Genomic DNA, 188,116 nt, shown 5'->3' with positions numbered 1-188,116 from the left:
TAAAGGCTAGTTAAATCAACTAGCCTTAGGTTTTAATTATTAAAAACTATATTTACTTATAGGTACTTCATTATAATGAAATCTCATCTTTGTTGACCCGGATCTAAAAGGTTTCTTTGAACTTCTAGCATGAACTTTAAATCGTAATGTAGTTGGAAAATACAAATAATCGTTTACTGGAATATAATTGGAAGCCTCTATAGTAAATAAATTTTCTGACCCGTAAGATGATACTATTTCAATCCAGAAATTTTTTGTTTTTATTGGAATAGATTTTCTACTCTTCCAGTCATTGAGATCATAACGCATTGTTATTGGGCTAGTTGGCTTATATGTTAGAGCAAAAGCTTCGTAAACAGTAGTATTATTAGTGCTAGCTACGAACCAATCTGTAGTATTCGAATATCTTTTTCCATCCCATCTAGTTTTTCTTGTCTTTGCGTGCATTTCTTTAGAGTGCTGATATGAATCTGCCAGTGCCATGCTACTAAATCCTAATACCATACATAATATAAGAAATAAAGAAATAAACTTTTTAAACATAAAAAAAACCTCCTCAAATTTTAAATATATTACAATATTATACTAATTTCTAGATGATTCCAAAGCTCACACTGCTAAACTCTAGCATAAAACATAACACAATAAAATATTTTACATTTTTATCATAAAACTCCTCCTTTTTCATTTATTTCTACATATCGTATTTTACCACTATTCTTTTACCCCGTTATGTCACTGTATTATTTTTTTATAAAAATTATATATAGGTAATAAAAAAAGAACTAATTAGTGATATACCTACTTAAAGTAGGTATATCAGATTGTTGACAAAAGGGCTTCTATATTTTAAATAATAGAGCCCCTTTTGTTTTGTGTAAAAATAAAAGAACTAGCCAAAGCTAGTCCAATTATTTTATTTACTTTTTTAACAATTTATGTGAGCCATTAGAGTTTAATACTAGGTATAACCAACGGGTTAAGTCAAAAACTATTTCGGTAAAGACAAGCAAGATATTCTAAAGATTATGAGATTAAGATCAATAGCGAGGATTTTTGGTTTTTTATTGGGCAAAAAGGGAGAAAATTGAAAAAAATATAACTTATGATCTTAATGATGAATATACTAGGAAATATGGAATGCCTAAAAAAGTATCTTCCCTATGGATTGAGGTATTATCATCTTATGGATCAGAAAACACAGTTACTATATACGCTACCGATTATGAAGAAAGAGATGGGCGCTATATACCTAAAACATTATATATCAAATTTCATGCTAGAAGTTCTAAAAAACCATTTGGAGGTGCTGGATCTACAAATGTTAAAATACATTGTCCAGGAGGATTCTATGTATGTTCTAGAGTCTGCCAAGTAATTGGTGTAAACTAACTAAAATAAATAACAAATTCAACGTTTTCAAGTGGGCGTATAATCTATTTAAGACATGTCGGAAAAATATTTGCATAACTGGGAAGAGAGGTGTATAATGAAAATATGCCGAACTGGTGTTCGCAAAAAATAAATTTTGGGGCAGAGGTGGTAGGATGAAACGGAGCAAAAGAAAAAGAATACATATTTGAAGATTTATGCGAATTGAATAAAGGTAGCTATTTTATTTATGAAATAAAGAAAGACGGATTCGTATTTAAAAAGGGAGATTTTTTGATAGTGAAAGGTATCACAATATATTGAATGAATATAAATACATATTATCCAAAAACTTAGAGATAGAAATTAATAGACTTGAAAATACTAAAAATATAAAGTGGTACATTGTTGGATATATAAGAGACGATAAATCATACTCAATCATATGCGGTGATACTAAAATGATACTAAAAGAAAATGATGCCGTTTAATGTTTAAAGAAATAGAAAATAATATTGAGATAAAATACACATTTAAACACAGATTGCACTATATGAAAAGAAATAAAAATTGAGTGGGAATAGTAAACACATTATTTATATTATTTCTATTTGATCTAATGTATAGAATAAAGTTAACATTATTAGTATTATTTATATTAGTAACGTTTATAAAGAAATTTAATATCAGAGATTACCTGTAATTATAAGGGTGTCTCTTTTTTAGTAGATAAATATAAATAACCATTATAGTTATGTAATTCATATGATTTGTTAATAATTATAAAGTGACCTTTCAAGGTAACTATTTGTAGAATTTAAATCGAACTTCTGATATAATCTAATAGAACATATATTTAAAATAGAAATAGAATTAGTGAGGATGATTTAATGAATGTCAGTATTGACAAACTGAATATTAATTACATATGTGAAGGAGAAGGAAATCCAGTTCTAATACTACATGGTTGGGGAGCTAATATACAAACAGTTATGCCAATAGTTAATCATTTAAAGAACAGATTCAAAGTATATGCAGTAGATTTACCAGGCTTTGGAGAAAGTGATGAGCCAAAAGATGTATGGGGAACTAATGAATACAAAGATATAGTAAAAAAATTTATAGACAAAATGGGTTTGGAAAAAATAATATTAATAGGACATTCACATGGAGGACGGATATCAATAATGCTTTCAAGTGAATATCAGGAGCTTATAAATAAAATGATACTGATAGACAGTGCCGGTCTTATACCAAAGCGAAAACCAAAGTACTATGCGAAGGTATATACATTTAAAACACTAAAGGTTATCTATAGAGGGATATTTTTTTGGAAAGATAAAAAAGAAGCTATGGAAAAATTCTATAAGAAGTTTGGATCAGATGACTATCGAAATGCACAAGGTGTAATGAGAAATATAATGGTTAAAGTAGTAAATGAAAATCTTAGACCATATCTAAGTAAGATAAAGACATCTACACTACTGATATGGGGTAGAGATGATGATGCAACACCATTATATATGGGAGAGATTATGGAAAAAGAAATAGAAGATAGTGGATTAGTGGTTTTTGATAATGCAGGACATTTTTCATATGTAGATCAATTATACAGCTTTAAAGTTGTAGTTGATAAGTTCTTAGAGGGGTGTGTAACAGATGTATAGTAAGATTATATTAGGATTAAGCATATTAGTTTGGCTAGTGCCAATTTATTTTAGAACAAAATATTTTTTACACATGATACAATTAGAAGAGTATGAATCAAATAATTATAAGAAGTGGATGAAACTTAATAAGCCAAAAGTTATAACATTAAAACAGATAATAGTTGTTATCATAATATTTTTTGCGTTATGTATATATACAATTAGAGCAAATGATACTTTAATGTATATATCATCAATAATTTGGCTAGTTGGTTTGCTATATAGCTTTGAGATGAAAAATAAAGAGGCAAAAAAGCCATTAGTATATACCAAAAGAGCAAAAAGGTTATTAACATGCAATTATGTTATACTTTTTATTACGTTATGTATAATAGTACTAATAGGTATGAAAGAAGAAAATATACTTATTATATTGATTTTTATGTATATGTATTGCCTATTGATACCACAGATTATGTTATATGCTAATAAGATAGTAAAGCCAATAGAAGTCAGAATAAATAAATACTATTATGATATGGCGTATAATAAAGTTAGAGAATTTGAAGAACTAAAAATAGTAGGTATAACAGGTAGTTTCGGTAAAACTACTACCAAATTTATAACAGCAGAAATACTAAAACAGAAATACAACACATTAATGACGCCTAATAGTTTTAATACACCTATGGGCATAAGTAAAGTAATAAACAATACGCTTAATAGTGAGTATGAAGCATTTGTAGTAGAAATGGGAGCAAGGAAGATAGGAGAAATAGAGGAAGTTGCGAAACTTGCTAATCCTAAAATAGGTGTACTTACATCAATAGGGCCAACGCATTTAGATACATTTATAAACTTAGAAAATATATCAAAGACAAAATATGAGTTAATTGAAGAACTACCAACAGACGGAATAGCTATATTTAATTATGATAATAATTACGTCAAAAAATTAGCAGATAAGACATTCAAGGAAAAGATTTTATATGGATTAGAAGATACAGAAAATCTTGACTTGTATGCAGAAGATATAGAAGTATTTGAAAAAGGCTCTAAATTTATACTCAAAGATAGAGATGGAAATTCAGTAGAGTGTCAAACAAAACTACTAGGTAGACACAATATATCTAATTTACTTGCAGGTGCCGCAGTAGCTAAAGCACTAGGAATGTCTTTTGAAGAGATCAGTAGAGGAATAAGAACAGTCGAGCCAGTACCACATAGATTGCAGCTTATAGACCCAGGAACAGGTGTAATAGTAATAGACGATGCGTTTAATTCCAACCCGATTGGATGCCAAGCTGCATTAGAAGTAATTAGCCATTTTAAAGAAGGTCATAAAATAGTAGTTACACCTGGTATGGTTGAATTAGGAGCAAGAGAAGACGAGGCTAATAAACTATTTGGTAAAAATATGGCAGATGTCTGTGATTATGTAATTTTAGTAGGAGAAAAGAAGACAAAACCTATATTCGAAGGTTTAAAAGAAAATGGATTTAATATGTCAAACGTATTTGTTGTTAATTCACTAGCTGAGTCGCAACAAAAATTAGCTGACATTGTAAGACCTAAAGATGTAGTATTGTTTGAAAACGATCTGCCAGATACATTTAACGAGAATTAATATGGAGGTTTTTTATGAAAAAAGTTGGTGTTATATTTGGAGGAAAGAGTGTAGAACATGAAGTGTCAGTTATAACTGGACTTCAGGTTATAGAAAATATGGATAAAAGTAAGTTTGATCCTATAGCGATATATATAACAAAAGAAGGTAAATGGCTTACAGGAGATAGTTTAAAGAAGTATGATACATTTAAAAACAAGTCATTTAACGATGCTAAAGAAATAATATTTACACCTTATGATAAAGATAGCAAAATGTATTCACATCCAGAGAAAAAAGGATTGTTTGCTAAAAAGGTATTTGATGAAATAGATATATTTTTCCCATCTGTTCATGGAACAAATGGAGAAGATGGAACACTTCAAGGATTGCTAGAACTTATAAATATCCCTTATACTGGTTGTGATGTAACATCGGCTGCAGTAGGTATGGATAAAATAATAATGAAGGATGTTTATAAAGCTCATAAGCTTAAAGTAGTAGATTATACATGGTTTTATAGAAGTGCTTGGCTTGTAGATAAAGAGAATATTATAAAGGAAATAGAAAGCAAGCTATCGTATCCAGTGATAGTAAAACCATCTAATCTTGGCTCAAGTGTAGGTATCAATAAAGCAAGTGATAAGGATGAGTTGATAAATGCTATAGAGATTGCGATAAGGTATGACAGGAAGATACTTATAGAGAAAGCAGTGGCTAACCCAAGAGAGATTAATTGTGGGGTTATGGGATATGATGACAAACTAAAAGTATCATTATGTGAAGAACCACTTGGATGGAAAGATTTGCTGACATACGAAGATAAGTACATAAATGGCTCAAAAGGTACTAATGGTTCAAAAAATAGCGATAGCAAAAGAAAAATACCTGCAGATATAAGCGAAGAAGATACAAAAACAATAGAAGCTATGGCGAAAGATGCTTTTAGACTTATAGATGCAAAGGGAGTAGCTAGAATAGATTTCTTAATGGATGATACTGGGGAGATTTATGTCAATGAAATAAATACTGCTCCGGGTTCATGGGCATTTTACTTGTGGGAGCCAGCTGGAGTTAGCTTTAAAGAGCTAATAAGTGAAATGATAGATATTGCAATAACAGTACATCAAGAAAAACAACAAAACATGTATTCATATGATGTAGATTTATTTAGTAGAAGAGAGAAAATTAATAAGACAAATAAGTAATGGATATAAAGATGAACATGGAAATTAAGGGCTATTGAAAAAATAGCCCTTTTTTGAAAACTAATTGGGGTCAGGCTTGAAAAGTTGACAAAAGTCTTTTGATTTTTTATTAAAATAATGTTGGCGTCCTTAGATAAATTATTTATTATAATTAATATAACCATTGATATTGCTAAACTAGAAAACAATAAAAAATTAAACTAATAATTATAAATAATAACACAAGAAGCAAATTTTTTGGATAGATGTCTTTAAAAATTTGTACTTATAATTTAGTTATTGAGGACTACATTTTATATAGCCCTTTTAAGTGTGTGTTTTACATCAACTGTGTATGCTGATATAATATAAAAGAGGTAAGATAAAGTTTAGGGAGATAAGTAGATGTTTAAACCAATAAAACAAAAAAAAGTATATCAACATGTCATAGAGCAGATACAAAATATGATATTATCTGGTGAGTTAAAAAAAGGAGATAAGCTTCCAGCAGAGAGAGAGCTTTCTTCTAAGCTAGATGTTAGTAGATCTTCAATAAGAGAAGCTTTAAGAGCATTAGAAATATTGGGACTTATAGAAAGTAGGCAAGGAGAGGGGAACTTTATTAGTGACAATATAGGCAATAGTTTCTTCGAGCCGTTATCAGTTATGTTTATGCTTAACGAAGGAAAAAAAGAAGAAATATTAGAGCTACGAAAAATGATTGAGGTAGAGACAGCTGCAATGGCAGCAACAAAAATTTCTGAGGAGGACATTAATGTTTTAAAAGATTTGATGGTTAAATTAAAGAACGCTAGAGATGAAAAAGAAAGTGCTAATTTAGATAAAGAATTGCATTATAAAATAACACAGATAGCAGGAAATTCATTTGCATTTAATCTTTTGAACTCAATAACGTTCATTATGGAGTCTTTTATTGAAAATGCTAGAGAAGCTATATTAAAAAATGCAAAAGAAAGAGATTTGTTAATAGATCAACACCAAGAAATATGTGATGCACTGATAGAGAAAAATCCAAGGAAAGCATCACTAGCAATGAGAAAACATCTAGATGAGATTAATAAGTTTATAATGTATTAAAATAAATGTAGCTCAATAGCCAAGATTGTGCTATAATAAATATTAAATTGGTCATACCACCCGACCTATAACAAAGGAGGAAAAACAATGCAGATTGTTGTTTGTATAAAGCAAGTGCCAGGTACATCAGAGGTAGAAGTAGATGAGATAACAGGAGTTTTAAAAAGAGAGGGTATAGATTCTAAAATGAATCCATATGATTTATACGCTTTGGAGACAGCAATTAGGATAAAGGAAAGTTCTAATGCATGTATCAACGTTGTAACTATGGGACCTCCTCAAGCTAAGCAAGTAATAAGAGAATCATACATGATGGGAGCAGATAAAGGAGTATTGTTAACAGATAGAAGATTCGCAGGTGCAGACGTGCTAGCAACTGCTTATACTATATCTCAAGGTATTAGAAAGATCAATGATAATAATATAGACCTTATAATATGTGGAAAGCAAACTACTGATGGAGATACAGCACAAGTTGGACCAGAGATAGCTGAATTTTTAGATATACCACATATAACTAATGTTACTAAGCTAGTAGAAGTTAAAGAAGACAGCATTATTGTTGAGGTAGATAACTCAGATTCAATAGAAGTATCTGAAATAGAATTTCCTTGCTTAATAACAGTGGAAAAAGATATATTCACGCCAAGATTACCTTCATTTAAAAGGAAACTAGTAACAAAGGATACAGAGATAACCCAATATACGCTGGATGATTTTGATGATAAAGAAGAAGAACACTATGGGATTAATGGTTCACCTACACAGGTAAAAAGAATATTTCCACCAGAATCAAATACAAGTCATGAAGCTTGGAATGGTACAAGTGATGAACTTGCTAACAAGATTTATTATAAGCTAAAAGAACTTAAATTTATTTAGGCTAAGGAGAGATAAAATGGCTAAAATAGTGATTAATCAAGACAAAATAGCTGACTATAAGGAGCTAATAAAGCTATGTCCTTTTAATGCAATAGAGTATAAAGATAATACTTTGAGTATAAATGCTGGCTGTAAAATGTGTAAGTTATGCATAAAAAAAGGCCCAAAAGGAGTATTTGAGTTAATAGATAAAGTAAAGCATAGAGTAAATAAAGATGATTATAGAGGTATACTTGTATATGTTGATCATACAAATGGAGAAATACATCCTGTTACGTATGAATTAATAGGCAAAGCATTAGAGTTAGCATCAAAAATAAATCATCCAGTATATTGCTTGTTCATGGGAGATAATATATCAGATAAAGCGGAAGATATTTTGAATTACGGAGTAAATGAAGTATTTGTATATAATAAAAAAGAGCTAAAAGATTTCAGAATAGAACCATATACATCAGTTTTCAGTGAGTGTATAGAGAATATAAAACCTAGTATAGTTTTAGTGGGAGGTACTATTGTAGGTAGATCATTAGCACCGAGAGTAGCAGCTAGATTCAAAACAGGACTTACAGCAGATTGTACTATACTTGATGTTCAAGAAAATACTGATTTAGATCAGATAAGACCTGCTTTTGGAGGAAACATCATGGCGCATATTTTTACTCCAAATCATAGACCTCAATTTGCGACAGTTAGGTACAAGATTTTTTCAGCACCTGAGAAAATTAAAAACACAAAAGGGAAAATAACTATGTGTGATATTTCCGGGGAAAAATTAATGTCAAAAATAAGTGTATTAAAGACATTTGAAAAAGAAAAAAAGAAAAATATAGAAGATGCAGATGTCATAATAGCTGTTGGTAGGGCTTTAAAAAGAAAAGAAGATTTAGATATGATATACAAAATAGCAGAAAAATTAAATGCCGAGGTTGCATGTACAAGACCGTTAATAGAATCAAATTGGCTAGATGCTAAAAAACAAATAGGGTTAAGTGGGCGTACAGTTAAGCCAAGATTAATAATAACTTGTGGAATATCAGGTGCTATACAGTTTACTGCTGGAATGAATAATTCGGATTGTATAATAGCTATTAACAATGATGAAAAAGCACCGATCTTTCAAGTAGCGCACTATGCCGTAATAGGAGATATGTACGATGTACTACCTAAATTAGCAGATAAAATAGCGTGTGAGTTGGAGGTATGTCATGAATTATAAAAAGATAGATGTAAGAGATATAGATTATTTAATATCAGTTTGTACAAAAGATAGAGTGTTTATTGGAGATGATATTAACGAGGATTTTTCACATGATGAGCTTGGAGATGTTAGTAGTAAACCAGAAGTTATGGTAGAGGTAACATCAACTTTAGAGGTATCAAAGATAATGAGTTATGCATATGAAAATAATATACCAGTTACCCCTAGAGGACAAGGTACAGGACTAGTTGGAGCCTGTGTTCCGCTGTATGGAGGAATATTGCTTAACTTAAATAAAATGAATAAGATATTAGAACTTGATGAAGAAAACCTAACACTTACTGTAGAGCCAGGAGTTTTGTTGATGGAAATAAGCGAATACGTGGAGAAACAGGATTTGTTTTATCCACCAGATCCGGGTGAAAAAAGTGCTACTATAGGAGGCAATATAAGTACAAACGCTGGAGGTATGAGAGCAGTCAAATATGGTGTAACAAAAGATTACGTTAGTGGATTAGAGGTTGTATTAGCAAATGGCGAGATATTAAATATTGGTGGGAAAGTGGTAAAAAATAGCTCAGGGTATAATATAAAAGACTTGATAGTTGGTAGTGAGGGTACATTAGCAGTGGTTACAAAGGCTGTATTAAAATTAATGCCTTTGCCTAAAAAAGCTATAAGTATACTTGTACCATTTAAAAAATTAGAAGATGCGATAGATACAGTACCGAAGATAATAAAGTCAAAATCAATACCAACAGCTATAGAATTCATGGAAACTGATGCAATAATAGCTGCAGAAGAATTTCTTGGCGTCAAGTTTCCTGACAAGTCTGCAAATGCTTATTTATTACTCACATTTGATGGGAATAATACAAAAGAGATAGAAGTGGCATATGAAAAAGTGGCACATATTTGTTTAGCTAATAAAGCTTTAGATGTGCTAATATCAGATACTCAGGAAAGACAAGATTCTATCTGGAGTGCAAGAGGAGCGTTCTTAGAGGCTATAAAAGCGTCAACAACTGAAATGGATGAGTGTGATGTTGTAGTTCCTAGAAATAAAGTAGCAGATTTTGTGAAGTATACAAGTAAACTTCAACAAAAATATGATATAAGAATAAAAAGTTTTGGACATGCAGGAGATGGCAATCTTCATATATACATTTTAAGAGATGATTTATCATACGAACAATGGAAAAATAAACTTGGTGATGTGTTTAAGTGTATGTACGACAAATCAATTGAACTTGGAGGCAAAGTATCAGGAGAACATGGTATAGGATATGCTAAGAAGGAATATCTAAGAGAATCAATGGGAGAAAAGAGCATAGAGTTATTAAAGGGAATAAAACGTGCATTTGATCCTAAAAATATACTAAATCCAGGGAAATTATTTTAATATATCTCAATTCTAGAAAACTATAAAAAATGAGGCTGTATGTATACAGCTTCATTTTTTATATTCTAAGTATATGAATATGAAAACAGGCAAAGATAATAAGTAAATAAATATATTATATTATGTGATATAATTATATAAGTCGTAGAATTAATCGAGAAAATGTTATAAAACAAATTGGAGTGTGATATATGAATACTAAAGAGAAGCTAGTACAAATTATGAAAGAGCAAGCGTATAAGCCTCTTAAAAGAAGAGAATTAGCTAAGATATTTGACATACATAAAAACGAAATGAACGACTTTACAATGTTACTAAAAGATATGGAAAAAGAAGGGTATATCATAAAAACTAGAGAAGAAACATATGCCATACCTTCTAAAATGAATTTGGTAGTTGGTACAATACAGGGAAATGCAAAAGGTTTTGGATTTGTCTTACCAGATGATAAGGAAATAAATGATATATTTATTACATCTAACAATATGAATGGTGCAATGCATGGAGATAGAGTCATAGTCAGAATGATAAGGAATGCTCAGAGTAACAGAAAAGCTGAGGGTGAAATAATCAGAATAATAGATAGAGCAAATCACACGATAGTAGGAACGTTTGAGAAAAGTAAAAGTTTTGGGTTCGTTGTTCCTGATGACGAAAGAATAAGACAAGATATATTCATTCCTAAGAAGATGATTGGAAAAGCAAAAACTGGACAAAAAGTAGTAGCGAAGATAAATGAATGGCCAAGCAAGAGAAGAAGTCCAGAAGGAGAAATAGTAGAAATACTTGGATATATAGAAGATAAGGGAGTGGACATTTTATCAATAATTCGGAAATATGATCTGCCAGAAGAATTTCCAGAGAAGGTAATTAATGCCGCAGAAAGTATAGAAGATGAAGTTAGTCAAGGTGAAATCAACAGTAGGTTAGACCTAAGAGACAAAATGATATTTACAATAGATGGAGCAGATGCAAAAGACCTTGATGATGCTATATCACTTGATATATTAGATAATGGTCATTACAGATTGGGAGTGCACATAGCTGATGTAACTCACTATGTAAAAGAAAATTCAGCATTAGATAAAGAAGCAATTAAAAGAGGTACTAGTGTATATTTAGTTGATAGAGTTATACCAATGCTACCTAGAAAGCTATCAAATGGTGTGTGTAGTTTGCATCCAAATGTTGATAGATTAACTCTTAGCTGTTTTATGAATATAGATATTAACGGAAAAATCGTAGATCATGAGATAGTTAAGACAGTCATTAATAGCAAAGAAAGATTAACATATACAGATATTTCGAATTTATTGGAAAATGACGATGAAGATGTAAAAAAGAGATATTCACATATTCATGATATACTAAAACATATGGAAGAGTTAAGTAAAATACTCAGAAAGAAAAGAGAAAAAAGAGGAGCAATAGATTTTGATTTTGATGAAGCTAAAGTGATTTTAGACGAAGAGGGAAGGCCAATAGAAGTTAAAAAAGCAGAAAGAAGAACAGCAAATAAATTAATTGAAGAGTTTATGTTAGCTTGTAATGAGACGGTAACAGAGTATATGTATTGGTCGCAGATGCCGTTCGTGTATAGAACACATGAAGAACCAGACGAAGAAAGAATAAACGAATTTAATAAATTTATAAGGAGTTTTGGCTATATAATAAAAGGGTCAAGCGAGGTTCATCCAAAAGAACTACAACGTTTATTAAAGAAAATAGAAGGAAAGAAAGAAGAAACAGTTATAAATACACTTATGCTAAGATCATTGAAAAAAGCTAAATACAGTGAAATACACGGGCCACATTTTGGGTTAGCAGCAGAGTACTATAGCCATTTTACTTCTCCAATAAGGAGATACCCCGATTTACAAATTCACAGAATAATAAAGGCGTTTATAACAAATGAGTTAGGAGATAAAAAGATAAGACATCTTAAAAAGATACTACCAGATATAGCTAGACAGTCTTCTATACGAGAGAGAATAGCAGAAGATGCTGAAAGAGAGACAGAAGATTATAAGATGGTAGAATTCATGAGTGATAAAATAGGAGAAGAATATGAAGGTGTTATATCAAGCGTTACATCTTTTGGTATATTTGTAGAACTAGATAATACAATAGAAGGTTTAGTGAGGATAAGTACCCTTATGGATGATTACTATATATATGATGAGCTGAACTATTGTCTAGTAGGCGAAAGAACGAGGCGAATATACAAAATAGGTGATATAGTAAAGGTTAGAGTAGTAAATACAAATTTAACAAAAAGAGAGATTGATTTTGAAATAGCAGAAGAACAAATATAAAGAACTTGTGGTTATCTTAAAAGATAGCCACAAGTTTTATTTAATCAGTTTACAAAGTGCAAGAAAACAATCAAAGATCTAAAGAAAAAAGTATTTTAATAACCTCAAAATTCTCAAAGATAATCTCTAAAATATATAGTAATCAACTAAATAACAAGGATCATACCTACGCAGTGTGTCTAGATACTTTTGTTTTTCCGAAGAAGCGACTTTAAAATCCATACAACTGTTTTGCTAAGTAATGTAAGTTTCTTAGAGCTCTTGACAATTATTCAATTAATATATAAACTATAAACAAAATGACCGACTTGGTCATTTGAGAAAAAGTATAAAACTTAGTGTTTTTTAGTATGATATTAGGGGGAGGAATAATAATGAGCAATTTTCGAAATGATATAATCAATCTAGGAAAAGATGAAGACATGTATTATGTATCCTTTGGTAGTGGAGATAAACAATTAGTTATTATTCCAGGGTTAAGTGATGGATTAGTTACTGTTAAAGGAAAAGGTAGAATGTTAGCAAAGTACTATAAGATATTTGCAAAGGATTTTAGAGTAACTATGTTTAGTAGAAAGAATCAATTGAAAAAAGGGTATACAATTAGAGATATGGCTCATGATCAAAAAAGAGCAATGGCAAAGCTAGGGATGAAAGATGCATATGTATATGGTATATCCCAAGGGGGGATGATCTCACAGTGTCTTGCTATTGATTACCCTGATATGGTAAAAAAACTAGTGATAGGAGTATCTATATCAAGACAAAATCCTTATATGAAAAAAACAGTTGAAAACTGGATTAGGATGGCTAAAGATGGTAGGTATGGAGACCTAATAGAAGATACAATAAAAAGGACTTATACAAAAAAGAAAATGAAAAGATATAAATTTTTTATGCCAATCATAAAAAGAATAGGAAAACCAAAATCATTTGAAAGGTTTCTGATACAAGCAGAAGCTTGTTTAACACATAATGCATATGATAAACTTAGTAAAATAAAATGTCCAACTTTAGTTATTGGTGGAGATAGCGATAGAATAGTTGGATTAAATACATCAGAAGAAATGGCAGAAAAAATACCAAATAGTAAGCTTATTATATATAAAGGGCTTGGACATGGTGCATATGAAGAAGAAGAACAGTTTCATAACGAAATATTAAAATTTTTATTACAATCAACATAATTACTTAACTAATACAAAATCTATGAATAGATCATGTTACATTAAATGTAAAATATACAAGTTGACAAAAATAGTTGCTGGATGTATAATAAAGTCTAGACGTTGTTTTTGAGGGGTATAATTATGAAAAAGAGTAACGATAAAACTCTTGCGAGAAATAAGAAAGCAAGACATAACTATTTTATTGAAGAGAGCATGGAAGTAGGTTTAGTTTTAACAGGTACAGAAGTTAAGTCTATGAGACAAGGAAAAGTGAACATAAAGGATAGCTATGCTCAAATAGAAAATGGTGAAGTATTTGTAATAAATATGCATGTTAGTCCTTATGAACAAGGGAACATATACAATACTGACCCCTTAAGAAAAAGAAAACTTTTACTTCATAAAAAAGAGATTAACAAACTAACAGGATATACTACGCAAAAAGGATATTCATTAATACCGTTAGCATTATACCTTAAAAATGGCAAAGTAAAAATGGAGCTTTCAGTGGCAAAGGGTAAGAAGCTCTATGATAAAAGAGATAGTATTGCAAAAAGAGATGCACAGAGAAGGATTCAAAAACATATGAGTCCAAAATATTAAAACTTATCCCGGGGGCGAAATTGGTTTCGACGGGGGTATAGAGTATAGAGTAGCTAGACGTGTTTTGTTTGTACACACGTAAATCAAACAAACACTAAATATAAACGCAGACGAAAATTACGCTTTAGCTGCCTAATAAACGCAGCTCATCTACTCTAATGGTCCCACCCATTAGATGTTAGATGTCATAGTAAGTGGGGAACTACTACAGAGGTGCTTCGATCTGTTGGTAGATAAATTGGAGCTCGTCGACTAAAAAGTTTGTCGTTGGACGTTTTAGAAGACTAAAAATAAAACACCGACTGTTCTAGGAGAAGCTCTATATAAAGTGCTTTCGGACGTGGGTTCAACTCCCACCGCTTCCACCATAAAAGATTACTTACCACTGCATATTGCTTGCAGTGGTTTTTTGTTAATAAGTTAGTTGGAAAATAATTATTAGTGACTTAAAAATCCGATTATTATAAACTAATAGCGTATAGCTAAACGAGGGATATTGTGACATTAAAAGATTTATGAATTGCAAATGATTAGGATATACATGAAACTTAAAGGGGTATTTAGCCCCTTTAAGTGATTAATTTTTAATTAAGAAAATACCTGATTGTGGTTGCAATGTAATACTATCTTTTATGCTTTCTCCATTATTTAAAGATTGCATTTCTTTATCGTATATATTACCATCTAATCTCTTGAATTTGCAAAATGGAAACATTTTATCAAGGTCAAAAGTATGTTTTGAAAGTTCATTTGTATTTACAAGAACTAGTCCGTTTTCAAATTCTCTAGCCAATACTTCTAAAGAATCTTTCATAACAAAATTTCTGATATAGACATTTTGCCTACCTTGAATTTCAATAGTAATATCACCTATGTCTTCTCCACATTCCCTAAAATAAAATGATACATGATTCCATCCTTTGGACCAAGCCCAGCCTCTCAATTTAGTATCAGCATCCCAATCTGTTCCACTCAATGATATAAGTATGTTCCTAGCAACATCACTTGGAAAATTGGCTAGTTTATCGCATTTTATATCAAATTCAACTATAAGACCATTTTTTTTAGTTATAGGAATGGTTTTTCTAGTAATAGACATACTTTGCATACTAGAGCCTTTTATGTCGTTGAAATCTTTAGCAGAAATAGTCATTATACCATTATTTGCACGTATATCACATTCATTTTTACTAAAGGAAGAAATGAAGTTATTACTCATCTTGATTCCTTCTGTATTTAGCTTATCTTTAGCATTAGTAGATAATTTTATGATTTTGCTAATAGGATACCCTAGCCAATGAATTTTATTTTCTTTTCCACATTTGATTTCATCTACGGCAGAAAAAGCTTTTGTTTTTTCAATGTTTTCATACGATAAATCGTCAAAAGCAACTCCCATAATCGTAGCAAAAGCATTTTTCATTAAATCATTCTTTCTTTTATCTATATCTTGTGGTACATTTCTATCTTTACGGATTAATATATTGAAATCATCTCTTTCAACATATTTTTGATAAAAATCAAATACGTTAATACAGCTAGAAATTTCTCTTAATGTATGATCAGTATTAATATCATGCTCTATGCCATTGTATATAGACGGTAATTGTATTCTAGAATCTTCAATATCCCCAAAATATCCATCACCAATAAAGATTCTATTTTCCCCTAAAGCTTCTCTAACTCTTTTATGTATGTCATATGCACCTAGCATATAACTATTTTCACCATTAGGTAATATTCCATCATCACCAATACCATCCATATTCGCATCTATAATTCTTTTACTATTCTTTTTAAAGCTAGTGATAGGAACGTCCCAAGCAAATCCACCTACTTGATTTAATAATCCATCTTGACTAAATACTTTTTTAATCATAGAAACCAATACATCACCAGCATTATTACCATTTTCATCTTTGGGGCACATGGTAGATAAGTTGTAATAAAAATTGAACTTATCTCCATCAATAGGGATTCTATATCCTAAAGTAGAAGGAGCTACCCAGATATAGTCATAATTAGTTATTTTAAAGTCTTTTGATGTGGAATCAAATAGTCCACGCTTAACCATAAGCTTTCTACCATTCCTTTTTGTCACAAGAGCGTATTCACTTTCTTTCCATAATTTGATTGAATTCTTAACTGGTACTATAATTATGACATCTGAATTTCTGTGATCTCCTCCTGTAGCGACAAATTTACTACCGTCCTCTACTATTATAGTAGTATCATCTTTTTTAATATCCTTTTTCAAATAGCATCCTACATAGTAAGCCATATGAGCTGGTGAAAAAGGATATTTTCCATTAAAATGTTCTTTTAATTTATTACTACCTTTATCAAACAAGAAATGTTCTAAAAATAATTTATTTGAAACTTTAGGAGCTAAGCTTCTAATATTTTCTGGTGTGTGCCTTGCTATGTCTTTTAACATTTTAAAGATTCCACCACTTGTTTCTGTAATATAAGAAGAGATTAATCTATTACTTCCTTTATCATTTTCTGTTCTAAATCTCATCGAAATTGGAAAGTTTCTCTGTAAAGCTTCTTCTTTTCTATTGATAATCCTTGAGTTATCAATATTAATATCACCAAAATAGTATGTACCATCCATGTTTACAATGAAATTACTTAAGCTATTAGATATTTGGACATCAGTACTATGAATTGACGTATTAGCGTTAGGTATAATAGTAGTATTAATAATATTGTTATTATCAATACAGTCATTCACATGTAGTTTTTCTAAACGAAATAAATTTTCAGTAATATATTTATTATTTTCATAGTTTTTAGATTTTTTAGCTACAACAATAATTTCATCAATAAAAATATTATCTTTATTCCAATAATTTTCGTTTTTACTAAGTATTAAACATGGGCGCCCATCGTCAGTGTAAGATTTTTTAGAAAAAACAAAAGGTCCATTTGTAAAATATGTAGAATCATTTTTTTTATAAAAAGGAGTAGGCATAAATTCGACTTTGGATATTTCATGTAAAAAATCAGGTGTATTTTTAGATAGTTCAACTTTAAATGTAGTAGCATCTAATGCTTTATACGATACGATATTTAAGTCATTTGCCACATGTTTATGGTGATTTACTACTTTGCTTTCTTCTATATTTTCATGCAGTAGTTGATTCCATCTTTTCTCGAAACTTTTAGCTGTAACCTTTGTGTCATTTATATTACTAGACTGTATAGCATTATCTCTTAACTTAAAAATATATATTAGACCGTTATCAGATATATCAACAGATTTTGCAGCTGCAAGCTGTACATTTCCAGAACTATCAACTCTAGTTAATCCTTCAAATATATTTGTTAGTATAGTTTTGTTAATGTTATCTTCCAATACTGGATTCATATAGTTTGTAGGTAACTCAGCTACTTGCCAATACAATATATTTTTATGAGTAAATTTTTTTGTAACAGTATCAAAATTACAGTATCCGATACTAACAACTGCTAGTGCAATCATCATAACTAATAATCTTTTTAGTATATGTTTGCTATCGCTCAATCAAATTACCTCCTTTTGCAAATATATATAATATGCTCAAGCTTATTTTAATATACCACATATGTGCAATATAAAACAATAATTAAACAACTAAAAAAACAATTCAACATAAATATACCATTATATTACAAAATGGATGTATGATATAACATATCAAATATTTGATTTATATAGATTATAGTACAAACATTTAAAACTATTATAATTTGAAAGGATGGTATGCTGTGAGAAAAGGGAATTTGTGGTCGTGTATTATGACATTTAGAGAAATATCACAAAATTAGACAAAAGAGCTTACGGAGGAATGTATGTTGATAGTAATGGTGTTTTAAATATATTAGCGAAAGATACTGATAAGGTGTGCGAAGATATAAATTTAAACGTTAGTAATAGGGAAGCTAGAATAAATTATAGAAAATCGGAGTTTTCGTTATATGAGTTAGAAGAAACCAATAGTGTTTTGTATAAAAATATGGAGCTATTAGGTATAGATACTATTGAAATAGACCAAGTCAATAATCGTGTATTAGTTTGTATTTACGATATGGACTCAAATAAAGTGTCTTTAAAAGACAGATTAGATTTATTATTAGTAAATCAAAAGTGTATCAGCATTAAAAATATAATAGAAAGACCAGTAGATCAAACTGTGTATACAATAAAAAATGGTAGTAAATTAACAACGGATAACTCAAGATTTTCATCATGTGTTGGTGTAAAATGGACAGATTCGAGCGTTGAAAAATACGGATTTCTTACAGCTGCTCATTGTGTTTTAGATGGAGAGATTGTTTATTATGATAACGAGCATTTAGGGATACCTGTTAGAAGACAATACTCAGGGGCTGTAGATGCAGTTATAATAGAACGATCGACTACACCTAATACATTTAGTCAAACCAGAGACTTCACAGATAATACCCAGTATGAGGATGTAAGAGGAGGATTCCCAGTAGGTACAGAGGTAACACTCTATGGTGACACAACTCAGATGATAACTGGAAGAATATTGAGTACGAATTACTCAGTAAACGTAGGGGGAGTTCAATTTAGTAACTTAGTAAAAACATCTTATGTATCACTACCAGGAGATAGCGGTGGAGCTATAAAGATAGAGACTACAGATGAAGGGAGTTACTTAGTTGGAATCCATAAAGGAGGAGATGGTAGTAGCTACGGATATTATTGTGATATAGATAAAGTAAAAAGCGCATTGAACTTTGTAGAGAGTTATTAATATATCAATATAAATGTATGGAAAATAGAATTGTTCTGAGATTTATAAGAACAATTCTATTTTTATATGCGATAATTTAGCATATAGAAAAAAGCAAAAATAATGGTGTTAGAATTTTTATAGCGCAGGTACAATAGTAAAATTATTCACCTTTTTAATAAGATAATAATATATTACTTCTCAAAAACCACCAATTCTCCGTTTCTTAGCTTAGTAAATTTCTTTCCTTTAAAACCGTTTTTAATCAATTCTTTCTGTAAGAAATACAAAAAGAACCCGTGACTTACTAATAATATATTAGATGTATCAAGGTTTATAATTTCGTTAACAGTTTTTTTCACTCTATTAATGGTTTCGTGTTTTGATTCTTTTTGAGACTTATGAGAAAATAACCACGCAATTCTTGAAATTGCTGACCATATTTTGCAGGGTAATACTATTTTTCTATTAGTAAAGGATGCCATAGGTACTTCTCTTAAGATATCAGATTGTATTATATTACCCTTATACACAGTGTTAGCTGTTTTTACAGCACGGTGAAGGTCACTAGCGTAACATCTCTCCCATTTGATATCTCCCATTCGGACAGTGTTTTCTATCACGTCTGCTATATCATAATTTGTTGCCCATTTATTGTACTCATCAGAGTTCAATAATTTATGATATTGACAATCTACTTTAAAATGTCTAATTAAGCCTACTTTCATATATTCAACCCCATTTTAGATTTTGATCACAAAATTAAACTTATATTTGAATTATATAATATTCACATGAAAAATCAAGCCTTATAACAATTATGTTGGTAATTAATAGCATATAGTTTATAATTATAATATAGTTAGATAATAATACTATTATAATCATTTAATAAACGTATAGAGGAGAATATAATGCAGAACAGCAAATGGTTGAAGTGGGCAAAAGAATTACAGTTTCTAGCGCAGTGTGGGTTAGCATACTCAAAAGATAGATTTGATATAGAACGATTTGAGCGTATAAGAGATATAAGTGTTGAGATAGTCAGTGAGTATACAGAAATTGAGCATAAAAAAATCAAAAATTTATTTGCAAATGAATCTGGGTATCAAACTCCAAAAGTAGATGTAAGAGCAGCTATATTTAACGGTGATAAAATATTGATGGTAAAAGAAAAATCAGATGGCAAATGGACTATGCCCGGAGGATGGGCAGATACCTTATATAGTGTGTATGAAAATGTAAAGAAAGAGGCTATGGAAGAAGCAGGAGCGAACGTTGAAACTAAAAGGATCATAGCAGTCATGGATATGAATAAACACTTTAAGACAGAGTACCCTTATTCGATATACAAGATTTATGTTGAATGTGATTATATTGATGGTGATTTTAAAGAGAATGCTGAAACAGAAGAAGCTACCTTTTTTAATATTGACAACATACCAGAACTGTCATTTGCAAAATGTACTAAAGAACATATAAAAATGTGTTTTGAAGCTAGAAATAAAACTATACATCAAGCTATTTCAGAATAATTTACTTGGTTAAAATTAATGAGACTATTTAAATTAAAGACTATGAAGGTAAAGAAACACGTTTATCTAAAATAAGATTTGTTGGTAGTCTTTTTTTTGTGCAAAAAAATACAGGAATATGACATACATATGTCATATTGCATTTGCTATAATTAGTACGAAGAACAAAATATTAGAATGTTAGGAATAAATCTAAAAAAACAACATGTTAATGGATTCGCTTATGTGAATTTATTATATGTAGATTTATCTGTTTTGGGGAGTTGGTTTATTATATACTTGGGGAGGTATATAATAAGCCATACAGGTAAACTATATCAAAACGTACTACTTAAACATCAAAATTCATTGTAAAATGAAAGGGGGATAGCACATGAAAAAGTTATTTAAAAGAAATAATGTAGACTCTATTGAGTTTTGTACAACAGTATGGGTATGCAAATGTACTAAAACTACTGAACCTACTAAGCCAACCAAACCATCACTATCTATATCACCAGTGGAAGATGATTGGCTAGATAACAGAGTGAATTTCTTTGATCCTTAAAATGAAAAAATTATGAAGAACAACGCAAAAGGGATAGCAAATAAAAAATAACAAAAATTAAAATAGCGTACAATTAAAGAAGCTTTTGGAGACGTCTGTTTCCAAAGCTTCTTTACTAATAATAGCAGAGTGTTAATTTTCAATTTTATAAAATAAGACATACATATGTCATAGTTCTTTTGCTATAATAAGCATGAAAAAAACATAGGTATGATAAGTTCGCTTATGTGGACTTGTTATAAACTAGACGCATAGTTTATAAATTAATACTCAGAAGAGGAGAGGTGATAAAGATTGGTCAAAAGAAATATTAGAGAATCAATAGAATATTGCACATAAGAATGGGTATGTAAATGCAGTAAACCAATAATAAAACAAAGACCATCACTAACAAAAGATGATGGTTAGATAACTGAGTCAATCTATGAGTAAAAAATAAATTATGAAATAAATTATTTTAAAGAAATAACAGAAAATATAAAAAAGCTTTGAATAATTTTAGTAGTTTTTTCAAGGCTTTAAGTCTATTTTTTGGTTTTTATTTTCTTTTTTTTCTTTGCAACAGAAAATCCGAAACGACCTAATTTTTTGCCAAGTCCAAAATAATTACCATGTGAGTAACATATAGGATTAGCTTTATCTAAACAAAAAGTATCATTTTCATCCAAGTAAGTATCATCAATATTTACAGCTAAAACTTCTGCCATAAACATATCATGAGAACCAAGTTTTATGATATCTGTTACTTTACATTCAATATTAACTGGACTTTCTCCTATCATAGGGGAATTCACTTTAGTTGCCTTCTCTATAGAGAGGTTCATATCACTAAATTTATCAAAATCTCTTCCTGACTTAACTCCACAATAATCTGTAGATTTTACTAAAGCTTCAGTAGTTAGATTTATAACGAATTCACCAGTTTCTTTGATTATGTCATACGAATACCTACTAGGTCTAATTGATATGTATGTCATTGGTGGATTAGTACATATAGTACCAGTCCAAGCTATAGTTATGATGTTGTAGTTTTCCTCGCAGTTGCCACAGGATACCATAACAGCAGGCAAAGGATATATCATATTACCAGCCTTCCAAGTTGTTTTTGCCATGATTGTTTCTCCTTTATATTAGTGTCCATAAAATATTAACATAGTTAGTATCGTTTTACAAGGACTATATTAGTATGGTAGAATTTATGATAGTTATAACAACAAATATAAAAAAAGATAAGGAGTGATGTATTATGATGAATATAGAATATATAAAATCAAACAAAAGTTTCTCCAAAGGTAAGGTATATAATTTATAATACTTCAATCTGAATTATTCATGGAACTTTAATGAATATACTGTAACTTTTTAGATTACAATATTTTAACCATTATGAAAGCATACTAGGTAGTACGTCAAGAATCGATGGAAGTGCTGTGATTAGAAGGATGTTGTATAGTCATTGATTTTTTGTACTCAATTTAGGGTTAACATTTGGATATTTTATTATTTGAAGGAGATGAATTATGAAATACACTGAATTGTTAAACAAGACACTTAAAATCTATAAACAAAAAGGTAGTAAAGAAGCATATGAGTTTATAGAAAAAAATAAGAACAATATTATAGGATATAGAAATGAGGCACAAATATATAACTTTAGGTATGCATTAGCTGCATCATCTGGATTAAAGGCAGAAGCGCTTAAATTAATAAAAGAAGCCATAGTGGATAAAGGATATTGGTACTCCTATGATTACTTAAAAAGCGATGAAGATTTAGAGTGCTTTAAAGATAACGAAGATTTCATAAATATGATTAACCTTTGTAAAGAAAGAGAACAAAGCGCAAGGAATGAATCAAAGCCAATTATGAGAATAATTGATAATAAGAATGAGGAATCAAAGTTTGTAATGGCACTTCATGGTAACCAAGAGAATATTCAGATGATAAAAGAACAATGGGAAGTGGTTACAGAGCTAGGATATAAATTAGCTATGATTCAATCATCACAAGTTCAAGTTACAGATGGATATGTTTGGAGTGATATAAATAAAGGATTTAAGGAGTTACTTGCTCATTATGAGTGCTTACAGAAAGATAAGTATGATAACCTTGTAGTAGGAGGTTTTTCAGCTGGCGCAGGAGTTATAGTAGAAGTCATAATAAATCAGAAAATAAAAGCTGACAAGATAATATTAGTTGCACCATGGTTTCCAAACTTAGATAAAATAAAAGAAAATATATATATAATTAAAGCTATAAAAACGAAAATATATATAATCATCGGAGATGAGGATGATGACTGTTTAGAATGTACTAGAGAGTTCAAAGCAATGTTAGATGATAATAATATTGAGCATGATTTTGAGTTTATAAAAGGATTAGACCATTCTTACCCAGATGATTTTAACAAATATTTAAATAGAATATTATAGATAATATACTTATATAAAATGATATTTTTCCCCTATATAGATACGCTTATGTTTCAAAGCTATTTATATGGGGGTTTTATGATTTTATGATACGTTGACACTTTATTGACTTAATGGGATAAAAATTATATTATTATATTATAAATATATAAAAAATACAAAAGGAGGAAAAAAATGAAAAAACTAAACAAAAATCAAAGAACAAGCTCTATAGAAGTATGTAGACCAATATGTTTATGTGCTTGCAGAATCTTACCCAATGGAGATGATTTTGTGGAAAATAGAAGTATGTTGTATGAAACAGAGATAGATCCATTACCATAATAGACATATAAGGAAGATAGGTCATGGATTATGAAGAATTTATTAAAAAGTAAAATATTATTATTACTGAAGAGTGTAGGGCAAGAGGCACATGTCGTTGTATGATATTGCCTTACAGTGTAGAAACTGACTACTGGTTTGAAAGAAGAGAAAGAGCAAGTGCAATATTCTAGTGATAAATAAGAAAAGGGGCTGTCTCATAAGATAGCTTCTTTTCTTATTTTACATATTATAAAAATCTTTCATTTGATATGCTTTATTAATATTTAAGGCAATCTTAAGAAATTTGTTATAATTTTAGTAGATATTTTTTTAGAGCCATGTGTTAAGCTTATTTATGTAAGCTCTTAATAATTAAATAATAAAGAAAGTGGTGTATGAAATTTGATGTAGGCTAAAAACAAAGAGATAAAATTAAGTATTGGATGTTTTGAAACAATGGTAGGACTAAATAACAATAATATAAAAGGATGAATAATTAATGGATAAAGAAACCAAGAAAATCAAGTCAAGAGACACATTATTAGCTTTATACGTTTTCGTAACTATATCATTATCAATAATAGTTTTAAGTTTTAGATTTATTAATAAAGGAATATTAAAAAAATGAATGAACTGATAGTAGAAGATGCTTGTTTGATAGATTGTAGTGATAAGAGAAGATTTATTATTGATTAGAGAAATCTTTAGAAATTTGTTATAATTTTGGTAGCTATTTTTTTATAGTGGTATGTTATTATAGTTACAGAGATATCTCAAATTAGGAGTGAAGAAATGAATAAGTATAATATTTTGGTTGTGGATGATGAAAAAGAAATAACCGACGCAATAGAAGTTTATTTAACTAATCAAAACTACAATGTTTACAAAGCATATGATGGAAAAGAGGCTTTAGAAATATTTGAGAAGGAAAAAATACATCTAGTTATTATAGATGTAATGATGCCAAAGCTAGATGGGATAAGTGCTACTATAAAAATAAGGGAGATTAGCACAGTTCCAATTATTATACTATCGGCAAAATCAGAAGATGTTGATAAAATTTTAGGGCTTAATATTGGTGCAGATGACTATATCACAAAGCCTTTTAATCCTCTTGAAATGATTGCAAGAGTAAATTCGAACATGAGAAGATATACAAGTTATACTAAAAAAGAAAACCAAAAGAAAGCTAATATTATTAAAATAGGTGAAGTTGAGCTAAATGATGATAGTAAAGAGATCACTGTAGATGGTAACGCTATCAAGATTACTCCTATAGAGTATAAAATACTATACCTAATGATGAGTAATCCAAACAAGGTTTTTTCAATAGAAGAGATATACGAAAAAGTATGGAATGAACCTGCGTATAATCCAGATACAGTAACGGTCCATATTGGTAGGATTAGAAATAAAATTGAGATTAATCCTAAAATACCTAAATATTTAAAGGTGGTGTGGGGCATTGGATACAAATTCCAAAAATGAAGTTGAAACAAATAATAGTACTGATATAAAAGAAAAGCCTGATTTGAGTAAGGATAATATAGTTGAAGTTGGTGAAGAAAAGGATGAACATAAAGTAAAAGAGGAAGATAATAATCAAATAGAACCTATAAAAAAAGAAGAGACTCAGAAACGTTTTAAAATTTTGAATAGTTCAATTGTACTTTTTTTATACATAGCATTGATTTCAACAGTAATAGCTTTTAGTTATGCACCTGTTAAAAAATGGTATGGCTACGAGAATATAGAACAGAAATATATACAATCTAGGTTATTTTCAAATAATATGTTTCGATATACTGAGTATTTGCTGAATAGTACCGATGAATACTATCCTAATATTAATTTAGAGGTACAACCATATGCAGATGCAAAGAGTTTAAAATACTTAGTGCGTTTTGATGATGAAGTAAAAGCACTTTCTAATGACAAGCATGAATGGTTTAATTTAGAAAATGCAAATACATTATACTATATAAGAATTCAATGTGATGATAAAGGTAAATTTACCATAGAAGAATTGAATGATAAAAAATTTGAAAGTAGCATCTTATTGTCAAGACTAAATGAGTGGAATAAAAATAGAAAGCAAGGACCATTTAAGAATGTACGAGTTCAATATTTAATACCAAAAAATCTATCACAATACGACGATGAATTGGTTACAGAAATAAGTAGATATTCTGTAGAATATGCTTTAATATGGATTATAGCAATAATTTCAGTAATAGGTGCAATCATAGTTATATTATCAGCTTTGTTAGCAGATTATAAAAATCAAAAAGAGAAGAAAATACTAAGATTATACAACATAATGCCACTGGAGTTTAAAATAGCCATTGTTGTAGGTGTAGCAGCATTTTGTATAGCTTTTGGGAATAATATACTTTATAATCTTGAAGATCAAATTATAACTGCCATATGTTTAGCAAATGATAATTTTCACATAATCGGAATAACCGCATTGTTTATTATATACATGTGGATTTATAAAAACATTGTTTATGTCAAGTACATTTACCATAAAGGAATTGTAGAAGGTTTAATCAAGAATAGCATAGTTGGATTGATACTTTTAAGAGTTGGTAAAGTATTAATAAGAATATGCAAAGCTTTAGGTGTAATTTGCGGGAGAATGTTTGTAGCTTTACGTAATAAATTTAGAAAATTTTCAAACATGGAATTAAGTAAAAAATATTATATTCTTTTAGGTTTAATAATATTAATAAATATTATACTACTGATTTTCTGTGCTTCAGTATACAAAAATGATTTAACATTATTAGTATTCGGGCTATATGAACTTTTAGTTGTTGTATTATTAACGGTAATATTTTTAAAAACAAAAAAACTAGAAACAGATACAAATAGTCTTTCGCAAGGTAAATTTAATATAGAGTACAACAGTGAAAAAGGAATATACAGTTCTATATATAACAACTTAAACAATATAAATAAAGGATTTAAAGTAGCAGTAGAAGATGCTACAAAAAGTCAGCAGATGAAAGCTGAACTTATAACAAATGTTTCACATGATCTTAAGACACCACTTACATCAATAATCACATATGTTGACTTGCTTAAGAGTGATGAAGTGGATAGTAAATCTAAGAGAGAGTATATAGATATACTAGATAAAAAATCTAAAAGATTACAAATATTAATAGAGGATTTATTTGAAGCTAGTAAAGCTAGCAGTGGAAGTGTAGAGATGTTCTTTGAAGATATAGATATAATAGCACTTTTTAGGCAGACAATAGGAGAGCTAGAAGAGAGAATTGAAAAAAGCTCATTAAACTTCAAAATAAATTTACCAAACGAAAAAATAATCTGTAGACTAGATGGGAAAAGAACGTATAGGATATTTGAAAATATAATGAGTAATATTTTTAAATACTCTATGGAAAATTCAAGAGTATACATTGATCTCAAAGAAAGTTCAAGTGATGTAATGTTTATATTTAGAAATATAGCTGCTTATGAAATGAACTTTGACGAACAGGAGATAATAGAAAGATTCACAAGAGGAGACAAGTCAAGAAATACAGAAGGTTCAGGTCTAGGGTTAGCGATAACAAAAAGTTTAATGAGTTTGCAAGATGGCCTAATGGACATAAAAATAGATGGCGATTTATTTAAACTGTCATTAATATTTAAAAAATCAACAAAAATGGCAGTTGAAAATAATATAAATTAATAATTCCTAAACACTTATCCAATTTAAAAGAAGCTGTTAGAAATAACAGCTTCTTAGATTGATGACAAAGTCATCAAGATAGCAGACTTTAGAAAAGTTCAATTTCAAGGCGTGTTAAAATTGAGTAGCAGAGCTTACTTAGAGGTAAGTGAGCAACGGAAATTTTAACAACAACGCAGAAATTGGGCTTTTGTCTACGGTCTGAGAAGCTGTTAGAAATAACAGCTTCTTTTTAGTTTTCTATTAGACAAGCTAAAACAATAACCAAACAACCAGCAAACTAATTAAGATGCATATCCGTTTTTCTGGAGAAGCGACTTTAGAAGACTTGTTACTTCAATGCTTTTACATAATAAAAGGAACAGGACACCAATTAAAAAGAATTAGGATATGCTTCCACCAATAGGTAAAGAATCATCTAAAACTAATGCTTCTGAACTTACAAAGCTTGACCGTAGTGATAAGATACCCAAAATCAACTTGATGCTTAACAAATAAAGTATTGAGTAACTACTAAGACCTGTAAATATAAACTAAGATTTCACGTTACTAAAATAGAAGTATACGTAAAACAAAAAAATGACCATAAAATTATTACAATGGTCATTTTTGATTAAATTCTAGTATAAAAAATTATTATGCATTAAACATAGTATTTTCATTTTTAAAAGAGTAAGTTATAGCTTTAGTCAATACAAATGCAGTTAACAAAGACGAACCTATAGTGAATAAAAATGATTGCATATCTAAATTAAAATTAAGAATGGCTTTAATAGATGCTATGCTTCCATAGACTGGTATAGCATATTTATAACTGCTTATTTCGCTACTACCAAACATAGTAGAGAAAGATGCCAACATTACAATCATAAATACAGGAGTAACATAAGTCGCAGCTTCTTTTACAGTTTTAGCCTTTACAGATATCAAACAAACTAAACCAACGTTTATTCCAACTAGAGTTATCATGATAAGTAATAACTGAATGAATTGCATTATAGAAAACTGAGGTAGACCTCCACCAACAGGTATAATACTAGAAGCAAATGGTACTGATATAGCAACTCCTATAAAAGAACAAAGTGCGCTTATAATAGCTATGATTCCGAGGCCAGCCATTTTACCATATGCGATACTGTTTCTGCTAATAGGGGCAAGTAATAGATTAGCCATAGTACCTCTTTCCTTTTCACCTGCGATAGATTCCATTCCAACTCCCATAGTAGAAGAGAACAGTATTATACCAATAAGCATAGGTAATATCATGCTCAACATTTTACCCTTTTGCTTATTTTTATCAACTATAACACCTTCACTATTTGTAGCGTCAATAGAAAATGCTTTAGTGTAATTTATATTTTCAAATCTTTTAGTCAAAATATCAGTTTCATAAGGTTCTAATACGCTAGATAAAAACTGTTTTCTAGATTTATTAGAATAATCTTCAGATGGATTGTAGAAAGTCTTTATTTCTGGCAATTTACTCTCAGATTTATAGCTAGCTATCTTATTATCAAAATCAACGTCAAATGATACTAGTAAATCAACAGTACCTTTCTTAATAGAATCTTTTATAGTAGATATGTCCTCACCATTAATATATTTGATTTTAATATTATTTTTTTCTATACTATTGTAATAGTTGTTAAAGCTTTCTGGACTATTTTGAACATAAACTATAGGTATATGTTCATTTATATTACTCATCATGCTAGCTGATAACCTTCCTAGCAGAGCATAAGTAGCAAATAAACTTATAGCTGGCAATATAAACAAAGAAATTATTAATCTTTTATCTGTAAAAACTCTTTTTAATTCTTTTTTAATAATAGCTAATATCATACTAGCACCTCCTAATTCATATTTTGTTTATAAAGTTTAAAAAATGCATCCTCTAAATCAGTTGTTCCTGTATTTTCGAGGATATCTTTTACAGTGCCATTAGCTACGATTTTTCCGTTTATTATTATACCAAGATTATCGCATAGCTTATTAGCAAGAGTCATAATGTGAGTAGAAATAATAACAGTTTTACCTTTTTCTCTAAGTAGTTTTAAGTAGTCTAAAACGGCTCTTGCAGTTATAATATCAAGTCCTATAGTAGGTTCATCAAAGATAACCACATCTGGGTCATGTATCAGACTAACAGCAATAGAGAGCTTTTGTTTCATACCTGTTGATAAATCCTCAATTTTTTTATCGGCAAATGAGGTAATACCGAAATACTCAAATAGTTCATCCTTTCTTTTGTTAATAGTTTTTTTATCCATTCCATGTAATCCACCAAAAAACTCAATAGTGTAATTGGGAGTAAAATGTTGGTCAAGTTTAAGTTCATTAGTCAAGAAACCTATCTTTTTTCTGACTTCTATAGAATCTTTCACACTATCATGACCGTCTACGTATATGTGACCTTCTGTTGGATTAAGTAAAGTAGCAATACATCTAAGAGTAGTAGTTTTACCAGCTCCGTTAGGGCCTAGTAAACCGTAAATCTTACCTCTTTCAGCAAAAAATGAAATATCATTAGCTGCTCTTTTAATATTGTCTTTTGTCTTTAACTTAGCCATTTGTTTCTTGCTTAGTTTGTAGATTTTAGAAAAGTTTTTTACTTCAATCATTATTTATCGCCTCTCTTCCATTACCTTTTCTTATATTTATGAAGATAATATGGGTAAAAATTATGTAATTTACAAAGCTAAAACATACGTATTTTGTATAGTTAGCTTTGCATTTTAGTATAATTTACTTTTAATAGATTGTCAAGTATATATTGTAATGAATCAATGAAAGTTAAATATAGAACAAGAAAGGGTGTTGTAACATTTAGATTATTAAGAGCAGATTTTAAGTATTATTATTCAAAAGATAAACTTTTAGAAGATGGTTTGGAGGAATAGTAAGTATATATTAAATGATGAACTTCTAACTGTAAGGGAATAAATAAAGAGTCAGCTTATTTCTTAAAAGCTGACTCTTATATTATTTGGCGGTAGAAACCTTATTTTGTTCTATTTCATGTTTAAAAACTTTGCTTACACTCTTATATAGCATAACAGTGAGGACAGAATTAGCTGTTGCTTTAATTAAGTTAAACGGAACTATAGCTGGCAAGATCATAGCTTTGACAGCAGGCAAAGGAACACCTAAAAACTTAGTAGTAAAAAACAGATTTAAAGGAATCATAATTAATGTCATGCATATAGATCCTACTGTTAAACCTAATATAGCGCCTTTAAGTGTATGGAATTTTCTATAGATTAGTCCGGCCATTATTACAAGAGTACCAGTTGCTATAATATGCATAATTGCGCCAATAATACCGCTGTCTGCATCCACTGTTAAAGCCTGTATAGTGGATATAATAAATGTAACTATTAGCCCAGGGATTGGACCATATAAGAAAGTAGCAATCAGAGCTGGAATATCTCCTGGTTCATATTTCAAAAACGGAGCAGATGGTATTATAGGAAACCTTGCGTAAATCATTAACAACGTACCAATAGCTGCTAACATCGCTAATTTAACCATTTTGTTAACATTATTTTTCATATAAAAAACCTCCTGACATTATAAAATCTTCAGGAGTTTCAATTCATTAAAAACTATCTATCTTCTTCCATCCAGACTATACTGTCGGCTCTGGAATCTCACCAAATCAGCGTTAAGCTCGCGGGCTAACAGAAAAACTGTATTACCGCCGGTAGGGAATCTAACCCTGCCCTGAAGACTATATTATTGTAATTTAATTCTAACATGAATAAATGAAGAATACAAGACAAAATACATAGCCCATAAATTTACAAAAATGTAAAAAAATAATACCCTTAGGTACTTGTTCAGTATTTTATATTCTGTTTGTATTTCTAAATATAGTATATAACAAAAGTATGATTTGTGCAAGTATTTTTAAGAAAAAAAGAGTAAATAGAAGAAAAAATATAAAGAGGCAATAACGACCTATGAGATAACCGGTAATTATAGTTTTAAAATCAGGCTGTATAGTATACAATATGAGTATTCTAATTTTATAATAAGTGTAGTTTTAAGGTAATAAATAAATCTTTGCAACCAGAAAGGAGTAAGCAGGCATGCATAGAGATTTTAATATGGAGAAAGAACATCTTAAAAATACTTGCCTTACAATTGAGGAGCAAATAATAAAACTGGAGAAAGAAACAGTAGACTTACGGGTTAAAGTTGAAGAAAGCAAAAGGTCTTCAGGAGGAGCTTTTAGTAATGAGATAGTAACATATATAGAGTTATTAAATTCAAAGACAAGAAAACTATATATATTAAAACAGGCTATAAGTAAACCCTATTTTGGAAGAATTGATTTTAAACAATTAATGAATGACGAACCGGAGATATTTTATATAGGTAAAACCAATGTTGAAGATAAACATAAAATGATAGTCTTAGATTGGAGAGCACCTATTTCAGGACTTTACTATAGTGGTGAAATTGGCGAAGTTATGTATCAAGCTCCTGGAGGTGCATTTATAGGAGACTTAACACTTAAAAGACAATACGAAATAGAAGAAAGAAGTCTCATAAGTGTATTTGATAAGGGCTTGACTCCTATGGATGAATACCTATTTTCGGCCCTATCAGAAAAAAAAGACAATAGATTAAAAGATATAGTAACAACTATACAAGGAGAGCAAAACGATATTATAAGAGCAGATAGATATAAGACTCTAATAGTCCAAGGGTCTGCTGGTAGTGGTAAAACTACTATAGTTCTTCACAGAATAGCATATTTACTATATACTTACCAAGAAGTTTTGGCAGCTGAAAATATACTAGTAATAGTTCCAAATGCATTGTTCCTTAATTATATATCAGATGTTTTACCTGATTTAGGAGTTACAGATATAAGCCAAACAACATATCAAAGACTTATAGAATCCATGATGAAAAAGAAATTTACTGTAGAAAAGAGCGAAACCAAACTTTTAAAGATGTTAGACCATCAAAAATATACAAAACAAGATAGAGAAAATTTACAGTTAGTATCAAAGTTCAAAGGTTCTCTAATAATGAAAACAATAATAGATGATTACGTAAATAGTATACTATCCGATTTTGTACCTGATGAAGACGTAACAATAAATGATCATATTGTCTATGAAAAAGACGAAATAAAAAAAATGTTTTACGATGAACTTAGTTATTTGCCATTACTACCTAGAATAGATAAGATAACAAGCTATATGAAAAATACGCTGAAAAATAGAATGGAAGGCATTGAAAAAATCATAGATAGTAAATATATGGCAGAGATAAATGGTATCAAGAAAAGAAGTAATAAAGAAGATGATATAAAAGAAGAACTAATGAAAGTGTATGATGCCAGAGATGAAAAAATAAATCAAATGAAAATCGCATCTAAAACTTGCATTGTGCAGTACTTTGATAAATGGAAAAAGATAGATGTTGAGAAAGTGTACAAAATGCTAGTTACAGATGAAACAATATTAAAAAAATATACAAAAGATTATAGGGTTGTATCAGATTATTGCAAAGATGTTTTTGGTAATGATAAATATGAAATAGAGGATTTAACACCTATTATGTATCTTCATATGTTATTAATAAATTCAAATGTAAAGAAATATAAACACATAGTAATAGACGAAGCGCAAGATTACAGTCCATTTCAAATGTATATAATAAATAAATTGAACATCACAAGCTCATTTACTATAGTTGGTGACATTTCACAAGGAATACATTCATTTAGAGGTATAGATAATTGGTCTGAGTTAATGAAGGATATATTTGAGGATAAATACTTAAAATACTTAACCTTAAAAAAATGTTATAGATCTACAATAGAGATAATGAATTTAGCAAATAGTGTTTTAGCCAAATTCCCTACTGAAGACATTATATTATCAGAGCCAGTAATAAGGCATGGTGATGAACCATCTACAATATCTTGTGATAACAAAGAAGAAATGATTAATAGTATAGAGGAAAATATAAAGACACTATCAGGAAAAGGAAATAAATCAGTTGCGGTAATATGCAAATCTTCAAAAGAAAGTGAAAAGGTTTATAACGAGTTAAAGAATAGAGGATTGGACGTAAAACTGTTAACAGACAAAGATGTAAACTACAGTGGAGGAATATTAGTAATGCCAGTTCATCTAGCAAAAGGGCTAGAATTTGACTGCGTATTGATATACAACTGCTCAAAAGACAATTACCCACTGGATAATATATGTATCAAATTACTGTATGTTGCAATAACAAGAGCACTTCATAATGTATTTATATATTATACAGGAGAAAAGTCACAGCTTATAATATAAGTTAAGCTAATAATTTTGGAAGGTTATATAGAGGAGTTATAATTTTTCATTTATATTTTTGGATTGTTTAAATAGATTATACTATTTAGCAATCCTTTTTTTATTGTTACTGGTTTACATATTACATATAAAAACGCTTTTAATAAATAGGGAGGTGTAATATGGAAGATTTAATAATAGAAATAGCATCTAGTCAGGGTATCTGGACAGTTTTAACAGTTTTTTTGTTTTTCTATATTTTTAAGAATCAAGAAAAAAGAGACCAAAAACAAGAAGAAAGAGAAAAAAAGTACCAAGAAATAATAGCAAATCTAACAGAAAAACTCAATACTGTATTAGATATAAAAGAAGATGTCAAAGAAATAAAGAAATTAGTACTTAAAAAATAGGAAATTAGTCTATTAACAAAAATATAATAATAAAATTCAATATAAAGAATAATTGGAGGGAAGCTATGAATAATATAAATCCTGCCAAGATAAGCTTATTTGACGAAAATATAAAGAAAATTAATACTAGTGCTAAAATATTAGATGAAAAAGTAAATGAAGATGGAGTAACAATAAAAAATGTATATGAGATAGAACATCGTATTACAAAAGTTGATGAATACAACTATTATAAAATAAAATTTAGAAAAAGTGGTAGAGCAAATTTTTATATAAAAACAAATAAAAACAATAGACCAAGTATATATCTATTTGATCGAGATGGATTAAAACTAGTAGATGTATCAATTGGGAAAACAGACAAACAGTTACATCATAGTGTAGATGTAATAGAGGGAGAGGAATATATAATAGGAATAACATGTAATACTATTGATAATAGCTGTGAGTACAAGTTTAGAGCAAAAGTATATGACAGTGTCAATGAATATAATATTATGGTTAAACAACTTGGATTAAAAAATAAAATTTACAGCGATTATATCTTTACTCAATATGGGCATAGAACATTGAAAAAGAACAGGAGAGGAACAGATGTAGTGCATCTGAAAAGGTTATTGATAAAATTAGGATATACAAATGATACTATAGGTGTTTTTAATGATAAAACACAGCAAGAGGTTAAAAATTTTCAACGTGAAAATCATCTAAAAGTCGATGGTTTAGTAGGACCAAACACAAGAAAGACTATCGGATTTAAAATAAATGAAAAAAGAGATGTTTTGTCAGGACGAAAAACAAAATTTACAGTAGAAATAGTAAACTGCTACCTATTAAATAAGTATAAAATAAATCTTTATGATGAGAAGGGAGAGTACATAGTTTCATCGGATGAAAATAGTCAAGTAGATATAAAACTAAGTAAAGAGACTGACAAAACATTAAAGCTACAAATAATAGATAGTATAAACTCATCTACTTCTAATCCAAATAAATGGCAATATGATGGGTTTTGTTTAGATAAAATTATAGAAAACCAGAATTGGAGTAGCACAAAAAAGCATGCTTATCCTATTATACCTAGATATATTAACAAGGCAGATTCGAGATTAGGAGGGGTATATGATATAATAATAGATCAATTTAATGTTGAGATGAATGAACGATACTTGCAAAATAATAATAAGTCATATTGTAATATATACGTTTGGGATGTTACTAAAGCTATGTCTGCTGAAATACCTCATTGGATATATAGATCAAATGATAGTATATACAAATACAACACACAAATTAGTTATAGTGAAAATGCGAAAATAGCTCACGAGCTAAGTGCTAATAGTGTATACAAGTGGATGAAAAAACACCACAAAGAAATAGGATATAAAAGAGTCAACGCACTGAATGCACAGCAATCAGCAAATAAAGGGAATCCAACTATAACTATGTGGTATAGCAAATTTGGAGGCTCTGGGCATATGCAAATAGTAAGACCACTTCCTTATAATGAAAGTTATAACCCATCAAAAGGCGTATATATATCACAAGCAGGTAGCAAAAATTATAGAGCTATATACTTACGAGATGAGTATTCAAAGAAATATCAAAATGAATTAATTTATTATACACACAATAACGAGGATGTCTAGTTTGGCATCCTCGCTTTATCGTATAATGCTAATAATTAAAAAAGATGAAAAAAATTCAAATTGTTGGTTGTTTTTTTTCTTTCTCATCGGCATATATATATGGAAGGAGCTTTACAACTTACAATTTGAAATAAAGCTTACCGAAAGGAGGAAGGGGTGATGTAAATGAAACTTATAGATATTAAAAAAGCTACATTAGATAAATTAACAGCTAGTTTTCCTGATTTTAATATACATGGAGAAGATAAAGTAACTGATATGAGTAAAACTACTTTAACAGTACAGCTTAATCCTATTTATATGGATATAATGGACAAATATAATAGAAGACAGTACGTAAACTTAAGTGTTAGGATATATTCTACAGATAAAACAAACGATGCAAATATTGATATAGTGGACAAGTTGTACAAAATATTTGACGCTACTATAGAAGTAAAAAACAGAAAACTCCACATAAAAACTATAAGAATAATGAAAGAAAATGATATCTTAAAGTGTTCATTTAACATTAATTACGAAGATGAAGTGGAAACAACTGAGAATTACGTACTAATGAAAGAATTAAATATTAAGGAGGAATATTAATGGGTTTACCAAAAATCGAGATCAATTTTAAAACACAGGGAGTAACAGCAATAGAAAGAAGTGCAAAAGGAATAGTTGCATTGATTTTAAAAAAGCAAGTTGGAGATAATATCAGCGAATTATCATCATTTGAATATAAGTCTATCGACGAGTTAGGAACACATACTGTTGAAGGGAAAATAGTTGATAATTGGGGAGAGAAAAATAAAGATTTAATCAAGAAAACCTTCTTAGGTACACCTAGTAAGGTTATTGTTGAATATATCACAGCAGAAGAAAAACAAGAGACAATCACAGAATTTGAAGATCAATTAAATAAAGCATTGAAGAGATTAAAAAGCAAAAAGTGGAATTACCTTGCAGTGCCTACTATTGAAGCTATAGGAAACATAGTAACATGGGTTAAAGGCAGAAGAGCTAATGATAAAAAAACCTTTAAGGCAGTATTAGCAAATGCAACACTAGATGGAAATTGCGAAGGTATCATAAACTTCTGTGCTAATAATATAAAAACTAAAAATGATGATACATTTGATGGTTCATGCTACACAGCAAGAATAGCAGGAATACTAGCAGGACTACCATTTACAAGAAGTGCTACTTACTATGAATTAGGAGAAGTAGTAAGTGTAGATGCATTTGATAATCCAGATAATGAAATAGATGCAGGGAAGCTAATATTAATCAACGATGGTGAGAAAGTTAAAATAGCAAGAGGTGTAAATGCTTATACACAAACTACAGTTACAAAAGGTGAATCATTCAAGAAAATCAAAATAGTAGATGCAGTTGATTTAATAACTGATGATATCAGAAATACATTCAATAACTACTATGTAGGTAAAATAACTAACTCATATGATCATAAAGTATTGCTCTTATCAGCTATAAATGCATACTTTGAATCATTAGAGAAACAAGAGATATTAGACCCATCTTATGACAATAAAGCACAAATAGATATAGAAGCTCAAAAGATATATCTTCAAGGAAAAGGGCTAGATGTAAGTACAATGAAAGAGCAGCAAATAAAAGAATACAATACAGGAAGTCAGGTATTTATAAGTGCTAAAGTTAAATTGCTAGACGCAATGGAAGACTTAACAATGGAAATATCAATGTAGGAGGTAGATTAGATGAATAAATTGTCAGGAAATAGAGTGATAAACGGTACATGGGGAGAAATATGGTTAGAAGGTGAAAAAATAAGTGAATTAACAGGATTAGATGCTAAAATCACACTTAAAAAAGAAGACGTAAGTATGTGTGGAGTATTAGCAAAAGAATCTAAGATAACAGGCTGGGAAGGAAAAGGAACACTAAAGCTACACAAAGTGAATTCAAGAATGGCTCAGTTATTAGGAGATAATATAAAGCAAGGAAAAGACGTAAGATTTACAATAGTTGCAAAGCTTGCGGACCCTGATACAATAGGAAATCAGTCAGAGAGAGTTGCACTAAAAGGAGTAAGCTTTGATGACCTTACAGTAATGAACTTTGAGATGAAGGCACTAGGAAAAGTAGAGTGTCCATTTACATTTACAGACTATGATTTTATGGATTTAATAAAACCAGAATAGGGGGGAGATAGATGAGTACTTTAGATTTATTATTACAATTAGACCAAAGCAAGCTTAAAAAGCCTAGCAAAGAAGTAGAAATGAAAAGATTATCAGAGCTATTGGGAGAAAAAATGATATTTAAGGTGGAAGCTTTAACACCTGAGAAAATGGATGAAATCCAGACAATGAGCACAGACGAAGAAAAAGAGACAATGAACATGGGTGAATTACAGCTATTAGCAGTAATGGAAGGTGTAAAAGAGCCAAATTTTAAGTCAAAAGAACTAATGGATAAGTTCGGAGTATATACCCCTAAAGATTTAATTAGAAAGATATTACTTCCAGGTGAGATAATCACGCTTTATGGAATAGTAGGCGATTTAAGTGGATTTGATGGTGGAGCGATAGAAGAAGTAAAAAACTAATAAATACAGATGGATTAACACAAATGATGTATTATTATTGGAACACAAAAGGCATACGACCATCTGTACTGTATAACATGCCAAAAGGAGAGCTGTTAGTGATAACAGCTTTTTACGAACAAGAACTAAAAGATTTAGAAGCCAGGGTAAAAGCTGAAGAAGAAGCAAATAGAAACAATTAAGATAAAAAAGACTATCTCAATGCGATTGAGAAAGTCTTTTTTCATTTTGAAAATTATAGTAAAGGTGGTGAATAGACAAATGCCAATTGCACCGATGCTACCAGGATATAACAATCGTTTACTTGGGGCTAATGCAAAAAGAATTTATGAAGCTCTTGTAAAAGCAAGCAAAGATGCAACTAGAGATTTCAACGAATTTATAGATAAAATAGATGAAAGGAACAAAGGTAAAATAGATAGATCTAGAAATAAATGTGATGATTTATCTGATATGTATACAAAAGCATTTAGAACAAAAGAAATAACTAAATTTGTTCTAGAAAGAATTAAAAACTTCAAATTTTTGTCTAACGCAACCAAAAATTTTGCATTGGAAAATATAATAAAAGCCCCTAAAGTATTAATTGGAAAAGCAGGAAAAAACACAGGTGTAATAAAGAAGACTATGAGCTTTTCTGGGAAACCTAATTTAATAGAGAAATCATCAGGCATGCTTTCAAAAATTAAAAAAAAATTTATGGGAGCATTTACTGCAGCGGGGTATGTTGTTAATGTTTATACAGCAGTAAATGATAAAAGTGATTTTAAGAGAGCTTTAGCAGGTCTAGATATTGCTGGAGATTGCACACCAGCTTCACCAGTAACTTCTGCTATTAACTTTGTAGGTCCATTAGTATATGATTTATTAGGAACTACTAAATTTGGTAGAAAGATAAACAAAGTTTTAGATTATGGAGCAGGTTTTGCAGTAACATCGGTCACAAAAGCTATTACTAGTATTAGTAAAAAAATATTTAGAGCTCTCAGTTTTGTTAGTAAAGGAATAGCTAAAGGTTACAGTTGGGCTGGTAAAGGAATATCAAAAGTTTACAGTATTACTGGTAAAGGAATATCGAAAGCATTCAGTTTTGTAGGTAATGGGATATCAAAAGTCTACAGTTTATTTGGTAAAGGAATATCAAAAATATATAGTTTTGCAGGTAAAGGAATATCAAAAGTATTTGGTTTTGTAGGTAATGGGATATCAAAAGGCTACAATTTATTTGGTAAAGGAATATCGAAAGGTTACAGTTTTGCAGGTAAAGGAATATCAAAAGCATTTGGTTTTGTAGGTAATGGGATATCAAAAGGTTACAACTTATTTGGTAAAGGAGTATCAAAAGTATACAGTTTTACTGGTGATGGAATATCAAAAGGTTTCAATTTTATTGGTGAAGGTATAACAAAAGTTTTTGGTTTGAATGGTAAAGGAATATCAAGAGCTTTTAGTTTTGTAGGTAATGGGATATCAAATGGTTACAGTTTATTTGGTAAAGGAATATCAAAAGTATACAGTTTTGCTGGCGATGGAATATCAAAAGGTTGCAGTTTTATAGGTGATGGAATATCAAAAGGCTACAGTTTATTTGGTAAAGGAATATCAAAAGTATACAGTTTTGCTGGTGATGGGATATCAAAAGGTTGCAGTTTTATAGGTGATGGGATATCAAAAGGCTATAGTTTATTTGGCAAAGGAATATCAAAAGTGTACAGTTTTGCTGGTAAAGGAATATCAAAAGGTTTCAGTTTTGCTGGTAAAGGAATATCAAAAGTATACAGTTTACTTGGCAAAGGAATATCAAAAGCTTACAGTTTTCCTGAAAAAATAATATCTAATGGAATAAGCAAAGCAAAAGGTTTCTTCTCAAACTTGTTCACAAGAAAAAAGAAATTTAAACCTATGAAAACTGATTTTTATAAAAATCAGAATTATATGATTAAATCACCATACAATAAAAATTGGATGTTAAAAAACATAACAAAAGGTAAAAAAAGAATAATACCTAAAGTATCTACTGAAAATATATCAGATTATATCAGTAGTATGAACGTTAGAGTTAAATCTCAGGCTAAAACAAATAACATCAGCAACCCAAGTCATTCAAGTAGCTCTAATAACAACAACTTCAATGTACACATTTCAGGCAATAATTTGTCAGTAAAAGAAATAGCAAACGAACTAGTATCAGAAATCAAAACTAGTATGGCAAATATATAAGGGAGAGGTGAAATATGAACATATACTTATCAGTTAATAATAGAGAACAAGTGATTAAATTGCCAGTACTCCCTAACGAATTTATGGTTAATACAGGTATGAAAAATGAAAGCTACGACACTATAAGGCAAGGTGAAATAAAATTAATAGGACTTGAGAATCTTAAAACTATAAAAATTCAATCCTTCTTTCCAAGTAAAAGATACAACTTTCTAAGGGATAATAAATATAAAGGTTGGAGATACGTAGAGATGATAGAAGGTTGGAAGAGTAGGAGAGTTCCTATCAGGCTAATAATCACCAATACTCCAATAAATATGCCATGCACAATAGAAGGGTTTGAATATGGTATAAAAGATGGTACTAACGATATATATTACACATTGACATTAAGTGAATTTAAGTTTATCAAACTAAAGAAAAAGGGGGTATAGTATCATGCATCAATTACACTGTATAACAGATGATGTGCAAACAGATATGACACCTCTAGTTGGAAATGTGAGTTGGAGAAGCAATATCAATGAACTTGGTGATCAACTTAATTTTGATATAGCATTTAATGATGATAGATACTTTCCAGTGATACCTGTAAAAGTCGGGAGTGTAATCATACTAAAAAATGAACAGGAAATATTTAGAGGTATAGTAGTATCTAGCCAGAGAAGTGGTAGAGGTGCAATAAGCTATACTTGTTTTGATTATGCGTTTTATCTTAATAAAAGTAAAGAGATATATCAATTTAATAAAACACCTGCTAAAGATGCAATACAAAAAATACTCAGTGACTTTAAGATACCTATAGGGAAAATTGCTCCAATCAGTACCGTGATAGATAAGATATACAACAATATGGCTATAAGTGAGATATTAAAAGATGTTATAAAAATATCTGAAAAAGAAAAAGGCATCAAATATAGAATGGAAATGAGAGAAGGCAAAATATATATTGAAAATCAAGAAGAGCTAATGATAAAAGCATCATTTAGATTAGCTAGTAATCTCATGAGTCATGCAGCAATAACTTCTATATCAAATCCTAGTAGAAAAATATCAATGGAAGATATGAAAAACAGTATAAAAGTAATAGTAAACAAAAAAACTGTTGAGGTAAAAAATCAGAAGTTAATAGACGAATATGGACTATTGCAAGAGGTACTAACAGAAGATAGCGATAAAGCAAAGGCAAAAAATATTGCAGAAAAGATGCTAAAAGATATAGGGAAATTAATGGAGGAAAACTCTATAGAAATGATAGGAGATGACAGTGCAAGATCAGGAAGATTGATAGAAATAGATGAGCCTATCACAGGGATGAAAGGCAAATATTTGATAAAAGACGTAAATCATACACTTAGAAATGGTATTCATCGAATGCAGGTAGGATTAGGGGTGAAATAATGGAAGGAATAAGCGAGTTTGCAAAACTATTTAAAGAAAGAGACAATAAACCTTATCTAGGTCCACAGTTAGGCACTGTACAAAGCAAATTTCCCGATATTAAGATATCATTAGGAGATAATGTATTATTGACTAAAAAGAACTTGTATTTTTCATCTCATATAACCAAACATTTTGAAAGAGAATTCGAAATAGAAGCAAAAGAAGTAAAATTTGAGCAAGAGATGCCTAGTATCACCAAATATCAAAGTAAAGGTAAAATAAAATACAAAGATGTATTGAAAAAAGGAGATAAAGTCATACTCATACCTACAACAGATGAGCAAAAATACTATGTAATAGATAAGGTGGTGAAAGTATGATGCTACCTAAAATAACGCAACTAAAGTTTAAGGAACAAAAAAGCAAGAACTTACTTAAAATGGGTAAGTCTTTTTTATTTGATTTTGATAAAGGTGATTTTGTCGTTAAAGATGGAAGACTAGTAGAAGCAACCGATGTAGAATCTCTAAAAGTTTGGATAGAAAAAATACTCAGAACCCAAAGAGAAAAATATCTGGTATATAAAAGAAGTGATGAAGAAGAATACGGTGTAATATTAGAGGATTTAATAATTGGAAATAATTATTCACATTCATTTATAGAATCTGAAATAAAACGAGAGATTAATTCAGCACTTATGAGAAATACAATAATATCTTCTGTGTCAGATTTCAAAATAGAGAAAAACAATACAAAACTCAAAGTATATTTTAAAGTAAATTTGATAAATGGCAAGAGTTTTGACGAGGAGGTGACTGTGTGACAAACAATGAAATAAAAGATCGAATGTTATCTAAAATAGATGAAGAATATGATACATCAGAAGGAACTTTTTTTAACGACATAATAGGAGCATTAGCTATAGAGCTAGAATCTGCCTATGAAAATTTAGAAGAGATATTAGATCAAGGTTTTGTAGAATCAGCTGAGGGGAAATATCTCGATAAAAAAGTCAAAGAAAAAGGTCTGCTTAGAAAGCCACCTATAAAAGCTAAAGCTACTATAGTTATTTCTGGAGTTGAAGGAGCTATGGTTGAACAAGGAATGAAAGTATCAAGTGATATTGTAAATTTTACAATTATGGAAAGTAAAAGAATAGATAGTAGCGGGAATGTCACAGTGTTAGCAGAATGTGACCAAGAAGGCTCAGTAGGAAATCTTCATAAAGGAGCTATAAAATACTTTCCGATTACTATTCAAGGATTAGATAGCGTAACAAATCCAGAGAGTATCTCAAATGGATACGACGGGGAAACAGATGATGAGCTAAGAAAGAGATACTACGATAAAGTAAGAATACCTGCAACATCAGGCAATAAAGCCCACTATAGCAATTGGGCTATGGAAGTACCAGGTGTTGGAGATGTAAGAATTATTCCATTATGGGATGGAAAGGGAACAGTGAAAGTAGTATTGATAGACTCAGAAAAAACTGGAGCAGAGGAAGCTTTGGTAAACATGGTACACAAACACATTGAAAAAAATAGACCAATAGGAGCTACAGTTACTACAATATCTGCAACAGAGATTCCTGTAAATATAGATATTAGGCTAATAATTGATGAACTGAATTTCACTAAAGAGCAGGTAAAAGAGACAATATCTGAAAATATAAGATTACATTTAAAAGAAATCGCATTCAAAGATGATATAGTAAGTCATGCTAGATTGGGTAGTATAATTCTTCAATCTGGTGGTGTGAAAGATTATAAAAACTTACTTGTGAATGGTAAAAATGCAGGGTTAGAAAATCCTAACATAGATATTGGATATGAAGAGGTTGCAGTAGTAGGGGTGATTACAATTGAATAAACTACTACAATATTTGCCTAGCTACTACAAAACAAGCAAAGTTGCAACAAGTTTGACAGATTCACAATACGAAGAAATAAAAGAACTCAGTAACAGAATACGCAAAGCATTAGAGCAGTTAGCAATAGATACAGCTGATTATACGCTTGATAGATGGGAAAAAGAATATGGCTTACCAGTAAATAAACACAAGACAGTAGAGCAAAGAAGAAGTGCTATAAAAGGAAAGCTCATAGGACAAGGAACGTTTACAAAAACAAAAGCATTAGAACTAGCTAATGCTTATAGCAAAGATGGATTAGCTGAGTATATAAATACAGAACATGAGTATGAATTCAAGACTAGACATAGCGTAGATGATCTAACTAATTTCAAAAACATGATAGCTTCCTTTGAAGAATTCAAACCAGCACACATAAAGCATATAGTAGGATTGTTTGTAGAAAAAGAGATAGGGCCAAAAGTTGATGAATTACTACTAAGAGTACAGTTTGAGGTAAATATGACTAAAGAAGACGACCATAAATTCATATATCATCTGGCAGGCACAATGCTAGGTTATAGTGAGTTTAATCCAGATACTATAGAAGAAAGATATATAAGCGGTGCTGGATTAATGAATGGAACTAATACTTTAGATGGTATAAACAAAGAAGAAATGTACTACTATATACCACATGCAAATGTCATAGAAGATACAGCAATACAAAAATATGATATCAAGTCAAAGCTTCATTATAAAAAAGAGACAAATATGAGATACAATTTTTCATATGACATAGGGCTTAACTATGAAGTAGCAGATGATATCAATTATAGATATGATGTAAATGAATTTGCAGAAAGAAATCAAATGTATAAAGTCATAAAGCAAACTCATTCTACAGATATTAACCTCGAGCATGAAAAATCAGAAAGACTCAGATATACAAAACCACAAAATATGAATATAATACACAATAAAAACGAAGAATTGAATGTGAACTTAGAGGTGTTAGGTATATCGGAATTTAGTCCTGATAAGCTATCAATAGATTATACAGATGGTGCATTAAATCTAGAGGGATTAAAAACATTAGATGGGAAAAATCCTCAAGGAGCAGATTACTATGCTAGAAATTCAGAAGAACTTAGTATTAAAAAATATGTAGATAAAAAATTAAAAGAGATAGATATTATAAGGAGGTAACATACAATGGCAAGTATTAAAACAAATATAGGAAGAGAAAAATTAGCAAAGGCACACTCAGGAACAAAATCATTACCAGAAATCACACACATAGCATTTGGAAAAGGTGGAACATTCCTTACAGGAGATAGACATGCACCAAAAGAATTGACAGGAGTAGAAACAACACTTTTTAATGAAGTAATAAGAAAAGAACCAGTAAAAAGCTTTCCAGACAGCTATACAGCAAGATACACAGCAACAATAGATGCAGACGTGGACAAGCTAGTAGGAGTAGATTTAAACGAAGCATGTCTAATAGATGCAGAAGGTGACATGGTGGCAATCAAAACATTTACAAACAAAGGATTAGAAGAAAAAACAGTAATCACATTTGACTATGATGCTAAGTTTTAAATGGAGACGAGAACTAGAGGGAGATTTAATATTCGGTGTATACAATAAGGCAAATAAAAACATTGGATATTAATATAAGAGAGGAAGTGAAATAAGATGGCGATAAGCAATCAATATAGAGATACTATAATAAATGTTTTTACGAAGAATTGTACAACTCATTATGCAAATAGTGGAGTAGATGATTTTGGTTATTCGTTTTATTCAGATGGTAGAGAGATGTTTTCAGGAGAGCGTACTTTTAAAATAAACAACGATGGTAGTATAAAGGATAAATGGACAAGAGGATACACTATAAATGAATTTAATAGATATCTATATGCAACTGCATGTGTGTATAAGGAAAAAGCAACTGTATTTTTAGATTATTCAGACCAAAGTTCCAATTACGGATACATTAAAGATACCTATTTACAATCACCTCAAACAATTAATCTTTCTACAGTAATTGATTATAGAGCGAAATTTGGACATGATATAGCAAGATCCAATAGAGGATTTTGGATAGGTAACGGTTTAGAAGATGGATTTTGGATTATGCAATATATAAAGGGAGGGAATTGTTTTAGAAGTTCATTTAATTCGTATAACTATGCTGTGAATATAAATGGGACAGCTACCGTAAAGCTAAAAAAATATGACTATAGAAATTTAAACTTGTTAAAGGAAGTGACAGTACAGTTGCCTAATGATTTCTATTATCATGGAAGTAGCAGTAGTTCACCAACAGGTGGTTTTGAGTTAGATGGTGCTTTTATTATGAATATAACAGGAAATAAATTTGCTATAGTAAGTTTAGATGATGGAACTATATCGGGTACCTTTAATGTACCAGTTCATAGACTAAAGCGCAATCAACCCCTTACTTTTTCATATTTACATGGTGTTATAGGTGGTGAAAGTGGTTACGGTGAATATATAACTACAAAATTTAACGACTTTCATAACCATCCAGAGTTAATGGGTTTAAAACCAGCTATAGATTCATTGAAATTGAAACCATTAGACGGGCTTCAATATAAAGATATAAAAAGGACAGTACAAGGTTTTAAGCCAATTACACCAGACCATGCAGACTATTTCAACCAAGCACTACAGCTATTAATAGACAATGATGTGACACTAGATAACCTTACAAACGAAGCAGTAAGAGAGCTTAAGTTAAACCAGATGGATATAGCAATAGAGCTAGAGACACTAAAAGGTGCATTGTTAACAGGAGTGGATTCAAATATTATGGTTCAGACATTTGAAAAGCTTGAAGGTGATTTAAGATTTGGTGTTTATAATAGGGCAGAAAAAACACTGGATATTATTTAGAAAGGAAGTGAATTAAATGGCGATAAGTAATCAATATAGGGATACTATAATAAATGTTTTTACGAAGAATCATAATGGTTATTGGCATAAATATGATTTAGATGATATAAATTATGGAGTATATTCAGATGGTAGGGAAATATTTAGTGGGGGAAATAGAACATTAAAAATTAACAGTAATGGTTCTAAAAATAGTATCTGGACAAGTGGATTTAATGTAACAGGAGTGGCTGACTCTCCATATTTAGCAATGGGAAGTGTATATAAAGACAATGTGACAGTGTTTTTATCCAATCCAAACAATGGATACAATTATGGATATATAAAAGACACATATCTGTCTTCCCCTATAACTGTTTCACCTGTGACTACAATTGATTACAGAAGTAAATTTGGAAACAATGTATTAGCTAACGATAGTTACTTTTGGATAGCTCATGGTTTAAAAGATGGATTTTGGATTATGGAGTATGTGAGTGGAGGTAGCAAAACTACTGCCACATATAATGGATACACATATACTCAAACTTTGACAGGAGCTTGCAAAGTTAAGCTTAAAAAGTATGATTACAAAAATCTAAATTTATTGAAAGAAGTCATTGTAGATTTGCCAAATTTTTATTTTTATAAAGGTAAACATTCAGTAGTGGGGGGATTTGAGTTAGCGGATGTTCTTATTATTAATACGTCATACAAGCAATTTGCAATAACATGTTTAGATGATGGGAGTGTTGCAGGGACATTTAACTTTCCTGATAATAATTTGGATAATCATCAACCACTTACTTTTTCATATCTACATGCTGTAATAGGAGGAGATCAAGGCGATTATAGGTTAAGTCAAGACGGGTTTATAACGTTCAAATATAACGACTTTTTCAACCACCCAGAATTGGTGAAAATAAATAAAACCCCTAAAATTCCGAGTAGCCTGAACCCAACAGGATTTTCAGATAGTCCAAAGAAGATATCTACACTAACGCCTACACTAAGCTGGGTATTTGCTGATGATGACGAGGGTGATGTACAGAGTAAACTCCAAGTGCAAATATACAAATCAGTGGATGATTCATTGGTACACGATACAGGAGCATTAGTGAGTGGGAGTTTTAGCTATACAGTACCACAAGGAACTCTTGAGTCAGACACAAAGTATTACTGGAAAGTTAGATTGTGGGATAATAAAGATGGAGTTAGTGAATACACTACAAACAGATACTTTGTAACAACAAAAGCACCTGTGGTCAATGTAGTGTCACCAATCGGAACAGAATCAGTACCAGTGAAAGGTATACCAGTAATCCCAAGATTAGAATGGACATATTCAGATAATGAAAATCATGGACAAACACATATACAAGTTGTAATCAAAGATAGTGGTGCTAATATAGTACATGATACGGGCAAGATAGCGTGTACGGATAAATATTACAATGTACCTGCTGGTGTGTTATATCAGAGTGAAAAATATAGCTGGATAGTAACTGTATGGGATAGTACAGATATGAAAAATACTCCTATGAATCCACAATATTTTATTACAAACTACACACCACAGAAACCAACAGCAACAATGCCTATAGATAACTACAGAGTGTCACTTAGACCTACTCTTGAGTTTACAGCACCTATAGATGTAGAAGAAGATAAGCTTCACTTTAAACTCAACATATCTCTAAGTGATACTTTTGAAAGTACCATGATAAAGGATAGTGGATTAGACACTACAGGTTGGGAATATCAAGACGGTGATTCATGGGTAGCTATTCCAGTAGAAGGTTTAGCATCAGAGTTCTATGGACGTAGAGTTAGGTATACATTTACTGAGGATTTAACAGAGAAGAAGACATATTACTGGAGAGTAACAGGATATAACAGAGGATTAGGTAGTCCAAAACAGTATGTATACAGTGATACAAAACGTATAAGAGTAGGAGATAGGATAGTATATCAAGAAACACCTTATACTACAACAGACAGAGCAGAGAGAATACTAGCAAAGATATTCATGAATACAGAAGCTGATGGAGTTAAACCAGTATCATACACAATAGAAGTAAGTAACAATGCACTAGATGAAAATCCAACATGGGAAGATATGACACAGTCATTTAAACAAAAGAAGTATCATGTGTTTACAAACCAGTCCAAAACAGCAACAGACTGGGCAGTATCATATAAACTGACAGTGATGGCTAATGATACGATGGGGAAAATTAGTGTAGAATCTGTGAGTATATGCTTTGGTTAGAGTTATGGTTAGAATTTAATTATTATTAGGATTTTTGAAGACGTGGTATATATAATAAGCAGGTATAGAAAGGAAGTGATTAAATGGCGATAAGTAATGAATATAGAGATACTATAATAAATGTTTTTACTAAGAATTATACAACCCATTATGCAAATAGTGGAAATGGTGGAGATTTTAATTATGCTTTTTATTCAGATGGTAGAGATACATTTTCTGGTAAATGGACTTTTAAGATAAACAGCGATGGTAGTATAAAGAATAAATGGACAAGTGGATATAATGTAAATAATATGAATAGCTCTAGTTATACTCATGCAACTGCTTGTGTATATAAGGATAATGTCACTGTATTTTTAGAATATCCGTACTATGGATATAATTACGGATACATTAAAGATACATTTATGCAATCGCCTAGAAAGATTGTTCCCAATACAGGATATTATTATAGAAAAATATTTGAACATGACATAGTAGCACATCATCAAAGTTTTTGGGTAGGGCATGGATTAAAAGATGGTTTTTGGGTTATGCAATATGTAAGCGGTGGTGATTATGCTAAGGCTACATATAATTTGTATAATTATATTACAAATTTAACCGGTTCAGCTACAGTTAAATTAAAAAAATATGGTTACAGATTAAACTTATTAAAAGAAGTGACAGTGAAGTTACCTAGTGATTTTTATTATAATGGAAGTAGTGGTGGAACAACAGCAGGAGGATTTGAGTTAGCTAATGCTTTTATAATGAATATAACAGGTAATAAATTTGCAATAGTAAGTTTAGATGACGGAACTATATCAGGTACGTTTGATGTGCCAGTGCATAGATTAAATGGTAGTCAACCTCTTAGTTTCTCATATTTGCATGGAGTAATAGGTGGAGAGAATGGTTACGGTGAATATATAACTACAAAACTAAATGATTTTCACAGACATCCAGAGTTAATGGGTTATAATAAAATACCTAAATTACCTAGCAGTTTAAGTCCTACAGGATTTTCAGATACCCCAGAGACAATATCGACTCTTACACCTACATTAAGCTGGATATTTGCTGATGATGACGAGGGTGATGTACAGAGTAAACTCCAAGTACAAATATACAAATCAGTGGATGATTCATTAGCACATGATACAGGGGAATTGGCAAGTGGAAACTCAAGCTACAAAGTACCACAAGGAACTCTTGCACCAGACACAAAGTATTATTGGAAAGTAAGAGTTTGGGACAATAAAGATGGAGTTAGTGAATACACCACAAATAGATACTTTGTAACAACAAAAGCACCTAGCATCAATGTAGTATCACCAATCGGAACAGATTCAGTACCAGTGGAAGGTATACCAGTAATTCCAAGATTAGAGTGGACATATGCAGATGATGAAAATCATGGACAAACACATATACAGGTTGTGATAAAAGATAGTGATGCAAATGTAGTACATGATACTGGCAAGATAGTGTGTACGGATAAATATTACAATGTACCTGCTAGTGTGTTATATCAGAGTGAAAAATATAGCTGGACAGTAACTGTATGGGATAGTACAGATATGAAAAATACTCCTATGAATCCTCAATATTTTATTACAAACTATACACCACAGAAACCAACAGCACCAATGCCTATAGATAACCACAGAGTGCCACTTAGACCGACTCTTGAGTTTACAGCTCCTATAGATGTAGAAGAAGATAAACTCCACTTTAAGCTCAACATATCTCTAAGTGATACTTTTGAAAGTACCATGATAAAGGATAGTGGATTAGACACTACAGGTTGGGAATATCAAGATGGTGATTCATGGGTAGCTATTCCAGCAGAAGGATTAGCATCAGAGTTCGGACGTAGAGTTAGGTATACATTTACTGAGGATTTAACAGAGAAGAAGACATATTACTGGAGAGTAACAGGATATAACAAAGGGCTAGGTAATCCAAAACAGTATGTATACAGTGATACAAAACGTATAAGAGTAGGAGATAGGATAGTATATCAAGAAACACCTTATACTACAACAGACAGAGCGGAGAGAATATTAGCAAAGATATTCATAAATACAGAAGCTGGTGGAGTTAAACCAGTATCATACACAATAGAAGTATGTAACAATGCACTAGATGAAAATCCAACATGGGAAGATATGACACAGTCAGTAAAACAAAAGAAGTATCATGTGTTTGCAAACCAATCCAAAACAGCAACAGATTGGGCAGTATCATATAAACTGACAGTGATGGCTAATGATACAATGGGGAAAGTTAGTGTAAAATCTGTGAGTATTTGTTTTGATTAGAGTTATAGTTTATGGAATTTAATTATTATCAGGATATTTGAAGACGTGGTATATATAATAAGCAGGTATAGAAAGGAAGTGAATAAATGGCGATAAGTAATGAATATAGAGATACTATAATAAATGTTTTTACTAAGAATTATAGTAATTCTTCAGTTAGTATGAACCTCATGAATTATAGTATGTATTCTGATGGAAGGGATGTTTTTAGTGGGAGTAATCACACGTTTAAAGTTATTGATAGTGATTTAAACACTAACTATTGGCGTAGTGGATTTGACGTGACTGGTGTAGCTAATACTCCTAATTTGGCAATTGGAGGTGTATATAAAGACAATGTGACAGTGTTTTTATCTCATCCATTCCATGGATATGATTACGGATATACAAAAAACTCAAACTTGGCTTCACCTACAACTATTACTACTGTTACTACAATGGATTACAGAAGTAAATTTGGCAATAACATAATAGCAAATAATGAGAATTTCTGGATAGGTCATGGATTAGAAGATGGTTTTTGGATTATAGAATATGTTAGTGACGGGAGCCCTTCCTTCAGTACATTTGACGGATCTAAATATGTATCCTCAATAGGCGGTGGATTTAGAGCTAAGCTTAAAAAATATAATTATAAAGACCTTAGTTTATTAAAAGAAGTAGTTGTTGATTTACCTAATTTCTATTTTTCAACTGGAAATACTTCGATAGGGGGATTTGAGTTAGCGGGTGTTTTTGTAATCAATCTTCATAGCAATTTGTTCGCAATAATTAGTTTAGATGATGGGACTATCTCTGGATCGTTCAATTTACCTATAGATAAGTTGTATGGACATAAGCCATTGACATTTTCATATTTACGTGGTCTTATAGCTGGATATGGAGGAAAAGAGGGCGATAATAATTATGGTAATTTTGTTAAGATTAGACTAAATGACTTTCGTAACCATCCAGAGCTAACGAATTACGCTAATACTAATACAGCTCCTAAAACTCCAAGTAGCTTAAGCCCAACAGGATTTTCAGATACCCCAGGAACAATATCGACTCTTACACCTACATTAAGTTGGGTTTTTGCAGATGATGACGAGGGAGATGTCCAAGGTAAATTACAAGTGCAATTATTTAAAGCATTAGACAATTCCTTAGCACATGATACAGGAGCATTAGTGAATGGAAGTGCTAGCTATACAGTACCACAAGGAACTCTTGAACCAGATACAAAGTATTACTGGAAAGTTAGAGTTTGGGATAACAATGATGATGTTAGTGAATACACTACAAACAGATACTTTGTGACAACAAAAGCACCTAGCATCAATGTAGTGTCACCAATTGGATCAGATTCAGTACCAGTTAAAGGTATACCAGTAATTCCAAGATTAGAATGGACATATTCAGATGATGAAAATCATGAACAAAAACATATACAGGTTGTAATCAAAGATAGTGATGCAAATGTAGTACATGATACTGGCAAGATAGCGTGTACGGATAAATATTACAATGTACCTGCTGGTGTGTTATATCAGAGTGAAAAATATAGCTGGACAGTAACTGTATGGGATAGTACAGATATGAAAAATACTCCTATGAATCCACAATATTTTATCACAAACTACACACCACAGAAGCCTACAGCACCAATGCCTATAGATAACTACAGAGTACCACTTAGACCTACTCTTGAGTTTACAGCTCCTATAGATGTTGAAGATGATAAACTCCACTTTAAGCTCAACATATCTCTAAGTGATACTTTTGAAAGTACCATGATAAAAGACAGTGGATTAGATACTACAGGTTGGGAATATCAAGACGGTGATTCATGGGTAGCTATTCCAGCTGAGGGATTAGCATCAGAGTTCTATGGACGTAGAGTTAGGTATACATTTACGGAGGATTTAACAGAGAAGAAGACATATTACTGGAGAGTAACAGGATATAACAGAGGATTAGGTAGTCCAAAACAGTATGTATACAGTGATACAAAACGTATAAGAGTAGGAGATAGGATAGTATATCAAGAAACACCTTATACTACAACAGACAGAGCAGAGAGAATACTAGCAAAGATATTCATGAATACAGAAGCTGATGGAGTTAAACCAGTATCATACACAATAGAAGTAAGTAACAATGCACTAGATGAAAATCCAGCATGGGAAGATATGACACAGTCAGTTAAACAAAAGAAGTATCATGTGTTTACGAACCAATCAAAAACAGCAACAGACTGGGCAGTATCATATAAACTGACAGTGATGGCTAATGATACGATGGGGAAAATTAGTGTAGAATCTGTGAGTATATGCTTTGATTAGGTAGGGGATTCTTCTTTCCCAACAATAAAAAACATTAAAAACAAACAGAATAAAGAAAGAGAAGATAAAACAACTATAATAAAAACTAAAACTATCTAAAGCATATTTATAAAAGAGTATTAAAAGGAATAAACTATGGTCATACTTCTGAGTGTGGCTCTCTACTTTTTGTAAGGAAGCGTTAAAAAACATCATTCTAACTCGGAGAAGCATCTGTTTTTTTGATTGAATAAATGATAAAACAGCTACTTCAATGTCGTTTACGAATGATGTTCTTTAGCTTCTAATAGGTTTATTGATTATTCTATTTTAGGGTAAATCTTCGGAGAGAGTAGGAAAAACTCATTGATTATAATAATTCATTGGAGAAGGGGAATCAAAGATAATCTTTGCGGTGCAGTAGAGAAGCTGTTTCTAACTATTTTAAGTAGAAGCGTTGAAGAAACAGCTCCTCAAATTTACCTACAAGAAACATCTTTTAATTCCTCTAGTGATATTGTTGGTTGTTATTTTTAGGGTAGTTTATTGGGTCATAAATTTAAACTCTAAAATCACATATTAAACACAAAAAGTCAATTCAAGAGCTGAACAAATAAAGTTATGAGTAACCACAAGAACCACAAAGATAATCTATAAAAATATATGAGTAATCAACAAAATAACAAAGAAGAATTAGGGTCATGCTTTGGAGTGTGGCTCTTTACTTTTTGTGTGGAAGCGTTAAATAACATTTGCCTAACTCGGAGAGAGCAGTGTTTCTTTAATTATATTAGTGATGATGAAACACTACTCTCAATGTCGTTTACGGAAAATATTATTTAGCATCTAGTAGGTTTGTTGGTCGTTCATTCTTTAGGGTAAAGCTTTGGAGTGAGGAAAGATACTCATTGTAAATAGTGATTCATTGTTGAAGGGGAATCAAAGATAATCTTTGAGGTGCAGGATATGCTTTTACCTATAGGTGATGAGTAATCATAAGACTCACAAAGATAATCTGAAAAAACCATAACGTATAGTCTTTAAAAGGAGGAAAACATGAAAATATTAAAGCTAACAGATTTATTTGATAAAAGAAAAAAAGATAACGAACAGAAACTGAAAATCAAAGAGCTAGAAAAGCAAAATGTAGAGCTTTTATTAGCAGTAGCAGAATTATACGAAAAACAAGTACAAATGCAAGATAAACTAAACAAAGAATAGAAAGGATGATTCAAATGATAAGCATCTATGCTAGATTGATTGATCTAGGACTAAAAACAATAGAACAAGTACCAGAAATAATCAGAGAGCAGGTAAGAGTAATACTGTAGTACATTTAATCTAATCAGGGCAGGGGGAGTACAAATGAAAATTATTGAGGATTTCATAGATAAAAGGTACAATAAAATGCAGGCAAAATACATCACTATACATGAAACAGGAAGTTATAATATAGGAGCAGATGCTAAAGCACATAATAGATATCTACATAGAACAGATACAGACAATAAGTGCTGGCATTTTACAGTGGATGACAAGAGCATCTATCAACATATTCCTGTAGATTACAACGGATGGCATGCAGGTGATGGTCTTAGGGGAATAGGCAATAGAGAAAGTATAGGAATAGAACTATGCGTAAACGAAAACGGAGATTTTAATAGAACGCTAGAAAATGCTGTGTGGCTTTGTAAGAAGCTATTAAAAGAAAATCCATTAATAAAAGAAGTGGTTCAACATAACTATTGGAAAAGTAATAAGTACCCCAAAGGGAAAGATTGTCCACGTACCCTTAGACGAACAAATAGATGGAATGAATTTTTAGATAATATATATAAAGAAAGAAAGCATTGGGCAGAGGTTCATTATGACAACCTCAAAGCAAAAGGCATAAAAATAGATGAAAAAAGATTCGATGATTATATGACTAGAGGAGAAGTACTTGCTTTAATAGATAAATTAACAGACAAATAATAATTAAAGTTTCAGGCTTAAAATAGTAAAATGCTATTTTAAGCCTATTTTTTTATTTTAAATATTCAATCAAATAGCCTATAAATCCAGAACCTATTAGTATAAATACTTTGCTACATTAGGGTTTAAAGAAGTAACTTATAACTTAGTTAAATGATTAATTCTTTAGAAAATTAAAAAAATTAGATAAATTAGGTTGTTTTTTGACCTAGTTGTCGGCATATATATATGAAAGGACCTTTCATATATAACACAAATTTTAACCGAAAGGAGGAAGGGGTGACATAATGAAACTAAAAGATATAAAAAAAGCTGTAATAGATAAACTAACAGCTAGTTTTCCTGAGTTTGATGTATTTGGAGAAAATAAGAGTAGTGAAGCAAATAAATCAAAATTTATCGTAGAACTTAATCCTATATATATGGGGGTTGAAAGTAGTTATCATAGGCGACAATACGTGAATATAACTATTAGAATCCACACTCAAAATAAAACAAATGATGAGTATATAGATGTAGTGGACAAGCTATATAAGATTATTGATGCAACAATCAAGGTTAATGATAGAGAACTTTATATAAATAAAATAAGGATGATAAAGGAAAACGATATCTTAAAGTGTTCATTCAATATTAATTATGAGGATGAAATAGAAAGAAATGAAAATTATGAGTTGATGAAAGAATTAAATTTTAAGGAGGAATATTAATGGGGTTAGGATTACCAAAAATCGAAATCAATTTTAAAACACAAGGAGTTACAGCAATAGAAAGAAGTGCGAAAGGAATAGTTGCGTTAATTTTAAAACATCATGTTGATGTTAAAAAGGAAAATAGTGAAGAAATCAAAGTAAAAGGAGATCATATTACAGGTACATCTTTTGAATATAGATCAATAGATGAAATAGGTACTTACTTAGTAAAAGACTCAACAGATAAAGCTGATGATTGGGGAGTTCAGAACTTAAAATATATCAAACAAGCATTTTTAGGAACTCCTAGTAAGGTAATTGTTGAATATCTCACTACATCAGAGAGTATAAATGATGGACTAGGTAGATTAAAAACAAAAAAATGGAATTATTTAGCTATACCGGAAATCATGAGAGAAGAATCAACAGTGGCTTCATGGGTTAGTGGTGAAAGAACTAATAACAAGAAGACATTTAAAGTAGTTTTACCAAACGAAGGACTTGGTGGAAACTGTGAAGGTATCATAAATTTCTGTGCTAGTAATATAAAAACTAAAGACTCAGATGTGTTTAGTGGAGCAGAGTATGCACCTAGAATAGCTGGTATTTTAGCAGGACTACCATTTACAAGAAGTGCTACTTACTATGATTTAGGAGAAGTAGTAAGTGTGGACGCATTTGATGATTCAAATAAAGAAATCAACGAAGGCAAGCTAATATTAATCAATGACGGTGAAAAAGTCAAAATAGCAAGAGGTGTGAATGCTTATACACAAACTACAGTTACAAAAGGTGAATCATTCAAAAAGATAAAGATAGTAGATGCAGTTGATTTAATGACAGATGATATAAGAGATACATTCAATAACTACTATGTAGGTAAGATAACTAACTCATATGATCACAAAGTATTATTCTTATCAGCTATAAATGCATACTTTAAAGCATTAGAGAAACAAGAAATTTTAGATCCATCATATGATAATAAAGCACAAATAGATATCGAAGCTCAAAAACTTTATCTTCAAGGAAAAGGTCTAGACGTGAGTACAATGAAAGAGCAGCAAATAAAAGAGTACAATACAGGAAGTCAGGTATTTATAAGTGCTAAAGTTAAATTGCTAGACGCAATGGAAGACTTAATGATGGAAATATCAATGTAGGAGGTAGATTAGATGAATAAATTATCAGGAAATAGAGTGATAAACGGTACATGGGGAGAAATATGGTTAGAAGGCGAAAAAATAAGTGAATTAACAGGATTAGATGCTAAAATTACACTTAAAAAAGAAGACGTAAGTATGTGTGGAGTATTAGCAAAAGAATCTAAGATAACAGGCTGGGAAGGAAAAGGAACACTAAAGCTACACAAGGTGAATTCAAGAATGGCTCAGTTATTAGGAGATAACATAAAGCAAGGAAAAGACGTAAGATTTACAATAGTTGCAAAGCTTGCGGACCCTGATACAATAGGAAATCAATCAGAGAGAGTTGCACTAAAAGGAGTAAGCTTTGATGACCTTACAGTAATGAACTTTGAGATGAAGGCACTAGGAAAAGTAGAGTGTCCATTTACATTTACAGACTATGATTTCATGGATTTAATAAGTCCAGAATAGGGGGAAGATAGATGAGTACTTTAGATTTATTGTTACAATTAGACGAAAGCAAACTTAAAAAGCCTAGCAAAGAAGTAGAGATGAAAAGATTATCAGAGCTATTGGGAGAAAAAATAATATTTAAGGTGGAAGCTCTAACACCTAAAAAAATGGATGAAATTCAAACAATGAGCACAGACGAAGAAAAAGAGACAATGAACATGGGTGAATTACAGCTATTAGCAGTAATGGAAGGTGTAAAAGAGCCAAACTTTAAATCAAAAGAACTAATGGATAAATTTGGAGTATATACCCCTAAAGATTTAATTAGAAAGATATTACTTCCAGGTGAGATAATCACTCTTTATGGTATCGTAGGCGATTTAAGTGGATTTGATGGTGGAGCAATAGAAGAAGTAAAAAACTAATAAATACAGATGGATTAACACAGATGATGTATTACTATTGGAATACAAAGGGTATAAGACCATCTGTACTTTACAACATGCCAAAAGGAGAGTTGTTAGTGGTAACAGCTTTTTATGAACAAGAACTAAAAGACAAAGAAGAACTTTTAAAAGCAAGAGGGATAGAATAAACTACATCATATATTAGGGGTTGTTATAAATGTATAATACATTTAAGCAACCCCTTTAAAATTGTATAAAGGTGGTGAAAATATGAGTAGTGAAGTAGAAAAAAAATTAAAAGCTCGTAGTGATACTATAAATGAGCAAAGCATAGCTGGTAAGAATAGTATAGCAGAACAGCCAAGATATTTTAAAGATGGAGTTGATGACTTTGTAAATTTATATACTCAAAATGCTAGATTTAAGTATTTTTTTAGAGAAGTTCACAGTGCTCCTAAATCTGTTTACAACATGAATGCTGAAGTATATACACATAAGATAAATAATCAAATTGAAAAAAGAAGAAAATTACTTTTAGAGAAGGCAAGAATAGATAATAAAATAAAAAACGCTAATAGTTATGCTGAAGAAAAATTATTAAAGAAAGATTTAGAAAATATACAGCAAAAAATAAGAAGTAATAAATCGATGACTAGAGAACTTTCAAGTAATAAGGTGAAAGGGAAACCTGTTAATAGTTTCTATAAAAAAATGATGAACAGAGCACGCAAATTTAATAGCAAGTTGTGGAAAAATTATAACATATATAAAGCATGGGCTATAACAGGAGTCGAAAATTTTGTAGATAAATCAATAAAAAAAATACCTTATATTGGTGAAAAAATACTGTCAGGAGGAAAGTATCTAGGCAAGAACTTACAAAAGATATTACCCGGCGTAGATATAGGAGTGAATAGTTATGTGCTTGCAACTGATCCAAGCAATTTTAAAAGGTCGTTAGCGGGATTAGATATGCTAGGATATGCGGGATTTTTAGCAGGTCCAGAAGTAGGGGTACCAGTTAAAGCTATAACAGGATATTTAAACTTTTTCGGAGCATTAGGTTACGATATCGCAAGTTCTTTTGATTCAACAAGGTTTATTGCAGAATGGTTAGATGATAATTCACCAGATATTAAAAGTGTTACGGATAAATACATTACACCTGAAAATATTATAGGGATATCTGCAGCCGCTAATATGGCTATGCCGGGTGCTTTGGATGCAGGAATATGGATAGCTAAGCAGATGGAGAATAACGGATTAGATTCTCAAGCTATGAAAAAGAATATAGCGAAAACTGATAGTATACCTGAAATAATAAATCAAAGCAAAACAACACCAAAATTAAAAACGCCAAAAAAAACAACAATAAAAAATAGTAAAGCTACGATAAATCCATCAAATATAACTGAATTCAATGGCAAGTATTATTATCATGAAAAACCACTACCTAAGATTGATTTATCAAATATATCTCCAAAACAAGATTCGATTGATTTTAGGGGAATAAATATACCAAAATTACCACCAAAAGAATTAAAAGAAATACCTATAAAGCAACCTATACCAAGATTAAAAAGGAGATACGATAGGTTAGAGCCTTTAAAAATGACACCTATAAAGCTAAATAATAATTTGAAACCATATATTATGCCTTATGATAGCTCAAACATCAATATCTATAATAAAAAAGATGGCAAAGGAAGACCTGGATTTTTAAAGAGGTTGTTTGGTACATCAAACAAAAACAAATCTACAAACAACACAAGTAATAATAACAGCAATAGAAACAGTATCATCTTAAACGTGAATGGTGCTAATTTATCTACTGATCAAATAGTAAATGAAATCGTCACCAATTTAAATATTGCAATGGGGAATACTGCGTAAAGGAGGGGGATAATGGATATATTTTTGTCAATTAACAACAGAGAAGAAGTAATAAAATTGCCAGTTCTTCCAACTGAGTTCAAAACTAATTCATCAATGAAAAACCAAAGCTATGAAACTATCTCACAGGGAGAAATAAAGCTAATTGGAACAGAGTCGTTAAAAACTATTTCCATACAATCATTCTTTCCTAATAAAGAGTATGAATTTGCAAGAGATGACAAATATAAAGGTTGGGAATATGTAGAGTTAATTGAAGATTGGAAGAAAAAAAGGATACCAATAAGACTGACTATAACAAATTCACTAATTAATATGCCATGTACAATAGAAAGTTTTGAGTATGGATTGCAAGATGGCAGTGGAGATATATACTATACACTTTCTTTAAGTGAGTTTAAGTATATAGACCTCGATCAAAAGGAGGTATAGTATATGCATCAATTATATTGTATAACAGATAATGTCCAGACTAATATTACGCCTTTAGTAGGAAATATAAGTTGGAGTAGTGATGTAAGTCAATTAGGAGATAGACTAAATTTTAGTATAGCATTTAATGATAGCAGATTTTTCCCAGAGATTCCAGTGGAGGTTGGAAGTAGTATAGTTCTAAAAAACAAGGATGAAATATTTAGAGGAATAGTAGTGACAAGTTCACAAAATGGTAGAGGTTCAATAAGCTATACTTGTCTAGACTACGCATTTTATCTTAACAAATCCAAAGAAATATATCAGTTTAACAAAATATCAGCAAAAAGTGCACTAGAAACGATATTTGGTGATTTTGGTATTTCTATAGGGAGAGTAGCATCAATAGATACAGTGATTAATAAGATATACAACAACAAAGTTATAGCTCAAATAATAAAAGATATACTAACAACAGCAGAAAATGAGAGTGGCATAAAGTACACAATGGAGATGAGACAAAATAAAATATATATAGAAAAGCAAGAAGACTTAGTAATAAAGGCTACATTTAAGCTGTCAAAAGATGCACAAGAGATGGATGTATCTAAATCAATATCAAATCCCGTAAGAAATATCACTATAGAGAATATGAAGAACAGTGTCAAGATACTAATAGATGAAAACAAACAAATTGAGAAGAAAGATTCAAAGCTAATAGGAAAATATGGACTACTACAAGAAGTCATAGTAGCAAAAAATGAAGAAGATTCAAAAGCAAAGAATATAGCCGAAAAAGTACTCAAAGACCTAGGAAAAGTCATGGAAGATAATACACTTTCAATGATAGGTAATGATGCTGTAAGAGCTGGGAGGTTAATGGAGATACAAGAGCCAGTAACAGGTATGAGTGGCAAATATCTAATAAAAAACGTCAAACATACACTGAAAAACGGTATACATCTAATGCAACTAGGATTAGGGGTGAAGTAAATGCAGGGAATAAACGAGTTAGCCAAGTTGTTTAAAGAAAGAGACAATAACCCTTATATAGGTCCTTTAATAGGAGTAGTTGTAGAGCCATTACCAGATATACAAATTGCTTTAGGAGAAAAGATATTGCTTACTAAAGAGAATCTAGTTGTAGATTTGATGTTTAAAGAGCATGAGAGAAGCTTTGAGATATCTGGGGATATAAAATTAACTCAGGATGAACCTTGCGAAACAGAAGAGGGAACTTTTACTGAAAAAACTACAAACCCAAATGCACCGACACCGCATCCACATCATCATAAAGTACCGGAGATAACATTAGACACACAATATGAAGGTAAAGGGGTCATAAAATTTAGTGATATGAAGCTTGAAAAAGAAGACCTAGTTTTATTGGTTCCAAGTAGTGATGAACAAACTTATTATCTTATAGATAAGGTAAAGCAGTTGTAATATAAGAAAGTGAAATGAGGGAAGAAAAGTGAATGGGATTAATATACTAGCTAAACTTTTTAGAGAAAGAGACAATATCGAATACATGGGACCACTAATAGGTGAAGTGACTAATGCTCCACCAGAAATAAAGATAACAATAGGAGATAAAATAGTACTAACTAAAGAAAATCTCTTCTTCTCATCACATATACTTGATGACTATGAAAGAGAATTTGAAATAGAAGATAGCGATGACAACACTATCAAGTTAGAACAAAAAGATGCAGGAACAACAGATGAAGGAGTAGTACCTGAGTCAGATACAACATATAGCACATATAGTCACAAACACGATATAAAAAAAATAAATGTATCAACAAGTTTTACAAGTAATGGGGTAATGAAATTTACTAATACGATTGCAGATGGAGACAAAGTTATATTAATACCTACAGCCAATGAAATGGTATATTATGTAGTTGATAAAGCTGTTTCATTGAACTCATAGTTAGGGGTGATAATCGTGGAAGGCATGAGCAGTTTAGCAAAACTATTTAAGGAAAGAGAAAATATATCATATTTAGGACCACAAATTGGGGAGATAATAATGCCACCAAATGATATAAAAATAGCTCTTGGAGATAAAATAGTTCTAGAAAAAGAAAACCTTATATTCTCATCATATATACTAAATAGTTATTCTAGACAATTTGAAATAAAAAGTGATGAAAACAATATAACATTTGAACAAGATAATCCGGGAGAAGCATTTAACAAAGAAGTTTCAGGTGCTACTCCACCAATACATTTGCATAAAATTAGTAAAATGAACATTTCCACAAACTATGAAAGTACAGGAACAATAACGTTCACAGATACACTAAAAAAAGGTGATTTAGTGCTATTGATTCCAACTACTGATGAACAAAAATACTACGTTATAGATAAGGTGGTGAAAGAATAAATGCTACCCAAAATTGCAGAGCTAAAATTTAAAACAAATGAACAAAAAGAGATGGATATGAGAGGCAGATCATTTTTATTTGATTTTGAAAAAGGAGAATTTGTATTAAGAAATGGAAACACAGTACTTGCAGATGAGATAGAAAGTATACAAATATGGATAGAGAAAGTACTTTTGACCGAGAAGTATAAATACAACATCTACAAAAGAGATGATGGCAAAGAATATGGAGTAATGCTGCAAGATTTAATAATAGGCACAAATTACCCAAGAGCTTTCGTAGAGGCTGAAATACGAAGAGAGATAAAAAATGAACTCACAAAACATCCTAGAATATTATCTATATCAAATTTTAGTATAGATAAAAGAAATCCTGAGCTATATGTTTCATTTAAAGTAAACTTAGTTAGTGGTAATAATTTTGATAAAAAGATGATTATATAAACCTAGGGAGGTGAAGTAATATGAACAAAGAAGAATTACAAAAACGAATGTTAAATAATGTAGACAAGAAATTTGATAGGAGCGAGGGCTCTTTTTTTTATGATGCATTAAAGCCAGTGGCAATAGAGCTAGAAGGCGCTTATAACATGAAAGATGAGATACTAAATAACGGTTTTGCATTGACAGCGAAAGGAGATTACCTAGATAAAAAAGTTGCAGAACAAGGATTGCAAAGAAGACAGGCTACAAAAGCAACGACATATGTTGAGATTAGAGGTAAAGAAGGAACAAAGATTCCAAAGGGATGCATAGTTGCAAGTGATACAGCTACTTACAAAGTGATAGAAATGAAAGATATACCTAAAGTAATAAATAACAATAATTTAAATCCCTATTTTGGTGAAAATGTTCTAAAGATGGATGCAATAAAAGCTGTTGATAGTATAGCAGTTGATAATGTATCTGTATCAACAGTTATAGAAAGTGGAAAAGCAAATGTACTCGTTGAATGTGAGCAGTCAGGGAAAATAGGTAATGCACCAGTTGGAGCAATAAAACATTTTCCAGTTACTATTGCAGGACTAAAGTCAGTAACAAACAAAAAAGATGTAATAAATGGGTACAATGAAGAAACTGACGAAGAATTGAGAGAGAGATACTTTGAAAAAGTCAGAACACCAGCAACTAGTGGAAATAGATATCATTATAAAAATTGGGCTAAAGAAGTACCTGGAGTAGGTGATGCTAAGGTTAAGCCAACTTGGAACGGGGCAGGAACTGTTAAAGTTGTAATAATCAATAGTAATAAGACAGTAGCAGATGAAACACTGATTAATGCAGTAAAGGCCCATATAGAGGAAAACAGACCAATAGGAGTAGATGTTACACTAGCAAGTGCAGGTAGTAAAGTTATAAATATAAAAATAACTGTTGAAGCAAGTATCAATACAGATGAAAAAGAGGAGCTAAAAAGCAATATAGAAGATATAGTTAAGCTGTACTTAAAGAAGATAGCATTCGTAGAGAATCGAGTAAGTTATGCAATGATAGTTAGCCTAATAATGGATTGTAAAGGTGCTGATAAAATTACAAATATAACATTAAATGACAATAAAGAAAATATAACAGTTGGAGAGCTTGATGTTGCTGTATTGGGGGCGGTAACTATTGAATAATTTATTAATGAAGCATTTACCAGACTATTACAGAGTCTCAGGGGTGATGACTAATATAACTGGTACTCAAAACTCAGAACTCATAGAATTCAAAGAAAAATTAGAGAAAGTGGCAAATCAGTTTTTTGTAGACACTTCAGATTATGGACTAGATAGATGGGAAAAAGATTTGGGGATAATATCTGAAACTAACAAACCCAATGAACTAAGAAAGCAAGTGATACTTTCAAAATTAAAGGGTGTAGGGTCTATAACTGTCAAATTATTAGAAGAAGTAGCACAGACATATGATAGAAAAATAGAAGTAATAGAAGAAAGCAATAAATATCATTTCAAAATAAAATTTGTAGATATAAAGGGTGTTCCTCCAAATGAAAATGATTTAAGAAAGGTAATAGAAGATATTAAGCCAGCACACCTTTCATTTGAGTTTGAATATGTATACAACACATGGAAGAGAGCTTCTGTAGAAACATGGCAAAGTGCTTCACAGTATACTTGGGAAAATATAAGGACAATATAGGGGGGAGAATATGAAAGAGACAAGCTATTATAAGCTTCAAAAGCCAGATTATAGTGACCTAGTAGAAGTTAGTGTTATCAATAAAAATATGGATGTTCTAGATGGTGAAATAAAGAGGTTACAAAGAGACATTGGAAGATATCAAGTTGAATATGGATTTAGTTACTCAGAGTATAATAAAATTAATTATGATATGACAACTAATAAAATTAGCGTAGAAGATGACGAAGATGAAGGTTATATGATAAGAAAAATCAAGACAGGGCATTTAGAAAAAATAAATAACATAAAAATAACAGGACATAATATACAAACAAATTCGCGAGCTAGAGTAGAAGTGAACAAAGTAGTAAAAAGAGGTACATGGAAAAGTATTATCTATAATGGAGATCCAAATATTACTAATGGCAATTTATATACGATAGATAAGTATCCAGTTGTGTTAGGTGATAAGATATATGTGCTAGATAATGATGATTCATCTCCTAGCTATATGCATATATTTGATTTTAAAACAGGAACAGGAAAAGGTAGTGGTCCGCTAAATTCAAAATATAAAAAATGGAAAAGTCCTGTGGTTGTAGGCAAGTATATTATAGGGCAAAGCATAAATGTTGGTAATGACTTGATGATATATGACATAAATACTGGTAATTGGAGTTACAAAAGCTGCGATATGGGTCCATCGCTTTTATCTGAATGCTGGGATTATGCCGTAGCTATTGGAAGTAAGATATATGCTATGTACGGTAAAGGAATATGGGAGTATGATGTAAATAATAATAGTTCAAAGAAGATAACTTCAAGAAAAGAAAGTATGAGTTATCCTATAGCTGTTGGCAAAAAAATATATGTTGCAGTAACGGAAACAGGGAAATTTAACAACAAGGTATTGGTATATGATACTGATAAAGGGACATGGGGAACAACTTCATTAGTTTTGGGCATATATACAAGTTGGGGTATAAAGGTATCTGTTGGAAGCAAGATACACATAAGATACAAACAAAATGAAATTCTTACCTATGATACATTAACAGATAAAGTTGAATCAAACACTCTCAGAGGTTGTGGACTTGACAGGATGTCGTTTATATATAATTATAATGATGGCAACAAATTCACAAATGACAATAATATTTATGCTATTGGTAAAATGGGTGGTAGTACTGTTTTAAAGTCTTGCGATATTACAGATGAAAGTGTAAATGTAAAGAGTGAGTATCTGAGCAATGGAGTAAATTATGTAGAATTGCATGATATAGACTTGAGTGATTGTAACAAAATAGAAACCAAATTTTCATTATCAGGAAATGCAGAACTTAGTAATGCATCATGGACATGGATGGGAGAAAAATTAGTTACAGAGATTAGAAAGGATATGTTACATGTTGCCGAAGAAATGCATGAGCATGTTGTAGAAGTAAGTCTATAAAGTTTTAAGTAGTAGGGAGTGTCTTAAATGATACCCCTATTTTTTTAGTAGATAAATGAAACAAGCATATTAGGAGGTGTTTTATGCATAGGACAATTAATTATAATTTGAAACAACCAGACTATGATGATTATATAGATATAAATGTGTTAAATGGTAACATGAGTATAATAGATGCAAAACTAAAGGAAGTTGCTGATAAAGCTGGAGTAAATGATCAATTAATAAAAGCAAATACTAATACAGTAGCTATAAATACATTAAAGATAAAGAACAATTTTGATAAATCGGAAGAATTAACAGGAAAAATCTCTCAAAATACGAGTTTAATTACAGAAATAGAAAAAGAAATAAGAAAAGAAATCACAACAAATGCAATTGCGATAAGAACAAAAGTAAGTACAGATCAGTTAACAACAAAGGTAGGAGAATTAACAAGTAAGATAGATACTAAAGCAAGTATAACAGCACTAAATGAGAAAGCAAGCAAAATGGAGTTGAGTACAGAAGTAGAAAACATAACAGGAAAAGTAACAGCAAATACAGATTTGATATCAGCAAGAGAAGAAGAAATAAGAAAAGATATTACAGCAAATGAGGTAGCAATAGGAACAAAAGTAAACACAAGTGATTTAACAACAAAAGTAGGAGAATTAACAGACAAGATAGATGCAAAAGCAAGTAAAACAGAGCTAGCAACGAAAGTAAGTAAGACGGATTATGAAAAAGAGAAAAAAGAACTAGAAAATGATATCACAGCAAATACAACAGAAATAGGAACAAAAGCAAGTACGAGTCAGCTAACAAGCAAAGTACAAGAATTAACAGGTAAAATAAATGCCAAGGCAAGTATAACAGAGTTAAATAAAAAAGCTAGCCAAACATATGTAGATGGAGAAGTAGAAGACTTAGCAGGAAAGATAAAAACAAAGGCAAGTACAAGTCAACTAACAACAAAAGTACAAGAGTTGACAGGTGAGATAGATGCAAAAGCAAGTAAAACAGAGCTAGCAACAAAAGTAAGCAAGACAGATTACGAAAAAGAGAAAAAAGAGATAAAAGATGACATCACAGCAAATACAACAGCGATAGTAACAAAGGCAAGTACAAGTTTGCTAACAACAAAAGTACAAGAGTTGACTGGTAAGATAGATGCAAAAGCAAGTAAAACAGAGCTAGCAACCAAGTTAAGTAAGACAGATTACGAAAAAGAGAAAAAAGAGATAAAAGATGACATCACAGCAAATACAACATCGATAGGAACAAAAGCAAGCACAAGTTTGCTAACAACAAAAGTTGGCGAATTGACGAGTAAGATAAATACAAAGGCAAGTAAAACCGATCTAGCAACAAAAGTAAGTAAGACGGATTACGAAAAAGAGAAAAAAGAGATAAAAGATGACATCACAGCAAATACAACAGCGATAGGAACAAAGGCAAGTACAAGTTTGCTAACAACGAAAGTGGGGGAATTGACAAGTAAGATAAATACAAAGGCAAGTAAAACCGACCTAGCAACAAAAGTAAGTAAGACGGATTATGAAAAAGAGAAAAAAGAGATAAAAGATGACGTCACAGCAAATACAACAGCAATAGGAACAAAAGTAAGCACGAGTCAGCTAACAAGCAAAGTACAAGAATTAACAGGTAAAATAAATGCCAAGGCAAGTACAAGTCAATTAACAACAAAAGTACAAGAGTTGACTGGTAAGATAGATGCAAAAGCAAGTAAAACAGAGCTAGCAACAAAAGTAAGCAAGACAGATTACGAAAAAGAGAAAAAAGAGATAAAAGATGACATTACAGCTAATACAACAGCAATAGGAACAAAAGCAAGCACGAGTCAGCTAACAGGCAAAGTACAAGAATTAACAGGTAAAATAAATGCCAAGGCAAGCATAACAGAGTTAAATAAAAAAGCTAGCCAAACATATGTAGATGGAGAAGTGGAAGACTTAGCAGGAAAGATAAAAACAAATGAAAATACTATAAAAACAAAGGCAAGTACAAGTCAATTAACAACAAAAGTACAAGAGTTGACAGGTGAGATAGATGCAAAAGCAAGTAAAACAGATCTAGCAACCAAGGTAAGTAAGACAGATTATGAAAAAGAGAAAAAAGAGATAAAAGATGACATCACAGCAAATACAACAGCGATAGGAACAAAAGCAAGTACAAGTTTGCTAACAACAAAAGTTGGCGAATTGACGAGTAAGATAAATACAAAGGCAAGTAAAACAGATCTAGCAACAAAAGTAAGTAATACAGATTATGAAAAAGAGAAAAAAGAGATAGAAGATGACATCACAGCAAATACAACAGCGATAGGAACAAAGGCAAGTACAAGTTTGCTAACAACAAAAGTGGGGGAATTGACGAGTAAAATAAATACAAAGGCAAGTAAAACCGACCTAGCAACAAAAGTAAGTAAGACGGATTATGAAAAAGAGAAAAAAGAGATAAAAGATGACGTCACAGCAAATACAACAGCAATAGGAACAAAAGTAAGCAAGAGTCAGCTAACAAGCAAAGTACAAGAATTAACAGGTAAAATAAATGCCAAGGCAAGTACAAGTCAATTAACAACAAAAGTACAAGAGTTGACTAGTAAGATAGATGCAAAAGCAAGTAAAACAGAGCTAGCAACAAAAGTAAGCAAGACAGATTACGAAAAAGAGAAAAAAGAGATAAAAGATGACATCACAGCAAATACAACAGCGATAGGAACAAAAGCAAGTACAAGTTTGCTAACAACAAAAGTTGGCGAATTGACAAGTAAGATAAATACAAAGGCAAGTAAAACAGAGCTAGCAACAAAAGTAAGTAAGACGGATTACGAAAAAGAGAAAAAAGAGATAAAAGATGACATCACAGCCAATACAACAGCAATAGGAACAAAAGCAAGTACAAGCATACTAACAACAAAAGTTAGGGAGTTAACAAACAAGATAAATACAAAAGCAAGTAAAACGGAGTTAGCAACAAAAGTTAGTAAAACAGATTTTACAAAAGCAAAAGAAGAGTTGAGAAAAGAAATAAGTTCAAATGAGGCAGCGATAGGTGTAAATGCAAGAGAACTAGCGTCAAAAGTAGAGGAATTAACAAGCCAGATAAGTGCAAATGAAGCAGCGATAAGTAATGCAAGTGCACAACTTGTTACCCATAGCAATATGTTAAGTTCTTACGGTGGTAGATTAAAGACAAATGAAGAGGCTTTAGAAGAAAAAATAACAGAATTAGCAGGTAAGACAACTACTATAAATAATACAAGTGAAACATTAAAAGAAAGAGTGGAAGTTTTGGCGGATGATATAAAGCAATCTAAAAATCTAACAAATTTAACTGCCGAAAAATACGTCTTATCAAATATATTTTAAGGAGTGATTTTATGGCAATGACAAGTAAATCATATACAGTCAAGAATCGATCAATCTCAAATTTTACAATACTACAGGTAAGAGGAAAGGGAGTTTTAGAATCATTAAGTATAATTTTGGAACAAAGTAATCTAGTTAGTCCTAGAGAGGGAGTAGCAGCTATTGGCACACCATATCCAAGTACTTTGAGATCTGGTACTATAATTATTGAAATAGATAATGCAGTGTTTTTTAGAGGTTCGGTTGCTGAACTTAGCAAGATTTTTTATGGAGAAAGTAATTTTGCGCCGAATTCATCAAGTAGTTACAAGGTAGGATGGCATAAAATGGGGAAAATATTTAATAGCAAGCTTTACATTAGAATACAGGATAAAATGAACATTGACTATATGGGAATAAGTTATCTTTTGGAGGTGTAAGATGAACGAAAAAATATTAGTGGAAAATGGTATCGTTTATAAAAATGATAAAACAGAAGTATATGAAGTAAAAGAGTTTATTGATTATGAAAATAGTTTAAAATTTGATGTAATCATTAACAAAATCAGCGACACAACTGTAGGCGTAAAAGGGACAATCTATAAGGAGAACTATGAAGGTAATATAGTTGAGATAAAGAATCCAGTGACTATTAAATTAAGTGGTTATTGTAATAATACTATTTTAAGTCCTAATAATGGGATGGTAGATTTAGATATTGAACTACCTAATGATATTGAATCTATAAATGTAACGGAAACAAATGTAGAAAAAGTTTTTGGAACTAGGAGGGTTAATATATGAGTTTTGAAGAAAGAAGAGAATTGTTAATAAAGAAACTAAAAGAAAAAGAAGAAAAGAGAGAATTAATAATAGAAAAGAAAGGAAACAAAATAATAGTATCTAAAAAATAGTAGATAAACTAGCAAACAAACACCTTTTAATACTTCAATGTCTGATTCAACAGTTCAAACGTCTTATTCAGCAATCGACATTACAAAAATGGATATGTCTAAAAAATTATGGAATATAAATAAACTGCCTACGAAATAAAAAACTTTTTAATATTTAAACAAATTAAAAAATACTGATGAACTATACAAAAATAACTCAATAAAGAATACAAATGACACAAATATAATGAAAAAATTACGTGACAACCCAATAAAAAATATCTAAAAAAATCAGAAATTTTCTCGCCAATTGAAGGTATACTTTTAGTATCCGATATAATCTATAATAGTAACAATCAAAACGATATAATAATAAATATCAATTGTCTAAAATAACAGCAGAACAAGTTATAAAGCAAATGACTACAGAGCTGAATATATTAATTAGAGATACTGCCTAAAATAAAAGAGAAAAGGTTATAAAATCATTAATATCACCCTTTTTTTTTTTTATATAATTTTAAAGGTTAATAGTCGTTAAAATGATAAATGGATAACGAATTGTAATATAAGCATACTAAATTATAATACATAATATATAAATACAATACTAAATTAGCAGGAGGATACCGTATGTTTATAAGGAGGAAAAAAATTCTTATTTGCTTAAGTGTCATAGTTATATTGATAGGCGCAGTTTTTATGCAAGGCAATTTTAAAAAAGTTGACGCAGATAATCTTACACCACTAAGAACATGGATGGAAGACAGTTGGAGTTTACTTGGAGATAAACGATATTGCGATATCATCATTCCAGGAACTCATGATTCGGGAACTTATAGTCTAAGCTATAAAAGATTTGATGCAGAACAAGTGTCTTCCAAATTTCCTGGTGAATTAGATGATGACTGGATTCCGAGCGATATACGACATAAGATCGCAGATATCATCAAAAAGAAATCAGTATGTCAAAATGTAGATATATACACTCAATTAACACAAGGTATTAGATTTTTAGACATTCGATTCAAGCGATTTTCAGGAGATAAAAAATTACGAATATTTCATGGAGTCTTTGGAGAGGAAATAGAGCCAATACTCAATCAAGTAAAAAAATACATGGATGAAACGACAAATGAGATAGTGTTTATCAATCTTAATCGCTACGGGGAGATGAATACATTAACATCTGAAGATAAAAAAGAGATTGGAAAGATCACCAGACAAATATTGGGTCAATATATTGTTCCAGCTGATCAATTTAGATGGACTATGACTTTAGATGATATCGTGAAAACGGGTAAAAGGCTAGTTATAAATACAGAATTTGAGGAGATAGCAACTGAGTTGAAGCCAAGTCTACCTACAAATTATTCAGTTCCTCAGGCTCAAAAAGGTTCATATAACTATAGCACAGTTATAGAAGCAATCAAAGAGCAATATGCAAACAAGTACCAGCATAAAACAGATAAAGGAACATTAGATCAGTGGTTTCAAATCAAACTTCAACTAGGATGGCAACCAGAGGAAGAACTTGATCCTATATTAGATAAATTAAAAAAATTAGATTTTATAGGAGCAGGAAAAGCAATTGACAAGTTGCTTAGTAGTAGTATAGAAAGTCAAACAAATCACAATCGTAGTCAAGCATTAAACTTGATTAAAACATTATCAGCTGGGGCTGATGACAATGAGCCTAATGTATGGATGAGAGATTTTTACACTCAAGAAGAGCTATATTTCATAATAATGAAAAATTTCGGTAAAACAGCATATGAACATTTGAAATTACTAGATGGAGTGTTAAATGACATAAAAAATAATAGTCCATCAGAAGACAAAATTGCCCTTTATGAGATTTTACGTGTTTGTGTGGATTACGAAGGATATTATGATTACTTGCCTTCAAATTACCTAAATCCAGACGAGAACACACGATATATTTTACCAACAGATGATACTTATGTAGATGTGCGGAATAGTAAAGCAAATTTGGGAGGTAATCTTGAGATGTTAGTCAAAAAAACTAGTAGTGGGCATTATACAAGATATGCTATGTTGAAATTTAATATAAAAGATGTAGTTACACAAGGTAAAGAAATAGAAAAAGCTACATTAAAACTAACTACTCACCCAGATTCTACAGGTTCAGCATTTGATACACAAATATGGGGAGGCAATAATGATGGCTGGCAGGAAAATACTATAAACTGGTCTAATGGAGCAGTATATTATAATGATAAACAGTTTATAAGTAATGTTACATTTCCACCAAAGCCATCAACGCAAGAAATTGATATCTCCATGTTTGTAAAACAAAAAGCATTAGAAGATAATATAGTAACTATTATTGTTACAGGAAGGTACAACTCTGATAAAGTATTTATGTTGCTTCAAAAAAGGGCCATATACAATAAACCAATACTAACACTAAAACTAAAAGATACCACTAGCCCAAGTGTAAAATATATCTTGCCAACAGATGATACTTATGTAGATGTTAGAAACAGTAATGCTGATTTGGGAAGTAGCCCTGAACTTTTAGTGAAAAAAACTAGTAGTGGTCATTACACAAGGGATGCATTGTATAAATTTGATTTGACTGATGCGATACCTAGCGGAAAGCAAATTGTTAAGGCAAGTTTGAAACTGTCTACAGCACCAGATTCAACCCAAAGATCATTCAATAGTAATATATGGGGCGGAATCAATACAGATTGGACTGAACATAGCATTACTTATTCCAATGGAGCTAAATATTTTAATAATGACAATAGGTTATTAATTATATCGCACAATTTTCCGCCAAGACCTACAACGCAGTTTATTGATATAACGGGATATATACTTAAAAAATTAGATGAGGATGACAAAATAATATCAATAATAGTTTCTGGAAAAGATAATTTAGATAGAGTTTTTAGACTAACATCCAAAGAAGCCACATCTAATAAGCCTTATTTAGTATTAGAATTTAAATAATATAATAAAAGTATTGCTATCAAAATTATATAGTTAATTAAAAAATGTCTTAAAGAATTTTCTTAAGACATTTTTTGCAAGTAATGTCAATCTATAATAAGGTTAAAAGTGAAGATTAATTTAGACAATATTTTACTTGAGTTACTAGATGCTATAATGTTATACTAATCAAGTAATTCCAAATATAAGGAGAATATAATGTCTAGAAAACTTTTTTGTCAGCTTTGTAATTTTACATATAGACTTTCTGTAAACAAAGAAATATTACTAAGAAAAAAGAACTGGTTATTTGACAAAAACAAATATGCCAATGACTATAAAACTGATAAATTTCCAATTAAAATATATAAACATAAATCTTTAATTAGAAGGAAGCTTGGAAACGTTGATATGATACTACAAAATAATAAAGCTCAAAATTTAGAGTTAGCTGCTCCGAAAGTAAACGGAATACTTATAAAACCTTACGAAGTTTTTTCTTTTTGGAAATTAGTTGGAAATTGCACAAGACGAAAAGGATATAAAGAAGGTTTAATTATAAAAACAGGAGATGTTAGTAAAGGTATAGGTGGAGGAATGTGTCAGTTCACTAATCTGATACATTGGATGGTATTGCATAGTCCGTTGACAATAATTGAGCATCATCACCACAATAACATAGATATGTTCCCTGATTATGGTAGGCAAGTTCCATTTGGAACAGGTACATCTATAATGTATAACTACCTAGATTATCAATTTAAAAATAACACAAAGCAAACATTTCAGTTAATCATATATACTACAGATGAATATTTGTGTGGAGAACTCAGAAGTGATAGTGACATTATTTATTCCTACCATATCATTGAGAAAAACAACCATTTTACAAAAGAAGGGGATGGTTACTATAGAAATAATGAAATATATAGAAAAACAGTAGATAAAACTACTGGAAATACATTAGATAATAAGCTAATAATGACTAATCATGCTAAGGTAATGTATGATGAGAAATATATAACAGAATGTTATAAGTAAAGTAGAAAAAGCTGGGTTGTTTTAGTTAAACAACCCACTATATTAGGCTTAATATTAATTGTTTTTTAGTTCTATAACCTCAATATATTTAATCACATCATCTGCTACTGGATAGAATTCTATAAGACTGATTTTTTCTATAGTAGCAGTAAAAGGAGTAAACAACTCAGTTAAAAGTTCCAAGCTTTTTAATAATTTCTGTCTATTAAGATTATAAGTTAATGTACAATGTGGAATCCAGTTCTTTGGCTTATAGTATTCATTAAACCACCTATCATATCCGTTTTCTAATAACACTTCATAGAAATTTTCATGCAAATTGAGTAACTGCTTTGTTACTTTTGGAGTAATAAAAGATATACCAAAATCAGTAGGAAATATACCTATATTAGTAAGCATTAGTTCAAATCTTTGCGTAGATTTAAAAAAATCTATTATAACTTTTCTTAAATATTTGATATTTTGGGTATTATCATCAAATACAGCTAAGCAAATATGAGGCTCTCCACCATTGTTAATCAAATAAGAGCTTAAATGATTTGTATGTAGTTGTTCCCATAAATGCTTAATTTTTAATTTGCTTTTTTCATCAAAACATAATTCAACAGCATAGCCCATATATATACCTCCAATTTAAGTTTAATATATTATAACATTGTAATAATATTTAGTAAACATACACCATACAATATAAATTAAACGACAAATTTTATGAACAATACCATATAAATTACAAAAATATAACACAATAGTTACATTATTTTATTATTTATGGTATAATTTTTATAAAATATTTAATAATAACAAAATTGCAAATACATTATAAATATGCTTGAAAAAAGGAGGTAAAATCTAGTGACATTCATTAATAAAGAGAATATAGAAGACATACTAAAACTAACACCACTGCAAGAAGGACTGTTATTTCATAATAATATACAAGACGAAAATTCAGATGAATATTTTGTACAATTATGCCTAACGATAAAAGGCAGCATAGATACTAAAAATTTTGAGGATGCGTGGAATAAAGTAATAAAGCAAAATGAAATGTTGAGAACAGTATATAAATGGGAGAAGCTACACAGACCTGTACAAATCGTATTAAAGGAAAATCCCGTTAATATTATAAAATATGATATCACAGACGAAATTGACAAGAGTGGAAAATTAGAAGAAATAAAGAAAATAGATAAGCTAAAAGGATTTGATATTACAAATGTGCCTTTTAGAATAACCTTAGTAAAAGAAGACGAGAACAAATATAATATAATTATAAGTAATCATCACATTATATATGATGGATGGAGTACAGGTATAATACTAAATGAATTTTTATATTTTTACAATAATCATGATGATATTTTAGCTCCAAAAAGGAAAAGTAAATTTAAGCAATACTTAAAACATTTAAATGAAAGTGACACAACAGATCACAAACAATTTTGGCAACATTACCTAGACAATTTTAATAATCCTACATACATATCTAACATTACTAATAGCATCACAGAGTATAAGCCTAATAATTTCAATTATAAAATTCCTGAGAAGTTTAGTGAAGAAATAAAACTATTTATAAATGAAAATAAAATAACATTGTCTTCATTGCTATATACAGCTTGGGGTGTCTTACTTAGCAGATATAGTAATAGTGATGATGTTGTTTTTGGAGGTACAGTATCAGGCAGAAACGTGCCAATAGATGATATAGACAATACAGTGGGGTTATTTATAAATACTCTGCCAATAAGAGTAAAAACAGATACCTTGTCTATAAGAGAATTACTTAAAAGTGTAAACAATCATATGCAAGAAAGAGAAAAATATGAAATAACTTCACTTGTTGATATAAAGAAGTATAGCGGGGTAGATACAAGCCTATTTGATTCAGTGGTTGTCATAGAAAACTATCCTCTAGACAATATACTAAAAAATGATGCTAGCGAGTTACAGATAGAAAACTACACAATATTTGAAAGAACAAACTATAATCTAACAGTAGGAATAGAAACGTTTGAAGGGATAACAATAAATTTGCTGTACAATAAAATGGTATTTGCTAAAGAATTTATAAATAATCTGTTACTAAATTACATACAAACTATTGAAAATATCATGAATCACGCAGATAAGAAATCTTGTGACATAGACATTGTTAATGAAAAAGAAGCAAATAATCTATTAACTATGTACAATAAATGTTCTTATCATCAGTACGAAGAAAATATAACATTACATGAACTGTTTGAAAAACAAGTATCGTGTAGTGAAGAACGAGTTGCGTTAAAAATCGATAAGAAGACAATTACATATAAAAATCTCAACATTAAAGCAAACCAACTAGCAAGACAGCTTAGAAAAAATGGAGTAAAACAAAATATAGTGGTTGCGTTACTCATAGAGAGATCAATAGATATGATTATAGCAATCTTGGCTGTATTGAAAGCGGGCGGTGCTTATTTACCAATAGATACACAAAATCCATCAGATAGAGTGGACTATATCATAGAAGATTCTAGTGCAAGCTTATTACTAAAAACGTCTAACATAGATTATACACATGATAAAATTAACACTGTATTAGTTGATGCTGAGCAATACTATAAAAACATACCAGAAGAAAATCTAACTAAAATAAATTCAAAAGACGATTTGGCATACATAATATATACGTCTGGTTCTACAGGAATGCCAAAAGGTGTAATGATACAGCATAAAAGTATTACGAGTTCTATAACGTGGAGAATAGATGAATATGAACATAGCAAAGAAGATACGGTACTGCAAATCTTTTCTTATGTTTTCGATGGATTTTTGACTAGCTTTTTTACGCCACTTTTAAGTGGAGTAAAGATAGTTCTTTTAAATGAGAGTGATGCAAAAAATCCAGTGGCTATAAAAAAATCTATAAGAAAAAATAGTATAACGCATTTTATAGCAGTACCCACATTATATACAGCTATATTAGAGCAAAGCAATAAAGAGGATTTAAAATCATTAAAATCAGTTACTTTAGCAGGGGAAGCTATAAAAAAACAGTTAGTAAAAAAGAGCAAAACAATAAATAAAAATATAGAGTTAATAAATGAATACGGGCCTACAGAAGCAAGTGTAGTTGCTACTATAGCCAGAGAAATAGATACCCACAATATAACAATAGGAAAACCAATAGCAAATAAAAAAATTTACATACTAAATCAAAATTCAAAACTCCAACCAACAAACGTATATGGCGAGATATGTATTGGTGGAGCTGGCCTTGCAAAAGGTTATGTGAGTAGACCACAGCTTACAAGTGACAAATTCATAAAAAATCCATATATACAAAGCGAAACAATATATAAAACAGGTGATATAGGTAAAATCATGATAGATGGGAATATAATGATTGGTGGAAGAATAGATCATCAAGTTAAAATCAGAGGCTATAGAATAGAATTAGAGGCTATAGAAAGTAGATTGCTAGAAATAGATCACATAAATAAAGCAGTTGTATTGGTGAAAGAAAAAGATAAGGATAAATTTCTATGTGCGTATTTATCAACACATAAAAACTTGAAAAAGCAAGATATAAGACATCATTTGAAAGATAAATTGCCTAAATATATGATTCCCACAGGATATGTATTTGTAGATAAAATGCCTACTTTAAGTAGCGGAAAAATAAATACCAAGGTGTTATCTAATATGGATGTTGAGATACAAACCATAAATGATTACAAACCTCCAATAAATGAAATACAAATGAAATTAACTAATATATATAACGAAATATTAGGAACTGACAATAAAATTGGAATAAATGATAATTTTTTTGAGATAGGTGGACATTCATTGAATGCTACATATCTAATATCAAAGATACACAAAGATTTTAATACAAAATTACACATAAAAGAACTATATAAAAATGCAACAATAGAAAAGCTATCGGAGTTGGTACATAATAGTGAAGTAAAAGAATATAAAAGAATAGAAGAAGCAGAAAAAAATAATTTTTATCCATTATCATCATTACAAAAGAGGCTTTTTATATTAAATCAATTAAACAGTAATAGCACATTTTATAATATGAGTACAGCACTAAATCTCAAAGGTGAATTAGATATCAAAAAATTTAAAAATGTATTTAAAAAGTTAATTTCAAGACATGAGAGTCTTAGAACTAGTTTCAAGGTAATTGATGATTCGGTAGTTCAGATAATACATGATGATATTGAGTTCGATTTAGACTATATAGAAAGTAGAAAAGATATAAATAATGTTGTAAAGAAAAGTATAAAACCATTTGATCTAAGTAAAGCGCCACTAATAAATGTAACACTAATCAAAGTCACGGATGAGGAGCATGTACTAACAATAAATATGCATCATATAATATCAGATGGTGGATCAACAGAAATTCTAATATCAGAATTTTTAAGGCTATATAGTGGACAAGAACTAGAAGATATGACAATCCAATACAAAGACTACTCAGTATGGCAACAACGTATGTTGCTTGACGGTGAAATAACTAAGCAAGAAGAATATTGGCTAAAACAGCTAAAAAATTTTACTCTTTTAGATATAAAAACTGACTATCAAAGATCCACAGTACAAAGCTACGAAGGTGATAGCTTAGAATTTAAAATAAAAGGAAGGTTGACAAAAGCTCTTAAAGAATACACAAAAGAAAATAAACTTACAATGTATATGGTACTATTAGGAGCATTCAACATTTTATTATCCAAATATTCAAGGCAAGATGACATAGTTGTAGGTACACCAATTTCAATAAGACAAAGTGAAGACTTAAAAAATGTAATAGGTATGTTTGCAAATACATTGGTTATGAGAAATAAACCATCAAGAGGTAAAACCATAAAAGAATTCATGGCAGAGGTAAAAGAGAACAGTTTAAATGCATATGCTAACAGAGACTATCAGTTTGATGACTTAGTCGAAAAACTTGGAATTATTAGAGAGGCTAGTAGAAATCCAATATTTGACGTTATGTTTTCAATGCCAAATGTTGATATAGAGACTGTAAATATTGATGGTATAAGTGTTACTCCATACACTTTAGATAATAAAATATCGAAATTTGATATTTTATTGACAATAGTTGAAACGATAAGTGAATTAAAATGCAGTATAGAGTACAGATTGTATAGAAAAGAAACAATAGAGTTATTAGCCAATCATTATATTAACATACTTCAGTGTATAGTTTACAATCAATCAAAAACAATAGATGAAATAAATATGCTTTCGGAATCTGAAAAACACAAAATTATTGATGTGTTTAACAAAACAAATAATTATTATCCAAAAAGCATGACAATAAAAAAGATGTTTGAAGAACAGGTTGCAGATTCTCCAGATAGTATTGCAGTAGTATATAAAGAAGAAAAAATCACATATAGAGAGTTAAATGAAAAAGCAAATAGGCTTGCTAGATATTTAAGAGAGCTTATGGAAGAAAAAAATCAGCTTATAGGATTGATGGCAGAAAAGTCTTTAGAAAAGATTATAGCACTAATAGCTATTTCAAAAGCTGGATGTGCATTTGTAGGGATAGCGCCTGAGTTTCCAAAGGATAGAATAAAGTACATGCTAGAGAATAGTAATGTTGATATAGTACTAACACATTTCTATCTATTTAATAAGATAAGCTTTGATAACAAAAAAGTACTATGTTTAGAGGATGAAACGATATATAGCAAAGCATCTCATAATCTAAAGAGTATAAGTGGTCAAAATGACTTGATGTATGTAATTTACACATCAGGATCAACAGGTAAACCTAAAGGAATAATGATTGAGCAAAGAACTATAATTAACCTGTTATTTTGGGAGAAAAATCGCACTAATATAGACTTTACAAAGAAAATATTGCAGTTTGCAAATATAAGTTTTGATATCTGTTTTCAGGAGGTGTATTCTACACTATTAAATGGCGGAGAATTGCATGTGATAACCAATGATATAAAAAAAGATGCACATAGATTACTTAGATATATAAAACAAAATAAACTTAGCACTATATTTTTGCCTACATCTTATCTCAAGTATATTATGAGTGAAGAAGCTTTAGTAAAGAAGTTATCAGCAGAGCTTGATAATATCATAGTTGCAGGAGAACAACTAATAATAAATGAGAGATTCAAGAATTTCCTAATAGAAAATAAAATCACATTGCACAATCACTATGGACCTTCAGAAGCACATGTAGTGACAGCCAAAGTTATTAATCCTATAGATAAAATAAAAACTAAGCCATCTATAGGAATGCCTGTTAGCAATACAAAAATCTATATCTTAGATGAAAATGATAACTTATCACCTATAGGTGTAAGGGGAGAGCTATGTATAGCAGGAGATGGCGTTGCAAGGGGATATTTAAATAATGAAGAGTTAACAAAACAAAAATTTATCATGAACCCTTTTGACAAAGAGACGGTGCTGTATAGAACAGGGGATTTAGCAGCATGGTTACCAGATGGAAATATAGAATTTATCGGCCGAATAGATAAACAAGTAAAAATAAGAGGGTATAGAGTAGAACTATCAGAGATAGAAACTATAATAAAGAAAAATGATAGAGTCAAAGACGCAATAGTAATAGCAAAAGATCATCAGGATATGTTCAAATACCTGTGTGCATATATAGTAATAGAGCAAGATATATCAATAAGCGAAATTAAAGAATATTTACTAACAAGTATTCCAGAATACATGGTGCCTTCATATTTTATAAGAATAGATGCTATTCCATTGAATGCTAATGGTAAAGTAGATGAGAAAAAATTACCTGAGCCTAAAGGAAATGTAGAGATAAATGAGTATGAAGCACCAAGAAATGAAACAGAAAATCAGTTAGTAGACATAATAAAAGAAATACTTAACATTGAGCAGAATATCGGCATAAATGACAAATTTTTTGATATAGGAGGGAATTCATTAACAGCAGTTTCTTATGTATCAAAAATACATCAAAAGCTTAATAAAACCATAGAACTAAATGATATATTTAAAAGACAAACAGTGAAAGAACTAGCAGTAGCAATCAGCAAAGTTGATGTGGGTTTATATAGAGAGATAGATAAAGTAGAAGAAAGAGAGTATTATCCACTTTCATCTCCGCAAATGAGGATGTATATATTAAATCAATATAATGATAAAAGTATAAATTATAACATGCCATCAGTATTAAAACTAAAAGGTAGATTAGATAAGGAAAAACTAGAAAATGTATTTAAAATATTAACAAAAAGGCACGAAAGCTTAAGAACAAGTTTTAAAATTATAGATAAAGAACCTGTATTTATTATTAACGATAGAGTTAGTTTTACAATAGAGTATTTTGAGAATATAGAAGATATAGATAGCGTTATAAATAAGTTTATAAGACCGTTTGATTTATCAAATGAGTCATTAATAAGAGTTGGATTAATCTGTATAGATGAAACTACTAATATACTAATATTGGATATGCACCACATAATATCAGATGGTGTATCAGCTGGCATACTAGTAGATGAATTCATAAAACTTTACAATAACGAAGAATTGATACCATTAAAACTTCGGTACAAAGACTATGCAGTATATCAAAGAAGATTAAAAAATAATGAATATATGTTAAGACAAGAAAAATATTGGCTAGAGAAATTTTCTGACGGAGTACCAACTTTAGACTTAATAACAGATTATAAACGCCCTAAGCTTCAAAGTCTAAAAGGAGATTATATATTATTTGATACGGGGATAAAGCTAGCTGAGGATATAACAAGATTAGCAAAAAGAGAGAATGTTACATTGTACATGATTTTATTAACAGCTTATAATACACTTTTATACAGATATACAAATAATGAAGATATAGTTGTAGGAATGCCAATAGCAGGAAGATCACATGCAGATTTAAAGTCAGTGGTAGGTATGTTTGTAAACACATTAGCTCTTAGAAACCAACCAAAAGGTAGTAAGAGTTTTATAGACTTCTTAACAGAGGTAAAAGAAAATATTATAGACGCTATAAAAAATCAAGATTTTCAATTTGAAGAGCTAGTGGATAAGTTGAGATTAGATAAAGATTTAAGTAGAGCTACGTTATTTGATACAGTACTGTCACTTCAGAATATGAGTATAGATCTAAGGGGTATAGAAGATTTAGAAATTATACAATACGAGTTTGAAAACAAGACATCCAAATTTGATATTAGCATAGATGTAGTGGAGAAAGAAGATAATATCAAATTTAGATTGCAATACTGCACAGATTTATTTAAGCAAGATACAATTATACGCTTGAGTAAGCATTTTATAAATATACTAAATGAGGTGTGTAGCAATCCAGAAATAAAGCTGAAAGATATAGATTTAATATCAGAAGACGAAAAGAAAAATATATTAGCACTACTAGATAATAAAAGAGTTAGCTACCCTAAAAAGATAACAATACATGAACTATTTGAAAAGCAAGCACAAAAACATCCTCGGAAAATCGCAGTTGTATGTGGAATAGATACATTAACATACAATGAGCTTAACAAGAAATCAAATAGACTAGCTAGACTAATTAAGACTAGGATATCTAAAAAAGATGCTATAGTTGGCATAATGCTTGAAAGATCTACAGATATGATAGTAGCAATATTAGCAGTTTTAAAATCAGGAGGCGGATATTTACCTATAGACACAAGTTTTCCCAATAGTAGGATAGAATTTATGCTAGAAGACAGTAATGCAGAACTTTTAGTAACAGCTAAATCAGTAGACGTGAATAATCTAAAAAAATTAATAGAGACTTTATATATAAAGGAAGCAAATAATCAAGAAATAGATTGCAGTAATCTAAATGAACAAATAAGACAAAGTAACTTAGCATATATAATCTATACATCAGGAACGACAGGAAGACCAAAAGGCGTCATGATAGAGCATAAAAATGTAGTAAGATTATTATTTAACGACAGAAATTTATATGATTTTAATGATAAAGACGTATGGACTATGTTTCATTCATATTGCTTTGATTTCTCAGTATGGGAAATGTATGGAGCATTACTTTATGGAGGTAAACTCATAATAGTACCAAAAGAAACTGCAGTTGATCCAAACTACTTTTTAGAGTTATTACAAACACATAAAGTGACAGTGCTAAACCAAACACCATCAGCGTTTTATAACCTAATAGATACAGATGAAAAACAACCTACAAAAGATTTAGTTTTAAGGTATGTGATATTTGGAGGAGAAGTTTTAAATCCTAGCAAATTAGATACATTTAATAAGAGATACAGTGAAGTACAACTTATAAATATGTATGGTATAACAGAAACTACAGTGCATGTGACATATAAAGAAATTACTAGAGAGGATATAGAAAAAGGAATAAGCAACATAGGTAAACCTATACCAACGTTAAGTTCATATGTCATGGATGAACATATGAATCTTCAGCCTATAGGAGCCAGTGGAGAACTATGCGTTGGAGGAGAAGGAGTAGCAAGAGGTTATATTAATAGAAAAGAGTTAAATGCTAGTAAATTTATAGATAATCCATATATGATTAATACCAAGATGTACAAATCAGGTGATTTAGTTAGATTACTCGATAGTGGAGATTTAGAGTATCTAGGAAGAATAGATAAACAAATCAAGATACGAGGCTACAGAATAGAACTTGCAGAGATTCAAAGCATTCTCTTAAAACATAAAGATATAAAGACAGCTATAATAATTACCAAGGAAATAAAATCAGAAACTAGTATATGTGCATATCTTCAATTTAAAAAATCAATGACAATCAATAATATTAAAGAGTACCTTTTAAAATATTTACCAGAGTATATGATGCCAACATACTATGTAGAGTTAGAAAAAATACCACTAACAAACAACGGGAAAATAGATTATGGCAAATTACCAGAGTCATCAATAACAATTGGTACAGGCTCATTGTATGAGAAGGCTAGAAATCAAACAGATAGAGAGTTAATAAGTTTATACAAAGCTGTATTAGGTGGGAAAGCGGATATAAACATAAATGATAGTTTCTTTGATTTAGGTGGACATTCATTAAAAGCGACTACGTTGATAGCTTATATAAATAAACAGCTTAACGTAAATGTGCCTCTAAAGCAAATATTTATTACACCTACAATAAAAGGATTATCTGATTATATTCAAAACAGTAATAAAAGTAGATATAGAAATATAAAAAAAGCAACACTTAATAATTACTATCCAATATCTTCACCGCAGAAGAGAATGTATTTATTTAACCAAATGAATAGTAGTCAGACTAATTATAATATGCCATGTGTATTAGAGTTAAAAGGAAAAATAGATTTAGAAAATCTATCAAAAGCATTTAAAGTACTCGTAAACAGACATGAATCACTTAGGACAAGCTTCTTACAAGTAGGAGGAGAAATAGTTCAAAAAATACATGATAATGTAGAGTTTGAGGTAGTTTTTAACGAAGTAAAAGATTTAGATAAGGCAATAAAAACATTTATTAGACCTTTTAATTTGAGTATAGCTCCATTGATTAGAGCGTCAGTGATTAAAACAAAACAAGATAAATACTATTTGCTTACAGATATGCACCACATAATATCAGATGGAGTATCTACAGTAATATTAATAAGAGATTTTGCTAGTATATACAATGGTGATGAATTACAAATTCCAGTACTGACATATAAGGATTATGCTATTTGGCAAAATGAATTTACACGTACTATTCAGTTCAGGGGGCAAAAAGAGTATTGGCTAAAACAATTAAGTGGAGAGTTACCTATATTAGACCTTATGACAGACTATGAAAGACCTGAGGTACAGAGCTTTTTAGGCGATAGTATTGATTTTACCATAGATAAAGACAGGCTGAAAAAACTTTATGATATAGCAGAGAGTAGCACAAGTACATTGTTCATGGTGATTATGGCAGTATACAATACGCTACTATACAAATATACAGGACAAGATGACATAATAGTAGCATCTCCGATAGCAGGTAGAGCACATGCGGATTTACAGGATATAATAGGCGTATTTCTAAATACATTGATATTCAGAAATAAACCAGCAGGAGATAAGACATTTAGAGTTTTCTTAAATGATGTAAAAAAGACTTGTTTAGATGCATACGAGAATCAAGATTATCAACTAGAGGACTTAATAGAAGATTTGAAAATAAAAAGGGATAGAAGTAGGAACCCATTATTTGATACGATGTTCAATCTGAGAAATATGGGAGAGTTAAATATAAAGTTAGATGATTTAGAGATATCCACTTATAAAATCAAAGCAGCTACAACAAAACTAGATATAGAACTAGCAGGCTTTGAGCAAAATGATGAACTAATATTCACACTAGAATACCGACAAGACCTATTTAAAGCAGAAACAATGCAAAGGCTAGTAAATGATTTTATAAAAATCATAGATATAGTTACTAACGATATTGATATAAAATTAGCTGATATTGAGGTTGTATCATATAAGCAAAAACAAGATATTATAGAAGATTTTAACGATGATTTAGATGACTTATTCTAGGTAAGGGGTGTAGTAGTGGATAATAAGACAATACAATATGAATTGATAAATTCGCTCAAGGAGCATAGTAATAAAGTGGCAATCGAGTATAAAGGAAAACACATCACATATAAAGAGTTAGACGATAAATCAAATATAGTAGCAAGCTTTATTAAAAACCAAAAAATAAATAAAGGTAGCTTTATAGGTGTAATGATCCAAGATAAAGTTGATATGATAACAACAATACTAGGAATAATAAAAGCAAGATGTGTATTTGTGCCACTAGATAGTTCATACCCTAGTGAGAGATTAGATAGTATGCTAAAGACTTCACAGTTAGAATCAGTTTTTGTATGTGAGGGAAATATGAATAGAATCAATGTAAAGAATACGTTTAATATTTGTAGTGTATTAAACGGAGATGATGTATTTGATTATACTCAGTTCTTTTATAAGCCAGAAGATAAAATATACATATACTTTACTTCTGGTACTACAGGTGAGCCAAAATGCATTTTAGGAAAAAATATAAGCTTACTACACTTCATAAAATGGGAAATAAGAGAGTTTGAGTTAACAAAGGACTTTGTATTTAGTCAACTTACATCACAATGTCACGATCCATTTATGAGAGATGTATTTGTTCCTTTATGTATTGGAGCTAAAATATGCATACCTAAAGATAGAAGTTTAATATTAGATTCAGATAGTCTAACAAATTGGATAAATGATAAGCAAATAAGTTTAATACATTGTACACCAAGTCTGTTTAAGATATTCAATCATGATGATATAAAAGAAACTGACTATGAAAGTCTTAAATACATACTACTAGCAGGAGAGAGAGTACAGTCATGTGATATAGACAAGTGGTATGGTGTATTTGATAATAGAATAAACCTTATCAATTTATATGGTCCTACTGAGACAACACTAGCAAAGCTTTTTTATAGGATAAAAAAAGAAGATAGCAAAAGAGAAAATATACCTATAGGAAAGCCAATAAGTGGCGCTAAAGCAATAATCCTTGATAAAAATATGAAAATTTGTACTGAAGGGAAAACAGGTCAAATCTATATCAGAACACCATATAGAAGCTTTGGATATTTTAAAGACGAAGAAAAGACAAAAGAGAGATTCATTGTCAATCCATTTAACAATAATGATGAAGACTTAATATACAAAACTGGAGATTTAGGGAGATTGGACGCAAATGGTGATATATTGTTTGAAGGTAGAGTTGATAGGCAGATAAAAATCAGAGGTTTTAGAGTAGAGCTAAGAGGTATAGAAAACACATTGATGAATCATGAGCATATACAAAACGCAGTAGTGGTATATAAAAGTGTTCATAGCATAGAAAAATATATTTGTGTTTATATAGTAAAGTATAAAGACAGCAAAGCTACAGTGCAGAATGTGAAAGATTATCTGAAAACAAAGCTACCTAGCTATATGATACCATCTTATATTATGTTTTTAGATAAAATACCTATAAATAACAATGGTAAAGTTGATTATAGAAATCTACCAGATTTTATAGCAGAAGACAAGAGATACATGAGAGCACAAACACCATTAGAGAGGAAGCTACAGGAAATTTTTGAGCATGTGCTAGAAGTAAAGCAAATAAGCGTTGATATGGGATTTTTAGATATAGGGGGACATTCTCTAAATGCAATGAAAGTTATATCAAAAATTTACAGTGAGTTAGGTGTAAATATAAGCTTAAAAGAGATATTTGACAACCCGACAATACAGGAGCTTTCAAGAATTATAGTAAGCTATAAAAGTGAAGAGGTAAATGCTATAAAAACAGCAGAAAAAAGAGAATATTATCCTACATCTTCAGCTCAAAAAAGGATGTTTGTATTAAATAAAATAGGAAACAACTCTATAAATTATAATATGCCAATGGTATTTGAAATAGATGGAGAACTAGATAAAGATAAATGTCAAATTGCTATTAATCAGATTATAAAAAGGCATGAAATACTAAAAACAAGTTTTGGATTAGTTGATGGAGAGCCAGTTCAGATAATAAATGACAATATAAAATTAGCTGTAGATTATAAAGAAATAGAAGAAAGTAAAGTAAACGAGCTTATAAAAGGATTTATCGAACCATTTGATTTAAATATAGCGCCATTACTTAGAGTCAATATACTTAAAGTAAAAAGTGACAGATACTATTTACTAACAGATATGCACCATATTATTATGGATGGAATATCTAGAAGGATATTAGTATCTCAATTTTGCGAATTTTATCAAAGTTTATACAATGACGAGATACCAAAACTTCAATATAAAGATTATGCTATATGGCAAAACGAGTATATTAAAACAAATGAATATAAAAAACAAGAACACTACTGGATAGAAAAGTTCAATGGAGAAATTCCAGTACTAAATATAGCTACAGATTTTAAAAGACCAACGAAATTGAACGCTAAGGGAGATACAATAAGCTTTGAAATCAATAAAGATATTACAGCTTCATTAAATATACTTGCAAGGAGAAATAAATCAACTTTGTACATGGTACTGTTAAGTGTGTTTAACGTTTTATTATATAAATATACAAATAACCAAGATGTAATCATAGGAACACCTATTTCAGGAAGAGGTAAAGATAACCTAGATAATATGCTAGGTATGTTCGTAAATACATTAGCAATGCGAAATTTTCCTAGTGGTGATAAAACATTTGTTGATTTCTTATTAGAAGTTAGGAAGAATGCACTCAGTGATTTTGAAAATCAAGATTTTCAATTTGATGAACTTATAGAGAAGTTAAAATTAAAGAGAGATTTAAGTAGAAATCCTTTATTTGATGTGATGTTTGTATTACAAAACATGAAACAAAGGGACTTTCAGTTAGAAAACGTAGATATAAGACCATATAAGACAAGTAATAAATCATCTAAGTTTGATATATTGTTAAATGCAGTAGAAGATGATAATAGAATCCAATGTATGCTTGAGTTCAGGACTGATATTTTTAAACGAGATACAATGTATAGATTAATAGTTCACTTTAAGAACTTAATTAGAGATGTAGTACATAATCCAAACAAAAAATTAAAAGATATAAAGCTGATAAATCAACAAGAGTTTGAAATTATTCACGGTTTTAATACAAGAAGTGAAGTCTCATTAAAATGTATTCATGAAATATTTGAAAGCCAAGTTGAGAGTAAAGAAAAAGAAGTCGCAGTAGTAGATAATAACAGTCAAATAACATATGGCAAACTAAATTCTAAAGCAAATAGTTTGGCCAGATTATTAATATCAAAGGGAGTAAGGAAAAATACAGTAGTAGCAATGCTGATAGATAAGTCAATAGATGCAGTAATAGGAATTTTAGGGATATTAAAAGCAGGGGCAGGTGTGATGATTATAGATAAAGAATTACCTGAAAAGAGAGTTGCCCATATGCTAAAAGATTCAAAGGCTGTAATCCTTTTAACAAAAGAAAAAAGAGATGTTAGAGATATTAGGACTTTAGCGTTGAATGATGTTGATTTTAAAAAATATGATAGTAGCAATATAAGGATGGAATATAATGCGTTAGACTTATTGTATATGGTGTATACATCAGGAACTACAGGCTTACCAAAGGGAGTTATGGTAAACCATAGAACAATCGTTAATCTATTACACCATCAAAACACAAACACCAATATAGACTTTAAAAACAACAGAGTAGCACAGTTTGCATCACTGAGTTTTGATGTATGCTATCAAGAGTATTTTTCTACACTGTTGAATGGAGGAAAACTTTATGTAGTAGACAAGCATACAAAGAATGATATCAATAAATTTATGGAGTATTTAGGGAAAAATAAAATCCAGATAGCAATGCTACCAACAGCATATTTTAGGTTATTGTCTAATTACGATATGTATATTTACAAGATACCTGAGAGTTTAGAGCATATAATCGTTGCAGGTGAACGGTTAGTTATCACAGAGAAGATCATAAGCTTTTTAAGAGATAAAGGGATATACCTTCACAATCATTATGGTCCTAGCGAAACACATGTAGTCACAACTTATACTATAGATTATGAGAAACCTCTAGAAGTATTACCACCTATTGGAAGACCAGTTGTGAATACAAACATATTGATTTTGAATGAAAATGACAGTATCCAACCCATAGGTGTAGCAGGTGAGCTATGCGTAGCTGGTGACTTTTTGAGTAGGGGCTATACAAATAACAAAGAACTTATGAAACAGAAATTTGTCATCAATCCATATGACAAAAATCAAATGATGTATAAAACAGGAGATTTAGCTAGGTGGTTATGTGATGGAAATATTGAATATTTAGGGAGAATAGATAAGCAAGTTAAAATACGAGGATACAGAATAGAGCTAGGAGAAATAGAAAACATATTGGAAAAACACTCTAAAATAGACCAAGCAGTAGTTGTAGCAAAAGAAGATGACGATATGAACAAATTTTTGTGTGCATACATTATCAAGAAGAGTAATATTTCAAATAAAGAGATTAAGAGCTATTTGAATCAAAGATTACCAGAGTATATGATACCAGAGTACGTGATAGATATAGAGAGTATCCCTACAAATAAGAACGGTAAAATAGAGAAAAGTAAATTGCCAGAGCCATTAAAGAAAGTAAATGATAATGGTTTTATTATAGCTGAGACTGATATGGAGAAACAATTAGAAAAACTATGGCAAGAAGTACTAAAGACTGATAGCAAAATAAGTATAAACGATGATTTCTTTAAACTTGGAGGACATTCTTTGAGAGCTATAGCATTATCAGCTCAAATCTATGAGATACTTAATATAGAGATACCACTTACACAAATATTTAAAGCTCCCTCGCTAAAAGAAATGGCAGAATATCTAGAAGGAGCAACCCAAGATATATATAGACAACTTATTAGTACACCAAAAAAGGAGTATTATAAATTGTCATCTGCTCAACATAGGATGTATGTATTAAATCAATTACATAAAGATAGTACAGCATACAACATGCCTTTTGCAATCAAAATTAAAGGTGAATTAGACATAAATAAACTAGAGAATGTATTTAAAGAACTTATAAAAAGGCATGAAAGCTTTAGGACAAGTTTTTTTATAAAAGAGACACAGCCTATCCAAAAAATATATAAATCTGTGAACTTTAGAATAGAGTACAATGAATATGATAAAGAGCAAGAAGTCATGGACAGTTTTATTGAACCTTTTGATTTAAAGAAAGCGCCATTATTGAGAGTAAAAACAGTAAAACTACAAGATTCATACCTATTGCTAATAGATATGCACCATATCATAGCAGATGGTGTAAGTCTAAAAATACTGGTAGAAGAATTTACAAGGCTTTATAATGGGGATGATTTACCAAAGTTAGAGTATCAGTATAGAGATTACTCACATTGGCAAAACAAAGTGTTTGACTTAAATATGTTAAAAGCTCAAAAAGAATATTGGAATGAAGTTTATACTAAAGAAATACCGAAACTTAATCTTCATAGAGATTATAATAGAAAAATAGCTACAGAGAAAATAGGAGATAACTATAAATTTAGCATAAGTGGCGAACTGAAGAATAAATTAACTGAATTAGCTAATCAGAATAATTGCACATTATATATGGTGTTATTATCAGCGTACAGCATTTTACTACATAAATATTCGAATCAAAACGATATAATAATAGGTTCTCCTATATCAGGAAGACATAATGTAAAAGTACAGAATATTATAGGTATGTTTGTAAACACATTAGCACTAAGAAATTATCCAGATGGTAAAAAAACATATAGACGATACCTATCAGAAGTAAGAGAGAGTACATTAAAAGCATATGAAAATCAAGATTATCAATTAGAAGAGTTAGTAGATAAATTAAACCTAAAGAGATCGTATCATGAAAGCATATTATTTGATACTATGTTTACATTACAAAATATAGATTTTGAGGATATTAAGCTAAATGGCCTAGAGGTAGAGATTCAGGAATATGACAATAAAACAGCTAAGTTTGATATATGCTTAGATGCAGTAGAAGCAAAAGGGATTTATTTTATTATCCAATATGATAGTGGATTATTTAAAAGAGACACTATTATAAACATGAGTAATCATCTAGTGAATATAATAGACAATATATGCACGAACCAAGATATAAGAATAGAGGACATAGATGTACTAAGTGAACAAGATAAAAGCAGAATACTAGGGTTTAATCGCAAAGAAACTAAAGATGGTAGCACATTAATACATCAAGCATTTCAGAGACAAGTTAAATCTTATCCAAACAATATAGCACTTGTATACGAAGATGAATATTTGACATATTTACAGCTAAACAGAAAAGCAAATATATTAGCTAGAGAGTTACTAAAACAACATCAGATAGGTGATGTTGTTGGGATAATAACAGAGAAATCAATAAATATGATTGTGAGTGTATTATCAGTACTTAAAGCTGGGCTTACTTATGTACCAATAGACATTGATTATCCTATAAAAAGAATAAAGCACATATTAGATGAAATCAATATAAACACTGTGTTAATTAGTAATAAAGCAAAAAAGAGAATTAAGCTAGATTGTAAAATTGTTAATATAGATGAGTTTGAATACAGAGGAAAAGACAAAGACTTGGACAAATTGGTGCCAGATGATACTCCTGCATATATAATTTACACATCTGGAACAACAGGTAAGCCAAAAGGTATAGTTACAGAGCATAAAAGTGTTATGAACTATGTAAATGTATTCAATAGAAAATTTAGCCTTTGTGATAAAGACACAACACTTCAACAGGCATCATTTACATTTGATGGCTTTGTAGAAGAAGTATTTTCTATGTTATCTATTGGAGGAAAAATAGTCTTACCGAGAAATGAATATGTAAAGGATGTAAAAAAACTTAGAGAGCTAATAGTTAATAATGAAGTGAGCATACTTAGCTGTTCTCCATTGATATTAAGTCAACTAAATGAACTAGAAGATATGACGTGCGTGCATACATTTTTAAGTAGTAGCGACGTATTGAAGAGAGAGTATATTTTAAATATTATAAAATATTCAAAAGTATATAACATGTACGGTCCAACAGAGGCTACAGTTTGTACTACTTGTTATGAGTGTACAGATGAAGAACAAGAGAATATACCAATAGGAGCGCCCCTTGCAAATTATCAGGTGTATATATTAGATTCAAATTTAAGACAAGTACCAATAGGAGTAGCAGGAGAAATATTCATATCAGGAGTTGGAGTAGCAAGAGGGTATATAAACAATAATGAACTAACTAATGAAAAATTCATAAATAATCCATTTGATAACCGATATAAAATGTACAAAACAGGAGATATAGGGTTGTGGAGATCAAATGGGATGATAGAGTATATAGGAAGAAAAGATTCTCAGGTAAAAATTAGAGGCTACAGAGTTGAGATAAATGAAATAGAAAATCAAATACTTGGTAGTAAGCTTGTAAAAGAAGTGTTCGTCCAAGCTAAGAAAGATGAAGATCAAAATTATCTATGTGCATATGTTACTACAGACCAAGAGATAACAGTAAAACAAATCAGAGAGTATTTAAAAGATAGATTACCAGAATATATGATACCGTCTTACTATATGACTAATGACAAAATGCCACTCACTTTAAATGGAAAAATAGATAAAAAAGCACTCCAAGAATTTGTAAGTTTACCAATGGGAGTAGAGTTTGAAAAACCAAGTAATGAAGTAGAAAAAAGGGTTGCAGAGTTGTTTCAGAGAGTATTAAAAATAAAAGAAGATATATCTATAAATGATAGTTTCTTTGATTTAGGCGGCAACTCACTAAAACTAGTAGAATTAGCAGCATGTGTAAACAATGAATTAGGTATACAAATACCACTAGCCACCATAATAGAGAATTTAAAGGTAAAAGAACTTGCACAATACCTAATCAGTGATTTCAAAAAAAATTCACAAGGTGAGTTTGTCATATTTAATGAAAACAGTAAAAACACTATATTTTATTTTCCACCAGTTACAGGTTTTGGATTGATATTTAATGACTTTGCAAAAGAAATGATATATAATAAATTGGTAGCATTTAACTTCATAGAGACAAAAGATAGAGTTAAAAAGTATATAAATATAATTAAACAAACTAAGCTAGAAGGCTCATATACCCTAGTTGGATATTGTATGGGAGGAAGGCTAGCATTTGAAGTAGCAAAAGAGTTAGAAAAACAAGGTGAAATAGTCAAGGAGTTGATTATACTAGACAGCTATAGACAGTTAGAAAAGCCTCTATATCTGAAATACGATGTTAGTGAGTATTCGGCAGAATTAGCTATTAGTATAGAGAAAGACAGGCGATACGAGTTCTTTAAAGATGACATCATAGCAAAAGCAAGAGCTTATTATCAACATAGCATAGAGTTGATAGATGGCGGAGTGATAGATGCAGATATATATTTAGTGACATCTGAAGAAGCGACTAAAGAAGAGATAGATATGAAAGGTTGGAGAGATGCTACAAGAGGTAACTATGTGGTGTATGAAGGTAAAGGAAGCCATAACGAAATGATAAATAAACTCAATGCAAATCTTATAACAGATATAATAAATAGAAAGTAGGAGCGATGATGAATAAAGTAAAGTTGTTTTGCATTCCGTATGCAGGGGGGTCAGCAAATATATATAAAACATGGAATGAGTATTTTGGTGATAATGTAGAAATAAATCCTTTAGAATTACCAGGGAGAGGTCGCAAATTTGGAGAAGAACTTTGCGATGAACTAAGAAGCATAGCAATTGATTTTTATCACGAAATAAAGCATAAGCTAAATAGCCCATATATTATTTTTGGACATAGCATGGGAGCTACAATAGCTCATGAACTAGTACATTATATATCAAAGCAGGATATATTACTTCCAGAGTATCTTATAGTATCTGGAAGAAAGAACCCATTAGAAGAAAGAATAGATTTTATAGCTGATTTACCAGAAGATGAATTTAAACTAAAAATAAAGAGTAAAGGTGGAACACCAAAACAATTTTTTGAGAACACTGAGTTATTGGAGTTATTTTTACCAATACTAAGAAATGATTTTAGGTCAGTAGAAAAGTATAAGTATGACCACCTTACTAAATTAGATACAAAATTAGTAGCGCTTTATGGGAGTGATGAGGATATAAGTAGCGAGGATATAAATAAATGGGCAAAATTCACAACAAGTGAGTTTGATGCATTTGAAATAGAAGGAGATCACTTTTTTATAAATCAAAACACCAAGCAAGTAGCATCGGTTATAGACAAATTAGTTAATGGTCTAAGGAAGAGGAAATTAGGATAGGACCTCTTTATCATAAAAAATATTTACATAATGGCTAAAAAATGATTAATTGAACCACATGGTTTAATTAAGAAAAATTATAATTTTTCACAAAACCGATAAAGATAAAGGAGTGTAAGTTATCATGAAAAGATACAATCTAACACACCCACAAAAGAGAATTTGGTATACTCATAAACTGTATGAGGGAATACCCCTCAATAATATAGGGGGTAGCCTTGCAATATATGAAAATCTAGATGTAGAAGCTATGAAACGGGCTATTAATAAAGTAATACAAATAAATGATGCAATTAGGTTGAGGATAGTAGAAGAGGATGATATAAAACAGTATGTAGCAAAATACGAATACGAGTACATTGATTATGTTGATTTCACGAAAGAAGAAAGTCCACTAGATTCGTACAAATCGTGGGTAAATAGTATATATAAGGCACCATATATACTAGAAAACAATCCGTTATATTATTTTGCAGTATACAAAATAAGTGATAAACAGATGGGTGTACTAGTAAAATTACACCACATAATAGCAGATGGATACGCTAACTATATGATAATAAAAAAACAGTTAATAGATATATATAATAGCATTGTAGATAGCAATAATTATGAAACAAAAGCAATGTCGTATATAGATTTTATTGAAAAAGAAGATCAATATATAAATAGTGATAAGTTTATTAAAAACAAAGCGTTTTGGGATAGCAAAATAAAAAATATATCAGAGGAATTTTTACAGAAGATTTCAAGAAATGTAAAAGCAAATAGATTAGAGTTACCTTTAGGAGATATAGAAAACAAAGTATTAAAGAACTTTATCGATAATAAATATTCGTTACTTGAAGTGTTTACTGGATTACTTGGAATATATCTATATAAAACTACCAATAAAGAAGTTATAACGATTGGAATGCCTGTACTCAATAGGTCTGGGTTTAAAGATAAAAGCACAGTGGGTATGTTCGTAAGTACCATGCCATTTATCTTTAGAGTAGATAAAACTTTGTCTTTTAGTGATTACTTGATTCAAATAAGAAAAGAATTAAAGAGACATTTTAGAAATCAAAAATATCCTTATGATATTATGGTGAAAGATAGTAAAATCACTGAACATGGCTATGATGGATTGTTTAATATCAGCCTAAATTATTATAATATCTTGCAAGAAGAATCAATGGATGGATTGAAGTTTAAATTACTAGAAGCATTTAATGGATATCAGGCATATGACATGCAAATAATAATTAAACAGTATGAAAATATAAGTATATGTGTTGATTACAAAGTAGATAAATACAAAAAATCATATATAAAAGAGATGTTTAGTGTACTAACATACATATTAGAGCAAGTAGATAATGATAATTTAAATATAAGAGATATAAAACTAGTAAATGATGAAAGCAAATTTTTTAAACTCACAAAAAGTTCATATCCAAAAGAAAAGTCAATAATAAAACTCTTTGAAGAACAAACATTAAAAACACCTCATAGCACAGCAATAATAGATAAAGAAAGAACTTTAAATTACAAAGAACTAAATCAAAAAGCAAGCAAAATAGCTATCTATCTATCAAGTAAAGGTATTAAAAAAAGAGATGTTATCGTTATAATGGGAAGACATCAAGCAGAGCTAATAGTATCTATTTTAGGAGTATTAAAACTTGGAGCAGTTTATTTACCAATAGATTATAACTATCCTATAGAGAGAATAAAATACATGATAGCAGATTCAGGGGCAAAGCTTATATTATCTAATGTAGACACAGATAAGAATTTTGGGATAGACGCTATAGATATAAAGGAGATTTTGAAGAATCAGCCTAATAAAGATTTTAATACAGATACTACATCAAAAGATTTAGCCTATATTATTTATACATCAGGTACTACAGGCAAGCCTAAAGGAGTAATGATAAATAATCAAAGCTTAATAAACTATATAACATTTGCAGCTAAAAACTATTTAGATAAAGATAAAAAAGAAGTATTTGCATTTTATTCTTCTATAGCATTTGATTTAACTATCACATCGTTGTTTACTCCGTTAATATCTGGTAACCAGATAGCTGTATATGATGAATTAGATAACGAATATTCTTTATTAAAAATATTTGAAGATAAAATAGCAACAGTCATAAAACTTACTCCGTCACATTTAGCTATAGTGAATATATATGATATAAAAAGCTCCTCAATTAAAAAGATGATAGTTGGTGGAGAAGATTTAAAGTCAGATTTAGCCCATCAAATAAGTGAAAAATTTGATCATAAAATAGAAATATACAATGAATATGGTCCTACAGAAGCTACAGTAGGATGTATGATCTATAAATATAAACAAGAAGATAAGGCAGATTCTGTTCCTATAGGGACAGCTATTGATAATGTTAATGTGTATGTACTTAATGAAGAGTTAAATATAGTGCCAAAAGGAGTAGTAGGTCAAATATATGTGTCAGGAGATTGTTTATCTAGTGGATATTTAAACAAGCCTCTTATAACACGAGATAGATTTATTGACAGTCCATTTGAAAAGGGGAAACTGTTATATAAGACTGGAGATTTAGCTAAGTATCTAGAGGATGGTAACATTATTTATAGTAAAAGAATAGACAACCAGGTAAAGCTTAGAGGATTCAGAATAGAATTAGAGGAAATACAGCAGTGTTTAATGCAAAATAAAAACATTAAGCAGGCTATAGCATTAATAATAAATAATAATATAACAGCTTTCGTGGTTGCTGATGACTATAATGATACAGAAATCATAAAAACTCTCAAAGAATATATACCAGAATATATGATACCTAAGCAGATAATAAATCTTGAGAGTTTACCGTTAACTATTAATGGAAAAATAGATACAAAGGCATTAACTAAATATAATATAAAGTCTTTATCTGATGCAAATATTTCATACAATAGTAATCTAGAAAAAACGCTTTTAGACATTATAAAAGAAATAATGGATATAGAAGTTACTATAGAAGATAATTACTACCAGATTGGTGGAGATTCAATAAAAGCAATACAAATCTCCTCAAAATTAAGAGCAAGAGGATATAGTTTAAGGCCAAAAGATATGCTTGAAAATGGTTTGATAAAAGACATAGCACTAAAAATAAAGCCTCTAAATGAAGAAATATATATAGAGCAGGGATTGGCTAGAGGAAAAGTAGAAAAAACCCCGATATTACATTGGTTTTTCAATAATAAATTTGAAGATATAAATCATTACAATCAGATCCTAGCTGTAAGGCTAGATAAGCCTCAAAGCAATGATAAAATAATAAAAGTAATCAAAGAAATAATAAAAACTCATGATTCATTTAGGATAAATTATGATAAACATAGAGATTCACTTTATTATAACAACAATGTAATAGATGATGATATGGTGTATCAATACAATATGGTACATATGCCTAGTAGCAATCATTCCAATGAAATAAATAAGAGGATAAATGGTTTAAACTCTAGTTTTAATATTGAAAAAGGTGCATTAATTAGAGTCGGAGTTTTTGATATAAAAGAGAATGAACAAATTGTGTATTTTATAGTTCATCATATGGCAATAGATGGGGTGTCGTTTAGAATATTAATAGAAGATTTTTTTGATGGGCTTAATCAACTAAATACTAAACAAACAGTCAAGTTACCTAGCAAGACTCATTCATATCAAAGATGGGCAAAGGAGCTAATAAGGTACAAAGATAACCAGATTAACGAGAATCTTGAATATTGGAAAGATATAAAGATAGAAAAACCACAAAACTACCATAAACAAATAGTAAATAGTGTGCAGAGAGTTTATGACAACATAAAAACAAAGGATTTAATAGAAGGAACAAGCGACATATATTCAATGAATGTAAAAGAGGTGTTAATATCAGCACTAGTTATGGCATTAGCAAAAAAGGATCAGAAAGATGAGGTATTAATAGAGCTAGAAGGGCATGGTAGAGAAGATATAGAAGAATTAGATATCTCAAGAACTATAGGATGGTTCACTACTATGTATCCAGTGTGTTTTAAAATGAAGCAAAGTAGCATAAAAGACGTGCTCAGATCTTTAAAAGAACAAATAAGAAGTATACCTAAAAACGGATTTGATTATAGCATAAATAGATACTTAACAGAAAATGAAGTAGATAATAATAGATGTACCAGACTTAACTATCTAGGTGATTTTGATAACGAGTTAAAAGAGTTTGATGTTTATGATTGGGGATTAAGTATAAGTGATAATAATCATTTAACGTCATTGATGGATGTAGACATAATAAAAATCAATGGAGAGCTACAAATAAAAATGACCTTTAATAGTGAAGAAATAACATCTCAGCAAGCTGATAAATTACTAAATAATTATATTTTAAAGCTTGATGAGATATCAAAAGAATGTAAAGATAAAGACACGCGAGAATTCACACCATCAGATTTCGATTCTGTAGACATATCTCAAGATGATTTAGATTTATTGTTTAGTGATGCAGATTAGGGAGTATTTAAAAAGTCATCTAAAGTAACTACGTCAGTAACAATTTGCTATATATATGACACATATTTAGAGAGGTAAGTATAGATGAGAAAAATAGAGGTACATTTAGTTAAAATCAATGATGATATAGACTATAATATAATAAACACATTAGTCAAATTAGTATCTAAAGAAAAAGCAAATAAAATATACAAATACAAGTTTAAGAAAGATCAGATAAGATCAGTGGCAGCAGATGTACTAATAAGGGATATCATTAGTAACAAATTAGATATCAAAAATACCGATATAGAATTTGGATACAATAAATATTCAAAGCCATTTCCTAAAAACTTAGACTTACATTTTAATATTTCTCATTCAGGAGATTATGTAGTAGGGTTAGTAGATAAAGAGCCTGTTGGAATTGACATAGAGTTAATAAAGCCACTTAAAGATAAGATGTCTATAGCTAAATCGTTTTTTAGCGTAGATGAATTTAAATGGCTAGAAAATAAAACTGAAGGAAAAAGATTAAAAGAATTTTATAAAATATGGACTGCAAAAGAGAGCTATGTAAAACTCCTTGGAATCGGTCTATCTAAAAAATCAAAATCATTTACAACACATTTCTCAGATGTGATAACTATATATGATGAAGAAAATCATAAAGAAAGTTACTGTTATCAAAAATTGATAGAAGATAAGTATTACTTAACAGTATGCTTACAAAAAAAAGTAGATAATATTGAATTTAAGACAAGCAACCTACTTGACAAATATATGAAATATAGTAAACTAAAGTAAAAGGAACTATTTGTACTAACAAAATTTAAGGCAAAGGTGATTAAATGAATGATAGTTTAATATTAAAAATAAGTAATGCTTTAGAACACATGAATGCAAATAGTAGGAACTTATCATCTTTGAAAAAATGGACAAAAAAACTTAGAGACATAAATCAGTCACTAAATAACACAAAGCTTTATGATGAGATAAATGATGTGATTTCATCATGTGAAGAAGCTATAGCAACAAAAGACGTATATGTAAGAGAGGGCATAATATCTACTCAATATAAAAAAACAAAAGCTATAATGAAATCTATTTTGCAAGATGAGTTATCTAAACTTCAAAGAGAATTAGAAGAAAGGAATATTGAAGATTTTTGTATTGAGAAAAACAATGGGTATGAGGTAATATTAAAAGGAAGCTTTGATTTATCATATTATCATGAACTTGAGATTATATTTAAAGATGTACAGTTTATGATATGTCCTTGTCAGATTTTTAGCGTAAACAACCTCAGATTAGCAACAAAGGAAGAAATAAAAAATATAACGAATGTTTCAGAAGGATACGAAACCCAAGGTTTCGTGATAGTATTAGAGCATACGTTATGGAATGAAAAATACTTTATAATAGCCAATGAGGTTAAAACTAAATGGAAGACAGTAAAGTACTATAATTGATATTAAAGTTGTATAAAAATGGAGGTTGCCTATATCGTACCTCCATTATTTAATGGTTGTTAAGAAGAGAGGTCTCAAAAAGTGACATTCTAGTGTTAATGTGTTTTTATGTTGGCTTTTATAAAACCATAAGTAAGCCTTGACACTTATATAGAATTGTATTATTATTTAGTCAAGGTACGTACCACAGTACAACAATAATAGTTAGTTATAGATGAGGTGTTATAATGCCAGAGATTATAAAAGGTGATAGAGTTCCTTTATATTATCAACTTATGGATATTATTATAGATGATATAAATAACGGAAAATATAAAGAAAATGACAAACTGCCATCAGAAAGAGAACTGTGTCAAGTATATGATATTTCTCGTGCTACTGTAAGGCAAACCATATTAGAGCTAGAAAAAGAAGGATATGTATACAAACAACATGGTAAAGGGACTTTTGTGTCAGGAGAAAGGTTCAAGCAAGATTTATTAAAAATATATAGTTTTACTGAAGAGATGAAAAAGCTTGGCAAAAAACCTTTTACAAAAGTGTTAGATTTTGCAGTAGTAAGGCTAAACGAGAGAATGGCCAATAAGATGAATATGAAAGAAGGAAGTAAAGTATATAAGATAAAGAGATTAAGGCTTGCTGGAGAAAAGCCTATGATGGTAGAAACGAGCTATATACCATATGATAGATTTATGGGATTAAAGAAAGAAGACTTAGAACAAGAAGCTATGTACGATATATTTATAAAAAGATATAATGCAGTATTTACTAAGGCAGAAGAGAGTTTTAGACCAGTGTTAACTAGAGAAGAAGAAGCTAAACTTTTGAAAAATGTAGTGGATTCGCCTAGTATGATGGTAGAGAGAATAACTTTTGAGGGGAATAATATCATAGAGTACACAGTAAGTATAGCAAGAGGGGATAAATTTAAATATAGAGTAGTGTTAGAAAAATAAATTAACATTGACATATAATAAGAACTAGGGTAAAATTAAAACAACTGATACGTACCACATGACAACATGACAGTAAGTTTGACAAAAAATGAGTAATCTAAGTAAAAACAATAATATGTATTTTTTTAATCAAACTCATAATGACCACATGATGACATAATCATCACTTAAGGAGGAAATGAAATGGAGTTTATAGGATATTCTGATAATAAATTAGACAAATTGGGTGCTAAAATAACTGCGTGTGAGATTTGTAATCAGCCTCAAATATGGAGAGATACATTTCAGAAAATAAAAGACAACAAAAGTATCATAAAAAAATTTTTAGACAGAGCACTTGAGCATAAAGATACTAGAATAATTTTAACAGGGGCTGGGAGTTCAGCGTTTGTTGGAGAAAGTGTAGCATTGTATTTAAATAGCGTATTAGATTATAAAGTAGAAACTATCGAATCAACAGATATTGTATCACATCCAGAGTATTATTTAAAAAAGGATGTACCAACGCTATTAATATCTTGTGCAAGGTCTGGTAATAGTCCAGAAAGTGTAGCAACAGCTAAATTAGCAGAACAAATAATTGACAATCTATACCACTTAGCACTTACTTGTAATGAAGAAGGTGAATTAGCTAAATTCTGCAACAGCAAGAATGATTTAGTTTTATTGATGCCAGAGGAATCTAATGACAAAGGTTTTGCGATGACAGGTAGTTTTACAGCAATGGTATTAGCAAGTTTGCTAATATTTAATTTAGAAAAGCTAGATATATTTAAAGAACATATAAATAGGGTAGCAGATCTAGGAGATAGGATACTAAATGATAGTGTGGATATATTAAAAGAATTATCTATGCAAGATGTTGATAGAATAGTGTATTTGGGCTCAGGTGGAATGAAAGGGTTAGCAAGAGAATCAGCACTAAAAGTGCTAGAGTTAACAAGTGGACAGATAGCTACAACATATGATTCATGTTTAGGATTTAGACATGGTCCAAAATCAATCGTAAATGATAAAACACTATTGATAATATATTTTTCAAACGATAGCTATGCAAGAAAATATGAAATGGATTTTCTAGAGGAGATATCTAATCAAAAAGGTGATCACAAAATCCTGTCTATAACAGGATATGAAGATGATGTAGTCAGAAACAATAGTGACTATTATATAAGCATAGATAGTGACAAAAAAGAATATGAAGACGACATATTTTTACTGTTTGACTATATATTGAATGCTCAGATGCTAGCTGTGTATCAAAGTATAAAGCTTGGTGTTAAGGCGGATAATCCAAGTCCAAGTGGGATCGTTAATAGAGTAGTTAAAGGTGTTATAATACATGAATACAAGTAATTTGGTGATAATATAATATATTACAAAGTCTAATAAAATTAAAGAGAGGTGTTAAATATGCCAAACATATTATGGACAAGAGTCGACAATAGACTGGTACACGGACAAGTAGGAGTAACATGGGTAAACTGGTTAGGAGCTAATTTAATAGTAGTGGCAAATGATGAAGTTGCAGAAGATGAAGTACAGCAAAGCTTAATGGACATGGTTGTTCCAAGTACAGTAGGTACAAGATATTTTACTATTCAAAAAACGATTGATGTAATCCATAAAGCATCAGATGCGCAAAAGATTTTTATAGTTTGTAAAAATCCACAAGATGTTTTAAGGTTAGTAAAAGGTGGGGTACCAATAGACAAAGTAAATATTGGAAACATGCATTACTCAGAGGGAAAAAAGCAAATATCACCAACAGTTTCAGTAGATGAAAATGATATAAACACGTTAAAAGAATTGGATAAACTTGGGGTAAAACTAGATTTAAGAGGAGTACCAGAAGACAAAGGCGTAAACTTGATTGAATTGTTATAGAAGTAATATTGTTTAGAACATTATTACTTCTGTAGAAAGAATGTCAAATAAGACATTCTAATATAAAAAAGTGAGGTGTAATTATGTTAATTAAAGCACTTTTAGTTGCCTTGTGGGCAGGTATAACAGGTATTGACTTATTCAATGGTCTAACTCATATTCACCGACCTGTTGTTACAGGAGTAGTAGTAGGAATTATATTAGGTGATATGAAAACAGGTTTAATTGCAGGAGGTATGCTAGAGTTAGTATGGATGGGTATGGTTCCACTAGCAGGTGCACAGCCACCAAATGTAGTTATAGGTGGTATCATCGGGACATCGTTTGCAATATTGTCTAAGCAAGAGCCAAATGTAGCAGTTAGTATAGCAGTACCATTTGCGTTAGCAGCTCAAGCAGGTATCACATTACTGTTTACAGCTTTTTCACCAGTAATGCATACAGCAGATAATTATGCAAAGAATGCCAATGGAAAGGGTATAGATAGAATCAACTATCTAGGTATAACGATATTATTTATAAGTTATTTTATATGTGCATTCTTACCAGTATATTTTGGAGCAGAGAAAGCAACAGATATAGTAAATCTATTGCCTGCAACATTTATTGAAGGGTTAAAAGTAGCTGGTGGTATGATGCCTGCAATCGGTTTTGCAATATTACTTAAAATAATGTTAAAGAAAGAATATGTTGCTTTCTTGATAGTTGGATTTATTTTAGTTACATTCTTAAAACTTTCAATTCTAGCAGTAGCTTTACTAGCAACAGCAATAGCATTATATGACTATTATCAAAACAAACCTAATGGACCTAAAGCTGGTAATAAGGAGGTTAGAACAGATGGCATCTAATACTTATGTAGATAGTTCAAAGAATAAAGTTATAACTAAAAGAGATCTTAACAAGATGGCGTGGAGATCTTTATTATTACAAGCATCATTTAATTATGAGAGAATGCAAGCAGCAGGATGGTTATATAGTATATTACCAGGACTTAAAAAGATTCATAAAGATAAAAAAGATTTATCATCCTCAATGCAAGCACATATGGAATTTTTCAATACACATCCATTTTTAGTTACATTTATTATGGGTATAGTAATAGCAATGGAAGAAGCAAAAGAGAGTGTTGACAGTATAAGAGGTATAAAAATTGCAACAATGGGACCATTAGGTGGTATAGGGGATGCACTATTTTGGTTGACATTACTACCAATAGCAGCAGGTATTGGAGCGTCATTGGCAATAGATGGAAATGTAGCTGGGCCAATAATATTTTTATTAATATTTAATATATTCCACTTTGGAATTAGATTTGGTTTAATGCATTATGGCTATAAAACAGGAGTTGGAGCAATAGCAAAACTTAAAGAGGGTACAAAGCACGTTTCACATGGTGCATCAATTATAGGTATATCAGTAGTAGGAGCTTTAATAGCTTCATACATTAGCCTTAGCACACCTTTAGTAATAAAAGCAGGTAAAGCATCAGTAGCCTTGCAAGCTGATGTATTAGACAAAGTAATGCCGAAGATGCTACCATTTGCTTACACAATGTTAATGTATTATTTAATCAAGAAAGGATTATCACCAGTTAAACTTATAGGACTTACAATAGTAATAGGAGTTATAGGTAAATATTTAAGTATATTATAAGCTATTTAGGGAAATTAGATTAGTATAGAGTATTACGCTAATATGTGCGCTCATCTTACGTGTTACAATTATACTAATTTATATGCCCTTGGGGCTACTTAGGAAATAAAATTTCTGAGTAAGCCCTTTAAAATTATAGAAATAGGAGAGTAAATATGTTAGGGATAATTATATGTGGACATGGTAACTTTGCAACAGGCATTAAATCTTCACTAGAACTAGTAGTAGGAAAACAAAACTATTTAGAAGCAGTAGATTTTATTAAATCAGATTCATTAGAGAACTTAGAAAATAAGATAGTAAGTAGCATGGACAAAATGGATGTAAACGGATACTTGTTTTATACAGATTTACCAGGAGGTTCTCCATTTAAAAAATGTGTAGAAATATCATTAAAAAACAGTAATTCGGAGGTGGTAGCAGGTACAAATATACCTATGATATTGGATATTATTTTTGAAAGAGATAATGTTGATGCAAATAGCTTAATGAAAAAAAGTATAGAGGTTGGAAAAGAGCAAATAGTTACATTTAAGCTGAATAAAAAGAATAAACAGATTGATGAAGATGGGATATAGGATGCTTAATAAATATCAGTAACCACAAGACCCACAAAGATAATGTAAAGAATATATGAGCAATCAATAAAGTAACAAAGAAGCATATCCGTTTTTCTGGAGAAGCGACTTTAGAGTGCTTATTTCTACAACACTTTAATATTAATCATTAGAAATAAGGACTATACTAAGCAGTAAGAAATTAGGATAGGCTTCTACCAATAGGTAGTGAGTAACCAAAACTATACGTTTTTATCTCACAAAGCATTACCCAAAAGAGAGATTTCATTAAGTTTTAAGTCAATAAAAAGGAGTGAGAAGAGTATGTATTTAGTATCAACACGACAAATGTTATTAGATGCACAAAAGCATGGATACGCTGTGCCAGCATTCAATATACACAATCTAGAAACAGTACAAGCAGTAATAGAAGTAGCAAATGAGATGAAATCACCAATAATATTAGCTGCAACACCTGGTACAATAAAGTATGCAGGAAGAGAGTATTTACAAGACATTTTGGAAGTTGCAGCAAAGAACTCCAAAATACCAGTATCATTTCATTTAGATCATCATGAAGAGCTTGATGACATTAAAAGATCAATAGATATAGGATGCAAATCAGTAATGATAGACGCATCAAAACATTCATTTAAAGATAATATAAGATTAGTTAAGCAAGTTGTAGATTATGCACATAGATTTGACGTAACAGTAGAGGCAGAGCTCGGTAAGCTAGTTGGGCAGGAAGACAATATAGTAGTAAGCGAAAAATCGAGCGAATTAACAGATCCTAAGTTAGCAAGAGAATTTGTGTACAAAACAGAGATAGATTCGCTTGCAGTAGCTATAGGAACTGCACATGGATTGTATAAATCAGAGCCTAAGCTTGACTATGAAAGATTAACAGCTATAAATAATGAAGTAAATGTACCATTAGTACTACATGGAGCTTCAGGAGTGCCTACTGAAAGTGTAAAGAAATGCATAAGATTAGGGATATGTAAAGTAAATATAGCAACAGAGCTAAAGATACCATTTGCAAATGCAATAAAAGAGTATTTTAAAGACCATCCAGATGCCAGTGATCCAAGAAAATATCTAATACCAGCAAAAGAAGCGATGAAAGAGATTGTAAGAGAAAAAATAATCATGTGTGGTAGCAATGACAGAGGGTAATATGATTACAACAATAACGCTAAATGCGTCAATAGATAGGAACTATGTATTAGATGAATTTACAGTAGATAAAATATTTAGATGTGAAGATTTTAGTGTAGTACCTGGTGGTAAAGGGATAAATGTATCAAAGGTGCTATCACAGCTGGGAGAAAAGGTATGTTGCTTAGGATTCATTGGAGGGTATACAGGGACATTTATAAAAAAAGAGTTAGAAAAACAAGATATAACTACTAAGTTTACTACTATAGATGAAGAATCTAGAACATGTATTAGTATAGTATCATCCGATGGAAGTCAAACGGAGATATTAGAGAGAGGTCCAAAGGTAAATGAAAGAGAGTTAGAGAGTTTTTTATCAACGTATGATAAAATTCTAGATAAATCAAGTATAGTAGTTGCGTCTGGGAGTATTGCGCAAGGAATAAATACAGAAATATATTATGATTTGATAAATAAAGCAAAAAATAAAGGAGTAAAGTTTATACTTGATACAAGTTCAAAATATCTTATCAAAGGTATAAAAGCAAAACCTTACTTGATAAAACCTAATAAAGAAGAGCTTGAAGATATCACGGCCACAATCATAAATAACGAGCATGATATAATTAAAGCTAGTAATAAGTTAATAGAAATGGGAGCAGACAATGTAGCTGTATCATTGGGCAAAGAAGGTATGATGTATATAAATAGAGAATACACATATAAGGTTATAATACCAAAAGCAGAGGTTATAAACCCAGTAGGTTCGGGAGATAGCACAGTTGCAGGATTTGTGTACGCATTAGCAAATAATTATAATATAGAGAACTCATTAAAGCTAGCTAATGCTTGTGGTATATCTAACGCTATGAACAAAGAAACTGGCAAAATTAATTCAAAAGTAGTCGAAACATTAATTGGCAAAATAAAAGTGGAGCGTTATAAAAATAACTTTGGGAGGGAGATAAATGAAATTAGTGATTTTTGATATGGATGGAGTAATAATAGATTCAGAGCATATCTACAGTAAATTAGATGAAGAAATATATAAGGAACTTGGCATAAATGTAGAAAAAGCACAGAGAGAATCATTTGTAGGTAAAACTAGCCTAGATGTATGGTCAGATTTACACAAGCGACATTCTTTACATGATAGGATAACAGTGAATGAGCTAATCTTAAAGCAGAGAAAAAAGTATCTTGAAGGCTTAGAAAAAAATGGAGTAAAAATGGTAGACGGAATACTCGATTGGATGAAATACTTTAAAGATAATGATATAACTATGATAATAGCATCATCATCTCCAGAATCAGTTATAAGTTATGTAATAGATAAATTTGGACTAGATAAATATATTGATGGTTTTATCAATGGAGATGAAGTAGAAAATGGAAAACCAGATCCAGAGATATTCTTAAGAGCAGCAGATAAATTTGGGTGTGGATATGAAGAGTGTTTAGTAATAGAAGATTCGTCAAATGGAGTAAAAGCTGCCAAAATGGCTGGTATGAAATGTATTGGATATAAGAATGTAAATTCAGGTAATCAAGATTTGAGTAGTGCAGATTATATTTTTTCAGAATTTAACTCAGAGAATCTAGCCAAAATTATTTAAGCCTTAATCAAAGGAGAACCGTATGAAATACTATATTAAAGCAAGCGAGATATACAGTGAAGAAAAGATACTAAAAAACAACAATCTATTAATAGAAGATACAGTAATAAAGAGTATAAACTATAGCATTACTGAAGATATAGAGATAATAGATTTGACGCAATATAAAGTTCTTCCGGGATTAATTGATATGCATATTCATGGAGTAAATAACTATGATACAATGGATTCTACCTATGAGTCATTAAACGAGATATCAAAATATTTGACGAGAAAAGGAGTAACAGCTTTTTTACCTACGACCATGACAGTCAAATGGGAAGATATATTGTATGCAGTAGATAATATAAATAAAGCTATAAAGCAGGGTGTAGAAGGTGCGAATATATTAGGAGCATATATAGAAGGACCATATATCACAAAAGAGCATAAAGGAGCACAGCCAAAGGAATATATCAGAGAGTTAAATATAAATGATTTAAAAGAACTAATATATAAATCAGATGAGACAATCAAAGTTCTAACAATAGCACCAGAGAAAGAAGGAGCAGAAAGAGCAATAGAGTACCTAACTCAAAGAAATATACAAGTATCAATGGGTCATACAAATGCTACATTTGAGCAAACAGAGCAAGCAATAAAGAGTGGGGCGAAGATAGGAGTACATACATTTAATGGTATGAGAGGATTGCACCATAGAGAGCCTGGTGTAGTAGGGGCGATACTATCAATAGACGATGTGTACGCAGAATTAATAGCTGATACAATTCATGTTCACCCACAGGTAATGAAGATATTAGTAAAGTGTAAAAGTGCAGATAAAATATGTTTAATCACTGATAGTATGAGAGCATCAGGATTAAAAGATGGAGAATATATACTAGGCGGACAAAAGGTAATAGTAAAAGATTCTATACCAAGGTTAAAAAGTGGTTCGCTAGCGGGAAGTACACTTAATCTAATAAATGGAGTAAAAAACATGATAATTCATGTAGGAGTTAATCCTTTAGATGCAGTGCATATGGCATCATTAGTACCAGCTAAAATACTAAAAATGGATGATAAGATTGGAAGTATAAAAGAAAACAAAAAAGCAAACTTCACAGTAATAGACGATGATTTTAATGTTGTGATGACTATTATAGAAGGTGAAATAGTGTATAAAAAATTATAGATGAAAGAGCACATGTTTTATTTAACCAATAACATGTGCTTTTAATTCTGACTAAATTTCTTTTTTATTCATAATAACTATAGAGCTAATCAAAAACATAGATATTAAAATTATAGTTACCATGATATTGTATTTAAGGTCGTGTATTAAATATTGTTTTTCAAGTATAGCTACATTAACAGAGGATAAAACAGCAGGATTAAAGAGCTTGACAGATGGAACAATATTTGTAACCATCATAAGAACTACAAATCCAGCTGCAAAAAATAAACTACCATAATTATTACCAAATATCACGCCTCCAAGAATTAAAGTAGCTATTAGTAGAACTCCAAATATCCATAAGCAGAAAATTGAAAAGGCTAAATTAGTTATATCACAGCTTCCAAAAAAATTAAGAGTATATCCATAACATATAGTAAAACTTAAGATATAAGAAAAGGTCCATAGTAATACTGCCATTGTAAACTTTGATAATATTACAGTGCTACGTTTTAGTCCTTTAGTTAATAAATTTATAAGAGTGCCATTTTTAAGCTCGTTAGAAATCAATCCACTAAACAATATGATAATAGCAATTATACCTATTTGAGATGTATTCTTAAAAAATTGAGACCAAGAATCTAAAACTGTAGGGTTATTAATAGAGATGTTAATATTCTCAGGTAAAAAATTATTAACTATTTCAGGCATAATTTTTGCTATTATAGGACTAACAATACCCACAAATGTAAATAAACTAAGTAGTATTAAGAGCTTAAAGGTGCGTACGTATTCATAAAATTCTTTTTTGATAAAAGTAACGTAAGCTATCATTGAATCACCTCCATGTACAAGTCTTCTAGAGTTTGGTCAAGGATGTGAAAATTTCTTGGTATAATTGATTTTTCTTTTAATTTAGAAAGTGCGATATATGCTAATTCCTGCATATTGCTAGTTTGTAGTAATATAGTATTATCAAATTCCTTTATATTAGCTGAGAGGCCATCTAAGTTTAAACAACTCACAAAAACATTCAAATCATTAATAGAATTGAAAACGATTTTCAATCTATTTGTTGAATTTTCCGATTTAATATTAGAAAGTTTGCCAGATTTAACAATTACACCATCATGTAAAATAGCTATTTCATCACATATTTGCTCAACATCAGATAAAATATGAGTAGAAAATATCACAGTTATATTACTTGATACTTGCCTTAAAATATTAAGGATTTCGTTACGTCCTACAGGATCAAGAGCAGATGTAGGCTCATCACAGATTAATAATTGGGGATTATTAAGCAATGCTTGAGCGATGCCTAATCTTTGTTTCATACCTCTTGAATAGCTAGATATGGGTTTTTTTATACCATCGAGGCCTACAAGTTTTAATAACTCTTTACTCCTTAGTTCTATAGATTTATTAGTCATTCCAGTAATCTTTCCACATATGCTTAAGTATTCAGTTGACTTCATATACCCATAAAACTTTGGAACATCTGGCAAATAACCGATATATTTATTAGTATCATTTTGACCATAAACAACTTTTTCTCCACATACCTCAATACAACCAGAAGTCGGTTTTAACAGTCCTAATATCATTTTCATAGTAGTGGTTTTTCCTGCTCCATTTTGACCTAGAAAACCCAAAACAGTATTTCTAGTTAGAGATAACGACAAATTATCAATAACTTTGTTAGAACCGAATTTCTTAGATAGATTATTTATAGAAAGTATATGCATCAATTATCACCTCTACCAAATGCAAAATATAAAACAGGGCCAAAAATATTGAAAAGTATCACAATAATTATCCACATAGCTCTATTTCCTATTTTAAATATATGATGTTTAAAAATATGAGCCAAAGCGGTTATTTTTAATAATAAGTCAATTATTATTAGTGGAATAAAAAGGTATAAATTATCAATAATTATATCCATACTAGTTCCTCCTTAAAATATCTTTTAACTTATTAACTAAGCTTATATATTGAGGCTCATTTTTAAGACTACCTAGAGCGTTATTTTCTGTAATAGATTTCAGTATATCTATTTTTACTAATTTTTCATCACGAGGAGGAGAAGTGCCTAAATCTAAATCTTCCAACCAATTATCTATACGATTAAAATAAGAGTCTCCATGAAGATTAATAGGGAATAGATACGTACATATATGTACATATTTAGATAACATATCTATTGCTCTTATTTTGTTATGTTGACTAGAATAAGCTATAGCAGAAGATAAATAAGCATTAAGCATTAGAGCAGGATGTAATTTATCAAGGTTAAAAGTACCACAAATAGAAATTATACGGTTGAGAGTTTCTTCAAATTTGGCACCTTTATTTGAGCAGTATGCTAAATAAGTAGACAAATTAGAAACTATTTGCAGCAGATTTGTATAAATACTTACTTGAAAAATCTCATCAGCTTTGCCATTATCACCTAAGATACCGTAAGATTGAGCTAATAAAGTAGTATCATCACTACATGGTTTTAGAGCTCCATCTAGTAATTCTATTACAGTTTTATGTTGTTGTAATTGAAAATTACATATAGCCTCAATTGAATTAGCCTGATTAGATAACCAAACATCCTTGCTGTCATTTTTTATGCGTTTACATAGAGTGATTATTTGACCTAAGATATCTTCCTGCATCATTTTATCAGATGCAAGCATAAAGTGATTAATCAATAGTACACTAATTTGCAGTAACAAAGGAAAACATGAGTAGTACTTTTTTATAATGGTATTACAAGTTTCATATACTTCGCCAAAAGGTTTGTTACTGAAGTCTTTTGAAAGTTTGTTATATAACTTACTGATATCTTCTTTAGACATCTGTGGTTCATAACCAATTAACTCATCAATACTTATATTAAAATATGTGGCGAGTTGTGGTAAAAAGAGAATATCAGGGTAACTATGTCCTGTTTCCCATTTAGATACAGATGCCTTAGAAACACCCATATAGTTTGCCAATTCATTTTGAGTAATACCACGTTCTTTTCTTTTAGTAGAAATAATAGTAGCTATATTGAGCTCTTTCATATCAATCACCTCATATATAATTATACCCTTTCTACAGTGGATAACAATGGATTTGCAGTTAATTTCGGTTGAAAAAATCAACCGTAGAGAAACCATATTATACTTTTACAATTTAACAATTTGAATTTAATGTAATTGGATAATTTGCATATAAAAAACGTCTTGAAATAAACAAGACGTTTTAGTATTACTTTCTCTTTTTCTTATTAAAATCTTTAACTCTCATAGTTTTAGATAAAATCTTCTTTCTGATTCTGATACTCTTTGGTGTTATTTCAACTAATTCATCATCATCAATAAACTCAATAGCTTCTTCCAATGAGAATATAATAGGGGGAGTTAAGATTAATTTTTCATCAGCACTTGTAGAACGAACATTAGTAGCTTGCTTTCTTTTACATGCGTTTATGTCAATATCAAGTCCTTTAGGGTTCATACCTATAATCATACCTTCATATACATCAACACCAGGGCCAATAAATAAAAGACCTCTATCTTGAGCATTGTATAATCCATATGTGACAGATACACCTGATTCAGTAGCTATTAATGAGCCATTTGATCTATGAGGTATTTCACCTTTGAAAGGCGCATATCCATCAAATATGGAGTTCATGATACCAGTACCTTTAGTATCAGTTAAAAACTTAGAACGATAACCTATTAAGCCTCTAGTAGGTATAGAAAATTCCATACGAGTATGACCTATACCATAAGGTTGCATATTGATTAACTCACCTTTTCTAATACCTAACTTCTCTATAACAGAGCCAGTGTATTCATCAGGAACATCAACAGTTACAATCTCCATAGGTTCATGTGTTTTACCATCAACTTGCTTAAACAAAACCTCTGGCCTAGCAACCATGAATTCAAAACCTTCTCTACGCATAGTTTCAATTAATATAGATAAATGAAGTTCACCTCTACCAAAAATCTTAAAAGCATCAGTAGCATCTGTATCTTCAACTCTCAAACTAACATCAGTTTGTAGTTGTCTAAACAGCCTTTCACGGATTTGTCTAGATGTAACAAGATCACCTTCTCTTCCTGCTAAAGGACTGTTGTTAACAGACATTACAATAGACAATGTTGGTTCTGATATTTCCACAAAGTCCAAAGCTTCAGGCTTAGTAGGGTCACATATTGTATCTCCGATAGTAATGTTTTCAATACCAGATAGAGCTATTATTTCTCCAGCTTTTGCAGTATCTACCTCAACTCTACTTAATCCTTCAAAAGACATAAGTTTAGTAATACGAACCTTTTTACTCATTTCAGCATTACTTTTATTTACAATAATAACTTCATCGCCTTTTGATATAGTACCATTAGAGATTTTACCTATACCAATTCTACCAACATAAGAATTATAGTCAATTGTCGAAATCAACATTTGTAGAGGTTCCTCTATATTGCTTGTTGGAGCTGGTATATGCTCAATTATAGTATCGAATAAATCTTTCATATTGTCATTTTGAATACTTGGATCTAACGAAGAAGTTCCGTTTTTAGCTGAAGTATAAACAACAGGGAACTCGATCTGATCATCATTTGCTTCAAGTGAAATAAATAAATCAAGAACCTCATCAACAACTTCTTCTGGTCTAGCTCCAGGTCTATCTATTTTATTAACGCATAGTATAACAGGTAAGTTCAAATTTAGAGCATTTTTCAGAACAAATCTTGTTTGCGGCATAGCCCCCTCAAAAGCATCAACTATAAGAACTACTCCATCTACCATCTTTAGTACACGTTCAACTTCACCACCAAAATCAGCATGACCAGGTGTATCAATAATATTAATTTTTGTATCATTATAAGTTACAGCAGTGTTTTTGGACAATATAGTAATGCCTCTTTCACGTTCCAATGCATTACTGTCCATAACTCTCTCAGCAACTTCTTGATTCTGACGGAAAGTACCACTTTGCTTTAACAGTTCGTCTACAAGGGTGGTTTTTCCATGATCAACGTGTGCAATTATTGCTATATTTCTAATATTCATGCAAATTTTCTCCTTTCGATTACAAACAATACATTATACCATAAAAATCGACATAAAAACAATCTAATTTTAAAATATGCTATACTTTAAATTAACTAACTTTATTATAATTACCAAATATTTAAAAAACATAACTGAAAATGCTAGTCATTTGATATAATAATACTAAGCATCCAATATTTACAAAATCCAAAATATCCATAAAATTAAGGAGGGAGGTAGTTGTACAAGGTTAATGAAATGTGTTTTCTTAACATTAATATCTTGTATAGCAAAACTAATGCGAAACAAGCTTGTAGTATTCATGTGTTTATTATTAATTTTTTCTACACTTAGTTTTACATCACAAGTGACATTAGAAAAGAACAATGACGAGTACATCCTTGGAGTTGGACAGGCAGACATTACAGGACCTTCAGCAGAAATAGTAATGATGGGATATGCGGATTCAAAACAATCTAACAGGGGAATTCATCTTAGACAGCGTGCAAGAACATTCATTATTAAACATCCTCAAACAAGCACATCAGTAGTATACGTTAATGTAGATTTAGGGATGTGTTTTCAGTCCATAAAAAACGGGGTAGTAAATAAATTGGCAGATAAAGGGCATGGAAAGTTATATCATGACAAAAATATAATGATAAATGCTACTCATACACATAATGGACCAGGAGGATATTCTCATTATGGATTATACAATGTATCAACAAAAGGACATATTAAAGAAAATCTAGATGGGATTATAGAAGGAATAACAACATCCATAATAAAAGCTCATAATAACTTAGAAACGGGATATATTGAATATAATAAAGGGATTGTATTAGGTATTAATAAAAACCGTTCATTAGAAGCTTATAATAATAATCCAAAAGAAGAAAGAGAGAAATACAAATATGATATAGATAAAAATATGTATGTAATGAATTTTAGAAATTCTAGTGGAAAATTATTAGGAGTACTAAATTGGTTTGCAGTACACCCAACGTCAATGACTGTAAAGAATTTGCTTATTAGTAGTGATAACAAAGGAACGGCATCATATCTATTTGAAAAAAGTATGAATACTGATTATTCAAAAGACAAAACTTTTGTATGTGCATTTGCTCAAAGTAACTGTGGCGATGCATCTCCAAATCATTCTGAACAAGACCCTAAAAATATACCTGATAAAGGATTAGCCAGAACATATGAAATAGGCAAAATGCAATATGAAGCTGCAAAAAAACTTTCAGATAATGCTACTGATAGATTAAGTGGAGATCTAGCATTTAGACATACTTATTTAGATTTTTCAAATATAATTGTAGATAAAAAATACACTGGTAAAGGGACAAAAAGAACATATGGAGGATGTATGGGGTATAGTTTTGCTCCAGGAGCAGAAGACAATCCGACTGACTTGCCTTTGTTTTATGAAGGGATGAAACAGCCAGAATATTCCTTAAATGATGCAGATAATTATATAGAAAAAGTGCAAAGGCTATTGAACTTTGTTCCTAAATTTAAAGAAATAAACGGAGCAAAATATCCTAAGCTATGGAAGGAACACTACCCAAAACCTATATTATTTGCTACGTGTAAAGCAACACCTGATGCGTGGACACCACAGATTATTCCAATACAGCTGTTTACCATAGGTAATGTGGCTATAGCAGGTATTCCAGCCGAGGTAACAACCATGTCAGCTAGAAGATTAAAAACAAGAATAGAAGATGTATTTAAAGAATCAGGAAAAGAATACACTGCAATTATATCAGGGCTATCTAACTCGTATACTAGTTATTTAGCTACACCTGAGGAGTACGATAAACAGCATTATGAAGGAGCATCTACACAATTTGGGAAATGGACCCTACCTGCTTATATACAAGAGTTTGATAAACTAGCACTGACAATTATAAATGATATAGATATAACAACTGGATTATTGCCTCCAGATTTGACAGATAAGCAAGTATGTTTTGAAACGCCTGTCATATACGATAACACATTAGCTTGGGATGATTTTGGGGATGTAGAAAGAGATGTTAAAAACTCTTATAATAAAGGTGAAACAGTAAAAGTTGAGTTTTGGTCAGGTCATCCAAACAATGATTTTAGGCATGGAGGAAGTTTTTTAGAAGTACAGTATAAATTAGGAGGCAAATGGATAACAGTTGCATATGATTGGGATATAGAAACACGTTACGAATGGAAAAGACACTCTGTCATACTTGGAACATCAATTTCTAAAGTGATATGGGAGATACCAAAGGATGCGCTAAGTGGAAAATACAGAATTAAACATAATGGAGCTTATAAAAAAATAACGGGTAAAATCATACAATATCATGGTTACTCAAGGGAATTTATAGTAAAATAAATTATAAAGGGATTCTCAATATGGAAACATTGAGATCCCTTTTGATATAATAAGATATAAAACAACTGGAGGAATATAAATGAAAAAGTTCATTGAAATCAAAAATGCCAAAATACACAATCTTAAAGGAATAGATATAAAAATACCAAAAAATAAGCTAACAGTAATAACAGGTGTCTCAGGAAGTGGTAAGTCAAGTTTAGCCTTTGACACCCTTTACGAAGAGGGTAAACGTAGGTACTTGATGTTTTCAGATGCTCAGTTTTCAGTTAATAGTGTTAGTACATTTGACAGTATAACAGGGCTTTCGCCAACAGTAGCGGTAGAGCAGCGAGTGATTCGTCAATCTAATCCAAGAAGTACTGTGGGTACTCGAACTAGGATAAACGGGATGCTAGCGATGATGTTTGCTACGTATGGAAAAAGAGAAGGAATATATGATAATGGAGAACCGCTTTCAATGGGAATGTTCCAGAGAAACTCTCCAAAAGGGATGTGTGTAAGGTGTTTAGGGAAAGGTATAGTTAAAAATATCAATGAACAGAAAATTTTTGGAGATTCATCACAAAAAGTTGAAGATGTATGCCTAGGGTTAGGTAAAAGAGGTAAGACTCGCAAAATGCTAGATAACTTTTGCAAGCTTTATAATATTTCTCCTACACAGAAACTATCGACACTAACAGAGGAGCAATTATTACATCTAAAGTATGGAGATAATGGAAAATCATCATTTGTCGGATTCATACCTTGGATAGCACAAATTATAAATGGAGTTTTTTCATCAACAAATAGGTTAGAGAATATGCTTATTGATGCAGGATATTTAGACAAGACTACATGCCCAAAATGCAGTGGCGCAGGTATTGGAGAATATGCTCTTCATATAAAAATAGAAGGAAAGACGATATACCAGCTTGAGAATATGTACATAAAAGATCTTTATCTCTTTTTAAATACATTAGATAGTAGTAAGATGCCAGTTCTAAAAGAAATATTAGTTAAGCTAGAATGTATGATAGATGTTGGACTATATCACCTTTCATTATCTCGTAGTTTGCCTACACTTTCTGGAGGAGAGATACAAAGATTGTTTCTTGCTTCATATATTATAGCAGAGATGGACAGTATAATATTTGTGTTTGATGAACCTACAATAGGACTTCATGAGATTGAAAAAGAAAAGCTTATAAAAACAATCCGAGATCTCATAAAGCGAGGCAATACGGTTGTTGCTGTAGAGCATGACGAAAGCTTTATAAGGTCAGCAGACTATATCATCGATTTAGGGCCTAATGCAGGGATATATGGTGGAGATAAGATTTTTCAGGGAGCGTTTGATGAGTTTTTAAATTGTGATAATTCAAATACAGCACCATATTTTAAAGATAGCAGTAAATTGGATATTAAGAAATCATATAGTCCTGTAGATAATACCAAAGCATTGAAAATGGAAAACTGTAATCTTCATAATCTAAAAAACTTAAGTGTTGATATTCCACTTGGTATAATGGTAGGAATCGCTGGGGTATCAGGCAGTGGCAAGTCTAGCCTTATTGCTGATACTCTAGTACCTAAATTGATGAACAGTATTAAAAGTAAGCGGTTAAATAAGGAACATTTTACAGATGATTTATCTGGTGTGGAAATAAGTGGTATTGATTATATAAAAAAGTGTATTGTAATAGATCAAAAGCCAATAGGTAGAAGTCGAATATCAAACCCAGCGACTTATACTGGTATATTTGATAGAGTGAGAACATTATTTGCAAAAGAAAGTGGATTATCAATAGGGCTTTTTTCTCAAAACTCTGAAGGTGGATGTAAACTATGCAAAGGAGAAGGGGAAATACAATATTCTATAGGCTTTGGTAACTCGGTTTATGTAAAATGTGAAGCTTGCTCAGGTACAGGATATATAAAAGAAGCTATTGATGTAACTGTTGATGGTAAAAATATAAAAGATATTTTATCAATGACAGTAGATGAAGCTACTATATTTTTTAAGAACAAGGATAAAACTATAGAGAATATGCTTTCTACACTTGTACGTGTAGGAATGGGTTACATCACATTAGGGCAAAAAACACCCACTATATCGGGAGGAGAAAGTCAACGCATCAAGCTAGCAAAAGAGCTTTCAAAGGGAAAAACTTCAAAGGGTACAGTATATATATTTGATGAACCTACAATAGGGCTTTCCATTCATGACAGTCTTAAATTGATGAAGCTCATAAAAGAGCTTGTAAGTAAAGGAAATAGTGTCATAATTACAGAACATGATACTTATGTGTTATCAAACTGTGACTATATTATAGAATTGGGAATTGGTGGTGGTACCGATGGAGGAAATATAATAGCAACAGGTACACCAAAACAGTTAAAAGCAAACAATAATTCAATAATAGGGAGATATTTGAAATAAGCGAATAAAGCAATGGGTAATTACAAGAATCTACAGAGATAATCTGAAACAATACTAAACAACCAACAAGTAATTAAGAAGAATTTGGGTAATGCGTTGGAGTGTGATAAAGATATTCATTGTAAAGTATAGTTCATTGGTGAGGGGAAATCAAAGATAATCTTTGTGGTGTAGTAGAGAAGCTGTTTCAAATAAGAATAGCGAGGATAAATTATTAATAATTTATATGCAACTCAATACTTCTGAAGTGGTAGGTGTTTATATGTATTTACTTAAATTTAAGAAAATTATATTTACTATATGTATCTCGGTCTTTATTTTAATAGGATTTCTATATATAACAAACGACAATAAAAATGATAGAATTTTAACATCAGGTCAAATAGCATTTGGTGTTTATAATAATAATAAAATAATAGATAGTGGCAGTTATATTGAAAATAAGGAGCTTAAACATAGATTTGAATTGGCTCACAACCTATCTCTACCAAGAAAATATTTAATCTTAGTCTTAATTGATTATAAACAATCTAAATTTATGGTAAAAGATTCTATATGCAAAGGTTATGAAGTGGAACTTGCAGAAAAGGATTCTTTAAGTGTTGATATTAAAATAGACATACCTGATCACGCAAAAGAATTGTGTTATCTTGTCATAAAAAAACCAAACTACTTACAAAAAGATTCTGATATTCATAAATCCCACATATTGCAAGAATTCATGACTCTTAGATATAATCTCAGTACAACGGAAAAAATCTTTACTACTGAAAGTAATATAAAAATAATATCAGAAGGCCCTGTTACCAATATTTACTTATCTGATAACAATGCTAACTTAAAGCCTGTAATTACTAGTAATGAATTTAACGAAAAAAAATTACTAGTAGGAAATCACACAAATGACTTAATCACTTATGCAGTTATAGGGTTTTTGGATTGGAACCAAATAGCTTTTGCTGATGGTGATTTTATCAAATTTTTTGAAGTACCACCTAATAAAAAGATTTCATATAAAGTATCAATACCACAAACTAATACAGATTCTGTTCTTCAATACATGGCTTTTCCGTTTCCTTATGCTGTAAGTCGAGATAATTTTTTTAGTACCCTTGGTTTTGGTACATATAGAATGACAATAACGGATTCTTAATATCCGTTGTCTGAAAAAGCAATTTTAGAAGACTTGTTCCTACAATGTATTATCCAAAAGATAAAATAATAAAGCAAAAAAGAGGAGTGTTATTTAATGGATTACGAGCTTATAAAATTAGTTGATGATTATATCAAACAAAAGAGATACCGCCTTATAAACAGCATATTGTTGTATAAAGATAACGAACTCATATTAGAAAGATATTATAATAAATCCAATCAAAACAAGCGTGGAAATATAAAATCTATTTGGAAAAGTATATTGTCTATATGCATGGGAATTTGTTTAGATAAGGGGTATATTAAAAACTTAAATCAACCAATAAGTAATTATATAGATGCATTTAATCAGAACAAGCATCCATATCATAAAATGATTACTATATATCATTTACTAACAATGACATCAGGTATATACTGGAATAAAGGGATTCATTATAATTGTCCAATGTTAACAGGACTCATGCAATCAAATGATTTACTAGAGCATCTATCAGATATACATATGGCTAATTTTCCAGGGATAAAACATGAGTACAAAGAATGGGATGTTATTTTATTATCTACTATTATCAGTAAAGCAACGGGAATGAACACGTTTGATTTTTGTAACGAATATTTATATAAACCACTTGATATAAAAAGTGGTAGATGGTGGACAAGTAAGTGTTCAGTTACATATAACATAGGTAAAAATGAGGTAGAAGAAGCCAGTTCAGATTTGTCAGCACGGGACTTAGCTAAACTCGGATTTTTACTTCTTAATCAAGGTAAGCACGCTGATAGACAAGTTGTTTCACGAGAGTATATAAAGAAGGCTATTACACCTGCGCATGAAAATGAACTGATGCTAAATGGAAGTTATGGACTAATGTGGTGGATAGGTGATAATTGGTATGGGGCACGAGGCGCAGGTGGACAGGAAATAACTGTTATGCCAGATAAAAACATAGTTTATGTTATTCAAGCTAGTAAGAGCATGAGCAAAAGATATAGTGATGTTTTTGATTTCCTGTTAGAACATCTATAGCTTATATACTTCTAATACTATTTATAGTCTCTTGCCATACTTTAAATTTCTCGTCGTATTTTACGGTATTTGCAGGGCTAGTAGATGGTAGCCTATGGTATCTTAAAGATTTAAACGTGTTAAAGCCAACATGCTTTTTAAAAGAACTTTCTGCTTTAGTACCATTGAATAATACATATTCTATACTAGGGTATTGTTTAAAAAAGTTAGAAAAATCATTGACAACTTCATTTTTAATATTTGAATCTAAACTACCTTCTCTATCGCAACTTTTAAGAACATCCCATAAAGCGATATTGTTATCTAACAAAAGTTGTTTTTTAGTTTCATAACTATTACTAATAGATTTACCCAATAGCTCGAACATGATTTTCCAAAACTGATTTCTTTTAAATGCATAATATTCTTGTCTTCTTAGAGATTCAATAGAAGGCATAGAACCAAGTATCAATATTTTACAGTTATTACCTACAATAGGTTTAAAACTAGTAATCAAAGGCTTTCCTCCTAAAAATAATTTCCACTCTATATAAATAAAGCACTACTAATAAATTTTACTAACTCATCAGCCATTAAATCATCATTGTCAAAGACATCCTCGCTTACATATAGCTTCATGCGTTCTTTGTAGTAATCACATGAGTACGAAAACTGCAATAAAATGAATAAATTATCTAAGAAAAAAGCAAAGTGGCGAGGACTTATATCTTTTCTCACTATGTTTTCATCTTGTCCAATCTTAATATAAGATGCATATAGATCTGCAGTAATATTCTCCATTTCATAAGCTATTTTCCAAACTAGCTCAGAGTTGTTTTCTGTTGACATTTGGTTATATAGTTTAGTCAGATATACATTGTTTCTAGTATATACTTGAATAGCTTTAACAATGCTTCTTATCATGCTTAAGAAGTCTTTTTTATCAATAATGATATCTTCTAGAACTTTCTTGAGTTTTTTAACAGAGAACTCAACAACAGTTAAATAGAGATCATGCTTATTTTTAAAATATTTGTACATAGAACCAATGCTTATGCCACATTTATTAGCTATATTGTTTATATTAGCGCTATCATAACCTAAGTCAGCAAACTCCTTAATAGCAGTTTCAAGTATTCTGAGTCTTTTTTCATTAGGAATATTGTCAAATGTATTACTGTGATATTTTTGTTTCAAAGAATCACCTCTAAACATAAAATATAATAGAATCATAACTATTCTATCACAATAAAACCAAAATGTAATGATTTTGGGGATAATTAACTATAATATAAAGTAAGGGTTTAATAATTAAGATAAAAATGATAAAATATAGGTGAGTGAGTACTCACTCATCAATTGAATAAGGAGGAATATATTGTATGGATAAAAGATTTGCTATTTCAGAGTATCCAGATGTAACAAAAGTTACTAAACAGCTTGATGAGCTTATAAAGAAGCCGATATATTCAATACATCCAGACGAGTTAAAAGCTTATGAAGAGAATTATTTTGATAAACAGTGTTCAAAATCAAAAGAAATGATACAAGAAGCACAAGGAATCATACCAGGAGGAGTACAACACAATCTAGCCTTTAATCATCCATTTCCACTAGTATTTACAAAAGCAGAGGGAGCATATCTATATGATATAGATGGCAACAAGTATTACGATTTCTTACAAGCAGGAGGCCCTACAGTATTAGGAAGCAACCCTATAGAAGTAAGAGAGAAAGTAATAGCGCTATTAAACACATGCGGTCCATCTACAGGATTATTTCATGAATATGAATTTAAATTAGCAAAAAAAATATCAGAAAACATGAGTACAGTTCAGATGTTTAGAATGTTGGGTTCAGGAACAGAAGCAGATATGGCTGCTATAAGAGTAGCAAGACTTGCAACCAAGAAAAAACATATCATAAAAATGGGTGGAGCGTACCATGGATGGAGTGATCAACTTGCATATGGTATAAGAGTACCTGGAACAAAATGGACACAAGCAAACGGTGTGCCTCGTAGTATGTTTAAATACACTCATGAATTCTTCCCAAACGACTTAGACAGTTTAGAGAGGAAATTATTCTACAATAAATTCAGAGGAGGCACAGCAGCAGTACTCATAGAACCAGTAGGGCCAGAGAGTGGAACAAGACCATTAGATAAAGAGTTTAATAGTGGAGTAGAAAAGCTTTGTAGGAAATATGGTGCATTACTGGTATTTGATGAGGTTGTTACTGCATTTAGGATAGGGATGGCAGGAGCTCAAGGTTACTTTGGAGTATCTCCAGATTTAACAGTCTTCGGTAAAGTAGTAGCTGGAGGGTACCCAAGTGCAGGAGGTCTTGGAGGTAAAAGAGAATACATGAAGTATTTATCAGCTGGCATTAGTGGCTCGTCAAAACACAAGAAGGCATTAGTAGGGGGAACAATGGCAGCTAATCCACTTAGCTGTGTGGCAGGATACTATACGCTTTGTGAAATAGAGAGAACAAATGCGGCTCAAAAAGCGGGCTTATTTGCAGATAAATTAATAACAGGACTGCAAAGACTTATAGATAAATATAATCTTCCATTTGTGGTATTTAACCAAGGGTCCATATGTCATTTGGAGACCGTTGGAACTATGCATTTTGCAATAAATTGGAAAAAACCATGGCAGATACCAGCGATACTCAAAGAGACATCAAAGAGAAAGAAGGAAATGGAGCATATAGGAGCAGCATACATGGCAGAGGGTATAGTTACACTAGCAGGAAGCAGACTATACACTAGTGCAGCATATAAAGATGATATGCTAGAAGATATACTAGCTAGATTTGAAAATGTATTCAAAAAAGTTACAGAGATGGAGTCGTAGGAGGTATATATGGATATAAATGAAGCTAAAAATCTAGTTATTAAAGCGGGTATTAAGCTTGTAGATACAGGCTTGATAGCCCGTACTTGGGGTAATGTCAGCTGTAGAGTAGATAATAACAGTTTTGTTATAACACCAAGTGGTATGAATTATAACTCGCTAAAACCAGAAGATATTGTTCATGTCAACATAGATGATTTAAGTTACAGTGGAGATATAAAACCATCGTCAGAAAAGGGGATACATGCAGGAGTATACAAACAAAGACCCTCAGCAAATTTTGTAATACATACACATCAAACCTATGCATCAGTTATAAGTGCAACACATCTAGAGTCTATGAAAATCAATGGAAATTACAAAAACTTAAAAAATAAAATACTATGCGCAAAGTATGCATTGCCTGGGACTAAATCATTATGCAAAAATGTATTAGAGGCACTAAAAAATACTAAAGAAAATGCTATAATAATGAAATATCATGGAGCATTATGCTATGCTGAAGATTACGAAAAAACATTTGAGACTATATTAGAACTTGAAAAAGCATGTGAAGAATATATAATAAATCATTATCTTAACCTTAGTCATAGTAGCAAATATAATCCTGCCCAAATGGCAAGCTATGTTTTATTGAATAAAATTGGAAATAAGCCTTTTGATGAAAATGGGAAAAAATACTATAATAGTAATAGGACGAACCAAGGTTTTGAATTATACAGAGATGATGAAAACGATGTCATACCAAATAATGCTTTGAATCTTTCAACTCATACAAAAGAAAAGATAAAAAAGCATAAGATTATCTTTGAAACCAATAAGCATATAAATCATATTTTGTTTGACGACTCACCAGAAGTTAAAGTATTGGCACAATCAGGATTTTCACTTAAACCATTGCTAGATGATTTTGCACAAATAGCAGGTGTACATGTTAAAAATACTGAGGATGATGCATATAAAATAGCTAAGTGTTTAAAAAAATCACCAGTAGTATTTATAAAAAATGTAGGGGCAATATATACAGGAAGTAGTTTCGATGAGGCGGATGCAGTAAGATTGGTTACTAAAAAAGCTATTAAAACACTAGTAGGTGCAAAGTTACTTGGGGAGGTTAAATATATAAACAAATTTGAAAGTATGTTGATGAGATTTGTTTATAAGAAAAAGTACTCAAAAAAAATAAAAAGGGGGAAAAAATGAAAGAAGACCGAAACATAAAAGTTTGTAGACCATCATACAGATGGGTTAATTTGCTTATGATAGTACCTATAATCATTGCTACAGAAACAATATGGTTAACACTCGCACCTATTTCAAGCTTAGCTAAGAACTTTTACGGTGTTACAGATTTGTCTATATCACTTTTTGCGATGAGTTATATGATAATGTATATACTGTTTTGCATACCCGCGTCTTGGGTAGTAGATAAATTTGGTTACAGATATTCTCTAATAATTGGAGGGAGTATAACAGCTATATTTTCTCTTACAAGGGCAGTATTTGCAGATAACTTTATGATAGCAATAATATCACAGTTCCTAATAGCAATAGGGCAACCATTTATAATAAATATATCTACAAAAGTGTCATCAAATTGGTTTCCTATAGATGAGAGGGCTACTGCAACAGGAATATTAACTATGGCGCAATATCTAGGATTTGTAGTACCGATGATTATATCACCAATTGTAGCTGAAAACTATGGAGTCCCAAGAGTATTTATGATAACAGCGATTATTTCAATAATATCAGCAATTATATCCGTTATATTTACTAAAGAAAGACCAGAAATTATCATGGATCAAGATACTCAAAAAGATGATATAAGTATAAAAGCTTTAAAAAAGCTGTTTGTTAATAAATCATACTTATTAGTACTTTTTATATGCTTTATATCAATGGGAGTATTTAATACATTATTGACACTTATAGAAAAAATATTAGTTCCAAGGGGAATCACATCCATACAGGCAGGGGTAGTTGGAGCAGTATTTATAGTATCAGGGATAGTAGGAGCTGTAATATTGCCTATAATATCAGATAAATCAGGGCTAAGAGTAAAAATATTAGTGATAGTTATATCAGCATTAGTGCCACTTTATTTAGGACTAACATATGTGAGTAGTTTTATATTTATATGTGTAATAGCATCGGTAGCTGGTTTTGCAATAATGGGAGCAGCACCGATATTGTTCCAGTATGGTAGTGAAGTCGCATACCCAATAAGAGAAGGAACATCACTAGGATTGATACTATTGATGGGCCAAATATCAGGAGTGTTATTTGTTTACTTATTCGAGTTACTATCCACAAGTAAATCAGTAACATTTCCAATGATATTAATAGTTATAATAACTGCAATAGAGATTCCATTTGCTAGAGGTATGAAAGAATCACAGCTTATTGATAAAGGTCATTAGGGGGAATGTAGGTGGAGAACTATGTTATAGCTTATGATGTTGGAACAACTGGCATAAAGACATGTGTATTTAGAATAAGTGAAGAAATAAACCTAGTAGCAAGTGCTTTATGTGGATATAACTTACACGTAATCGAAAACGGAGGCGTAGAGCAAGATCCAGATGATTGGTGGAGAGCTATGTGTAAGACAACAAGAGAAGTGATAGAAAAGATAAAGATATCACCAGAGAAAATAAAGGGCTTATCATTTTCAGCACAGATGCAAGGTCTAGTGTTAGTAAATGAAAAAGGCAATCCAGTAAGAAAAGCAATGAGTTACATGGATAATAGAGCTTTGAAGGAGCTAGATGATGGACTGAGACAAGGCGTAAAAATATCAGGGATGAATGCATACAAGCTTTTAAACTCAATAAAAATCAGTGGTGCAGTAGCAGCTAGTGTAAAAGACCCAGTATGGAAATATAAATGGGTAGAGTCAAATGAACCTTTAGTATTTAGTGAAGTTTATAAATGGCTTGATGTTAAAGAGTACCTTATCTTAAAGTGCACAGGCGAATTTGTAATGACAGAGGATAGTGCATTTGCTACAATGTTGTTTGATACTAGAAAAGGAAAGAAATGCTTTAGCAAAAAGATATGTGATATGCTAGGGGTTGATATAACACACTTGCCAAGAATTATTAAGAGTACCGAAATTGCAGGAAAACTTTCTAAGAAAGCTGCATCAGAGCTGAGCCTTTCAGAAGGTATATTAGTATTTGGAGGAGGAGGCGATGCGTCATTAATAGGACTAGGGGCAGGGGTTGTAGAAGAGGGAGGAACACATATATACCTTGGTACTTCAGGCTGGGTATCAACGGTAGTAAATAAGAGAGTACTAGACATAAACCACATGATAGCTTCAATAGTTGGAGCTAGTGATATAAACTTTAATTATTTTGCAGAGTTAGAGACGGCAGGTAAATGCTTAGAGTGGGTAAAAGATCATTTGGCACTAGACGAAATAAATGTTTACCTAGATAAAAAGATGGCTTTCAAGTCAAAAGAAGACAAGTATAAGAGTTTATATGATTACATGATGGAAGTAATAAAGGATGTGCCTGCTGGTAGTAATGGGGTAATATTCACACCGTGGCTTCATGGTAATAGGTGTCCATTTGAAGACCCAAACGCAAGAGGTATGTTTTTCAATATAAGTTTAGATACAGGTAAAACAGAACTTATCCATGCAGTACTAGAAGGAGTATGCTATCATCTAAGATGGCAATTAGAAGCGTCAGAAAAAAAAGTCAAAACATCCAAAGTAATAAGGTTAGTAGGAGGAGGAGCATTAGCACCACTTACATGCCAAATATTAGCAGATGTACTGGGAAGAGAAATAGAAACTGTAGATAGTCCACAAAATGCAGGTGCAGTTGGAGCAGCTGTAGTAATGGCTGTAGGGTTAAATATAATTCCAAAAATCCAAGATGCCAAGTATCTGATAAAAGTAAAAGATAGATATATACCAGACAAGAATAACACAGAGGTTTATGATAAATACTTTAATGTGTTTAAGAGATTGTATAAGAATAACAAGAAGTTGTTTGGTGCTTTGAATAGTTAAGAAATGAGAGCTACGCTTTATAAGTGGGGCTCTTTTTCAAATTCAGTAGTTTAAATTTATAATGCTATGCTAATGTACTGAAAATTATAAGCATAGTGTTTTTTAATAGTCCTTAATAGGAACATCCCTGATATTTATTTTGGAAGAGAATTTGTAATATGATATAATGTTCTTTGCAATGATAGGGACAAAGAATTTTCACCATAGGGGGACTTGTTATGATTATAAATATAATACTAATAACTTGCATTATAGTGAGTACTATTTCTATCATATATTCAACAGCTTTTTGTAGACAAAAAATAAAAGATATAATGAATACAGATGATGTATTATTAGAGATTAAGGGCGAATGGAATGAATCTAATAATAGAAAATATCAGATAGCAATAGTAATATGTTATGTCATTATTTTAATAATCAGTACGCTAATAATAGCAGAAATCATTAGAGGAGGGATTGATGAATCTGATGTTCCGAGATTGATATTTCCTTTTATGTTAGCACATTTGATATTGATTCAATCTTATAATAATACAAATATTTACTTATTAAAAGAAGGAATAATATGTGGTAAATTATCTTATATGAAGTGGAGTAATATAAAGAGTTATGAGATAAAAAAAGACGTATTAGGAAGGCGACATCTTTGTTTAAAAACAAGATTTATAGGTCGTAGAATTAAATTAAATAATAATAAAACAGAACAGTTAGAAAAAATATTAAAGGATTATTTAACAAGAGCGAAAAGCTAAACGCATGTTATTATACATATGAAAAACTATTTTATGTTTTACTTCAACCAGATTTAAAATAAGATAGAAGGCGAGTGATAAGGTATGAATTTGAAAGTATTTATAATTAATGCATTTGCTAAGACTTCAAAAGGTGGAAATCCAGCAGGCGTTGTACTTAATGCAGATAATCTATCTGTAAAGGATATGAAAAAAACTGCAAGTATTCTTGGGCTAAGTGAAACTGCTTTTGTTATGAAATCCGATTGTGCTGATTTTAAGGTTAGATTTTTCACACCGAATAATGAAGTTGATTTATGTGGACATGCTACAATAGGGACTTTTTCTGTGTTATTAAATGAGGGGTGTATTAGTGTAGGTTGCTATACGCAGGAGACAAAAGCAGGGGTTTTAAAAGTAGAAGTTAAAGCAGATGCATCAATCATGATGGAGCAAAATAAACCCAAATTCTATGAGACTGTAGACAAAAAAGAAATAGCAAAATCTTTAAATATTAAACACAGTGATATAGCAGAAGATTTACCTATACAAATTGTATCAACAGGACTCAGAGATATAATAATACCTATAAAAAATATAAAAATACTAGATGAAATAAAACCTAGTATTGATCAAGTGGCCGAGATAAGTAGAAAATATGATGTAGGTGGATATCATATATTTACACTTGATTCATCACGTAAAGAAGATGCTTACTGTAGAAATTTTGCACCTCTTTATGGAATTAATGAAGAATCAGCAACTGGGACATCAAACGGAGCATTAGCTTGTTATTTATATAAACATAAAAAATTTAGAAATAAAGATTTTGTTTTTGAGCAGGGATATGCTATGAATATGCAATCCGAAATTTTGGTTATTTTAAACGTTGTAGGAGATGAAATCACAGCGGTTAAAGTAGGTGGAAAAGCCTTGAATTTAATATCAAAAGAAATCAATTTATAGATAAAGTAAAATAGTTAAGAGAATAGAACATAAAAATAGGGACTGGATTTGCCAGCAGTCCCTATTTTTATATTACATATTATTTTTTTAACTTATCTACTTCTAGTTTAGCAAGCCCTTTAACCTTTAATCTCTTGTCAACTGCTTCTTCAACTAGGTTCTTTATCAGAACTGTAGATGGTACACCTAAAATCATTCCAGAAACTCCAAACAATGAGCCTCCTATTATAACAGCTATAACAACCCAAAATGCTCTTAAACCGACTTTTTTACCGATAATTTTAGGTCCTAAGAACAATCCATCAAATTGCTGTAATGCTAAAATTATTATACCTACCCAAATTGTTTTTGGTAAGTCTGTAAACAATGTTATAATTATAGCTGGTATAGCACCAATAAATGGGCCAAAGTATTCTATCATATTAGTAATACCTATAATTAAAGCTAGTACCGAACCATAAGGAACGCCCGCTATAGTAAAGAATATCAGAGATAGCAAGCCAATAATTGATGAATCTAATAGCTTTCCTGTAAAGTAGCTGATAAAAGCATCGTTGCTTTTATTACCTATTTCAAATATATAGTCAGCTGCACTTTTTCTAAAAAAAGCATATATAAGTCTTTTAAGTCTAGCACATAAATCATCTTTATCAAGTATCATATATATTGCTATAATCAAGCTAATCAATAAGTTAATTATACTAGTAGTAAAATATAGTGTCTTGTTAATAAATCCTTGTAAGAAATCAGTTAATATTGTTTTTCCTTTTTCAATAGACATAGCTATTATATTATTTGAATTCTTTCTAATCATTTCTGTTATTCTATCATCAACATACTTGTCGAAGAAATTATCTATAGAAGAAGTGATGCTATCTATATCAGGAAAATTATTAATTAGTGATAGTACATTACTAGCAAGGTTTGGTATAACTACGTAGAACATAAAAAATATAAAAGCTAATAGTAATAATATCAATAAAATAATACTTAGATGTTTACTAAGTTTTAGATGCTTTGTAATTAACTTTACTAAAGGATTTAATAGATAAGCTATTATAAATGCATGTAATAGAGGTTTAACTATACTGTAAGCCCATTGTATGTACTCTTTATCGCTAACAAACATATAAAATAAAACACCAAAAGCAATGAGTAATATAATCTTGAAAAATTTCTTGCGTTCATTTAGTATTTGTTCTTGTTTATCCATTTTTTTCATCCTTTCATACATAATTAGCTATATTGTAGGTTTGTAAAATTATGTTGTTACTATATATTATAATACATATATAGTAATACATAAATGGTTTTCTAAAAAAACAGTAAAAGTAAGGATATTGATAGATAATTTGAGCAATTAGAATTATATAGCAATTATCTTTATATAGACAGAAATATACCTATTTGTTACTATAAAGGTATAGCTTACAAATAAAACTATATATATCATGAAGGATGGTGAATACAATGAGTAAACTAAAAGAGGTATTAGGTAAATACGAGTGTAATAAAGTTCTAGATGTGGGTACTGGTCGTGGTGAATTTACGCAAATTCTGATTGATTATTTAAAGAGTTATGATGAAATAGTTTGTATTGATTATAGTGATAGAACACAGGCTCTTATAGAGGAAAAATTCAAGGATAAAAACGTGAAATTTTACAATATGGATTGTGCAAAGCTTGAGTTTAAAGAAGAATTATTTGATGCAGTAAGTATATCTAATGCGCTTCATGAGCTATCGGATATACAAACTGTGTTAAAGCAAATGAATAGAGTACTAAAAAAAGATGGTATTATGATTTTTAATGAAATGTATTGTGATAATCAATCTGCCAAGCAGATGTCACATGTAAAGCTTCATCACTTTGTGGCAAAGCTACATAGGCTAAATGGAAGAATTCATAATAGCACATTCAAAAAAGAAGAAATATTAGATATAATACAAACTCTAGATATGAGAGTATTAGACATATTGGAGCATAGTACACACGAAGATCAGCTAAAAGCTTCATCAGATAATATTACTGAAGAGCGACTGACTGATATAGATGATAATATTAGTAGATTGACCAATAATTTTAAAGAAACAGAATATTACGATGAATTAGTAAAAGAAAAAGAAAATTTAATAGAATACATAAAAGATAACGGATTATTTAGTGCTACTGAATTATTAGTAATTGTAAAAAAATAATTATGTACGGAGGATACTATGAAACTTTATAAAAATGAAAATGTTTTAAAAGATGGTCATAAACTTATTGTACGTACTGCAGAAGAAAGTGATTCACAAGCTTTAATTGATTTTCTGAAGATAGTTGATAGTGAAACAAAATTTTTAGCACGTGAACCTGGTGAATTTAATTTTACGCTAGAACAAGAAAGAGAATTCATTGCGGGTATGATGAAAGATGATAATAGGCAGTTGTTAATCGGAGAAATAGATGGTATAATCGTAGCTAATTGCTCAGTTGGGATAGTTGTAAATAATAAAAGATATCTTCATAGAGCTGATATGGGCATTTCTGTAAGAAAGAAGTATTGGAACAAAGGTATTGGTAAAATAATGATGAATGAATGTATTAAATGGTGCAAAGAAAAGGGAATTGAACAACTTGAACTTGAAGTTGTTACTGAAAATAGTAGGGCTATTTCATTGTATAAAAGTTTAGGTTTTCAGGAATTTGGAACTAAGAAAAATGCATTGAAATATTGTGATGGAACGTATGCTGACGAATACTATATGATCTTATTTTTAGAGTAGTATTAAACTTGATAAAAGACCTAATTTTCAAAATGAAAATACTAGTTTTGTTGTTTGAATCTTTAGAGGTAAATACAGCAGGATAACAAATTATAACTGTATGGTGTATATATGGGAGTACAAGGAACACAGTCATTGGTAAGTCGGTCACATAGTTATCTGTGGTTCATTATTAATAAAAAGAACATATCTATGTAGCTTTGGGAGATTGCTGAAATGTGATTTATGGTCAATACTAAGAAAAACATGGTGGTTTCTATTGTTTCACTTTTGGTACAATGTGCTAAGATAGACTAAAACTTGTTAAAGAGTATATTGAACCAAAGTTTAAAAGTTAGTTATAATATAGGGGGGATAAAGTGATAATCTGGATTAATGGTGCATTTGGTAGTGGTAAGACAAGCGCAGCTTACGAGTTAAATAGACGAATATCAAAGTCTTATGTTTATGACCCTGAAGAAGTGGGATTCTTTATAAGGGACAACATACCAAAAGATTTAAGTCTGGATGATTTTCAGCAATTTTCAATATGGAGAGAATTTAATTATAAAATGCTAAAATATATTTATAACAAGTATAGTGGTATAATTATAGTACCTATGACGATTACAGATGAAAATTACTATAATGAAATAATTGAGAAGTTACGAAAGGATAATATAAATCTTAAACATTTTGTCTTAATGGCTGATAAAGAAACATTGTTGAAAAGGTTAAGAAAACGCGGTGATGGAAAGAACTCATGGCCAGCAAAACAAATTGATAGATGCATCAATAATTTGAATAAAAAAATGTTTAAAGAGCATATTTATACAGACGAGATGACAGTAGAACAGGTGGTTGAGTATATATCCAAAGCATGTGAGATAGAATTACTTCAAGATACTCGCACTTGATTTGGAGTTAAAAAAGATGATATTATGTTATGGTTGAGACATATAAGAATATTTAATAGTCGAAGTATTAAATAATTAAGTTACTAAATTAAGAGTACCTTCAGAAATTTATACATTAAAACTGAATAATGGGACATATGAATAAGAAAGTTTAATATTAAACGGTTTTGTGATATATATACGAATGTGAAAAAATAATTTTGAAATGAAGAAAATATTGCATCAAAAACATGTTATTTCCAATCAAAATATGATATAATATAACAAAATACATATTTTAGGAGGATAACTGCAATGATAAGGAAAGATATCATAAGTACAGGGCATTTGAAAAAAAATAGCTACAATATTCTCAAAAAATATCATGAATTGGCTGACAAAAAGAAGATGGGGAGAATATTTGCAGTAAAAAATGGAGAGAATTATTGTTTTGTTACCTTGATTCAAAACTTAGGGGATATAATGAAAGATTCCCTTAGTGATATAAAAGATAGTGATTGTAAAGCCATGACACAAGTATATCTAGCAAAACTAGATCATTTAATAGCAAGAGTAAAAGAAAGTGCAGATAATAACAGCGCAATAAACGAAGGCTTTGTTACAAGTGTATTAAAAGCACATACTAATTTATTTAATAGAATGGTAGAAGTAAAAGAAAAGTTTAAATTCAGCGAAAATAGTAAAGTACTTTGGAATGATAGTTACATTATGGCAAATAGTATATGGAATAAATTTTAAATATAGAATAATAATTTTATAATAACTATGTATAAATGACATCTCAAACTGAGGTGTCATTTCATGATTAATTACAAAGGCATCATTACATAGACTAAGATCAATATACGATGCTATATGAAATAGATAAATGTACATAGATTAGATTGTAATAGGGAGGTGAATTTATGAATAAGGAAAGGTTTATGAAGTATAAGAAAAGAGAACAGTTAGAGTGTACATTTAAAGTTTTATTTTGTTTAAATCCTAGATTAGCTATACAAGAAGGACCTAAATAAAAATATGGTGTTACTAATTAAAAAATCTTGAGATTTAACAGTCTCAAGATTTTTTAGTATTTATTGCATGGGTAAAAACTCTACTTTCCATATGTTATCATCATTTTTAACAAGACAAAACTCAAATCTAAAAACATTGCCATTATAATCTTTTTCATCTTTAACAATATCATGTGTCCAACTGATTATAGCGGAGTTATTGTTATCACTAATTTCAGTTCTAAGCTTTTTAATATCTATATACTCTGGATGCATATAAGGTTTGGATTTACTATCGTTCCTTTCAGCCATATGTTCTTCTTTAGTCCACCCAACACGTTTTTCTTCCTTAGTATAAAGTGCATACTCTGTTTCATAATCTTGTATATAACAAGCATGTATGTACAGTTTGCATATGGAAATAGGTTTCAAACTTTTTAATAAAGTGTCATCGTGTGAGTTTTTGTATGTTTCATAAATCCTAGTTTCAGTTTCTGATAGATCGTATAAATTTGTAGTCTTATTGGGGCAGCCAGTAAATGATATACATAGAGTCAACATAATTACGATGTATACTATTCTCAAAATACAGCCACCTTTCTTAATAAATATCATAATAATTATATCATATGTAGAAAGCTAGATTATTAAGGTTTTATAGCCCTTGACAAGATGAGTATAAAATGATAAAGTTATGATAATGATAATTAATATCAAAAAAGGAGTGAGAAAAGTGACAGCACTAATAGTCGGAGGAGATAAACTAGGAAACATACCACAAGTATTGACTGATAACGGAGTTGATGATTATATACACTGGTCGGGCAGAAAAAAAATATCATATAATAAAGAGATTCCTAGCAATATAGATATAGTTATAGTGCTATACGATTTTATAAATCACAATACAGCAGGAGCTGTAAAAAAGATGACTAAGAATATGAATATACCTTGTATTTTTAGTAAAAGAGCATGTAGTGATTTAATGAAAAAGATGAATAACTGTAGTCACTGTAAATATAAAGGTTTACGTACATAAATGTAAACAAATAAAAGTCAAGTCAGATCACATTGATCTGACTTTTATTTTATAAAATAGTATTAGTTTTTATATAAATAATTATTTTGTGATTTAGTCTTAAAAGCCATATAGGAGGATATCAATGCAGTGAGTGGTATAGTAAGTATTAACCCAATACTTCCACATAAAGCCCTTATAGCCTCAGATGTAATCAGTTCAGTGTTTAGAGCATTTAAAAACGTAGTATCAGATAATATGAATATAAGTAATAGAGGAAGAAAGCTTCCAACGTAGGCTAGTACAAGTGTATTTATCATAGTAGACATAACATCTTTGCCTACATTTAATCCTGATTGCAATAATTCAATGAAAGGTATACTAGGTGATTTCTTTTTTATTTCAAATACAACTGAGGCTATAGACATACTTACATCCATTATTACACCTATGGTTCCTATTATTACGGCACTAAGAAATAATCCCTTAAAATCTAAATCAAGTCCCATATTTGTAGTCAAAAATCTAGCTTCGTCTTCAACAAGCCCTGATATATGTGACATATTAGTAAATATCATAGATAGTAACCCAGCACTTAATGTTCCACCAATAGTACCAAGGATAGATACTAGTGTTTTTTTAGTAAAACCTGAAATAAGTAAGAAACTAACAACTATAATTATAGAGGAGCAAAATATAGCACAAACTACTGAATTATAGCCTCTTATGATATAAGGAATCAACAGCCTAATAATTATAAAACCAGAAAATATTAATGCTACTAGAGATCGCAAGCCTTTAAATCTGCCAAATATAATTAATAGTATAATAAATATAATACATAATTTTTTCAAGGAATCTAGTCGGTAAGAGTCCACTATTACGCCAAATAACACTCCGTTATTTTTTGATACATCAATTAGTAGCATATCACCTTGATTATAACGTTTATTACTAGCAGAAAAATCAATTATTAAATGCTTGATAGTTAATGATTTATTTATATAGGGCTTATCCAATATTTTAACATCAAGTGTTTGAGAATCACTTGTTTCATTAGCAATATTAATTATTTTAGCTTTGTATATACTACTAGAATTAGTAAAACAGCTAGTAGAACATAAGACAAATATAGCAATGATAATAACGACTTTTTTCATAAGTTCACCTCCTAGTAAATATTATGCTTGTACATTTGGAAAAAGAACTATCTTATTATATAAAAAAATATCACAGAGGCTTAGTAACAATATTGTAAAGAGAAAATTGCTAATAATAAAAAAGCTATCTTTGACGCTAGCCAAAGATAGCTTTTTGTAGATTATTAACTATGCGTTATGCAATAATTTATTCTTAGATACATATATCCCCATAAATACAATGATTATACCAGATATGAATAATAGTATGAAACTATCGACTCTATCAAATAAAAAACCATACAATACAGCACCTATAGGAATTGCTATATTTGCCATAGTACGTATGATGGCATAAAATCTACCTAAATATTCTTTGGGAGTTTTCTTTTGTATTATAAGTTGAATAGGCATATTAATCATTACATTAGTAGCACCATATATAAATAAAACTATATAGTAATAGATACTATAAAATACTTTGCTAAAATTACTAAATACACCCAAAGATGGAATACCAATAAAGACCGCTATAAAACCTGTGGATATTATGAAAAATCCAAGATTCATACTTATTTTTTTGATTTCTTTTATTCTAGAGAATAACAATGCCATTACTAGCATTCCAATAGCATAACTAGCTTCTGCAATACCAAATGATTTTGAAGACAAAGATAATTGTCTAACCAATATAAATGGAAAACCTATAATAACTGATATAAAAAAGAAATTCAACATAGGGCTTATAATCATTATAGAGAAAAGTGCTTTGTTTGATTGTAAGAACGAAAATACCTCTTTCATATCTTTAATAAATGAGATTTTAGTATTTTTATTTTCGTCATCAACTTTATTAATGTATGCTTTAAAGTCTATAAAACATTCAGATATTGCAGATATTACAAATGATATACCATTTAGAAGTATAATATATTTTATATCTAAAAAACCGAAAATAAATCCACCCGCAACAGGACCTAATATACTAGATAATGAGTTAACTGAAGAATTATAAGAGTTTATTTTTATCAAATTATCCTCATTAACTAAAGTAGGTATAGCAGAACTGATTGTAATACCAAATATCGTATTAAAAGAAGTTAATAATACCGTTGTTATGTAAATAGGCAATGGATTGAGATCAGAGAAAAATGTAAATATAAATAATCCTACTAGTAGTAAACCGCTCATCAAATCTGTCAAAACAACTATTTTCTTTTTATCAAATTTATCTGATATGACTCCAGTAATAGGGCCAAGCAATAATTTAGGGAGAGTATTTAAAGCTAAGTTAAGAGCAAAGCTCATACCTCCAGTTAATTTGAGCAAATAAAGACCTATGGCAAAGGCATAGACGTTAGTACCAAACATTGACGTAAATTTTCCTGATAGATAGAGAATCATATTTCTATTATCAACTGAATTTTTTTTCATAGTATACCCCATAGTATATCCCCCCTGTAAAATAATATATAGACTATAAAGTTACAATTATAATAGAAGAATTTAACAGTGTAAAAGTTAAAATAAATTCTGTTTATTTTATTCCGTTAACAAACTAGAACATCAAAAGAAAACAAAGAAACTATATTTGATAATTCCAAACAAAGTACTTTTGTAACTTCAGAGCAACTTATATATTACCATACTTTATTTACGAATTTTGTCAAAATTGGTAAGGTGAATGTTCATTTTTTATTCTTTTGTTAAATTTTCAAAGCATTTTTGCAACTTATTAGTTATATAAGGACTTTATATTTGAGCAATGACTGTTTTTATGGTACGATGTTATGGATAATGAAAGAACATATGTCAATGGCATGATTTTTGTTATTGAGAGATTTATAGAGTATTAAGGATTTTATAATATTTCCATGATTTACTCATATGAATGAAAAAATTTAATATCCATAGAATATGAAGTGTGTACAAATATAATAGAGACGACAATAGTTCCATAGCATTTAGTGATAACGTACAAAGAAACTTTTAATTTCAAATACAGTATAGTTAATTAAGGAAAAGAGTGATTTTAATATATTAGTAATTAAATAACAGTATTATAGGAGCTAGATATAAAAAGAAAGGAGAATAATAATGAAAAAAAGAATTCTTGTAGCTGAGGATAACTTTGAGATATCAAAAGTAATAAAGCTATACCTTGAAGGAGAAGATTATGAAGTGTTTATCAAAGACAATGGAATCGATGCGCTTTCAGTTATAAAAGATAACAAAATAGATATAGCAATTGTTGATATTATGATGCCAAAAATGGATGGCTACGAGCTTACAAGAGAAATTCGAAAAATCAGCAATATTCCAATTATTATTTTATCTGCAAAGAATGAGGATAATGATAAAATACTTGGTTTAAATATTGGCGCAGATGATTATATAACAAAACCTTTCAATCCTCTTGAAATTGTAGCAAGAGTAAATGCTTCTTTAAGAAGGCACTACAAGTTAAGTAGAAATGAAGGAGCTAACGGAGTTTTGAAATTAGGGGAAATGACACTTGATACAAACAACTGTAGACTTACCAAAGAAGAAATAGAAATCCCTCTAACTGCTACCGAATATAAAATATTGGTTCTTTTCATGAAAACTCCTGAAAGGATTTTTTCAAAGGTGCAGATAAGTAAACATATCAATGGCGAATATTTTAAAAACGATGATAATTCTGTAACCGTGCATATATCACATTTGCGTGAAAAAATAGGACTAAATAAAAACGGAAAACAATTTATTAAAACTGTGAAAGGCCTAGGATATAAAATTGAAAACAAATAAAAAAAGAAGATTGGGTTTTTTTGGCATAATTGTTCGCAATTTTCTCATGTTTGCTATTACTATATTTATAATGTTTGTTATATGCCTAGTTGGTATATTGGTAGTATTTATAAAAAATCCAAACTACCATATTATTCCTATTGCAAGTGGAAAACAATATATTATAAATGGTGATTATGGATCATTTGACAAAAAGATTCTGGGGGATGATGGATTCTTTATTGTTCTTGATGAAAATAATAATAAAATTTACAAAAGCACAGATTTAACAGATTTATACTTGAGTAAAGAACAGATTGAATTAATACCAAATATAAAATTTGAGAATTTTATAACTCGAGCTGAATATATAGGTCAAGACAATAAAAAATACATTAGCGTTTTATTTAAAGAGTTAAAGGAAGAAACAAACATAATAGTTGCAACTGTAATAGCAGATAGTAACTATAACATAATTTTTTCAGATATCTCTAAGCTAAAAAAAGAACAACTTTCTGAATTTGATTTTAACCTTTTAACAGGGAGGTATAAGGGAAAGTTTAATATTTCTAGATTGACCTATACAGGAAATGATGGAAGAAAATACAATGCTATATTTTGCAGAAGTTCTGCAAAGTACTATGAGTTTTTTGATTCTTTCAAGGATATATCTAAATATATTAGTTACGGGTTTATATATATTTTTATTATTGCTTTATTAATTTTCATAATAATTCTTGAGAAGAAAGTAAAAACACCATTACAGCTTTTGAGTTCTTCAATAGAAGAATTTGCAGAAGGTAAGTCTAATAAGCCTATAGAATATAAAGGGCCACGAGAATTTGAAGAAATATGTAAAAACTTTAATTATATGAAAGCAAAGCTTAATAACGCTGAGCAAGAAAAACGAAAGATGCTTGCTGATATTTCTCATGATTTAAAAACTCCAATAACAGTTATTCAATGTTATGCAAAGGCTGTATTGGATGAAAAGATTAGAAATGAAGAGCAAAGTGAGTACCTTAATACAATTTACAATAAAGCTAATTCTCTTGCAGAACTTATTAATGCTTTTAGTGAATATAGTAAAATAGAGAGACCGGATTTTTTATTAAAGACTTCTAAAGTAAACATTTGCGAGTTTGCGAGGAATTATTTAATAGAAAAGTACAATGAACTTGAGTTTCTAGGGTTCAATCTTGATACTGAAATCTGCGATGAAGATGTTTATTGTATAATTGATGAGTTCCAAATGAAACGAGTGTTTGAAAATATAATTTCAAATACTGTAAAACATAATCCAAAAGGGACACTAGTCTTATTTTTACTTAAAAAGCTTGATAATAAATGTATTATTCATATTGGCGACAATGGTTTAGGAATTCCTACTGGACTAAAAGAGAATATATTTAAGCCATTTTCAATGGGCGATTCATCTCGTAGTAGAGGTAAAGGTTCAGGGCTAGGAATGGCAATAGTAGAGAAGATAATAAAAGCACATGGAGGGACAATTGAGCTTTTAAAGGAGTCGGATGCTGGCTTATCAACAGTATTTGAAATAACTTTATTGCTTGCAGATAAAGAGTAATATCCCTATAGAAATTTATTAAAGATATTAATATCAAAATCAGTATGCTGTTATAATAAAGTTCAAATACTTAAAAGTAACTATTAACTTAGGGTATCTAATTCGTTAAATACTAACATTTAGTAATACTTGCTTATAAAAAAATGCTAATGTTCTTTAGTATTTCAGACTGTAGACAAAAGCCCAATTTCTGCGCCCGTGTTAAAATTTCCGTTGCTCACTTACCTCTAAGTAAGCTCTGCTACTCAATTTTAACACGCCTTGAAATTGAACTCTTACTATAGTCTGTTATCTTGATGACTTTGTCATCAAGATAAAATGCTAATGTTCTTTTAGCATTTTTTGTTTTTAATAATTTTTAAGGCCCTATTTTTTAAAAGTTTTACTTTCCGTATCATAACATACATTAAAAAATCTTAATATACAATTTATAATAATTTAGAGTAAATGATATATTCTTATAATTGTAAAAGATACAAACAAACATAAGATAATTATACTGAGAGGTGTTATATATAAAAACAATATTTATTTTACTAACGAAAACAAATTCTATATTATCAAGAACAATAGAGAAAGTTACGGGTGATTGTTATACTCATGTTTCTATTAGTCTTAATAGAGAACTCACACAAATGTACAGTTTCGGTCGTAAAAAAAAGAGCAATCCGTTTATTGGAGGATTTGTACATGAAAGTATACAAAATGGTATATATGCACTTAATCAAGAGGCTGAATGTATGCTATTCTCTCTTGATGTAACAGAAAAAGCATATGAAAATATTAATAATATGATTTGTGATATCCATAGCAATAAAGAACAATATAAATATAATTTCATCGGTTTATTTAATGTGCTTTTAGGGTGGAATGTAAGAAGAAAAAAACGTTATTTCTGCTCTGAGTTTGTAACAGAAGTCTTACAATATGCTAATACAATTGAATGGGACAAGCCTCCGGCTCTTACAAAACCATCAGATTTTCAAAATATGCCAGAGTTAAGCATTGTGTATGAAGGTAAATTAAGGCTTGTAGCATAGATTAAGAAATTTTAAGATATAATTTAAAATGCTTTAATGTGTAATCAATAATATATTATATATAAAAATAAAATAAAAAAAGGAGACAAGAAATTATGAGAACACTATTATCTAACCCTTATTTTAGGAGAATATCAAAAAAAGCAGAAGTTAATAATAATAATCCTTCAACATTCGGAGGTATTGCATTAAAAGTAGTTTTATTTTTACTAATAACAGGAGGAGGGCTGTGTGCCTATATTTACAAACTTGTTCCAGAAAGCTATATGATGTATTCATTGATAGGAGCAGGAGCTACAACAGTAATTACAGCGCTGTTAAATTATCTAATCCCAACTTTAACTCCATTATTTGGAACGTTGTATTGTATTGCACAAGGTTTTCTAATAGGCTTTGTTTGCGAGGGTTACTCACAATACTATAATGGGATTATTCCAATTGCTTTAGGACTTACTTTTATGGTGATTGCTGTAATGCTTTTCCTCTATGCAACAAAAATAATTAAAGTTGGTCAACGTTTTAAAGCTGTTATAAGTACTTTATTCTTAGCATCAATTGTTGCTGGTGGTATTGTATTTATAAGTTCATTTTTTACAGATACAATTACGTCTATAGTATATGGAAATGGTTGGATAGGAATAGGAATTTCCGCAGGTGCATTGTTAATAGCATCACTCAATCTCGTAGTTGATTTTGATAATATTGCGGTTAGTGTTAAAAACAAATATTCAAAGAAATACGAATGGCAACTTGCTTTCGGACTTGTCATGACAGTCATTTATATCTTTATCCGTATGCTTAGACTTGTAGCACAAATTATGGGTAAATCTGACGATTAGAATCTTTATTTAATATTAATCTTTAGCTAAAGCTGTGAACAACTGACCTTGTTCACAGCTTGTTAATATATTAGATTATTTTAAGTACATATTAGTAGATGGTAAAATTTGACTAAAGAAAAAAATTAATTATTATAATAAATTACTATCTAAAAAGAATACTAAATGTAGTTATAATTCATGCATAGATTTCCTAAGACAATAATATAATCCAACCATTGACATAATTAATCCCGAAATCAAAAGTAAAATCAAGTTATTAACCCTTTCAATAAGAAAACCATATAAAATAGCAGAGAGAGGAATCATTCTTGAATTCTTTGATAAATTATGATTTCTCTTTATCTGCTTGAGTAGTTTTCAATTCAGACCGTAGACAAAAGCCCAATTTCTGCGCCCGTGTTAAAATTTCCGTTGCTCACTTACATCTAAGTAAGCTCTGCTACTCAATTTTAACACGCCTTGAAATTAAACTCTTACTATAGTCTGTTATCTTGATGATTTTGTCATCAATCTAAAATGCTAATGTTCTTTAGCATTTTTTATGTTTTTAACAATTTTTAAGTTCCTGTTTTTTAAAAGTTTTACCTTCTGTATCATAACATACATTAAAAAATCTTAATATACAATTTATAATAATTTAGAGTAAATGATATATTCTTATAATTGTAAAAGATACAAACAAACATAAGATATTTATACTGAGAGGTGTTATATATAAAAACAATATTTATTTTACTAACGAAAACAAATTCTATATTATCAAGAACAATAGAGAAAGTTACGGGTGATTGTTATACTCATGTTGCTATTAGTCTTAATAGAGAACTCACACAAATGTACAGTTTCGGTCGTAAAAAAAAGAGCAATCCGTTTATTGGAGGATTTGTACATGAAAGCATACAAAATGGTATATATGCACTTAATCAAGAGGCTGAATGTATGCTATTCTCTCTTGATGTAACAGAAAAAGCATATGAAAATATTAATAATATGATTTGTGATATCCATAGCAATAAAGAGCAATATAAATATAATTTCATCGGTTTATTTAATGTGCTTTTAGGGTGGAATGTAAGAAGAAAAAAACGTTATTTCTGCTCTGAGTTTGTAACAGAAGTCTTACAATATGCTAATACAATTGAATGGGACAAGCCTCCAGCTCTTACAAAACCTTCGGATTTTCAAAATATGCCAGAGTTAAGCATTGTGTTTGAAGGTAAAATTAAGGCTTGTAGCATAGATTAAGAAATTTTAAGATATAATTTAAAATGCTTTAATGTGTAATCAATAATATATTATATATAAAAATAAAATAAAAAAAGGAGACAAGAAATTATGAGAACACTATTATCTAACCCTTATTTTAGGAGAATATCAAAAAAAGCAGAAGTTAATAATAATAATCCTTCAACATTCGGAGGTATTGCATTAAAAGTAGTTTTATTTTTACTAATAACAGGAGGAGGGCTGTGTGCCTATATTTACAAACTTGTTCCAGAAAGCTATATGATGTATTCATTGATAGGAGCAGGAGCTACAACAGTAATTACAGCGCTGTTAAATTATCTAATCCCAACTTTAACTCCATTATTTGGAACGTTGTATTGTATTGCACAAGGTTTTCTAATAGGCTTTGTTTGCGAGGGTTACTCACAATACTATAATGGGATTATTCCAATTGCTTTAGGACTTACTTTTATGGTGATTGCTGTAATGCTTTTCCTCTATGCAACAAAAATAATTAAAGTTGGTCAACGTTTTAAAGCTGTTATAAGTACTTTATTCTTAGCATCAATTGTTGCTGGTGGTATTGTATTTATAAGTTCATTTTTTACAGATACAATTACGTCTATAGTATATGGAAATGGTTGGATAGGAATAGGAATTTCCGCAGGTGCATTGTTAATAGCATCACTCAATCTCGTAGTTGATTTTGATAATATTGCGGTTAGTGTTAAAAACAAATATTCAAAGAAATACGAATGGCAACTTGCTTTCGGACTTGTCATGACAGTCATTTATATCTTTATCCGTATGCTTAGACTTGTAGCACAAATTATGGGTAAATCTGACGATTAGAATCTTTATTTAATATTAATCTTTAGCTAAAGCTGTGAACAACTGACCTTGTTCACAGCTTGTTAATATATTAGATTATTTTAAGTACATATTAGTAGATGGTAAAATTTGACTAAAGAAAAAAATTAATTATTATAATAAATTACTATCTAAAAAGAATACTAAATGTAGTTATAATTCATGCATAGATTTCCTAAGACAATAATATAATCCAACCATTGACATAATTAATCCCGAAATCAATAGTAAAATCAAGTTATTAACTCTTTCAATAAGAAAACCGTATAAAATAGCAGAGAGAGGAATCATTGAACCAGATATAGTTCCAACTATGCCATAGAATTTTCCAAGGTAATCGTTAGGAACTTTTCTTTGTAGTACTAATTGAATAGGCATATTGATAATAACCATGAAACAACCTAACATAAAATGTATAACACAGTAAAATATAGTATAATATAGAGCGGTCTTATTAGCTAGAAAACTAGAAGAAGGCAAACCAAGTAGTGCTATTAAAATACCATTTGAAACCATAGAAATACCAACATAAAGCCCTGGTTTTTTTATATCCTTTATCCTAGAAAATAATAAGGACATTACTAACATTCCAATAGCAAAAATAGCTTCTATGCTACCGTATGCCTTTCCAGACATAGACAATTTCCTAATTACTATGAATGGGACACAGATATTTACAGAAACGAATATAAAATTTAAAAGCGGAGAAGTTAAGGTCATTATCAATAATGATGTTTGTGATTTTAAGAATCTTAAAACATCCTTGAATTCTTTGATAAATGATGATTTCTCTTTATCTGCTTGAGTAGTTTTCATTTTAGCATAAGTTTTAAAGTCTATAAAGCACTCAGATAATGCGGACAAAATAAAGGATATACCGTTAATAAGTATTATGTATTTAATGTTAAATAAACCGAATAAAAAGCCCCCAGCTAGTGGGCCTATGATGTTAGATAATGAATTGACAGATGAATCATAGGAGTTAATCTTAATCAAACTATCGTTACTAACTAATGTTGGAATTGCAGAACTTATTGTTATAAAGAATATAGTATTAAAAGAAGTCAAAAGAACGGTTGTAATATAAATAGGTATTGGATTTAAAGTGTTGATAGATGAGTATATATATAATGCTATAAGTAGTATACCGCTTACTAAATCTGTTAAAATAACAATTTTCTTTTTACTAAATTTATCAGAGAAAAATCCGGCAATTGGTCCAAGAACTAGTCTAGGTACAGTGTTGAGTGCGAAGTTAATAGAAAAACTAATACCACCTGTGAGTTTTAGAAGATAAAGACTAATTGCAAAAGTATAGACATTAGTTCCAAACATTGATACGAATTTACCAGATAAATAGAGCATAATATTTCTATTATCTACCGAAATTTCGCCAATTTTATCCATTGAATACCTCCTCAAATATTATGAATTAAATTTTAAAAAGCTTCTTCAATACTAATATAAATGATAAGAAAAAGTAAAGAATGTTACAAAAAATTAACAATGTTAATGAAATATGGATATGGCTGTAAAGTGATAAATATTGATAACAGACTTAAAACAATCGATTTTTAATGATTTAGATAATTCCTATAACCCGTAATAAGTAATAAGTTAAAAAATTTATTAGCAATCCACAATGTAACCATTTGACAATGAACTATGTATTATACGATTTTTTTAACCTAATTTAGAGAAATTATTTTTTAGTAAAGAACATTACTATGAAGTGAAAAAATAACTTTAGTAAAAAGCTATCTTGATTTTAATCAAAGATAGCTTTTTAGGGGATTTATTATTATATTTCATGTAAGGACTTATTCATCAATATAAATATACCTATAAGTGCCATAAGTATTCCAGAGGTGGATAATAGCATGAAACTATTGACTCTATCAAATAAGAAACCATATAATATCGCAGCTACAGGAGTTGCTACGTTTGCCATAGTACCTATAATGGCGTAAAATCTACCTAAATATTCTTTAGGAGTTTTCTTTTGCATTAATAATTGCATTGGCATATTAATCATTATATTAGTACCGCCAAATATAAATAGTACTATGCAGTAATATACAGCATAAAAGATTATATCTCGATTACCAAACATGCCTGATGCTGGGGCACCAATGAAGACAGCTAATAAACCTGTGAATATTATAAACAAACCAAGATTTAAACCCACTTTTTTGACTTCCTTTATTCTAGAAAACAACAATGCCATGACTAACATTCCAATAGCGAAACTAGCTTGCACAGTACCAAATAATTTTGAAGACATGGATAATTTTTTAACCAAAATAAATGGAAAACCTATACTAACTGATACGAAAAGAAAATTCAAAATAGGTATTAATAACATTATAGAGAACAGTGCTTTTTGTGATTGTAAGAATGAAAATACCTCTTTTATATCTTTTATAAATGAGATTTTAGTATCTTTGTTTTCATTAGTATCTTTATTAACGTAAGCTTTAAAATCTATAAAACATTCTGATATCGCAGATATAACAAAAGATATTCCATTTAGAAGTATAATATATTTTATATCTAAAAAGCCAAATATTACACCACCAGCAATAGGACCTAATATATTTGATAATGAGTTAACTGATGAATCATAAGAGTTAATTTTTATTAGATTATCTTCATTAACTAAAGTAGGTATAGCAGAACCTATAGTGATACCAAATATCGTGTTAAATGAAGTCAATAATATTGTTGTTATGTAAATAGGTAATGGATTGAGATCAGAGAAAAATGTAAATATAAATAATCCTACAAGTAGTAATCCGCTTATCAAATCTGTGAAGACGACTATTTTCTTTTTATCAAATTTATCCGATATGACTCCTGCAATAGGACCAAGTAATAATCTTGGTATAGTGTTTAAAGCAAAATTAAGAGCAAAGCTCATACCGCCAGTTAATTTGAGCAAATAAAGACCAATAGAAAAGGCATAAACATTAGTACCAAACATTGACGTGAATTTTCCTGATAGATAGAGAATCATATTTCTATTATCAACTGAATTTTTTTTCATTGTTAAACCTCCTGTATAATGATATGCAAATATAGTAATTAATATTATTAATAATTACATTTATAATATTAATATAAATTTAATAAAATGTAAATATGTTTTTCATAAAAATATAAAAAATTTAATTTAAACTTCCAATATTTTAAATATGTGTTGTGTTGAAAAAAATTCACATAATGATATAATATATATTACATGTAATATATAAAACATATCTGCTTTGAAAAGGGGTGTAGACCATTGAAAAAATTAATGACAGGAAATGAAGCTATTGCTAGAGGTGTTTATGAAGCTGGTATAACATTTGCTGCTGCTTATCCAGGTACTCCTAGTACGGAGATACTAGAGAATATTGCCTTATATAAGGGAGATATCATGGCTGAGTGGGCTCCGAACGAAAAGGTTGCATTTGAATCAGCACTTGGAGCTTCTATAGCTGGGGCAAGAGCTTTTGCAAGTATGAAACAAGTAGGGGTTAATGTTGCAGCAGATCCGATGTTCTCGTTTTCTTATACAGGAGTTAATGGAGGATTTGTAATGGTATCAGCTGATGAACCAGGAATACATTCATCGCAAACAGAACAAGACAATAGATATTACGCAAAGTTTGCAAAGCTAGCAATGTTAGAACCAAGCGACAGTCAAGAAGCTAAAGAAATGGTTAAAGAGGCTGTAAAAATAAGTGAAGAATTTGACACTATAGCAATGATTAGGATGACTACAAGGATATGTCATAGTAAAAGTATAGTAAAACTTAATGATAGGGAAGACGTTTCATTAAAAGACTATACCAAAGACATAAACAAATACGCTACTATGCCAGCAATTTCAAAAAAATTGAGAGTTAAAGTAGAAGAGAGAATGAGAAGATTAGAAAAATTCTCTAATGAAACACCACTTAACTTTATTGAATGGAATGACAAAAAAATAGGGATTATAGCTTCAGGTGTAGCATATCAATATGCAAAGGAAGTATTTAAAGATACTGTTTCTTATCTAAAGCTAGGATTTACTTATCCGTTACCATTAGAAAAGATTAAAAATTTTGCTGATGAGGTAGATAAGCTATATGTTATAGAAGAATTAGAGCCATTTATCGAAGAGCAGGTAAAAGCTATGGGAATAGATATAGTAGGTAAGGACAAGATACCAAATATAGGAGAACTAAATCCTCATATAATTAGAAAGAATATGTTAGATCAAGAAAATGAAGTCTTAAATATAGAGGCGGATAAATTAGTACCAAGACCACCAACACTATGTGCAGGATGTCCTCATAGAGGAATATTCTATGAATTAAGTAAAAAGAAAAACATAATGGTGACAGGCGATATAGGTTGTTATGGACTTGGTGCATTACCACCACTTAGCTCAGTAGATACAATTATATGTATGGGAGCAAGTGTAAGTGCAGGTCATGGAGCAGCTAAAGTATATAAAAGCAACAATGCTGATAAAAGAGTAGTTTCTGTAATAGGAGATTCTACGTTTTTCCATTCTGGGCTAACTGGATTATTAGATGTAGCGTATAATCAAAGTAATGCTGTAACAGTAATACTTGATAATAGAATAACGGGTATGACTGGACATCAAGATCATCCAGGAACGGGTAGAACAGCTCAGGGTGATGAGACAATAGAGGCAGATATAGAGGCTATAGTAAAGGCCTTGGGAATAAAACATGTTAAGACAGTAAATCCACTAAGGTTAGATGAGACAAAGGAAGCACTAGATGAGGCTCTTAGTATAGACGAACCATCAGTAGTAATAACAAGATGGCCTTGTGCTCTTAAGAGAAGAACAGAGCCAGAGAAGAAAGAATTCGGAGTTAAATTCGATTTATGTATGATAGATAAAGATAAATGTATAGGCTGTAGGAAGTGTCTAAGCACTGGATGTCCAGCGTTATCATTTGATACTGAGGATAAAAAAGCTGTCATCAATGAACATATGTGTTTAGGCTGTGAGATATGTAAACAGGTTTGTCCTGTAGATGCTATTTCTACTATTAAGTAAAGGTGGGTGAAGATATGGATACTAAAAGTATATTGTTAGTAGGTGTAGGTGGACAGGGTACTATTCTTGCTAGTAAGATTTTGACTAAAGGGCTTATGAATGCAGATTATGATGTTAAAATGTCAGAGATACATGGTATGTCCCAAAGAGGTGGGAGTGTTAGCACTCAGGTTAGATATGGAAAAAAGGTTTATTCACCTATTATAGGTTTAGGGGAAGCTGATATACTTGTATCATTTGAAGAAATGGAATGTTACAGATGGCTTGAATACCTTAAAAAGAATGGAAGAATAATATTAAATGATTATAGAATAGAGTCAGCACCAATACTGATTGGGAAAGCAAAATACCCAGAAGGATTAAAGGAAGAAATAGTAGAGAGAGTTAATACTTCACTAGTATTTGACGCTGCTAAAATAGCTAAAGAACTTGGCAATATTAGAACTATGAATATAGTACTATTAGGAGCATTGATAAAATCAATGGATCTTGATTTCATAGACTGGGAAGATGTAATTAGAACAACAGTCAAAGAAAAGTTCGTAGATATAAATATCAGGGCATTAAAGAAAGGTATAGAATTAGTATAAGAAAAATGGATGGTGGGACATGAGCGAGGAAATTATTATAAAAAAATCTCTATCACAACAGATATATTCTGTACTAAAAAAACAGATAATAAGTGGAAAGTTAGAATTAGGAGAGAGATTAAACATAGAGTTAATAGCAAAAAAATACAACGTTAGTAGGACACCCATAAGAGAGGCTATCAACAGGCTAAGGCAGGAAGGGTTTATAGAACATATACACAATGTAGGACCTAGTGTTGTAAAGTTTAAACCAGAGGATGTAGTAGAGTTAGTATATGTCAATCGAGTATTATTCACAGGAATAATAGAACTTATATTTAAAAATAGTGATATAGATATACTACTAAAACAATTGAAGGAATGTGTAAATCAGCAAGAACTAGCTCATGAACAAGACGATTTAGAAAAGTTTTTATACTACTCTGTAGAATTCCACAGGATATTAATAAAAAATTGTGGAAATAAAAGAATGGAGCAAATAACTCTTATGACGCAAGCTCAGCTTGATATGAGTGTATTAAATTATGTGAAATCAAAAGATAATAAATTAAAGAGCATTAAAGATCATAAAGAGATTTATAATGCTATAGTAGAAAGCGATATAGAAAAAACAATAGAGCTAATGAAAAAACATAATGTAGATGCTGAGAACCATTACATTAGCTTGTATGATTAATTAATAAAGGGGATTATTTAAGAAAAAATTCTTGAGTAATCTCCTTTTTAGTAATAAAATAATATAAACTCTAAGTGGGATAAAATAAGTTATAGAATTAGAAAGGTGATATAATGAAACTATACGATATAATAGTTATAGGAGCAGGGCCAGCAGGATTGTTTACTGCAATAAATACTAGCAAAGAAAATAATAAAATATTATTACTTGAAAAGAAAAAATCTCCTGCAAAGAAGCTTCTTATATCAGGAAAAGGACAGTGTAATATAACTCACGAAGGTGATATTAAGGATTTTTTAAATCATTATGGAGATAACTATAGATTTTTAAGAAGTGCTTTATATAACTTTGATAACAATAAACTAAAAGAGTTTTTTAATAAGCGAGGAATCCACTTCATAAGTGATGATAATGATAAAGTATTTCCTAAAAGCCTTAAAGCACAGGACATATTAGATGTATTACTCAATGAATGCAAAACCAGAGGTGTAGATTTAAGGTTAGATAGTGAAGTAACTGATATTAAAAAAGAAGAAGACATATTTTTAGTAAAAAATAAAAATAAAACATACAAGTCAAGAAAAGTAGTAATAACAACAGGTGGATGCTCATATCAACACACAGGTTCGTCGGGAGATGGATACAAGCTTGCAAAGAAGCTAGGGCATACTGTTTCGAAAATTTCACCAGCCTTAACACCAGTGTATGTAAAAAATTATGCATTTAGTGACCTAGCAGGGATATCACTAAATATACCTATATCTCTTTATAGAGAAAATAAAAAGATTAGAAGCTTTAGAGGCGATTTGTTATTCACGCACAAGAACTTATCAGGCCCAGCAATTATTAATTATTCTAGATATATACAAGTCGGAGATACACTTAAGCTTAATTTTATAGGTGTAGGAGAAGATATTTTCAGAAAAGAATTTACTAAAGATGTTACTCAAAATGGACAGCTATATGTGAAAACTGTATTAAAGAAGTATGATATAGCTAAAAGGCTACTTGAGAGTATATTGAAGATATCAGAAATTAGTGATGACTTGAAGTGTGCTCAGTTAAGCAAAAAATTGAGAAATAACCTTATTAAGAATTTAGTTTCGTATGAAGCTATAGTTGAAAGATTAGAAGGCTTTAATCTTGCTATGGTGACTAAAGGTGGTGTTAGTATAAAGGAAGTGAATTCAAAAACAATGCAATCAAAGATAGTAGAAGGGTTGTATTTTGCAGGGGAAGTATTAGATATAGATGGAGATACGGGTGGTTATAACATACAAGCTGCTTTTTCAACTGCAAAACTATTGGCAGATAAATTATTTAAATAAACCTACATACGACAGGAGGATATTATGGAGAATGATAAATACGTAAGGTTTAATATATTTATTAAGGATATAATACCACAGCAACATTATTTGTCCTTATCTAAGCTAAATAAAATCATAAATACATTTGATGATTATAAAGATCAGGGAGATATATTTGTGATAAAGTATAAAGACAAGATATTTTCAGTTGATGGACATCATAGGCTTTTTCATATGTCTAATCAAGGAGTAAGAGAACTAGAGGTTGTCAATGAGATTGCAGATAATGATAACAAGCTATATCAAATACTAGCAGATCAGTCACTTGAAATGGGTTTTAAAGATATTAGAGATTTAGCAGATAGAATCTTGGAGAGTGATGAGGAATATAAGGAAAAATGGGTAGGTAAATGCCAAGGATTATTAAAAGATATCAGGGAAGGTTTGATATAATTAGCTATATATTATTAAATAAATATAAAGATAATGGCTGTTTTATTGCTTTGATACAGACCATTATCTTATTATAGATCAGTTATAAATATGATGGCTATTGTTTAAAGAATAGTTTATCGAATGTATTAAAGACATAATCTTTATCATGTAACATATTTCTAACTTTTTTGTTCCAAATCTTCTTATCAGTTATATTTTCTAAATCTCCAAAATGCTTTTCTATATCTTTACGCACAACATTGTAAGTCACTCCAGTGAAGTTATAAACAATTTTGTTAAGGTTATCAATTAATGCAAATGAAGCAACCCCATTATATATTAAAGACGATTTTACTTTCTCATCACCAATATTTGATACCGTATCTTTATAATTAACAATAAGTGTTAATTTATTAGAAAGTATCTCAAAATCTTTATTTACATCTGCTAATGGTAGATGATAATATAAGTTTATGATATTTGATGCATTTCCCATGTACTTATTTTTGTATTTTAAGATATAGTTTATATCGTGAGTTGTTGAATTTAGTTGTTCTAACAAATAATTATCTCTATTTTCTCTTTGCTTAGGAATAATTATAAAGTAGACTGTTATGAACATTAATAGTCCTATTCCAAGCAATATCAAAATCAACTTGTCTTTTTTATTCATAGTTTTCACCTTCATTATATTTTAATAATAAGTTCATATATTTATTGATAGCTAGTGGGACAATTATTGAAATAAAGTACATAAGATAGTGCAGTACCACTTGAGCTAATTGATAAGGGCCTGTTATGTTAATAGGCTTTGAAAAGTATATGTTACTTCCAAAATAAATACCTGTCACAATTGCAATGCTAATCAGAATAAAGATTATCCAAATAATCCATCCGAGTTTTCTTATTTTATGATAAAAACTTATATTAATAATTTTTTTTTCATTTATATAAGTTGCATCATTTCTTTGCCTCAATATTAGATAAGAAATTCCAGTTAAAACTATAGCTGTTATTATAATTATGTTGACTTTATCTAATAAACGGAATATAGAAAAAGGAATTATAATTATCCAAGCGATAATAAAATATATTAAAATACTTTGTAGCCATTCTAATCTTACTTTGTTAATATAAACGTTTAAATTATTATCAATAAGATAATCAATAGAATTAATACTTTCTTTAGCATGATTTATAGCTTCAGTTTCGCTTAATCCTTTTAAAACTAAATCTTCTTTTTTTGCCTGTAGATTACTTAATATCTCTTCTTTAAGTTCGTTAGTATTTGGATGGTGCTTGTATTTTTCAAACAAATTGTCTACATGTTTGCTTAGTTCATTCACCTTATATCATTCCTTTCTATTAAATTAGAGATAATATTTTTAGCTATCTTCCATTCTTGTATTGCATTATTACAGTATATTTTGCCTTCTTTTGTAATTTTGTAATATTTTCTTCGGCCTCCTTGGCTCTCATTGCCCCAATAATGATTTATAAATCCTTGCTTTTCAAGTCGTTTTAGGCTAGTATATAGCGAAGGTTCTTTCAATTCGTATTTACCGTTACTATTAGCAAAGATAATTTTTATGATTTCATAGCCGTAACTATCTTGTTCGATTAAAATACATAATATAATCGTATCAATATGCCCTCTAATTAAATCTCTACTTATTATTTTATCCATAAATTTACCTCCAATAACATCATAACACATATTACTATGTATGACAATGTAATATGTGTTATGATGTTATTTTCTTTAATGATGAAGATTTATTGTTATGTAAATGAGAGTAATAGAAAAACTCCCTTAAGTCATAAAAGTTAGAGTCAACTAACCAGCAAATAACTATAATAGGGGAGTTTTATCCTACAACAAATCCAATATCTCAAATGCAATCTGTAACTTTAATCTTTGTTTATAATTATCTAGATCTACATCTAAAATCTTCATAATCTTATTTAATCTATAGCTTAAAGTATTACCATGAATATGAAGCAAATCTTTTGTATATGTCCAGCTTCCATTGCTTCTGATATAAACTTCAAGTGTTTTCATAAATTCATTTTTTGATACTTTTTTGTAGTTTATTAAGTTACCAAGAGTTCTATCAACAAAATCTTTAAGTTCGTCTAAATCATTTGATAATAGAAATTTTTTAATCTCTAAATCCTCATAGAATAAATAGTGAAGAATATTCTTGGTGTTTTTTGCCATATTTAAAGCTTGAATAGTATTATTATAAGATTGATTAAAATTATCTAAGCATTCGATAATATTGCTAATACCTGCTTTAAGTACTATATTTTCATATTTGGATAGGAACATTGAGTTTCTTTCATTATTCAATTCTTCTAAAAATTTTTCAATAATACTTCTATCCTTGCTATCTATTTTATATATTATTATAATATTATCATTTTTTATAAAAACTATAGAATTAGAAAAATATTTTTTAGATTTTATAGTTATTATTTTATAGTAATATTTGATAAGTCTAATATATCTTTTTCTATCATTTTTATCGCGTTTTGAGCAAAGTGCTGATATTTCAAATATTATCATTTGACATTTATAATTAAAATCAAATTTATATTTTTTAAAACATTTGTTCAGAAATCTCTTATCATTATTGTTTAATAAACTGTCTAGAAAATCTCCTTTAAGTGTTTGCTCTAAATCACTTAGTTCATTAAGTTTTAAGTGCTCTAAAGCTATTGATGTAATGCATCTTTCAACAGTTATATTATCTAGCTCTGATAAATCATAGTCTTTCGATACAATACAGAGCCATCCGAGTGTATCTAGGTTAACGATTATTGGATAAAACAAATAATACATTGATAAATTACTGTCATACCAGCGTGTGTCACTACTACTGTTTAAATGGCTATATATGTCTTTTAGATTATAGTTTAGTATATCGCAGTTGATATGGTATTCAAAATTAGAACTAGCCATATTGTAGAACAAATCTATAACAAATACATCTTTTTTGATTAGTAGTGAAAGATCTGCAATCAAATCATCAATACTACAACCGTTTAAAACCATGCTTGAAAATTTATTGTGAAGATATGTTGAATATTTATATTTGTTTTTCTCATCTTCTAGCATTTTATTATATTTCTCTAATTTTGCTATATTTTGAAGTTCCTTTGTATAGTTTTTTGCATTATTTATAGCAACTGCTGCTTGAGCAGATATCGCTTCAAGGCAATCAACATCAGCTTTAGTAAACACTGATTGATTTTCGAAGTTATCAATTACTATCACACCAATACACTCATCTCGGTATATCAATGGGCAACATATTGTACTTTTTAACTCTGATTTAGTTTGCAGAGATTCATTTATTAGTAGTTTGTTTTCAGGTTTCATATTTGACATGGTCACATTTATATCATAAATTTTGGTGAGGAAAACAGTTTCCTTTTGGCTGAATGCTAAACCAGTCATTGATTCTCCAGGAGATAGCCTAATGTTTTGTATGCTCTCATGAAAACCTAGGTGAAACTTTGGTATTAACACGTCTAAGTCTTTGTCATATAGAAATATAATACCTGTATCACTATTTTGTATAATTTCTAAAGATTTTTTAAGAAGAAAGTTTAGTATATAATCAATGTCTTGGGTCGAATTAAGTAATTTACTAGCTTCCAAGATAATTCCCAATTTATTAGCGTCGTTTTTCATGATTTGATGTCTCCTTTTTTGAGTAGTAATAGTATTATATACTTTAGCACAATAGAATGCAAAAAAAATTAGTGTTAACAACATAGTATTTGCTATTTTATCTTGTTATAATAAATAACTAATACACAGAATTATCTGAAAACAATTAGAAAGGAGGAGTGGCTTTGTTACGTGAAAAAATTATAGAAAAATCTAAGGAAATTAGGGAGGAATTAGTAGCAATAAGAAGAGACATACACTCACATCCAGAAGTAGGATTAAATGAAGTGAGAACATCAGGAGTGGTCATAAAAAAGCTAGAAGAATTAGGGTTGAAAGTCATAAAAAACATTGGAGAAACTGGAGTTATAGGCATTCTGGAGGGCAAAAAGCCTGGAAAAACAGTTTTATTAAGAGCTGATATGGATTGTTTAGAGATGACAGAGTTAAATGATGTTGAGTATAAATCTAAGTATGATGGTTTAATGCATGCGTGCGGTCATGATGCTCACACTACATGGTTACTAGGAGCGGCAATGATATTATCAGAGTTTAAGGAAGAAATATGCGGTAATATAAAATTCTTATTTCAACCAGCTGAGGAATCATTGGGCGGTGCTGATAGAATGATAAAACAAGGAGCTTTAGAAAATCCTAAGGTAGATATAGCTATTGGAGCGCATGTTTGGCCAATAATAAAATCAGGAAGCATAGGTATCAAATATAACTCAATGATGGCAGCACCAGATATGTTCAAAATCAAGATATTTGGTAAAGGAGGACATGGTGCAGAACCTCACAACTGTATAGACCCTATTAATATTGGATGTCAAGTATATATGGCATTGCAGACAATAATAAGTAGAAAAGTAGATCCAGTAGATTCAGCGGTTCTAAGCGTTACTACATTTAATGCTGGTACAGCTCATAATGTTATAGCAGATAGAGTAGAACTCGGAGGAACAGTTAGAACACTCACAAATGAAATGAGAGAGCAAATGCCTATGTGGATAGAAGATATATTGAAGGGTATAACTGTTGCAAATGGAGGAACATATGAATTTGAGTATATACCTTACTATCCACCAGTAATAAACAATGATGAGGTACTAGATATTGTAAAAAAAGCTGGTGAAGCTATACTTGGTGAAGGTAAAGTTGTAGAACTGATAAAACCTACAATGGGTGGAGAAGACTTTTCATATTTTCAGCAGAAAGTACCAGGTGCTTTTTTTGTAGTTGGAACGTACAATGAGGAGAAGGGGATAGTTAATCCACTACATAATCCAAAATTCAATATAGATGAAGATATACTTCACAAAGCATCAGCAGTTTTAGCACAATCAGCTATATTATATCTAAACTCGAATTAATTTACTCCTTTTTATTTTAACTGAATTATGTTTATATTCGAGTTGGATGTATTATAAATAGAGAGAGGCGTTATATTATGCCTCTTTCTATGAATAGGTAGAAAATATTTTCTGAAAATTCAAACTATTACACGGAAGAAGGGATACAATGAAAAAAGCAAATGATGCTGTAGTAAAAAAGAAACGTGGCTTTGATAAATTCCTAGATTTTATTGAAAAAGCCGGAAATAAGCTTCCTGAGCCATTGACTTTGTTTGTATGGTTAGCTGGAATCGCAATTTTAATATCATTTATAGGTTCAATATCTGGTTTATCAGCAGTTCATCCAGTTTCAAAGGAGACAATCAAGGTTGTCAATTTGCTTTCCAAAGAAGGCATACAAAAGATGCTAACAAATGCTGTTGGTAACTTTGCAGGATTTCCACCACTTGGTTTAGTTTTGACATGTATATTAGGTGTTGGTATAGCAGAAAAAACTGGACTATTTTCAGCATTACTTAGAAAAACTTTAGGAAATGTCAAAGGTTCAAAAGTAGTTATTATAGTTATATTTACTTCAATAATGGCAAATGCAGCAGCTGATACTGGATTTATAGTTATGCCACCACTAGCTGCAATGTTGTTTTTAGCTGTGGGTATGAATCCAATAGTAGGTATGATGGCAGCATATGCAGCAGTAGCAGGAGGATTTAGTGCTAATCTTATAATTAACTCACTAGATGTACTAGTTGTAGGATTTACTCAAAAGGCAGCGGAAACTGTTGACGCAAGCTTCGGTGTTAATCCAGCTTGTAACTGGTATTTCTTAATTGTATCTACATTCATACTTACTTTTGTTGCTACATGGGTTACTGTTAAAATTGTAGCACCAAGAATGGGTATGAGTACTTACAAGGCAGATAAAGTAGAGAAAGTTACAAAAGAAGAAATAAAGGGGTTAAAGGCAGCAGGTTTAGCATTATTAGCATTTGTTATAATTATTTTAGCGTTAGCTATACCATCTAATGGGTTATTAAGACATCCAGAGACAGGTTCATTGATAGAATTTACGGCACCTTTGATGAAAGGGTTAGTACCATTGATTACACTTTTGTTTTTTATACCAGGTTATGTATTTGGGAAGGTTTCGGGTAAGATAAAGAGCGATAAAGACATAGTTACAATGCTAGGACAAGCAATGGCAGAGATGGGACCATATATAGTTTTATCGTTTGTAATAGCTCAATTTATTAACTATTTTAATTGGTCAAACATGGGTATAATAATGGCTATAAAAGGAGCGGACTTCTTGAAAGCAGTAGGTGCACCAACACCTGTATTATTAATACTATTCATAATGATATCTTCGATTATAAATCTTTTTGTAGGAAGCTGTTCTGCGAAATGGGCGATTTTAAGTCCGATATTTGTACCAATGTTTATGTTCTTAGGTTTCCATCCAGCACTTACTCAAATGGCTTATAGAATAGGAGATTCCATAACAAACGTTGTAACTCCTTTGTTACCGTACTTTGCGATACTAGTAGCATTTGCTAAGAAGTATGATAAAAACATAGGTATGGGTACACTTATAGCAAATATGTTACCATACTCAATAGCATTTTTCTTATTCTGGTCAGCGTTGATAGTAATATGGTATCTATTGGGATTGCCACTTGGACCGGGATCACCAATAATGTTATAAGATTGAATTAAATCATTCTAATTATGCTTCTTTTATAGCAGATAGCTGAGAAACTGTTTGTTATAGTGAGAAGCATGTTTTTTGCCAATAAATTTTAAAGAAAGGGATAGTGATTTAAAGTAAGGTATTACAGTAAGGAGATATTCATTCTAAAAATTTAAGATGAGCATTTAGAGGTGCTTTGAAGAAAACAATTGAATTATAAAATTAATAAAAATATGAATAACAGTAAGAATAACGAAGATTTACTCTAAAAAGTTATTAGAAATTGCATAAAATAAATATTGTATATAATAACATTAATATATACAATATAAGTAGTATGAAAGAAATAGAGGTGAGGACATGATAAATAAGGAAAGAGTAATTGACAAGTTCATGGAATATGTAAAAGTTGATAGTGAAACACTTAATGAAGGTGAATTTTGCAATCTTATAGTAAAAGAATTAACAGAGTTAGGGCTTGAGATTTACAAAGATAAAGCAGGTGAAAAAATAGGATCTAATGGTAACAACATATATGCTTATATGAAGGGTACAAAAGATATAGAACCTTTAATGTTTAGTGCTCATATGGATACAGTTAAACCTGGTATAGGTATAGATCCTGTTGTTGAGGGAGGCATTATAACTAGTAAGACAGATACAATACTAGGTGGAGATGATAAATCAGGTATAGTTGCTGTAATGGAAGCTCTTAGAGTAATAAAAGAAAACAACTTACCTTGTGGGCCTGTTGAAGTTATATTTACTATAAGTGAAGAAGGCGGGTTAAGAGGATCGAAAAATTTAGAATACGATAAAGTCAAATCAAAGCAAGCTATAGTATTAGACAGTAGTGGAGATGTAGGGACAATAATTATAAAAGCTCCTGCTCAAAATTTGATTAAATTTAAAGTAATAGGTAAGCCAGCTCATGCAGGCATAGCTCCAGAAAAAGGTGTTAGCGCCATCATGGTTGCATCAGAAGCTATTTCTAGCATGAAACTTCTAAGAATAGATGATGAAACAACTGCTAATATAGGTAAGTTCAACGGAGGAGTTGCTACAAATATCGTATGCCCAGAGGCTATAATAATTGCAGAAGTAAGAAGTTTAAATGATGAAAAATTAAAAATTCAAACAGATCATATGGTAAAATGTTTTCAGGATGCAACAAATAAACATGGTGCTACACTTGAGTGTGAAGTATCTAATAGTTACTATTCATATGATATAAGTAAAGATAATAAGCTAGTAAAAATGGCTACAGATGTATTTAATAGAATAGGGATAAAGCCAAAGCAGACCTCAACTGGTGGTGGAAGTGATGCTAACATATTCTGTGCTAATGATATAAGCGTGATAAATGTTGCAACAGGCATGGAAAAAGTACATACATTACAGGAATACATTAAAGTGCAATCACTAGTCGACATATCAAAATTCGTACTAGAAGTAATGTTAAGACAGAACTAAAATTATAATGAAGTGGAAAGTGTATCTTTTTAGGAGATATACTTTCTTTTTTTATTTTCATTTATAAATAACTGTATCAATTTAAATTAAATGCAAATGATACAAAAGATACAGTTCACAAAAAATGCTGATAAATACTCAGTTTTAACAGCTTGGCATAAAAATTGCTGTAGTAATATATAAACAATAGAATAAGGAGGGGATTTGATGAAAGTATTAATGGTATGTTCTGGAGGAATGTCTAGTGCAATTATAGTAAAAGCAATAAAAAAAGAAGCAGATAGTCAAGGTATCAATCTTGATATCAATGCAGTTGGAACAGGTGTGTTTGAAGATACATTGAAGGCAGATAACTATGATATGGCATTAGTAGCACCACAGGTGAAGCATAGGTTTAAGGATTTTAAAGAAATAGCTGATAATCTTAGTGTTCCTATAGAGGTAGTTGTACCCATGGGTTATACACCAATAGGTGCACCTAAAGTATTAAAACAAATCTTAAACACTATAAAAAAATAAAATAAAACTAAATAAAATGGAGGGTGAAATATGCAAGGTATAATGAAATGGATAGAAGAGGTATTCATGCCACCTATGGCTAAATTATCAGAGCAGAGGCATTTGAAAGCAATTAGAGATGGTATTATTTCCACATTATCATTGATAATAGTGGGTAGTTTCTTTTTGATAATTGCTTTTCCCCCGATACCAGCATTGGCTGACATGGTTAAGCCGTATATAGGCGATATACTTATACCTTTTAGAATGACTATGGGCTTGATGTCACTATACGCTGCTTATGGCATGGGATATTCGCTTGCTAAGTCTTACAAGCTTGATGGTGTATCAGGAGGGGTATTATCATTAGCAGCATTTTTGATGACAGTAATGCCTGTGGCTGTAGAAGCACCAAAGGGAGTTGGAAGGGCTATTCCTATGGCACCTCTTGGAGGTTCGGGGATGTTTGTTGCAATATTATCGATGATATTTGCTGTAGAGATCTTACGTTTATTTAAAAGCAAAAACATCACAATCAAGATGCCAGAGCAAGTTCCAGAGTCTGTTGCAAGATCATTTGAAGCTCTATTTCCTGCTATGGCTATAGTTACGATAGTATGGATAGTTAGAGTTTTACTTAAGTTTGATATAAACTCATTTATAGAATCATTATTAAAACCAGTTGTTAATGTTACTGGAGATTCATTATTGGGTGTTATAGTTCCAATTTTATTTATTACAGTATTATGGAGTGCAGGTATACATGGTATGTCTGTAATAGGGTCATTAGTTAGACCTATATGGTTAGTTTTACTTGATGAAAACGTTGCAGCAGCTGCAGCAGGTAAAGCACTACCTCATATAGCTCCAGAACCTTTTTTCCAATGGTTTATATGGATAGGTGGAGCGGGTGCTACATTAGGTTTATGTATATTGCTTTGTTTTTCTAAATCTGAATATTTAAAAAGAGTAGGAAGATTTTCAATAATACCAGGTATATTTAATATCAATGAGCCTTTGATGTTCGGAGCACCTATTGTCATGAATCCTTTATTAGCTATACCATTTATATTAGTCCCTGTTGTTAACGGTATTATAGCGTTTTTAGTAACCAATGCAGGTATAGTTGAAAAGGTTTCCATAATAGCTCCTTGGACACTTCCAGCTCCTATAGGTGCATTTATGGCAACAGGAGGAGATTATATGGCTATTGTTCTGGCGGTAGTTAATATTGGGATATCGTTGATTTTATACTACCCGTTCTTTAAAGCATATGAGAAAAAAATGATATTAGAAGAACACCAACAAGCATAATTTATGGTGAGAGCTGTGTGTTATTTTCAACATAGCTCTTAGCCAACTTAACTTTATTAAGAGGGAGGCATTATATATGGAACAGGAGATATTTGAAATTATACTACATGGCGGAGATGCAAGAGCTTTAGCCTATGAATCATTAAAATTAGCAAAAGAGGGAAAAATAAAAGAAGCAAAAGATAAATTAATAGAATCTCAAAAAGAATTGGACTTAGCACATAATACCCAGACTAAACTCATTCAACTAGAAGCGGGTGGAAATCAATACAAAATATCTCTATTGTTAATACATGCTCAAGATCAATTAATGACTGCAATATGTGAAAAAAGTTTAATAGAAAATATGGTAATGATGTATGAAGAGATAAATCAGCTTAAAAAGCAACAATAATAGGAGGCGGATATAGTGAATATTCTACTAAAAGCTATTGGTATGTTTATATTAGTTATAGGAGGTGTCAAATTAACACATATTATTAATAGTAGGTATACAGTTAATAGATGGATATTAGGTTTTACAGCTCCATTGGTATTGATAATACCTAAGATAATTAGTAAAAACTTAAATTCAGTAGTATGGAATATATTGCAAATCATTTTTTCGCTACAATGTATAATGTTTTTCGAAATCACAAGAGAAATGCTAGAAAAGAAGAAATCAATAAGTATCTATAAGAAAGGAAAATAATGGAAAGTTACACTTGTGCTACTTTATAGTATAATTGGTTTTAATGAGAAGCCTTAATATCTAGGAGGTCATATAATGAACTTAGATGTTATATATAAAACGATAAAAGAGTTATGTAGGTTACAGTTTAGTAATAATGGCAATATATTAGGCGTTACTACTAATGAGTTAGCAAAGTTATTACAGCTACAAAGATCTAATGTATCTAGAGAATTGAGTAAATTGTATAATGACAATAAGATAAAAAAGAAACAAGGAAAGCCTGTTATGTACTATGTAGATGATACTATAAAGGAGTCGAATGAGGAAAAATGTATCTTTAAAAGTGTTATAGGTTCCAATGGGAGCCTAAAGCATCAAGTTTCTCTTGCTAAAGCAGCAATAGTTTATCCACCAAAAGGTTTGCATACGTTAATATTAGGAGAAACAGGAGTTGGAAAGTCTTTTTTTGCACAGTGTATGTTCAAATACGCAGTTGAAACAAATAGAATAAAGAACAACAAATTTATAGTATTTAATTGTGCTGATTATGCTAATAACCCTCATCTGTTGATTTCGCATATTTTTGGAGTGAAGAAGGGAGCTTATACTGGTGCAGATGAGGATAAAACAGGCATAATAGAAAAAGCTAGGAATGGAATACTGTTTTTAGATGAAGTCCATAGATTGCAAGCAGAAGGTCAAGAAATGCTATTTACACTTATAGACAAAGGAAAATATACACCACTAGGAAGTACTAGCGAGATACCTATAGAATTAATGATAATATGTGCTACTACCGAAAACATAAATGCATCGTTATTAAGAACATTTACTAGAAGAATACCAGTTATTATTAATTTGCCAACATTATCAGATAGAGGAAATGATGAAAGATTAAAAATCATAAAGACATTCATAGAGGAAGAAGCTAAAAGGATAAAAAAAGAAATAAGTATTGATGAACAGGTACTATCAGCTATGATGAATTATGATTGTAAAAACAATATAGGGCAGTTAAAAAGCGATATACAAATAACTTGTGCTAAAGCATTTCTAAGGAGTATTGGAGAAGACAATACAGTAAGGTTAATGCTAACTGATTTGAATGAAGAAGCACGCAATGGAATACTTAAGACTAAAAAAATAATACCTAACAATTGGGGAATAAAAAGTGATGATTTATTAGCTATTAATAAGATAGAGAGGCTAGAGGACAAATATAATGTTTCTCAAAACATTTATGATTTTATAGAAAATAGATGTAGTGAGCTTAGTAAAAAAGGCTATGATAACGAATCCATTAAGAATAGATTAACTTATGAATTAGAGGATTTCATCAATATTTATCTTAAAAACGTTAATACAAACCATGATGATAGTGAAATCAAAAATTTAGTCAATAGTAAGTTATATGAAATGTTAAAAAACTATATGATTTTGGCAGAATATAAACTTAAAAAAACTATATCAAAAAAAGTATTTTTAGGTTTATTAATACACATCAATATCTTCCTAAATAAAAAAAGAGTTGAAGTAGTAAATCCTAAAATAGATGAAATAAGGAAAAAATATTCTCAAGAATTTAAGGTGGCTATAAAGCTTGCAGAAAAAATAGAAGAATTATTTGAAATAGATGTGCCTTTAGGAGAAATAGGCCTTATTACTATGTTTTTTGCAGGAGAAAGAATTAAAGAAAAGAATAAGGTTGCAATATTAGTTGCAATGCATGGAGAAACAACAGCGAGTTCAATGGCAAAGGTAGCAAATAATTTATTAGGAGTTAATCATGTAAAAGCTTATGACATGAACTTAAACATTAAGCCACAAACTGCACTCAAAGAAGTAGAAGAGCTGATAAAAAAAACAGATGAAGGAATGGGAACAATTTTAATTGTGGACATGGGATCGTTATGTTATTTTGGCAGGATTATAGAGCAGAGAACTAGAATAAAGGTGAAAACTTTAGATATGGCTTCGACACCTACTGTTATTGAAGCATCCAGAAAGGCTCTAAATTATTGTTCGTTAGATGAAATAATAGAGTCAATACATAAAGACAAAAAATATTTAAGTAAAATATTTAATAATCCAGTACAATACAAAAAAGATGTAATTGTTACTGCTTGTTTGACAGGAGAAGGAACCGCTTTGAAACTTAAGGAGCTATTAGAGCAAAAATATGGATTAGACAAGTATGAGATAATTAATCTAAGTATTGAAGATAAAGAAAACTTTAAAATAATAATAAAAGATTTGCAAAGAAAAAACAATATTAAGTTTATAGTATCAGCGTTTAATCCTCATATTGAGGGAATCCAATATATATCTATACAAGATTTATTTGCAGAGTTCTATGGTTCTGATTTCTTGATAGATAATAAAGATGATAGAGTAAATCGGATAAAGAATGTATTCAGTGAATATATGAATATTTCAAATAGTGAATATGTCGTTGATTCATTTATGGAAATATTACTATATATGAGGGATACATTTAACATACAATTAGATGATGAAAAATTTAATGGCTTGATGATGCATTATGGAAGTTTAATTGAAAAGTTAAAAAACAAAGAAAATACACCTGAATGTAAAAAATTTAGTTTTATAATTAATAGATATGAGCAAAATTTTAACGCTCTTAAAAACAAATTAGTTCAAATAGACAGCAAAATAGGCGTTGAATTTAAGGATAAAGATATTGCAAACTTGGTGGAGATAATATTTGAAGTATGAGAGGAGATTTAAATATGCATAGATTAGGGATATCAGTATATCCAAACCATTCAAAATTAAAAGATAATATAGAATATATAAAAATGGCCGCAAAATATGGATTTAGTAGAGTGTTTACTTGTCTACTATCAGTGAATGGCGACAAAGAAGAAATTATAAAAGAGTTCAAAGAAATTATTTCAGTGGCTAATAAAAATAATATGAAAGTTATTGCAGATGTAAGTCCTAAAATATTCAGTGAACTAAATATAAGTTATAAAGATTTATCATTTTTTCATGAATTAGGGGCATATGGTGTAAGATTAGATTTGGGATTTACAGGAAACGAGGAATCTCTTATGACATTTAATCCATATGGTTTGAAAATAGAAATTAATATGAGTAATGATACATCGTATTTAGATAACATTATAATGTACAAGCCTAATACAGAGAATTTGTTAGGATGTCATAATTTTTATCCACATAGATACTCTGGACTTGAATACAACCATTTTATAAAATGTTGCAAGAATTTTAAGAAATACGGCATAACAACCGCTGCTTTTGTAAATTCACCTACAGCAACATTTGGACCTTGGCCTGTAAAAGAAGGATTGTGCACTTTGGAAATGCATAGAACTAAAACCCTAAAAGCACAAGTAAAACATCTATTAAACCTTGGATTTATAGACGATATAATAATAGCTAATGCATTTGCAAGTGAAGATGAGTTAAGAATAATGAACGATATAAACAAAAGCATGATTGAATTAGATGTTGAATTAGTTGATGATATCCCTGATCTTGAAAGAAAAATAGTAATAGATGAAAATCATTTTAACAGGGGAGATATATCAGAATACATGATTAGATCAACACAAAGTAGAGTAAAATATAGAAATCATACCTTCGAGCCATTTAATACACCTGATATCAAAAGAGGTGATGTATTAATTGATACATCTTTATATGGACATTATGCAGGTGAGTTACAAATAGCGTTAAAAGATATGGAGAACTCAGGTAAAACGAATGTTGTTGGAAGAATAGATGAAGATGAGATATTTCTTCTAGATAGTATTGAACCTTGGCAAAAATTTTGTTTTAAATTAAAACAAGCTGATGTTAGAAAATAAGATACTATAATAATTCTAGAGGTAGCAGAAAGTATAAATTAAAAAGATATACTTTCTGCTTCAAGTATTTTTTTGTAGTTTTTATTATCGTGAGTATACTCTAAATACGGTTTTAATATAAAATATCCATGATCATCATTTAAAAGAAAATTTACTCTCAAGAGGCACTTTTCATCAGGAAATATGGCTACTTTACTATTCAAATAATAATAGTTTATACCATTTTTTGAATAAGCTATGCTTATCTTATCAAACACATCATTTCCAATTATTATATCAGTTATATAAGCTGTTTTATCTGACACATTCTTAATCAAAGCATGATAATTGTCATCCTCTAATATTGCTTTTTCCAGTTGTAGTATTTTTTTAGGAAATAATTCAACATGTTTAGTAGGTGAATTATTATTTTTATTTCCTAATATATCAAAGGTCAGATTTTTAGTGTCAAATGTGTATATATCATTATTAATTTGTGTTATGAAACTGTTATATGTGTATTTGCCAGCAATATCTTCTCTAAACATAAATTGAAGGATATTTTTATAAAGCAGATTAGTTTTAAAACCAAAAAGCGCATTGTCATGGTATAAATTTCTAATAGAATAGCTTCCACTATAGGTTTTATCAAGGTTTATTCGTAAATCTACAGTGCTATTTTCATAAGCACAAAAATAGCCTTTTATTGGTGCTGGCTTATCTACATTTAAATCTTGAGCAGATCTATGAGAACTAAAATAAAATGATAGTAATAATGTAATAAAACACATTAAAATAGTTTTTCTTTTCATAATTATCTCTCCTTATTCTATTTATATTTTGCCTGATATTATAAAAATAAAAAGGTATTTTTATAATTAAAATAAGGAAAAATTAGTTTGTTTTCATTATAAAAGAAAAAAAAGTAAAAAAATCGAAGGAAATCTAACTAAAATGTCAAATTAATTATTATGGAGGAGGGATGTCGTGATAAAATATATTTTAATAATTATTGTGTTAGTTGAACTTATATATATTATTTATAGTATTATCAAACGTAGAAAATTAAACAAAAGAATAACAAGCTATTTGGATGAAATAACTAAGGGGAATTATAATGTAAACTTTAAAATTAATAAAGATATTGATAATAGTATGAATAAGATGTTAAAAGCTCAAAAAGATTTAATAAACAATATGAAAATATTGGTTAATAAGAGTTCTATAAATATAGCCAACTGTAACTTTGTAACAGAGGATGTAAGAATAGATATGAAAGAAATTACAGCGCATATTGATCAAGTAGCGGCAGGAATGCAAAATCAAACTACTAGTATGCTTTCTATTAATTCATTCATAAACAAAGTATACGAGAATTTTTTACTATCAAAAGAACATTTTCAAAATGTTATGATAGAGATGAGTAGTACTAAAAATATTATACAAAATAGCACAGATGATATTACAAAATGTTTAGAAAACTTCAATCAATTAGATAAAGAAGTCAACGAGTATAAAGTACAAGTTGATTTATTAGATGAAAAGGCATCAGAAGTTAATGTGTTTATAAAATCAATAGAAGATTTATCTGAGCAAACAAGCTTATTAGCATTAAATGCTGCTATAGAAGCTGCACGAAGTGGAGAACATGGTAGAGGATTTGCTGTAGTCGCAGATGAAATCAAAAAGCTATCAGGACAAACAGAGGACTTTACATATAAAATCAAAGAACTATTAAGTAATATTAGTACTTCGGCAAATGATATGAAAAAATCCATAGAAGCAGTAGCTAAAAAAATACAAGATGATTCTGTAAATTTACAGCAATCAACTAGTTTGCTCGCTAATGCAGTTGATTTGGTAAGTAGTTTAAATGACAATACCAAAGAGTATAATCAAAATCTAAATGAATTGGTCGGTGAGTTTTCAAGTATTAAAGAAGTAGTAAGCAATCTAACAAGCAATGCAGAAATAATTACTACATCTGCAACAGATATCAATATATCTGCACAGGAAGAAATTAAGGACATGAATATTATCAATAAGAGCATAACAGAGGTATCAAAATTTAACAACAAAATGTCAAGAGAGCTAGAGAGTATAGCAGATGATAGTGATAATGTTATAAATCTAGTAGCAACTCCATATCCACCATTTACATATTATAATGAAGAAACAGGTAAAGTTGTGGGTATAGATATAGACATTATCAAAGAAGTATTTGGTAGACATGAAAAAAAAGTCAATATAATATACAGTGATTGGGACAATGCTTTAAGAATGTTAAAGGAAGGTAAAGCAGACATCATAAATGCAATAAGCATAGACGAGGATAGGAAAAAATTAATGGACTTTAGTTTTGCTTATAGAGATGGTGGCGACGATATAATATTAAGTATAAATCAGGATTTTGATATAAGGACATATAGAGATTTATGTGACCACAGTGTAGGAATTATAGAGGGATATAGTTATAGTAAAGAATTTGATACAGATAATAAAATAAACAAAGAAGTCAGCCTAAATGAAAAAAATCTATTTAAGAAATTGATAAAAAAGCAAATTGATTGTATTGTGATGAATGAGTATACAGCTAAATTTTACATGGAGGCATTTAGCGTATTAGAAGATACAAAGGTACATTCATTTAAGTTCAAAGCAAGTGATTCTAGCGAACACAGATTAGGTATTGTGAAGAAAGACAAACTTAATGGTATAGATAAGATATTTGAAAGTGAGTACAAGAGTATGATGAATGATGGTAGCATAAAAGAAATATTGAGAAAATATAATTGTTAAATTACAAGGAGTGCTGGGTTGTGGCACTCCTTTATTTGTTTGATAGATCGTATATTCTACACATTACAGTTTTACTTGCAAGTAACTATGAAGAATCTGAATTAGGGTCATGTTATGAAGTGTGGGTCATTATTTTTTGTGGGAAGCATTAAAAAACATTATTCTAACTCGGAAAAGCATCTGTTTTTTTGATTGTAAAGATGATAAAACAGATGCTTCAATGTCGTTTACGAACAATGTTTTTCAGCTTCTAGTAGGTATAATGATTGTTCATTTTTTAGGGCAAGCCTTTGGAGTGTGAAAAAGATGCCCATTGAAAAGAATAGTTCATTGGTGAAAGGGAAATCGAAGATAATCTTTTCGGTGCAGTAGAGAAGCTGTTTCCAATAATTTAAGTAGAAGCGATGAAGAAACAGCTCCTCAAATTTACCTACAAGAAAAATTTTTCGATTCCCCTAGTTATACTATTGGTTAAAATACAAATAGTAGTTAAGTTGGTTCAACAATGATTGTAAAATTAATAAAATTTGTAGTTTCATCAAAGTAAATAAAACAATCAAAATACAAAAGTTGTTTTAAGTAACCATAAGACTCACAGCGATAATCTAACAATGTAACAAAGAAGCATATCCGTTTTTCTGAAGAAGCGACTTTAGAGGATTTGTTCCTACAACGCTTTTGCTTATATAATTAGGAACAAGTTCTATACGGAGTCCGTAAGAAATTAGGATATGCTTCTTATCATCAATAATTATTTATTTTGTCACAATAAAATAATCTACACTAAATTATCAATCACAAGTTGTCCCATTTCTTGAGTTGAAACAAGAGTATTACCATCACTCATGATATCAGCAGTACGGTATCCTTTATCTAGAACTTTCTGTACAGCAGTCTCTATGCAGTCAGCTTCCTTGATTAAACCAAAGGAGTATTTAAGCATCATACTTGCAGAAAGAATAGTTGCTAAAGGGTTAGCTATATTTTTTCCAGCAATATCTGGTGCAGATCCATGACTTGGTTCATATAACCCAAAGTTATAATCAGAAAGACTTGCAGAAGGCAACATACCTATAGAGCCTGTCAATACACTAGCTTCATCTGATAATATATCTCCAAACATATTTGAAGTTAGTACTACATCAAATTGATGAGGGTTGCATATTAGTTGCATAGCAGCATTATCTACCAACATGTGTTTTAGCGTTATATCAGGATATTCTTTTGCCAAATATTCAACAGTTTTTCTCCATAGCCTTGAAGTTTCGAGTACGTTTTGCTTATCTATGCTAGTAACAATTTTATTTCGCTTTCTAGCTGTTTCAAAAGCTATTCTAGCTATTCTAATTATTTCGGATGTATTGTAGTGTTCAGTATCATAAGCGTATACAATACCATCCATATTGTTACATTTACCTTTGTCTCCGAAGTATATTCCACCTGTTAACTCTCTAACTATACAAATGTTAAAGCCATCTTTTATAATTTCATCTTTTAAGGGACAAGAGTCTTTTAGTGCTGTGTACATATAAGCCGGTCTGATATTTGCAAATAGATTTAATTCTTTTCTAATTTTAAGTAAACCTGCCTCAGGACGTTTATCACCGTCTACATCGTCCCATTTAGGACCACCAACAGCCCCCAAAAGAACAGCATCACTATTTTTACATAATTCTAGTGTTTCGATTGGTAAAGAACTTTGTTTTTTATCATATGCTATGCCACCAATTAAAGCTTCAGAAAAGTTAAAATTGTGGTTATATATTTTTCCTATCTTGTTTAATACTTTAACTGCCTCAGTAGTTATCTCTGGACCAATTCCATCGCCCGGTAATAAAGCTATATTTAGATTCAATGTAATACCTCCTACAAGATTTGTTTGTTGTTTTTTGATATATGATTTATTAAACCATCATCGTTTATAATGTTTTGCATAAATTCTGGCAGTGGATTTGTCTGGTATGTTGCATTTTTAGTTAAATTATTAATTATACCAGTATTAAAATTAATTTCTATGGTATCGCCATGGGAAATATCATTTACAGCATCTTCACATTCAAAAATAGGTAGACCTATATTATATGAATTTCTATAAAAAATCCTAGCGAAGCTTGATGCTATTACGCAACATATTCCAGAAGCCTTTATTGCTATTGGGGCATGTTCTCTAGATGAGCCACAACCAAAATTTTGACCACCAACTATTATGTCATCACTTTTTACACTTGAAGCAAAAGTTGTATCGATATCTTCCATACAGTATTTAGCCAATTCTTTAGGGTCGCAGGTGCTTAAATATCTTGCAGGGATTATTACATCAGTATCTATATTATCACCATATTTGAATACATTACCTTTCTTAATCATGAGTAACCTCCTATATGTTTTGTGGATTTGTTAGTTTACCAGTAATAGCAGAAGCAGCTGCAACAGCAGGACTAGATAAATAAACTTCTGATTTTGGATGTCCCATTCGTCCTACAAAATTACGATTTGTAGTTGCAACTGCACGTTCACCCTCAGCTAATATTCCCATATGTCCTCCAAGACAAGGTCCACATGTAGGGGTGCTTACAACCGCACCTGCTTTAATGAATATTTCTATAAGACCTTCTTTGATAGCTTGTAAATATATGTCTTGAGTAGCAGGGAATATTATAGTCCTAACTTTTTTAGACACTTTTTTACCATCTAATATCTTAGCAGCAGTTCTAAGATCGCTAATTCTACCGTTAGTACAAGAACCAATAACGACCTGATCTATACTTATATCACCTATTTGGTCAAAAGTATATGTGTTCTCAGGTAGATGAGGAAAAGCTACTGTAGGTTGTATATCGTTTAAGTTGATGTCATATATACTATCATAAACAGCGTCCTCTTCAGGCTCGAAGATAGTATATTGTCTATTTGTTCTTTCTTTTATATAATCAAGAGTTACATCGTCTACGATAAATATACCATTTTTAGCTCCAGCTTCAATAGCCATATTGGCAATAGTGAATCTATCGTCAATACTTAGGTTTTTTATGCCACTGCCTACGAACTCCATTGATTTGTATAAAGCACCAGCAACGCCTATTTTTCCTATGATGCTAAGTATGACATCTTTACCACTTACCCAAGGATTTAAGGTTCCTGTCAAATTGAACTTTATAGCACTAGGAACTTTGAACCAACATTTGCCTGTAGCCATTCCTGCTGCCATATCTGTACTACCAATTCCTGTTGAAAAAGCACCCAAAGCACCATAGGTACATGTGTGTGAGTCTGCACCGATTATTACTTCGCCGGGAAGTGCTAGACCTTTTTCTGGAATAAGAGCATGTTCAATTCCCATTTCACCTATTTCAAAATAGTTTGTAATAGATTTATCGTTAGCAAATTCTCTTACCATTTTACATTGAGTTGCTGTTTGTATATCTTTATTTGGAGTAAAGTGATCAGGTACTATTGCTACTTTATCTTTATCGAATACTTTAGTAATATTCATTCTTTTAAACTCGTTTATAGCAACGGGTGTAGTTATATCGTTACCCAATACCAAATCTAAATCAGCTTGTATAAATTGACCAGATTTGACATGTGATAAATTAGCATGTTTTGCAAGTATTTTCTGTGTCATTGTCATTGGCATAATTATTCCTCCTAAAATCTATTAATCTATATAACAAAAAAATCCTTGAATAAAATTCAAGGACGAGCAGAGCACGCGGTACCACCTTAATTGCGTCATAAAGACACCTCTTAGCGTTGTAAAATAAAGCTTTGTAACGGAGCCAACCGTTATTCTCTAATTTCGGGTTTCAAGAATACTGCTCAAGAGTGAGTATATTTTGTAGGTAGTATCGGTTTTCAGCAAATACCGACTCTCTGTAACTTACCATGGTAAAATAGTGTCTCTGTCATAGCATTGTATTTAATTTCGTGCATTAAAGCGTTTAGTGTGTGTGATTAATTATTCATGATTATAACAATGTATTGTATGTAATGTCAATATAAATTTTAAAAATATTTTAAATCTTTGATTATAAACTAGATAAGTCTTGTTGATTTCGATAGTCTTATTTATTTTTACAAAAATAGGAAAATATGCTAAAATAGATTAGATGTAAAAATTTACAAAAAAGGAGATGATAAATAGTTTAAATTTTATTTTACACAAATAAAAGATGATTTTTACAAATAAAAACTAGGAGGAAAAATGATGAAAAAAGTTACTGGAATTTTAAGCATTTTCTTTGTTTTGCTGATGATAATAAATTTAGCAAATGTCAATGCTATGGGGGAAGATGCTAATGATGTACTAGTATCTATAAAAGCAAAAATTAATGAAGGTACAAATGAATTAAAAACTGCCCAGTCTAATGATAATGCGATATCTTATATTGAGGACTCTGAAGGCAATATTTATGGGCCAGAAGACTTTTGTTTTTCTGATGATAAAGTGCATATACTAGATACTTCAGGAAAGAAAGTATTATCATTTGAAAATGGTAAAATAGTTAATAGCTTTTCATATTCAGACGAAAAATTGAATATAACAAAGATAGCAAGTAACAAGGATAGTTTGTTTATGTTAGATACCAAAAATAATATAATAGTTGAGTATGATAGTAGTAATAATATATTAAAAAAACAAATCAATGAATCGTTAGTTGCGTCTGTAATAGATTTCAAAGCTATAAATGATAATTTGTATATAACTTTGGCAGAAGGTAAAAATGGGAGAACCTATAAAATTAATAATATAGAATCAGAACTATTAGGAATTATTGACTCATTTGAAGGAAGGATATTTGATGAAAATACACACTACAAAACTCAGCTAATACCAGAAGAGGGTAAAGATATTGGACATAGCTGTAAAGTAACTATAGAAGATGTGAGTAAAAATGAAATCAACGAAGTTACACTTAACTCTAAGCATTGGATTGTAGGAGCTCAATATCTAGGAAAAGATAAAAATAACAATATAATTATAAAGTTGATAGAAATGTCCGAGGATACTAATTACTATACAATTGTTGAAGAAACGATTAGAACCATTGATGCAGATGGCAATACTATTGGTATATCTGTAGTTGTTGATGAGCATAAGGATATAGTTAATGATATAAAGAGCTATGGGGAGAATTTATACAAGATTTATAACTTAAAAGATAAAATAGAAATAAGAATAGAAAAAAGTCCTTATACTAGCAATTATACTTCTAATTTAAAAAGTATCGCTCAAGCTAAAGAAATAAAAAATGATAATATTTTTAAAGCATCATCAATTTCAAGAAGTACAATTATGAGAAATGCTAAAAAGTATCATTCATCTTTTTCATGGATGTGTACAGATAAAAATTTGAAGCCTCTAACTAATTGGCAAAAACCAAGATATGTTTCTAGCGCTGGGAGTTATAAATATATGCCTTATTGTTGGGGCGGATTCAATACACCAAGTCAATATAAAAGTGGTATGACAGCAGGAGGTAGAGTAGGAAATATAAACACTTCCACTTCAGGACATGTTTACAATACCTATGGTGTAGATTGTTCGGGGTATGTATCTAGATGTTGGGGATTGACGTCAAAACACTCAACAAGAACATTACCTAACGTAGCTACAGTTATAAGCAAATCAAGTCTAAAAATTGGAGATGCATTGAATAAGGCTGGCTCACATGTTGTATTATATGAAAAAATGGATTCTTATGGAAGCTATGTATTATACGAAGCTACGAAGCTAAATGGTTACGATAAGGTATCACATACAACAAGAAGTGCAAGTAATTTGTCAGCTTATAAAGCATTAAAATACAAAAATGTGCAGTAGAATATTTTAAGACTATTAGGGAAATATAGTTTTGTACTGGGTGTTAAATCAGTTATTGTTAAAAAATTTACCAAAGATACGAGTTTAAGCTAAAAGCTTAAATTCGTATCCATTTTTTTAATTATCTGTGACTTTACATATTGATATAAGACAATAATATAATCCAAAAAAGGATTAATAAAAGGCATATTATTTACAAAATTTGTTTATTATTTATAGAGGAGGTAGTAAATATGATAAAAAATAAAATTATACTTATAGTTATGTTAATAGCAATATTGTTATTAGTAGCATGTGGTAAAAATGAAAACTTCATAGGAAAGACAGGTATTGTAATTAAAGAAGATTTGAAGGTTGACTTAAAAGATAAAGATCCGGAGAGTATGGATCTATCAGGGGTAGTCAGTTTAAATGATTTATTGTTAGTTTTAGATCAAAAAGATGATTATTTTAAAGTAATTGTACCTTATGGTGATATTCCAAGACCTATAGGTTATGTCCCAAAAGATGCTTTAAGCTTTGATGAAAAAGCTTTGAAAAACGGTAATCAAGGAGAACTAAACAATGTTAATATTTATGATAGTAAAGATGGAAAAATTATAGGAACAAAAGACGGAGTAGGATATATAGAAGAGAGAAGTGGTGAATGGGCATTATTTGAACTTCCAGGTGGAGAAGAACCATTTTGGGTGAAATTAAGCGATATAAGCTTTGATTTAAGTTCGCAATATCCAAAGAAAGAGCAATAAATATACATTTTGAAGGAGAATTTAGTGTCTCCTTCCTTTAAATTAATAGCATATTTTATTTTAACACAGCATTTTGATAAAGTATTCTTGAGCAAAGTGAAAAAAGTATTGACATAAATATATTTGTCTGATAGAATCCAATATAATATAACAAAAGCTGTGACGGAGAGCGTGTTTGAATATTGTAATCGAAGAGAGTCAATGGTTGGTGCAAATTGATATTGCGAGTAAACACTACTCACTCTTGAGCTGAGGTTCTGAAAATAATAGTAAGAGCTATCTGGTTCACCGACATTATAGGTGGAAAGTTTCAATGAAACTTTATTAAGAGGTTTTTGTATTTATGCAAAAACTATTAAGGTGGTACCGCGGGAATATTTACTCGTCCTTTTATTAGGGCGAGTTTTTTTATTTAATTAAAGTGTATAGTGTGAAGATGATTAATAATACAAAAATAAAGGTGATAACGATGATAAAGATATTTGATACTACTTTGCGAGATGGTGAGCAGTCTCCGGGATGCAGTATGAATTTATATGAAAAAATACAGATGGCTAAACAGTTAGAAAGTCTAGGGGTAGATATAATAGAGGCTGGTTTTGCAATAGCTTCAAAAGGAGACTTTGAGGCTGTCAGAGAGATTGCAAAGACAGTAAGAAACTGTACCATCGCTAGTTTGGCTAGAGCTGTTAAAAAAGATATTGATTATGCATGGGAAGCCGTCAAATATGCAAAAAAACCAAGAATACACACATTTATAGCAACATCAGATATACACATGAAATACAAACTAAAGATGCAACCAGAAGAAGTTATCAAAAAAGCTGTGGAAATGGTGAAATACGCAAAAAAATATTGTGAAGACGTTGAATTTTCAGCAGAAGATGCAACCAGAAGTAATCCATTGTTTTTAGCTAAAATTTATCAGGAAGTAATAAATGCTGGTGCAACAGTTATTAATATACCTGATACCGTAGGATACATTATGCCACATGAATACTATAATTTTATTAAAACTATAACTTCAAATATGTCCAATGCAGATAAAGCAGATATATCGGTTCACTGTCATGATGATTTAGGTATGGCTGTAGCAAATACGCTTTCAGCCATTAAGGCAGGTGCCACGCAGTTTGAATGTACAATAAATGGTATAGGAGAAAGAGCAGGAAATGCGGCGTTAGAAGAAGTAGTTATGGCACTGAAGACTAGAAAAGATTATTTCAATCAAACCTGTTATATAGATACCACGCAAATAATGAGGACTAGTAAACTTTTAAGCACTATTACAGGAGTACAAGTTCAGCCTAATAAATCGATCGTAGGAGACAATGCATTTGCTCATGAATCTGGTATACATCAACATGGAGTACTTGAAGAAAAAAGCACATATGAAATTATGACACCAGAATCTGTAGGACTTAACAAAAACAAAATGGTATTAGGAAAGCATTCTGGGAAACACGCTTTCAAAGATCGAGTAAAGAGTTTAGGGTATGATTTATCTGAAGAAATTATAGTTAAGTTGTTTAAACAGTTTAAGGATTTAGCAGACAAAAAGAAGAATGTATTTGACAAAGACATAGAAGCATTAATATCAGGCAAAACAATAAAAATTCCTAGTGTTTATACACTAAATAGATTTGTTATAAATAGTGGTAATACAATATCATCAACAGCTACTATAGCATTAGAAAAAGATTCTATAACTATTGAAGACTCAGCTATGGGAGATGGACCTGTAGATGCTGCATTTAAAGCTTTAGAAAAATTAGTCTCTATGGATCTAGTTTTAGAAAATTATAGTCTTAATTCTATAACAGAAGGGAAAGATGCTCAAGGGGAAGCAATAATAAAGCTAAGACATAATTCTAAAATATATACAGGAAGAGGTTTAAGTACCGATATTGTAGAAGCTAGTATTAAAGCGTATATAGCAGCTGTTAATAAAGTAATGTTTGATATTTAACTAAAATGGATAAGGTTGTCATGTAAGACAACCTTATTAGGTTGATGACAAAGTCATCAAGATAACAGACTATAGTAGAAGTACAAGTTCAAGGCGTGTTAAAATTTGAGTAGCAGAGCTTACTTAGAGGTAAGTGAGCAACGGAAATTTTAATAACAACGCAGAAATTGGGCTTTTGTCTACAGTCTGATAAGGTTGTCATGTAAAACAACCTTAATTAGATTTGCTTAGAAAGATGGATTTTTAATAACAAAGGATATATAATGTATATATAGTTATAATATCATTTAATGAGGGGAGGAATTATTATTAATGAAAGAGTTAAAGATTTAATGAATAAGTTTCCTATTGTTGATGCGCATTATGATATATTAGTAGACGTGACTAAAAAGAGAGCACAGGGGAAGACTAAAGTCATAGAAAGAGAGTATTTAAACGAATTTAGAGAAAGTGGAGTTAATATAATAGTATGTTCTATTTTTTTAGATAGCATATACGTTCCAGAGATGGCTCTTAGACAAGCGTTAAACCAAATTAATGCATTATATTTAGAGGTAGAAGAATCTCCAGAAGATTTGATGCTATGTAGGAGCTATGATGATATTACAAAGGCTTTAGACAACAATAAAATAGGGTTTTTGTTATCATTTGAAGGGGTAGAGCCATTAGGAAACGATATAAATTTACTTAAAATATTCTATGAATTAGGAGTAAGATTAGTAGGTCTTGTATGGAGCAGAAGAAACTATGCTGGGGACGGAAGTAGCTTTACTACCGATCATAGAGGGACAGGTTCTGGGTTAACAGAGTTTGGGAAAGAGCTTGTAAAAAGAGCAGAAAAATTAGGGATGATAATAGATGTCAGCCACTTAAACGATGAAGGTTTTTGGGATGTCATGAAGATAGCAAAAAATCCGGTCATAGCTTCTCATTCAAATTGTAGAGAACTGTGTAAGCAGATGAGAAATTTAAGAGATGAGCAAATACAAAGCTTAGCTTCAACTGGTGGCGTTATAGGTATGAATACATGTAGTAAATTTGTATCTAACAAAGAAGAAGACAAGAATTACAAGACACTAGTAAATCATATAGATTACATAGTGAAACTCATAGGAATAGAGTATGTTGGTTTTGGATTTGATTTTTGTGATTTTTTAAGAGAAAATAAAAAAAGTGAAGTATTTGATGTACTAGATTCATATAAAGAATTACCTCTGTTTGTGGAGGAATTAGTTAATAGAGGCTATTCAGATGAAGATATTAAGAAAATAGTTGGAGATAATTTCCTGAATGTATTTAAAAAAGTATTGAATAAATAGAATAATCGTCGTCTTGTAAGATTAAACTAATCACATAATTTCACATATTAATTGTGTACTTAATTAAAAAAATATATGATAAAATAGTAAAAAAAGGGTGGGTCAAACTAATTGAAACATCCTTTTCTATGTAATATGTGTGAGGTGAAACTATGTATAGAATAAATTTATTAGAAGATGAAAAGAATCTCAATGATTTACTGACATTTCATTTGCAAAACGAAGGGTGGCAAATACAGTCATTTATCCGAGGGTTAGATGCGTTAGAGCATATAAACGATGATGTTGATCTATGGGTCTTAGATATCATGGTTCCTGATTTGGATGGCTATGCTTTAATAAAAAAAATAAAAGAAGTTAAAGATGTACCAGTGATTTTTATATCTGCTAGAGATAAAGATATAGATAGAGTAATTGGTCTTGAATATGGTAGCGATGATTACATAACTAAGCCATTTTTGCCAAGAGAACTCATATTGAGAATAGAGAAGTTGTTATCAAGAAATACTTCAAAGGATATAATAAATGTAAACGGATGTTACACTCTTGATAAAAAGAGAAGAGAATTATTATTAGATAACGAGGTCATAGTGCTTACATCAAAAGAGTTTGATTTAGTACAAGTCATGATAGACTCACCTAGAAAGGCTTTTTCTAGAGATGATTTATTAAACAATGTATGGGGTGATGACTATTTTGGAAGTGAAAGAGTTGTTGATGATTTAGTCAGGAGGATTAGAAAGAAATTGCCAAATTTAAAGATAGAAACAGTATATGGTTATGGGTATAGGTGGATTGAATGAAGCGCAAATCATTGTTTAAAAAATATATAATGTGGTCTTTGATAATAATATTTTCCCTATTATTATTGCTAATCAGTATAACTTATAAGAGTATTAAAGATTTTTTTACAGATGAGACATACAATACAATAGAATACGCACAAAATTTAAGAACGGATACAATAAAAAAGAGATTGGATGCTAACGAAGATTTTCATATAACAGACGAAATAATAAATCAAAATTTTCGAGCAGTGGGTCATATAATATTAGTATATGATGAGAGTAAAAACGAGATTCGTGCTTTCACAAATAGCTTATCTTCAATAAATAAAGATGTTCTAAAGAAAAATATAATAGAAATAAACATGAATAATTATAATAAAAAAAGGTATGTTCAAACTATTCAGGGGAAGAAGCTATACTACGTAATAAAAAAGATTGATTCTAAATTTGTGGCTAGAAAAGTATTTAACTTAAAAAAAGGAATATTAGGGCAAAGAGATCCTGCCAGAGTAAGTGGATATCTGTTATCATATATGTGGGAAACATACTCAAATGAATTAACTAGAAATATTTTTAGTCAATTCATTATAGTTGTATTTTCTTTTGTGATAATTATATTAGTTACATCATATATCATGATAAAAAAAATATCTCGCAGATTTAAAAAACTGGAAGTAGATGTTGCAAACATAGCTCAAATGAAGTTAGATAAACCTATAGTAGTCGAGGAGGATGATGAAATAGGTAGACTAAGCCGAAGTATAGATAAAATGAGGATTCAATTGAAAAAGCATGACGAAGATTTGAGGAATTATTTCCATAGTATTTCACACGAGTTAAAGACTCCAATTATGATAATAAAGGGATATACTGATTCGATACTTTGCAAGAAATATCCTAAAGGAAATTTGGATAGTTCACTATATGTAATAGATGAAGAGATAGATAGGCTAGATACTATGGTTAAAAATATATTATATCTTAATAAAATTGATTTTATATCAAAAGGTTATTCCAGCAAAGATAAAGTTGATGTTGTGAAATTGATATACAATGTATCAGAAAGATTTAAGAATCTTGATCATTCTATAAAATGGCAATTAGATTTGCCAGATTTTTATACTGTAAGAGGGCAACAAGAACAATGGGAATCAATTCTTAATAATCTATTAGACAATCAAGTGAGATATGCAGATAAAAAAATAAAGATATCAATAGTAGATGAAAATATACAAATAAGTAATGATGGAGAACATATGAGTCCAAGAATTTTAGAAAAGTTATTTAATCCATTTCACAAAGGTGAAAAAGGAAGTACAGGGCTGGGGCTATATATTGTAAAGAGACTGCTGAACTTAAATAAATATGATATTATAGCTAGAAATGAAGAAGTAGGAGTAATTTTTTGTATAAAAGATATAAGTTAATTTTTATTATTGGTATTACAATAGTAAACTTTATGTGAATATAAATGAATAAATAGCTTAAATAGAGAACTACCTTAGGTTAAAGGCAGTTCTCTTTATTTAGCTACGATGATATGTAACTAATCATCAATCTTATACGTGAAAGGATATACATCTTCAGCTGTCTTATCTAGTTTATTTGCAAATGCTTTAGCGTCTATTTCTTCTACAGTGTTTCCATCTTTATAAACCTTCATATTCCAAACTTCACCATCTTCTTTTACAAGCAAATCTGCTTTATAGGTTGAGCCATCATCAAATGTTACACTTCCTTTTTTCCAAGGCATATACATTTCTCCTTTCATTTAGTTATAGTAATATTTTTATCAAATTTATAAAAAAAATACATATTATCACATACTAAATAATGCTTGCTTTTACGTCGTATAATTTGGTATATTAATTCTAAGACACACAAAAAGGAGAGAACATGTTTAATAAAAATAATATAAGAGAAGTACTAAAACTCTCCCTGCCAGCTGTAGGAGAAATGATACTATATATGCTGATATGGGTATTTGATACTATGATGGTAGGTAATTATGGAGGAAAAGTTAGTGTAACAGCAGTTGGACTTACATCTGAAATTATATATACATTTATAAATATACTAATCGCTATGGGCATAAGTGTTGGAATTACATCATTAGTTGCAAGAGAATTGGGAGCAAAAAACAAGCAAAAAGCTGAAGAATACGCTAGTTTAGGGTTTGTATGTACAATTGCTATTGCTTTAATAGTTTCACTTATATTCTTTATATTTCCATCGCAGATATTGACAATGGCGAAAGCAAAAGGGAAAGTTCTATTCTATGGCGCAAGATATATGAGGATTTGTTCTATAGGTACTTTTTTTAATATGGCTCAGACTTCAATAAACGCTGTTTTAAGAGGTAGTGGAAATACGAAGACACCACTTAAAATATCTATAGTAGTAAATGTAGTTAATATAACTTTAGACTGGGTGTTGATATACGGGAAATTTGGTTTACCAGAGCTGGGAGTATCAGGAGCTGCTATAGCTACTACTACGGCAAATATATGCGGTATGGCATTAGCTCTTAGTTATACAATGAAATCAGGATATATCAAACCAAAACTTAAATATATAAAAAACTATAGTGTTAAAAGATTAAAAGGACTTATAAATCTATCTATACCATCAGCACTTCAAGAAGGTGCATTTAGCATAAGTAGGTTAATTAATATATTTATGATTATGTTATTAGGAGATGCGTCTTTTTCAGCAAATCAAATAACTACTACAATAGAATCACTTTCGTATATGCCGGGGTGGGGATTTGCTGTAGCAGCAACAACATTAGTTGGTAATAAGGTTGGTGCTAAAGATTATAAAAAGGCAAGAGAATACATGAATATATGTCTGCTATTTGGAACAGGTATAATGGCATTGTTAGCAGTAGTGTTCTTACTTTTCCCAAATCAATTAATAGCCTTGTTTATAAAAGATTCTGAAACACAGACTATATCTTTAGGAGCATCATGTTTAGTTATAGCATCTATTGAGCAGATACCAATAGCTATATCCATGATATTAGGTGGAGGGTTAAAAGGAAGTGGAGATACTAAAAGTCCGTTCATAGTATCTGTTATATCAAACTGGGCATTCAGATTGCCAATGATGTATTATTTTATATATGTAAATAGAAAGCCAGTAACATATGCATGGAGAATAGCAGCTGTTCAATGGTTTATAGATGCAATATTACTTCTTATTATATATAAGCGAAGGACAAATGAATGGAAGAATCTAGAGAAAAAGTTCAATTAACATTTGACATCATAGATGGAATATAATAGAATTTAATAGTGATAAATTATATAATCATAAGGGAGGTCGTTAAAATGAAAAAAATAAATAATAATGCCAATGTTAACACTACAATTTTTAATAAATATATAATAACGGCCAGTGCAGTTTATTCTATATAATTTATCCGAAAAATTGTTTATTAGACCACAGGTTGTATAGCTTGTGGTCTTTATTATTTAAAGTAGAGATGTCTGGGGGATGGGGCATCTCTCTGACTGTAGACAAAAGTCCAATTTCTGAGTTGTCGTTAAATTTCCGTTGCTCACTTACCTCTAAGTAAGCTCTGTTACTCAATTTTGACACGCCTTAAATTGAACTCTTACTAAGTTTTCTATCTAGATGACTTTGTCATCTATTTTTTTAAAAGGAGGAATAATATGTTAAAAACAAGAACAGAAACAAAAACTATAAATTTAGAAGAGAAGCAATTTACGTGAGCTAGGAAAAGTGACAATCTGACAAAAGAAAAAGGAGCGACTTAATTATGGGTATAGTAAAAAAGATATTTAAACCATATATGGGGTTACCTAAAGCTGTATATGTAATATTTATTTCAAAAATAGTAAATGCTATGGGAGCATTTGTAATTCCATTATTGACATTAATACTAACAAAGAAAATAGGGCTAGCTGAAGATGATGCTGGATTTTATATCGCGTTGCTTGGATTTATATACATGCCAGCAGCACTAATCGGAGGCAAGATAGCGGATAGTTTTGGAAGAAAAAAAGTAATAGTGATATTTGGTACATTAGGAGCAGCTTGTTATTTTTTATGTAGCACTATAGAAACTAGTATAACTACAGTATTTTTGATAGGAGGGGCGTCATTTTTTTTCGGAATTGCTGGACCAGCACATGATGCACTTATTGCAGATATAACAACTCCTGAAAATAGAGAAGGAGCATACTCACTTTCATATTTGGGGCACAATATGGGGTATGCATTAGGACCTGCTATAGGAGGATTGTTATTTGAGAATCATTTTAGATGGGTATTTATAGGCGATGCAGTAACTGCCATATTAGCTATAAGTTTAGTTTTAATATTTGTTAAGGATACTTTGTCACAATCTAAAGAAGAGGTATTTGATGAAAATAGAACTATGGAAAAGCATGTAAATGGGTCGGTTATTAAAGTATTATTAGATAGACCAATATTAATATTCTATGCTATTATAATGTTTGGATATTCATTTGTGCGTTCTGAGTGGAGTTTCTTAGTACCGCTACATACCGAAGCAAATTATGCTAATAGTGGAGCAAAATTGTTTGGTTATATAGCAAGTTTTAATGGAGCTGTAGTAATGCTTTTTACAGCAACTGTAACAGCTTTATTAGTTAAAACGAAAATCAATAATATAAGAAAGATAGCTATAGGTGGAGTGTTTCATGCACTAGGATTAGGTATGTTGGGATTTTTCAGTAATAAAACAGCTTTTTTTGTATCTATGTTTATATTTACAATAGGAGAGATTATTGTTGTTGTTTCAGCATCTCCATTTATAATGAACCATACGCCAGCTTCACATAGAGGAAGAGTAGGAGCCTTACTACCTACGATAATTGGATTTGGACATGTATTAGGGCCACTTATAACTGGGAAAATACTTCAAGTTGCATCAATAGAAACTATGTGGAAAATAGTACTTGTAATCATGCTTATATTCTCATATTTTATGATTTTATTAGAGAAAAACGAAGGGAGATTAGGAGGAAAAGTAAAGCAAAGACAACAAATTAATGCGTAGAATCAAAAAATGAAAAAATACAGAAAATTATAATTATTATTTGACATCATACTTACAATATAATAAAATTTATGGTGATGGATTATATAAATACATAAGGGAGGTCGTTATAATGAAAAAAATAAATAATAATGCTAATATAAACATTACAATTTTAAATAAATATATAATAACGACCAGTGTAGTTTATTCTATATGATTTATCCATAAAATAGTATATAAGACCACAGGTTGTATTTAAAATGGACGCTATAGACTAAACGCTAAAAAAAGCCTTAGTTTATAGGGTTTTTTTAGTA

At 30.2% G+C, this 188,116-nt stretch carries 153 protein-coding genes, 1 other RNA gene, 1 riboswitch and 2 other annotated features; of the genes, 124 read left to right on the top strand and 30 right to left on the bottom strand.

The genetic code is table 11. The annotated features are described in order from the left end of the window. Window positions 1-39: 39 nt before the first annotated feature. Window positions 40-543, bottom strand: coding sequence for a hypothetical protein (locus tag P3X86_RS16790; RefSeq protein ID WP_483293885.1), 504 nt, complete (start codon window positions 541-543; stop codon window positions 40-42). Window positions 544-1,140: 597 nt separating this feature from the next. Between P3X86_RS16790 and P3X86_RS16785 the strand changes: the two genes are divergently transcribed. The 13 genes from P3X86_RS16785 (at window position 1,141) to ssrA (ending at window position 14,851) form a co-directional block, all read left to right on the top strand. Further along, window positions 1,141-1,392: a hypothetical protein gene (locus P3X86_RS16785; RefSeq protein WP_483293884.1), complete on the top strand. Its 252-nt coding sequence runs from the start codon at window positions 1,141-1,143 to the stop codon at window positions 1,390-1,392. Window positions 1,393-1,691: 299 nt separating this feature from the next. Then, entirely contained in the window at window positions 1,692-1,862 is a 171-nt protein-coding gene (locus P3X86_RS16780) for a hypothetical protein (RefSeq protein WP_483293883.1), read from the top strand. A 399-nt stretch (window positions 1,863-2,261) separates the two neighbouring features. After that, complete coding sequence (locus P3X86_RS16775) at window positions 2,262-3,038, top strand: alpha/beta fold hydrolase (RefSeq protein ID WP_483293882.1); 777 nt, start codon at window positions 2,262-2,264, stop codon at window positions 3,036-3,038. Continuing rightward, entirely contained in the window at window positions 3,031-4,647 is a 1,617-nt protein-coding gene (locus P3X86_RS16770) for a UDP-N-acetylmuramoyl-tripeptide--D-alanyl-D-alanine ligase (RefSeq protein ID WP_483293881.1), read from the top strand. Before P3X86_RS16775 ends, P3X86_RS16770 begins: the two co-directional genes overlap by 8 nt. Window positions 4,648-4,661: 14 nt before the next feature. Continuing rightward, window positions 4,662-5,834, top strand: a complete 1,173-nt coding sequence (locus P3X86_RS16765; RefSeq protein WP_483293880.1) for a D-alanine--D-alanine ligase family protein — start codon at window positions 4,662-4,664, stop codon at window positions 5,832-5,834. Between the two features lie 384 nt (window positions 5,835-6,218). After that, window positions 6,219-6,911, top strand: coding sequence for a FadR/GntR family transcriptional regulator (locus P3X86_RS16760; protein WP_483293879.1), 693 nt, complete (start codon window positions 6,219-6,221; stop codon window positions 6,909-6,911). A gap of 87 nt (window positions 6,912-6,998) precedes the next feature. After that, entirely contained in the window at window positions 6,999-7,793 is a 795-nt protein-coding gene (locus tag P3X86_RS16755) for an electron transfer flavoprotein subunit beta/FixA family protein (RefSeq protein WP_483293878.1), read from the top strand. Between the two features lie 16 nt (window positions 7,794-7,809). After that, entirely contained in the window at window positions 7,810-9,012 is a 1,203-nt protein-coding gene (locus tag P3X86_RS16750) for an FAD-binding protein (RefSeq protein ID WP_483293877.1), read from the top strand. Then, window positions 9,002-10,396 (top strand): FAD-binding oxidoreductase, encoded by a 1,395-nt coding sequence (locus tag P3X86_RS16745; RefSeq protein ID WP_483293876.1) that lies wholly within the window; start codon window positions 9,002-9,004, stop codon window positions 10,394-10,396. Before P3X86_RS16750 ends, P3X86_RS16745 begins: the two co-directional genes overlap by 11 nt. A gap of 191 nt (window positions 10,397-10,587) precedes the next feature. After that, entirely contained in the window at window positions 10,588-12,711 is a 2,124-nt protein-coding gene (gene rnr / locus P3X86_RS16740) for a ribonuclease R (RefSeq protein WP_483293875.1), read from the top strand. 374 nt (window positions 12,712-13,085) lie between these two features. Continuing rightward, window positions 13,086-13,898, top strand: a complete 813-nt coding sequence (locus P3X86_RS16735) for an alpha/beta fold hydrolase (RefSeq protein WP_483293874.1) — start codon at window positions 13,086-13,088, stop codon at window positions 13,896-13,898. Window positions 13,899-14,021: 123 nt separating this feature from the next. After that, window positions 14,022-14,483 carry an SsrA-binding protein SmpB gene (smpB, locus tag P3X86_RS16730; protein ID WP_483293873.1) on the top strand — a complete coding sequence of 154 codons (462 nt, stop codon included), beginning with the start codon at window positions 14,022-14,024 and terminating at the stop codon, window positions 14,481-14,483. Window positions 14,484-14,493: 10 nt separating this feature from the next. Next, window positions 14,494-14,851, top strand: a transfer-messenger RNA (tmRNA) gene (ssrA, locus tag P3X86_RS16725). 209 nt (window positions 14,852-15,060) lie between these two features. On the opposite strand, the gene P3X86_RS16720 is transcribed toward ssrA, so the two are convergent. After that, window positions 15,061-18,012, bottom strand: a complete 2,952-nt coding sequence (locus tag P3X86_RS16720) for an ABC transporter substrate-binding protein (protein WP_483293872.1) — start codon at window positions 18,010-18,012, stop codon at window positions 15,061-15,063. Between the two features lie 304 nt (window positions 18,013-18,316). On the opposite strand from P3X86_RS16720, the gene P3X86_RS16715 reads away from it, so the two are divergent. After that, on the top strand, window positions 18,317-19,249 hold the full coding sequence (locus P3X86_RS16715; RefSeq protein WP_483293871.1) for a S1 family peptidase: 933 nt from the start codon (window positions 18,317-18,319) through the stop codon (window positions 19,247-19,249). A gap of 173 nt (window positions 19,250-19,422) precedes the next feature. Here P3X86_RS16715 and P3X86_RS16710 read toward each other — a convergent pair whose 3' ends face one another. Further along, window positions 19,423-19,956 (bottom strand): histidine phosphatase family protein, encoded by a 534-nt coding sequence (locus P3X86_RS16710; protein ID WP_483293870.1) that lies wholly within the window; start codon window positions 19,954-19,956, stop codon window positions 19,423-19,425. A gap of 186 nt (window positions 19,957-20,142) precedes the next feature. Between P3X86_RS16710 and P3X86_RS16705 the strand changes: the two genes are divergently transcribed. Together P3X86_RS16705 and P3X86_RS16700 are read left to right on the top strand one after the other, a co-directional pair. Beyond that, entirely contained in the window at window positions 20,143-20,763 is a 621-nt protein-coding gene (locus P3X86_RS16705) for an NUDIX hydrolase (RefSeq protein ID WP_483293869.1), read from the top strand. A gap of 373 nt (window positions 20,764-21,136) precedes the next feature. Further along, the gene (locus P3X86_RS16700) at window positions 21,137-21,310 is read left to right on the top strand and encodes a hypothetical protein (RefSeq protein ID WP_483293868.1); all 174 of its coding nucleotides are present in this window, start codon (window positions 21,137-21,139) and stop codon (window positions 21,308-21,310) included. Window positions 21,311-21,834: 524 nt separating this feature from the next. Here the strand turns inward: P3X86_RS16700 and P3X86_RS16695 are convergent. Further along, on the bottom strand, window positions 21,835-22,422 hold the full coding sequence (locus P3X86_RS16695; RefSeq protein ID WP_483293867.1) for a flavin reductase family protein: 588 nt from the start codon (window positions 22,420-22,422) through the stop codon (window positions 21,835-21,837). Window positions 22,423-22,830: 408 nt separating this feature from the next. Here P3X86_RS16695 and P3X86_RS16690 point away from each other — a divergent pair, with 408 nt between their 5' ends. From P3X86_RS16690 to P3X86_RS16670, 5 genes are all read left to right on the top strand, one after another. After that, window positions 22,831-23,742 (top strand): dienelactone hydrolase family protein, encoded by a 912-nt coding sequence (locus P3X86_RS16690; RefSeq protein WP_483293866.1) that lies wholly within the window; start codon window positions 22,831-22,833, stop codon window positions 23,740-23,742. A gap of 174 nt (window positions 23,743-23,916) precedes the next feature. Then, complete coding sequence (locus tag P3X86_RS16685; RefSeq protein WP_483293865.1) at window positions 23,917-24,066, top strand: hypothetical protein; 150 nt, start codon at window positions 23,917-23,919, stop codon at window positions 24,064-24,066. Between the two features lie 481 nt (window positions 24,067-24,547). Then, the gene (locus P3X86_RS16680) at window positions 24,548-24,676 is read left to right on the top strand and encodes a hypothetical protein (RefSeq protein ID WP_483293864.1); all 129 of its coding nucleotides are present in this window, start codon (window positions 24,548-24,550) and stop codon (window positions 24,674-24,676) included. A 164-nt stretch (window positions 24,677-24,840) separates the two neighbouring features. Then, entirely contained in the window at window positions 24,841-25,536 is a 696-nt protein-coding gene (locus P3X86_RS16675) for a response regulator transcription factor (RefSeq protein WP_483293863.1), read from the top strand. Continuing rightward, entirely contained in the window at window positions 25,514-27,751 is a 2,238-nt protein-coding gene (locus P3X86_RS16670) for a sensor histidine kinase (RefSeq protein WP_483293862.1), read from the top strand. The genes P3X86_RS16675 and P3X86_RS16670 overlap by 23 nt, the downstream gene beginning before the upstream one ends. Before the next feature lie 636 nt (window positions 27,752-28,387). Here the strand turns inward: P3X86_RS16670 and P3X86_RS16665 are convergent. The 3 genes from P3X86_RS16665 to P3X86_RS16655 form a co-directional block, all read right to left on the bottom strand. Then, window positions 28,388-29,593: an ABC transporter permease subunit gene (locus P3X86_RS16665; RefSeq protein ID WP_483293861.1), complete on the bottom strand. Its 1,206-nt coding sequence runs from the start codon at window positions 29,591-29,593 to the stop codon at window positions 28,388-28,390. A gap of 11 nt (window positions 29,594-29,604) precedes the next feature. Then, window positions 29,605-30,372, bottom strand: coding sequence for an ABC transporter ATP-binding protein (locus P3X86_RS16660; RefSeq protein WP_483293860.1), 768 nt, complete (start codon window positions 30,370-30,372; stop codon window positions 29,605-29,607). A 361-nt stretch (window positions 30,373-30,733) separates the two neighbouring features. Further along, the gene (locus P3X86_RS16655) at window positions 30,734-31,303 is read right to left on the bottom strand and encodes an ECF transporter S component (protein WP_483293859.1); all 570 of its coding nucleotides are present in this window, start codon (window positions 31,301-31,303) and stop codon (window positions 30,734-30,736) included. A gap of 55 nt (window positions 31,304-31,358) precedes the next feature. Next, window positions 31,359-31,486: riboswitch (FMN riboswitch) on the bottom strand. Window positions 31,487-31,842: 356 nt separating this feature from the next. Between P3X86_RS16655 and helD the strand changes: the two genes are divergently transcribed. The 43 genes from helD (at window position 31,843) to P3X86_RS16440 (ending at window position 75,122) form a co-directional block, all read left to right on the top strand. After that, window positions 31,843-34,071, top strand: coding sequence for an RNA polymerase recycling motor HelD (helD, locus tag P3X86_RS16650; RefSeq protein ID WP_483293858.1), 2,229 nt, complete (start codon window positions 31,843-31,845; stop codon window positions 34,069-34,071). Between the two features lie 161 nt (window positions 34,072-34,232). Beyond that, window positions 34,233-34,460 (top strand): BhlA/UviB family holin-like peptide, encoded by a 228-nt coding sequence (locus P3X86_RS16645; protein ID WP_483293857.1) that lies wholly within the window; start codon window positions 34,233-34,235, stop codon window positions 34,458-34,460. A 65-nt stretch (window positions 34,461-34,525) separates the two neighbouring features. Next, window positions 34,526-36,109 (top strand): peptidoglycan-binding domain-containing protein, encoded by a 1,584-nt coding sequence (locus tag P3X86_RS16640; RefSeq protein ID WP_483293856.1) that lies wholly within the window; start codon window positions 34,526-34,528, stop codon window positions 36,107-36,109. A gap of 165 nt (window positions 36,110-36,274) precedes the next feature. Continuing rightward, window positions 36,275-36,697 (top strand): phage tail terminator family protein, encoded by a 423-nt coding sequence (locus tag P3X86_RS16635; RefSeq protein ID WP_483293855.1) that lies wholly within the window; start codon window positions 36,275-36,277, stop codon window positions 36,695-36,697. Further along, the gene (locus P3X86_RS16630) at window positions 36,697-37,821 is read left to right on the top strand and encodes a phage tail sheath C-terminal domain-containing protein (protein ID WP_483293854.1); all 1,125 of its coding nucleotides are present in this window, start codon (window positions 36,697-36,699) and stop codon (window positions 37,819-37,821) included. Before P3X86_RS16635 ends, P3X86_RS16630 begins: the two co-directional genes overlap by 1 nt. A 12-nt stretch (window positions 37,822-37,833) precedes the next feature. Next, window positions 37,834-38,277, top strand: coding sequence for a phage tail tube protein (locus P3X86_RS16625; RefSeq protein WP_483293853.1), 444 nt, complete (start codon window positions 37,834-37,836; stop codon window positions 38,275-38,277). 11 nt (window positions 38,278-38,288) lie between these two features. Further along, complete coding sequence (locus P3X86_RS16620) at window positions 38,289-38,684, top strand: phage tail assembly chaperone (RefSeq protein WP_483293852.1); 396 nt, start codon at window positions 38,289-38,291, stop codon at window positions 38,682-38,684. A 23-nt stretch (window positions 38,685-38,707) separates the two neighbouring features. Continuing rightward, window positions 38,708-38,866, top strand: a complete 159-nt coding sequence (locus P3X86_RS16615) for a hypothetical protein (protein WP_483293851.1) — start codon at window positions 38,708-38,710, stop codon at window positions 38,864-38,866. 79 nt (window positions 38,867-38,945) lie between these two features. Further along, window positions 38,946-40,904: a hypothetical protein gene (locus P3X86_RS16610; RefSeq protein ID WP_483293850.1), complete on the top strand. Its 1,959-nt coding sequence runs from the start codon at window positions 38,946-38,948 to the stop codon at window positions 40,902-40,904. A gap of 14 nt (window positions 40,905-40,918) precedes the next feature. Then, entirely contained in the window at window positions 40,919-41,338 is a 420-nt protein-coding gene (locus tag P3X86_RS16605; RefSeq protein ID WP_483293849.1) for a hypothetical protein, read from the top strand. 4 nt (window positions 41,339-41,342) lie between these two features. Then, complete coding sequence (locus tag P3X86_RS16600; RefSeq protein ID WP_483293848.1) at window positions 41,343-42,305, top strand: XkdQ/YqbQ family protein; 963 nt, start codon at window positions 41,343-41,345, stop codon at window positions 42,303-42,305. Then, window positions 42,305-42,667 carry a DUF2577 domain-containing protein gene (locus tag P3X86_RS16595; RefSeq protein WP_483293847.1) on the top strand — a complete coding sequence of 121 codons (363 nt, stop codon included), beginning with the start codon at window positions 42,305-42,307 and terminating at the stop codon, window positions 42,665-42,667. Before P3X86_RS16600 ends, P3X86_RS16595 begins: the two co-directional genes overlap by 1 nt. Further along, on the top strand, window positions 42,664-43,110 hold the full coding sequence (locus P3X86_RS16590; RefSeq protein WP_483293846.1) for a DUF2634 domain-containing protein: 447 nt from the start codon (window positions 42,664-42,666) through the stop codon (window positions 43,108-43,110). The genes P3X86_RS16595 and P3X86_RS16590 overlap by 4 nt, the downstream gene beginning before the upstream one ends. Then, window positions 43,107-44,159, top strand: a complete 1,053-nt coding sequence (locus P3X86_RS16585) for a baseplate J/gp47 family protein (RefSeq protein ID WP_483293845.1) — start codon at window positions 43,107-43,109, stop codon at window positions 44,157-44,159. Before P3X86_RS16590 ends, P3X86_RS16585 begins: the two co-directional genes overlap by 4 nt. Continuing rightward, window positions 44,152-45,348, top strand: a complete 1,197-nt coding sequence (locus P3X86_RS16580; protein WP_483293844.1) for a putative phage tail protein — start codon at window positions 44,152-44,154, stop codon at window positions 45,346-45,348. Before P3X86_RS16585 ends, P3X86_RS16580 begins: the two co-directional genes overlap by 8 nt. Window positions 45,349-45,354: 6 nt before the next feature. Then, window positions 45,355-45,744: a hypothetical protein gene (locus P3X86_RS16575; RefSeq protein ID WP_483293843.1), complete on the top strand. Its 390-nt coding sequence runs from the start codon at window positions 45,355-45,357 to the stop codon at window positions 45,742-45,744. A gap of 96 nt (window positions 45,745-45,840) precedes the next feature. Next, a complete protein-coding gene (locus P3X86_RS16570; RefSeq protein ID WP_483293842.1) occupies window positions 45,841-47,064 on the top strand; it encodes a hypothetical protein in 1,224 nt (407 codons plus the stop codon). Window positions 47,065-47,080: 16 nt separating this feature from the next. After that, window positions 47,081-49,315 (top strand): glycoside hydrolase family 78 protein, encoded by a 2,235-nt coding sequence (locus tag P3X86_RS16565; RefSeq protein ID WP_483293841.1) that lies wholly within the window; start codon window positions 47,081-47,083, stop codon window positions 49,313-49,315. Between the two features lie 83 nt (window positions 49,316-49,398). Next, window positions 49,399-51,621: a glycoside hydrolase family 78 protein gene (locus tag P3X86_RS16560; RefSeq protein ID WP_483293840.1), complete on the top strand. Its 2,223-nt coding sequence runs from the start codon at window positions 49,399-49,401 to the stop codon at window positions 51,619-51,621. Window positions 51,622-51,707: 86 nt separating this feature from the next. Further along, a complete protein-coding gene (locus P3X86_RS16555) occupies window positions 51,708-53,945 on the top strand; it encodes a glycoside hydrolase family 78 protein (RefSeq protein WP_483293839.1) in 2,238 nt (745 codons plus the stop codon). A gap of 1,035 nt (window positions 53,946-54,980) precedes the next feature. Then, window positions 54,981-55,145, top strand: coding sequence for a hypothetical protein (locus tag P3X86_RS16550; protein WP_483293838.1), 165 nt, complete (start codon window positions 54,981-54,983; stop codon window positions 55,143-55,145). A gap of 14 nt (window positions 55,146-55,159) precedes the next feature. Next, window positions 55,160-55,255, top strand: coding sequence for a CD1375 family protein (locus P3X86_RS16545; RefSeq protein ID WP_483293837.1), 96 nt, complete (start codon window positions 55,160-55,162; stop codon window positions 55,253-55,255). A gap of 34 nt (window positions 55,256-55,289) precedes the next feature. Next, window positions 55,290-55,898: a peptidoglycan recognition protein family protein gene (locus tag P3X86_RS16540; RefSeq protein ID WP_483293836.1), complete on the top strand. Its 609-nt coding sequence runs from the start codon at window positions 55,290-55,292 to the stop codon at window positions 55,896-55,898. Between the two features lie 287 nt (window positions 55,899-56,185). Beyond that, window positions 56,186-56,608: a phage tail terminator family protein gene (locus tag P3X86_RS16535; RefSeq protein ID WP_483293835.1), complete on the top strand. Its 423-nt coding sequence runs from the start codon at window positions 56,186-56,188 to the stop codon at window positions 56,606-56,608. After that, window positions 56,608-57,753, top strand: a complete 1,146-nt coding sequence (locus tag P3X86_RS16530; protein ID WP_483293834.1) for a phage tail sheath C-terminal domain-containing protein — start codon at window positions 56,608-56,610, stop codon at window positions 57,751-57,753. Before P3X86_RS16535 ends, P3X86_RS16530 begins: the two co-directional genes overlap by 1 nt. Before the next feature lie 12 nt (window positions 57,754-57,765). Beyond that, complete coding sequence (locus P3X86_RS16525) at window positions 57,766-58,209, top strand: phage tail tube protein (protein ID WP_483293833.1); 444 nt, start codon at window positions 57,766-57,768, stop codon at window positions 58,207-58,209. 11 nt (window positions 58,210-58,220) lie between these two features. Beyond that, the gene (locus tag P3X86_RS16520; protein WP_483293832.1) at window positions 58,221-58,616 is read left to right on the top strand and encodes a phage tail assembly chaperone; all 396 of its coding nucleotides are present in this window, start codon (window positions 58,221-58,223) and stop codon (window positions 58,614-58,616) included. A 23-nt stretch (window positions 58,617-58,639) separates the two neighbouring features. Beyond that, window positions 58,640-58,786, top strand: a complete 147-nt coding sequence (locus P3X86_RS16515; protein WP_483293831.1) for a hypothetical protein — start codon at window positions 58,640-58,642, stop codon at window positions 58,784-58,786. A gap of 82 nt (window positions 58,787-58,868) precedes the next feature. After that, window positions 58,869-60,491: a hypothetical protein gene (locus P3X86_RS16510; protein ID WP_483293830.1), complete on the top strand. Its 1,623-nt coding sequence runs from the start codon at window positions 58,869-58,871 to the stop codon at window positions 60,489-60,491. A gap of 12 nt (window positions 60,492-60,503) precedes the next feature. Beyond that, the gene (locus tag P3X86_RS16505) at window positions 60,504-60,923 is read left to right on the top strand and encodes a hypothetical protein (RefSeq protein WP_483293829.1); all 420 of its coding nucleotides are present in this window, start codon (window positions 60,504-60,506) and stop codon (window positions 60,921-60,923) included. A 3-nt stretch (window positions 60,924-60,926) separates the two neighbouring features. Continuing rightward, window positions 60,927-61,895, top strand: coding sequence for an XkdQ/YqbQ family protein (locus P3X86_RS16500; protein WP_483293828.1), 969 nt, complete (start codon window positions 60,927-60,929; stop codon window positions 61,893-61,895). Further along, window positions 61,896-62,348 (top strand): DUF2577 family protein, encoded by a 453-nt coding sequence (locus tag P3X86_RS16495; protein WP_483293827.1) that lies wholly within the window; start codon window positions 61,896-61,898, stop codon window positions 62,346-62,348. 28 nt (window positions 62,349-62,376) lie between these two features. Next, a complete protein-coding gene (locus P3X86_RS16490; protein ID WP_483293826.1) occupies window positions 62,377-62,838 on the top strand; it encodes a DUF2577 family protein in 462 nt (153 codons plus the stop codon). Between the two features lie 24 nt (window positions 62,839-62,862). Beyond that, on the top strand, window positions 62,863-63,294 hold the full coding sequence (locus tag P3X86_RS16485) for a DUF2577 family protein (protein ID WP_483293887.1): 432 nt from the start codon (window positions 62,863-62,865) through the stop codon (window positions 63,292-63,294). Further along, complete coding sequence (locus P3X86_RS16480) at window positions 63,295-63,738, top strand: DUF2634 domain-containing protein (protein WP_483293825.1); 444 nt, start codon at window positions 63,295-63,297, stop codon at window positions 63,736-63,738. It begins immediately after the preceding gene. 20 nt (window positions 63,739-63,758) lie between these two features. Continuing rightward, entirely contained in the window at window positions 63,759-64,913 is a 1,155-nt protein-coding gene (locus tag P3X86_RS16475; RefSeq protein WP_483293824.1) for a baseplate J/gp47 family protein, read from the top strand. Further along, complete coding sequence (locus tag P3X86_RS16470; RefSeq protein WP_483293823.1) at window positions 64,906-65,436, top strand: putative phage tail protein; 531 nt, start codon at window positions 64,906-64,908, stop codon at window positions 65,434-65,436. Before P3X86_RS16475 ends, P3X86_RS16470 begins: the two co-directional genes overlap by 8 nt. Before the next feature lie 10 nt (window positions 65,437-65,446). Beyond that, window positions 65,447-66,871: a Kelch repeat-containing protein gene (locus tag P3X86_RS16465; protein WP_483293822.1), complete on the top strand. Its 1,425-nt coding sequence runs from the start codon at window positions 65,447-65,449 to the stop codon at window positions 66,869-66,871. Window positions 66,872-66,954: 83 nt separating this feature from the next. Next, complete coding sequence (locus tag P3X86_RS16460) at window positions 66,955-70,248, top strand: hypothetical protein (RefSeq protein WP_483293821.1); 3,294 nt, start codon at window positions 66,955-66,957, stop codon at window positions 70,246-70,248. A gap of 11 nt (window positions 70,249-70,259) precedes the next feature. Then, window positions 70,260-70,667, top strand: coding sequence for a hypothetical protein (locus P3X86_RS16455; protein WP_483293820.1), 408 nt, complete (start codon window positions 70,260-70,262; stop codon window positions 70,665-70,667). Window position 70,668: 1 nt separating this feature from the next. Beyond that, window positions 70,669-71,031 (top strand): hypothetical protein, encoded by a 363-nt coding sequence (locus P3X86_RS16450; RefSeq protein ID WP_483293819.1) that lies wholly within the window; start codon window positions 70,669-70,671, stop codon window positions 71,029-71,031. 722 nt (window positions 71,032-71,753) lie between these two features. Beyond that, entirely contained in the window at window positions 71,754-74,102 is a 2,349-nt protein-coding gene (locus P3X86_RS16445; RefSeq protein WP_483293818.1) for a phosphatidylinositol-specific phospholipase C domain-containing protein, read from the top strand. Between the two features lie 198 nt (window positions 74,103-74,300). Next, window positions 74,301-75,122 carry a VanW family protein gene (locus P3X86_RS16440; RefSeq protein ID WP_483293817.1) on the top strand — a complete coding sequence of 274 codons (822 nt, stop codon included), beginning with the start codon at window positions 74,301-74,303 and terminating at the stop codon, window positions 75,120-75,122. 54 nt (window positions 75,123-75,176) lie between these two features. Here the strand turns inward: P3X86_RS16440 and P3X86_RS16435 are convergent, their stop codons facing one another. Continuing rightward, window positions 75,177-75,740, bottom strand: a complete 564-nt coding sequence (locus tag P3X86_RS16435; RefSeq protein ID WP_483293816.1) for a 2'-5' RNA ligase family protein — start codon at window positions 75,738-75,740, stop codon at window positions 75,177-75,179. 237 nt (window positions 75,741-75,977) lie between these two features. Between P3X86_RS16435 and P3X86_RS16430 the strand changes: the two genes are divergently transcribed. The 16 genes from P3X86_RS16430 to nagA all read left to right on the top strand — a co-directional run bounded on the left by P3X86_RS16430 (window position 75,978) and on the right by nagA (window position 110,984). Further along, window positions 75,978-86,681: an amino acid adenylation domain-containing protein gene (locus P3X86_RS16430; protein WP_483293815.1), complete on the top strand. Its 10,704-nt coding sequence runs from the start codon at window positions 75,978-75,980 to the stop codon at window positions 86,679-86,681. Window positions 86,682-86,696: 15 nt separating this feature from the next. After that, a complete protein-coding gene (locus P3X86_RS16425) occupies window positions 86,697-95,297 on the top strand; it encodes an amino acid adenylation domain-containing protein (RefSeq protein ID WP_483293814.1) in 8,601 nt (2,866 codons plus the stop codon). Between the two features lie 8 nt (window positions 95,298-95,305). Beyond that, a complete protein-coding gene (locus P3X86_RS16420) occupies window positions 95,306-96,019 on the top strand; it encodes a thioesterase II family protein (RefSeq protein ID WP_483293813.1) in 714 nt (237 codons plus the stop codon). Window positions 96,020-96,143: 124 nt separating this feature from the next. After that, a complete protein-coding gene (locus P3X86_RS16415) occupies window positions 96,144-100,526 on the top strand; it encodes an amino acid adenylation domain-containing protein (protein ID WP_483293812.1) in 4,383 nt (1,460 codons plus the stop codon). Between the two features lie 84 nt (window positions 100,527-100,610). Further along, window positions 100,611-101,312, top strand: coding sequence for a 4'-phosphopantetheinyl transferase family protein (locus tag P3X86_RS16410; protein WP_483293811.1), 702 nt, complete (start codon window positions 100,611-100,613; stop codon window positions 101,310-101,312). A gap of 44 nt (window positions 101,313-101,356) precedes the next feature. Beyond that, window positions 101,357-101,977 carry a hypothetical protein gene (locus P3X86_RS16405; protein WP_483293810.1) on the top strand — a complete coding sequence of 207 codons (621 nt, stop codon included), beginning with the start codon at window positions 101,357-101,359 and terminating at the stop codon, window positions 101,975-101,977. A 227-nt stretch (window positions 101,978-102,204) separates the two neighbouring features. Continuing rightward, a complete protein-coding gene (locus tag P3X86_RS16400) occupies window positions 102,205-102,933 on the top strand; it encodes a GntR family transcriptional regulator (RefSeq protein WP_483293809.1) in 729 nt (242 codons plus the stop codon). Between the two features lie 183 nt (window positions 102,934-103,116). After that, complete coding sequence (locus tag P3X86_RS16395; RefSeq protein ID WP_483293808.1) at window positions 103,117-104,289, top strand: SIS domain-containing protein; 1,173 nt, start codon at window positions 103,117-103,119, stop codon at window positions 104,287-104,289. 57 nt (window positions 104,290-104,346) lie between these two features. Then, window positions 104,347-104,820, top strand: a complete 474-nt coding sequence (gene agaV, locus P3X86_RS16390) for a PTS N-acetylgalactosamine transporter subunit IIB (RefSeq protein ID WP_483293807.1) — start codon at window positions 104,347-104,349, stop codon at window positions 104,818-104,820. 83 nt (window positions 104,821-104,903) lie between these two features. Then, complete coding sequence (gene agaW / locus P3X86_RS16385; protein WP_483293806.1) at window positions 104,904-105,671, top strand: PTS N-acetylgalactosamine transporter subunit IIC; 768 nt, start codon at window positions 104,904-104,906, stop codon at window positions 105,669-105,671. Then, window positions 105,661-106,476, top strand: a complete 816-nt coding sequence (locus P3X86_RS16380; protein WP_483293805.1) for a mannose/fructose/sorbose PTS transporter subunit IID — start codon at window positions 105,661-105,663, stop codon at window positions 106,474-106,476. The genes agaW and P3X86_RS16380 overlap by 11 nt, the downstream gene beginning before the upstream one ends. 155 nt (window positions 106,477-106,631) lie before the next feature. Continuing rightward, window positions 106,632-107,054 (top strand): PTS galactosamine/N-acetylgalactosamine transporter subunit IIA, encoded by a 423-nt coding sequence (gene agaF / locus P3X86_RS16375; protein ID WP_483293804.1) that lies wholly within the window; start codon window positions 106,632-106,634, stop codon window positions 107,052-107,054. A gap of 303 nt (window positions 107,055-107,357) precedes the next feature. Then, window positions 107,358-108,212 (top strand): tagatose bisphosphate family class II aldolase, encoded by an 855-nt coding sequence (locus P3X86_RS16370; RefSeq protein WP_483293803.1) that lies wholly within the window; start codon window positions 107,358-107,360, stop codon window positions 108,210-108,212. A gap of 1 nt (window position 108,213) precedes the next feature. Further along, window positions 108,214-109,182 (top strand): 1-phosphofructokinase, encoded by a 969-nt coding sequence (gene pfkB / locus P3X86_RS16365; protein WP_483293802.1) that lies wholly within the window; start codon window positions 108,214-108,216, stop codon window positions 109,180-109,182. Next, the gene (locus P3X86_RS16360; protein ID WP_483293801.1) at window positions 109,163-109,810 is read left to right on the top strand and encodes an HAD family hydrolase; all 648 of its coding nucleotides are present in this window, start codon (window positions 109,163-109,165) and stop codon (window positions 109,808-109,810) included. The genes pfkB and P3X86_RS16360 overlap by 20 nt, the downstream gene beginning before the upstream one ends. Window positions 109,811-109,832: 22 nt before the next feature. After that, entirely contained in the window at window positions 109,833-110,984 is a 1,152-nt protein-coding gene (gene nagA, locus P3X86_RS16355; protein WP_483293800.1) for an N-acetylglucosamine-6-phosphate deacetylase, read from the top strand. A gap of 51 nt (window positions 110,985-111,035) precedes the next feature. Here nagA and P3X86_RS16350 read toward each other — a convergent pair whose 3' ends face one another. The 5 genes from P3X86_RS16350 to typA form a co-directional block, all read right to left on the bottom strand. Next, the gene (locus P3X86_RS16350) at window positions 111,036-111,800 is read right to left on the bottom strand and encodes an ABC transporter permease (protein WP_483293799.1); all 765 of its coding nucleotides are present in this window, start codon (window positions 111,798-111,800) and stop codon (window positions 111,036-111,038) included. Then, entirely contained in the window at window positions 111,797-112,714 is a 918-nt protein-coding gene (locus P3X86_RS16345; RefSeq protein ID WP_483293798.1) for an ABC transporter ATP-binding protein, read from the bottom strand. The genes P3X86_RS16350 and P3X86_RS16345 overlap by 4 nt, the downstream gene beginning before the upstream one ends. Then, a complete protein-coding gene (locus P3X86_RS16340; protein WP_483293797.1) occupies window positions 112,714-112,914 on the bottom strand; it encodes a PLDc N-terminal domain-containing protein in 201 nt (66 codons plus the stop codon). Before P3X86_RS16340 ends, P3X86_RS16345 begins: the two co-directional genes overlap by 1 nt. A 1-nt stretch (window position 112,915) precedes the next feature. Further along, window positions 112,916-114,028 carry a helix-turn-helix domain-containing protein gene (locus P3X86_RS16335; protein ID WP_483293796.1) on the bottom strand — a complete coding sequence of 371 codons (1,113 nt, stop codon included), beginning with the start codon at window positions 114,026-114,028 and terminating at the stop codon, window positions 112,916-112,918. A gap of 187 nt (window positions 114,029-114,215) precedes the next feature. After that, window positions 114,216-116,036, bottom strand: coding sequence for a translational GTPase TypA (gene typA, locus P3X86_RS16330; RefSeq protein ID WP_483293795.1), 1,821 nt, complete (start codon window positions 116,034-116,036; stop codon window positions 114,216-114,218). 235 nt (window positions 116,037-116,271) lie between these two features. Here typA and P3X86_RS16325 point away from each other — a divergent pair, with 235 nt between their 5' ends. The 4 genes from P3X86_RS16325 to P3X86_RS16310 all read left to right on the top strand — a co-directional run bounded on the left by P3X86_RS16325 (window position 116,272) and on the right by P3X86_RS16310 (window position 123,011). After that, complete coding sequence (locus P3X86_RS16325; RefSeq protein WP_483293794.1) at window positions 116,272-118,404, top strand: neutral/alkaline ceramidase; 2,133 nt, start codon at window positions 116,272-116,274, stop codon at window positions 118,402-118,404. 79 nt (window positions 118,405-118,483) lie between these two features. Continuing rightward, window positions 118,484-120,826 (top strand): excinuclease ABC subunit UvrA, encoded by a 2,343-nt coding sequence (locus P3X86_RS16320; protein ID WP_483293793.1) that lies wholly within the window; start codon window positions 118,484-118,486, stop codon window positions 120,824-120,826. 262 nt (window positions 120,827-121,088) lie between these two features. Next, complete coding sequence (locus P3X86_RS16315) at window positions 121,089-121,979, top strand: hypothetical protein (protein ID WP_483293792.1); 891 nt, start codon at window positions 121,089-121,091, stop codon at window positions 121,977-121,979. A 96-nt stretch (window positions 121,980-122,075) separates the two neighbouring features. Beyond that, window positions 122,076-123,011, top strand: a complete 936-nt coding sequence (locus P3X86_RS16310; RefSeq protein ID WP_483293791.1) for a serine hydrolase domain-containing protein — start codon at window positions 122,076-122,078, stop codon at window positions 123,009-123,011. A 1-nt stretch (window position 123,012) separates the two neighbouring features. On the opposite strand, the gene P3X86_RS16305 is transcribed toward P3X86_RS16310, so the two are convergent. Beyond that, on the bottom strand, window positions 123,013-123,507 hold the full coding sequence (locus P3X86_RS16305; protein ID WP_483293790.1) for a DNA-deoxyinosine glycosylase: 495 nt from the start codon (window positions 123,505-123,507) through the stop codon (window positions 123,013-123,015). 29 nt (window positions 123,508-123,536) lie between these two features. Then, on the bottom strand, window positions 123,537-124,187 hold the full coding sequence (locus P3X86_RS16300; RefSeq protein ID WP_483293789.1) for a TetR/AcrR family transcriptional regulator: 651 nt from the start codon (window positions 124,185-124,187) through the stop codon (window positions 123,537-123,539). Between the two features lie 185 nt (window positions 124,188-124,372). Here P3X86_RS16300 and P3X86_RS16295 point away from each other — a divergent pair, with 185 nt between their 5' ends. The 6 genes from P3X86_RS16295 (at window position 124,373) to P3X86_RS16270 (ending at window position 131,581) form a co-directional block, all read left to right on the top strand. After that, complete coding sequence (locus P3X86_RS16295; protein WP_483293788.1) at window positions 124,373-125,851, top strand: aspartate aminotransferase family protein; 1,479 nt, start codon at window positions 124,373-124,375, stop codon at window positions 125,849-125,851. Window positions 125,852-125,860: 9 nt separating this feature from the next. After that, window positions 125,861-127,054 (top strand): class II aldolase/adducin family protein, encoded by a 1,194-nt coding sequence (locus P3X86_RS16290; protein ID WP_483293787.1) that lies wholly within the window; start codon window positions 125,861-125,863, stop codon window positions 127,052-127,054. Further along, complete coding sequence (locus P3X86_RS16285) at window positions 127,051-128,274, top strand: MFS transporter (protein ID WP_483293786.1); 1,224 nt, start codon at window positions 127,051-127,053, stop codon at window positions 128,272-128,274. The genes P3X86_RS16290 and P3X86_RS16285 overlap by 4 nt, the downstream gene beginning before the upstream one ends. An 11-nt stretch (window positions 128,275-128,285) precedes the next feature. Further along, a complete protein-coding gene (locus tag P3X86_RS16280) occupies window positions 128,286-129,881 on the top strand; it encodes a xylulokinase (protein ID WP_483293785.1) in 1,596 nt (531 codons plus the stop codon). 218 nt (window positions 129,882-130,099) lie between these two features. Continuing rightward, entirely contained in the window at window positions 130,100-130,636 is a 537-nt protein-coding gene (locus tag P3X86_RS16275; protein ID WP_483293784.1) for a hypothetical protein, read from the top strand. Window positions 130,637-130,720: 84 nt separating this feature from the next. Then, the gene (locus tag P3X86_RS16270; protein ID WP_483293783.1) at window positions 130,721-131,581 is read left to right on the top strand and encodes a PhzF family phenazine biosynthesis protein; all 861 of its coding nucleotides are present in this window, start codon (window positions 130,721-130,723) and stop codon (window positions 131,579-131,581) included. Between the two features lie 79 nt (window positions 131,582-131,660). Here P3X86_RS16270 and P3X86_RS16265 read toward each other — a convergent pair whose 3' ends face one another. After that, window positions 131,661-132,794 carry an AI-2E family transporter gene (locus P3X86_RS16265; RefSeq protein ID WP_483293782.1) on the bottom strand — a complete coding sequence of 378 codons (1,134 nt, stop codon included), beginning with the start codon at window positions 132,792-132,794 and terminating at the stop codon, window positions 131,661-131,663. Window positions 132,795-133,051: 257 nt separating this feature from the next. Here P3X86_RS16265 and P3X86_RS16260 point away from each other — a divergent pair, with 257 nt between their 5' ends. The 4 genes from P3X86_RS16260 (at window position 133,052) to P3X86_RS16245 (ending at window position 135,984) form a co-directional block, all read left to right on the top strand. Next, entirely contained in the window at window positions 133,052-133,780 is a 729-nt protein-coding gene (locus tag P3X86_RS16260; RefSeq protein ID WP_483293781.1) for a class I SAM-dependent methyltransferase, read from the top strand. Window positions 133,781-133,798: 18 nt separating this feature from the next. Next, window positions 133,799-134,350: a GNAT family N-acetyltransferase gene (locus P3X86_RS16255; protein ID WP_483293780.1), complete on the top strand. Its 552-nt coding sequence runs from the start codon at window positions 133,799-133,801 to the stop codon at window positions 134,348-134,350. 359 nt (window positions 134,351-134,709) lie between these two features. Continuing rightward, window positions 134,710-135,246, top strand: a complete 537-nt coding sequence (locus P3X86_RS16250) for an AAA family ATPase (protein ID WP_483293779.1) — start codon at window positions 134,710-134,712, stop codon at window positions 135,244-135,246. Between the two features lie 294 nt (window positions 135,247-135,540). Continuing rightward, entirely contained in the window at window positions 135,541-135,984 is a 444-nt protein-coding gene (locus P3X86_RS16245) for a hypothetical protein (protein ID WP_483293778.1), read from the top strand. 338 nt (window positions 135,985-136,322) lie between these two features. Here the strand turns inward: P3X86_RS16245 and P3X86_RS16240 are convergent, their stop codons facing one another. Beyond that, window positions 136,323-136,826, bottom strand: a complete 504-nt coding sequence (locus P3X86_RS16240; RefSeq protein WP_483293777.1) for a hypothetical protein — start codon at window positions 136,824-136,826, stop codon at window positions 136,323-136,325. A gap of 148 nt (window positions 136,827-136,974) precedes the next feature. On the opposite strand from P3X86_RS16240, the gene P3X86_RS16235 reads away from it, so the two are divergent. After that, entirely contained in the window at window positions 136,975-137,280 is a 306-nt protein-coding gene (locus P3X86_RS16235; protein ID WP_483293776.1) for a DUF2325 domain-containing protein, read from the top strand. 62 nt (window positions 137,281-137,342) lie between these two features. On the opposite strand, the gene P3X86_RS16230 is transcribed toward P3X86_RS16235, so the two are convergent. Both P3X86_RS16230 and P3X86_RS16225 read right to left on the bottom strand, forming a co-directional pair. Continuing rightward, entirely contained in the window at window positions 137,343-138,419 is a 1,077-nt protein-coding gene (locus P3X86_RS16230) for a YibE/F family protein (protein WP_483293775.1), read from the bottom strand. A 168-nt stretch (window positions 138,420-138,587) separates the two neighbouring features. After that, window positions 138,588-139,844, bottom strand: coding sequence for an MFS transporter (locus P3X86_RS16225; protein ID WP_483293774.1), 1,257 nt, complete (start codon window positions 139,842-139,844; stop codon window positions 138,588-138,590). A gap of 651 nt (window positions 139,845-140,495) precedes the next feature. Between P3X86_RS16225 and P3X86_RS16220 the strand changes: the two genes are divergently transcribed. The 6 genes from P3X86_RS16220 to P3X86_RS16195 all read left to right on the top strand — a co-directional run bounded on the left by P3X86_RS16220 (window position 140,496) and on the right by P3X86_RS16195 (window position 146,716). Then, entirely contained in the window at window positions 140,496-141,188 is a 693-nt protein-coding gene (locus P3X86_RS16220; protein WP_483293773.1) for a response regulator transcription factor, read from the top strand. Further along, on the top strand, window positions 141,175-142,755 hold the full coding sequence (locus tag P3X86_RS16215; protein ID WP_483293772.1) for a HAMP domain-containing sensor histidine kinase: 1,581 nt from the start codon (window positions 141,175-141,177) through the stop codon (window positions 142,753-142,755). Before P3X86_RS16220 ends, P3X86_RS16215 begins: the two co-directional genes overlap by 14 nt. A gap of 635 nt (window positions 142,756-143,390) precedes the next feature. Then, a complete protein-coding gene (locus tag P3X86_RS16210; protein ID WP_483293771.1) occupies window positions 143,391-143,795 on the top strand; it encodes a hypothetical protein in 405 nt (134 codons plus the stop codon). A 95-nt stretch (window positions 143,796-143,890) separates the two neighbouring features. Continuing rightward, window positions 143,891-144,634 (top strand): Bax inhibitor-1/YccA family membrane protein, encoded by a 744-nt coding sequence (locus tag P3X86_RS16205; protein ID WP_483293769.1) that lies wholly within the window; start codon window positions 143,891-143,893, stop codon window positions 144,632-144,634. 837 nt (window positions 144,635-145,471) lie between these two features. Then, window positions 145,472-145,882 (top strand): hypothetical protein, encoded by a 411-nt coding sequence (locus P3X86_RS16200; RefSeq protein WP_483293770.1) that lies wholly within the window; start codon window positions 145,472-145,474, stop codon window positions 145,880-145,882. Between the two features lie 90 nt (window positions 145,883-145,972). Continuing rightward, window positions 145,973-146,716 (top strand): Bax inhibitor-1/YccA family membrane protein, encoded by a 744-nt coding sequence (locus P3X86_RS16195; protein WP_483293769.1) that lies wholly within the window; start codon window positions 145,973-145,975, stop codon window positions 146,714-146,716. A 171-nt stretch (window positions 146,717-146,887) separates the two neighbouring features. Here P3X86_RS16195 and P3X86_RS16190 read toward each other — a convergent pair whose 3' ends face one another. Both P3X86_RS16190 and P3X86_RS16185 read right to left on the bottom strand, forming a co-directional pair. Next, window positions 146,888-148,141, bottom strand: coding sequence for an MFS transporter (locus tag P3X86_RS16190; protein WP_483293768.1), 1,254 nt, complete (start codon window positions 148,139-148,141; stop codon window positions 146,888-146,890). Between the two features lie 394 nt (window positions 148,142-148,535). After that, the gene (locus P3X86_RS16185; protein ID WP_483293767.1) at window positions 148,536-149,780 is read right to left on the bottom strand and encodes an MFS transporter; all 1,245 of its coding nucleotides are present in this window, start codon (window positions 149,778-149,780) and stop codon (window positions 148,536-148,538) included. Window positions 149,781-150,020: 240 nt separating this feature from the next. On the opposite strand from P3X86_RS16185, the gene iorA reads away from it, so the two are divergent. The 5 genes from iorA to P3X86_RS16160 all read left to right on the top strand — a co-directional run bounded on the left by iorA (window position 150,021) and on the right by P3X86_RS16160 (window position 154,825). Beyond that, entirely contained in the window at window positions 150,021-151,796 is a 1,776-nt protein-coding gene (gene iorA / locus P3X86_RS16180) for an indolepyruvate ferredoxin oxidoreductase subunit alpha (protein WP_483293766.1), read from the top strand. Between the two features lie 14 nt (window positions 151,797-151,810). Continuing rightward, window positions 151,811-152,386 (top strand): indolepyruvate oxidoreductase subunit beta, encoded by a 576-nt coding sequence (locus P3X86_RS16175; RefSeq protein ID WP_483293765.1) that lies wholly within the window; start codon window positions 151,811-151,813, stop codon window positions 152,384-152,386. A 19-nt stretch (window positions 152,387-152,405) separates the two neighbouring features. After that, a complete protein-coding gene (locus P3X86_RS16170; RefSeq protein WP_483293764.1) occupies window positions 152,406-153,062 on the top strand; it encodes a GntR family transcriptional regulator in 657 nt (218 codons plus the stop codon). A 113-nt stretch (window positions 153,063-153,175) separates the two neighbouring features. Continuing rightward, window positions 153,176-154,390, top strand: a complete 1,215-nt coding sequence (locus tag P3X86_RS16165; protein WP_483293763.1) for a BaiN/RdsA family NAD(P)/FAD-dependent oxidoreductase — start codon at window positions 153,176-153,178, stop codon at window positions 154,388-154,390. Window positions 154,391-154,414: 24 nt separating this feature from the next. Then, entirely contained in the window at window positions 154,415-154,825 is a 411-nt protein-coding gene (locus P3X86_RS16160) for a hypothetical protein (protein ID WP_483293762.1), read from the top strand. Window positions 154,826-154,922: 97 nt separating this feature from the next. Here P3X86_RS16160 and P3X86_RS16155 read toward each other — a convergent pair whose 3' ends face one another. From P3X86_RS16155 to P3X86_RS16140, 4 genes are all read right to left on the bottom strand, one after another. Next, entirely contained in the window at window positions 154,923-155,480 is a 558-nt protein-coding gene (locus P3X86_RS16155) for a DUF4825 domain-containing protein (RefSeq protein ID WP_483293761.1), read from the bottom strand. Beyond that, window positions 155,473-156,153, bottom strand: a complete 681-nt coding sequence (locus tag P3X86_RS16150) for a permease prefix domain 1-containing protein (RefSeq protein ID WP_483293760.1) — start codon at window positions 156,151-156,153, stop codon at window positions 155,473-155,475. The genes P3X86_RS16155 and P3X86_RS16150 overlap by 8 nt, the downstream gene beginning before the upstream one ends. Next, window positions 156,150-156,494, bottom strand: a complete 345-nt coding sequence (locus tag P3X86_RS16145) for a PadR family transcriptional regulator (RefSeq protein WP_483293759.1) — start codon at window positions 156,492-156,494, stop codon at window positions 156,150-156,152. Before P3X86_RS16145 ends, P3X86_RS16150 begins: the two co-directional genes overlap by 4 nt. Before the next feature lie 186 nt (window positions 156,495-156,680). Continuing rightward, window positions 156,681-158,507, bottom strand: a complete 1,827-nt coding sequence (locus P3X86_RS16140) for a helix-turn-helix domain-containing protein (protein ID WP_483293758.1) — start codon at window positions 158,505-158,507, stop codon at window positions 156,681-156,683. Between the two features lie 164 nt (window positions 158,508-158,671). On the opposite strand from P3X86_RS16140, the gene P3X86_RS16135 reads away from it, so the two are divergent. The 9 genes from P3X86_RS16135 to P3X86_RS16095 all read left to right on the top strand — a co-directional run bounded on the left by P3X86_RS16135 (window position 158,672) and on the right by P3X86_RS16095 (window position 169,340). Further along, window positions 158,672-159,859 carry a M20 metallopeptidase family protein gene (locus P3X86_RS16135; RefSeq protein ID WP_483293757.1) on the top strand — a complete coding sequence of 396 codons (1,188 nt, stop codon included), beginning with the start codon at window positions 158,672-158,674 and terminating at the stop codon, window positions 159,857-159,859. 148 nt (window positions 159,860-160,007) lie between these two features. Beyond that, window positions 160,008-161,543 (top strand): AbgT family transporter, encoded by a 1,536-nt coding sequence (locus tag P3X86_RS16130; RefSeq protein WP_483293756.1) that lies wholly within the window; start codon window positions 160,008-160,010, stop codon window positions 161,541-161,543. 345 nt (window positions 161,544-161,888) lie between these two features. Continuing rightward, window positions 161,889-163,001: a M20/M25/M40 family metallo-hydrolase gene (locus P3X86_RS16125; RefSeq protein ID WP_483293755.1), complete on the top strand. Its 1,113-nt coding sequence runs from the start codon at window positions 161,889-161,891 to the stop codon at window positions 162,999-163,001. Between the two features lie 207 nt (window positions 163,002-163,208). After that, complete coding sequence (locus P3X86_RS16120) at window positions 163,209-163,520, top strand: PTS sugar transporter subunit IIB (RefSeq protein WP_483293754.1); 312 nt, start codon at window positions 163,209-163,211, stop codon at window positions 163,518-163,520. 30 nt (window positions 163,521-163,550) lie between these two features. Next, on the top strand, window positions 163,551-164,813 hold the full coding sequence (locus P3X86_RS16115; protein WP_483293753.1) for a PTS sugar transporter subunit IIC: 1,263 nt from the start codon (window positions 163,551-163,553) through the stop codon (window positions 164,811-164,813). Between the two features lie 76 nt (window positions 164,814-164,889). Then, complete coding sequence (locus P3X86_RS16110) at window positions 164,890-165,207, top strand: PTS lactose/cellobiose transporter subunit IIA (protein WP_483293752.1); 318 nt, start codon at window positions 164,890-164,892, stop codon at window positions 165,205-165,207. Between the two features lie 15 nt (window positions 165,208-165,222). Next, window positions 165,223-165,504 (top strand): hypothetical protein, encoded by a 282-nt coding sequence (locus P3X86_RS16105; RefSeq protein WP_483293751.1) that lies wholly within the window; start codon window positions 165,223-165,225, stop codon window positions 165,502-165,504. Window positions 165,505-165,579: 75 nt separating this feature from the next. Continuing rightward, window positions 165,580-168,222 (top strand): sigma-54-dependent transcriptional regulator, encoded by a 2,643-nt coding sequence (locus P3X86_RS16100; RefSeq protein ID WP_483293750.1) that lies wholly within the window; start codon window positions 165,580-165,582, stop codon window positions 168,220-168,222. Between the two features lie 14 nt (window positions 168,223-168,236). After that, the gene (locus P3X86_RS16095) at window positions 168,237-169,340 is read left to right on the top strand and encodes a DUF871 domain-containing protein (protein WP_483293749.1); all 1,104 of its coding nucleotides are present in this window, start codon (window positions 168,237-168,239) and stop codon (window positions 169,338-169,340) included. A 38-nt stretch (window positions 169,341-169,378) separates the two neighbouring features. On the opposite strand, the gene P3X86_RS16090 is transcribed toward P3X86_RS16095, so the two are convergent. Further along, window positions 169,379-170,131, bottom strand: a complete 753-nt coding sequence (locus P3X86_RS16090; protein WP_483293748.1) for a hypothetical protein — start codon at window positions 170,129-170,131, stop codon at window positions 169,379-169,381. A gap of 175 nt (window positions 170,132-170,306) precedes the next feature. Between P3X86_RS16090 and P3X86_RS16085 the strand changes: the two genes are divergently transcribed. Next, complete coding sequence (locus tag P3X86_RS16085) at window positions 170,307-172,118, top strand: methyl-accepting chemotaxis protein (protein ID WP_483293747.1); 1,812 nt, start codon at window positions 170,307-170,309, stop codon at window positions 172,116-172,118. 778 nt (window positions 172,119-172,896) lie between these two features. On the opposite strand, the gene leuB is transcribed toward P3X86_RS16085, so the two are convergent. The 3 genes from leuB to leuC are packed head-to-tail and all read right to left on the bottom strand — an operon-like array spanning window position 172,897 to window position 175,755. Further along, complete coding sequence (gene leuB / locus P3X86_RS16080; RefSeq protein WP_483293746.1) at window positions 172,897-173,973, bottom strand: 3-isopropylmalate dehydrogenase; 1,077 nt, start codon at window positions 173,971-173,973, stop codon at window positions 172,897-172,899. An 11-nt stretch (window positions 173,974-173,984) separates the two neighbouring features. Next, window positions 173,985-174,485, bottom strand: coding sequence for a 3-isopropylmalate dehydratase small subunit (leuD, locus tag P3X86_RS16075; RefSeq protein WP_483293745.1), 501 nt, complete (start codon window positions 174,483-174,485; stop codon window positions 173,985-173,987). A gap of 10 nt (window positions 174,486-174,495) precedes the next feature. After that, the gene (gene leuC / locus P3X86_RS16070) at window positions 174,496-175,755 is read right to left on the bottom strand and encodes a 3-isopropylmalate dehydratase large subunit (RefSeq protein WP_483293744.1); all 1,260 of its coding nucleotides are present in this window, start codon (window positions 175,753-175,755) and stop codon (window positions 174,496-174,498) included. A gap of 55 nt (window positions 175,756-175,810) precedes the next feature. Beyond that, window positions 175,811-176,036 (bottom strand) — a binding site (T-box leader). Window positions 176,037-176,325: 289 nt separating this feature from the next. Here leuC and P3X86_RS16065 point away from each other — a divergent pair. The 6 genes from P3X86_RS16065 to P3X86_RS16040 all read left to right on the top strand — a co-directional run bounded on the left by P3X86_RS16065 (window position 176,326) and on the right by P3X86_RS16040 (window position 184,194). Then, window positions 176,326-177,942 (top strand): hypothetical protein, encoded by a 1,617-nt coding sequence (locus tag P3X86_RS16065; RefSeq protein ID WP_483293743.1) that lies wholly within the window; start codon window positions 176,326-176,328, stop codon window positions 177,940-177,942. Window positions 177,943-178,175: 233 nt separating this feature from the next. Then, window positions 178,176-178,691 carry a hypothetical protein gene (locus P3X86_RS16060; RefSeq protein WP_483293742.1) on the top strand — a complete coding sequence of 172 codons (516 nt, stop codon included), beginning with the start codon at window positions 178,176-178,178 and terminating at the stop codon, window positions 178,689-178,691. A 150-nt stretch (window positions 178,692-178,841) separates the two neighbouring features. Beyond that, window positions 178,842-179,084 (top strand) — a binding site (T-box leader). Window positions 179,085-179,127: 43 nt separating this feature from the next. Beyond that, window positions 179,128-180,660 (top strand): 2-isopropylmalate synthase, encoded by a 1,533-nt coding sequence (locus tag P3X86_RS16055; protein WP_483293886.1) that lies wholly within the window; start codon window positions 179,128-179,130, stop codon window positions 180,658-180,660. A gap of 332 nt (window positions 180,661-180,992) precedes the next feature. Further along, on the top strand, window positions 180,993-181,979 hold the full coding sequence (locus P3X86_RS16050) for a dipeptidase (RefSeq protein WP_483293741.1): 987 nt from the start codon (window positions 180,993-180,995) through the stop codon (window positions 181,977-181,979). A gap of 152 nt (window positions 181,980-182,131) precedes the next feature. Next, window positions 182,132-182,782, top strand: coding sequence for a response regulator transcription factor (locus tag P3X86_RS16045; protein ID WP_483293740.1), 651 nt, complete (start codon window positions 182,132-182,134; stop codon window positions 182,780-182,782). Beyond that, the gene (locus P3X86_RS16040; RefSeq protein ID WP_483293739.1) at window positions 182,779-184,194 is read left to right on the top strand and encodes a HAMP domain-containing sensor histidine kinase; all 1,416 of its coding nucleotides are present in this window, start codon (window positions 182,779-182,781) and stop codon (window positions 184,192-184,194) included. Before P3X86_RS16045 ends, P3X86_RS16040 begins: the two co-directional genes overlap by 4 nt. 119 nt (window positions 184,195-184,313) lie before the next feature. Here the strand turns inward: P3X86_RS16040 and P3X86_RS16035 are convergent, their stop codons facing one another. Next, the gene (locus P3X86_RS16035) at window positions 184,314-184,520 is read right to left on the bottom strand and encodes a hypothetical protein (RefSeq protein WP_483293738.1); all 207 of its coding nucleotides are present in this window, start codon (window positions 184,518-184,520) and stop codon (window positions 184,314-184,316) included. 143 nt (window positions 184,521-184,663) lie between these two features. Between P3X86_RS16035 and P3X86_RS16030 the strand changes: the two genes are divergently transcribed. Both P3X86_RS16030 and P3X86_RS16025 read left to right on the top strand, forming a co-directional pair. After that, window positions 184,664-186,025 carry an MATE family efflux transporter gene (locus tag P3X86_RS16030; RefSeq protein WP_483293737.1) on the top strand — a complete coding sequence of 454 codons (1,362 nt, stop codon included), beginning with the start codon at window positions 184,664-184,666 and terminating at the stop codon, window positions 186,023-186,025. 526 nt (window positions 186,026-186,551) lie between these two features. Further along, window positions 186,552-187,817 (top strand): MFS transporter, encoded by a 1,266-nt coding sequence (locus tag P3X86_RS16025; protein WP_483293736.1) that lies wholly within the window; start codon window positions 186,552-186,554, stop codon window positions 187,815-187,817. Window positions 187,818-188,116 lie beyond the last annotated feature (299 nt).

It is taken from the genome of Abyssisolibacter sp. ZYX002 (assembly GCF_056892235.1).
The sequence above is the reverse complement of the archived record's forward strand: the minus strand, read 5'-3'. Positions and strand labels throughout refer to the sequence as shown.

Bases quoted from the DNA above. Each gene is read 5' to 3' on its own strand.
- pfkB (WP_483293802.1), top strand. From the start codon at position 108,214: ATGATTACAACAATAACGCTAAATGCGTCAATAGATAGGAACTATGTA.
- agaW (WP_483293806.1), top strand. From the start codon at position 104,904: ATGTTAATTAAAGCACTTTTAGTTGCCTTGTGGGCAGGTATAACAGGT.
- P3X86_RS16770 (WP_483293881.1), top strand. From the start codon at position 3,031: ATGTATAGTAAGATTATATTAGGATTAAGCATATTAGTTTGGCTAGTG.
- helD (WP_483293858.1), top strand. From the start codon at position 31,843: ATGCATAGAGATTTTAATATGGAGAAAGAACATCTTAAAAATACTTGC.
- P3X86_RS16655 (WP_483293859.1), bottom strand. From the start codon at position 31,303: ATGAAAAATAATGTTAACAAAATGGTTAAATTAGCGATGTTAGCAGCT.
- P3X86_RS16295 (WP_483293788.1), top strand. From the start codon at position 124,373: ATGGATAAAAGATTTGCTATTTCAGAGTATCCAGATGTAACAAAAGTT.
- P3X86_RS16450 (WP_483293819.1), top strand. From the start codon at position 70,669: ATGAACGAAAAAATATTAGTGGAAAATGGTATCGTTTATAAAAATGAT.
- P3X86_RS16765 (WP_483293880.1), top strand. From the start codon at position 4,662: ATGAAAAAAGTTGGTGTTATATTTGGAGGAAAGAGTGTAGAACATGAA.
- agaF (WP_483293804.1), top strand. From the start codon at position 106,632: ATGTTAGGGATAATTATATGTGGACATGGTAACTTTGCAACAGGCATT.
- P3X86_RS16055 (WP_483293886.1), top strand. From the start codon at position 179,128: ATGATTAATAATACAAAAATAAAGGTGATAACGATGATAAAGATATTT.
- P3X86_RS16465 (WP_483293822.1), top strand. From the start codon at position 65,447: ATGAAAGAGACAAGCTATTATAAGCTTCAAAAGCCAGATTATAGTGAC.
- P3X86_RS16155 (WP_483293761.1), bottom strand. From the start codon at position 155,480: ATGAATAAAAAAGACAAGTTGATTTTGATATTGCTTGGAATAGGACTA.
- P3X86_RS16750 (WP_483293877.1), top strand. From the start codon at position 7,810: ATGGCTAAAATAGTGATTAATCAAGACAAAATAGCTGACTATAAGGAG.
- typA (WP_483293795.1), bottom strand. From the start codon at position 116,036: ATGAATATTAGAAATATAGCAATAATTGCACACGTTGATCATGGAAAA.
- P3X86_RS16635 (WP_483293855.1), top strand. From the start codon at position 36,275: ATGAAACTTATAGATATTAAAAAAGCTACATTAGATAAATTAACAGCT.
- P3X86_RS16630 (WP_483293854.1), top strand. From the start codon at position 36,697: ATGGGTTTACCAAAAATCGAGATCAATTTTAAAACACAGGGAGTAACA.
- P3X86_RS16475 (WP_483293824.1), top strand. From the start codon at position 63,759: ATGAACAAAGAAGAATTACAAAAACGAATGTTAAATAATGTAGACAAG.
- P3X86_RS16140 (WP_483293758.1), bottom strand. From the start codon at position 158,507: ATGAAAAACGACGCTAATAAATTGGGAATTATCTTGGAAGCTAGTAAA.
- P3X86_RS16715 (WP_483293871.1), top strand. From the start codon at position 18,317: ATGTATGTTGATAGTAATGGTGTTTTAAATATATTAGCGAAAGATACT.
- P3X86_RS16440 (WP_483293817.1), top strand. From the start codon at position 74,301: ATGTCTAGAAAACTTTTTTGTCAGCTTTGTAATTTTACATATAGACTT.
- P3X86_RS16445 (WP_483293818.1), top strand. From the start codon at position 71,754: ATGTTTATAAGGAGGAAAAAAATTCTTATTTGCTTAAGTGTCATAGTT.
- P3X86_RS16065 (WP_483293743.1), top strand. From the start codon at position 176,326: ATGAAAAAAGTTACTGGAATTTTAAGCATTTTCTTTGTTTTGCTGATG.
- P3X86_RS16500 (WP_483293828.1), top strand. From the start codon at position 60,927: ATGCATCAATTATATTGTATAACAGATAATGTCCAGACTAATATTACG.
- P3X86_RS16200 (WP_483293770.1), top strand. From the start codon at position 145,472: ATGTACAGTTTCGGTCGTAAAAAAAAGAGCAATCCGTTTATTGGAGGA.
- P3X86_RS16515 (WP_483293831.1), top strand. From the start codon at position 58,640: ATGATGTATTACTATTGGAATACAAAGGGTATAAGACCATCTGTACTT.
- P3X86_RS16685 (WP_483293865.1), top strand. From the start codon at position 23,917: ATGAAAAAACTAAACAAAAATCAAAGAACAAGCTCTATAGAAGTATGT.
- P3X86_RS16050 (WP_483293741.1), top strand. From the start codon at position 180,993: ATGAATAAGTTTCCTATTGTTGATGCGCATTATGATATATTAGTAGAC.
- P3X86_RS16025 (WP_483293736.1), top strand. From the start codon at position 186,552: ATGGGTATAGTAAAAAAGATATTTAAACCATATATGGGGTTACCTAAA.
- P3X86_RS16700 (WP_483293868.1), top strand. From the start codon at position 21,137: ATGAAAAAGTTATTTAAAAGAAATAATGTAGACTCTATTGAGTTTTGT.
- P3X86_RS16625 (WP_483293853.1), top strand. From the start codon at position 37,834: ATGAATAAATTGTCAGGAAATAGAGTGATAAACGGTACATGGGGAGAA.
- P3X86_RS16190 (WP_483293768.1), bottom strand. From the start codon at position 148,141: ATGGATAAAATTGGCGAAATTTCGGTAGATAATAGAAATATTATGCTC.
- P3X86_RS16260 (WP_483293781.1), top strand. From the start codon at position 133,052: ATGAGTAAACTAAAAGAGGTATTAGGTAAATACGAGTGTAATAAAGTT.
- P3X86_RS16640 (WP_483293856.1), top strand. From the start codon at position 34,526: ATGAATAATATAAATCCTGCCAAGATAAGCTTATTTGACGAAAATATA.
- P3X86_RS16175 (WP_483293765.1), top strand. From the start codon at position 151,811: ATGGATACTAAAAGTATATTGTTAGTAGGTGTAGGTGGACAGGGTACT.
- P3X86_RS16665 (WP_483293861.1), bottom strand. From the start codon at position 29,593: ATGATATTAGCTATTATTAAAAAAGAATTAAAAAGAGTTTTTACAGAT.
- P3X86_RS16530 (WP_483293834.1), top strand. From the start codon at position 56,608: ATGGGGTTAGGATTACCAAAAATCGAAATCAATTTTAAAACACAAGGA.
- rnr (WP_483293875.1), top strand. From the start codon at position 10,588: ATGAATACTAAAGAGAAGCTAGTACAAATTATGAAAGAGCAAGCGTAT.
- P3X86_RS16400 (WP_483293809.1), top strand. From the start codon at position 102,205: ATGCCAGAGATTATAAAAGGTGATAGAGTTCCTTTATATTATCAACTT.
- P3X86_RS16035 (WP_483293738.1), bottom strand. From the start codon at position 184,520: ATGCCTTGGAAAAAAGGAAGTGTAACATTTGATGATGGCTCAACCTAT.
- smpB (WP_483293873.1), top strand. From the start codon at position 14,022: ATGAAAAAGAGTAACGATAAAACTCTTGCGAGAAATAAGAAAGCAAGA.
- P3X86_RS16525 (WP_483293833.1), top strand. From the start codon at position 57,766: ATGAATAAATTATCAGGAAATAGAGTGATAAACGGTACATGGGGAGAA.
- P3X86_RS16095 (WP_483293749.1), top strand. From the start codon at position 168,237: ATGCATAGATTAGGGATATCAGTATATCCAAACCATTCAAAATTAAAA.
- P3X86_RS16285 (WP_483293786.1), top strand. From the start codon at position 127,051: ATGAAAGAAGACCGAAACATAAAAGTTTGTAGACCATCATACAGATGG.
- P3X86_RS16775 (WP_483293882.1), top strand. From the start codon at position 2,262: ATGAATGTCAGTATTGACAAACTGAATATTAATTACATATGTGAAGGA.
- P3X86_RS16090 (WP_483293748.1), bottom strand. From the start codon at position 170,131: ATGAAAAGAAAAACTATTTTAATGTGTTTTATTACATTATTACTATCA.
- P3X86_RS16270 (WP_483293783.1), top strand. From the start codon at position 130,721: ATGAATTTGAAAGTATTTATAATTAATGCATTTGCTAAGACTTCAAAA.
- P3X86_RS16275 (WP_483293784.1), top strand. From the start codon at position 130,100: ATGATTATAAATATAATACTAATAACTTGCATTATAGTGAGTACTATT.
- P3X86_RS16145 (WP_483293759.1), bottom strand. From the start codon at position 156,494: ATGGATAAAATAATAAGTAGAGATTTAATTAGAGGGCATATTGATACG.
- P3X86_RS16315 (WP_483293792.1), top strand. From the start codon at position 121,089: ATGTATTTACTTAAATTTAAGAAAATTATATTTACTATATGTATCTCG.
- P3X86_RS16575 (WP_483293843.1), top strand. From the start codon at position 45,355: ATGGCAAGTATTAAAACAAATATAGGAAGAGAAAAATTAGCAAAGGCA.
- P3X86_RS16520 (WP_483293832.1), top strand. From the start codon at position 58,221: ATGAGTACTTTAGATTTATTGTTACAATTAGACGAAAGCAAACTTAAA.
- P3X86_RS16755 (WP_483293878.1), top strand. From the start codon at position 6,999: ATGCAGATTGTTGTTTGTATAAAGCAAGTGCCAGGTACATCAGAGGTA.
- P3X86_RS16160 (WP_483293762.1), top strand. From the start codon at position 154,415: ATGGAGAATGATAAATACGTAAGGTTTAATATATTTATTAAGGATATA.
- P3X86_RS16255 (WP_483293780.1), top strand. From the start codon at position 133,799: ATGAAACTTTATAAAAATGAAAATGTTTTAAAAGATGGTCATAAACTT.
- P3X86_RS16290 (WP_483293787.1), top strand. From the start codon at position 125,861: ATGGATATAAATGAAGCTAAAAATCTAGTTATTAAAGCGGGTATTAAG.
- P3X86_RS16455 (WP_483293820.1), top strand. From the start codon at position 70,260: ATGGCAATGACAAGTAAATCATATACAGTCAAGAATCGATCAATCTCA.
- P3X86_RS16675 (WP_483293863.1), top strand. From the start codon at position 24,841: ATGAATAAGTATAATATTTTGGTTGTGGATGATGAAAAAGAAATAACC.
- P3X86_RS16710 (WP_483293870.1), bottom strand. From the start codon at position 19,956: ATGAAAGTAGGCTTAATTAGACATTTTAAAGTAGATTGTCAATATCAT.
- P3X86_RS16195 (WP_483293769.1), top strand. From the start codon at position 145,973: ATGAGAACACTATTATCTAACCCTTATTTTAGGAGAATATCAAAAAAA.
- P3X86_RS16660 (WP_483293860.1), bottom strand. From the start codon at position 30,372: ATGATTGAAGTAAAAAACTTTTCTAAAATCTACAAACTAAGCAAGAAA.
- P3X86_RS16510 (WP_483293830.1), top strand. From the start codon at position 58,869: ATGAGTAGTGAAGTAGAAAAAAAATTAAAAGCTCGTAGTGATACTATA.
- P3X86_RS16405 (WP_483293810.1), top strand. From the start codon at position 101,357: ATGAATGATAGTTTAATATTAAAAATAAGTAATGCTTTAGAACACATG.
- P3X86_RS16535 (WP_483293835.1), top strand. From the start codon at position 56,186: ATGAAACTAAAAGATATAAAAAAAGCTGTAATAGATAAACTAACAGCT.
- P3X86_RS16185 (WP_483293767.1), bottom strand. From the start codon at position 149,780: ATGAAAAAAAATTCAGTTGATAATAGAAATATGATTCTCTATCTATCA.
- P3X86_RS16555 (WP_483293839.1), top strand. From the start codon at position 51,708: ATGGCGATAAGTAATGAATATAGAGATACTATAATAAATGTTTTTACT.
- P3X86_RS16220 (WP_483293773.1), top strand. From the start codon at position 140,496: ATGAAAAAAAGAATTCTTGTAGCTGAGGATAACTTTGAGATATCAAAA.
- P3X86_RS16495 (WP_483293827.1), top strand. From the start codon at position 61,896: ATGCAGGGAATAAACGAGTTAGCCAAGTTGTTTAAAGAAAGAGACAAT.
- P3X86_RS16645 (WP_483293857.1), top strand. From the start codon at position 34,233: ATGGAAGATTTAATAATAGAAATAGCATCTAGTCAGGGTATCTGGACA.
- P3X86_RS16110 (WP_483293752.1), top strand. From the start codon at position 164,890: ATGGAACAGGAGATATTTGAAATTATACTACATGGCGGAGATGCAAGA.
- P3X86_RS16415 (WP_483293812.1), top strand. From the start codon at position 96,144: ATGAAAAGATACAATCTAACACACCCACAAAAGAGAATTTGGTATACT.
- P3X86_RS16230 (WP_483293775.1), bottom strand. From the start codon at position 138,419: ATGAAAAAAGTCGTTATTATCATTGCTATATTTGTCTTATGTTCTACT.
- P3X86_RS16345 (WP_483293798.1), bottom strand. From the start codon at position 112,714: ATGCATATACTTTCTATAAATAATCTATCTAAGAAATTCGGTTCTAAC.
- P3X86_RS16485 (WP_483293887.1), top strand. From the start codon at position 62,863: ATGAGCAGTTTAGCAAAACTATTTAAGGAAAGAGAAAATATATCATAT.
- P3X86_RS16395 (WP_483293808.1), top strand. From the start codon at position 103,117: ATGGAGTTTATAGGATATTCTGATAATAAATTAGACAAATTGGGTGCT.
- P3X86_RS16040 (WP_483293739.1), top strand. From the start codon at position 182,779: ATGAAGCGCAAATCATTGTTTAAAAAATATATAATGTGGTCTTTGATA.
- nagA (WP_483293800.1), top strand. From the start codon at position 109,833: ATGAAATACTATATTAAAGCAAGCGAGATATACAGTGAAGAAAAGATA.
- leuC (WP_483293744.1), bottom strand. From the start codon at position 175,755: ATGCCAATGACAATGACACAGAAAATACTTGCAAAACATGCTAATTTA.
- P3X86_RS16325 (WP_483293794.1), top strand. From the start codon at position 116,272: ATGAAATGTGTTTTCTTAACATTAATATCTTGTATAGCAAAACTAATG.
- P3X86_RS16420 (WP_483293813.1), top strand. From the start codon at position 95,306: ATGAATAAAGTAAAGTTGTTTTGCATTCCGTATGCAGGGGGGTCAGCA.
- P3X86_RS16045 (WP_483293740.1), top strand. From the start codon at position 182,132: ATGTATAGAATAAATTTATTAGAAGATGAAAAGAATCTCAATGATTTA.
- P3X86_RS16745 (WP_483293876.1), top strand. From the start codon at position 9,002: ATGAATTATAAAAAGATAGATGTAAGAGATATAGATTATTTAATATCA.
- P3X86_RS16335 (WP_483293796.1), bottom strand. From the start codon at position 114,028: ATGAAAGAGCTCAATATAGCTACTATTATTTCTACTAAAAGAAAAGAA.
- P3X86_RS16695 (WP_483293867.1), bottom strand. From the start codon at position 22,422: ATGGCAAAAACAACTTGGAAGGCTGGTAATATGATATATCCTTTGCCT.
- P3X86_RS16615 (WP_483293851.1), top strand. From the start codon at position 38,708: ATGATGTATTATTATTGGAACACAAAAGGCATACGACCATCTGTACTG.
- P3X86_RS16705 (WP_483293869.1), top strand. From the start codon at position 20,143: ATGCAGAACAGCAAATGGTTGAAGTGGGCAAAAGAATTACAGTTTCTA.
- P3X86_RS16480 (WP_483293825.1), top strand. From the start codon at position 63,295: ATGCTACCCAAAATTGCAGAGCTAAAATTTAAAACAAATGAACAAAAA.
- P3X86_RS16410 (WP_483293811.1), top strand. From the start codon at position 100,611: ATGAGAAAAATAGAGGTACATTTAGTTAAAATCAATGATGATATAGAC.
- P3X86_RS16320 (WP_483293793.1), top strand. From the start codon at position 118,484: ATGAAAAAGTTCATTGAAATCAAAAATGCCAAAATACACAATCTTAAA.
- P3X86_RS16265 (WP_483293782.1), bottom strand. From the start codon at position 132,794: ATGGATAAACAAGAACAAATACTAAATGAACGCAAGAAATTTTTCAAG.
- P3X86_RS16100 (WP_483293750.1), top strand. From the start codon at position 165,580: ATGAACTTAGATGTTATATATAAAACGATAAAAGAGTTATGTAGGTTA.
- P3X86_RS16030 (WP_483293737.1), top strand. From the start codon at position 184,664: ATGTTTAATAAAAATAATATAAGAGAAGTACTAAAACTCTCCCTGCCA.
- P3X86_RS16760 (WP_483293879.1), top strand. From the start codon at position 6,219: ATGTTTAAACCAATAAAACAAAAAAAAGTATATCAACATGTCATAGAG.
- P3X86_RS16165 (WP_483293763.1), top strand. From the start codon at position 153,176: ATGAAACTATACGATATAATAGTTATAGGAGCAGGGCCAGCAGGATTG.
- P3X86_RS16505 (WP_483293829.1), top strand. From the start codon at position 60,504: ATGGATATATTTTTGTCAATTAACAACAGAGAAGAAGTAATAAAATTG.
- P3X86_RS16610 (WP_483293850.1), top strand. From the start codon at position 38,946: ATGCCAATTGCACCGATGCTACCAGGATATAACAATCGTTTACTTGGG.
- P3X86_RS16205 (WP_483293769.1), top strand. From the start codon at position 143,891: ATGAGAACACTATTATCTAACCCTTATTTTAGGAGAATATCAAAAAAA.
- P3X86_RS16115 (WP_483293753.1), top strand. From the start codon at position 163,551: ATGCAAGGTATAATGAAATGGATAGAAGAGGTATTCATGCCACCTATG.
- P3X86_RS16125 (WP_483293755.1), top strand. From the start codon at position 161,889: ATGATAAATAAGGAAAGAGTAATTGACAAGTTCATGGAATATGTAAAA.
- P3X86_RS16435 (WP_483293816.1), bottom strand. From the start codon at position 75,740: ATGGGCTATGCTGTTGAATTATGTTTTGATGAAAAAAGCAAATTAAAA.
- P3X86_RS16120 (WP_483293754.1), top strand. From the start codon at position 163,209: ATGAAAGTATTAATGGTATGTTCTGGAGGAATGTCTAGTGCAATTATA.
- P3X86_RS16565 (WP_483293841.1), top strand. From the start codon at position 47,081: ATGGCGATAAGTAATCAATATAGGGATACTATAATAAATGTTTTTACG.
- P3X86_RS16370 (WP_483293803.1), top strand. From the start codon at position 107,358: ATGTATTTAGTATCAACACGACAAATGTTATTAGATGCACAAAAGCAT.
- P3X86_RS16785 (WP_483293884.1), top strand. From the start codon at position 1,141: ATGCCTAAAAAAGTATCTTCCCTATGGATTGAGGTATTATCATCTTAT.
- P3X86_RS16735 (WP_483293874.1), top strand. From the start codon at position 13,086: ATGAGCAATTTTCGAAATGATATAATCAATCTAGGAAAAGATGAAGAC.
- P3X86_RS16690 (WP_483293866.1), top strand. From the start codon at position 22,831: ATGAAATACACTGAATTGTTAAACAAGACACTTAAAATCTATAAACAA.
- P3X86_RS16570 (WP_483293842.1), top strand. From the start codon at position 45,841: ATGGCGATAAGCAATCAATATAGAGATACTATAATAAATGTTTTTACG.
- P3X86_RS16350 (WP_483293799.1), bottom strand. From the start codon at position 111,800: ATGATAGCTTACGTTACTTTTATCAAAAAAGAATTTTATGAATACGTA.
- P3X86_RS16550 (WP_483293838.1), top strand. From the start codon at position 54,981: ATGAAAATATTAAAGCTAACAGATTTATTTGATAAAAGAAAAAAAGAT.
- P3X86_RS16590 (WP_483293846.1), top strand. From the start codon at position 42,664: ATGATGCTACCTAAAATAACGCAACTAAAGTTTAAGGAACAAAAAAGC.
- P3X86_RS16620 (WP_483293852.1), top strand. From the start codon at position 38,289: ATGAGTACTTTAGATTTATTATTACAATTAGACCAAAGCAAGCTTAAA.
- P3X86_RS16225 (WP_483293774.1), bottom strand. From the start codon at position 139,844: ATGGGGTATACTATGAAAAAAAATTCAGTTGATAATAGAAATATGATT.
- P3X86_RS16790 (WP_483293885.1), bottom strand. From the start codon at position 543: ATGTTTAAAAAGTTTATTTCTTTATTTCTTATATTATGTATGGTATTA.
- P3X86_RS16245 (WP_483293778.1), top strand. From the start codon at position 135,541: ATGATAAGGAAAGATATCATAAGTACAGGGCATTTGAAAAAAAATAGC.
- P3X86_RS16310 (WP_483293791.1), top strand. From the start codon at position 122,076: ATGGATTACGAGCTTATAAAATTAGTTGATGATTATATCAAACAAAAG.
- P3X86_RS16060 (WP_483293742.1), top strand. From the start codon at position 178,176: ATGATAAAAAATAAAATTATACTTATAGTTATGTTAATAGCAATATTG.
- P3X86_RS16540 (WP_483293836.1), top strand. From the start codon at position 55,290: ATGAAAATTATTGAGGATTTCATAGATAAAAGGTACAATAAAATGCAG.
- P3X86_RS16595 (WP_483293847.1), top strand. From the start codon at position 42,305: ATGGAAGGAATAAGCGAGTTTGCAAAACTATTTAAAGAAAGAGACAAT.
- P3X86_RS16360 (WP_483293801.1), top strand. From the start codon at position 109,163: ATGAAATTAGTGATTTTTGATATGGATGGAGTAATAATAGATTCAGAG.
- agaV (WP_483293807.1), top strand. From the start codon at position 104,347: ATGCCAAACATATTATGGACAAGAGTCGACAATAGACTGGTACACGGA.
- P3X86_RS16605 (WP_483293849.1), top strand. From the start codon at position 40,919: ATGAACATATACTTATCAGTTAATAATAGAGAACAAGTGATTAAATTG.
- leuD (WP_483293745.1), bottom strand. From the start codon at position 174,485: ATGATTAAGAAAGGTAATGTATTCAAATATGGTGATAATATAGATACT.
- P3X86_RS16680 (WP_483293864.1), top strand. From the start codon at position 24,548: ATGGATAAAGAAACCAAGAAAATCAAGTCAAGAGACACATTATTAGCT.
- P3X86_RS16170 (WP_483293764.1), top strand. From the start codon at position 152,406: ATGAGCGAGGAAATTATTATAAAAAAATCTCTATCACAACAGATATAT.
- P3X86_RS16560 (WP_483293840.1), top strand. From the start codon at position 49,399: ATGGCGATAAGTAATGAATATAGAGATACTATAATAAATGTTTTTACT.
- P3X86_RS16340 (WP_483293797.1), bottom strand. From the start codon at position 112,914: ATGGATATAATTATTGATAATTTATACCTTTTTATTCCACTAATAATA.
- P3X86_RS16545 (WP_483293837.1), top strand. From the start codon at position 55,160: ATGATAAGCATCTATGCTAGATTGATTGATCTAGGACTAAAAACAATA.
- P3X86_RS16210 (WP_483293771.1), top strand. From the start codon at position 143,391: ATGTACAGTTTCGGTCGTAAAAAAAAGAGCAATCCGTTTATTGGAGGA.
- P3X86_RS16130 (WP_483293756.1), top strand. From the start codon at position 160,008: ATGAAAAAAGCAAATGATGCTGTAGTAAAAAAGAAACGTGGCTTTGAT.
- P3X86_RS16600 (WP_483293848.1), top strand. From the start codon at position 41,343: ATGCATCAATTACACTGTATAACAGATGATGTGCAAACAGATATGACA.
- P3X86_RS16460 (WP_483293821.1), top strand. From the start codon at position 66,955: ATGCATAGGACAATTAATTATAATTTGAAACAACCAGACTATGATGAT.
- P3X86_RS16380 (WP_483293805.1), top strand. From the start codon at position 105,661: ATGGCATCTAATACTTATGTAGATAGTTCAAAGAATAAAGTTATAACT.